Here is a 230,686-nt window from a genome sequence, read left to right as displayed (position 1 = left end):
CACCACGCCCTGACCCGCTCGCGCAAGGGCCTGGCCAATGCGCGTGCGCAGACCATGATGCCGTTGATCCGCAACGTGCTGTTCGTGACCATCTTCATCATCGCTGCCATCGTCGCCCTGGCGAACATGGGCATGAACGTCACGCCACTGCTGGCCGGTGCCGGTGTGATCGGCCTGGCCATCGGTTTTGGCGCGCAGTCGCTGGTGGCAGACCTGATCACCGGCTTGTTCATCATCATCGAAGACTCCCTGGCCATCGATGACTACGTGGACGTCGGCGGCCATCTCGGCACCGTCGAGGGCCTGACCATCCGCACCGTGCGCCTGCGCGACATCGACGGTATCGTGCACACCATCCCGTTCAGCGAAATCAAAAGCATCAAGAACTACTCGCGGGAGTTCGGCTACGCGATCTTCCGTGTGGCGATCCCCTACAACATGGAAATCGACGACGCGATCAAGCTGATGCGCGACGTCGGCCAGAAGATGCGCAACGACCCGCTGCAACGGCGCAATATCTGGTCGCCGCTGGAGATTCAGGGGGTGGAGAGTTTCGAGTCGGGCAGCGCGATCCTGCGCGCGCGGTTCAAGACCGCGCCGATCAAACAATGGGAGGTGTCGCGAGCGTTCAACCTGGCGCTCAAGCGGCAGCTGGACGAGGCCGGAATGGATCTGGCGACGCCGCGCTTGAGTGTGCAGGTGGTGACGGCGGGATTGGAAAAAGACAAGTCGCAAGGCAGCACGAATTAAAGGTTGGGGGGGCTTGCTCCTGATGGCTGAGTGTCAGCCGCTGCATGCATTGCTGACCCATCGCTATCGGGAGCAAGCCCCCTCCCACATTTTGATCTGTGGTGCCTAGGCCAACGCGGCGCCATCCATCTTCTGGCGCAGGCTCAACGGGCGCATGTCGGTCCAGGTTTCTTCGATGTAAGCCAGGCACTCCTTCTTGAAGCCGCTCTTGCCCACAGTGCGCCAGCCTTCCGGCACGGCTTTGTAGTCAGGCCAGATGGAATACTGTTCTTCGTGGTTGACCACTACCTGAAACAGGATGTCGTCGCGGTCAAATACTGAGGTCATTGCTGTTCTCCATCGCTCAAAGGCTGGCTGCGCACCACGCGCAGCGCTGATATCTGTAGAAACGTACCGGCCGTGTAAAAAATTAGAGGCCGGCGACGGCCGCTGCCAGGGCGCGGCCGAAGAGGTCGGCAACGCGGTCGACCTCGGCAGCGGTAATCACCAGCGGCGGCAGAAAGCGCACCACGCTGCCATGGCGCCCGCCCAGTTCCAGGATCAGTCCACGCTTGAGGCATTCGCGCTGCACCAGCGGCGCCAACTCGCGATGCACCGGCGGATGGCCCTGGCTATCGGGCGCACCAAGTGGGTCGACCAGCTCCACCCCCAGCATCAGCCCGCGACCGCGAATATCACCCAGGTGCGGGTAATCGCGCTGCAGGATGCGCAAGTGCTCGCCGAGGCGCTCGCCCATCGCCGTCGCGTGGGCCGGCAGGTCGTGTTCCTTGAGGTAGCGCATCACCGCCGACCCCGCCGCCATGGCCATCTGATTACCGCGAAACGTACCGGCATGGGCGCCCGGCAGCCAGGTGTCGAGCCAGTCGCGATACACCACCACCGCCAGCGGCAGGCTGCCGCCGATGGCCTTGGACAGCACCACCACGTCCGGGATGATGCCTGCGTGTTCAAAGGCGAACATCTTGCCGGTGCGGCCAAAACCGCTCTGGATTTCATCGACAATCAACGCGACCCCTGCCTGCTGGGTGATGCGGCGCAAGCCACGCAGCCAGTCGAGATCGGCCGGGATCACACCGCCTTCGCCCTGCACCACTTCGACAATCACCGCCGCCGGCAGCAGCACCCCGGCTTCGGGATCGTTGAGCAAATTCTCCAGGTAATGCAGGTTGACCCGCACACCCTCCGCGCCACCCAGGCCGAACGGGCAACGGTAGTCATAGGGATAAGGCAGAAATTGCACGCCATTGCCGAGCAACGCACCCAAGGGTTTTTTCGGCCCCAGGCTGCCCATCAGGCTCAGCGCACCCTGGCTCATGCCGTGGTAACCGCCCTGGAACGACAGCACCGTGCTGCGCCCGGTGGCGGTGCGCACCAGCTTCAACGCCGCTTCCACCGCATCAGTGCCGGTTGGGCCGCAGAACTGGATTTTCGCTTCCCGCGCCAGCTCGGCCGGCAGCAGCCCGAACAGGTCCTGCACGAACTGATCCTTGACCGGCGTGGTGAGGTCCAGGGTGTGCAATGGCAACTCATCGGCCAGCACCTGCTGGATCGCCTCGATCACCACCGGGTGGTTATGCCCCAACGCCAGCGTGCCGGCGCCGGCCAGGCAATCGATGAAGCTGCGGCCCTCAACGTCTTCCACGTAGATACCCTTGGCCCGCTTGAGCGCCAGAGGAATGCGCCGGGGGTAACTGCGCGCGTTGGATTCCTGTTGGCGCTGGCGGGCCAGGAGTGGGGTTTCGTCGAACTGGTAGAGCGTTTCGGCGGGGTGCGCCGGGGTGGTTTCGATACGGCTGGTAGCGACTGACATCTTTCGAATCCCTCAATACGCTGTTTGGTTGCTTGAGTTGGAGACGCTTGAGGGTGGGGGGGATTTAGGGGGCTTTTTCGGTTAGTTGGGTGTATATCCCGCTCTTGCCCCACCACTCGGCACCTCGCCTGCGTGCGGCCAGCGTGGTTGACGGGGCGCCTGAGATCAAAAGCCGCGTGATATCCATCAGACCAATGGAGATCCAAATGTGGGAGGGGGCTTGCTCCCGATGGCAGTGGCTCAGCGACCAATAAGCTGACTGACACTCAGCCATTGGGAGCAAGCCCCCTCCCCCATTTTGTCTTCGACGTGAACCGCCGCAAGGGCGGAACCCTAAGCCGCCGTGACCTGAATAACGGATATACCCCCCATCAAAGCCCCCGATACTTCTCATTCAGGGCATACAAAATCGCACACGTCTCAGCATCCAAAACCCCACCATAATCCCGCCCCCGAAAATGCATCTGAAACGCCCGCGTCCGAAGCTCAAACCCCTGACGATTCGCCGCCGCCTTGTAGCCATACCGCTGAAACGCCCGCTCCAACTCCACCTCCGGCGGCAACCCGAGGTTGAAACGCCGCAGATACATTCTGCGGGTCGCCTCATCAAACCAGGCACCCACGCCCGCCTCGAACAAAAACCGCCACGGCAACTGCGGCCCTGGATCACTCTTGCGCCAATACGCCACATCCGAATGCCCAAGAATGTCGGTCGGCCCCATCTGTGGGTACCGCCCAAGCACATCGCGCACCAGCGCAATCAATGCCTGCACTTGCTCCGGAGCATACGCAGGAAACGTGAACACCCCCTTGTCATCCCGCGCCAGGTTGACGATCTCCACACCAATCGAACGACTGTTGAGGTTGTCCCGCCCACCCCAATGGCTCACCCCGGCATGCCACGCCCGCTGGTCTTCCTCTACCAGGCGAAACACGCGCAACTCGTCATACCCGGCGCAGCGATAGCCGGATTCGTTCGGGTCGGGCAACAGGTAGTGGGCGCTCACCCCATCCTGGGTCAGGGTGCGCAACGAGGAGGCAAACGGCGCGGCGGTGTAGTGCAGGATTATCTGCTGCACCTGCTCGCCGTTGCGCTGATTGAAACCCGTGGCGGGGAAACTGCTGTCAATGACCAACATAAGAACCATCCTTTTCAATACAGGCCGAATCGTTCAGCCCGTTCAAGCGCAAAAAAATTACCGCCATCCTGAAGGCTTGAACCCCAGGATGGCGGTAACTATCTGGCACCTGAAAAAACAATCAACGCCGCAGCGGCATGCCCAGTTCGACGCGCAAACCATCCGGCTGGCTGTCGAATTTCAATGAGCAGGAACAGCGCTGCACGATCGCCTGCACGATTGCCAGGCCCAGGCCACAGCCTTCGCTGTTGCCGTTGCGCCAGAAGCGCTGGGTCAGGTACTGCAGGTCTTCGCTGGAGATCTGCTTGCCATGGTCACGCACGCGAAAGATCACGCAGTCGGCGGCGGTCAGCACACTGAGTTCAACGCGGGTATCCGCCGGAGTATGGCGCAGGGCATTGTCGAGCAGGTTGCGCAGCGCGGCGACCGCCAGGCCCACCGGCATTTCCACCGGGGCGGCCGAGAGGTTGTCCGGCAGGATCAGGTCGATGCGCCTGTTGTCACCGGCATTCGCATCCTGGATCGCCAGCCTGGCGACCTCTTCGGCGCTGGACTGCACACCATCGTCGAACGACAGGCTGCCCTCCACCCGCGCCAGCAGCAGCAATTGCTCGAGGGTGCGGTGCAGGCGGTCGGCGCCTGCCTCGGCATGGGCCAGCGACTGGTCGCGGGCCGCACCATCGGTCATGCGGGCCACTTGCAGGTGGGTCTTGATCGCCGTCAGCGGGCTGCGCAGCTCGTGGGCGGCGTCGCCGGTGAGGCGGCGCTCACGCTCGATGGTCTTGGCAATACGCTGCAACAGTTGGTTCTGCGTGTCGAGCAGCGGTTTGAGTTCGCTGGGCAACGGGTGAATCTGCAACGGCTCGAGGGAGTCGGCACTGCGCCGCATCAAGGCATCACGCATACGATTGAGCGGCAGCAGGCTCTGGCCGATGCCCAGCCATAACAGGCACAGACACCCCAGCATCGCCGCACCCACCGGCACCGAGGCCGCCAGCAGGATCGACGTGTTCAACGCTTCGCGCTCCGCATGGCGGTCGGCGGTGGTGATCAACAGGTCGCCACGGCTGAGGGTAAAACTGCGCCAGGCCACGCCGTCGATCAGCTGGTCACGAAAGCCGCTCTGGTGCGACTCCAGGCCCTCATCCGGGGTGGTGTGGCTGCGCGCGAGGACTTCCCCGCGCAAGGAGCTGACCTGACAGGCCATGCCACCGGGCACATGCAGGTGTTCGGCGCTGAAACGCGCGCCGCCACTGACACTGGCCAGGCCCGGCATCTGCTCGGTCAGCCCCGCCACCATGCGCGCCGATGCGACCAGACGCTGGTCGAGGGAAAACATCATCTGGTTACGCAGGTCGTTGAGCATCCAGGTCGCCGCCAGCGCCCAGATCAACACAAAAGCGGCGCCCAGCTTGAACGTCAGGCGCAGGCGCAGGCTTTTCACGAAACCTTCTCTCCCTCATCAGGGCGACCTTCATCGGCAGCGCCCAAACGATAGCCAAGGCCACGCACTGTTTCGACGATGCCATTGCCCAATTTGCGCCGCAGGTGATGGATATGCACATTGAGCGCGTTGCTTTCCAGCTCGTCGCTGAAACCGTAGACGCTGTCCTTGAGCTGTTCGCTGGAAAGCACCCGGCCCTTGTTGTGCAGCAGGGCCTGCAACAATGCCTGCTCGCGGCGCGACAGGTCCACCGGCTGGCCGCCAAGGAAAGTCTCGCGGCTGCTGGGGTCGTAGGCCAGGCGGCCATGTTCGATCAGGTTGACGCTGCGCCCCGCCACCCGGCGCAGCAGGGTTTGCAGGCGGGCGGCGAGTTCACGCAGGTCGAAAGGTTTGAGCAGGTAGTCGTCGGCACCCGCTTGCAGGCCGTCGACACGGTTGGTCACCGAATCCCGTGCGGTGAGGATCAGCACCGGGATTTCCAGGCCCTGGCTGCGCTGTTGCTGCAGCAGCTTGAGACCGTCTTCGTCGGGCAGGCCAAGGTCGAGCACCATGATGTCGAACGCTGCTGCCTTGAGCATCGCCCGCGCCGCGCCAGCGCTCGCCACGCGCTCCACGGTGAAGCCCTGGGCGGTGAGACCGGCCACGATGCCGCTGGCGATCAGTTCATCGTCTTCACAGACCAGTACGTGCATGCTGAACCCTTCATGAAAGATGGCGTGATTAGAGAATGCAGGGATTAAGCGCGCATTATGCCGCCAATGTTGGCAACACCCGCTGATCCGTACACTCTAGAATAGCGCCCGGTTAATCATCGGTTAATCAACGCCACACATTGTGTGCCTCAACTTGTACGGGATTAAGGCTTGACCATGCGGCATCTGTTTACCTTTTTGCTGGTAATGCTTGCGGGATTGGCCCAGGCCTCGCCTGGCAACCCTTTCGACACCAAACCCGATTTCCTCCCGGTGGGCAAGGCGTTCACCTTTACTTCCGAGCGCCTGGAAAGTGGCGAGACCCAGCTGTATTGGCAGATTGCCGACGGTTATTACCTGTACCAGCAACGCATGAAGTTCGAAGGCCTCGCCGAAAAGCCGACGCTGCCCAAGGGCGAGGCCCATAGCGACGAGTTCTTCGGCGAGCAGGAGGTGTATCGCCAGGGCCTGGAAGTGAAGATCCCCGCCGGTGCCACCGGCCAGCTCAAGCTCGGCTGGCAGGGCTGCGCCGATGCGGGCCTGTGCTACCCGCCGCAATCGATCACCGTCGACCTGGGCGGCAACCCGGCCGTAGCCGCCACCGCCCAGGCTCAGGACCAGAGCCTGGCCAGCGGCCTGCAAGAGCGCAGCCTGGGCTGGAGTGTGCTGGCGTTCTTCGGCCTGGGCCTGTTGCTGGCGTTTGCCCCGTGTTCATTGCCGATGCTGCCGATTCTTGCCGGGCTGGTGGTGGGCAGTGGCGCCAGCCCACGTCGTGGCCTGGCCCTGGCCGGCAGCTACGTGGTGTGCATGGCGCTGGTGTATGCCGCGCTGGGCGTGCTGGCCGCACTCGCCGGCGCCAACCTCGCCGCGTTGTTGCAAACCCCGTGGATCCTCGGCAGTTTCGCCGCCCTGTTTGTGATCCTCGCCCTGCCGATGTTCGGCTTCTTTGAACTGCAATTGCCGACCTTCCTGCGTGACCGCCTGGACAACGCCAGCCGCCAGCAAAGCGGTGGCAGCCTGGTGGGCGCCGGCATCCTCGGCGCCTTGTCCGGGCTGCTGGTGGGCCCGTGCATGACCGCGCCACTGGCCGGCGCGCTGCTCTATATCGCCCAGAGCGGCAATGCGCTGCATGGCGGTCTGATCCTGTTCGCCATGGGCATCGGCATCGGTGTGCCGCTGTTGCTGCTGGTGACCGTGGGCAACCGCTTCCTGCCCAAGCCGGGCACCTGGATGAACGTGCTCAAGGGCATCTTCGGTTTCTTGTTTCTGGGCACGGCCGTGCTGATGATTCGCCCAGTGGTCGGCGACAGCCTGTGGCTTGGCCTGTGGGGCGCACTGGCGCTGGTGATGGCCTACTGCGGCTGGGGCCTGGCCCGTGAATACGGTCTGGCCGCCAAGGTATTTGGCGCCGGCTCCGTGGTGCTGGGCCTGTGGGGTGCGGTACTGGTGGTGGGTGCAGCCGGTGGCAGCGACGACCTGTGGCAACCGTTGAGCGTCTACAGCGGCTCGCGCGCCGCTACCGCCGAGGCACACGACGCCTTCACCACGATCAACGACCCGGTCGCCCTGCAAAATCAGCTCGACAGCGCCAGGGCCCAGGGCCAGTGGGTGCTGGTGGACTACTACGCCGACTGGTGCGTGTCGTGCAAGATCATGGAAAAACAGGTGTTCGGCAACGCCGAGGTGATGCAGGCCCTCAAGGACGTGCGCCTGCTGCGCCTGGACGTCACCGCCGACAACGCCGCCAGCCGCGAACTGCTCGGCCGCTACAAGGTGCCGGGGCCGCCAAGCTTCGTGTGGATCGGCCCCGACGGTGAAGAACGCCGCGCCCGGCGCATCACCGGTGAAGTCGACGCCGACGCCTTCCTGCAACGCTGGACTCAGACCCGGGACGCCCGCTGATGCTGACCCTGACCATCGGCACCTTCGCCATCGCGCTGAATCACATCCTGCTGATCAGCGCGCTGATTCTCGCCACCCTGGTGGGCTGGCGTGTGGCCAAGCGTGGCGGTGAGAACCCCGAGTCGGTGCTGTTCAGCCTGTTTCTGCTGGGCATGCTCGCGGCGCGGGTGAGCTTCGTGCTGATGTACTGGAGTGACTATCGCAGCGACTGGCTGCAGATGGTTGACCTGCGCGACGGCGGTTTTCTCGCCTGGCCCGGCATCATCGCGCTGGTGCTTGCCGCCCTCGCCTACGGCTGGCGCCGCCCGGCCCTGCGCAAGCCGCTGAGCGCGGGCGTCATCACCGGGCTGTTGTTCTGGGGCATCACCAGCCTGTCGCTGAACCTCTACGACAAGGGTTCGCAACTGCCCTCGATCACCCTGCGCACTGCCGATGGCCAGGAGGTGCAACTTGCCGATTACAAGGGCGGCCCGCTGGTGATCAACCTGTGGGCCACCTGGTGCCCGCCGTGCCGTCGCGAAATGCCGGTGCTGGAACGCGCGCAACACCAACGGCCGGACGTGACGTTCCTGTTCGTCAACCAGGCCGAAAGCATGCAAAGCGTCAGCACCTTCCTGGCCACCCAGGGCCTGACCCTCGATAACGTGCTGTTCGATGCCAGCGGCCGTCTCGGCCAGGCCGTGGGCTCCATGGCCTTGCCGACCACCTTGTTCTACCAAGCCGATGGGCGCCTGATCAACAGCCACCTGGGCGAGTTGTCCCAAGCCAGCCTGGCCCGCGCCATGGAACCCTTCGACACTGCACCGCAAAGGAAACCGACATGCCAAGCCTCCGCCACCTGCTGACCCTGCTGCCGCTGACGCTCGCGGCCACCCTGGCCCAGGCCGAAGACTGGCCGGCCCCGATCAAACAGATCGAAGCCAAGGGCGCAAAGATCCTCGGCAAGTTCGACGCCCCCAGCGGCCTGACCGGCTACGCCGCGCAATACCAGAACCGCGGGATGGCCCTGTACCTGACCGCCGACGGCAACAGCGTGCTCGCCGGCAACCTGTACGACGCACAGGGCAATGACCTGAGCAGCGCGCCCCTGGAAAAACTGGTGTACGCGCCGATGGCCAAGGAAGTCTGGGCCAAGATGGAAAAAAGCAGCTGGATCCAGGATGGCGATAAAAACGCGCCGCGCACCGTTTACCTGTTCAGCGACCCCAACTGCCCGTACTGCAACATGTTCTGGGAGCAGGCACGCCCGTGGGTAAACGCCGGCAAGGTGCAGTTGCGCCACATCATGGTCGGGATTATTCGCGAGGACAGCCCCGGAAAATCCGCGGCCCTGTTCGCCGCCAAGGATCCGCAAAAAGCCTTGGAGGAACACGAGGCTGCCGGCAAGGCCAGCAAGTTGCAGGCGCTGGACAAGATCCCGGCCACTATCGAGGCCAAGCTCGACGCCAACATGAAGCTGATGGAAGAGCTGGAGTTATCGGCGACGCCGGCGATTTTCTACCTGGATGAAAAAGGCGGCCTGCAGCAACAGCAAGGCGCCCCGTCTCCGGACAAGTTGGCGAAGATACTTGGGCCCAAATAGGCGGCGTCCGGGCTGACGCTATCGGGAGCCAGCCAGCTCCCACACTTGACTGTATTCACACATCAAATGTAGGAGCTGGCTGGCCTGCGATGAGGCCAGAACAGACAGCAGCGGTTAAAGCCCCTCCAACTCGGCCATCAAATCACTCAACCTGCCCACCTTCTCCACGCTGATCTCATTGCCCGCCAACCCCTCGATATACTCGGCCAGCTCCGCCACCGTACTGCACTCGAACATCGCCCGCAGCGGCACGTCGCGTTGCAGGGTTTTCTGCACCCGCGAGGCAATCTGCGTGGCCAGCAACGAATGCCCGCCCAGTTCGAAGAAGTTGTCCTCAACGCCGACACGCTCAACCTGGAGCACTTCGGCCCAGATCGCGGCCAAGGTGGTTTCCAGCGCGTTGCGCGGCGCCAGGTAGGCCTGACTGTGCAACTGGCCGATCTCCAGGGCTGGCAAGGCCTTGCGGTCGAGCTTGCCATTGGCGTTCAGCGGCAGGCGGTCAAGCCAGAGCCAGTGCAGCGGTACCATGTATTCCGGCAGTTCGGCGCGCAGGCGTTGCTTGATGCGATCCAGGCGTTCGCCGGGGTCAAGCGCCGCGTCGGCGGCCACCAGGTAGCCCACCAGGTGTTTGCCGTTGACGCCCTCCTGCACGCCCACCGCCGCGTCGCGCACTTCGGGTTGCTCGTGCAGACGCGCTTCGATTTCACCCAGCTCGATACGGTAACCGCGAATCTTCACCTGATGGTCGATACGTCCCACGTATTCCAGCACACCATCGCTGCGGCGACGGGCAAGGTCACCGGTGCGATAGAGACGCTCGCCCGCCGCGCCGAACGGGTTGGGCACAAACGCCTGGGCGGTGCGCAACGGATCGCTGACATAGCCACGGCCCACACCGGTGCCGGCCACACACAACTCGCCCACGGCGCCTTGCGGCACCAGGTCCAGCGCACCGTCCAGCAGGTACAAACGGTTGTTGTCGGTCGGCGTGCCAATCGGCAGGTACGTGCCGCGTGTCGAGGCCAGGTCGACGCGGAAGAACGCCACGTCGTCCGAGCATTCAGCCGGGCCGTAGGCATTCACCAGGCCAATCTGCGGATAGCGTTGCAGCCATTGATGCGCCAGCTCCGGCGGCATCGCTTCACCCGTCGGCAGCATCCAGCGCAGCCCGTCCAGGCTGACGCGTTCCTGGGCCAGCATGCCCTGGATCAGCGACGGCACGCTTTCCAGCACGGTAATGCCTTGGGCCTGCACATGTTCGAGCAAGCCCTGGGGATCATGGGCGATGGCATTCGGCACGATCTCCACCCGCGCGCCGAACAGCGGCGCCGCGAGAAATTGCCACACGGAAATATCAAAGCTTTGCGAGGCTGTCTGCGCGATGACATCCGCTGGCGACAGGTCCAGGTACGGCACCTTGCTCAACTGGTTATTGAGCATGCCACGCTGTTCGACCATCACACCTTTGGGCTGGCCGGTGGAGCCCGAGGTGTAGATCACGTAGGCGAGGTTATCCGGTGCGCTGTAGATGCCCGGATTTTCACCACGGGCCGGCACCTCCTCCCACACCAGCAACTGGCAATCGGTGCCATCGAGTAACTCGATGGCCTGTTCGCGACACGCTTCACTGCACACCAGTAACGGCGTGCGGCTCAGCGCGATGATGCGGCTCAGCCGCTGAGCAGGCAGGCCCGGGTCCAGCGGCAGGTAACCGGCACCGGCCTTGAAGCTGCCGATGATCATGCCCAGCAGGTCGAGGTTGCGCTCGGCCAGCAATGCCACCGGTTGATCCACGCCGACACCCGCGCTGATCAACGCATGGCCCAGGCCGTTGCTGCGGCGGTTCAGTGCCTCATAGGTCCATCGCTGGTCCAGGCAACTGGCGGCAATGCGCTGCGGATGCTGCGCCACCTGTTCTTCGAACAGCTCAACGTAGCTGCGCGCCAGCGGGTAATCCTGTGCGCTCTGGTTACAGCCCTCCACCAGGAAGGCACGCTCCTGCTCACCGATCAGCGGCAGGTCGGTCATGTCGCCGTGAAAGCCCTGCATCAGCGCCAGCAGCAGGCGTTTGAACTCACCGAGCATGCCTTGTACGGTGGTTTCATCGAAGTAACGCTGGTCGTAGGACAGGTGCAAACCGAGGTCATCGCCCGGATAGCACACCGCCGTCAGCGGGAAATTGGTGTGGGTGCGGCCGGAATCCGAGGTGGCGTTCAGGCTCTGCGCGCGGTCCAGCACCGAGGTGTCCACCGGGGCGTTTTCGAACACGAACAGGCTGTCGAACAGCGGCTGGCCCTTGGGCAGTTCGCTGTGTTCCTGGATCGTCACCAACGGCAGGTATTCGTACTCGCGCAGTTGCATGTTGCTGTCGAGCAGGTCGTTCAACCACTGGCGCACGCTGCAGGGCTGGTCGTCCTCGGGCAGCTTCACCCGCAGCGCAATGCTGTTGATGAACAGGCCAACGGTGCGTTGCATCTCGGGCATGTCCACCGGGCGCCCGGCCACGGTGACGCCGAACAGCACGTCACGCTCGCCGCTCAAACGCCGCAATACCAGGGCCCACGCCGCCTGGGCAAAGGTATTGACGGTCAGTTGATGGGCCTGGGCCAGTTCGCGCAGTTGCGCGCCGTCACGGGCATCCAGTCGGGTGTGGCAGTCGCCCACCAGCATGCCGCCGCTGTGGCCTGCATGTTCGCGCAGGAACGGCCGGTCGCTGGGGATCGGCGTGGTGCGCTCGAAACCCTGCAGGTTGCGCTGCCACCACTGGCGCGCTTCGTTGAGGTCCTGGCGTTGCAGCCAGGCGATGTAGTCACGGTAACGTGGCGGCGTGGCCAGTTGCGCCGCGCGGCCTTCGCCGAGGGCGAGGTAGATCTCGAAGAAGTCGTTCATCAGCAGCGAACGGCACCAGGCATCGATGAGGATGTGGTGGTTGCTCATCATGAACCAGTAGCGCGCTTGGCCCACACGGATCAGGCGCAGGTGGAACGGCGCCTGGTTGAGCAGATCGAACCCGGCTTCGCGCTCCTGCTTGAGCAACGCTTGCAGGCGCGGCTCGTGCTGGTCTTCGCGGTCGCCGCTCCAGTCCAGGTACTCGATCGGCGTGTTGCCGGGTTTGTGGATCACTTGCAGCATGTCTTCGCCGACGTTCCAGCAGAACGACGCACGCAGGGCCTCGTGGCGTGCGATCACCGCTTGCCAGGCCTGGGCGAAACGCTCGGGGTCGAGCACGCTGTCGATGCGGTAGCGGTCCTGCATGTAATACAGGCCGGTGCCCGGTTCGAGCAGGGTGTGCAGCAGCAGGCCTTCCTGCATCGGCGTCAGCGGGTAGACGTCTTCGATCCGGTTTGCCGCCACCGGCAGGCTGTCGAGCTGCCCCTGGCTCAGGTGCGCCAGGGGGAAGTCGGACGGCGTGAGGCCAAAAGCTTCGTCTTCCAGGCAATGGGCGATCAGGCCTTGCAGCTCGGCCAGATACCCGTCGGCCAGCGCGCGAATGGTCTGCGGCTCATGGCGTTCGCGGCTGAAGGTCCAGCGCAGCACCAGTTCGCCGCCGTACACCTGGCTGTCGACGCTCAGCTCATTGGGCAGCGGCGCGTCCGGGTCGTGCGCCAGGCCGGCCGACTCATTCAGCGGATGGAACAGCGCGTCGCTGCCAAAGCTCTGGTCGAACTGGCCGAGGTAGTTGAAGGTAATGGGCGCATCCGGCAGCGCCGCCAGGGTCTGTTGGCACAGGTCGTCGGCCAGGTAACGCAGTACGCCGTAGCCCAGGCCTTTGTGCGGCACGCCGCGCAGTTGCTCCTTGATCGCCTTGATCGAATCGCCCTGCGCAGCCGCCGGCGTCAGGCGCACCGGATAGGCGCTGGTGAACCAGCCGACGCTGCGGGTCAGGTCGATGTCATCGAACAGTGCTTCGCGGCCGTGGCCTTCCAGTTGGATCACGGCCGAGTCGTGGCCGCTCCAGCGACACACCACCCGCGCCAGGGCGGTCAGCAGCAGATCGTTGACCTGGGTGCGGTAGGCGCTCGGCGCCTGCTGCAACAACTGGCGGGTGCGCTCGGCATCCAGGCGCACGCTGACCGTCTCGGCATCGCGGTTGCGCAACGCGCCCTGTGGTCGCGCCACCGGCAACAGCGAGGCAGGCCCGGCCAACTGACGTTGCCACAGGCTCAACTCTTCACGCAGGGATTCGCTATGGGCATACGCCTGCAAGCGTGCCGCCCACTCGCGCAGCGCGCTGGTCTTGGCCGGCAGGCTGACGGAGCGGCCTTCGCTCAGTTGGCGATAAACGTTCTGCAGGTCTTCGAGTAACACGCGCCACGACACGCCATCCACCACCAGGTGATGGATCGCGATCAGCAGCCGTTGCTGCCCCTCGGGACCGTCGACCAACAACGCGCGCAGCAGCGGGCCATGTTGCAGATCGAGGCTGCGCTGGGTTTCGGTGAACAGTGCGACGCATTGCGCCATGTCCTGCACCTGCGCCTGCATCAGCACGCCACCGTGCGGCACGCCCAGGTGTTCGGCGTACCACTGCGCATCGCGCCGGGTGAAGCTCAGGCGCAGTGCATCGTGATGTTCCAGGACCGCCAGCAACGCCTGCTCCAGGCGATGAGGGTCGAGCAATTGCAGCGGCTTGAGCAGCAACGCCTGGTTCCAGTGCTCGCGCGCCGGGATGTCGGTGTCGAAGAACCAGTGCTGGATTGGCGTGAGCGCCGAGGCGCCCGTGAGCAACCCTTGCTCGGCCACTACCTGCTCGGCACGCGTGGCGACGGCGGCCAGGGTGTGCACGGTCTGGTGCTGGAACAAATCGCGCGGGCTGAAGTGAATTCCGGCCTGACGCGCGCGGCTGACCACCTGGATCGACAGGATCGAATCGCCGCCCAGTTCAAAAAAGTTATCGTCGAGGCCAACCTGTTGCACGTTCAACACCGCGCACCAAATGGCGGCCAGGGTGCTTTCCAGTGCGGTGCGTGGCGCCACGTACTGTTGGCGATTCGCTTCGGGATCGGGCTGCGGCAAGGCGCGGCGGTCGAGTTTGCCGTTGGCGGTGAGCGGCATGCTGTCGAGCACAATCAGGTGCGCAGGCACCATGTAGTCCGGTAACTGCGCCTTGAGGTGCGCCTTCAGCGCATCGCGCAACGCGCCGTGCTGCGCATCGCTGACCCAATAAGCGACCAGCTGTTTGCCGCTCGGCGCATCCAGCGCCAGCACCACCGCTTCACGCACGGCCGGGTGTTCGAGCAGGCGGGTTTCGATCTCGCCCAGCTCGATGCGAAAGCCACGGATCTTTACCTGATGGTCGATGCGGCCCAGGTACTCGACCAGTCCGTCGGCACGCTGGCGCACCAGGTCGCCGGTGCGGTAAAGGCGACCGCCCTCGCGGGTAAACGGGTCCGCGACAAAACGCTCCGCCGTCATGCCCGGCCGTTGGTGATACCCCTGGGCCAGACCGGCACCGCCGACGTACAGCTCGCCGGTTGCGCCTTGCGGCACCAGGGCCAGGTCGGCGTCGAGAATATAGGCGACGCGCGCGCCGATAAGGCTGCCGATCGGTACGCTGGCAGCACCCTCCTCCAGTTGCTCCGGCGCCAGGCTGGCGAGCGGCATCACCACGGTTTCGGTCGGGCCATAGGCATTGAAAAACACCTGCGGCTGGAACGCGGCGCGAATGCGCTGCAGGTGTTCACCGGTCAGCGCTTCGCCACCGGTGATGCACATGCGCACCGGCAACGTCTGCTGCTGCGTGGCCAGCCATTGCGCCAACTGGCTGCCGTAGCTGGGGGTAAAGCCGAGAATATTGATGCGATGGGTACGGATCAGCGCGCAGATTTCCTCGGCATCCCACTGCCCCTGGGCGCGCAATACCACCTGCGCGCCGCTGAGCAGCGGCACCAGCAAACGCTCGGTGGCGGCGTCGAAGTTGATCGAATAAAAATGCAGCTCGCAGTCGTCCGCACGCATGCCGAAACGCTTGATCACTGCCTGGCAATGCATGGCGATTTCACCGTGGGACACCACCACGCCCTTGGGTTTGCCGGTGGAGCCCGAGGTGTAGATCAGGTACGCCTGGTGTTGCGCCAGGCTGATAAACGGCAGCTCATCGGCCGGGTAGTTCGCCAGCGCCGGCAGGTCATCTTCCAGGCACCAGCAGGCCACCGTCGCCGGCAATGGGCCAAGGGCTTCGAGCATCGCCGCATCGCTGAGCAACAGGCCGATGCCGCTGTCTTCGATCATGTAGTGCAAACGGTCCAGCGGATACTCCGGGTCCAGCGGCACGTAAGCGCCGCCAGCCTTGAGGATCGCCAGCAAGCCGATGACCATTTCCAGTGAGCGCGGCAACGCCAGGCCCACTCGCACCTGCGGGCCCACGCCGCGCTCGCGCAGTACCCAGGCCAGGCGATTGGCGCGCGCATCGAGTTCTGCGTAGGTCAGGGTTTCACCGGCAAAGGTCAGCGCCGGTGCGTCGGCACGCTGACGCGCCTGCTGGCTGAACAGCTGCTGGAGGCACTGGTCGAGACGGTGCTCGCCGGCTTCAACCCCGAGGCTGTCCTGCAATGCACGCTGCTCTACTGCCGTGAGCAACGGCAATTCGCTGAGGCGCTGCTGCGGATCGGCGATCAGCGCTTCGAGCAGGTTGCGCCAATGCGCGGCCATGCGTGCAATGCGTGGTTCATCGAACAGGTCGGTGCTGTAGGTCAGGCAGCAACCCAGGCGATGGTCGAGGTCGGTGACTTCCAGATTGAGGTCGAACTTGGTGGCGCGCGCATCGTTGGCCAGGTACTCGACGCTCATGCCGGCCAGCTGGCGGCTTTGCTGGAATTCCCAGCGCTGCACGTTGCACATCACTTGGAACAGCGGGTTGTACGCCGCGCTGCGTGGCGGTTGCAGGGCTTCAACCAGGTGGTCGAACGGCAGGTCCTGGTGGGACTGGCCCTCGATCACCGTATGGCGCACCTGCTCGAACAGCTCGCCGACGCTCATCTGCCCGTTGAGCCGGCAGCGCAGCACCTGGGTGTTGAGGAACGCGCCGATCAGCCCTTCGCTTTCCGGGCGAATGCGGTTGGCCACCGGCGCGCCGATGCGCAGGTCGGTCTGGCCGCTGTAGCGGTAAAGCAACACCGCCAGCGTCGCGGTCATGGTCATGAACAGCGTGAGGCCGCGTTTGGCGTTGAACGCACGCACGCGCGCCGCCAGATCATCGCTCAGATCAAAGCGATACAACTCGCCACGATGGCTTTGCACGGACGGCCGTGGACGGTCGCCGGGCAGCTCCAGCAACGGATGCTCATGGCCGAGTTGCGCGGTCCAGTAATCGAGCTGGCGCTGACGCTCGCCGGCTTCCATCCACTGGCGTTGCCACACGCTGTAGTCCAGGTATTGCACGGGCAGCGGCGCCAGCGGCGAGTCGCGCTCGTCGATAAAGGCTTCGTACAGGGCGCTCAGCTCACGGGCAAAGATGTCCATGGCCCAGCCTTCGGTGACGATGTGGTGCAGGGTCAGCACCAGGTAGTGTTCCTGCTCGGCGGCCTTGACCAGGCAAGCGCGCAGCAACGGCCCGGTTTCCAGGTTGAAGGGGGTGTGGGCTTCGTGATCGGCCAGTTGCTGGATGCGTTGCTGGCGCTCGGTTTCGTTCAGCGCCGAGGCATCCTGCCAGTCCATGCGCAAGCCGGTTTGCGCCGCGACCCGCTGATACGCCACGCCATCGACGCTCGGGAACGTGGTGCGCAGGGTTTCGTGGCGCATGATCAACGCCTGCAACGCCGCCTCGAACCGTCCCACATCCAGCACGCCGCGCAGGCGCGCCATGCCGCCGACGTTGTAGGCCGGGCTGTCGGGCTCCATTTGCCAGAGGAACCACATGCGCTGCTGGGAGTAGGACAGCGGCACTTTCTGGCTGCGGTCGACCCGGGCGATGGCGGTTTGCTGATTGCGCTGGCCGGCGCCCTGGATCCGCGCAACCTGCGCGGCAAAGGCGCCCAGTTCGCTGGCGTCGAACAGGGTGCGCAATGGCAGTTCGACGTCGCAGGCCTGGCGGGTGCGCGAGATGATTTGCGTGGCCAGCAACGAGTGGCCGCCGAGGGCGAAAAAGTCGTCGTGCAGGCCGATACGCGGCAGGCCGAGCACGTCGCGCCAGATCGCGGCGATTTGCTGCTGCAACGGTGATTGCGGCTCGACGTGTTCGCGGGAGTGCCACACCGGCTCCGGCAATGCGCGGCGGTCGAGTTTGCCGCTGGGGCTCAGGGGCATTGCGTCCAGGCGCATCAGTACGGCGGGCACCATGTACTCGGGCAGCTCGGCAGCCAGGGCGGTTTTCAGCGTATGAGCGTCCAGCTCGGCATGGCCGGTGTAGTAGCCGATCAACTGCGCATCGCGCACCAGCACCACGGCCTGGGCGACTCCGGCCTGGGCGAGCAGGCGCGCCTGGATTTCTTCCGGCTCCACGCGAAACCCGCGCAGCTTCACTTGCTGATCCAGACGGCCGAGGTATTCGAGCACGCCGTCAATGCTCCAGCGCGCGCGGTCACCGGTGCGGTACAGGCGCGTGCCCGACTCGCCCAGCGGGTCGGCGACAAAGCGTTCGGCGGTCAGCCCGGCACGGCCCAGGTAACCCCGGGCCAGGCCGCTGCCGCCGATGCACAGCTCACCCGGCACACCGGCCGGCAGCGGGTTGAGTTGCGCGTCCACTACCCGACAGATCACGTTGCCCAGCGGCCGGCCAATCGGCGAGCGCTCGCCATCGGCCACCGCGCAATGCCAGTGAGTGACGTTGATCGCGGTTTCCGTCGGGCCATAGCGGTTGTGCAACTGCACCGCCGGCAGTTGCGCCAGCACGCGGTTGCGCAACTCGGCGGGCAAGGCTTCGCCGCCCGAGAACAGGCGACGCAGGCTGGTGCACTCGGCCGCCAGCGGTTCGTCGATAAACACCTGCAACAGTGGCGGCACGAAGTGCAGCGTGGTCACGCCATGTGCCTGCACCAACTGCGCGATGCGATGAGGATCGCGATGCTCGCCGGGCCCTGCCAGCACCAGACGGCACCCGGTGATCAATGGCCAGAAGCATTCCCACACCGACACGTCGAAACTGATCGGCGCCTTTTGCATCAGCACATCAGTGGCGTTGAGCTGATAGGTGGCCTGCATCCACTGCAAACGCTCGGCCAGGGCCGCATGGGTATTGCCCACGCCCTTGGGCTGGCCGGTGGAGCCGGAGGTGTAGATCACGTAGGCGAGATTGTCGCCGTGCAGGTGCAGGCCGGGCGGCTGGGTTGGCCAGCTGTCCAGGTGCAGGCTGTCCATGGCGATGACGCACACCCCTTCGGCGCTGGGCAGTTGCGCCAGCAGTGAGGTCTGGGTGAGCAGCAGGTGCACGCCGCTGTCGTGCAGCATGTAGGCCAGGCGCTCGGCCGGGTAATCCGGGTCGAGCGGCACGTAGGCGCCGCCAGCCTTGATGATCGCCAGCAGGCCGACCAGCAGCTGCGGCGAGCGCTCGGCGGCAATGGCCACGCACACGTCCGGGCCGACGCCTTTGTCGCGCAGGTAATGGGCCAGGCGGTTGGCCTGGGTGTGCAGTTGGGCAAAGCTCAGGCTGCCGTGCTCCCAGACCAGCGTGGTAGCGTGCGAGGTGTGCTGATTGAGCAACTCGGGCAGCCACTGGGTGGCAGGCGCACAGGGCGCGGCGCTCCAGTGGCGCTGCTCGTCCTGAAGCATCAGCGGCAAATCGCCGATCGCCTGTTGTGGCTGCGTGCAGGCGGCTTGCAGCAGCGTGAGGTAGTGTTCGGCGAGGCGCTGGATGGTTGCGCCATCGAACAGCTCATCGGCGTAGTCGAACGCCAGGCTCAGGCGCCCATTGCGGTCTTCTTCGCTGTGCAGCTGCAGGTCGAACTTGGCTTCGCGGCTGTGCCATGGCAGCTCATCGGCGAGCATGCCGGGCAGGCGGCGCAACGCACCGAGATCACGTTGCTGGTGGTTGAACATGACCTGGAACAGGCCCTGTTCGCGGGCCTGGGGGAAAGCTTCCAGCAATTGCTCGAAGGGCAGGTCCTGATGGGCCTGAGCGCCGAGGGCGGCCTGGCGGGTCGCCGCCAGCAGCTCATTGAATGGCAGGCGCCCGTCCAGCTCGGCACGCAGCACCAGCGTGTTGATGAAGAAGCCGATCAGCCCCTGGGTTTCCTGGCGCGGACGGTTGGCGCTGGGTACGCCGATTCGGATATCGCGCTGGCCGCTGTAGCGATGGAGCAACGTCTGGAATGCGGCGAGCAATAGCATGAACGGCGTCGACTCATGGGCCTGGGCCGCTTTACGCACCGCGTCGCTGCGGTCGGCGCTCAGGCGCACGCTGTGGCGCGAGGCACTGTGACGGTGATGGGCCGAGCGTGGGTGGTCGGTGGTCAGGCTCAGGGCCGGATGCTCATCACCAAGCCGAGCCTTCCAGTACGCCAGTTGCCGCTGGCCTGCGCCTTCGGCCAACCATTGGCGCTGCCAGCTGCCGTAATCGGCGTATCGCAGGGTCAGCGGCGGCAGCTCCAGAGGCTGGCCCTGGGAGGCGGCGGCGTAGAGGCGCGAGAATTCATCAATAAGGATATTCAGCGACCAACCGTCGGCGATGATGTGGTGCAGGGTCACCAGCAAGTGGTGCTCTTCATCGTTCAGACGCACCAGGGTCACCCACAGCAGCGGCCCCTTTTCGAGATCGAACCGGGTAAGCGCCTGCTCCTCGCGAATCTGCTGAGCACGGGCGTCACGCTCATGGGCGGGCAGGTCGCTGAGGTCGATGACGTGCAGCTCGAACGCCACGCTCGCCTCAATGCGCTGAAAGGCGTGGCCGTCGCGCTCGTAGAAGCGCGTGCGCAGCGCTTCGTGGCGCTGCACCAGGTACTGGAAGCTTGCGCGCACGGCGTCTTCATCCAGCTCGCCGCGCAAACGCAGCGCGCCGGGGATGGTGTAGGCGCTGCTGTCAGGCTCCAACTGCCAGGTGATCCACAGACGGTTCTGCGCCAGGGATTGCGGCAGTTCGACCTCACGCGGCAGGGCCTGAATCGCGCCTTCGGCGACGCCGCCGTCCAGCTGCAAACGGGCGACGCTGGCGGCAAAAGCTTGCAGGGTGGGCGCTTCGAACAACAGGCGCAGGTTCAGCTCCAGCCCCAGGCTTTCACGCAGCCGCGCGACCACCTGGGTGGCGGTGATGGAGTTGCCGCCGAGCAGGAAGAAGTGATCGTCGGCAGCGACCTCGTTGACCTGCAGTTGCTCGCACCAGATCGCGGCGATCTGGTGTTGCAGGTTGGATTCCAGCACCGCATCACCGGCCTGCGTGTGCAGGCCGGGGAACTGCGCGTAGCTGTCGAGGCTGCCATCGGCGTGACGAAGCGCGCAGGCGGCGCGCTGCACTTTGCCGCTGGAGGTCTTGGGCAGCGCACCCGGATTGAGCAGCACCACCACGCTCGGCGCCTGTTGATACGCCTCGGCCACGGCCTGGCGAATGGCTTTGATCAGCGCTTCGGGCGGCAGAATCTTCTGCACGCTGCGGCTGATTTCGGCGGCGATGCCGATACCTTCCAGGCCCTGGTCCTTTACCGCAAACGCGGCAACCCGGCCCTTGCGCACCACTTCCACTTCGCGCTCGATGGTCTGTTCGATGTCCTGCGGATACAGGTTGTGGCCGCGCACGATCAGCAGGTCCTTCAGACGACCGGTGATGTACACCTCGCCGTCGCGGATGAATGCCAGGTCACCGGTGCGCAGCCAGGTGCGGCCAGCGTGCTGCACGAAAGTGTTGGCGGTGGCTTCAGGGTTGCGCCAGTAGCCGTGGGCGATGCTCGGGCCGCTGGCCCAGAGTTCGCCGACGTGGTTGTCCGCCAGTTCGCTCAGGGTATGCGGGTCGGCGATCAGCACAGCGTGGTCAGGTTGACCGGTGCCGCAGCTCATGATCGCGCTGCCCTGCCCCGGTTCGGCACGGTTGGCGGCCAGGGCCCGGTCGTCCACCCGCAGCGCCGGGATGCCCTGGCCACGGCGGCCACCGGCGACAAACAGGGTCGCTTCGGCCAGGCCATAGGAGGCGAAGAAGTTGTTGGCGCTGAACCCGCAGGCGGCGAATTTCTCGGCGAAGCGTTCCAGGGTATCGAGGCGGATCGGTTCGGAACCGGAATAGGCCACGCGCCACCGGCTCAGGTCGAGGCGCTCCAGCGCGGACTCGCTGACCCGTTCGCTGCACAGGCGGTAGGCGAAATCCGGACCGCCGCTGATGGTGCCGCCGTATTCGCTGATCGCTTCCAGCCAGCGCAACGGCCGGCCGAGGAAGTAGGCCGGCGACATCAGCACGCAGGGCACGCCGCTGAAGATCGGTTGCAGCAGGCCGCCGATCAGGCCCATGTCGTGGTACAGCGGCAGCCAGCTGACGATCACGTCGTGTGGGTTCAGGTCGATGCCAAAGCCACGGCGGATCAGCACTTCGTTGGCCACCAGGTTGCCGTGGCTGACCTGCACGCCCTTGGGCAGTGCGGTGGAGCCGGAGGTGTATTGCAGAAAGGCGATGTCGTCGGGCTGCAGCTCGGGGGCGGTCCAGTCGCCGGCGCCCGGCAAGGTATCGACGCTGAGTATCGGCGGCGCGTTTTCAATCTGCGCCAGGCCCTCGGCGAGGCTGGCGATGGTCAGCAGCAGGCGCGGTTCGGCATCGCTGATGATTGACAGCAGGCGCTCCTGGTGATGACGCCGGGTGGACTCCGGCGGGTAAGCCGGCACCGCGATCACCCCGGCGTACAGGCAGCCGAAGAACGCCGCCACATAGTCCGGCCCGCTGGGGAACAGCAACACTGCACGATCACCCTGTGCGGCGCTGGTTTGCAGGGCGGCGGCGATGGTGCGCGCGCGCAGGTCGAGGTCGCGGTAACTGAGCACCACGTTGTGCTCGGCGGACTCGGCGAGGAAACGCAGGGCGACCTGGTCCGGAGTCTGCGCGGCGCGGCGTTGAAGGGACTGGACCAGGGTGCGGGGAAGTTCGAAGGCATCCATCATGGGGTTCCTGCCTGAAATCGGCTTGCGGTAAATCGGGAAATAGGGGGTTGTCAGCCGGCGGCCAGCTGCCGCGCCGCACCATTGCGCCAGCGGGCCAGGTGGTCTTCGGCGTAGCGGCGCAGGCAGCGCAGCACCGCGCTTTCGTGCTGCATGAGAAAGAAGTGGTGACCGTCGAACATGTCCAGGGAAAAACCGCTGGCGGCGTCGAGTTGCCAGTCGAGCAACTGGTCGGCGCGCACGCTGTCCTGTTTGCCGCCGAACACATGGATCGGCAGGCCCAGCGGCTCACGCTGGCCATAGACAAAACTGCCGCACAGCAGGAAGTCGGCGCGCAGGATCGGCAGCATCAGTTGCATCAATTCGGGGTTGGCCAGGGCTTCTTCGGCGGTGCCCTGCAGTTCGCGCAGACGGGCGATCAGTTGTTCGTCGGTCTTTTCGACGGCGTATTCGCTGACATCCCTGGTGGCAGGGCCGGCCGTGCCGGAGGCAAACAGCGCCAGCGGCGCGGGCACGTTGAGGGCGCGCAAGGCGTGGGCCAGTTCGAAGGCCAGCAGGCCGCCGAGGCTGTGACCAAACAAGGCGTATGGGCCGCTCACGTCGCGGCTGATTTCCTCTGCAAGCTGCGCGGCCAGAGCCTTGATGTCGCGCTGCAACGGCTCGTCCATGCGCATGCCGCGGCCGGGCAATTCCAGCGGGCACACTTGCAGCCAGTCCGGCAGGGATCGACGCCAGCGCACATACACCATGGCGCTGGCGCCTGAGTAAGGCAGGCAAAACAGCCGCAGTCGGGTTGGCATACTCATCGAGCCGGAACTCCAGACAGAGACATGCTGTGTGCACGGTACAAACCCATTGCGTCCTCCTGCGGGTGCTGATCGATGGCCGTTTTCCAACGGGCCTGTCACCCAGAAGAACGGACGGCACCGGCAAATAATTAGTCGTCGACGGCGAGCGAGAGAGACTCACTGCAAACAGGCAAGGCCACGATTAGTTCGTCTTCTCATTTGACAATCATTATCATTAAGCATAATTTGTTGCCCGATGTGTAGGAGGCCTCAGCAAGGAAGCCCTCCCCTAACCTATTCAGCAGTCAGGTGATTTCCATGACGGAACAAGTATTCTCAGGCCGGTGCGACTCACCGCTTCTCCAGGCCTTTGTCGACAATCGGCTGATTCTGGTGAAGATCGCAGCGCGTATCACCGGGTGCCGCTCCCGGGCCGAGGACGTGGTGCAGGACGCTTACTTCCGACTGCAATCGGCGCCGACGATCACGTCATCGTTCAAGGCCCAGTTGAGTTACCTGTTCCAGATCGTGCGCAACCTGGCCATCGATCACTATCGCAAGCAGGCGCTGGAGCTCAAATATTCGGGAACCGAAGAGGAAGGCCTGAATGTGGTGATTCACGGCGCGTCACCGGAAACCTCGCATATCAATTTCAACACCCTGGAAAACATCGCCGACGCCCTGACGGAGCTGCCCCAGCGCACCCGCTACGCGTTCGAGATGTACCGCCTGCACGGCGTGCCGCAAAAGGATATCGCCAAGGAACTGGGGGTTTCGCCGACGCTGGTGAACTTCATGATCCGCGACGCGCTGGTGCATTGCCGCAAGGTGTCGGGCAGCCATAGCGATACGTTTGCGCGCCGGGTCTGATAGACGACACGCATTCATGTGGAAGGGGGCTTGCCCCTTTCCACATTTTGATTGTCTTTCGCTTCAGTGCGCTGGCATCACGTCGATGCGATACGGCTCGAAAATCTTCAACAGCTGGCCGCTGTCGCGCAGGCGCTTGAGCAACTCGGCGAACGCTTCCCCGCTGATCGGCGCGTTCGGGCGCAGCAGTGCGTAGTGGTGATACACCTGATCAACGCGTTCGGAGACCAGGTATTGCCCGGCCATGTCGGCATTGCGCACCAGAAAATCACTCAGGTAGGAGCGCGTCACCAGCGCGATATCCGCCCTGCCGCGCGCGACCATCAGCAGGTTGCTGTCGTGGGAGTAGGTCAACGTCGCGTTGAACTGCTCGGCCATGAACCTGGGGTCAGGGTTGAAGTTGGCAAAGGCGTAGTGGTAGCCACTGAACACCGCCAGGCGCTTGCCCTTGAGGTCGGCGAAATAGTCCTGGTCGCGCCCGGACTGTCGCTGGGCGACGAACACCTCGGCATCTTCCAGGCCCATGTCGACGGTGGTATGGGGGATTTCCTGCCAGCCCCAGTCGGGATTCTCGAAGATGGCCATGTCGATCCGGCCTTGCTCAAGGTCGCGAAAACGCCGGGGGATCGAGGTGGGCACCAGCACAAAGCGGTAGTCGGCCTGCGTGGCATTCAGGGCTTCGATCAATTGAGGCAGCAGGCCGGTGTCGGCGCCCTGCTCGGGGCGTACGGTGTAGGGCGGGAAATGCGCGGCGCCGATCCTGACCACTTGCGCAGGATTGGTCTGCGCCCACCCTGCGGTGCCCAGTGCCCATAAAGTCAGTCCTGCAGCCAGCCGCCATGGCGAAAACATCAAGGCACACACCGTTCGATTCTCTGATGGCGATAAGCTAGGCGTTTTTGTCCGCGGAGACAACTTTGTACTGGCAAATTAATAGTTTGCGTCTCCATCGGCGTAGCGCACCGCCCGCCGCGCTTGCCCGGGCAAACCCGAGTCCGGGCCTTAATCGAAAAGCAGCGCGGAACTACAGGCCCGGGCTACGCTCTATCCCCATCAGGACGGGAACAGTACGGGAACCTGCACCATGCCTCATTGGCTGATTATTGACCTTGAAGCCACGACGGATGAAGGCGGCTGGCCCGTGACGGAGATGGAAGTCATCGAAATCGGCGCGAGCCTGGTCAACCGCCAGGGCCGCGAGCTGGATCATTTCCAGCGTTTTGTACGGCCGTTGCGCCGGCCACTGCTGACGCCCTTTTGCCGCCAGCTCACCCACATCACCCAGGCGAATATCGACGCTGCTGCGCCGATCACCGAGGTGTGGCCGCTGTTCGAACGCTGGCTGGGCCAGCATCAATCGCGCCTGGAAGGTTGGGCCAGCTGGGGTGACTATGATCGCGCGCAGCTGGAGCTCGAATGGCAGCGCCATGGCCTGGTCAGCGCACTCGCCCAGACACTGCACGTGAACCTCAAACAGCGCTTCGCCAAGGCCCGGCGCCTGGACAAACCGCTGGGGCTCAACGGCGCCCTGCAATTGGCCGGCATGCAGTTCCTTGGCCAGCAGCACCGGGCACTGGAGGATGCACGCAACACCGCGCGCCTGCTGCCGCTGATTTTGCCGGTCTAGGCAGCTACTGCGGCGTTGGGCATACTGGCCGACCTTTCCAGACCCCTTTTGCGAGGATTCGCCCATGTTCAAAGTCAACGAGTACTTCGACGGCACCGTCAAGTCGATCGCCTTCGGCACCGCAGAAGGTCCGGCGACCATCGGCGTCATGGCCCCGGGTGAATACGAATTCGGCACCGCCCAGCGCGAAATCATGCACGTGGTGTCCGGCGCCCTGAGCGTCAAGCTGCCGGACGCCAGCGACTGGGAAACCTTCGCGGCCGGCACCCGCTTCAACGTGCCGGCCAACAGCAAGTTCCACCTCAAGGTCGCCGTCGACACCGCTTACCTGTGCGAATACCGCGGCTAAGCGTTACGGCTTGAAAAAATGCCCGTCTCCAGCGAGACGGGCATTTTTTATTCCAGCACTGTCACCGGCATCCCGACCGCCAACTCACCGACGCCATCGTTGACCAGATTCTGGCCGAACATCGCGCCGTTCTCGGTCTTGCGATAGGTTTCAAGCGTTGCGAAAGGCTCGCGGTCGGCGCTGCGCTCGCCGGTCTGCGGGTCGATGGTAGTGAGGATGCAGCGCGAGCAGGGCTTGACCACGCGACATTCGATATCGCCGATGCGCAGGCGTTTCCAGCCGTCCTCGGCAAAGGCTTCGGCGCCCTCGATCACCAGGTTGGGACGAAAACGCAGCATTGGCATGGGGCGGCCGATGCGCGCGGATAAATCGTCGAGGGACGCCTGACCGATCAACAGCAGCGGGTAGCCGTCGGCAAAGCCCACCTGATCGGTGTCCTTGCCGAAGCCGGCATCGGTAGCGCGCGCACGCTCCAGCGGCATGTACACCAGGCGCGTCGGCTTGCCGATGAATTCACTGGCCCAGCGGGCGGCTGCGTCGCCTGCATCCGGCACGCGCAAGGTGTCGCGCCAGATAGTGATGCCGCGCAGTTCAGCCGCGCTGTCGGGCAGCGCCACGTCCAGCGTGGCGTAGCCCGGCGAGCTCAGGGAGAGGCCGCCGGCAGGATTGTACAGCGCCGACAACTGGCTCATTTTCGCCACCGCCCGCTGCGTGAGGAATCGCCCGCTGGCTTCGTCCACCAGCATCCAGCGTCGATCCCCCTGCAGCCCGAGTTTATCCAGGCCGATGTGCTGCAAGGCGTCCGCCCTGCCGGACTTCAAGGGGTAACGGTACAACGCGCTGAGACGAAGCATGAGCCTGCTTTCCTGAGGGGCAAAGCCGTCACCCTAAGGTCAAGCCGACACTTCGTCCAGCATCAGGCGTTGACGCACCACATCCACCAGCTTGTCCGGCTGGAATTTGGAGAGGAAATTGTCGCAGCCGACCTTCTTCACCATGGAGTCGTTGAAGCTGCCCGACAGCGAGGTGTGCAGCACCACGTAAAGCTCCCGCAGGCGCGGATCGTTGCGGATCTCGGTGGTGAGGCGGTAGCCGTCCATCTCGGGCATTTCGGCGTCGGTGAAGATCATCAGCAGTTTGTCGGTCATCACCTGGCCGCTGTCGGCCCAGCCCTTGAGCATGTTCAGCGCCTTGAGACCATCGCTGGCAATGTGCATTTTCATGCCGAGCTGGCCCAGGGTGTCGCGCAGTTGCGACAGGGCGACGTTGGAGTCGTCCACCAGCAGCACTTCGCGGCCACGGGCGCGCTCGAGCACCGGGTCTTCGAGTTTTTCGCGGGAAACCTTGGCGTTGTACGGCACGATTTCGGCCAGCACTTTTTCCACGTCGATGATTTCCACCAACTGGTCATCGACCTTGCTGATGGCCGTGAGGTAGTGCTGGCGCCCGGCGCTGGTCGGCGGCGGCAGGATGGCTTCCCAGTTCATGTTGACGATGCGGTCGACGCCACCCACCAGGAATGCCTGCACCGAGCGGTTGTACTCGGTGACGATGATGGTGCTGTTCGGACCCGGAACCAGCGGACGCATGCCGATGGCCTGGGACAGGTCGATGACCGGCAGCGTCTGACCACGCAGGTTGACCACGCCGCACACGAACGGATGACGCTGGGGCATCAGGGTCAGCTTGGGCAGTTGCAGCACTTCCTGAACCTTGAACACGTTGATCGCGAACAGTTGCCGCCCGGCCAGGCGAAACATGAGGATCTCCAGGCGGTTCTCACCCACCAGTTGCGTGCGTTGATCTACCGAGTCGAGAATGCCGGCCATTGAAAGCTCCTGGTGCGCTGAGGGATTGTGCTGTTCGCTTAAGATTGGTTATCGGCGGCGGGCGCCAGACCTTGACCCTGTAAAATGCCATTTAAACGCATTGATGTCACACTGATATCATGCTTTACTTCGTCGGTGCCTCCATACGGCATGACAACGACGCAACGCGACCCTCAAAACCACGCGAGGTTCCGTCGCGTAAGGGGTTCCCCTAGGCGCAATCAGGCGTGACCTGATATTCGCGATATCTAATAGCCATTAATGTGACGCCATTCTCATTGCATGAATGGAGTCAGGCCTTTGCTCGCCATCGCCAGCCCTCGGCCCAAAGGCCTCTCAGACGTAAACCCGACGGCAACCGAAGCGCTGCGAATGAACTCGACTGCATTCGGCACGCAGGTCTGCGGCACGTCTTTAAATAAACTTCCTACCAAAATATCGGAAGCTGCCTACAGATCTCAGTCATATTTCAGCGTTAGTTTTAAGCCATTCACCCAGTGCGGCATCTCACCACCCGACCTTACGTTGTGGAGACTTGCATGATGAACGACGCTAACGAATGGCAAGTTGCACTTTCCCTGTTTCAGCAGGAGGCTGAAAAACTGCTGGCCAAGTCCGAAGAGTGCTTGAGCCACCTGCACATGATTCGCAACGACAGTGACGCCATCGACTGCATGGAAAGCAGTCTCAGCACGCTCGCAGAAAAAGCCGACAGCCTGGCCCTGCAGGGGATTAGCGAGTTTTCGCGGCACATTCAGCACCTGATCGCCAATGCCGAAAACCCGTTGCAACTGCATGATCAGGCCTTGGCGGCCCTGCACGATTGCCTGACATTACTGGCCTGGCAACTCGAACTGATAGATGCTCGCACTGGCCGACTGCAATTGGACGAAACTGAACAAACTACGCTGATCGCAACCGCCTCCCTGCAGATTCCGCAGAAGAACTTCAGTTATAAACCGCAGCAACGTTTGCACCACAGCGCCTGAGTTGCAGCCGGGCTTATATCCGTTAACGACGCGAACCGTCGCCATTTGAACTTTACGTGCCAGCGAAAAAGAGATCGATTGGCCTTGAATGGCCCTGACGATACACACGCACCTGAACACCGCAACGCCCTTTCCTGCCTGTCGAAACTGCCGCCCCGGCCATTGGCCTGAACGGGCCAGGCGACGTCATGCGCTTGGCGACCAACGGTAATAGTGGTGGTACTATGCGCCGCTCGAAGACTCAACTTCATTGGCTCCATTCGCTATGTACGCCAGCCTCAAGTCACTTATCGCCAGGTCTGTTTCGCGCAGCAATGCACGCCGCATGGTCCTCGTGCTGTGCCTTGGCTCGCTGTCGCTGAGCGTGTGGGCCTACAGCCGCTCCCTCCCACTGCCGCTGGCGGTGCTGCTGCTGAACCTGGCGATAGTGCTGGTGGTCGGCCTGCAGCAATGGAAATCACGCAAGGCCATCAGGTTCCAACCTCAGGAACTTGCCGAGCGCCTGCTGCAGGTACAGGAAAACGAACGCCACCGCCTCAGCCGCGAACTGCACGACGATATCGGCCAATTGCTCACCGCCGCCAAGCTGCAAAGCGAATGGCTGCAGCGCCGCCTGCCGGACGAGCTGCAGGGTCAATGCACGGTGCTGTGCAACACCCTGAATGAAACCCTGGCCAAGGTGCGCGACGTGTCCGCGATTCTCAACCCGCGCCAATTGTCCAGCCTGGGCCTGGAAGCCAGCCTGCGGGCGCATCTGCTCAAGACCCTGGCAAACACCCCGGTGCACTGGAGCCTGGAATGCCAGCAACGGCTAACCGGCATCCCGGAAGAAATGGCCGTGGCGGCCTTTCGCATTACCCAGGAAGCGGTCACCAACATGCTGCGCCATGCCCAGGCGCACAATCTGCTGGTACGCCTGCAACGCCTGCCCGAAGGCCTGTCGCTGGTGATCAGCGACGACGGCCAGGGCTTCTCCCCCGCCAGCAACCCTGCTCTTGAAGGACAACGCGGCATGGCCGGCATGTGTGAGCGGATCGACCAACTGGGAGGCACACTGGCGGTGAGCAGCCAGCCAGGCAAAGGCACCCGCATCGACGCGCTGTTCCCCTGGGCGCCACGCGCCCTCGAACGCGCCAGTCGCCCGAAGGTTATCGAGTGACCTGCAACGTACTCCTGGTGGATGACCACGCGCTGATCAGGGCCGGCGTGCGTGCGCTGATCACGGATATTCCCGGCTACGCGGTGATCGGCGAAGCCAGCGATGGCGCACAGTTGCTGGAGCGGTTCGGCGCCCTGCAACCGGACATCGTGCTGCTGGACCTGTCGATGAAACACACAGGTGGCCTCGATGCCCTGCAGCAGCTCAAGGGTGAGTATCCCAGGAGCAAGGTGTTGATTCTGTCGATGCACACCGACCCGGAGATGATCATGTGTGCGCTGGAGTCCGGCGCCCATGGCTACCTGCTCAAGGACACCACCGCCACCGAGCTGGAACACGCCCTGCGCGCGCTGTGCAACAACGAGCGCTACCTGAGCCCGGCCATCGCCCACACCGTGATCAACCAGGCGCTGGTGCGCAGCCAGGGCGCAGCTTCGGCTGCCGTGCCGAGCCACACGCTCACCGCGCGGCAGCTGGAAATCCTGCGCCTGATCGTGCGCGGCAAGTCCACCCGCGAAATTGCCCATGGCCTGGGCCTGAGTATCAAGACCATCGAAGCGCACCGCTCGCAGATCATGAAGCGGCTGCAGATCTTCGACGTGGCGGGGTTGGTGTTATTCGCCGTGCGCGAGCAGATTATCAGCCTGGACGACTAGCGGAGAATCCTTCGGCAGGTGCACGCGCAGGGCCTTGGGCAACGCCTCGAAGCGCAGGTCATCGCCGCTGAGCGGCTCACCGTCGAGGTTGATGTAAAGCTCTCTCGCCTGCCTGATCTGCACCCATGGCAGCCGCGCCCGCACAAACATCGCGTCCAGGCCCCAGCCGTTGTTCATCAGCTCGCGCAGTGTGCCAACCACTTCCTGGGGCGCCGGGAGGATGCTGACGTCGAGCAGGCCGTCATCGGCCATCGCCTCGGGGCACAGCTCATGCCCACCGCCCGCCTGCCGACCGTTACCGATCCCCAGCGCCAGCAGCTCGCCCTGCCAGTGGAAATCCGGCCCGTCCAGCTCGGCATAGGCAGCCTTCAACTCGCTGAAGCGCGTGAGGCCGGTGAACAGGTAGGCGGCACCACCGAGGACTTTTTTCAGGTCTTCTGAGGTGTTGGCGGTGACCTGGCTGCCGAAGCCGCCGGTGGCCATGTTGAGGAAGATCTGCCCGCCCACCTGACCGAGGTCAATCGCCCTGGGCGGCGTATCCAGCAGCGCCAGGGCCTGGGCCGGCTCCTGGGGCACACCCGCGGCCTTGGCGAAGTCATTGGCGGTGCCGAGGGGCATCAGCACCAGGCTGGCCTGCGCCTTGGACTGAGCCATGGCTTCGGCCACATCGCGCAAGGTACCGTCGCCACCGCCGGCGATGATGTGGGTGTAGCCGCCAGCCAGCGCTTCATCGACCAGGCGCCGTGCATCGCCGCCCTCCCACGTCACCCGAACCGCCAGTTCCCAGCCCAGCTCGCGCCTGGCGTTCACGGCGCTGCGCACGTCCTCGTTGAGGGCTTGCTTGCCGTGGAGAATCAACAGCGCTTTGGGGGTGGTCATTGGTGGGTTACTCCGGGAGTTGAAGGTGCATGAGGGATGTGACCTTTGTCGAGGGGGATTGGTTTACCGGGGTTGGCGCGATTTTTTGATGATGGCGAGTTTGGGTGAGACAGGCAGATTGGGGACCTATCCGTTATTCAGGTAACGGCTGCTGGCGGATCCGCGCTATAGAAAAAGCCCCAAAGCAAGCAAAGGGCTCCTGCCCCAACACTCGGCACCTCGCCCAGGATCGGTGTGCCCGAACGCTGTATAAAATGTGGCAGGGGGCTTGCTCCCGATGGCGGTGGGTCAGTCAACTTATGTGTAGCTGACACACTGCTATCGGGAGCAAGCCCCCTCCCACAGTTGGATCTCCATTGGTCTGATGGATATCACCTGCTTTTGCTCTGCTTTGCTTTGGCTTTTGATCTTGATCTCAGGCGCCCCGTCAACCACGCTGGCCGCACGCAGGCTTGAGCGAGGTGCCGAGTGGTGGGGCAAAGCGTTTTTGGTTACTTTTTGCGCTCTTCAAAAAGTGACCCGCCGTAAGGGCGGAACCAATAGCCGCCATTACAAAAGAAATGGATATGTACACAAAAAGCCGCCATCGGGAGCAAGCCCCCTCCCACAAAAGCCAGGCACTCCAACCCCAAAGCTAGCTCTTGTGCAACTTGCTCATCAACTGCGCCTCAGCCTGGGTCAACCCGCACGACTGCGTCAGCTCATCCACCGTCGCCCCCATGCCGACCAACCTCGCCGCCTGGGCAAACGACAGATTCGCCGGGTCGCGCTGCTCAAGCTGCTCCAGCTTGTCCGGGATCGGCGCCAGGATCGCGCGCAGTTCATGCACCTCATCCCCCACCCTCACCGCACTCTGCTGGTAGTGATCCACCCGCCGGACCAGGTCGAGAATACGCCGCTCGCGCAGCGCATCCCGCTCGGCCTGTTGCAGGGCCAGCTCCCGTTGCTGGCGCATATAACGCAGCACGAACGCCACCGTCCCGGCCCACAGCAGGGCCAGGACAATCACCAAGGCTTCAAAGAACAATCAGATGTTCTCCAGATCCGACCACTCTTCCTCGCTCATCATCTTGTCCAGTTCAACCAGAATCAGCAGTTCGCCGTTCTTGTTGCACACGCCCTGGATGAACTTGGCGGATTCTTCGTTACCCACGTTCGGCGCGGTTTCCACTTCCGATTGGCGCAGGTAGACCACTTCGGCCACGCTGTCGACCATGATCCCGACCACTTGCTTGTCGGCTTCAATGATGACGATACGCGTGTTGTCGTTGACCTCGGTCGGCACCAGGCCGAAACGCTGGCGGGTGTCGATCACCGTCACCACGTTGCCGCGCAGGTTGATGATACCCAGCACGTAGCTGGGCGCACCCGGGACCGGCGCGATCTCGGTGTAGCGCAGGACTTCCTGCACGCGCATCACGTTGATGCCGTAGGACTCGTTGTCCAGTTTGAAGGTAACCCATTGCAGGATCGGATCATCCAAACCTTGTGCGGACGCTGACTTGTTCATTTCTCTGACCCCTTCAAATACCGTAGACACGGCGTGTGTACTTGCCTGACCGCACTTGCGCGCAGCCCTTATTGTTCAATCAACTGCGTTTATTCTGCGCCATCGTCTTGACCGCACCGCTGGCGATCAACTCGGCCAGTTCGGCGACGTCAAGCAACGCGCACATGTGTTCGATCACGGTGCCCGCCAGCCACGGCCGTTGGCCACGGTGGCTGCGCCATTTGATTTCGTTCGGGTCCAGGCGCAACGAGCGGCTGACTTGATGCACCGCCAGCCCCCACTCGTAGCCCTGCACCGAGATCACGTATTGCAAGCCCTGGCGGAAGTCGTCGCGGTAGCGATCGGGCATCACCCAGCGCGCGGTGTCGAGCACCTTGAGGTTGCCAGCCTGGCTCGGCAGGATACCGAGGAACCACTCCGGTTGCCCGAACAGCGGCGTCAACTCCTGGCCTTCGAGCGAATAGATCGAGCCCAGGCATACCAGCGGCACCGCCAGCGTCAGGCCGGCGACGTCGAACAGCAGGCATTCGAACGGCTCCGCGGCCCAGGCCGGGCGCTCGTCGCCACGCACCGTCGGCGGTGTGATGCTCGGCGGCAGGTGCACTTCGACCACGGGCTCGACCACCGCCGGCGCAGCCACCACCGGCAGCGGAACAATCGGCACCACCACCTGCGCGTCGCGCGCCTGTTCTTCCAGCACCGCCAACTGGAACTCGTCCAACGGAGCTTGCACCGCAGGGGCCGGTTCGAGCACCAGGATCGGCTCCGGCAATTCTTCGGCGGTCGCTTCCTGCAGCAAGGCATCCAGATAGGACTCGAGTGCCAACTGCGGCCGGGTCTTGAGCTTGAAGTCGACAGGTCGGTTCATCATGCCACCTGCGCCACAAGTTGCTGCGACAACAGGTGCTTGAGCAACGCACGGTAGGCCAGCACGCCACGGCTCTTGCCGTCGAACTGCGACGGCGTGAGCCCCGCGCGGCTGGCGTCACGCAGGCGCGTGTCCACCGGGATGTAGCCGTTCCAGATCGCATCCGGGTAGCCGTCGCGCAACACGCGCAAGGTGCCGAGCGATGCCTGGGTACGCCGGTCGAACAGGGTCGGCACGATGCTGTAGGGCAACGGTTGTTTGCGCGAGCGGTTGATCATCGCCAGGGTGCTCACCATGCGCTCCAGGCCTTTGACGGCCAGGTGTTCGGTCTGCACCGGAATCACCAGCTGCTGACTGGCCGCCAGGGCGTTGACCATCAGCACACCGAGCAACGGCGGGCTGTCGATGATCGCGTAGTCGAATTCCTGCCACAGCTGCGCCAGGGTCTTGGCGATCACCAGGCCCAGGCCGCTCTGCCCCGGAGACTGTCGCTCAAGGGTGGCCAGCGCGGTACTGGACGGCAGCAGGGAAATGCTCTCGTTACTGGTGGGCAGCAGCAATTGCCCCGGCAAGTCGGCCGGCACGCTGCCCTTGTGCAGGAACAGGTCGTAGCAGCTGTGTTCCAGCGCATCCGGGTCGTAGCCGAAATAGCTGGTCATCGAGCCGTGAGGGTCCAGATCGACCACGACCACACGCTTGCCCGCCTCGGCCAGCAAGCCGGCTAACGCGATGGAGGTGGTGGTCTTGCCGACTCCACCTTTTTGATTGGCAACTGCCCAGACTCTCATTCGGTTGGTTCCTCCCGGCAGGCAATGGCGCGACCGAGACAGTGCATAAAATTAGTGAGCCGGCGACGGGGAATTGACGGAGCCCTGTCGAACCGGCGGCTTAACCGCTGGCGGTGCAGTTTGTGTGCCAGCGCGCTTCAACGCGGCATCCGGTGTTGCATTTGCAGTGCCGGTGCCCGTGAGGCTGCGGCGTACATCCAGGTTGCGTGATACCACCAGCACCACACGGCGGTTGCGCGCGCGGCCCTGCACCGTGGCATTGTTGGCCACCGGCTGGAACTCGCCATAACCCACCGATGCCAGGCGTCCGGGGTTCACACCCTGCATGGCGAGCATGCGCACGATGCTCGCCGCGCGTGCCGACGACAGCTCCCAGTTGGTCGGGTACTGCGCGGTGTTGATCGGCAGGTTGTCGGTGAAGCCTTCCACATGAATCGGGTTGTCAAACGGCTTGAGGATCGCCGCCACCTTGTCGATGATGTTGAACGCCTGATCGCTGGGTATGGCATCGGCACTGGCGAACAACAGGCTGGAGTTGAGTTCGATTTCCACCCACAGTTCATTGCCGCGCACGGTCATCTGGTTGGAGCTGATCAGGTCGCCGAACGCTGCGCTGATGTCATCCGCGATGCTTTTCAACGGGTCGCTGGTACCGCCTATGCCCGCAGCGGTCTCGTCGCTGTCGTTGACCAGCGGCTTGGCCGGGGTTACGGTCTTGGGCCGCTCGTCGCCAATGGGAATTGGCTTGAGCGCACGATCCGTGTCGTTGAACACGCCCACCAGCGCCTGGGAAAGGATTTTGTACTTGCCTTCGTTGACTGACGAGATCGAATACATCACCACGAAAAACGCGAACAGCAAGGTGATGAAGTCCGCGTAGGACACCAGCCAGCGTTCATGATTGACGTGTTCTTCAGGCTCGCGGCGACGACGGCTCACTGGCAACTCCCCCCATCAATCCATGAAGCCCTGAAGCTTCAATTCGATGGAACGCGGGTTCTCGCCCTCGGCAATCGACAGGATGCCTTCGAGCAACATTTCGCGATAACGGGACTGGCGCAGGGCAATCGACTTGAGTTTGCTCGCCACCGGCAGCAGCACCAGGTTGGCACTGGCCACACCATAAATGGTGGCGACGAACGCCACGGCAATCCCGCTGCCCAGTTGCGACGGATCGGCGAGGTTGCCCATCACATGGATCAGGCCCATCACCGCACCGATGATGCCGATGGTCGGCGCGTAGCCGCCCATGCTTTCAAAAACTTTGGCGGCGTTGATATCGCGGCTTTCCTGGGTGTAGAAATCCACTTCCAGGATGCTGCGGATCGCCTCCGGCTCGGCGCCGTCAACCAGCAGTTGCAGACCTTTGCGTGCGTAGCTGTCGGGCTCGGCATCGGCCACGCCTTCCAGACCCAGCAAGCCTTCCTTGCGCGCAGTGAGGCTCCAGTTGACCACGCGGTCGACGCCGCCGGCCAGGTCCACACGCGGCGGAAAAATGATCCACACCAGAATCTGCATGGCGCGCTTGAACGAACTCAAGGGCGCCTGCAGCAAAGCCGCGCCCACGGTGCCGCCGATCACGATCAACGCCGCCGGGCCGTTGGCCAGGGCGCCAAGGTGGCCGCCCTCCAGGTAGTTGCCGCCAATGATTGCGACAAAAGCCAGGGTGATGCCGATCAGGCTCAACACATCCATCAGAGACAGGCCTCCACCAGATGCCGGCCAATGTCGTCCAGGCTGTAGACGGCGTCGGCGAGGTCGGCTTTGACGATGGCCATGGGCATGCCATAGATCACGCAGCTGGCTTCGTCCTGGGCCCAGATGGCGCTGCCGCCCTGCTTGAGCAGGCGTGCGCCTTCACGGCCGTCGGCGCCCATGCCGGTGAGCACCACCGCCAGAACCTTGTCGCCGTAGGATTTGGCGGCGGAGCCAAAGGTGATGTCCACGCACGGCTTGTAGTTGAGGCGCTCATCGCCCGGCAGGATTTTGATCGCGCCACGCCCGTCCACCATCATCTGCTTGCCTCCCGGGGCCAGCAGCGCCAGGCCAGGACGCAGGATGTCGCCATCCTCGGCTTCCTTGACGCTGATGCGGCACAGCTTGTCCAGGCGCTCGGCGAATGCCTTGGTGAACGCAGCGGGCATGTGCTGGATGAGCACGATGGGCGCCGGGAAGTTGGCCGGCAGTTGGGTCAACACCCGTTGCAGGGCCACCGGGCCGCCGGTGGAGGTGCCGATGGCGACCAGCTTGTAGGCCTTGCGCTTGGGCGCCGGTGAATGCGCATGCGCGGCGGGCGCAGGGTTACGGGCCGGTGCGGCGGATGCAGGCCGGGCCGTCGGCGCAGGTGCCGGGCGGTTGAACGAGGAACCTGCTGGGGCAACTGGTGCGGCCGCCGGTGTCGGCGCAGGTGCGCTGGACAGGCTGCGACGGTTACTGCGCGCAATGCTGTGCACCTTTTCGCACAGCATCTGCTTGACCTTCTCGGGGTTGCGCGAGATGTCTTCGAAATTCTTCGGCAAAAAATCCACCGCGCCGGCGTCCAGCGCGTCAAGGGTCACTCGGGCGCCTTCGTGGGTCAGCGAGGAGAACATCAATACCGCGGTGGGGCAGCGTTGCATGATATGGCGCACGGCCGTGATGCCGTCCATCATCGGCATCTCGTAGTCCATGGTGATCACGTCCGGCTTCAACGCAATTGCCTGGTCAATCGCCTCTTTGCCGTTGGTGGCCGTGCCGACCACCTGGATGCTTGGATCGGCGGAAAGAATTTCCGAGACGCGGCGGCGGAAGAAACCCGAATCGTCCACCACCAGGACCTTGACTACCATAAACACTCCGTTAGGTGGGGCGGGCGTTACCGCCTGAGCCCCACCAAAATCAAATACGCCGTGCGGCGTAACGCTTGAGCATGCTCGGAACATCGAGAATCAGCGCGATCCGACCGTCACCGGTGATAGTCGCGCCCGACATGCCCGGGGTCCCCTGCAGCATTTTGCCCAATGGTTTGATCACCACCTCTTCCTGGCCCACCAACTGATCGACCACAAAGCCGATGCGCTGGGTGCCCACGGACAGGATCACCACGTGGCCTTCACGTTGTTCTTCATGCTTGGCCGACGCCACCAGCCAGCGCTTGAGGTAGAACAGCGGCAGGGCCTTGTCGCGCACGATCACCACTTCCTGGCCGTCGACCACGTTGGTGCGCGACAGGTCGAGGTGGAAGATCTCGTTGACGTTGACCAGCGGGAAGGCGAACGCCTGGTTGCCCAGCATCACCATCAGGGTCGGCATGATCGCCAGGGTCAGCGGCACCTTGATGACGATCTTGGAGCCCTGGCCCTTGGTCGAGTAGATGTTGATCGAGCCGTTGAGCTGGCTGATCTTGGTCTTTACCACGTCCATGCCGACGCCACGGCCCGACACGTCGGAAATCTCGGTCTTGGTCGAGAAGCCCGGAGCGAAGATCAGGTTGTAGCACTCGGTGTCGGTGAGGCGGTCGGCGGCGTCCTTGTCCATCACGCCACGCTTGACTGCGATATTGCGCAGGATTGCCGGGTCCATCCCTTTGCCGTCGTCGGTGATCGACAGCAGGATATGATCGCCCTCCTGCTCGGCCGCCAGAATCACCTTGCCGTTGCGCGACTTGCCTGCCGCTTCACGTTCTTCAGGGGTTTCCACGCCGTGGTCGACGGCGTTGCGCACCAAGTGGACCAACGGGTCGGCCAGGGCCTCGACGAGGTTCTTGTCGAGGTCGGTTTCTTCGCCCACCAGTTCCAGGTTGATTTCTTTCTTGAGCTGGCGTGCCAGGTCGCGAACCAGACGCGGGAAGCGGCCAAAGACTTTCTTGATCGGCTGCATGCGCGTTTTCATCACCGCGGTCTGCAGGTCGGCGGTGACCACGTCGAGGTTCGACACGGCCTTTTGCATGGCTTCGTCGCCACTGCTCAGGCCCAGGCGCACCAGGCGGTTACGCACCAGCACCAGTTCGCCCACCATGTTCATGATGTCGTCCAGGCGCGCGGTGTCTACCCGTACGGTGGTCTCGGCTTCGGTGGTGACCGGCTTTTCGGCCACGGCGGCAGCCGGGGCGCGTGCAGGTGCTGCGGCAGGTGCCGGTGCGGGCTTGGCGGCTGGAGCGGCTGCCGGTGCAGGTGCAGGTGCAGATTTGGCGGCCACAGGCGCAGCAGTCGCCGCTGCGGCCGGGGCCACTTCGGTGAACTTGCCCTTGCCGTGCAATTCGTCGAGCAACGCCTCGAATTCGTGATCGCTGATCAACCCGTCGCCGGCCGGTGCTGCGCTGGCTGCCGGAGCGGCTGGCGCGGCGGCAGGCGCCGTCGCGGCGACTTCCGGCAAGGCATCGACAGCAAAGGTGCCCTTGCCGTGCAATTGATCGAGCAAGGCTTCGAATTCGTCATCGGTGATATCGGTGCTGGCGCTCGCTGCGGCTGCGGGCGGCGCGGCGACCGGTGCCACGGCGTCGGCAGCGAACTGACCCTTGCCATGCAACTGGTCGAGCAGCGATTCGAACTCGGCGTCGGTGATGTCTTCGCTGGTTGGCGCGGCAGGTGCAGCAACCGCTGGCTGTGGCGTCTGCGGTGCTTCGGCCTCGGCCTTCACGGCGTTGAGCGAATCGAGCAACTGTTCGAACTCGCTGTCGGTGACATCCGCCTCGGGCTCAGGCTCGGCCACCGGCGCAGGTGCAGCTTGTACAGCCGGCGCCTCGGCAGCCGGCTCTGCCAGGCGCGCCAGGGCGGCCAGCAGTTCCGGAGTGGCGGCGGTGATCGGGGCACGTTCACGCACTTCGCTGAACATGCCGTTGACCGCATCCAGTGCTTCGAGAATCACGTCCATCAACTCCGAGTCGACCTGCCGTTCACCCTTGCGCAGGATGTCGAACACGTTCTCGGCGATGTGGCAGCACTCAACCAGCTCATGGAGCTGGAGGAAGCCGGCGCCCCCTTTTACAGTGTGAAAACCGCGAAAAATTGCATTGAGCAGGTTCGCATCATCCGGTCGGCTTTCCAGCTCGACCAGTTGTTCGGACAGTTGCTCTAAAATTTCGCCGGCCTCTACAAGGAAATCCTGAAGGATTTCTTCATCGGCGCCGAAGCTCATGTGGGTGCTCCTTAGAAGCCTAAACTGGATAACAGGTCATCGACATCATCCTGACCTGACACAACGTCTTCACGTTTATCGGCATGAATCTGCGGACCTTCACCCTTGGCGAGATGTTTTTGTGGATCTTTTTCCGAGAGGATCGCCGCGCGGTCATGTTCGATGCCGGCAAAACGATCGACCTGCCCGGCCATGAGCACCAGTTTGAGCAGGTTGCTTTCCACTTCGGTGACCAGTTGGGTCACGCGCTTGATCACTTGACCGGTGAGGTCCTGGTAATCCTGGGCCAGCAAAATATCGTTGAGGTTGCTCGCCACCGTGCGGTTTTCCTGTTCGCTGCGCGACAGAAAACCGTCGACCCGACGGGCCAGTTCACGAAACTCTTCAGCACCGACTTCGCGACGCATGAAGCGGCCCCAGTCGTGGCTAAGCGCTTGAGCCTCGGTGGCCATGCCATTGACCAGAGGCGTGGCGTTTTCCACCAGGTCCATGGTGCGGTTAGCCGCCGCTTCGGTCAGCTTGACCACATAGGACAGGCGTTCGGTGGCGTCGGTGATCTGCGAAATTTCTTCGGCCTGGGGCATGTGCGGGTCAATCTGGAAATTGACGATCGCACTGTGCAGCTCGCGCGTGAGCTTGCCCACTTCCTGGTACAGGCCGCGGTCACGGGTCTGGTTAAGCTCATGGATCAACTGCACCGCGTCGCCGAAATGACCTTTTTCAAGGCTGTCGACCAACTGGTGAGCATGTTTTTTCAGGGTCGACTCAAAATCGCCCAATGTTGTTTCTTTATGCTCCATAGCTCCCCCGCGATGGCATTAGCCGTGGATGCGTTCGAAGATTTTTTCGATCTTCTCTTTTAGCGCCAATGCAGTGAATGGCTTGACCACGTAACCGTTTACCCCGGCCTGGGCGGCTTCGATAATCTGTTCACGCTTGGCTTCGGCGGTCACCATCAGTACAGGCAGGCTGCGCAGCTTTTCGTCGGCGCGCACATGGCGCAACAAGTCGATGCCAGTCATGCCCGGCATGTTCCAGTCGGTTACCAGAAAGTCGATGCTGCCGCTGTTGAGGATCGGAATCGCCGTAATGCCGTCGTCCGCCTCGACCGTGTTGGTGAACCCAAGGTCACGCAACAGGTTTTTTATGATCCGCCGCATCGTTGAGAAGTCATCAACGATGAGGATTTTCATGTTCTTGTCCAATTCGACCTCCAAGCAGTCTTAAACGCGCCCAGCACCTGGACGCGCCATTTCAATCAACAGGCGTTACACAAAAAGGACTGCCGGTCCACCACGGGTCGACCCCGCGAAGGTCGTGACCCTCGCGGTATCGTCTGCAGTGTCCCCACACTGCCTGTCAGCGCGCGCGCCACTCTCCCAAACGCCCCCGCAAACGGGCTGCGCACTGGCTATGCAACTGGCTGACACGCGATTCGCTGACCCCCAGGACCTCACCGATTTCCTTGAGGTTCAGCTCTTCGTCGTAGTACAGCGCCAGGACCAGGCGCTCACGCTCCGGCAAGTTGGCAATGGCTTCCGCCAGTGCGCCCTGGAAACGTTCATCTTCCAGGTCGCGTGACGGTTCCATATGCGCACTCGCGCCGTCCTCGTGCAGCCCTTCGTGTTCGCCGTCCTGCAACAGGTCGTCGAAACTGAACAGGCGGCTGCCCAAGGTATCGTTCAAAATCCCGTAATAATCATCGAGACTCAATTGGAGTTCGGCCGCAACTTCGTGATCTTTAGCGTCGCGACCGGTTTTTGCTTCAATTGAGCGAATTGCGTCACTGACCATCCGCGTATTGCGGTGCACCGAACGCGGCGCCCAATCCCCTTTACGCACTTCATCGAGCATCGCGCCACGTATGCGAATACCCGCATACGTCTCGAAACTGGCGCCCTTGCTCGCGTCGTACTTGGTCGACACTTCGAGCAGGCCGATCATGCCGGCCTGGATCAGGTCTTCGACCTGCACACTGGCCGGAAGGCGTGCCAGCAGGTGATAGGCAATGCGCTTGACCAGCGGCGCATAGCGCTCGATCAATTCGCCCTGGCTGTCGCGTGCCGATTTTTTATAGAGGTTGTAGCCGCTGGATGTCATAGCACAGGACCCGCGCTTGTCTGATGCACCAATCGCTCGACGAAGAACTCCAGATGCCCACGCGGGTTGGCGGGCAGCGGCCAGGTATCGACCTTCTGGGCAATCGCCTTGAATGCCAGCGCACACTTGGAACGCGGGAATGCTTCGTAGACCGCACGCTGTTTTTGCACAGCCTTGCGCACGCATTCGTCGTAGGGAACTGCGCCAACGTATTGCAGGGCGACATCGAGAAAACGATCCGTGACCTTGGTCAGCTTGGCGAACAGGTTGCGCCCTTCCTGCGGGCTCTGGGCCATGTTGGCCAGCACGCGGAAGCGGTTCATGCCGTAGTCACGGTTAAGCAGTTTGATCAGGGCGTAGGCGTCGGTGATCGAAGTGGGCTCGTCGCACACCACCAGCAGCACTTCCTGCGCGGCGCGCACAAAGCTGACCACGGACTCGCCGATGCCGGCGGCGGTGTCGATCACCAATACGTCGAGGTTGTCGCCGATATCGCTGAACGCCTGGATCAGGCCGGCATGCTGCGCCGGGCTCAGGTGCACCATGCTCTGGGTGCCGGAGGCAGCCGGCACGATGCGGATCCCGCCGGGCCCCTGCAGCAGCACATCGCGCAGCTCACAGCGCCCTTCGATCACATCGGCAAGGGTATGTTTGGGGGTCAGCCCCAGCAGAACGTCCACGTTCGCCAGGCCCAGGTCAGCGTCCAGCAGCATGACGCGACGGCCAAGCTCTGCCAGGGCCAGGGACAAATTCACTGACACGTTAGTTTTCCCGACGCCACCTTTGCCGCCGGTCACCGCGATCACCTGTACGGGATGCATGCTGCCCATTTTATTTCTTTACCTTGTCTTGCTTAGACGCAGGCTACATGGCTTGGCCGCTTGAATCGCTTGCAGACCATCGATGTAGGTACATTTCACGGTGTTCATCCTGCCTCAACCGACCCGTTTTGCCGGGTTGTGGTAAAGGTCGGCGAACATATCAGCCATCGCTTCCTCGCTAGGCTCGTCTTGCATTTGCACACTCACGGCACGGCTGACCAACTGATGACGACGCGGCAGATGCAGATCATCCGGGATTCGCGGGCCGTCGGTCAGGTAGGCGACCGGTAATTCATGACTGATTGCCAGGCTCAGCACTTCGCCCAGGCTCGCGGTTTCGTCGAGCTTGGTGAGGATGCAGCCGGCCAGACCGCAGCGCTTGTAACTGTGATACGCAGCGGTAAGAACCTGTTTCTGGCTGGTGGTTGCAAGCACCAGGTAATTTTTCGACTTGATCCCACGGCCGGCCAGGCTTTCCAGCTGCATGCGCAACGCCGGGTCGCTGGCTTGCAGGCCGGCGGTGTCGATCAGCACCACGCGCTTGCGCAGCAGCGGGTCGAGGGCGTTGGCCAGGGACTGGCCCGGGTCGACGTGGGTCACCGGCACATTGAGAATGCGGCCGAGGGTCTTGAGCTGTTCCTGGGCGCCGATACGGTAGCTGTCCATGCTCACCAGCGCGATGTTGTTGGCGCCGTACTTGAGCACGTAACGGGCGGCCAGCTTGGCCAGGGTGGTGGTTTTGCCCATGCCGGCAGGGCCAACCATGGCGATCACACCGCCCTCTTCGAGGGGTTCGATTTCCGGGGTGGCGATCATCCGCGCCAGGTGCGCCAGCAACATGCGCCAGGCCTGACGGGGCTCCTCGATGTTGCCGGTCAGCGCCAGCAGGTCGCGCGACAGCGGACCGGACAGGCCGATGCGTTGCAGGCGACGCCACAGGTTGGCCTGTTGCGGCTTGCTGCCTTGCAACTGGTTCCAGGCCAGCGAGCCCAGTTGTACTTCGAGCAGTTCGCGCAGGCCGTTGAGTTCAAAGCGCATCGAATCGAAGACGCGCTGGTCGACGGCAGCAGCCGGGGCCGGTGCGGCAGGACGCGGCGGCTCAACGAAAGTCGGCTCCACCAGCGGCTCGGCAGCGGTCAGCGGCAGGCCGGCGAACAGCTGGCGATTGGTGGTGGTGTCGCTGTCGCCGCGCATGCTCAGCTCGGCCTGGGCCGACACAATGCGCGAGGCGGTTTTGCGCAGCTCGTCTTCGAGTTCCATGTTCGGCACGCGTGGCGCCAGGGCCTGGGGGGTGTAATCCAGGGCAGCCGTCAGCTCCACACCGCCGGCGATGCGGCGGTTGCCGATAATGGCAGCATCGGCGCCCAGCTCATCACGCACCAGTTTCATGGCCTGACGCATATCGGCGGCGAAAAAACGCTTCACTTGCATAACCCACTACCTCAGCCGTTGGGCCCTACTGTCGCGACGATAGTCACTTGCTTATTGTCAGGAATTTCCTGGTAAGCCAACACGTGCAAATTCGGTACTGCCAGGCGTCCAAACCGCGACAACATCGCTCGGACCGGGCCTGCCACCAGCAGAATCACCGGTTGGCCCTGCATTTCCTGGCGCTGTGCGGCGTCGATCAACGAACGCTGCAGTTTTTCAGCCATGCTTGGCTCCAGCAGAACGCCCTCTTCCTGGCCTAATCCTGCCTTCTGAATACTATTGAGCAAAATCTGTTCCAACCTTGGCTCCAGGGTGATAACAGGCAGCTCGGAGTCAAGCCCTACAATGCTTTGCACGATTGCGCGGGACAATCCGACGCGCACCGAAGCCACCAGCGCGGCGGTATCTTGACTCTTGGCAGCGTTGTTGGCGATAGCCTCGGCAATGCTGCGAATGTCGCGTACCGGTACCTGTTCGGCCAGCAGCGCTTGCAGCACCTTGAGCAGCTGCGACAACGAGAGCACGCCCGGCACCAGCTCTTCGGCGAGTTTTGGCGAGGCCTTGGCCAGCAACCCCATCAATTGCTGGACTTCCTCGTGGCCGATCAGCTCGTGGGAGTGTTTGTAGAGGATCTGGTTGAGGTGGGTAGCAACTACGGTGCTGGCGTCCACCACGGTGTAACCGAGCGATTGCGCCTGGCTGCGCTGGCTGACTTCGATCCACACCGCGTCCAGGCCAAAAGCCGGATCTTTGGCGGTGATGCCGTTAAGGCTGCCGAACACCTGGCCCGGGTTGATCGCCAGCTCACGGTCCGGGTAAATCTCGGCTTCGGCGAGAATCACGCCCATCAGGGTCAGGCGGTAGGCGCTGGGGGCCAGGTCGAGGTTGTCACGGATGTGCACGGTAGGCATCAGGAAGCCCAGGTCCTGGGACAACTTCTTGCGCACACCCTTGATCCGCGCGAGCAACTGGCCACCCTGGTTGCGGTCCACCAGAGGAATCAGGCGGTAGCCGACTTCCAGACCGATCATGTCGATCGGGGTCACGTCATCCCAGCCCAGCTCCTTGGTTTCCTGGGCGCGGGCCGGGGATGGCAGCAATTCCTGCTGGCGCGCCACCTCTTGCAGGGCCTGCACCTTGACCGCGTTCTGTTTTTTCCAGAACAGGTAGGCACCGCCACCCGCCAGGGCCGCCATGGTCAGGAACGACACGTGGGGCATGCCCGGCACGATCCCCATGATCGCCATGATGCCCGCCGCCACGGCCAGGGCCTTGGGCGAGGCAAACATCTGCCGGCTGATCTGCTTGCCCATGTCTTCGGAACCCGAAGCACGGGTCACCATGATGGCTGCTGCTGTGGATAACAACAGTGATGGCAATTGCGCCACTAAACCGTCACCGATGGTCAGCAAGGCGTACACCTTGCCGGCATCGCCGAAGGTCATGCCGTGCTGGAAGATACCCACGGCCATGCCGCCGATGAGGTTGATGAACAGAATCAGCAGGCCGGCGATGGCGTCGCCACGCACAAATTTGCTCGCACCGTCCATGGAACCGTAGAACTCGGCTTCCTGGGCCACTTCCAGGCGGCGGGACTTGGCCTGGTTCTGGTCGATGAGGCCGGCGTTGAGGTCGGCGTCGATTGCCATCTGCTTGCCGGGCATGGCGTCGAGGGTAAAGCGCGCGCTCACCTCGGAAATACGCCCGGCACCTTTGGTCACGACCACGAAGTTGATGATCATCAGGATCGCGAACACCACGATACCGACCACGTAGTTACCGCCGATCACCACCTCACCGAATGCCTGGATCACCTTGCCGGCGGCGGCATGGCCGTCCTGGCCGTGCAGCATCACCACACGGGTGGACGCAACGTTCAGCGCCAGCCGCAGCAGGGTCGCCACCAGCAGGATGGTGGGGAACACGGCGAAATCCAGCGGCCGCAGCGCGTATACGCACACCAGCAACACGACCACGGACAACGCGATGTTGAAGGTGAAGAACACGTCGAGCAGAAACGGCGGCATCGGCAACATCATCATTGCCAGCATCACCAGCAACAACAACGGCACACCCAGATTGCCCCGCGAAAGGTCAGTCAGGGTCGTACGGGCCGTGCCGAACATTTGAGAGCGATCCACCACCGGTATTCCTCGTAACGTAAAGCAAACTTTTGACGCCAGGAGGCGACTTGCAGGCGGTATTGCAAGAAGCTGTCCAACTTTGGTTTTGGCAACAGGATCAAAAATACGGAAGGGGGCTTGCTTCCGATAGTCGTGGGTCAGTCCACCGCTGGAGTGACTGATCCATCGCTATCGGGAGCAAGCCCCCTCCCACATTCTGGTTTGTGTAAAGACTGGATGTGCGCCGCTGGCGCCTTGCGTCATCAAGGTTTTGGTGTGGCTGATCCGATCGGCGGCAGCGCGTACGGACCTTTGGGTCGATGGATCATTTGGAATGCCACTTGCTGGCCAATCGAAAACTCAATCCCACCCCAATCACTCTTGTCTACAAATACCTCACTGTCCCAATCACAGGCCCGAATCACCCACTCGGCCCTGACCGGATTGTAGGATTCGACAGCACCTCTATACACCTTCAACACCGCTCTCCCTGTATATAGCTCACAACCTGTGTACGGTTTCTACTGCAATGGAACCGCGCAAAGGCGCTGCTGGCTACTGTCAAAGTTGACAGGTAGACGCAACCCAATAACGAGTGGTAGCGATGTAAAAATGCGACACAGTGGGAGCCACGCAGCCTCAGGAATCGCGCCGCAGCTCCGGCGGAATCGGCAAGTCCTTGAGCGGGTCCGGCCGTTTGCCCTTGCCCGCGCGGTATTGGCGGATCTGGTAGACATAGGCCAGAACCTGCGCCACAGCCAGGTACAGGCCGGCGGGAATTTCCTGGTCCAGGTCGGTGGAGTAGAAGATCGAGCGCGCCAGCGCCGCCGACTCCAGCAGCAGGATGTCGTTGGCCACGGCAATTTCACGGATTTTCAGCGCAGTAAAGTCGCTGCCCTTGGCCAGCAGCATTGGCGCGCCGCCTTTCTCCGGGTCGTATTTGAGCGCTACGGCGTAGTGGGTCGGGTTGGTGATGATCACGTCGGCGTCGGGCACCGAGGCCATCATCTTGCGCTGGGACATTTCACGCTGTAGCTGGCGGATGCGCTGCTTGACCTCCGGCCGCCCTTCCTGGTCCTTGTGTTCGTCGCGCACTTCCTGCTTGGTCATCAGCAGTTTCTTGTGGCTCTCCCACAGCTGAATGGGCGCGTCCACCGCCGCAATGATGATCAGCCCGGCGGACATCCACAGCGCGCTCCAGCCCACCAACTGCAAGCTGTGAATGATCGCCGACTCCAGCGGCTCGTGGGCGATGCGCAGCAGGTCGTCGATATCGGACGACAACACCGCCAGCGCCACGAACAGAATCAGGATGAATTTGGCCAGGGCCTTGAGCAGTTCCACCAGCGCCTTGGCGGAAAACATGCGCTTGAGCCCTGCCCCCGGGTTCATTCGGCTGAACTTGGGCGCCATGCTGCTGGCGGCGAACAGCCAGCCGCCCAGGGCCACCGGGCCAATCAGCGCGGCCAGCATCAACGTGATCAGGATCGGCTGCACTGCCAACAGCGCGATCTTGCCCGAGTGCATCAGGTACTGGCCCATGGCATCGGGATTGAGCAGCACCTCGCGCGGCAGGCTGAAGTTGTATTTCATCAACTCCAGCAAATCCAGGGCCAGGCCGCCGCCATAGATCAACAGGGCGCCAGAACCGGCCATCATGGTCGCGACGGTGTTGAGCTCCTTGGAACGGGCGATCTCGCCCTTTTCCCGGGAGTCCTTTTTGCGTTTCTCCGTGGGGTCTTCTGTCTTGTCCTGACCACTCTCGCTCTCGGCCATGGCTCAGCGCGCCCGTGCCAGGTCACGTAAAAACTGCAGGGCGTCGGTCGCCAGCGGTTGATACTGATTGAGAATGTCAGCCAGGCCGACCCAGAAAATCACCATGCCCATCACCAGGGTCAGCGGGAAGCCGATGGAGAAAATGTTCAACTGCGGCGCCGCACGCGTCATCACGCCGAACGCGATGTTCACCACCAGCAATGCGGTGATCGCCGGCAGCACCAGCAACAGCGAGGCGCCCAGCACCCAGCCGAGGCGCCCCACCACTTCCCAGAAATGATTGACCACCAGCCCCGAGCCCACCGGCAAGGTGGTGAAGCTTTCGGTCAGCACCTCGAACGCCACCAGATGGCCGTTCATGGCCAGAAACAGCAAGGTCACCAGCATCGTCAAAAACTGCCCGATCACCGCCGCCGAGACGCCATTGGTAGGGTCGACCATGGACGCGAAGCCCATGCCCATCTGGATCGAAATGATTTGCCCGGCGACCACGAAGGCCTGGAAGAACAGGGTCAGGGAAAAGCCCAGCATGGCGCCGATCAGCACCTGCTCGGCGATCAGCAGCAAGGCGCTGAGATCGAGTGCGTTGACCGGCGGCATCGGCGGCAAGCCGGGAACGATCACCACCGTGATGGCCACCGCAAAGTACAGTCGCACACGACGGGGAACCAGGGTGGTGCCGAACACCGGCATCGCCATCAGCATCGCTGTGACGCGAAACAGCGGCAGGATGAACGAGGCCACCCAGGTACTGATCTGCGTGTCGGTCAGCGCCAGCAGCGATTGCATGGGCTCAGCCGATCAACTGCGGAATACTGCCGTACAGCTGCAGAATGTATTCCATGAAGGTTTGCACCAGCCACGGGCCGGCGACGATCAGCGTGATCAGCATCACCAGCAGGCGCGGCAGGAAGCTCAGGGTCTGTTCGTTGATCTGCGTCGCGGCCTGGAACATCGCCACCAGCAGGCCCACCAACAGGCTCGGCACCACCAGCACGGCGACCATCATGGTGGTCAGCCACAACGCTTCACGGAACAGGTCGACCGCTACTTCTGGCGTCATGGCCTCATACCCCTCCGAAACTGCCGGCCAGGGTGCCGATTATCAGCGCCCAGCCATCCACCAGCACAAACAGCATGATCTTGAACGGCAACGAGATGATCAGCGGCGACAGCATCATCATGCCCATGGCCATCAGCACACTCGCCACCACCAGGTCGATGATCAGGAACGGGATGAAGATCATGAAGCCGATCTGGAATGCGGTCTTCAGTTCCGAGGTGACGAACGCCGGCACCAGGATGGTCAGCGGCGCCTGATCCGGTGTCGCAATGTCGGTGCGCTTGGACAGGCGCACGAACAGCTCAAGGTCGCTGGAGCGGGTCTGCGACAGCATGAAGTCCTTGATCGGGCCCTGGGCCCTGTCGATGGCGACCTGGGGCGTGATGGTCTCGGCCAGATAAGGCTGCAGGGCCTGCTGGTTCACCTTGTCGAACACCGGCGCCATGATGAACATGGTCAGGAACAGCGCCATGCCGGTGAGGATCTGGTTCGACGGCGTCTGCTGCAGGCCCAGGGCCTGGCGCAGGATCGAGAACACAATGATGATCCGCGTAAAGCTGGTCATCAGCATGACGAACGCCGGGATAAAACTCAGCGCGGTCATGATCAGCAAAATCTGCAGGCTGACCGAATATTCCTGCGCGCCGGCCGCGTTGGTGCCCAGGGTGATCGCCGGGATCGACAACGGGTCGGCGCCCAGCGCCAGTGGCGCGACCAGCAACAGCATGAGCGTCAATAAAACGCGCATTACTTCTTATCCTTCTGATCCTTGCCCAGCAACTCCATCAGGCGCTGAGCGAATTCCGGCGTGGCAGGCGTGGACGAGTCCACGTTCACCGGGTTCTTGAGCACGTGCAGCGGGGTGATGCGGCCCGGCGTGATGCCCAGCAAAATCTGTTCGCCACCGACCTGCACCAGCACCAGCCGGTCACGCGGTCCGAGCGCACGTGCGCCGATCATCTCGATCATCTGGCCATTGCCCGGGCCGATGCGCTGCATGCGGCGCATCACCCAGGCCAGCACAAAGATCAGCCCCACCACCAGCAGCAACCCCAGCACCAGTTGGGTCAGTTGCCCGCCGACACTGCTGCCGACCACGGGCGCGGCCGCCTTCGCCACGGGTTCGGCCGCGAGGGCGCTCAATGGCAGCGCCAGACACAGTCCCGCCAGTGAATACTTCATGTCAGCGCAGCTTCTTGATGCGTTCGCTCGGGCTGATCACGTCCGTCAGGCGGATGCCGAACTTTTCGTTGACCACCACCACCTCGCCATGGGCGATCAGCGTGCCGTTGACCAGCACGTCCAGCGGCTCACCGGCCAGGCGGTCCAGCTCGATCACCGAGCCCTGGTTGAGCTGCAGCAGGTTGCGGATGTTGATTTCGGTGCTGCCCACTTCCATGGAGATCGACACAGGAATGTCGAGGATCACGTCCAGGTTGGGTCCGTCGAGGCTCACCGGGTCATTGTTCTTCGGCACGCTGCCGAATTCTTCCATTGGCAGGCGCTTGCCGGCCGGCGCGGTGGCGGCATCGGCGGCCAGCAGCGCGTCGATATCGTCCTGGCCGACATCGCCGGTTTCTTCCAGGGCCGCTGCCCATTCGTCAGCCAGGGCCTGGTCTTCGGCGGAAGTGTTTTCGTGTTCGGTAGCCATTACATGTCCTCGGCGAAGCAAACATTCATAAAAAGAGGGGGGATCAGCGCCGGTTGATCGGCTCGATCACCTGCAGCGCCAGGTTGCCCTTGTGGGAACCGAGCTTGACCTTGAACGACGGCACGCCGTTGGCGCGCATGATCATTTCTTCCGGCAGCTCGACCGGAATCACGTCGCCGGGCTGCATGTGCAGAATATCGCGCAGGCGCAACTGGCGACGGGCCACGGTGGCGCTCAGGGGTACGTCGACGTCGAGCAAATCTTCGCGCAGGGCCTTGACCCAGCGTTCGTCCTGGTCGTCCACGTCGGACTGGAAGCCCGCGTCGAGCATCTCGCGCACCGGTTCGATCATCGCGTACGGCATGGTCACGTGCAGATCGCCGCCGCCGCCATCGAGTTCGATGTGAAACGTCGACACCACAATGGCCTCGCTCGGCCCGACGATGTTGGCCATGGCCGGGTTCACTTCCGAGTTGATGTACTCGAAATTGACCTCCATAACGGCCTGCCAGGCTTCCTTCAAGTCGATGAAGGCCTGCTCCAGCACCATGCGCACCACGCGCAATTCGGTAGGGGTGAATTCGCGGCCTTCGATCTTGGCGTGACGGCCGTCGCCACCGAAGAAGTTGTCCACCAGCTTGAACACCAGCTTGGCGTCGAGGATAAACAGCGCAGTGCCGCGCAACGGCTTGATCTTGACCAGGTTGAGGCTGGTGGGCACGTACAGCGAGTGAACGTACTCGCCGAACTTCATCACCTGCACGCCACCCACCGCCACGTCAGCCGAACGGCGCAGCATGTTGAACATGCTGATGCGGGTGTAGCGGGCGAAACGTTCGTTGATCATCTCCAGGGTCGGCATGCGCCCACGGACGATGCGATCCTGGCTGGTCAGGTCATAACTTTTGACGCTGCCGGGCTCGGCAGCCATTTCGGTCTGTACCAGACCATCGTCCACGCCATGCAGCAGCGCATCGATTTCATCCTGGGACAGCAGGTCCTGCACGGCCATGTCGTGATCCTACTGCAATACGAAATTGGTGAAGAGCACTTGCTCGACGGCGACTTTGCCGAGTTCCTTCTGGGACACTTCCTGCACGCTGGCGGTGACTTTCTGGCGCAGCATTTCCTGGCCAACCGGGGTTACCAGGCTGTCGAAGCTCTGTGCGGATAACAGCATCACCAGGTTGTTGCGGATCACCGGCATATGCACCTTGAGTGCATCCAGGTCCGCCTGGTTACGCGCCAGCAGCGTCATGCTCACCTGCAGGTAGCGTTGACGGCCGTTCTGATTGTAGTTGGCGACAAAGGCCGGCAGCATCGGCTCGAAGATAGCCGGTTGCTTGACGTTGGTGGCGGTCTCGGCGGCGGGGGCCGGTTTGCTGGCACTGCTGTGCATGATGTACCAGGTGCCGCCTACCGAAGCACCAATGGCCAGGAGCAGGCCTAGGACAATCATCAGGATAAGCTTGAGTTTGCCCTTGCCCTTGACCTTGCCTTCGGGTGCTTGTGCTGCGTCTTCGCTCTTCGCCATGCCAATAATCCGTCACTATTCGGGGATTCATAGATCTACGGAAAGGCAAGAGCAAGTGTTATGCCAGAATTGTCTAGTAGACAGGCACATGGCCTTGTGAGAGGGGGCTTGCTTCCGACAGCGTTGGGTCATTGCCACATACAGTGACTGACACACGGCTATCGGGAGCAAGCCCCCTCCCACATTCAAGCGGCATATGGCCGAAATCAGGCGTAGTAATCGACCGCGCTGGAGCCGATCACGCTGGTCGTTACGGGCGCGACAGCGGCGCTCACGTCAGCCTGCTCAGCCACATCGCCACGGCCACCCCGCCCCCCGCCGCCACTCACGCCGCGCATCTGGCTCTGTTGTTGCTGTTGCTGCTCCTGGCCACGGGACTGGTCGGACACGTTCACATCCACCTGGCCCATGCCCTGCTGGGCGAACATCTCGCGCAGCCGACCGGACTGGCTTTCCAGCGCTTCACGCACCACAGCGTGACCGCTCATGAACGTCACCTGGGCCTGCTGGTCCGGTGTCATGTTGACCTTGATATCCAGGCGCCCGAGCTCGGCCGGTTGCAGCTGGATCTCGGCCGACTTGAGGTTGGCACTGGAGAGGTACATCACGCGGTTGACCACCTCTTCGGTCCAGCCGCTCTGGTGCATCGCCAGCGGTGCGTTGGCTACCGGCGGCAGCGCATTGGCGGTTTTCGGCGTGGCAGCCTGGGTCAGCGCGGCCAGGCGATCGGCGAAGTTATCGACCCGTGTATCGCTGCCGGCGTTTTTCAGGTCCTTGAGGCCGTCATCGATCAGCGCACCGAACGCCTTCTCGCCGCCCTGATGGGTGCTGTCCTTGGCGGCTTGCTGGTCCACCAGAGTGGCCATGCCGGCGGCGAAGGTCTGCGCAGCGGTAGGCTGATCCTGGGTGGTGGTCGGTGCGCCCTTCTGCGGCGCCTGGCTGGTGGCCGACACGTGACCGCCCTGCTCCATCGCCAGGCGCACGGCGGGCATGTCGTCCAGCGGGTCGGCGGCGGGGTCGAAGGCAGGCTTGGCGGCATCGGTTGCCGCGACAGGTGCAGCGACTGCGGGTTGCGTCTTATCAGCCTTGTCGGGCTTGGCGGCAACCGGGGCCGGGGTTTCCGGCGGCACCGGCACAGCCACCACCGGCGTGAGCGTGGCCACCAGCGCCGGGTCGACCACCGGATCGGCCGCTGGCTGTTGTGCCTGGGCCGCGTCGGTGGGTTTGTCGTCGTCGCTGCTGGCGCTGTCGTCGGACTTGGCCGGCGGCGTGGCAGGCAAGGGTTTGCCGCTATCGGCAACCGCCGGCGTGTTGGCGGCAGGTTTGTCGCTGTCGGCAACGGGCTTGGCCGGGCTCTCGGCGGGCTTGTCCCGCGCGGGTTTGGCCGGGCTGGCGTCGGGCTTGGCGACTGGTTTGGGCGCCTGGTTGGCGAACACTTGAGCGAAGCCAGGGCCTTTGTCCCGTGGGTCCGCCGTCACTGAAGGTGAAGGAGCGACGGGCGCTTGAGGCTTGGCCGCAGGGGCAGCCTGAAGGAGGGAGTTGGGGGCGACTGGCATAAGTAGGGTCTCCAACTGCATGGGGGTCGTGGGATGCAGTTGTGGAGATATAGCAAGAGTTGGGCCAGGTTGGTTTGGTTGGGTGCATATCCGTTATTTGGGTGATGACTACGCGATCCCTGGCCCGCCAGCGTGGTTGACGGGCGCCCAGCCAAAGCAAAGCAGATCAAAGCCGTGTGATATCCATCAGACAAATGGAAATCCAAATGTGGGAGGGGGCTTGCTCCCGATGGCTGAGTGTCAGTCAGCTTATGGGTAGCTGACCCACTGCCATCGGGAGCAAGCCCCCTCCCACATTTTGTACAGCGTTCGACAAACCATTCGCGCTCTTGCTTTTGATCTGGGCGCCCCGTCAAACACGCTGGGCCAGGGATGGTCCATCCGCGCCGTAACGCGCGGCCCCCCCAATCACTCCACAAAAACCCGCCGAAGCTCTTCCTCATACATCGCCCGAACCAAAGCAAACTCCCGGTCAATCTGGTCCACCAACGTCCCAAGATCCCCCACCGATGCCATTTCCAACCGCTGACACAACAAGGCCAACCGCACCGCCCCCAGATTCCCGCTGCTCCCCTTGAAACTGTGCGCAATCTGCCGCAACGCCTGCGCATCACCACGCGCCATGTGCAACGCCTTCACCCGCTCTTCGGAGTCAAGCAAAAAGGTATCCAGCAAGCGCGGATACTCCCCCTCCATCACCTCCTGCAAACCCGCCAGCACCTGCGGGTCCATATGAACATCAACCACTTGCTCGCTCCTTGATCAAGAATCGCCGGATTATGCCAGAGCCTCCCAGCAAAACTCCACGCAGACACTGCGCCCGCCATCAGACCAGCCTACAGCGCTGCACAATTGGCGCACCAGGCTGAGCCCCCGGCCAGACAGACGGTCGATATCCAGCGGCCGCGCCAGTACCTGCTCCACGTCAAACCCCTGGCCACTGTCTTCGACGCGCAAACTCAGGGTACCGCCGGTGTCGGTGGGCACCACCTGCACATGCACACGCACAAACCCGCTGTCCAGTTGTGTCAGTCGCTCGTTGCGCAGGCGGTAATACTGCGCAAACCCCTCGGCATCGCGCTTTAGCCGCGAGTCCAGCCCCAGCACGCCGTGTTCCAGGGCATTGGAATACAGCTCGGCCATCACGCTGTAAAGCGCCCCGCTCTGCTCACGCAGGCCGTGGATTTCCAGCAGCAATTGCAGCAGATAGGGCAACGGGTTGTAGCGTTTGAGGGTGTCGGCGCGAAACTCAAAGGTCACCGACCAGTCCAGCGGGCAAGACTGGCCGCTGTCGGCGTACAAAGGACCGGTTGCGCGCAGCGACTGCCCGGCCTGCAGGGTGATTTCCACCATGCTGATGTCATCGCGCACCTGGCCGCGAAACGCTGCCAGCGCCTGCTCGATGTCTTCAAACAGGCGGTCTGGCTCGCGATTGGCGGCAAACACCTGCAGCAAGCGCTCGGCGCCAAATAATTGTTCGTTGGCATCGGCGGTGTCGAGCACGCCGTCGGACAGTAAAAACACGCGGTCACCCAGGGCCATCGGCCAGACTTCGGTGCGGTCGTCAAACTGCTCCGCCGACAGCACGCCCAAGGGTAAATGGCGTGACATCAACGGCGTGCGCTTGCCCGTGGCGACCTCGTGCACATAGCCCTCGGGCATGCCGCCATTCCACACCTCCACCGCACGCCGCTGGGTGCTCAGGCACAGCAGCGTGGCGCAGCAGAACATGTCCGCTGGCAGGATGCGCTTGAGCTTGGCGTTCATCTCGCGCAGGGTCTGGGCCAGGCCGTAGCCCTTGGCGGTCATGCCATAGAACACTTCCGCCAGCGGCATGGCGCCCACCGCCGCCGGCAGGCCATGACCGGTGAAGTCGCCGAGCAGCACATGCATGTCACCCGACGGCGTGTAGGCCGCCAGCAGCAGGTCGCCGTTGAACAATGCATAGGGCGATTGCAGATAGCGAATGTTCGGCGCCGCGTTGATGCAGCCGGAATGGGCCACCTTGTCGAACACCGCCTTGGCCACCCGCTGCTCGTGCAACAGGTACTCATGGTGTTTGGCGATCAGGTCGCGCTGCTGCAACACCGTGGCCTGCAGGCGACGCAGGCGGTCCATGGCGTTGATCTTGGCCGCGAGGATCACCGGGTTATAGGGTTTGGCCAAAAAGTCATCGCCGCCAGCGTCCAGGCATTTGGCCAGGGCTTCGCTTTCGCGCAGGGAGGTGAGGAAAATCAGCGGCACCAGCGCTTCGCCCGCCAGTTGCTTGATCCGCCGCGCAGCCTCGAACCCATCCATCACCGGCATCAGCGCGTCCATCAACACCAGGTGCGGGCGTTCACGGGTAAACACCTGCACCGCTTCAGCACCATTGGTGGCGGTGAGCACCTGATGGCCCTGACGACGCACGATGGTCGACAGCAACAGCAGGTCGGCGGCGCTGTCTTCGGCGATCAGAATCGTCAGCGCCTCAAGGACAGGGGCCTGGACACTCATTCGATATCGAACAGTTTGTCGAAGTTGGAGATGGCGAGGATCTTGCGCACGTCCGAACTGCTGTTGATCACACGGATATAGGCCTTGTCGCCCCCCGCATGGTCGCGCAGCAGCAGAAGCATGCCCAGCGCCGAGCTGTCCATGTAGGTGGTTTCCTTCAAGTCCACCACGACCGTCTCGGGCTTGGGGTAAACGCCTTCATAGACGTTGCGAAAATCCTGGTGGCTGCTGAAATCGAAGCGGCCCTTGATCGCAATCGTCAACGTCTTCCCATCCATGGATACTTTTTTTTCGACCGACATTTAACTGCTTCCTTGTCATGGGTAAATGTGACACAGGTTTAGCAGTTGAATGGAATCCGAGCAACACAGCAAATCAATCGCGGGAGGGGTTTGTCCCCTATTTAGAACGGGGATTGGCGGGGAAGACGTTGCGACAGCTCATCGAGCAGCTTCTGCTCACGCTTGTCTTCCAGCGCGCGCGCTTCGTCGATGTAGCGCTGCACCAGTTTGCGCAGACCCTCGACCCGGGCATAGGCGGCTTGCCAACTTTCACGCGCCTTGTCGAGGTTGTTCTGGTGCCAGGCCAGGCTCTGGCGTTGCTGACCGACGGCGGTTTCCAGCTGGTTGAGAAAGCCCTGGTAACCCATCAGCCACTGGCCGGACACGCCCTTGCTGCCACGGTCGATCCACTGCTGCTGGTACTCGCTGCGAAAGCGTTCAAGGTCGCCCAGCTTGCTTTCGGCCAGGCGCACCTGGCCCTGGAAATAACCCAGGCGCTGCACCGCGGCTTTTTCGGCCTTTTCGGCCATCTCCACCACCGGCGCAAGGCGTGCAGAACGCGAATTGGCCATGGCTTAACCGCCTGGCGCCGGGGCGAAGATCGACTGCAAGTGAGCCTCGCTTTCGCCCATGCTGATGTTGTCGTTGAGGCCCTGGCGCAGGTAGGTCACCAGTTGCGGTTGCAGGGCAATCGCCAGGTCGGTCTCGCGATCGCCACCGGCCACGTAGGCACCCACGCTGATCAGGTCGCGGCTCTGTTGATAGCGCGACCACAGTTGCTTGAATTGCTGGGCGCGGGCCATGTGCTCCGGCGTTACCACCGATGGCATCACCCGGCTGATGGAGGCTTCGATATCGATGGCCGGGTAGTGCCCTTCCTCGGCCAGGCGCCGGGACAGCACGATGTGGCCGTCGAGCACGCCCCGCGCCGAGTCGGCAATCGGGTCCTGCTGGTCATCGCCTTCGGACAAAACCGTGTAGAACGCCGTGATCGAGCCGCCGCCCGCCTCGGCATTACCGGCGCGCTCCACCAGCTTGGGCAACTTGGCGAATACGGACGGCGGGTAACCCTTGGTCGCCGGCGGCTCGCCGATGGCCAGGGCAATTTCCCGCTGGGCCTGGGCAAAACGTGTGAGCGAGTCCATCAGCAACAGGACATTCTTGCCCTTGTCGCGAAAATATTCGGCGATGCGCGTGCAGTACATGGCGGCGCGCAAGCGCATCAGCGGCGCATCGTCGGCCGGCGATGCGACCACCACCGAGCGCTTGAGGCCTTCCGGGCCCAGGCTGTGCTCGATGAACTCCTTGACCTCGCGGCCACGCTCGCCGATCAGCCCCACCACGATGATGTCGGCCTCGGTAAAGCGCGTCATCATGCCCAGCAGCACCGATTTACCCACCCCGGTACCGGCGAACAGGCCCAGACGCTGGCCGCGCCCGACCGTCAATAAACCGTTGATGCTGCGAATGCCCACGTCGAGCGGCTGGCTGATGGGGTTGCGATTGAGCGGGTTGATCGTGGGGCCGTCCATCGGCACCCAGTCTTCGGCCTTCATGCCACCCTTGCCGTCGAGCGCACGGCCGGCGCCGTCAAGCACGCGGCCGAGCATGCTCATGCCCATGGGCAGGCGGCCGGTGTCGGCCAGCGGCACCACGCGGGCGCCGGGGGCGATGCCTGCAACGCTGCCGACCGGCATCAGGAACACCTTGCTGCCGGAGAAGCCCATCACTTCGGCTTCGACCTGCACCGGGTGGTAGCTGTCGTCGTTGATCACCAGGCACCGGCTGCCCATGGCGGCGCGCAGGCCCTCGGCTTCGAGGGTCAGGCCGACCATGCGCAGCAGGCGCCCTTCAAGAATCGGCTGGCCGGGCAGCTGCGTGGCCTCGGCGTAACCGCCCAGGCGCTTGGCGAAGCTGGTACGGTCAAGGCGCATCCGGGCGGTCCAGGTCGATGCTGATATCGGGTTCGCCCGGGTTCATGGCCTGTTCGTGCTGCTGGTCGAGCAACTTGGCCATGATCTGGCTGATGCGGGTTTCCACCGTGGCATCGATGCGGCTGTGTTCGGTCTCGACCCGGCAGCCGCCGGGCTGCAGCGCGGCGTCCTCGACGATGCGCCAGGTTTCTTCATGGCGCTCGCGCAAGGCTTTGACCTGCTCGAAATCCTGCGGATTGATGTACAGCCGCACATTGCCGACACCCAGGGGCAGCAATTTGAGCGCTTCGCGCATCACGCCTTCGATCTGGCTGGAGTCCAGCACCAGTTCGCGCTGGATCACCTGGCGCGTGATGTGCTGCACCAGTGCGACCATGGATTTTTCGATCTGCGCGTCCTGCCCGGCAATCGGCTCGAACAGCCCGTTCATCAGGCGTTCCAGGCTGGCGAGCTGGACGCCCAGCGCCACCTCGGCCTCCTGGCGCACCTTGAGGGTGGTGCTGCGAAAACCGTCCTTTTCGCCTGCCGCGAAGCCTTCGTTGTAAGCCTCCTGGCGGATGGCTTCCAACTCTTCGAGGGTCAGCGGCTGGACTTCGTCCAAGGGCACTTCTTCCATCTCCGCCGGGGTTTCCACCACCGGTGCGGGTTCGGGCTCGGGCACATGCGGGTCGAAGCTGGGCAACGACCAGATGTCGAACCCGCCCACGTCCCGCGCGCGAATCAGGTCGCTGGGCGTTTCATCTTTGCTCGACATGGACAGCGCCTTAGATCATTTCTTCGCCGCCCTTCCCACCGAGAACGATTTCTCCGGCTTCGGCCATACGGCGGGCAATCGTGAGGATTTCCTTCTGCGCAGTTTCGACGTCGCTGACGCGTACCGGACCCTTGGCTTCGAGGTCGTCGCGCAGCAGTTCGGACGCGCGCTTGGACATGTTCTTGAAGATCTTCTCCTTGACGTTCTCGTCGGAGCCTTTGAGCGCCAGCACCAGCACATCCGAAGACACCTCACGCAGCAACGCCTGGATGCCACGGTCGTCAACATCGGAGAGGTTGTTGAACACGAACATCAGGTCTTCGATCTGGCCGGACAGGGTGTCGTCGATCTCGCGGATCGAGTCCATCAACTGGCCTTCGACCGAGCTGTCGAGGAAGTTCATGATATCGGCCGCGCGCTTGATGCCGCCCAGGGTGGTGCGCGAGGCATTCGAATTGCCGGAGAACTGCTTCTCCAGAATCGTGTTGAGTTCTTTCAGGGCCGCCGGCTGCACAGTGTTCAGCGACGACACGCGCAGGATGATGTCCAGGCGCACTTTATGGTCGAAGTGGCCGAGCACTTCACCGGCCTGGTCCGGGTCCAGGTACGCGACGACGATGGCCTGGATCTGTGGGTGTTCGTAGCGGATCACGTCGGCCACCGCGCGCGGTTCCATCCACTTGAGGCTGTCCAGGCCGCTGGTGTTGCCGCCCAGCAGGATGCGGTCGATCAGGCCGTTGGCCTTGTCTTCGCCGAGCGCCGAGGTGAGCATCTTGCGGATGTAGCTGTCGGAGCCGACGCCCAGGCTGGTCTGGTCGCCGACAATCTCGACGAACTCGCTCATCACCTGTTCGACTTGCTCACGGTGCACATTGCGCATCTGCGCCATGGCCACGCCCACGCGCTGGACCTCTTTGGGCCCCATGTGACGCAGCACCTGGGCGGCGTCGGTTTCGCCCAGCGACAGCAGCAGCACGGCGGCTTTGTCGACTCGGGAGAGCTTGGCAACAGCGGCTCGATTATCACTCATCTGCGTTGATCCACTCTTTCACGACCTGGGCCACACGGCCCGGGTCTTCTGCTACCAGACTCTTGATTGCGTTCAGCTGAGCGTCATAGCCTTCGCTCGGGCTGGGCAACAGGATGCTTTGCGGGCCGCCGAGGCTGACGCGGTCGTTGGCCAGTTCGCCGTCCAGGCCGCCCATGCCACCCAACTCGACGTCGCCACCGGCCAGGGCCAGTTGTTTCTTGCCGTTGCCGGTGATGTTGTTGAGCACCGGACGCAGCACACCGAACACCAGCACCAGGATGAACAACACCCCCAGCACTTGCTTGACGATGTCCCAGAACCACGGCTGAGTGTAGAACGCCGCTTCAGCGATGACTTCGCCACGCTCGGCGGAGAACGGCATGTTGATCACGCTGACGCTGTCGCCACGGCTGGCGTCGAAACCAACGGCATCCTGTACCAGGCGGGTGAAGCGCGCCAATTCATCGGCGGTCCACGGCGCACGGGTCACGGCACCGTCGGCAGCGTTGACCTTGACCTGGTCATCGACCACTACCGACACCGACAGGCGATTGATGCGGCCCTGCTGCTGCTTGGTGTGGCTGATGGAACGGTCGAGTTCGAAGTTCTTGGTGGACTGGTTACGCTTGTCCGCCGGGTACGGCGCGAGCATCGGCTGGCCGGTGGCCGGGTCCATGATCTGCTGGCCGTTGGCGTCAAGCAGCGGCTGCCCGGCGGCAATGGCGCCAGCGGTGGCGGCGGCGCCACCGGTGGTTTGCGGGGCGGTGGCCGGGGTCGGTGGCTGGTTGCTCAGGGCACCCGGCACACCTTGCGGGCCGCTGCTGGCGGTACGTTGCTCGCTGGTCGATTGCTCGCTGCGCAGCGCTGGCTGGTCCGGGTTGAACTGCTCGGACGTCGACTCGACAGCGCTGAAGTCCACGTCGGCGGAGACTTCGGCCTTGTAGCGGTCGTTGCCCAACACCGGTTGCAGGATGTTGTGCACCCGCTGGGTGAGCATGCTTTCCATGCGGCGGCTGTAGTCGAACTGCTTGCCGGCCTGGGTCAGCGCGGAGTTTTCGGCCATGTCCGACAGCAGGTTGCCCTTCTGGTCGACCACGGTGATTTGCGACTTGCTCAGTTCGGGAACGCTGGTGGCCACCAGGTTGATGATCGCCAGTACCTGGCCAGGCTCGAGGGAGCGGCCGGAAAACAGCTCAACCAGTACCGAGGCGCTGGGCTTGCGCTCGTCACGCACGAACACCGAGCTTTTCGGAATCGCCAGGTGCACACGGGCGCCCTTGACGTTGTTGAGGCTGGAGATGGTGCGCGCCAGTTCGCCTTCAAGGCCACGACGGTAGCGCGTGGCTTCCATGAACTGGCTGGTGCCCAGGCCCTGGTCCTTGTCGAGGATTTCGAAACCGATGTTGCTGTCGGACGGCGTCACGCCGGCGGCGGCCAGCTTCATGCGGGCACGGGCCACGTCATCGGCCTTGACCAGCAAGGCGCCGGAGTTGGGTTCTACGGTGTAGGCGATGTCGGCGGCGGCGAGGGTTTCCATGATCTGCTTGGAATCCATGCCCGCCAGGCTGCCGTACAGCGGACGGTAATCGGGCTGCTGCGACCACAGCACCACGGCAAAGCCAATCGCCACGCTCGCCGCCAGGCCGACCATCAGGCCGACCTGACGCAGCATAGTCATTTCCGAGAGGTTTTCCAGGAACGACAGGCCAAACAGCGGCGGCTTGCCACCTGCTTTGGCGGGTACGTTGTCGGTGACTGCTTCTGCCATGACTTAACTCTCGCCCTTAAACCGGCATCTGCATGATGTCTTGGTAAGCCTGAACCACTTTGTTACGCACTTGGGTCAAGGCTTGAAAGGAAACGCTGGCCTTTTGCGAAGCGACCATCACATCAGTGAGGTCCACGCCGCTTTTGCCGATTTCGAATGCGGTGGCCAACTGGCTGGAGGCTTGCTGGGTGTCGCTGACCTTGTTGATGGCCTGACCGAGCATGTCGGCAAAATTGCTTTGGCCCAGTTCCGGCACGGGTGCGACGGATTTCGGCCGGGCCATGGCATCCATTTGCATGGAGCGCATATCCAACATCAACCGATTGAACTCAATACCCTGGCTCATGACCTTCTCTCTCCGACAACCCGCAAATTTTTGACACTACGCAGCAGTTATCAGGGGTAGGTGCAACAAGGGTGCCAGCTCTGGAGCAACTCGTAAGAAAAGGCGACAAAGGCGGTCGGACTATATTTCACCCAGTCATTGACGAGGACGACTCCTGTGGCGAGCGGGCTTGCCCCGCGTTGGGGTGCGAAGCGCCCCCCATCGAGCAAAACGCGGTGTACCTGATACGGCTCAGCGCCTGGCTTTGGGGCTGCTGCGCAGCCCAACGCAGGGCAAGCCTGCTCGCCACGGGGCTGAGCAAACCGGTGCAGGGTTGAGTCAGGTGGCGAAGAGGTAGGCTTCGACGTCCATGCCGGCGTCGCGCATCTGCGCCAGCTTGTAGCGCAGGGTGCGCGGGCTGATACCGAGGCGCTCGGCGGCCTCTTTGCGGCGGCCGCGCTCGGCACGCAGGGTGTCGATGATCATCTGGAATTCACGGCGACGCAGGTCGTCACCCAGCGCGCCCGCCGATTCGGCTTCGGCGACCACGGGCGCGGGCGCCAGGCTCGGCAACGGCGCCGCGCCCGTGCCAGTGGCCAGGCAGAAATCCTGCGGCTGGATCAAGCCGCCCTGCTGCAGGATCAACGCACGCTGGATTGCGTTGTCCAGTTCGCGCACATTACCCGGCCACGGGTAGCCGATCAGACACGCCTGGGCCTCGGCCGACAGCCGCGCCTGGGCGTGCTTCATTTTTTTGACGTGGTTGCGCAACAGGCGCTCGGCCAGCGGGATGATGTCCGCCGGGCGTTCGCGCAACGGGCGCCAAGCCAGAGGGAATACCGACAGCCGGTAGAACAGGTCTTCACGAAAGCGCCCCGCCGCCACTTCACCCGCCAGGTCGCGGTTGGTGGTGGCGACCACGCGAATATCCAGCTGAATCGGCTTGCGCGCGCCCACCCGCTCCACTTCACGCTCCTGCAATACCCGCAGCAGCTTGGCTTGCAGGCCCAGAGGCATTTCCGAGATTTCATCGAGCAGGATGGTGCCGCCGTCTGCCTGCTCGAACTTGCCAGCCTGGGCCGCGATGGCACCGGTGAACGAGCCCTTTTCGTGGCCGAACAGGGTGGCTTCGAGCATGTTGTCGGGGATCGCGGCGCAATTGATCGCGATAAACGGTTGTTTGGCGCGGCTCGATTGCTGGTGGATATAGCGCGCCAGCACTTCCTTACCGGTGCCGGACTCGCCCGAGATGAGCACGGTGGAGTCGCTGCGCGCTACACGGGCGGCCAGTTCCAACAACTGGGCACTGGCCGGCTCGAAGGCAATCGGGCCCTCGCCGTCGGGATTGGAAATAACGCCAAGGGCGTGCCGGGCAACCAGTTCGATCAGCGCCTTGGGCTCGAACGGCTTGACCAGATAATCTGCCGCGCCCTGGCGCATGGCGTCCACCGCACGCTCGACGGCGCCGTGGGCGGTCATCAGCAGCACCGGCAATTGCGGGTGGCGCGCGCGCAGCAGGCCGAGCAACTGGTGACCGTCCATGCCGGGCATGTTCACGTCGCTGACCACCAGACTGAAAGCCTCCTGTTCCACGGCCGCCAAGGCTTCTTCGGCGGAACCGACCGCGCAGTAGTCATGGCCCGCCAGCAGCAGCGTGTCAGCCAATGCCTCACGCAGGGCGCGATCGTCTTCCACCAACAAAACCTTGATAGACATATCCTTACTCCGCGCCTGCCGCACTGGTAAACAGCGGCAGGGTCATCAATGCACAGGTGCCACGCCCCAACCGGGAGTGCAGCAGCAATTCTCCCTGATGGGCACGCGCCACTGCCTTGACCACGGTCAGGCCCAGGCCCGTTCCGTTGGTCTTGGTAGTAAAAAAGGGTTCGCCCAGGCGTTGCAGCACCCGCGGGTCGATGCCGCTGCCGCTGTCGCTGATGCACAGGCGCAGGGTTTGCTCGCGGCTGTACAAGTGAATCTTCAGGCGTGCGCCGGGGCCGCTGGCCTGGGTGGCATTTTCGATCAGGTTGAGCAGCGCGCCCACCAGGGTGTCGCGGTTGCACAGCAGCTCACCGAGATGGCTGTCGCACTGCCAGCGCACTTGCACGTCCTGAATATGAGTGGCAGCGGCGGCCTGCAGCGCCTGCATCAGCGCCGCCGGGGTGACGCGGTCGGTCAAAGGCAACTCGCCACGGGCAAACACCAGCATGTCACGCACCTGATGCTCCAGCTCATGCAGGCGCTCTTTGAGGCGTCCGGCAAAGCGCTGATGGGTGGCGGCGGGCAATTGCTCGTCAGTCAAATGACTGGCGTAGATCAGCGCGGCCGACAGCGGTGTGCGGATCTGATGCGCCAGAGAAGCGACCATCCGGCCCAGCGATGACAACCGTTCGTGGCGTGCCAGTTGGTCCTGCAGGTGCCGGGTTTCCGTCAGGTCGTTGAGCAGCACCAACTGACCGGGCTCGGCGTCCAGGGAACGGGTGGCAATGGACAGGCGGCGCCCGTCCTTGAGGGAAATTTCATGGCCGTCGTCTTCACGGGGGGCAAAGCAGCGGGTGATGACTTCACGCCACAGTTCGCCTTCGAGCGGCAGGCCGAGCATGTCGCAGGCGGCCGGGTTGGCCTCGCGCACGCGGCCTTGGTCGTCGATCACGATGACGCCACCCGGCAACAGCGACAGCAGGTTTTGCAGACGGTTGGCCAAACGCTCTTTCTCGGCCAGCTCTTGCATACGCTGGGCACTGACCACCGCCAACTCGCCCTTGAGCTCGGAAACCCGGGCTTCCAGCAGGCTGTAGGAGTCGGTCAGTTGGCTCGACATCTGGTTGAACTGCGAGAACGCCTGCTCAAGACCCTGGCGGATCGGCGACTCTACAGGCGGAACCAGCCCCTGGATGGCAGGGGCCGAAGATAGCTGGGCGGCGTGGGGCATGATGCTCTCTCGCTGGCTGACCGTCAGTTAAACGGAACGTTGCGAGAGCTGTAGCAATACCCGTGCCTAAAAAAATAGACTTATTTTTCAGTCAGTTGAAAAACAGGCGTCAATCATCCGGCTGTTCATCACCTTCACGACGGCTCATTCCGTACTTGCGCATCTTCTCCACCAGCGTGGTTCGACGGATGCGCAGGCGTTCGGCGGCGCGGGCGACGATGCCGTTGGCATCGTCCAGGGCCTGCTGAATAAGGCCTTGCTCCAGATTGCCGAGGTAGTCCTTCAGGTCCAGGCCTTCGGGCGGCAGCATGGCAGTGGACGCGAAGTCTGGCGTATGGCCATTGATGGCCACTCGCTCTTCCAGGTCACTGCGCAGGCTGTCGACCATCTGCTCGTCTTCGTCGTCGACGTAGCGGAATTTTTTCGGCAGCTCGACCACGCCGATCACGCCATAGGGATGCATGATCGCCATGCGCTCCACCAGGTTGGCCAGCTCGCGGACGTTGCCCGGCCAGCCGTGACGGCACAAGGACATGATCGCGGCGGAGTTGAAGCGGATCGAGCCGCGCTTTTCGTGTTCCATGCGCGAGATCAATTCGTTCATCAGCAACGGGATGTCTTCCACGCGCTCGCGCAGCGGAGCCATCTCGATGGGGAATACGTTGAGGCGGTAGTACAGGTCTTCGCGGAAGCTGCCGACCTCGATCATGCTTTCGAGGTTTTTGTGGGTGGCGGCAATGATGCGCACATCAACGCTCTGGGTCTTGTTGCTGCCCACACGTTCGAAGGTGCGTTCCTGCAACACGCGCAACAGCTTGACCTGCATCGGCAGCGGCATGTCGCCGATTTCGTCGAGGAACAGGGTGCCGCCGTTGGCCAGTTCGAAGCGCCCGGCACGGCTGGTGATGGCGCCGGTGAAGGCGCCCTTCTCGTGGCCGAACAGTTCGCTTTCAAGCAGCTCTGCCGGGATCGCCCCGCAATTGACCGGCACAAAGGGCCCGTCGCGACGCTTGGAGTGATAGTGCAGGTTACGCGCGACCACTTCCTTGCCGGTGCCGGACTCGCCGAGGATCAGCACGCTGGCGTCGGTGTCGGCCACTTGCTGCATCATCTGGCGCACGTGCTGGATCGCACGGCTGGTGCCGACCAGGCTGCGGAACAGGTTGGGCTCGCGGTGACGGCCGCGCTCGCGGGCCTGGTCGTACATCTCGCGATAGACCTGGGCACGGTGCAGGGAGTCGAGCAATTTGCTGTAGCTGGGCGGCATTTCCAGTGTGGACAACACGCGGCGGCGTTGGTCTTCGGGCAACTCGACCGAAGAAATATCGCCCATCAGCAACACCGGAAGGAACTCATCCCAGGTCGACAGTGTCTTTAACAAGCCCAAAACTGCGCCAGGAGCGTTTACCGTCCCGATCAGCACACAGATGACTTCACGGCTCGATGACAATGAGCTGACCGCCTGCTGCCAATCATGGCTGCCGCAGGGCAGATTTTCTTCGCCAAGAAAATTCAAAATCACCGCCAGGTCGCGGCGGCGAACGCTATCGTCATCAATGAGCAGAATTTTGGTTTCACGCCACATGCAATAGCAACTTCCCTAGTAAAACTTCCTGCCCCAGTGTGAGAGCAATCAAGACGTCCGTAGGACTCATTACCTTGTAGACGTCTGAAATCTGAAAACAACACTAGTTAAGTCAAAAAAACCTGCGCAGTCAAATTTATGACGCGCATTAGGGTTAACCGACTCTGTTCAACCAAACAGATGGTAGACCTTTGACGCGTTTTTCGCCTGGTTGATCTGCGACATCTCTTCGAAAATCGCCTGTCTCTCCCCCGTCGTCACCTCGAGCAATTGCTGGTACACCGCCAGCAGACTTTCCAGCTTTTCACGCAACGCATCCTCGTTGACCGGTGCTTCGCTGAGCACCTGATCGATCACATCGCGGCAGCCCAGGTCGAGTTCGCCGATGGCCTCCCAGTTACGGTCCGCCAGCGCGCCCACCAGCGCCTCACGGGTTTCATCAATGCGTTGCAGTGCATGGCTCATGACGTATTCCTCGAGGCCGTTGGCCTTACTGTGCGGCGCCTTGTGGGGTAGCGATACCATCCCAGCCTTGCTTGACGGTAATCATCAAGCGCGCAACCTCGTCGATCATCTCGGGGTCGTTATGCAGGTTGGCTTCCATCAGACGGTTGGTCATGTAGGCATACAGACTTTCCAGTTGCTGGACATACGCCGGGTTTTCGCTCTTTTCAGCGTCCAGACCGTCGCGCAGGCCGATGATGATATCCACCGCCTTGCCGAGCATCAGGCCCTTTTGCGCAATGTCACCACGCGCCAGCGCCCCCTTGGCCTGAGCCATGCGGTCAAGCCCACCCTCCATCAGCATCTGCACCAGACGGTGCGGACTGGCTTCAGAGATCTGAGCATGGGAATTGACCTTCTGGTATTGGCGAAGGGCTCTCATGGGATTCATGGTTCTACCTCGTAACAGGCGACAGCGGAAAGATTTCAGTAACGTTTATGTCGACTCGATTACCCATAACTTTAATCCCGCGGTTATCAAAAAAGCCAATGCACGCAGCATTGGCTTTTTGCGTGGTGCCGCAAGGGCGCCACAAATCCGCTTGGTACAGTTCCTGCTTTGCCCATTTCCAATCGTAGGAAACGATATTTAATTGACAGTCGCGGGCACCATGAAAAATATCATCAAGTTGTTAGTGCCAGAGATGCCGAAGGTCGAGCAGATTCTTCCGTACTGGCAGCAGATCGATGAAAATCGCTGGTACACCAATTTCGGCCCGCTGGTCTGCGAACTCGAAGAGCGGCTGTCGCGCTCATTCAGTCGCGAGCCGACGAAGGTGCATGTAGTGTCCATGGCCAATGGCACCTGCGCGCTGCAAATCGCTCTGGAAGCGTTGAGGCTGCGCAAGGCTGGCCGAGTGCTCGTGCCGGGGCTGACCTTCGTCGCCACGGCCACCGCCATCATCCGTGCGGGACTTACGCCGCTGATCAGCGATGTGGACTCGGACAACTGGTTGCTGACGCCCGCCATAGCACGCGCAGCACTGGCTCAAACGCCTTTTGACGCAGTGATGCCGGTCGCGACGTATGGTTGCCCTCAGGACGTCGCCGGCTGGGACCTGTTCACCGCCGAAACCGGCATCCCGGTGGTGGTGGACGCCGCAGGCGCCTGGGGCAATCAACAGGTCGGCCTGACCACCAAGGTTGCCTTCAGCCTGCACGCCACCAAGGCGCTGGGCGGCGGCGAAGGCGGTTTTGTCGCCGCTCGCCACCACGCTTATGGCCAGAGCATGCGCGCACTCAGCAACTTCGGCATCGATGCCCAGAGTGGCGGCCTGGTGTTCGATGCGGGCGAGAACGGCAAGATGAGCGAATACCACGCCGCCGTTGCGCTGGCCGCGCTGGACAACTGGCCGACCGTCGCCGAAACACGGCGCAACCTGCATCAGCGCTATGCCGCCCGCCTGCTGGAGCGGATTCCCGCACTGAAACTTCAAGTCAAACCCGCCGAAGGCGTGTACAGCCTGATGCTCGTGTTACTGCCGCCGGGCGTTCGCGGCGTGGACATTCAACTGCGCCTGCTCGGCGAAGACATCGAAACCCGTCGCTGGTACTGCCCTCCCCTGCACGGCCACCCGGCCTTCCAGGCGTGCGCAGCCGGCCCGCTGCCGCAGGTCGACCTATTGACCGAACGCCTGCTGGGTTTGCCCTTTCATCTTTCATTGACCGATGCGGACATCGAACGAGTGATCGACTGCCTGGCAGACCTGCTCACCGATCAAGCGGCAGCGACATGACCGCGCGCGCAGACATCCGGTTCAACCTTCGCCCCTTGTTCAAACTGGTGTGAGCATGACAACTACTCCTTCAGCCACACACGTGCCGCTGGTCAGCATTGCGATACCGGCCTACAGCCCTCGATTCTTCGAGGCGGCATTGAGCAGTGCGCTGAATCAGCGCTACACCAATATCGAAGTGGTGATCACCGATGATTGTCGCGACGACGGCGTTCGCCTGATTACCGAACGCCTGGCTGCACAGTCGGCTGTGCCGGTGCGCTACCTGCACAACGAACAGCAGTTGGGCGGCATGCTCAACCTCAACCGCTGCATGCAGGAGTCCCAGGGCGAATACATCAAGTTTCTCAACGACGATGACGTGCTGCTGCCCGACTGCGTTTCACGCATGGCGGCGGTACTCCAGGCGCGTGGTGACATCGCGCTGGTCACTTCGCGACGCACGATAATCGATGCCCAGGGTGACGCGCAGCCGGATATCCTCGAAACGTGCGGCGTGTTCAGCGAAGACACCTGCCTGCACGGCGAAGACATTATTTCGCTGCTCTGCGACTGGCCGGTGAATTTCATCGGCGAACCCAGCACCGTGATGTTTCGCCGCGCGCAGTTGAGCGACAAACTGCCGCACATCTGTGCCCTTGGCGGTGTGGTGATCCGCGCCATCAACGACCTGGCGATGTTTGTGAACCTGCTGCAGCACGGTCACCTGGCGTTTCTGCATGAGCCGCTGTCGCTGTTTCGTCGGCACGCCGACCAGCGTCAGAATCAGCCCGACATGCAAGCGCTGTTCAAGCAGAGCCGTGCCGACTTCGTCGAGCAGATTCGTGCGCTGGGATTGTATCGCCCGCAGTTCCTGCTGCAGGTGCGTCGCCGCTCCCTGTTCAGCCCTCAGGCATTCACGCCGTTTGCACTGCGCAATGCTTACGTTGCCCCCAATGCCGAAGCTACTGCATCGGCGGGCAGTGCCGAAACGTGCGAATTGCTGGAGGTACACCGGCCCACTCTGGAGGACAGCGAGCCCCCCGTGGCCGTGGTGATCCATGCCTTTCACCCGGATTTGCTGCCAGACATCCTGCAGCGCCTGATTCAACTGCATGAGCGTCTGCATCTATACGTCACCTGTATGGCAGGGCGCGAAAATGAAGTACGCGGCCATTTGGCGGCAGTAGGCCTGGGTTATTCACTGTTCCGGGTGCCCAACCATGGGCGCGACGTCCTGCCGTTTTTGAGCGTACTGCCGTATTTACGCGCCGATAATATCCACACCCTTGTCAAGCTGCACACCAAGCGTTCGATCCACCTGGGTGTCGCCAATTCATGGGCCAGTGACCTGTTCGATGACCTGCTCGGGCCAGTGCGCTTTCGCCAGTCGGTGGAGTACCTGGCCAACCCGACGCACCATCCGCTGCTGGGCACGGAGCACTATCGCCAGGCAGTGGTCACCAACCTGTCTGAAAACAACCGCTTCCATCTGCTCGCCCTGGCCGAGCGTGCCGGCATTGACCCACAGCACATCAACGAGGCGGATTTTTTTGGCGGCACCATGTTCTTCATGCGCCTGGAGGCACTGGCCCCACTGGAGCGCATGCACCTGATGCCTGCCGACTTTGAAACCGAGGCCGGCCAGCTTGACGGCACCCTTGCCCACGCGTTTGAACGTTTTTTCGGCGTGCTGGGACATCTCGGCAAACAGCAGCGCAATGTCCACCTGTATCAGCGCTGGCTGGCAACCCGGCAACTGGCCGCCAGCGAATTCGAAGGCTTGCCGGCGCGACTGGCAAGCTGGCCGCAGCAACCGGGCGTATTGCTGGTGGTGACCGATACCAGCGGTGACATCGCCGCCTTGCGCGCCACCCTGGACAGCATCGACCGCCAGCTCTACCAGGCGGCAGCCATCGCCGTACTGTCCAATGTCGAGCCCGCCGGGATAAACCCGGCCGACAATCTGGTGTGGCTGCCGCTGGCAGAGTCCTGGCCGAGCCAGCTCAATGAACTGCTGCAAGGCATCCAGGCCGACTGGTACTACCTGCTGCGCGGCGGCGACCAGCTCGACCCCCATGCCCTGCTGCTGCTGGCCGAGGGGATCGCGCTGAATCCCGGCATCCGTGCCTGTTACAGCGACGAGGATTCGATCACCGCCTCGGGCTGCCAGGACCCGGTCTTCAAGCCGGACCTCAACCTCGACCTGTTGCGCAGTTACCCGTATGTGGGCCGCACCCTGGCGTTCAGCCGCGACGCCGCCTTGCAGGCCGATGGCTTCGACCCTGCCTTCACGGAACTTGCGCCCCAAGACCTGCTCTTGCGGCTGATCGAGGCTCACGGGCTGGGCTGCGTCGGCCATATCGCCGAAGTGCTGGTGCACCAGGCTATCAACTTCGGCCATTGGCTGTGTGAAGCCCAGGTTATCGCCCACTCCGCTGCGGTCGTCGAGGCGCACCTGCAGCGCCTGGGCGTGGCGCACGAATTGCGCACCGGCCCCCTGCCGATGGTGCACCGCGTGGTCTATCAGCACCCCGCAAAACCGTTGGTGTCGATCATCATCCCCACCAAAGACCAACTGCCTATGCTGATGCGCTGCATAGAAAGCCTGATGGAGAACACCCGCTATACCTATTACGAACTGCTCATCGTCGACAACAACAGCCAAACCGCCGAAGCCCGCGAATGGTTCGCCGGCATGGAGCACCTGAACGATGCCAAGGTGCGCATCCTGCGCTACCCACACCCGTTCAACTATTCGGCCATCAACAACTTCGCCGCCAGTCGCGCCCGTGGCGAGTACCTGGTGCTGCTCAACAACGACACCGCCGTCATCAACGGCGATTGGCTGGACGCCCTGCTCCATCACGCCCAGCGACCGGAAGTCGGCATTGTCGGCGCCAAACTGCTGTTCCCCAACGGCGCGGTGCAGCACGCAGGCGTGGTCCTTGGCTTGCGCGGCGTGGCCGATCACGGCTTCATCGACAGCCCGATGCTGTCCAACGGCTACCTGCACCGCCTGCAGATCGATCAGAACTACAGCGCCGTAACCGCCGCCTGCCTGATGATCCGCACCGAGCTGTATCGCCAGGTGGGCGGGATGGACGAGGCCGGCCTGGGGGTTTCCTACAACGATGTGGACCTGTGCCTGAAAGTCGGCCAGGCCGGGCAACTGGTGGTCTGGACGCCTTACTCGATACTGATGCATGAAGCCAATGTGAGTCAGAACAAGGTCGACAAGACCAGCCAGGACGCCAAACGCGAGCGCTTCAAGCGCGAACAGTCGGTGATGTATCAGCGCTGGCTGCCGCAGTTGGCGAACGACCCTGCCTACAATCGCAACCTGACCCTGGAAGGCGGCGGCTTCGCTTACGAATGCAACAGCGATGTGGCCTGGCGGCCATTCGCCAGCCGCACGCTGCCTTATGCTCTGTGCTATCCCGGCGACTCCTTCGGCAGCGGGCATTATCGAGTGCGTCAGCCCTTCGCTGCCTTGCAGGCCGCCAGACTGATCGACGGTGAAGTGAGCGATTTGCTGCTGCAACCGGTAGAACTGGAGCGCCTGGCGCCGGACACGATCATCTTCCAGCGCCAGTTCACCAAAACCCAACTGGAAGTCATCCAGAATGCCCGTTCGCTGTCCAAAGCCTTCAAGGTGTACGAGCTGGACGACTACATCCTGGATGTGCCCAAGGGCAACCTGACCCGCTCGCTGTTTCCCAAAGACACCGCCAAGCGCCTGAAAAAGGCCGTTGCCCTGTGCGATCGACTGGTGGTGTCGACCCAACCGCTGGCCAATGCGCTCAAAGGCTACAACGCCGACATTCGCGTGATGGAGAACCGCCTGCCCGCCCAGTGGTGGAGCGGGCTGACGAGCCTGCGCCAGCAGGGGCGCAAGCCTCGGGTGGGCTGGGCCGGTGGTTCGAGCCACGGCGCCGACCTGCTAGTGATTGCCGAGGTGGTTCGCGAACTGGCCGGCGAGGTGGAATGGGTGTTCATGGGCATGTGCCCACCGGCCCTGCGCCCCTACGTCCATGAGTTTCACGGTGGCGTGAACATCGACCAATACCCGGCACGCCTGGCAGCCCTGAACCTGGACCTGGCGCTGGCGCCGCTGGAAGACAATTTTTTCAACGCCTGCAAAAGCAACCTGCGGCTGCTGGAATACGGCGCCTGCGCCCTGCCGGTGATCTGTTCGGACATCCTGTGTTATCGCGGTGATCTTCCGGTGACGCGGGTCAAGAACCGCTCCAGTGACTGGATTGCCGCCATTCGCGAACACCTGGCCGAACCGGACGCCAGCGCCGCAGCCGGCGACGCCCTGCACAGCGTGATACTGGACAAGTGGATGCTCAGGGAAGACAACCTGCTGGCATGGCGAGAGGCGTGGCTGCCCTGACGTGTGCATGAGGAACGCTTAAACCCCAGCAGTGGAGCTTTTATGTGGCGAGCGGGCTTGCCCTAATGCCGTTCAGTTTAAGCGCAGACTCCCTGTGGCGAGCAGGCTTGTCCTGCGTTGGGCTGCGCAGCAGCCCCAAAGCCAGGCGCTGAGCCGTATCAGGTACACCGCGTTTTGCTCGATGGGGGGCGCTTCGCACCCCAACGCGGGGCAAGCCCGCTCGCCACAACACGCCTGCTCGCCACAGGGAGTCTGCGCACGCATAAAAAAGCCCAGGTCAACGACCCGGGCTTTTTGCCAATCAGTCAAATCAGTTGTTTTTCTGGTTGTTCAGCGCGTTGAGCGTACCCAACACGTTGTTGCTCTGCTGGCGCAACTGGGCCACCAGGGAGTCCATCGCCGCGTACTTGTTGGTCAACGTGGTCTGGTAGGCATCGATCCGCTGGTCGAGTGCAGACTGTTGCTTGGCCAGGTCCTTGAGGCTATCGGACAACGAGGTGGAACGCGTCGCCAGGATACCGGTGGTCGGTTTGGCGTAGGAGTCGGTCGCCGTGGTCAAGCGCGCCAGCAAGCCGTCCTTGCCCGTGAAGATGCTGCTGAGGTCCGCAGCATTGGTCTTCATCGCGTTGTCCCACTGCTTGTCGTCGATCGACAGCAGGCCGGTGGTCTGGTCGGTTTCGACGCCGAACTGGGCCAGGGATCTCAATGCACCGTTGCCCGACATCGTGTTGAACTCGTTGCGAATCGCCGATTGCAGCGTGCGCATGGTCGAGTCACCGGTCAATGTCGCCGCCACGGGGTCGCCCGCCGCACTTTTGGTCACCGCCGTTTCTGCGGTCATCGCCTTGAGCAGCGCGTTGTAGGTGTCGACGAAGCCCTTGACGCCGGATTTGAGTGCGGTGGTGCTGGTACTGACGGAGATGGTCAGGGCCGTACGCACAGGATTATCACTCTTGTCTCCCGCAGTCGCCAGCGGCGACACCGTCAGCAACTTGATGCTGACACCACTCACCGCCTCGGTAATGTTGTTGGTCTTCGATTCGGCGGCAATGCCATCAATGGTGTACTTGGCATTCTGCGGCGGATTGACCACGGTGTAGCCGGTGTCGACACCCGAGTTGCCGGACATGGTCAAGTCCGTGCCCACACCGCCATTGGTCGAGGTGAGGATCAACCGTGAACCATTGGAGTCGGTGAGGATGTTGGCACTCAGGCCCGCAGTGCCGAACTGCGAGTTGATCGAGTCACGTACCTGCTGCAGGGTCGCGCCGGGCGCCACACTAACGTCAAAGTTCTTGCCTGACTGCGAAATGGTCAGCGTGGTCGCCGTGTTGCCCTTGTTGATCACGCTCGATGCGCCACCGGCAAAGTTGGCGCTGCTCAGCTTCGAAGGCTGGGCCAGCTGCGACACCACCAGCGAAAACGAGCCGTTGGAAGCGCCCGCGCCTGCGGTCATGGTGGCAACTTTTTCGTCCGAGGACGTACCGACCAGGCCACTGAAGCTGTTGTCGGTCCCCTGGGTCTTTAGCGCACCACGGAACGCGTCCAAGGCTGCCTGAATCTTTCCGATGGACGAAAGTTGAGTGGTCGCTTTCTGCGATTGCGTGTTGATCTGAAGCTGTTTCGGTGCTTTTTCAGCATTTACCAGCGACGTAATGATCGAGCTGGTATCGATACCAGAACCCACACCACTAACTGTTGTACTCGCCATCATCGTGCTCCTAATTCGGTAGTTGCCGTTTTCTTGACGAGCAACCCATCAAGACATCACCGCAACAAGTTTCATGCCAGCTCAGACCTTTTCGTCGAACAGCACGTGGCTGGCATTTGCCAGGTTTTGCGCCAACTTCAAGGCTGTTTCCGAGGGAATCTGGCGAATCACCTCGCCACTGTCGGTGGCGATGACCTTGACCACAACCCGGTGGGTTGAATCGTCAATCGAAAAATCCAGTTTGCGCTGGGCCGCTTGTACGAATTCACGAATATCGGTAACCGCTTGTTCCAGGTCAGCCCGTTCCGGCTTGCCGGCGATCGGCGCGATGGCCTCGACCTTGCTCTTGTCCTTGTCCGCAACGAGTGCGGTCGGTGCGCTTTGAGGTGCAACCGGTGGATAAGACGAGGCTAGCTTTACACTCATGTCCATGTCCAATCTCCTCTAAAACCGAAACGACGAAAGGGCACGTAAACGCACCCTTCCGTCAGTCACCAAGCGCGGTTATTACTGAAGCAGCTTCAGTACAGCGGATGGCAGTTGGTTGGCCTGCGACAGGATCGCGGTAGCGGCCGATTGCAGAGTTTGTTGCTTGGTCAACTCGGCTGTTTCAGCAGCGAAGTCGGTGTCTTGTACAGTCGAACGTGCAGCGGTGGAGTTCTTCTGAATGTTGGTCAGGTTGTCTACGGTAGTGGTCAGACGGTTCTGAACAGCACCCAGGCCCGAACGTACGCTGTCGATGCCGCCGATAGCCTTGTCGATCACTGCCACTGCGGCCTGTGCGTTGAAGGCACTGGTCACGTCGGTTTGAGCGATGGTGGTTTTGGCCGACGCTGCGGCAGTGCCGGTAGCGGCGAACAGACCGGTTACACCGGCACCGTTCAGTGCATAGCCCTTGGACGAGTCCAGGTTCACGGAACCGGTGGCGGTCAGGCCGTTAGCCAGTGCCGCAGCGGTGCCGTAGTTGCCGGAACCATCTTTGGTGGCAACGGTGATCGAGCCGGCTGCGGTGGCAGCGCTGAATGCCAGGTTCTCACCGGAGTCGGATTTGACCGACAGGGTGCCTTTGGATTCGTCGTAGTTGACGCTAATGCCGAGCTTGGCGGAGTTGGATTTCAACTGGTCAGCCAGGCTGGCAGTATCGGTCACGCCGGTGAACGTTGTAGCTTGGCCACCAATGGTCAAGGTGAACGAAGCCGGAGTCGTTTTGGCAGCAGCGCCGACGACGAACTGAGCTTCAGTGCTGGCGGTAGCCGACAGGCCGCCTACAGCGCCGTTCAGTTGGCTGGCGATGGTTTTGGCCGAAGAGCCTGCAGCTACAGTCACGCTGGCAGTCTGGCCGTTACCGGTGATGCCAATCGCGCCGCCCGCTACGCCGCTAGCGCTAGGAGTGATACCAACGCTTTTAACCTGCTGCGAACCGATGTTGTTGGCGGCAACGTTGTTCAGGCTCAGGTTGATGGTTTCGTTAGCGTTGGCGCCAACCTGAATGGCTTTGGTGCCGTACGAACCGTCGAGCAGCTTCTGGCCACCGAAAGTAGTGGTCTGCGAGATACGGGTCAGTTCCGAAGTCAGCGCCTGGTATTCTTCGTTGTTCGAAGTACGGTCAGCGTCGCTCAGGGAGCCAGTAGCCGAGGACAGAGCCAGGGTACGCATCTTTTGCAGAATGTCGGTCGAAGCCTGCATTGCGCCTTCAGCGGTCTGCGCGATGGAGATACCATCGTTGGCGTTCTTGACCGCTTGGCCCAGGCCGTTGATCTGGCTGGTCAGACGGTTGGAGATCTGAAGGCCCGAAGCGTTGTCTTTAGCACTGTTGATGCTCAGACCAGTGGACAGACGCTGCATGGAGGTTTGCAGCGAGTTGGCTGCTTTGCCAAGGCCGTTCTGGGTAGTGATGGAAGCAATGTTGGTGTTTACTGTTAAAGCCATGACGAAATCCTCGATGGTGGTTTACTGCGGCTTCCGGCCCTGGCAACCGCCGGGTGTGCCTGAGAACCTTCGTAATAGTTATCGTCGTGTGAGCCGGTTGCTTGAGTGTTTTTTTGAATATTTTTAATAGCCCCGTGCCACCCCTTGCAATTCAAGGGTTTACGCGGGCCTAAAACGCCATAACCACTGGTTTTTCTGGCGCCAAATAAAAAACGCCGATGATCTCTCGATCATCGGCGTTTTGTGTGGCGGCTCTATTAAGGTGTCACGGGCGATACAGAATCGCCGAGCCCCACGACAGGCCCACACCGAACCCGCTGATTGCCACGCGTTTCCAGGTGGCGTCCATCACGTGTTTTTCCAGCAGCAACGGAATGCTCGACGACACGGTGTTGCCGGTCTCGACCATGTCCTTGATGAACTTGTCCACTGGTGCATCTTCAAAACGCCGCGCCACGGCGTCGACGATGGCCGCACTGCCCTGGTGAATGCAGAACGCGTCAATCTCGTCAGCCTTGAGGTCTGATTCGTTGAGCAGCTCGTGCAGATGGGCCGGCACTTTGAGCAAGGCAAAGTTGAAGACCTGACGGCCGTTCATGAAGAACACGCCGTCGCTGACCTTGAGGTGCGGCGCGCCGGAACCGTCGGTGCCGAACTTCGACTTGCCGAGCAACCACGGCGCATCTTCGCCCATCCAGGTGGCAGTGGCGGCATCGCCGAACAGCATGGTGGTGTTGCGGTCTTCGGGGTCGACGATTTTCGAGTACGGGTCGGCGGTGATCAGCAGGCCGTTTTTCAGGCCGGCGGCTTCCATGAAGCCTTTCATCGCGTAGATGCCGTAGACGTAGCCGGAGCAGCCCAGGGAAATATCAAAGGCGGCCACATGAGTCGGCAGGCCGAGTTTGTCCTGCACGATGGCGGCGGTGTGGGGCAAACCTTCTTCGTCGCCGTTCTGGGTGACGACGATCAGCGCGTCGATCGACTCGCGCTTCAACTCCGGGTTGTTGGCAAACAACGCGTTGACCGCCTCGACACACAGATCGGAGGTTTCCTGCGTAGCTTCCTTGCGCGGCAGGAACGCCGACCCGATCTTGCCAATGATGAATTCTTCATCCTTGGCGAATTTGGCACCCTGGGCGTAGTTATCGATCCCGTCCGCGGGCACGTAACTGGCGATGCTTTTTATGCCAATCATTGTGGCTTCCCAATACCGAATAGCTGGAGAACACCCCCGGGACTGCGCCTGGAGTGCTGACAATAAGAGGGGGTAACCCCGTAAAATCTCGCTGAAAGCCGCACCGCAGGGTGTGCTGGGCGACTTATCCTTTTCACACGATACAGTGAAGATGCGCCTTATGACTCACAGGTCACTCAATTTTCTGCGTTTTGTGCAAAACCCTTCAACAATTCAACCGCGAAAACGACGACGGCCCACCCCGTTTTCGGAGTGAGCCGTCGTTCGCTGCGCGAGCCTTACATCTTGTTGAACAGGCTCAACTGCGAGATCTTCACGAATGCCAATTGCGAGGCCTGCAGCATGGTTTGCTGCAAGGTCAGGTTGATCGCCGCCTGCGCGGTGTCGATGTTGCCCAGGTCGCTCATGGTGCTGGTGTTGGCCAGGCCGATGCTGGCGTTCTCACTGGCCTGGGTATCCAGGGCATTCTGCCGCGCGCCGATGGAGCCGCGCACCACATCGATCTGGGTACTGGAGTTGGTGAAGTTGCTGATCGCGGCAGACAACGCGTCCTTGAGCTTGACCGTCGCCGCCGGGCTGCCGTCGGCCGGCAGCTCAAGCGCCTGGCGCAGTTGGCTCAGGGTATCGAGCGCGTTCTGGGTCTTCTGGGTAGCGGCGCCCACCGCAAACTGGTCACCGCTCTGCGGCGTGCCGCTGACGTCGAACGTCACCCCGGCCGCGACGACGGTGGTGCCGCCGCCGGTATCGCCGGTGGCGATGGATTTACTCTCGGACGTGTACGGCTGGGCATACACCTGATACGCCGTGGCGCTGGTGAACTTGATCACCGCACCGTTGTTGGCCGGGAACGTGCTGGCATACGAGGCCTGGTTGGTCACGCGGGCATTGCTCAACTGCGCCGTCGAAGGGTTGCTGGCGGTGCGCGACACGCTGAAAGTGTCCGGCTTGGCTTCCAGGCTGAACGAGCGATCCTTGACCACGGCATCGGAGTTGGGGCCCGACGCGACGTCACCCAGGTTGAAGTTGATGTCGAATTTCACGCCACGCAAGTTGACGCTGGAGCTGCCTTCCTTGGTGGAATCGAACGTACCGTTGCCGGGGATCTGCGAGGTGATGTCAACGCCGTTCTTGTCGACCACGGTGTACTGGGTACTGCTACTGAAGGTCAGCTTGTAGGGCTGGCCGTCGGCGAATTTATTGGTGTAGTCGATGCCATTGGTGACGAGCCCGGCCGACAACGCCACTTTATTGTCATTGGCTACCGGCTGGGTGGCCGGTGGCACCACGGCCGGCGCAATCCAGGTGGCCTGGGTGCGACTGGAGTTGACCGCGCCTTCCAGAATGTTCTTGCCGGTGTCACCGGCGCTGATGCTCAGGGTGTCGGACACCTGCAGGCTGAGCGGGGTTTCGTCGCCCTGATAGTTGTAGGTGCCGTCGCTGTTACGGCTGTAGGGCGGCGTATCGGTCTTGGAACCGGAAAACAGATAGTTGCCCGACGAGTCCTTGCTGTTGAGCAGGCCCAGCACTTGATCTTCGATGGCACCGACTTCACTGGCCACCGAACGGCGGTCCGCATCGCTGAGGGAGCCGCCTGCACGCAGCGCCAGTTCACTGGCACGGCCCAAGGCCAGGTTGATCGACTGCAGCACGCTCTCTTCGTTGGTCAGGGAGTTTTTCAGGCTGGTGACGTTGGTGTTGAACTGGCCCAGCATGTCTTTCTGCTGCTGCAGCATCAACAGGCGCGCCGCCGCCACCGGGTCATCGGCGGCTGTCTGCACGCGTACGCCCGTGGAGGCCTGATCCTGAGCCTGTACCAGGCTTGAATAGTTGGTCTGGTACTTGGCGGCAGTGGTATCGAAATACTGCTGTGTGGAAATGCGCATTGTCCCAGGCTCCCTTAAAGACTATTGATCAGCGTACTGAAGGTTTCTTGCGCCGCCTTGATGATCTGCGACGACGCGGTGTAGTACTGCTGAAACTTGATCATGTCGCCCGCTTCTTCATCCAGGTTGACCTGGGATACCGAGTTGCGCGCGTCCTGGTTGGCCTTGAGCAGTGCGCCCGTGGCCGTGGTGTCGGTGTTGCCCGAGGCGGCCTTGGCCCCGACGGTGGACACCAGTCGACTGTTGGCCCCGACCAGGCTCACACCGCCGCCGCTGCCGTCACTCAACCCCACCGTGACTTTGGTCTGCAGGTCGAGCAGCGCCTGGGCGTTGCGGTTGTCGGACTTGCCCGTCGCATTGAACGAGAACGTGGTGCTGTCGCCATTGGCGGGCGAGCCGGCGACAGTGGTATCGAACTTGAAGCTCTTGGCCGGCACCAGCACGGCACCACTGGCATCGCGCATTGGCACGTCGACCGTGATCTTGTTGGTCTGGCCCGGGATGATGGTGCCGGTGCCAATCGAATTGCCCTGGGCATCGTTGAGCGTGTAGCTCTGGGTGCCATCGGCGGCCGGCTTGCCGAACACCATTTTTACCGGCATCGAGCTTTCGATCCCGGTACGCAATTGAGCGGTGTCGGCGCCGCCGTGAATATCAATCGGCACGGTCAGGGTCGGCGGAGTGAAGGTGCCCGTGCCCTGGTTGGTCTTGCTGCCCTCGCCCAGCAACGGCGCGGCGAACGCGACTTTATTGGCGTCGGTCAGCTGGGTGCCGATGGTGGTCGCGCCATTGGCGGTGGGGCTGACTTTGAAACTGTCGCCGGCGGCCATGGGGCCCTTGCCGTCCAGTGCCAGGGTGAAGCCATCGATCACCGGCGGCGGCGTGGTGGTGGTGTCGAACGCGCCCATCGCCTTGCCGTCGGAACGCAGCACGGTATAAGTGCTGCCACTGGTGAAGCTGACCTTGTAGTCGTAGGTCGACAGCTTGCTGGTGTCCTTGATCGTGACATTCAGGTTGCCGGAGCCGGCACTGTTGCCCGCCGCTCCCTGGCTGCGCTGCGCAATGGCGGCGGCGCTGTTGATGTCCTTGAACAACGACGCACCAAAGTCACCGTTCAGGTCCAGGCCCTGGCCCAGCTGGCTGTTGACGGTGTCAGCGGTGGCCAGCGCGATACGCCCCAGGTCGTTGATGGTGGGCGTCAGCACATCGCTGCGGTAACGCAACAGGCCGCCGATGCTGCCACCGCTGAGCACATTGCCCAGGTCGATGGCGGTACTGCCACCGGCATTGAGCTGGATGGTGTACTGGGTCGGGTCGCTTTTGCTCGGCACTGCCGAAATGCTGTTGGACTGGTCGCCCAGCACCAGGGACTGGCCACTGCCAGTGCTGACGCTGAACACGCCGTTCTTCTCGCCGGTGGTGACGCCCACCAGCTCATTGAGCGAACGCACCGCCTCGTTGCGCGCATCCAGCAGGTTGGCCGGCGCACTCATGTTGGAGCCCTGCGCCTGGGTGATCTGCTTGTTGAGCGAGGCGATGGAAGAGGTCAACTGGTTGACCTGATCACTCATGGTGCTCAACTGACCGTTAATCGACTCTTTCTGTTGGGTCAATTGGCTGGAAATTGCGTTGAAGCGGTTGCTCAGGGTCTGGGCGCTGGTCAGCAGCACCTGACGGGCGGACACGTCGCTGGGGTTGGCCGCCGAGGTCTGCACGGCGGCAAAGAACCCACTCAGCACCGAAGACATGCCGGTGGTCTTGTCCGACAGGGTCTTGTCGATGGCGCTGGCCTGGCCCGAATAAGCCTTGGCGTCGTTATTGAGCGCCGTGCTGTTCTGGTAAGCCGCGTCGAGGAATTCGTTGTACACCCGGCGCACGTCGGCCAGGGTGGTGCCGGTACCGACGAACAGGCCACCGTAAGGGTTGGCCGCGCTGGCGTTCTGCGTGGTCTGCTGACGCGAATAGCCCGAGGTATTGGCGTTGGCGATGTTGTTACTCAAGACTGACAACGACCCTTGAGCGGCGTTGAGCCCCGACATCCCGATACTGAGCAAACTCATGGTTCAAACCTTATAAATGTGTGGTTGCGCCAGCGGCAGCGTAATTCTGGTAACTGCCCATCGTTTTTGCGATCTGCGAAATCTTGCTGGCGTAATCCGGGTCGGTTGCGTATCCGGCTTTTTGCAACTCGCGCACAAACTGCTCCGGGTTGTCGGCTGATTTCACAACATCTTTATAGCGATCATTGCTTTGCAGCAACGTGACGAGGTCATGGAAGCTGTCCTGGTAGGACGTATAGGAACGGAACTGCGCCGTTTCCTTGACCATCGCCCCGTCACGAAACTCGCTGGTGATTGCACGGGCCTGTTCGCCCTGCCAGCTCTTGCCGGCCTTGATACCGAACAGGTTGTGGCTGCTGCTGCCATCCTGGGCGCGCATCACCGACTTGCCCCAACCGGTTTCCAGGGCGGCCTGGGCCACCAGGTACTTAGGATCGATGCCAATGCGCGCGGCGGCGGCCTTGGCCATCGGCAGCATGGTGGCGACAAATTCATCCTGGGAACTGAACGCTTTCTTCGCCGGCGCCAACGGTGGCTGGGCCACGGCGCGGGCGTATACCTGCATCTGCCCGCTCGGCGCGGCAAACGCACGCGCGCTGCTGTTGACCACATTGTCGGCGGAGGCGCTGTTGCGCAGCGGCGCGCTTTTGGCGTCGATAGCCACCGGCGCGGTCGGCACGATGCCGGCGAGCAGGCGGTCGGTCAGCTTGCTCGGCAAGGCGATGCGGCGCTGGTTCATCAGCGCCACGTCATTGCTGTGGGACGCCGCGCCGCCAGCCTGGGGCTCAGCCACACGGTACGCCCACAGCGGCCGCTGGCCATTGGAGCGGCCCAACGGGCCGGAAGCCTGGGTGCCGGCGGCAATCTCGGTCGGCACATCGACTTTCTTCGCCGGCTCAGTTGCCCCAGGGCCTTGCAGGGTGGCCGCCTGGGCGTCCACCGGCTTGTTCTTCTGCATCTGGCGCATCAGCACGTCGGCGAGGCCGATGCCGCCGCCTTCGCGGGACATCGACACCGCCAGTTGCTGGTCGTACATGTCCTGGTACTGCTTGGCGGCATCGGTGTTCAGCGGGTTGTCTTCGCCCACGGCGTCGGTGGCCTTGCGCATCGACTTGAGCATTTCGCTGAGAAACAGCGACTCGAATTCCTGCGCCACTTTGCGCATGTTTCCGTCGCTGTTCTTGTCGCCGACCTTCAGCTGGTTAAGCCGGTTCAAGTCGGAGTAAGACCCCGAGTCCGCCGTGCTGCTGATGCCGCTCTTGCGCATATCCATGGCCATGGCCTCAGATCACGATCAGGTCGGCTTGCAAGGCGCCGGCCTGTTTCAGGGCTTCGAGGATCGCCATCAAGTCGCCTGGCGCCGCGCCCACCTGGTTCACCGCACGGACGATCTCGTCCAGGGTGGTGCCGGGGCCGAACTTGAACATCGGTTTGGCTTCCTGCTGGGCATTGACCCGCGAGCGTGGCACCACCGCCGTCTGGCCATTGGACAAGGCCCCGGGCTGGCTGACGATTGGGTCTTCGGTGATGGTCACAGTCAGGCTGCCGTGGGTGACCGCCGCCGGCGAGACCTTGACGTTCTGGCCGATCACGATAGTGCCGGTACGCGAGTTGATGATGACCTTGGCCACCGCCTGGCCAGGATCGACCTCGAGGTTTTCCAGGATCGACAGATAATCGACACGCTGGCTTGGGTCCAGTGGCGCGGTGACGCGCACGGAGCCACCGTCGATGGCCTGGGCCACGCCTGGGCCGAGCATGTCGTTGATCTTGTCGACCACACGTTTGGCAGTGGTGAAGTCGGAGCGATTGAGGTTCAGGGTCAGGCTGTTGCCCTGGTTGAACCCGCTGGGCACGGTGCGTTCCACGGTAGCGCCGCCAGGGATGCGTCCGGCCGACGGAACGTTGACGGTAATCTTCGAGCCGTCGCGGCCCTCGGCGTCAAAACCGCCCACCACCAGGTTGCCCTGGGCGATGGCGTAGACGTTGCCGTCGATACCCTTGAGCGGCGTCATCAGCAAGGTGCCGCCGCGCAGGCTCTTGGAGTTACCGATGGACGACACGGTGATATCCACCACCTGGCCTGGCTTGGAGAACGCCGGCAAATCGGCGCTGATCGACACCGCCGCGACGTTTTTCAGTTGCACGTTGCCTGAACCCGCCGGCACCTTGATGCCGAACTGCGAGAGCATGTTGTTGAAGGTCTGCAGGGTGAACGGGGTCTGGGTGGTCTGGTCACCCGTACCGCTGAGCCCCACTACCAGGCCGTAACCGATCAACTGGTTGGAGCGCACGCCGGAAATACTGGCGATGTCTTTCAGGCGCTCGGCCTGGGCGACAGCGCTCAGGCTCAGCAGGAGCGCCGCCGCCAGCAGTTGCTTGAGGTTCAAAGTTCTCACCTTAATGGGCACCTAGAAAGGAAACAGCGGGCTAAGGAAGAAACGGTCGAACCAGCCCGGCTGGCTCGCATCGGCAAACGCGCCGGTGCCGGAGTACGTGATGCGGGCATCGGCGATGCGGGTCGACGGCACGGTGTTGTCGGTGGAGATATCATCTGCACGCACCATGCCAGCAATGCGCACCAGCTCGTCGCCGGTGTTGAGGGTCATCCACTTTTCACCGCGTATGGCAATGATGCCGTTGGGCAATACATCGGCCACGGTCACAGTGATCGAACCGGTCAGGCTGTTGCCCTGCCCTGCCGCGCTCTTGCCATTGGTGGCACGGTCGCCGCTGTAACCGGCGCTCAAGCTCAGGTCGCCATCGCCCAACGGATTATTGACGTTTGGCACGGCACCGAACAACGAGGTGAGGCCGATGCCGGCCTTGCTGGTCTTGCCCACCTGGGAGTTGGCGTTCTTGCTGGCCTGGGTGCGCTCGTTCAGGGTGATGGTAATGATGTCACCGACCCGGAACGCCTTGCGATCGCTGTACAGGTTCTGCTCGAAACCGGCCTGGTAGATCGAGCCATTGTTGGCGGCCGCCGGCAATGGCGTGCGCGGCAACACCGGCGCGTAGTACGGGTCATTGGGTTTCGGCGACGGCGCGACACATCCCGCCAGCACGCTGATCCCACTCAATGCCAAGACACAAACAAAGCGATTCATGACCCTAACCTCACGGTGTTGCAGACGCGCTCGCAAGCGCCCCATAGACTTGATTACAGATTCTGCGTGACGAACGAAAGCATCTTGTCGGCGGTGGAAATCACCTTGGAGTTCATCTCGTAGGCGCGTTGAGTGGTGATCATGTTGACCATCTCCTCAACCGTGCTGACGTTGGAAGTTTCCAGGGTGCTTTGCAGGGTGGTGCCGAAACCGTTGAGGCCTGGAGTGCCGATTTGCGGCGCGCCGCTGGAGGCGGTTTCCAGGAACAGGTTGCCGCCCATCGCCTGCAGGCCGGCCGGGTTGATGAAGTCGGCGGTCTGCAGGTTGCCGATCACTTGCGACGCCGGGTTGCCGGCGACGGTGATCGACACGGTGCCGTCGTTACCGACGGTGAAGGTCTGCGCATTCGCAGGCACCACAATCGCAGGTTCCAGGGCAAAACCATTGGCGGTGACGACCTGACCGTTGGCGTCCAGGTGGAATGTGCCGTCACGGGTGTAGGAAGTCGTGCCATCCGGTTGCAGGATCTGGAAGAACCCCTTGCCGTTAATCGCCATGTCCAGGGGTTGCCCGGTTTGCTGCAAGTTACCGGCGGTGAAGTTTTTCTGGGTGCCGACGATCTGCACACCGGTACCCAGCTGCAGGCCCGACGGCAGTTCGCTGTCCTGGGTCGACTGGGCGCCCGGCTGTTTCTTGATCTGATAGAGCAAGTCCTGGAACTCGGCGCGATCACGTTTGAAGCCCGTGGTCGACACGTTCGCCAGGTTGTTGGAAATGGTGGTCAGGTTGGTGTCCTGGGCGGACAAACCGGTTTTGGCAACCCATAGAGCCGGAAGCATGCTGTTCTCCTTCGTGCGCCTGATCGTTGGCGCCGTGCTGCGAAATTAGTGGGGGACTTAGCTCATCTGCATGACGCGAGTCATGGCCTGATCGTCTTCCTTGGCGCTGTTCATCATCTTGATGTGCAGCTCAAACTGTTTGGAAAGCGCCAGCACCGCGGTCATTTCCTCCACCGCGTTGACGTTGCTCGCCTGCAGGAAACCCGAGTTCAGCGTGACCCGCGCATCGGCCTGGGCAGGCTGGCCATCCTTGGTGTGGATGGTGCCGTCCAGCCCCTTGGTCATGTTCTTGAGGTCCGGCTGGACCAGCTTGATGCGGTCCACTTCGGCCATCACCCGCGGGCCTTCGCCCATGGCGCGGATGCTGATGGTGCCGTCGGTGCCCACTTCGATTTTCTGCTGGGGCGGCACGGCAATCGGGCCGCCGTTGCCCATGATCGGCATGCCGTTGGCGGCGCGCAGCACGCCCAGCGCGTCCACATTCATGCTGGCGCTGCGCACGTAGGCTTCGCCGCCATCCGGGGTTTGCACGGCCATCCAGCCGTCGCCGCTGACGGCCACATCGAGGTCACGGCCGGTTTCGATCATGGCGCCCGGCGAGAAGTCAGTGCCTGGCCGCTCGGTCAGGGCAAACGCCCGCGCCGGAAAGCTGTCACCGAACACCGGCATCGAACGCGCCTGCTCCAGGTCGCGCTGGAAGCCGTTGGTGGAAATGTTCGCCAGATTGTTGGCATGGGCCTTCTGCGCCAGAGCATTCTGGCTGGCGCCGGTCATTGCCACGTAAAGGTATTTGTCCACGCTCTATCCTCTTTCTGACGGACGCTTGCCGCCCACCGCTGTACTGATGAGGCTTAAGCAATTTGCGGTCCAACTTTTTGGAATGGACGCAAGTGCAGGTGGGGCGGGGGTTTGGGGGGAGTTGAGGTGGGCAGATGGACGGGGGATAGTCGAAAAAACGGCGGACTACTGCCGCGGGCGGCAAGTATCGGTCTTGAAACTGACGCGGGTTGGTTTTTTTGGGGCTGCCTGGGTTTTTGTGTGCATATCCGTTATTTGGGTAACGGGGGCGCCCAAGATCAAAAGCAGGATCAAAGGCCAGAGCAAGGCAGATCTAAAGCAGCCTGATACCTTCAGAAAAATGGAGATCCAAATGTGGGAGGCAGGCCCCCCCGGTCGGCTCTAACGCCGCCGCGCTTTTGCTTTTGATCTGGAAGCGCCCCGTCAACCATGTGTCCGGACTAGACAGTTCCTCCCAGAAGTGAGCCGCTGTAAGAGCGGAGCCGATATCAGCCGTTATCTGAATAACGGATATGTACCCCCCCCCCAGACGCACTCAAGCACCCTTCACCACCCCATAATCGCGCAACTTATTAGCAATAGTCGTATGCGAAACCCCCAACCGCTTCCCCAACTGCCGACTGCTGGAATGCTCCACATACAACGCCTCCAACACCGCCTTCTCAAACCGCCCGACAATCGCCTCCAACCCGCCTTCCAGCGAAAAGTCTCCCAGCGGCTGACGCACCCCGTAATCCGGCAGTCGAATATGCTCCACCTTGACCACCCCGCCCTCACACAACGAAACCGCCTGAAACAACACATTCTCCAGTTGCCGCACATTCCCCGGCCAATGGTAATGAGCAAGCCGGTCCATGGCCGCCGGTGCCAGTGTTGGCAGCGGGCAGCCGATCTGCCGGCTGGCCTGGTCGAGAAAGTGCTCCACCAACGGCGCCAGGCCATCCAGGCACTCGCGCAACGGCGGGATATGCAACGACAACACATTCAGCCGGTGATACAAATCCTGACGAAACTCCCCCCGCGCGCAGAGTTCGGACAAATCCACCTGGGTCGCGCAAATCACCCGCACATCCAGGTACACCTCTTCATCGCTGCCCACTCGACGAAAGCAACCGTCCTGCAGAAACCGCAGCAATTTCACCTGCAACCGCGCGCTCATTTCCCCCACGCCATCAAGAAACAGGGTCCCGCCCGCCGTCAGCTCCAGCAGCCCGAGCTTGCCCTCGGCGCGAGCCCCTTCGAATGCGCCGGGGCCGTAGCCGAACAGTTCGGTCTCGGCCATCGACTCCGGCAACCCCGCGCAGTTGAGCGCCATCAACGGCGATTGCCCACGCGGGCTGGCCAGGTGGCAGGCGCGGGCCAGCAGTTCCTTGCCGGTGCCGGTTTCACCTTCTATTAATAGCGGCGCATCCAACGGCGCCATCCGCCGCGCCTCGCGCACCACCGCGGCCATGACCCGCGAGCTCTGGAAAATGCTGTCGAAGCCGCGCAACTCCTGCTTGCGCACGTTGTAGATGCGCTCGCCGACGCGGTCGGCACGGTGCAGGGTCAGTACGGCGCCCGCCATGGCTTCGCTGTCGTCGTGCTCGGACGATTGCAACGGCGCGATATCGGCCAGGAACACATCACCCTTGACCTTGACCCGCAAGCCGTTGATGCGCGACTTGCTGGCGCGCACCAGTTCCGGCAAGTCGAAATCCTCGGCGTAGCGCGACAGCGGAATTCCCGGCACCTCGTCCACCCGCACCCCGAGCAACTGCGCGGCCGAGCGGTTGGCGGCAACGATGGAGCCGCCCATATCGATCGACAACACCGGAAACTCCAGGGCGCCCAGCAAGGCGTTGAGTTCCATGTGCCGGCGCTCGCTGGGCATCAGCCCTACCCGTTTTACGCCGAACACCCCGCCAATTGCCTCGAACTTCGGGCGCAAGGCCTGAAACTGCATGTTCACCAGGTTTGGGCAGTACAGGTAAATGGCGTTGCCATGCTCACCGCCGACCTCGCCTTTGGCGACGTTGACGCCGTACTCCACCAGCAGGTTGAGAATATCCCGCAGGATGCCGATGCGGTTCTGGCAATGCACTTTGATACGCATGAAGAGACCCGAAGAGTGGGAAGACGCCGCGTGTTTTTGTCGCTGAGCGCAGATTATCGTCAAGATTATGTTACAGCCAGTGTCCTTTTCCCAGCCCAATGCCGTGACGAGCGCACATCCGTAACGAATTCTTTACGAACGGTAGTGGCTTTTCCTGCAACTGACTCTGGAAACTGGATGGAATCCTGCCCGGCAGGGCGTATCAATACCGGTATCGCAGGACATAACAATAACGAACGCCTAGCAGGAGAGCCGTATGAAGCAGACGCAATACGTGGCCCGCGAGCCCGATGCGCAAGGTTTTATCCATTACTCGCCGGAAGAACACGCGGTGTGGAACACCCTGATCACGCGCCAACTGAAGGTGATCGAGGGTCGCGCCTGCCAGGAATACCTGGACGGTATCGACAAGCTGGCCCTGCCACTGGACCGCATCCCGCAACTGGACGAAATCAATCAAGTGCTGGCCGACACCACCGGCTGGCAAGTGGCTCGCGTTCCGGCGCTGATCCCCTTCCAGACCTTTTTCGAGCTGCTCGCCAGCAAGCAGTTTCCGGTGGCGACGTTTATTCGCACCCGCGAGGAACTGGACTATCTGCAAGAGCCGGATATCTTTCACGAGATCTTCGGCCACTGCCCGCTGCTGACCAACCCCTGGTTCGCTGAATTCACCCACACCTACGGCAAGCTCGGCCTGGCGGCCACCAAGGAGCAACGGGTGTACCTGGCGCGGCTGTACTGGATGACCATCGAGTTCGGCCTGGTGGACACCCCCGCCGGCCTGCGCATCTACGGTGGCGGCATTCTGTCGTCGCCCAGGGAGACGGTGTACAGCCTGTCAGCGCAGCCCGAACATCAAGCCTTCGACCCACTGGAAGCCATGCGCACGCCGTACCGCATCGACATCCTGCAACCGCTGTATTTCGTCCTGCCCGAGCTCAAGCGCCTGTTCGACGTGGCGCAGGAAGACATCATGGGCATGGTCGAGCGCGGCATGCAGCTGGGTCTGCACGCGCCCAAGTTTCCCCCCAAGCCCAAGGCTGCGTGAACCGTGTATTTTGACGCCAGGTGAGTCTGTTCCCTGGCCGCGCGTTGCTTTAGGGTGACGCCACTGACCTTCACCTTTCGAATTCAGGACATCTCCATGACCACGTTGAACCAAGCCCACTGTGAAGCCTGCCGCGCCGACGCCCCGCAAGTCAGCGATGAAGAGTTGCCGGTACTGCTCAAGCAGATCCCTGACTGGAACATCGAAGTGCGCGACGGCGTGATGCAGTTGGAAAAGGTATTCCTGTTCAAGAACTTCAAGTTCGCCCTGGCTTTCACCAACGCTGTGGGTGAGATCGCCGAAGCCGAGGGCCATCACCCCGGCCTGCTCACTGAATGGGGCAAGGTCACCGTGACCTGGTGGAGCCACTCGATCAAGGGCCTGCACCGCAACGACTTCATCATGGCCGCGCGCACCGACGAAGTGGCCACCGGCGCCGAGGGCCGCAAGTGATGCATTTCGATGCCATTGGCCGCGTGCCCGGCGACCCGATCCTGGGCCTGATGGAGCTGTACGCCGAGGACGCCAGCCCGCACAAGTTCGACCTCGGCGTGGGCGTGTACAAGGACGATCAGGGCCTGACGCCGATTCCCCATGCGGTGAAGCTCGCCGAGCAGCGCCTGGTGGACACGCAGACCACCAAGACCTACATCGGCGGCCACGGCAATGCGGCCTTCGGCACCCTGCTCTGCGAACTGGTACTGGGCGCCGATTCAGCGGTGCTCGGCGAACGTCGTGCCGGCGCCACCCAAACCCCGGGCGGCACCGGTGCCCTGCGCCTGAGCGCCGACTTCATCGCCCAGAGTTTGCCCGGCCGTGGTGTCTGGCTGAGCGACCCGACCTGGCCGATCCACGAAAGCATCTTCGCCAGGGCCGGGCTCAAGGTCAGCCACTACCCCTACGTGGGGGCTGACAATCGCCTGGACGTAGCGGCAATGCTGGCGACGCTGACCACGGTGCCGGAGGGCGACGTGGTGCTGCTGCACGCCTGCTGCCACAACCCGACCGGCTTCGACCTGTCCCAGGATGACTGGCGCCAGGTGCTGCAGATTGTGCGCGAGCGCCGGTTGCTGCCGCTGATCGACTTCGCCTACCAGGGCTTTGGCGATGGCCTGGAACAGGACGCCTGGGCCGTGCGCTTGTTTGCCGCCGAGTTGCCCGAAGTGCTGGTGACCAGCTCGTGCTCGAAGAACTTCGGCCTCTACAGCGACCGCGTGGGCGCGCTGATTGTGTGTGCGGCCGATGCCGAGAAACTGACGGATGTGCGCAGCCAATTGGCCAATACCGCGCGCAACCTGTGGTCGACGCCGCCGGATCATGGCGCTGCAGTGGTCGCAACCATCCTCGGCGACGTTGAACTGCGCGCCCTGTGGAGCGGCGAGGTCGAAGCCATGCGCGCGCGCATCGCCCAATTGCGTGCCGGGCTGGTGGACGCCCTGGTCCCCCACGGGTTGGCTGAGCGGTTTGCGCATATCGGGACGCAGCGCGGAATGTTTTCCTACACCGGCCTGAGTGCCGAGCAGGTCAAACAACTGCGTGAGAAGCACAGCGTGTACATGGTGAGTTCGGGACGGGCCAACGTCGCAGGGATTGATGCAACACGCCTGAACAGGCTGGCCCAGGCCATCGCCGACGTGTCACCCAACTAAAGGAGGGAGGGACTTGCTCCCTCCCACACCTTCAGCCTGCGACCATTTCGGCCTTGAGCTGCGCTTCTTTCGCCTGCGCATCCGCCAGGCGATACAACTCGATCTGCCCATCCCAGTGCTCGATCAGCGCGGTGCAGGATTCAACCCAGTCCCCGCAGTTGAGGTAGTCCACCTCGCCCACCTTGCGAATCTCCGCATGGTGAATATGCCCGCACACCACTCCGTGCAGCTCGCGCTTGGTCACTTCGTGGGCGATGGCTTCTTCGAAATCGCTGATAAAACTCACGGCGGTCTTCACCTTATGCTTCAAATACGCCGACAGCGACCAGTAGCCATAGCCATAGCGCGCCCGCCAATGGTTGAGCCAGCGGTTCAAGGTGAGGGTAAATTCGTAGGCCGAGTCGCCCAGAAACGCCAGCCAGCGGTGATAGCGGGTGATCACGTCAAACTGGTCGCCGTGAATCACCAGCAGGTGACGACCATCGGCGGTGACGTGCACCGCTTCGTCCACCAGCTGGATATTGCCCAGGATCAGCTTGGAATAGCGGCGCAAAAATTCGTCATGGTTACCGGTGACATAAATCACCTCGGTACCGCGTTTGGCCATGGTCAGCAGACGGCGGATCACGTTGGTGTGAGCCTGGGGCCAATACATGCCGCCGCGCATTTTCCAGCCATCGATGATGTCGCCCACCAGGTACACCTTGTCGGCGTGGTAGCCCTTGAGAAATTGCGACAGGTGTTCAGCCTGGCAATCCCGGGTGCCCAGGTGCACGTCGGAAATCCACAGGGTACGCACCCTTTGCTTGCGGCTGGGCTTGATGGACTCTGCACTGGTCATGGGCTTGCCTCGGCGGTGTTTTCGCGAGCTTGCGCCCTGGCGATTAATAGCCCATGACAACGGTGCGTCAGTCTGATGACAGCGACCTGGCTGCGATCATCCCGACGCAGTGTGCGTTGTAGGAATAGTCATGCGATAAAAATCGCGAGGCGGACGACAGACGCCGACCTGCGCAACCCACTAGACTGCGCCTCTGTCACCTCGTTGGTTCAAGGATCGCAATGACTCCCCGCTCAGCCCTCGGCGCCCTGCATATCGGCGCACTGATGTTTGGCCTCACCGGCGTATTCGGCAAACTGGCGGCCGCCTCACCCGCCATTATCGTGTTTGGTCGCGCCGCGTTTGCCGTGCTGGCCCTGGCGGTATTTGCCCGGTTCGCCAGCAATGCTCCCTGGAAGCCACTGCAGATGCGCGACTGGCGCCGACTGGTGGTCAGCGGCGTACTGCTGGCGGCGCACTGGGTGACGTTCTTTATTGCGGTCAAAGTGGCCGGTGTGGCGGTTGCCACGCTGGGGTTCACTGCGTTCCCGGCGTTTACCGTGATCCTTGAAGGGCTGATTTTTCGCGAACGCATCCGTGCCAATGAAGTGTTGCTGGTGGCGCTGGTCACGGTCGGCCTGGTGCTGGTGACGCCGGACTTCAATCTAGCCAGCGAAGCCACCGGCGGCCTGTTGTGGGGGATTGTCTCGGGGTTGCTGTTCTCGTTGCTGTCGCTGAACAACCGTGCCGGCTCCGGGCGAATTCCGGCGGTGCAGGCGGCGTTGTGCCAGAACGTGGTGGTCGCGGTATGCCTGTTGCCCGTGGCGGCACCGGGGCTGACGCAGGTGCGTGCGATTGACTGGCTGTGGATCGGCCTGCTCGGGGTGTTCTGCACGGGCCTGGCCCATAGCCTGTTTGTTGCCAGCCTGGCAGTGATCAAGGCACGCACCGCGTCGGTGGTGTTCGCCATGGAGCCGGTGTATGGCATTACCGTGGCCTGGCTGCTGTTCGCCGAGACCCCGACCCTGCGCATGCTGCTGGGCGGCGCGCTGATCATCGTCGCCATTGTGCTGTCCGGCCTGATGGGCAGCGCCGCTCAGGCAAAACAGCCGGCTGGGGCAAGCTGACGCCTAAGCGGTGCGGTCGTTGTGGCCCAGATCACGTTGCGGGTCGATCTGGTCACGTACCCGTTGCTTGAGCACCTTGGCCTCGGGGAAGCCGCCGTCGGCCTTGCGCTCCCACAGTTGCACGCCGTCGCAGGTAATCCGAAATACGCCGCCGGTCGCAGGCTCCAGCGCGACCCGGGCCAGATCCTCGGCAAAGGTGCTTAACAGCTCCTGCGCCAGCCACGCCGCGCGGAGCAGCCATTGGCACTGGGTGCAGTAGGTGATGACGATCTCGGGTTTGTTCGCGGACATAATTTGACAGGCTCCTGGCGTAACGGCCTCAGCGGATCGAGTGGCTATAATACCGGCCATTATCGCCCAGCCTTGAGATTCATGATGCGCCGCCTGTTGTCCTGCCTGTTCCTGTGCCTGTTTCCCCTTCTTGCTGATGCCGTTGAACCGCCACGCCCGAAAATCGGCCTGGTGCTATCCGGCGGCGCCGCGCGTGGCCTGGCCCACATTGGCGTGCTCAAAGCGCTGGAGGAGCAAGGCATCCACATCGATGCCATCGCCGGCACCAGCATGGGCGCGGTGATCGGCGGGCTGTACGCATCGGGCTACAAGATCGACGAACTGGAAAAACTCGCGCTGAGCATCGACTGGCAGCAAGCCCTGTCCGATGCACCACCACGCGAAGACGTACCGTTTCGCCGCAAGCAGGATGACCGGGATTTCCTGGTCAAGCAGAAACTCAGCTTCCGCGACGACGGCAGCCTCGGCCTGCCGCTGGGCGTGATCCAGGGCCAGAACCTCGCGCTGCTGCTGGAGAGCATGTTCGCCCACAGCAGCAACACGCGTAATTTCGACAAACTGCCTATCCCGTTTCGGGCGGTGGCCACCGACATCACCACGGGCGAAAAAGTGGTGTTCAGCAAAGGCCACCTGCCCCAGGTGATTCGCGCCAGCATGTCGATCCCTGCCGTATTCGCCCCGGTGGAACTGGACGGCCGATTGCTGGTGGACGGTGGCATGACCGATAACATTCCCGTGGATGTGGCGCGTGAGATGGGCGTCGACATTGCTATCGTGGTCGACATCGGCACCCCGCTACGCTCGCGCAAGCAACTGGCTACGGTGGTAGATGTACTCAACCAGTCCATCACCCTGATGACCCGGCGCAACTCCGAAGAACAGCTCAAGGCCCTGCATCCCAAGGACGTGCTGATCCAGCCGCCACTGAGCGCCTACGGCGTCACCGATTTCGGCCGCGCCAGGGACATGATCGACGCCGGCTACCGCGCCACCCGCGCCCTCGACCAGCGCCTGGCCCACCTGCGTCCCGCCGAACAGATCGATGCCGAGCTGGTGGCCGCGCGAGCCCCTGGCGAGCGCACACCCGTGATTACCGCCATCAACGTGGAGAACGACTCGAAAGTCAGCGACGACGTAATCCGCTACTACATCCGCCAACCCCTGGGCGAGCCCCTCAACCTGGGCCGCCTGCAATCGGACATGGGCACCCTGTATGGCCTGGATTACTTCGAACAGGTGCAATACCGCGTGGTGAAAAAAGGCCGCGACAACACCCTGGTGATCAGCGCACGGGGCAAGCGCAGCGGTACCGACTACCTGCGGCTGGGCCTGAACCTGTCGGACGACATGCGCGGCGACAGTGCCTTCAACCTGGGCGCCAGTTACCGCGTCAACGGCATCAACCGCCTCGGTGCCGAATGGCTGACGCGTGTGCAGATCGGTGATCGGCAGGAGTTGTACAGCGAGTTCTACCAACCGATGGACGCCGGCTCGCGTTACTTCGTTGCGCCCTATCTAACCGCCAGGGCGCAAAACGTCGAACTGGTGCTGGACAACGACCCGATCGCCGAATACCGCGTGGAGCGCTATGGGTTTGGCCTGAATATCGGGCGGCAGATCGGCAACAGCGGCGAGATTCGCTTCGGCGTCGGAGAGGCCTGGGGCAAGGCGGACGTGCGCATCGGCGAACGCGACCTGCCGAGTGCGAGCTTCAGCGAAGGCTTCTACGAACTCAAATATTCCTTCGATTCCCTGGACAATGTGTACTTCCCCCACACGGGCGAAGATATCGCCCTGGCTTTCCGCGAATTCGAACCGGGACTGGGCTCCGATCAGCGCTACCGGCAATGGGAGTTCAAGTTGGACAAGGCGATGAGCCATGGCCCGGACACGCTGGTGCTGGGGGGCCGTTATGGGCGCACGCTGGACAACTCGGAGGTGGTGGTTTCCAGCTTTCTGCTGGGCGGCGCGCGGCAGTTGTCGGGGTTTCGTCAGGATGCGATTTCCGGGCAGAACATCAGCCTGATGCGAGCGGTTTACTATCGCCGACTGACGCCGCGGTCGTACTTGCCGCTGGATTTCCCGCTGTACCTGGGGGCTTCTCTGGAGCGGGGTCGGGCGTGGAACAATGATAATGAGTTCGACAGCGGGTATATCAATGCTGCGAGTGTGTTTTTGGGGTTTGATACGCCGCTGGGGCCGTTGAATTTCAGTTATGGGTTTAATGATGAACGGCAGAAGGCGGTTTATTTGAATTTGGGGCAGACGTTTTAAGGGGGGTGTTCTTGGGCGGGGTATATATCCGTTATTTAGGTAATGGCGGCTATTGGTTCCGCCCTTACGGCGGGTCAGTTTGGAAAAGAGCCGGAATGCCGGCCCAGCCCAAAGTAACCAAAGCAGTGTGATATCCATCAGACAAATGGAGATCCAAATGTGGGAGGGGGCTTGCTCCCGATAGCAGTGGGTCAGCTACACATAAGCTGACTGACCCACCCTCATCGGGAGCAAGCCCCCTCCCACATTTTACGGCGTACGGCAGACAATTCCCGTCGGTTCTAAGGCTGCCGCGCTTTTGCTTTTGATCTGAGGCGCCCCGTTAAACACGCTGGCCGAACGCAGGCGAGGTGCCGAGTGTTGGGGCGAAGCGTTTTGGGTTAGTTTTTGTGCTCTTCAAAAAGTGACCCGCTGTAAGAGCAGAACCGCCAGTAGCCATTACCCAAATAACGGATCACTTAATCAAGACTTCTCCAAATTTTGCAAAATATGCCCATGCACCCGCATGCACACTTTCAAATCCGCCTCATCCACCCCCACAAACAACTCATGGCGCAAAGCAGTCGCGATCGTCTCAATCTGATCAATCAACGGCCGAGCCGTATCACACAACAAAATCCGCTTGGCCCGCCGATCCTCCACCACAGCCTGGCGCTGCACCAACCCCTGGCCTTCGAGGCTGTCGAGCAACCGCGCAAGGGTCGGCCCTTCCACACCTACGCTCTGCGCCAGCTCCCGCTGAGTCGGGGCATCTTCGAAACGCGCCAGGTGCAGCAGCACCAGCCAACGCGCCTGGGATAAGCCCAGCCCCGCAAGGCGGCGGTCCAGCTCGGCGCGCCAACCTCGGGACATTTGCGCCAGTTGCATGCCAAATCGGTGTTGATCGGTTAACGGCATAAAAAACTCGTGTTTTAGACTGAAAATAAAGTTTGGCTAATTATTAGTCAGCTAAGCATGAGCCATGCCCATAGGCAATAGTGGCTATGTACTGATTCGTTACATTGTCGCAATTGGCCCATTAAATCTCGAATTCAGACTGCAACGCCGCACGTACACAGTACAGGACGCCTTCCGGCACACGTCCGGTGAACAGCGGTGCGATCTCCGCAACGGGTGGCAGTTCGCCCTCTCCGTCAAGGAAGGCATCCTGAATTTCGCCGAGCAGATCCTCCGGTAAATCAAGGGCCTGCTCAAGTGACAATTGCTGCTTGCCAATGGATTCAGCGAGCAAGGTGTAGACGTTTTTTTCCGAGCATTGCAGTTGGCCAGCGATCTGGATCGGCGTCATGCCGGCTCGCGCCAGGCTGATCAGTTCGTGGCGGATATCGGCGACTTCCTTCGGCGCTTCGGCTTGCCCGCCGAGTACTTCGAGGAAGGCCTGGCCGTAGCGCTCCAGCTTGCGCGCGCCCACGCCGCTGACCCTGGCCATCTCCGCCATGGTGGTGGGCTGCTCGCGCAGCATCTCCAGCAAGGTGGAGTCGGGGAAGATGACGTAAGGCGGCACGCTGTGTTCCTGCGCCAGTTTGCGGCGCAGGGTGCGCAAGGCTTCCCACTGTTCGCGTTCTTCGCCACGCACCAACTGACTGGCCTGGCTGGTGCTGCTGCTTTTGGCAGTGGTCTGCGGCTTGAGGTCGCGGCGCAGCTCCAGGGTTACCTCGCCCTTGAGCAGCGGCCGGCAACTGTCGTTAAGGCGCAGGCCGCCGTAACCTTCGATGTCGATATCCACCAGGTTGCGCGCGACCATCTGCCGGAACAACGAACGCCATTCGCCCTCCGCGCGGGCCTTGCCGACGCCGTAGACCGAGAGCTTTTCGTGGCCGAAGCTGCGCACTTTCTCGTTGTCCTTGCCCAGCAAGACATCCACCAAATGCCCCACGCCGTAGCGCTGGCCGGTGCGGTAGATGGTCGACAATGCCTGACGCGCCGGCTCGGTGGCGTCCCAGGTCTGCACGCCATCGGTGCAGTTGTCGCAATGGCCACAGGGCTCGGGCATGTCTTCGTCGAAGTAGGCGAGCAAGGTCTGACGACGGCAACGGGTTTCTTCGCACAGCGACAGCATGGCGTCGAGCTTGTGCTGCTCCAGGCGCTTGTGACGCTCGTCGCCTTCGGAGTTCTGCAACATCTGCTTGAGCATCACCACGTCCTGCAGGCCGTAGACCATCCAGGCATCCGCCGGCAGGCCATCGCGGCCGGCGCGGCCGGTTTCCTGGTAGTAAGCCTCGAGGGATTTGGGCAGGTCCATGTGGGCGACGAAGCGCACGTTGGATTTGTCGATGCCCATGCCGAACGCAATGGTTGCCACCATGATCAGGCCTTCCTCGTTGAGGAAGCGCTTCTGGTGGGCCGAGCGCGTCTCATTGGGCAGGCCCGCGTGGTACGGCAGCGCTGGGTAGCCCTGCTCGCAGAGGAACGCCGCCACTTCGTCGACCTTTTTACGCGACAGGCAGTAGACAATGCCGGCATCGCTGCGCCGCTCGGACAGGAACGCCAGCAACTGCTTGCGCGGCTGCTCCTTGGGCACGATGCGGTAGAAGATATTCGGTCGGTCAAAACTCGACAGGAAACGCTCGGCGTTCTGCAGATGCAGACGCTCGACGATTTCCTCACGGGTACGCTTGTCGGCGGTGGCGGTCAGGGCGATACGCGGCACATCGGGGAACAGCTCGGCCAACTGGCCCAACTGCAAATATTCGCGACGAAAATCATGCCCCCACTGCGACACGCAGTGGGCTTCGTCGATGGCGAACAGCGCGATTTCCAGGCTCTGCAGAAACGCCAGCATGCGCGGCTGCACCAGGCGCTCGGGGGCCAGATAAAGCATTTTCACTTCGCCGCGCTTGATGCGTGCGGCCAGGTCGCGCTGCTGCTCGGCGCTGAGGGTGGAGTTCAGCGAGGCCGCCGCGACGCCGAGTTCTTCCAGGGTAGCCACCTGATCGTCCATCAACGCGATCAACGGCGAAACCACCACCGCCAGGCCATTGCGCAGCAAGGCTGGCACCTGGAAGCACAAGGATTTGCCACCGCCGGTGGGCATCAATACCAGGGCATCACCACCGTTGGCCACGCGCTCAATGATCGCACCCTGGCGGCCACGAAAACTGTCGTAGCCGAAGATGTCCTTGAGGACGCGTTGAGCCTGCTCGAGCATGTAAAACTCCAAAATGGTGCCGAAATCCCTCTGTACAGGCTGGCCGAAAAACTGCGCGGGCTCGGAAAATAATCCGTAAGCGAAGTTTTCCCGGAGCGCCGCCCGGCCTGCATGGGGCATCACAAAACGCGGCAGTATACCCGAGCGTCATCCGGCAAAGGGCGCGACTGACGAATAGACCTCTCTCGCTAAAACCTGGCAAATATGCAGTGCGGCTGGCCTGGGCGCTCAAGAAAGCCTAGAATTCAGCATCGTTTATTCCCAAGGTAGTCCTTCAATGTCCTTCGCTGAGCAACTAACCCGCCTGCAAGCCTTCCTCGACGCCGATGAGCTGCATGACGAGGCGCTGGACTACGTGGCCGCCCACGGCTACCTGACCGCCCTGTCGATTTGCGCCGACGTCGTCCCCGACCGTGAATGGATCGACGCGCTGTTCGCTGAAGAGCCTCACTACACCGACGACGCCCACCGCGAAGAAATCGAATCCACCCTGGTGGCCCTCAAGGCTCACATCGGTCGCCAACTGGCCTCCGACGAGGAATTCGAGCTGCCGTGCGAGCTGGACCTGGGCGAAGATCCGGATGACTCCGACCTACGCGGCTGGTGCATCGGTTTCATGGAAGGCGTGTTCCTGCGTGAAGCCGCCTGGTTCGAATCGGCCGAAGAAGAAGTCAGCGAGATGCTGCTGCCAATCATGGTCGGTTCGGGCCTGTTCGAGGAGGAAGCTGAATTCTCCGACATCGCCGCCGACGCCAATCTGATGGACGACATGATCGTACAGATCCCGGAAGCCCTCACCGCGCTGTACCTGCTGTGCAACGCGCCTGACGAAAAACCGGCGATTCTCAAGCCTCGCCACCACTGAGTGGTTTGCCCGTGACACCCATGGGCAATCGCTCGCCGCTCCTGCGCTATACGCTGCTGGCCATCGGCTGGCTCAGCGTGGCGCTGGGGGTGATCGGCATTTTCCTGCCGGTGCTGCCCACCACGCCGTTCCTCCTGCTCGCCGCCGCCTGCTTCGCACGCAGCTCTCCGCGCTTCTACCGCTGGCTGGTGGAGCACCCGCAACTGGGCCCGTGGATTCGAGGCTATCTGGACGGCAATGGCATCCCGCTCAAGGGCAAGGTCTACGCCATCGGCCTGATGTGGCTGAGTATCGGCGTATCCTGCTACCTGGTGCCCTCGCCCTGGGCGCGCGGGTTCATGCTGACCAGCGCCGTGCTGGTAACGGTTTACATCCTGCGTCAGAAAACCCTGCCACCGAGGTGATCGAGGGGGCGACCTTGGTCGACACTGACTAACCCCCTGCATCATGCGAGACTGTCCCGCCGGGCCGGGTCTGCCTGGGTGTTCCTGTGCTCGGAGTTAACATGACGCTGTCCAGCGGGCTGATCGCCGCCGTTGCCCTGGCCTATATGGCCATTATGTTTGCCATCGCCTTCTACGGTGACCGCCGCCGCGCGCCATTGCCACCACGTGTGCGCGCCTGGGTGTACAGCCTGTCGCTGGCGGTGTATTGCACCAGCTGGACGTTCTTCGGCGCCGTCGGCCAGGCGGCCGAACAGCTGTGGGCATTCATCCCGATCTACCTGGGCCCGGTGCTGTTGCTGGTACTGGCACCCTGGGTGCTGCAAAAGATGGTGCTGATCAGCAAGCAGGAAAACATCACCTCCATCGCCGACTTTATCGCCGCCCGTTATGGCAAATCCCAGTCGCTGGCCGTGGTGGTTGCATTGATCTGCCTGGTCGGCGTGCTGCCGTATATCGCGCTGCAACTCAAAGGCATCGTGCTGGGGGTCAACCTGTTGATCGGCTCTGGCGCCGACACCACCGGCACCCGCGCCCAGGACACGGCGCTGGTGGTTTCACTGGTGCTGGCGCTGTTCACTATCGTCTTCGGCACCCGCAACCTCGACGCCACCGAACACCACCGAGGGATGGTGCTGGCGATTGCATTCGAATCGCTGGTCAAGCTGTTCGCGTTTCTTGCGGTCGGCGCGTTTGTGACCTACGGCTTGTATGACGGCTTCGACGACCTGTTCAGCCAGGCAATGCTCGCGCCCCGGCTGGAGGAATACTGGAAAGAGACCATCAATTGGCCGTCGATGGTGGTGCAGACGGGCGTGGCCATGATGGCGATCATCTGCCTGCCACGGCAGTTCCACGTCACAGTGGTCGAGAACATCGACCCGCAGGACCTGCGCCTGGCCAAATGGGTGTTTCCGGCGTACCTGATCCTCGCCGCACTGTTCGTGGTGCCAATTGCCTTGGGCGGCAAGATGCTGCTGCCCGGCTCGGTATTGCCCGACTCCTACGTGATCAGCCTGCCCTTGGCCGAAGCTCATCCGGCGCTGGCGGTGTTGGCGTTTATCGGCGGCGCCTCGGCCGCCACCGGCATGGTGATCGTGGCCAGTATCGCGCTGTCGACCATGGTGTCCAACGACATGCTGCTGCCCTGGCTGCTGCGCCGTTCCAGCGCCGAGCGGCCGTTCGAAGTGTTCCGCCACTGGATGCTCTCGGTGCGCCGGGTCAGCATTGTGATCATCCTGCTGCTGGCCTATGTCAGCTATCGGTTGCTGGGCTCCACCGCCAGCCTGGCCACCATCGGTCAGATCGCCTTTGCCGCCGTGACCCAACTGGCGCCCGCCATGCTCGGCGCGTTGTACTGGAAGCAGGCCAATCGGCGTGGCGTGTTTGCAGGCCTCGCGGCGGGCACGTTCCTGTGGTTCTACACCCTGGTCCTACCGGTGACCGCGAAAAGTCTCGGTTGGTCCTTCAGCATTTTCCCCGGCATGACCTGGCTGCATTCGCACCCGCTGGGGTTGTCCGTCACCTCGCTGACCCTCGGCACGGTGTTTTCCCTGGCAGGCAACTTCACTCTGTTCGTGTGGGTGTCGATGTTGTCGCGCACCCGGGTTTCCGAGCATTGGCAGGCCGGCCGCTTTATCGGCCAGGAGACCAGCCAGCGTGCCAGCGCGCGCTCCATGCTGTCGGTGCAGATCAGCGACCTGCTCAGCCTGGCGGCGCGCTTTGTCGGTGAGGAACGCGCGCAGCAGAGCTTCATCCGCTTCGCCTATCGTCAGGGCAAAGGTTTCAACCCCAACCAGAATGCCGACAATGACTGGATCGCCCACACCGAACGCCTGCTGGCCGGGGTACTCGGCGCCTCGTCGACGCGGGCGGTGGTAAAAGCTGCCATTGAAGGTCGGGAAATGCAGCTTGAGGACGTCGTCCGAATCGCCGACGAAGCCTCGGAAGTGCTGCAGTTCAACCGGGCCCTGTTGCAAGGCGCCATCGAGAACATCACCCAGGGCATCAGCGTGGTCGATCAGTCACTCAAGCTGGTGGCCTGGAACCGCCGTTACCTGGAGCTGTTCAACTACCCGGACGGGCTGATCAGCGTGGGCCGGCCGATTGCCGACATCATTCGCTACAACGCCGAACGCGGCCTGTGCGGCCCGGGCGAGGCCGAGGTGCATGTGGCGCGACGTCTGCACTGGATGCGCCAGGGCCGTGCGCACACTTCCGAGCGTCTGTTTCCCAATGGCCGGGTGATCGAGCTGATCGGCAATCCGATGCCGGGCGGCGGCTTTGTCATGAGTTTCACCGACATCACCGCGTTCCGCGAAGCGGAGCAGGCCCTCACCGAGGCCAATGAAGGGCTGGAACAACGGGTGACCGAGCGCACCCATGAACTGTCGCAACTCAACCTGGCACTCACCGACGCCAAAGGCGTGGCCGAGTCTGCCAGCCAGTCGAAAACCCGCTTTCTCGCCGCAGTGAGCCATGACCTGATGCAGCCCTTGAACGCTGCACGTCTGTTCTCCGCCGCCCTCTCCCATCAGCACGACGGCCTTTCGACCGACGCCCGGCAACTGGTGCAGCACCTGGACAGTTCGCTGCGTTCGGCTGAAGACCTGATCAGCGACCTGCTGGACATTTCGCGCCTGGAAAACGGCAAGATCAACCCGCAGCGTCAGCCGTTTGTACTGAACGAACTGTTCGACACCCTTGGCGCCGAGTTCAAGGCGTTGGCTCAGGAGCAAGGCTTGCGCTTTCGTCTGCGCGGCAGCCGTCTGCGAGTCGACAGTGACATCAAGCTGCTGCGGCGGATTTTGCAGAATTTTCTGACCAATGCATTCCGTTATGCCGAAGGCCCGGTGCTGCTGGGCGTACGCCGGCGTCGCGGGGAATTGTGCCTGGAGGTGTGGGACCGTGGCCCGGGCATTCCGCTGGATAAACAGAAGGTCATTTTCGAGGAGTTCAAGCGCCTGGACAGCCACCAGACCCGCGCCGAGAAAGGCCTGGGCCTGGGCCTGGCGATTGCCGATGGCTTGTGCCGGGTGCTGGGCCACCGCCTGAGCGTGCGCTCCTGGCCGGGCAAAGGCAGCGTGTTCAGCGTGCGCGTGCCATTGGCGCGCAACCAAGCCAGCCCACCGCTCAAGGCGCCGCAGGAAACCGGCCAACCGCTGAGTGGCGCGCGCGTGCTGTGCGTGGACAATGAAGACAGCATCCTGATCGGTATGCGCAGCCTGCTGACCCGGTGGGGCTGCGAAGTATGGACCGCCGCCGATCAGGCGCAATGCGCCGTCTTGCTTGCCGACGGCGTACGTCCGCAACTGGTGTTGGTGGACTATCACCTGGACCACGGCGAAACCGGCACCGGGCTGATGGGTTGGTTGCGTGCGCAGCTGGCCGAGCCGATTCCCGGCGTGGTGATCAGCGCCGATGGCCGTGCAGAGACAGTCGCCGAAGTTCACGCAGCGGGGCTGGACTACCTGGCCAAGCCGGTAAAACCTGCAGCGCTGCGGGCGCTGTTAAGCCGGCACCTGCCGCTGTAAGCCTGCTTCACTCGGTCAAAATGTGGCAGGGGGCGTGCTCCCGATTGCAGTCGCTCAGCCAACCAAAACGTAGCTGGCCCGCCGCTATCGGGAGCAAGTCCCCTCCCACACTGGGGCTGCGTTTTTATTCGGGAACGTGCGCCACGCCATCAGAGTCGGTCATCGCGCGTTCGAGCAAATCGGCCGGCAGGCTTTTGCTGGCGCGGGCACCGAGCAGCCTTAATTGCTCGGTGCGGCTGACCAGATTTCCGCGTCCATCCGTAAGCTTGTTGCGCGCTGCGCTGTAAGCCTTATCCAACTGCTGCAGCCGGTTGCCCACTTCATCCAGGTCCTGGATAAACAGCACGAACTTGTCGTACAGCCACCCGGCGCGTTCGGCGATCTCCCGCGCGTTCTGGCTTTGACGCTCCTGCTTCCACAGGCTGTCGATCACGCGCAATGTGGCGAGCAAGGTGGTGGGGCTGACGATCACGATGTGGCGGTCGAACGCTTCCTGGAACAGGTTGGGCTCGGCCTGCAAGGCCGCCGAAAAAGCCGCCTCGATCGGCACGAACAACAGCACGAAGTCCAGGCTGTGCAAACCCTCCAGGCGTTTGTAATCCTTGCCGGCCAAGCCTTTGACGTGATTGCGCAGCGACAGCACGTGCTGCTTCAACGCCGCCTGGCCGATCACCTCGTCATCCGCCGCCACATACTGCTGGTAGGCGGTCAGGCTGACCTTGGAGTCGACGACCACCTGCTTGTCGCCGGGCAACATGATCAGCACATCCGGCTGGAAACGCTCGCCGTCCGGACCCTTGAGGCTGACTTGTGTCTGGTACTCGCGGCCCTTCTCCAGGCCTGCATGCTCCAGCACGCGCTCAAGGATCAACTCGCCCCAGTTGCCCTGGGTTTTCTGGCCCTTGAGGGCGCGGGTCAGGTTGGTGGCTTCGTCCGACAGGCGCAGGTTCAATTGCTGCAGGCGTTCAAGCTCCTTGGCCAGGGAGAAACGTTCACGGGCTTCATTCTGGTAGCTTTCTTCAACGCGCTTTTCGAAGGACTGGATGCGTTCCTTGAGCGGATCGAGCAACTGACCGAGGCGTTCCTGGCTGGTTTCGGCGAAACGCTGCTCACGCTCATCGAAGATCTTCCCGGCCAGCTCAGCGAATTGCGCACGCAGCTCATCCCGGGAACCTTGCAGGTCGGTGAGGCGTTGCTGGTGGCTGTCCTGTTGCTCGCGCAGCTCGGCGCGCAAGGCGGCCGCCAGGGCGTCGAGGCGGCGCAGTTCGGTTTCCTTGGCGCTACGGTCGAGATTCCAGGCGTGGGCGGCATCGCGGGCATTATCGCGATCGACCTGCAGCAATTCGACCTCGCGACGCACGGCCGCCAGATCCGCCTGCTTGGCCGCGTTGGCGTGGCTCAAGTCGCTGATCTCATCGCGGCTGGCGTCCAGCTGGGCGGCAAGCCCTTCCTGGGCCAGTTGCGCGGTGGCCAGTCGTTCTTCGAGCAGTTCCCAGCCGGTGGTGCGCGCAGTCAGGCGCCGCTGAAGCTGCCAACACAGCGCCAATAACGGCACCGCGGCGCCCGCGAGGCCCAGCGCGAGGCTGGTCCAGTCAAAAGCCATAGCCATATTTGCCGTCACCGAAAAAGACCAAGGTTAACCAAGCACAGGGCTGGAGGACAGCTCAGTCTTCGACCTGGGCCAATTCGCGCAGGGCACGGTGATCGCCGGCGCGGGCGGCCAGGCGCAGCAGGTCGTGGCCGATGCGACGGTCGCGGGCATTCCCGCATTCACGGCACATGAGTTCGCCCAGGCGACTCTGCGCAGCCACCACGCCTGCGCGGGCCGGCTGTTTGAGCAAACGCCCGGCAAAGTGCTTGACGTTGGTGTGATGCCCCAGGCGTGGACTGTCGAGCAGCCACAAGGCGACCTTCAGGGAGAAGCGCCTGGGTGCGGTAACAGTCTGGGAGGTATCGGTAACAGAAGATGATACTGAGCGAAACTTCATAAAGCACTGTGGGACAGATCGGAAGGCGCGCCACTCTACTCTTTTTTTCGTGCAGGTAAAGCTGAAATAAACCTGCACGCCCGTGCTAGAGCAAGCGCCTGGGACAATCCACAGAAGCTGTGGATAACTCAGTGGACAACCGTGCTTTAACTTGCGCAAAGCCCCATGGAACGGGGGCCGCAGTCAAACTGACGATTTTTTCACCAATAAAAAAAAGCGATGTTTTTCATTGACTTAAATTTTCATTGCAGGCAAATGGCGGCCCCGGAGTGCAAGTACCGGCAGCACGACACAGGCTGCAACCAATGTGCACAAGTTGCAATCATCCGGCTATATGAACGTGATTTTTTGAGTCGTCAACCAGCGCAAATGTTACCGAAGGTGCGAAAGCGGGACTTTTCAAATGCCTTTCCGGTCGCCACACTGCCCCACCTGGCAGCGCATCGGTGTACGGATACATGAAAGGAATGCTGTTATTCGCCGTGTTGTTATTGGCCATCTGCGCGACGTCTCTGGGCATCAATGCGGCGCTGCCCTCCCCCGACGGCGCATTGTTCGCCATCGCCATTCTGGTGTCTGCGGCGTTCACGGCATTGAGCCTGTGCATTGAGCTGGGTGAGGGCCGGATCAATGACATGGGGGATGTGATGAAGGCGGTCGAAGCAGGCCAGTCACTGCGGCTGACCCTGGCCACCTACGCGCTGGGCTGCTCGCTGGCGGCGGCGATTACGGTGCTGGTGTATCGCGGACTGCTTGGCGGCTGAATGAAGTTTTTTTGCCAGCGGGCTTTCCTTTCGTGTTTCGATCCATTACTATCCGCGGCGTTAGTACCAAGCTGAAAGTCAATTCTGGTCGAACAAATCCCCTGAACAACGCGGGATCGACCACCTCGATGGTTTCCAGGTATCGCTTGCGACGACACAGCCTTTGAACAAGCAAAGGGTGTCGCGAAGTTTCCATACTCTGACCGAACCAACCTGCAGATTGATCAGGATCTTCACCCCGGGCCCAGAACCTTTGCCCTTGTTGTGTTGCCTGCCCTCCTAAGTACCTACCTGCCAGCCCAAGCGCGCCTAATTATCAGCGCTTCAAACTGGCGGCTTTGTTCCAGTCAGGTTCTTCGTTTGATCAATGGTGATCAACGTTACTGGAACGTTTTAACGTTGCACGGTTCTTAAACCGTGTCATTTGTAGGAACACCCATAATATGAACGCTCAAATTCACACTCAGGATGCCATCCGCACCCTCACCAACGCTTTTGCCCCAATGAACTGCCTGATCATGGCCGCTCGCAAAGGCTGCTTCAGTTTCACCCTGGTCAACGAACACGGCATCGCGCGTCACAGCGAACGCCTGTACCCCGATCAATACTCCAGCGCAGAACCGCTGCAGGCCGTGATCGAGCGTACCCGTCAGGCACTGGTTGCCTGATCGACCCGAGTCGCTGAAACGCAAAAACCCTGTCTGAAAAACAGGGTTTTTTATTGCCCGCGATTTGTACTCGGCGATTTCGACCTCAGTTCGAATAGATATAACCGTTATAACTGAATGAAGAAGATGTTTTAAAAACAGCCTTTTACATCACGAATATCACACTACACTTCAACTCGAGCGGCATGATCCGCTTTCGGCGAGCCTGAGCTTCGATTCATTGCTGCCAAGCCCTCCCCGCTCAGGCGTCGTCGACCATCCCTGCTGATTGAAGCGTAAGTGAGCCTTATCGACGGGTGACACGTATCTGAAAATAAATATTTCATGCTCAAAGCGGACTACGCATGGTGAGCAAAGCTCGGTAAACCGGTGTTTCGCCAATGAATCATGAGCCCCCACCGACCGGGGAATTTGCAAGATTCGTCAAATAACGGAAATTATGGTCGGATTGTCCTACAAAACCCCTCTATCTCCTGCATTACAGCCTATAGCGCGATGTTAAATTTATTGATACTTTCCGCAACGGTGATCACCACGGAGTTCTAATAATGAAAAAAGTAATGCTCAAGACCACACTTAGCTTCGCCGTTGCCATGGCCTCTTCCCAACTGTTCGCAAGCGGTTTCGCGCTGAACGAACAGAGCGTCAGCGGGATGGGTACGGGTTTCGCCGGTCGTTCCTCTTCTGCCGATGATGCAAGCACTGTCTACGGCAACCCTGCCGGTATGGCACGCCTGCAAGGCCAGCAGGTCACGGGTGGCGCTGCAGCCATCGACGCCTCCACCGACATCAGCGACGTGAGTGGCCGCTCCCGCGGCAGCAACAAAGGCGATATGGTGCCTTTCACTGGCGTTCCTTTCGGTTTCTACACCAATAAACTCAACGATCAATGGGCGGTCGGTTTCGGCGTCTATGCACCGTTCGGCCTGGTGACCGATTACGAAAGCGGCTTCCAGGGCCGTGGCTTTGGCAGCAAAAGCGAAGTAAAAGTCATCACCTTGCAGCCTACCGTCAGCTACGCCTTCAATGATCGCGTTTCCGTAGGTTTTGGCCCGACCATCAACCGCATCGCCGGCACACTGGAATCGGACCTGACGCTGAACCCTGCCGCGCCGGACACCAATATCAAGATCAAGGGTGACGACACCGCACTGGGCTTCAACGTCGGCGTGCTGGTTCAAGCCACCGACACCACCCGTGTCGGCCTGACCTATCACTCCAAGGTCAGCTACAAGCTCGATGGCCATACCGAAGTCACCGCACCGACTGCGACTTCGCCGTTCCTGCGCAGCAATCGCTACGATGCGTCGCTGAAGATCGACACCCCTGAGTCCTACGACCTGTCGGTCACCCAGGACCTGACCGACGCGTGGAAACTCTACGCGGGCGCGACCTGGACCCGTTGGAGCCGTCTGAAAGACATCACCGTCGAAAACAAGGGCGTGAGCGGCGCTACCGGCGGCGCACTGGCGCCAGCCCTGGTGAGCACCATCAAGGAAGACCAGAACTGGCACGATACCTGGGCCTACGCCTTGGGTACCTCGTACCAGCTGACCAAACAGGTGGTACTGCGTACCGGCTTGACGTTCGACCAGTCGCCGACCAACAACACGGATCGCTCGCCGCGCATCCCGACCGGCGACCGCACCATCTTCAGCCTGGGCCTTGGCTACGAAGTGATGCCGAACATGACCGTCGACGTGGCCTACTCCTACCTGAAGGAAGAGGACGTCAAGGTTGCACGCTCCAACCAATTGGCCAGCTACAACGCCAAGTATGAAAACAGTGCCAATGGTTTCGGCCTGGGCATGACCTACCGCTTCTGATTCACAGCGGCATAAAAAAGCCCCGCTCTCCTGCAAGGGAGGCGGGGCTTTTCAATGGGCGCCCATCAGGGTTTGGAGGCGATTGCCTTTTCGACCGCATCTATCAACTCCGGGCTGTCGGGCTTGGTGAGGCTGGAAAAGTCGGCGATGACCTTGCCCTGGCGGTCCACCACGTACTTGTAGAAATTCCATTTGGGCGCGTTGCTTTGCTGCGCCAGCACCTTGAACAGGTGCACCGCGTCCGCGCCCCTGACCGGCTGCGGCTCGGTCATGGTGAACGTGACGCCGTAATTCACATAGCAGACCTTGGCGGTCTCCTCGCCGGTCTTGGCTTCCTGCTTGAAGTCGTCGGATGGCACGCCGATCACTTCCAGCCCCTGACCCTTGTAGCGTTGGTACAAGGCTTCGAGACCTTTGAATTGCGGCGCGAACCCGCAGAAGCTCGCGGTATTGACGATCACCAGCGGTTTACCGGCAAAGCGCTGGCACAGGTCGATGGATTCTTTCGCACGCAACTTGGGCAGTTGCCCTTCGAGCAGCGGCGGACACTCGGCAGCCATCGCCACCCCGCCAAAAGCCGCCATCAACACGGGAACTGCAAGCCAGCGCATGTGCATGTGGAAATGTCCTATAAAAAATTCAGAGCCCGAACTTAACAGATCGACATACCCAGTTGCATCAACGCCAGTCCTCCACGTTGCCAGCCCCACCAGGCCATCAGCAACAGGACGATGCCGGCGACGATCACCAACGACCTTGCTGTCCCGCTCATGCTGCCTCCATCTGCGCCTGCAGCCTGGCCACCGGCCGCTCGCGCACCGGCCAGTTCAGGCCTGCAGCGATCAGGCTGAGCACAATTGCCACCTGCCAGATCAAATCGTAGTTGCCGGTATGATCATAGACCACCCCGCCCAACCAGCCGCCGAGGAACGAGCCGAGCTGGTGAAACAGGAACACAATCCCACCGAGCATGGAGAGGTTTCGCACACCGAACAGCGTCGCGACCGTGCCATTGGTCAGCGGCACGGTGGACAGCCACAGGAACCCCATGGCCATGCCGAACAGGTACGCGCTGACCTGGGTCACCGGCGCCCACAGGAACAGCGCGATCACCACCGCACGCAACAGATACAACCCCGTGAGCAGGCGCGGCTTGGACATGCGCCCGCCGAGCCAACCGGCGGTGTAGGTGCCGAAGATATTGAACAGGCCAATCAACGCCAGCACGGTGGTGCCGACCGTGGCCGGCAAATGCTGGTCCACCAGGTAGGCGGGCAAATGCACACCGATGAACACCACTTGAAAACCGCAGACAAAGAAACCAAAAGCCAGTAACCAGAAGCCGGAGTGGGAACAGGCTTCCCGCAACGCTTCACGCAGGGTCTGCTGGCCGACCAGTACCGGCAGCGGCCTGTCCTTGAGCATGCTGACCAGCGGCAGAATCAGCGCCACCATCAAGCCCAGTGCCAAGAGCGCGGCCGACCAACCCAGCCAACTGATCAGACCCAGGGTGCCCGGCACCATGGCGAATTGGCCAAAAGACCCGGCGGCGCTGGCAATGCCCATGGCCATGCTACGTTTTTCCGGGGCCACCGCACGCCCGACCACACCGAGGATCACCGAAAACGAAGTGCCGGACAGACCGATGCCGATCAACAGGCCCGCGCTTAATGACAGCGACCACGCCGAATCGGACAAGCCCATCAACACCAGGCCCACGGCGTAAAGAACGCCGCCGACAAACACGGTTTTGGTCGCGCCAAAGCGGTCGGCCAGAGCCCCGGTGAACGGCTGCGCCAGGCCCCAGATCAGGTTTTGCAAGGCAATGGCGAAGGCGAAGGTCTCACGGCCCCAGCCGAATTCGGCGCTCATCGGCGACAAAAACAGGCCAAAGCCATGACGCACGCCCAAAGACAACGCCAGGATCAGCGCACTCCCCACAAGAACCCAGCCACTGGTGCGCCACATCGAGGTCATTTCTTATTCTCCGCTCGCGGGTATATACCCGCTTATCGTCGAACGAACCCGCCCTCAGGCGAGTTCGTCCAGCAAGGCCAACAGGGTTTCGCGCTTGTCGGCGCCCAGTCGGTCAATCAGTTTCTGCTGCGCCGCTTCCCAGGCCGGCAACGCAGCAGCCAGCCGCTCTGTACCGGCATCGGTCAACATCACCAGACGGTTTCGCAGGTCGCTACCCTCGACCAACTGCACCAGGCCTTCGCATTCCAGCACCCGCAGATTGCGCCCCAGGGTGCTGCGATCCAGGCCCATGGCATCGGCCAGGCTGGAAATACTCGGCTGATCCAGCCGCTGCAGGTTGCACAGCAGTGAATACTGGGCGACGTTGATCCCGAAGCCGTCGAGGGCGCCGTCGTAGTGCCTGCTGACGCCACGAGCGGCGCGACGCAGGTTGATACATAAACATTGGGAGGCAAGCATGGAGCGTGTATATACCCGCGATTGAGCAAATGCAAGAAAGTGTTACAAAGCCAGCCCGACCAGCACCGCCACTTCCAGCAGCTCCAACACGGCGCCGGCCGTATCGCCAGTGGTGCCACCGAGCCGCTTGACCATCAGCCGGCGCAGGCCGATAAAGCACAGCGCTGCGAGCAGCACGGCGATGCCGCCACTGAAACCGCCGATCAGCAGGCAGGCCAAACCGCTGAGGATCAGCACCTGCTGGCCCACCACGCGCGGTAAATAATCTGACAAGGCCTGGCCCAATCCCCCTGCCCGCACATAGCGCGTGGTGAGAAACAGCGCCAGCATCGAGGCGCGCCCGATCAGCGGCGCCAGGATCAAGGCCGCACCGTTGTGCTGCTCGATCAGGGCGACCAACGCCGCGAACTTGAGCAGCAACACCAGGCCCAGGGTTACCACGGCAATCGGCCCGCTGCGCGGGTCTTTCATAATGCTGAGCGTACGCTCGCGGTCGCCGAAGCCACCGAGCCAGGCATCCGCGCTGTCTGCCAGGCCGTCCAGGTGCAGGCCGCCACTGAGCAATACCCACGCAGTCAATAGCAGCGCGGCGTGCAGCAACAGCGGTGCGCCCATCAACAGACTGTTCAAGCCCCACAGCAGCAACCCGAACAGCAAACCCACCAGTGGATAAAACAGCAACGACCGCCCCAGCTCCCGGGGTTGCGGCATGCCCGGCAGGCGAATCGGCAGGCTGCTCAAAAATTGCAGGGCGATCCAGAACGGCAACATGATCAGATGTCTTCCTTCAATAAACCGCCTGCGCCGACGCGCAGGCTGAACAGCCCGCCGTGGCCGACTTCGACGTTCAGCAACTGCTCGCGGGGCAGGCCACGCGCGCGGGCCAGCAGCAAACGCATCACCCCGCCGTGGCTGATCAACAGCACGCGCTCACCGGCATAGGCCTGATGCAGGCGTGAGACCGCACCAAGTACGCGGTCGGAAAAATCGCTGACCGGCTCTCCCTCGGGTGGGGTGAAGTTATACGGATCGGCCCAGAACAGGCCCAGGCCTTCAGCATCGGTTTGCATCAGTGCCGCCGCGCTCTGCCCTTCCCAGGCACCGAAGTGCAGCTCCTGCAGGTCTTTTTCCAGGCTCACCGGCAGGTCGAGGCGTGCACCCAACTCCTCGGCAAAACGCGCACAGCGTTGCAGCGGCGAACTGATTACGCGGGCCCAGGGCCCCTGCTCGACCACGGCGGCACGCATCTGCGCCCAGCCGTTGGCGGTGAGCGCGTCATCCAGGCTGCCGCGCAGTCCACCGCCCAATTCGGTTTCACCGTGACGCAGCAAGTCCAGGTGCAAGGTCATGCAGGACGGTCCGCCACGGCCGCTTCGGCGAAGGTCGCCATCTGCCCGTGCAGCGCGCAGGCCAGGCGCAACAGCGGCACCGCCGTTGCCGCGCCACTGCCTTCGCCCAGGCGCAGGCCAAGGTCCAGCAATGGCTGGGCGTCGAGGCGTTGCAGCACATGGCGATGCCCTGGCTCGGCGCCACGATGGCCAAACAGCAGCCAGTCGCGGCACGGCGGGTTCAGATGCGTGGCAACCAGCGCCGCGACGGTGCAGATAAACCCGTCCACCAGCACCGCGACGCCCTCCTGGGCACAGGCCAGATACGCGCCGACCAGCGCCGCGATCTCAAACCCGCCGAGGTTGAACAGCGTCTGCAGCGCATCACCGCGTTGCCCGGCGTGCAGCGCCAGCGCGCGCTCGATAACGGCCACTTTGTGGCTGACACCCTGGGCATTGAGCCCCGTGCCCGGGCCGGTCAGGTCTGTCACCGGGCAATCGAGCAAGGCACACGCCAACGCACTGGCGGCGGTGGTGTTGCCGATGCCCATCTCGCCGCCGATAAACAATTGCGCGCCGCTCTCCACGGCGCGCAGCACGCTATCGCGGCCGGCTTGCAGCGCTTGCCTGCCCTGGGCCGCAGTCATCGCCGAGCCCTTGACGAAATTCGCCGTGCCCGCGCCGAGATTCAAATGACGCACGCCGGGCAGTTTCAACGCAGGCGTGACGGTGCCGAGGTCGACCACTTCCAGCTGCGCATCCAACTGGCGCGCCAACACACTGATGGCCGCGCCGCCGCTGACAAAGTTGTGCAGCATCTGCCCGGTCACTTCCTGGGGAAAGGCCGATACACCTTCGGCAACCACGCCGTGATCGCCGGCGAAGATCGCGATCCACAGCCGATCCACCGACGGTTTGACACGTCCCTGCAACCCCGCCAATTGCACCGCCAGCGCTTCCAGTTGGCCAAGGGAACCGGCCGGCTTGGTCAATTGCTGCTGGCGTGCCAGGGCTTGTTCGTACGCCGAGGCGTCAATCGCCTTACACGGGTTGAGCCACCAGGTGTCACTCATAACGCAGTACCTTTCAAAGTCAGGGGCAGGCCGGCGACGGTCAGGACAACACGCTGACAACGCTCGGCCAGGGCTTGATGCAGCCAACCGGCTTCATCCACATAGCGGCGAGTCAATTCGCCCAGCGGCACGACACCCAGACCGGTCTCGTTGCTGACAAAAATGATCTGCCCAGGCAGCGAGGCCAGGGTGTCCAGCAGTTGATCGCGCTCGAACGCCAGGCGCCCTGCGTCCTCGAGCATCAGCAGGTTGGTCAGCCACAGGGTCAGGCAGTCCACCAACAGGCAGCGATCCACTGCCGCGTTGTCGCGCAGGACACGCGCCAGCTCAATGGGCTCTTCGATCAAACCCCAATGCTCGGGTCGACGCTGGCGATGCAAGGCAACCCGCTCATTCATCTCACCGTCCAGCGGCTGGCTGGTGGCGATATAAGTGACCGGCAAGGCACTGTCGCAGGCAAGCTTTTCGGCGAGACGGCTTTTGCCGGAACGAGCGCCACCGAGGATCAGTTCAAGCATGGATGGCACCTTCGGTTGGCTGAAATTGTTTGGCTGTCAGGCCGCCATTGCGGGCAAGCCCGCTTCCACAGAAAAGCACATCAGCTGTTGAGCTGGCTTTTGATTTTGCTTGTGATCTCAGGCGCCCCGTAAAACCACGCTGGCCGAACGCAGGCTTGAATCCGTGGGCAACCCGGCAGGACGCCGGGTTAGCCGCGCTGGGCCATGGATGGCCCATCGCGGCGGCCCACGGATTCAAGCCTGTGTTCGGGCACACCGAGCCTAAGCGAGGTGCCGAGTGGTGGGGCGAGAGCCTTTTGGTTACTTTTGGGCTCTTCCAAAAGTGACCCGCTGTAAGAGCGGAACCATAAGCAGCCGTTACCGCAGCAACGGATATGTACACTGAAAAACCGCCATCGGGAGCAAGCCCCCTCCCACATTTGGAACTCGGCGCTTCAGTTAAATAGTGACCGACTGTCAGGCCGCCATCGCGGGCAAGCCCGCTTCCACAGAGACGCCGTATGTACACCGTCAGATTCCACACAGTTTGCGTAACAACTCGGTATCCAGATGGTTCTCGACCAAATCCGCCAACCGCTCGATATCGCGCTCACGCAACGCGTGGTAATCCACCTCCTGCACATCCGGCAACCCGGCCCAACGCAGCAAGGCGCTGCACGCGGCGGGAGTTTCGAACAATCCGTGCAAGTAGGTGCCGAGAATTTGCCCGTCAGCACTGAGCGCGCCATCACTGCGCCCATCATCGAGCAGCACCGCAGCACGCGACAGCCCGTCACCCGACGTCACCCCCGCATGAATCTCATAGCCACTGACCTCAGCGTCCTCCAACAACAGCCGCCCACGCACATTGCGCAACTGCTTTTCTTCTTCAAGCGTGGTGGTGAACCCCAGCAACCCCAGCCCATCACTGGACCCCGCCGCCCCTTCCAGCCCAAGCGGGTCATGCACCTGCTCGCCGAGCATCTGCAAACCACCGCAAATCCCCAACACCTTGCCGCCATAGCGCAAATGCCGCGCCACGGCGCTGTCCCAGCCATTGGCGCGCAGGTACGCCAAGTCACTGCGCACACTTTTCGAGCCTGGCAGGATGATCAGGTCGGCGGCCGGGATCGGCTGGCCCGGCCCCACGAACTGCAAATCTACCTGGGGATGCAGGCGCAACGGGTCGAAATCCGTATGATTGCTGATGCGCGGCAACACCGGCACCACCACCTTGAGCACCTGCGCAGCCTTGTCGATCTGGCGCCGGTCGATGCCGTCCTCGGCTTCCAGGTGCAGGTCCATCACATAAGGCAACACGCCCACCACCGGTTTGCCGGTGCGCGCCTGCAGCCAATCCAGCCCCGGCTGCAGCAGCGCGATGTCGCCGCGAAAGCGGTTGATGATGAAGCCCCGAACCCGCGCCTGTTCGCTGGGCGAGAGCAATTCCAGGGTGCCCACCAGGTGGGCGAACACGCCGCCACGGTTGATATCGGCGATCAGCAGCACCGGGCAATCCACCGCCTCGGCAAAGCCCATGTTGGCGATGTCGTTGGCGCGCAGGTTGATCTCTGCCGGCGACCCCGCGCCTTCCACCATCACCACCGGGTAGGCTGCGCTCAGGCGCGCGTGAGAGGCCAGCACCGCCTGCATCGCGATGGCTTTGTAATCGTGATAGGCCACCGCGTTCATGCTGGTGACGGCGCGGCCATGGATGATGACCTGGGAACCGGTGTCGCTGTTGGGTTTGAGCAACACCGGGTTCATGTCGGTGTGGGGCGCCAGGCGCGCGGCCTGGGCCTGTACAGCCTGGGCACGGCCGATCTCGCCGCCTTCGGCGGTCACGGCGCTGTTGAGGGCCATGTTCTGCGGCTTGAACGGCGCCACCGCCACGCCCTGGCGCACCAGCCAGCGGCACAGCGCGGTCACCAGGGTACTTTTGCCGGCATCGGAGGTGGTGCCCTGCACCATCAGCGTACTCATGCGGTCTCCCGGTAAGCGGCCAGGGCCGTATCGAGGCGCAGCCAGTCGGCCTCGGTATCGGGCAGGCCGAAGCGCAGGCTGCTGTTGTGGACAAACAGGCGCAGCAGGATGCCGCGCTGGGCCATGAATTCGTGCAGCCGTTCGGCGTGCGTCGTGATCAACCACTGGAACAGAGCGCAGCCGCCCTGAGGTTGAAAGCCGTGGCGCTCGAGCAGGGCAAACAAACGCTGAGCGGCCTCGACACACCGCGCACGCTGGCGCGTATGCCCGTCGCTGTCACGCAGACATGCCTGACCCAGCACGCGCGTCGGCCCGCTGACGGCCCAGGGACCGACCTGCTCGGCGAGCAACTTGAGCAACCGCCGCTCGGCCAGGACAAAGCCAAGCCGCACACCGGCCAGGCCGAAGAACTTGCCGAATGAACGCAGCACGATCAACCCGACCTGATGGGCATGGCCTGCCAGGCTCAGGTGCGGGGTGACGTCCATGAACGCTTCGTCCACCACCAGCCAGCCACCGCGTTGCGCCAGGCGGGCGTGCCAATCGAGCAGACGTTGCGGGCTCAGGTTCAACCCGGTGGGGTTGTTCGGGTTGACCACCACCAGCACATCGAGGCTGTCGAGAAAGAAGTCGACTTCCTGCTCCTGCACTTCGCGCACCACATACCCGGCGCGACGCCAGGCCTCGGCATGTTCGGCATAACACGGCGACAACACGCCGACCTTGCCGGAGCGACGCAGGCGCGGCAGTAGCTGGATGGCCATCTGGGAACCGGCCACCGGCAACACATGCGCCGCGCCGTAATACTCGCTGGCGGCCAACTCCAGGCCATCGTCGGTTTCCGGCAGGCGCGCCCAGGCCCGCAGCGGGATCTCGGGGATCGGCCATGGCCACGGCGCCAGGCCGCTGGACAGGTCGAGCCACTGATCTTCGGCAATACCGTATTGAATGGCCGCCTTGCGCAGCCGTCCGCCGTGCTCAAGCATAAAATTGCGCCCCCGCGCACAGGATCAGCAGCCACAACCATACGCCGCGTTGCACCAGTTGCCAGCCCCGCTCGATGGCATCGGCATCCGCCGGCGGGCCTTCGCCCAGCGGTGGACGCTGGTGCAGCTCGCCGTGATAAATCGCCGCACCGCCAAGCGCCACGCCCAGCGCGCCCGCGCCAGCCGCCATCACCGGGCCAGCGTTGGGGCTGTCCCAGGTCGGCCCCTGGGTGCGCCAGCACTTGAGCGCCAGGCGGGTCTTGCCCAGCACGGCGTAGGTCAAGGCCACCAGCCGTGCGGGAATATAGTTGAGCACATCGTCAATTCTGGCCGCTGCCCAGCCGAAGCGCTCGAAGCGTTCAGTGCGGTAGCCCCACATCGCGTCCAGCGTATTGCTCAGACGATAAAGCACCACGCCCGGCACGCCGGCAACCACAAACCAGAACAGTGCGGCAAATACCGCGTCGCTGCCGTTTTCCAGCACCGATTCGGTGGCGGCGCGGGCGACGTCGGTGGCGTCCAGTTCGGCGGTCTCGCGGCTGACCAGGTAGCTCACCCGTGTGCGCGCCTCAACCAGGTCATCGCTGCGCAGGGCCTGGGCCACGGGCATCACATGTTCGCCCAGGCTGCGCATGCCCAGGGCGCAGTACAACGCGAGGATCTCCAGCGCCCAGCCAATGTAGGGCGCCCATGACAACGCGGTGGCCAGCAGGGTCAACGGCACCACTGCGATCACCCAGGCGGTCACGCCATGGCTGCGCCAGCCGCGTCCACCGCTGTTGAAGCGTTGCTCGATACGCCCGGCGAAGTTGCCAAACGCCACCAGCGGATGCCAGCGCCGGGGCTCACCCAGCAGCGCGTCCAGCGCCACCGCAGCGACGCACAGCAAGGCCACACTCATTGACTCACTCCCCACGCATTTTCATACAGCATGTCACTCAACGGTTGTGGCTCGCGCCAGCCTTCGAGCTGCAGCATCGGCGCCGGATAAAATTCGGCGACCGGGCCCAGGCACAACACGGCCAGGGGTTTGGCGCCCGGCGGCAAGCCCAGCAGGTCGGCCAGGGCCCGGGGCTCGAACAGCGACACCCAGCCCATGCCCAACCCTTCCACCCGCGCTGCCAGCCACAGGTTCTGGATCGCGCAGGACAGCGAGGCCATGTCCATTTCCGGCAAGGTGCGACGGCCGAAGATATGCCGCTCACGGTCATCCATCAGCGCCGCCACCAGCACTTCGGCGCAGTCATGAATGCCTTCGACCTTGAGCTTCATGAACTGGTCGGAACTCTCCCCCAGAGCCTGTGCGGTGCGCACGCGTTCCTCTTCCACCAGTTGCTGAATCCGCCCGCGCAACGAACGGTCGCTGATACGGATAAACCGCCACGGCTGCATCAGGCCGACACTGGGGGCCTGGTGTGCGGCCTGGAGCAGGCGCTGCAATAATTCGGGTGTGACCGTGCCGCCGCTGAAGTGGCGCATGTCGCGGCGTTCGGCGATGGCGCGGTAGACGGCGTCGCGTTCGGCCTGGGGGAATGCGTGATCGGTCATGGCCCAGTCGCGGGCAAACCCGCTCCCACCGTTTGATCTGTGAACGCTGTCTTGAGGTCCGGCGCAAAAAGCGCGGCCACCGCCGCCGGATTCGACGGAAAGTAAAAGTGCACATAGGAAGCGGTCATCCGTCCCTGTCGATACACCGCCTCGGCGCCGCGCCCGCCATTGGGGCTCAGGCCACGGGCGATCGGCTGCCACTCGGTGCTGGTCAAGGAATGGTGATAGGTGTGCCCGCGCAACGTGCCCTCCGGCAGCTCGACACTCTGCAGCGCCAGCGCTGCCAGTTTTTTCTGCATCACCGCGTCGCCCTGCAACAGGCCCACCAGTTCGGCGCGGGTGCCGTCGACGTCGGTGAGCGAGTCGAGCAGGTACAACATGCCGCCACACTCGGCGAGCAAGGGTTTGTTCGCCGCGTGATGGGCGCGAATGGACGCGAGCATCGAGGTATTGTGCGACAGCGCCTGGTGGTGCAGTTCCGGGTAACCACCGGGCAGGTAGAGGCTGTCGGCCTCAGGCAGCTGGCTATCGTGGAGCGGAGAAAAGAACGTCAGCTCGGCCCCCATCGCCCGCAACAGGTCCAGGCTGGCGCCATAGGTGAAGGCAAACGCTTCGTCCCGAGCGATGGCAATGCGCACGCCGGCGAGCAGCGGCTCGGCCTCGATCACTTCAGGCACGGCAAAGGTCACTGACGGCGGCACCGCCACTTCGCAACTGCTGCCCAGCGCCTGGGCGGCGGCGTCCAGGCGCGCGTCGAGGTCATTGAGTTCACTGGCCTGCACCAGTCCCAGGTGGCGGCTGGGCAGTTCGATACCGGTCTCGCGGGACAGCGCGCCGTACCAGCGCAGGCCCTCGGTGAGGCTGCCTTCGAGCAGTTGCGCATGGCGCAGGGTACCGACCCGGTTGGCCAGCACGCCGGCGAACGGCAGGTCCGGCTGGTAGCGCGCCAGGCCCAGGGCCAGTGCGCCGAAGGTCTGGGCCATGGCCGTGCCGTCGATCACGCCGAGCACCGGCACGCCGAAATGTCGCGCCAGGTCGGCGCTGGAGGGCGTGCCGTCGAACAGGCCCATGACGCCTTCAATCAGAATAAGGTCGGCCTCGCCCGCCGCTTCCCACAGCAGGCGGCGACTTTCCTGCTCGCCCACCATCCACATGTCCAACTGATACACCGGCGCACCGCTGGCGCGCTCGTGGATCATCGGGTCGAGGAAGTCCGGGCCGCACTTGAACACGCGCACCTTGCGCCCAAGGTTGCGGTGCAAGCGGGCCAGGGCAGCCGTCACAGTGGTTTTGCCCTGGCCGGACGCCGGTGCGGCGATCAGTACGGCCGGGCAATGACGGGGCTGATTCAAAGTTCGACGCCCTTCTGAGCCTTGATGCCGGCCTGGAATGCGTGCTTGAGCATGCCCATTTCGGTGACGGTATCGCCCATTTCAATCAGCTCGGGCTTGGCGCCACGGCCGGTGACCACTACGTGTTGCATCGGCGGGCGGGCCTGCAGGTCGCTGAGGACCTGATCGAGGTTGAGGTAGCCGTGCTTGAGGGCGATGTTCAGTTCGTCCAGCACCACCAGGCCAATGGAGGCGTCTTGCAGCATCGCCCGGGACACCGCCCAGGCGGCCTCGGCGGCGGCGATGTCGCGCTGGCGGTCCTGGGTTTCCCAGGTGAAGCCTTCGCCCATCACGTGAAAGCGCACCTGCTCGGGGAAGCGGCGGAAGAACATCTCTTCGCCGGTGCTGAAACGCCCCTTGATGAACTGCACCACACCGCACTGCATGCCATGGCCCATGGCGCGGGCCAGCATGCCGAAGGCCGAGCTGCTCTTGCCTTTACCGTTGCCGGTGAGCACCAGCAACAGGCCGCACTCATTCGGCGAGTTGGCGATGCGCTCGTCGATCACGGCTTTTTTGCGCAGCATGCGCGCCAGATGGCGCTCGTCGCGTTCGGGGGAATCGGTCATGGCAGCTCTCCGTTGGGGCTGGACAAAAACGGCGGGCAGGAAACAAGCGCATACAGACAGCCAAGCATCGCCCACCGTGATGCTGTTGAATGTTCAAGGCCGGTCTCCGGACTCATGAGCGGCGCCTGCACGTATCAAGCGCAGGCAGGCCGGCGGCGCGCCTTCCCATATCGCGCACGATACAGTGGCAAACAGCACCGTTTTGACTCATTTACCGTTGCGGGGGCAGCGCCGGGATCGCGGCAGCACTGTGTACAAGTGCGCTCACTCACCGGCTTCCCTGTTTCACTCTGTCGACGCACGCGCCACGGAGCACCTGGAACAAGCGGCGAAGGTTAGTGGGTTGGGGGGGAGCGTCAATTAAAGCTGGCCTGGCACTTGAACCATCCTGGGCAGGCAATCCTCTACCCTTACAGGCATTCAGGAGAAAATCATGCATAAAACAAGACTCGCCTTACTCATCATGCTCGCCGGCACCCTCGCCGCCTGCGGTGAAAGCTCGACGTTGCAGGTCTCGGATGGCACCGGGCCGTCGCCCAAATTGCCGCAGCCGAACAAGACGCTGATCCCCACCGTGAATATCGCACCGGCCATCGGCTGGCCTGAAGGCGCCAAGCCGACGGCCGCCGCCGGTACTCAGGTGGCCGCGTTCGCCGAAGGCCTGGACCACCCGCGCTGGCTGTATGTGTTGCCCAATGGCGACGTGCTGGTGGCCGAAACCAACGCGCCGCCCAAGCCGGATGATGCCAAGGGTATTCGCGGCTGGGTGATGGAAAAAGTCATGGGCCGCGCTGGCGCTGGCGTGCCGAGCCCGAACCGCATCACCCTGCTGCGCGATGCCGACCATGACGGTGTGGCCGAGACACGCACGGTGTTCCTGGAAAATCTCAACTCGCCATTCGGCATGACCCTGGTGGGCAACGACCTCTACGTGGCCGACTCGGACAAGCTGCTGCGCTTTGCCTATCAGCCTGGTGAAACCGCGATCAAAACCCAGGGCGCCACGGTGGTGGACTTGCCCGGTGGCCCGCTGAATCACCACTGGACGAAAAACGTGGTGGCGAGCAAGGACGGCAGCAAGCTGTACGTGAGCGTCGGCTCCAACAGTAACGTCGGCGAAAACGGCCTGGAAGCCGAACAAGGCCGCGCAGCGATCTGGGAAGTTGACCGCGCCACCGGCCAGCACCGGATTTTCGCCTCGGGCCTGCGCAACCCCAACGGCATGGCCTGGGAACCGCAAAGCGGCAAACTGTGGACGGCAGTCAACGAGCGCGACGAAATCGGCAGCGACCTGGTGCCGGATTACATCACTTCGGTCAAGGATGGCGGCTTTTATGGCTGGCCGTTCAGTTACTACGGTCAGCATGTGGATGTGCGCGTGACGCCGCAGAACCCGGAGCTTGTGGCCAAGGCCATTGCGCCGGACTACGCCGTGGGCCCGCATACCGCGTCCCTGGGACTGACCTTTGCCGATGGCAGCAAACTCCCGGCGCCATTCAGCAACGGCGCGTTCATCGGCCAGCACGGCTCGTGGAACCGCAAGCCGCACAGTGGCTACAAGGTGATCTTCGTGCCGTTCGAAGGCGGGCAACCCAAGGGGCAGCCGGTGGACGTGCTGACCGGCTTCCTCGACAAGGACGAGAAAGCCATGGGCCGGCCGGTGGGCGTGGTGATCGATCAGCAGGGGGATCTGCTGGTGGCTGATGATGTGGGGAATAAGGTGTGGCGGGTTTCAGCAGCTAAATAAACGCCGCGAAAAAATGTGAGAGGGGCTTGCCCCCGATAGCAGTGGGTCAGTCAATGAATTCCTGGACTGATGCACCGTCATCGGGAGCAAGCCCCTCCCACATATGGATCCTGGTTTCAGCGTTAAGGGTTGCGCGCCAGATGCTCGGCCGGCAATACGCGCTTGGCGCTCAGGTACGCATTCTGCCAATACGCCTTGGACAGGGTATCCAGCTTCACTGTGCCGCCGGTTTGCGGCGCGTGCACGAAACGACCTTCACCCACGTAGATGCCCGCATGGCTGACGCGGGAACCGCCGCCGGTGGCGAAGAACAGCAAATCACCGGTCTGCAGGTTCTGTTCACTCACGTCCTGGGCGCGCATCACGATCAGTTCGCGGGTGGTACGCGGCAGGGAAATGCCGGCGGCATCACGATAGACGAACCCGATCAGGCCACTGCAATCGAACCCCGAATCCGGCGTATTACCGCCCCAGCGATACGGTGTGCCAACCAGGCCGAGTGCACGGAAAAGCACGTCTTCGGCCGCAGGCGAGAAACTCTGGGTGGCAGCGTAGTTGAACACCGGCTTGGGCTTCACGGCGACAGGCGCCGGCGGCGGTGGACGGCTTGCGCAGGCGCTGAGCAGCGCGGCGCAAACAAGAAGCATGAGGCGGGCTGAGGTCGACATGGGCAGAACAATCCTGGTCTGGATGCGGCTTTCGCTGCCGAACGCTGAAAACCAGAACGCGCAAGCAAAGCTCGCGCGAACGGATTACAACAATGTCCAGGGATTCTAGCGCTTACGCGTCAAACTTCAAGTATCACTTTAACTTTACTTACTGGCGGTCACTGTGGACGGGGCCATGGCCAGTGCGCGCTTGGCTTCAATGAAGGTCTTGCTCCAGTAACTGTCGCCCAGGCTGTCGACTCGAACACCGCCACTGCGACGGCTGCTGGAGTGGATAAACTGGTTATCGCCCAGGTAGATACCGGCGTGGCTGACACGACCACGGCCCGCTGTACTGAAGAAAAGCAGATCGCCAGGCTTGAGGTTGTTGCGCGCGACCAACGGTGCTTTCACGTTGATCATTTCGCGCGTCGAGCGTGGCAGATTCATGCCCGCTTCTTCACGAAACAGATAACCGATGAAACCGCTGCAATCGAAACCGGCTTCAGAGGTACCGCCGAAACGGTAACGGGTACCGATCAGCGACATGCCGCGTTCAAGGATGCTGTCGGCCAGCACCGGAAGCTGGTAAGGCTTGCTGCCGGAGAAATCGGTCAGCTCTTTTTCGGTTGCCAGCTCTTCTTCGTAAACAGAAGCAGACTGAGCAGCAACGAATTTTGCCTGGCTTTGAACCTGTGGTTTTTGCTGGACAGCCACTTGCTGGGGCTGGGAGGCGCAACCAAACAACAGGGTGACAAGTGCGAGAGGCACGAGGGGTGCGAAGCGATTTAGCATGGGCACGACCGTGGCTGGTATGTAAAGAAGCCGAGACTATGCCCGCTATCGGATCGATTTGCAAATTCAATCGAGGTCTATGTGACTTGGCGATTGGACTGCGCCATCTAAGCCGTAATTCCATTTAATGAGCACAATGCGTAGCCGGCGAGGCTAAAACGCAGGATTTCTGGCGCCTGAAAAATGCCGAACCGTTGCGAATCAAACGGTTACCAGCCCAACGTCTCTTTGAGAAAAGGGATCGTCAATTTTCTTTGTGCCTGCAGGGAGGCCTGGTCAAGTTGTTCGAGCAAATCGAACAACGCGCTCATGCTGCGGGTGCCACGGGTGAGAATAAAATGCCCGACTTCGTCGGTAAGGTGCAGGCCGCGACGCGATGCACGCAATTGCAGGGCACGCAATTTGTCTTCGTCGGACAAGGGACGCATCTGAAAGATCAGCGCCAGGGTGAGGCGTGACTTGAGGTCGGCCAGTTTGACCGGCAATTCCCGGGGCGAGGTGGACGCCGCGATCAGCAGGCGCCTGCCGCTGTCACGCAGGCGGTTGAACAGATGGAACAAGGCTTCTTCCCACTGCGCTTTGCCGGCGATGGCCTGCAGGTCATCCAGGCACACCAGTTCGTATTGCTCAAGGTTGTCGAAAATGCCGATGCCACGGTCCATCAGCTCGGCCAGTGGCAGATACACCGCCGGCTCGCCCATCTGCTCGAAGCGCAGGCACGCGGCCTGCAACAGATGGGTACGTCCCACGCCATGTTTGCCCCACAGATAGATCAGGCTTTCCGTCCACCCGGCGTCGGCTTCGCATAGACGCTCGACATAGCCGAGTGCTGCGGCATTGGCGCCTGGGTAGTAATTGATAAAGGTTGCGTCATCACGCAGACGCACACCTAGGGGCAGCTGAATCGGTTTCATGCTGACTGAACGGCTCCCATCGAACCGCTAGTGGCCTCTGTGTAAAGTTGGCAAAGTCTATACCCGTGACGCCGGGCGCACAATGCAGCAGACCACAAGCAAAATCAAAGGTTTGCGTTAACCTGCCGGTTTATACGGAGTATTTGACGCGCCCACCTCATAAACAACAAACCCGGCCATGAGCCGGGTTTGTCGCACTGCGATTACAGCTCGGGGTCTTCGACGCCCGTGTACACATCCGAATCCTTGTACAGCACGTGCACATGGCGCACCAACACCATGATCACTGCCGCCACGGGCAAAGCCAGCAGGATGCCGGTAAAACCGAACAGCTCACCGCCCGCCAGGATAGCAAAGATAACCGCCACCGGGTGCAGGCCGATCCGATCGCCCACCAGCAAGGGCGTCAGCACCATGCCTTCGAGGGCCTGGCCGACCATGAACACCGCGACAATCCCCAGCATCGGGTACAGGTCGCCGCCGAACTGGAACAACCCGGCCACCAGCGCCGCGCCGATCCCGATCACAAAGCCCATGTAGGGCACAATGGCCGCCAGACCCGCGATCAGGCCGATCAACAGGCCCAGCTCCAGGCCGATGGCCATTAGCCCGGCCGCGTAGATGATGCCCAGTGCCAGCATCACCAACAACTGGCCACGCACGAATGCACCCAGCACTTCATGGCACTCTGCTGCCAGTGATACCACGCGCTCCTCGCTGTCTCGCGGCAGCAGGCCGCGAATCTTGGCCATCATGATGTCCCAGTCGCGCAGCAGGTAAAACGCCACCACCGGAATCAGCACCAGATTCGTCAGCCAACCGATCAGCGCCAGGCTGGAAGCGGTGGCCTGACTGAGCACCACACCGACGATGTCGGTGGTCTGGCCCATATGCTCGCTGATCGCGGCCTTGACCTTGTCGAACTTCCAGAACCCTTCCGACAGCCCCAGCTTGGTCTGAGCCCAGGGCATCGCCGTGTGTTGCAGCCAGTCGAGCATCTGCGGCGCCAGCTCGTACAAGCGAAACAGCTGCTTGGCCAGCATCGGCACCAGCACCAGCACCAGCGCGGTGATGATCAACGTGAACAGCGCAAACACCGTCACCACGCCCAGGGTCCGCGACAGGCCGAGCTTTTCCAGGCGATCCACGACCGGATCGAACAGATAGGCGAGCAACAACGCGACCAGGAACGGCGTCAGGATCGAATGCAGCAGGAACACAAAAACGCACAGCAGGACAATCCCGCCAAGCCACACCCAACGACGCGTATCCGCCATACACCACTCCAATTGCTTCTATATAAGGAAGAATATTTACCAACGAAAACGCAGTTGCGCCTGAGGTTCAGGTGCCGCTGCGGGTTGCGTGCCATCAACTGCGGGTGGCTGAACCGGAGCTTCACCTGCGGGAATTTCCTGCAGCCTGGCCAGGCTCAGTTGGGTGCGCAATTGATCGGCACTGCCATTGACGCGATACACAATGCGATTGCCGTCCACCCACTGCGGCTGGCCGCCAAAAGGTTCCAGCAGGTGAGCGAGCGAGGCGTAACGCTCCAGGTTCATGCCCTGCACTTCCAGCAACTGTTCGGTGGTCACGCCCGGCTTGACGGCAAAGCGCGGCGCGAGCTTCTGGCTGACGGCCAGCAGCACCGCGTCGGCAACCGCAGCGGTGTCGGCGCCTTGCGCGGTGCCCTGCTCGCTTTTATCGCCCAGCCACAGCCGCCATTTGGCCTGCCACTGGCTGCCTTCCTGGCGCGCATGCACCGCGAGCAACGCGTCGGCGCCATAGCGCTCGGAAGCGGCGCGCAACGGCGTGGCGTCGGCGCCTTCCAGATTCGGTGCGGTAGCAACCACCTGTTCATCCAGATCACCCAACGGCAGGCGCAGCGGCAGGCCGCGATGCTGTGCGGCACGGCGCAGCGCCTGGGCGACGGGCTGTCCATCACCGACCAGGCTGCTGCCGTCGGTGGAATCGTTCAGCCACCAGCCAAGGATCGACGGGCGATTGCTGCCCCAGATCGACAGGCCCGCGTCACGCAGCGCGCGGTCAGTACTGACCGGGTCGAAATCCACCTGCAGGCTTTCCGGCGGGCCGGCGTCGTAACCGTATTGCGTGATGATTTGCTGCGGGTCCTTGCGGATTGCCGCCAGGCCCGGGCCTTCGGCGGCCTTGGCGTCGCCGGTCAGGCGAATCACCAGGGTCTGCACCGCGCGCTGGGTGGCCTGGTCGCGCTCCTGGGGCGACTGGCTGCTGACAGGTTCCAGCACTTGATAGAGGCCATTGAGGGTTTCGGCATGACTCGCCAGGCTGAACAACGACAAACAGCCTACAAAAAAGAATTTACACAAACGCATGGAAGATTCCCGAACGACAAATTTAGCGGGTGGAACAGACCGCGTGCACCCGGTTCAGCCAGGCTGTGACCACAGTGATTGGTAAAACATTCACAGGGTTGCGGTAAGTTTTCGTACTGTCACAACGATAGCTTGCTCAAGGCTATACCTTAATACGCACCAGGGCAGGGCCGCTGAGCATTTTTTTAATCGGCCTTTTTTAGCCTATATGGCCCTGCCCGTCGGCCCGAGGATGGCCGCTGCCCCTCAAGCCTGATAAAATCGCGCGCCTTCGCAGACCGTCAACGTCGAGGCCTTTTCACAAACGCCGCCGTCGGCTCGGTCGTTACCCAGAAATCCCCCCTAAAGGCCTGGATCATGAGCAAGCAACCCTCCCTGAGCTACAAGGACGCCGGTGTAGACATCGACGCCGGTGAAGCATTGGTCGAACGCATCAAGAGCGTCGCCAAGCGCACTGCGCGCCCCGAAGTCATGGGCGGCCTGGGCGGTTTTGGCGCCCTCTGCGAAATCCCGGCCGGCTACAAGCAGCCTGTGCTGGTGTCCGGCACCGACGGCGTGGGCACCAAGCTGCGTCTGGCGCTGAACCTGAACAAGCACGACACCATCGGCATCGACCTGGTCGCCATGTGCGTCAACGACCTGGTGGTGTGCGGCGCCGAGCCGCTGTTCTTCCTCGACTACTATGCCACCGGCAAGCTGAACGTAGACACCGCGGCACAGGTGGTGACCGGTATCGGCGCCGGCTGCGAATTGTCGGGTTGCTCCCTGGTCGGCGGCGAAACCGCTGAAATGCCCGGCATGTACGAAGGCGAAGACTACGACCTGGCCGGCTTCTGCGTGGGTGTGGTGGAAAAAGCCGAGATCATCGACGGCTCCAAAGTCGCTGCTGGCGACGCCCTGCTCGCCCTGCCATCCTCCGGCCCGCACTCCAACGGCTACTCGCTGATCCGCAAGATCATTGAAGTGTCCGGCGCCGACATCGAAAACACCCAGCTCGACGGCAAGCCGCTGACCGACCTGCTGATGGCCCCGACCCGCATCTACGTCAAGCCGCTGCTCAAGTTGATCAAGGATACCGGCGCGGTAAAAGCCATGGCCCACATCACCGGCGGCGGCCTGCTGGACAACATTCCGCGCGTGCTGCCAAAAGGCGCCCAGGCGATTGTCGACGTAGCCAGCTGGCAGCGCCCGGCAGTCTTCGACTGGCTGCAGGAGCAGGGCAATGTGGACGAGACCGAGATGCACCGCGTACTCAACTGCGGCGTGGGCATGGTCATCTGCGTGGCACAGGAACACGTTGAGACGGCGCTGAACGTCTTGCGTGAAGCCGGCGAGCAGCCTTGGGTGATCGGCCAGATCGCCACTGCCGCGCAAGGCGCAGCCCAGGTCGAACTGAAGAACCTCAAGGCTCACTGATGCCTCGGACCTGTAATGTCGTGGTGCTGCTTTCCGGCACCGGCAGCAACTTGCAGGCCTTGATCGACAGCACGCGCACCGGCGACAGCCCGGTGCGCATCGCTGCGGTGATTTCCAATCGCAGCGATGCCTACGGCCTGCAACGCGCCAGGGACGCCGGCATCGACACCCGCTCGCTGGATCACCAGGCATTCGACGGTCGCGAGGCCTTCGACGCGGCCTTGATCGAACTGATCGACGCCTTCAAACCCCAACTCGTGGTCCTGGCCGGTTTCATGCGCATCCTCAGCGCTGACTTCGTGCGGCACTACGCTGGGCGCCTGCTCAATATCCACCCTTCCCTGCTGCCCAAATACAAAGGCATGCACACTCACCAGCGCGCGCTTGACGCCGGCGACAGCGAGCACGGCTGCAGCGTGCACTTTGTCACCGAGGAACTCGATGGCGGACCTCTGGTCGTACAGGCAGTGGTTCCGGTAGAGTCGGGTGACTCGGCGCAGAGCCTTGCGCAACGGGTTCATGCCCAGGAACACAGAATTTACCCACTGGCTGTTCGCTGGTTTGCCGAGGGTCGGTTGATTCTCGGTGAACAGGGTGCATTATTGGACGGTCAGTTACTCGCGGCCAGCGGCCACTTGATTCGAACTTAGGAGATTTTATGCGTCGCGCCCTGCTCTTCGCTTTTGCGCTGTTCGCCTTGCCTGCCGTGCAGGCAGCAGACCTTCACCCTTTCTCCGCCAGCTACACCGCCGACTGGAAACAGTTGCCCATGAGCGGTTCGGCCGAACGCAGCCTGACCAAGAATGACAACGGCTCCTGGACCTTGAACTTCAAGGCTTCCATGATGATCGCCAGCCTCACCGAAACCAGCGTGATCCGTTTCGACAAGGACGCCCTGCAGCCGGTCAGCTACAGCTTCGAACGTGGCGGCCTGGGCAAATCGAAGAAGGTCAACCTGGACTTCGACCAGAGCGCCAAGAAAGTCACCGGCTTTGAAAACAAGGACCCGGTGAACGTCACCCTGGAAAGCGGCATGCTCGACAAGTCGACTTACCAGTTGGCCCTTCAACGTGACGTGGCCGCCGGCAAGAAAAGCATGAGCTACCGCGTCGTCGAAGGCACGGACGTCGACACTTATGACTTCCGCGTGATTGGCCCGGAAAAGGTCCAGACCAAGGTAGGCGCCATCGACGCGATCAAGGTCGAGCGCGTGCGTGACCCGTCGCAGAGCAAGCGCATCACCCAGATGTGGTTCGCCAAGGATCTGGGCGGCGTGCTGGTGGCGTTGCGTCAGGTTGAGACGGACGGCAAGGAATACAACATCATGCTGCAGGATGGCACTGTTGATGGCCAGGCCATCAAAGGCAGCTGATCGGCAGATTGAACAAAGAGCCTCGCTGAATGCGGGGCTTTTTTTTGCCTGGAATCTGGGTGCTGAAGCTTATATCAGCTATCGGGAGCAAGCCCCCTCCCACACGTGGAAGGCATTCCACATGTGGGAGGGGGCTTGCTCCCGATAGCGATGACAGGGCCAGCGCAAAATGAAACTTTTGTCATAAAACCCCTTCGCCTACGACCAAGCACCACGGATTACGCGGCCTGCAGCACTGTTGCGTGTCGTGCAATAAATTGTTGCGCGCAAAGACTGTTTACTTAGCAAGCTAACAAAACATATAACAAAGGCCTGCGACGACTTGCCGCAGATCCACCCGAGATTGGAGCAAGCAGATGACTGTAAAAGTGACTGAACGCGACGACGAACATATGTCCCATGAAGCTCTGGGCCACGGGATTCATATCTGGGATGTCCATCAACAAGACCTGTTGGTCGGCATGTTTCACAATGAAAGCGACGCTCATAACTATAAGAACGAGCTGGAAACGCTTGAACTGAAACGCCAGGCACAGAGTTCCTGAAACACTGAAATCTCGCAGGCACCCGGCCCCACACAGCAGCTGGCGTGCCTGCAAAGAAAAACCCCGCCTTGTGAGCGGGGTTTTTCGTGTCTACAGCCTCACCACATCAGATCGTCCGGGATCTGGTAGGCGGCGTACGGATCATCCTCGTCCGGCACCTGGCTTTCGGTGAGGATATTGAGCTGCACGATACGCTCCGGTGCGCGCTCCTGGATCTTCAGCGCCGCTTCGCGTGGGATCACCTCGTAGCCACCGCCGTGGTGCACGATGGCCAGGGAGCCGTTGCTCAGCTTGTTGCGCATCAACGTGTTGACCGACAGGCGCTTGACCTTCTTGTCGTCCACGAAGTTGTAGTAGTCCTCGGTGGTCAGCTTGGGCAGGCGCGAGGTCTCGATCAGTTGCTTGACCTGCGCCGTGCGGGCCTTGGCCTCGGCTTTTTCCTGCTGCTGCCGGTTCAGTTCCTGATCACGCTTGACCTTCTCGGCATGCGCCTCGGCCGCCAGACGGGCCTGGGTGTCATCCACCTCGGCCTGGCCCTTGTGGACCAGGCGCTGCTGCTTCTGTTTCTCTTTGCCGACCTGCTTGGCCTGCTTTTGGTTGACCAGACCTGCTTTGAGCAACTGGTCGCGAAGGGAAAGGCTCATGGTGCTTACTCACTTAGGCAACTGCTCAACCGCAGCTGGACACATTCTTTTCCTGACGCTTGGCTTCGCCCCACAGGGCGTCCAAGGTTTCGAGGGTGCAATCTTCTATGGGTTGATGCGTATCGCGCAATGCCTGTTCGATAAATCGGAAACGTCGTTCGAACTTGGCACTGGCACCGCGCAGGGCGGTTTCCGGGTCGACCTTGAGGTGACGGGCCAGGTTGACTGCGGCAAACAGCAGGTCACCGACCTCATCGGCGATCGCAGCCGGGTCGTTGGCGACCATGGCTTCGAGCACTTCATCGAGCTCTTCGCGCACGTTGTCCACCACCGGCAACGCGGACGGCCAGTCGAAACCGACCTGGCTGGCGCGCTTTTGCAATTTGGCCGCACGGGACAGTGACGGCAGCGCCGTGGGCACATCATCGAGCAGGGACAGCTGCTGCGGCGCGTCGGACTTCTCTGCACGCTCCTCAGCCTTGATCTGCTCCCAGCGCGCCTTGACCTCGTCTTCGCTCAGTTGCGGCACGTCCAGCGGCGCATAGAGATCCCCGGTGGGGAACACGTGGGGATGGCGACGGATCAGCTTGCGGGTGATGCTGTCGACCACACCGGCAAATTCGAAACGCCCGTCTTCGCGTGCCAGCTGGCTGTAATACACCACCTGGAACAACAGGTCGCCCAGTTCACCCTGCAGGTGATCGAAGTCGCCGCGCTCGATGGCGTCGGCCACTTCGTAAGCCTCCTCCAGGGTGTGCGGCACGATCGTGGCATAGGTTTGCTTGATGTCCCACGGGCAGCCGTATTGCGGGTCGCGCAGGCGGTTCATCAGGTGCAGCAGGTCTTCAAGTGAATACATCGGTCTCTTTCCGCTGAAGATCACATGTGGGAGGGGGCTTGCTCCCGATTGCGCTGGGTCATTGCCAAATGGATTTTCTGGCCCACCGCTATCGGGAGCAAGCCCCCTCCCACAGGTTTGGTCCGCGCCCATTCAACTGCTTATGGCGTGCGGTTGCGCCGGGTTTCGATGATGTTCGGCAACTGGGAAATTCGCCCCAGCAAACGCCCCAATGCGTCCAACCCCGGAATCTCGATGGTCAGGGACATCAACGCGGTGTTGTCCTCCTTGTTCGAGCGGGTGTTGACCGCCAGCACGTTGATGCGCTCATTGAGCAGCACTTGCGACACGTCGCGCAGCAGACCGGAACGGTCGTAGGCACGAATGATGATGTCCACCGGATAAGTGAGCACCGGCACCGGGCCCCAGCTGACCTGGATGATCCGCTCCGGCTCACGCCCGCCCAGTTGCAGCACCGAGGCGCAATCCTGACGGTGAATGCTCACGCCACGGCCCTGGGTGATATAGCCGACAATCGCATCGCCCGGCAGCGGCTGGCAGCAACCGGCGATTTGCGTCATCAGGTTGCCCACACCCTGGATCTGGATATCGCCGCGCTTGCCGGGCTTGTAGCCGGTGGCCTTGCGCGGGATCAGTTCCAGCTGTTCGTTGCCGCGCTCCGGCTCCACCAACTGCTGCGCCAGGTTGACCAGTTGCGCCAGGCGCAGGTCGCCGGCGCCGAGGGCGGCGAACATGTCTTCGGCGATCTTCATGTTGGCCTTTTCGGCCAGCTTGTCGAAGTCCACCTGGGGCAGGCCCAGACGCGCCAGTTCGCGTTCGAGCAAGGTCTTGCCGGCGGCGACGTTCTGATCGCGCGCCTGCAGTTTGAACCAGTGGACGATCTTCGCCCGCGCGCGTGAGGTGGTGATGTAACCCAGGTTCGGGTTCAGCCAGTCGCGGCTCGGCGTACCGTGCTTGCTGGTGATGATCTCGACCTGCTCACCGGTCTGCAGGCTGTAGTTGAGCGGCACGATGCGCCCGTTGATCTTGGCGCCCCGGCAGTTGTGGCCGATCTCGGTGTGCACGCGGTAGGCAAAATCCAGCGGCGTGGCGCCCTTGGGCAAGTCGATGGCATGCCCGTCCGGGGTGAAGATATAAACGCGGTCAGGCTCGATATCCACGCGCAGCTGTTCAGCCAGGCCGCCGATATCGCCGAGTTCTTCGTGCCATTCGAGCACCTGGCGCAACCAGGAAATCTTCTCTTCGTACTGGTTGGACCCGGCCTTGACGTCGGTGCCCTTGTAGCGCCAGTGCGCGCACACGCCCAGTTCCGCCTCTTCGTGCATGGCATGGGTGCGGATCTGCACTTCGAGCACCTTGCCCTCGGGACCGATCACCGCCGTGTGCAGCGAGCGATAGCCGTTTTCCTTGGGGTTGGCGATGTAGTCGTCGAATTCCTTGGGGATGTGCCGCCACAGCGTGTGGACGATACCCAGCGCGGTGTAGCAGTCGCGCATTTCCGGCACCAGCACGCGCACCGCCCGCACATCATAGATCTGGCTGAAGGCCAGGCCCTTGCGCTGCATTTTGCGCCAGATCGAATAGATATGTTTGGCGCGGCCGCTGATGTCGGCATCGACGCCGGTGGCCTGCAGCTCGGTGCGCAACTGGCCCATCACGTCGCTGATAAAGCGCTCGCGGTCCAGGCGCCGCTCGTGCAGCAGCGTGGCGATCTGTTTGTACTGATCGGGTTCAAGGTAGCGAAAGGACAAGTCCTCCAGCTCCCACTTGATATGGCCGATGCCCAGGCGGTGCGCCAGCGGCGCATAAATGTCGAAGACTTCGCGGGCGACGCGGTTGCGCTTTTCGTCGTCGGCGGTCTTCACCGCGCGAATCGCGCAGGTGCGTTCGGCCAGCTTGATCAGGGCGACGCGTACGTCGTCGACCATCGCCACCAGCATCTTGCGCAGGTTTTCCACCTGGCCCTGGGTGCCCAGCACCATGGACTGGCGCGGGCTGAGGCTGGCACTGATGGCCGCCATGCGCAGCACGCCGTCAATCAGCTTGGCCACCACCGAGCCAAAGCGCTGGCCGACGGTGGCCAGCTCAATGTGCCCTTCGCGCACGCCGCGATAGAGCACGGCGGCGATCAGCGAATCCTGGTCGAGCTTGAGATCGGCAAGGATCTCGGCGATTTCCAACCCGGTACGAAAGCTTGAGGTGCCTTCGGCCCACAGGTTCTTGGCCGCATTGTCCTGCTGCTCGGACTCACGAGCGAACTCGCAGGCCGCTTTCAAGGCCTCACGGTCCAGTGCCGGATCGACACTGATGGCATGGTCGAGCCATGCCTCCAGATTGATACTGCCGTCGGTGTTGATCGGCTGGTGTGCTCTCACCTGTACCATCTTTCTTACCTTCCCTACGACGCACCTTGGATGCGCCGGAATCATCGCCGACCTTGACTGCGAACTCCGTGGCAGTTCATGGGCCCTGGAGAACGCAGGCCGGTCGGATTAAACGGGCATCCTAGCCCGCTTCAAATAACGCCATGGCCTCGACATGTGCCGTCTGCGGAAACATGTCGAGGATCCCGGCACGTTTTAGCCGGTAGCCCTGCCTGACCAACTCAACCGTGTCCCGCGCCAGCGTGGCCGGGTTGCAGGACACATACACCACGCGCCTGGCACCCAGGCTGGCGAGTTTGCGCACAACCTCCTGGGCACCGTCACGGGGTGGATCCAAGAGTACCGCAGAAAAGCCCTGTTTGGCCCACTCTGCGTCAGTCAACGGCTGGGATAAATCGGCCTGAAAAAACTGCGCATTATGCAAATTGTTGCTGCCAGCGTTGAGTGCGGCGCGGTCCACCATGGTCTGCACGCCTTCCACGGCGACCACTTCACGCACCTGCCCGGCCAGCGGCAGGGCAAAATTGCCCAGGCCGCAAAACAGGTCCAGCACCCGCTCATCGGCCTGCGGCGCCAGCCATTGCAACGCCTGGGCGACCATCGCCTCGTTGACCGCGGCATTGACCTGAACGAAGTCTCCCGGCCGGTAGGCCAGCTCCAGGTCCCACGCCTCCAGGCGAAACCCCAGGGGTTGATCAGGCTCTACAGGTTCCGGCTTGCCCTCGCCCTGCAGCCACAGCTGGGCGTCATGAAACGCGCAAAACTCCTTGAGCACCAGCAGGTCCGCCTCAGACAGCGGCGCCATATGCCGCAGCAACACGGCAATCGATGACCCGCTAAACAACTCCACATGCCCCAGCGCCTGAGGCTTGCTCAAGCGGCGCAGCATGTTCGGCAGACGCTGCATGATCGGTTGCAAGGCCTGTACCAGCACCGGGCATTCATCAATGCCGACAATGTCCTGGCTGGCCACGGCCCGAAAACCGACCTCAAGCTTTTTCGCCTTGCTATCCCAGCGCACCGCAACCCGCGCGCGCCGTCGATAGCCGAACTCCGGCCCGCTCAAGGGCGCTGCCCACGCCTGCGGTTCAACACCTGCCACGCGGGTCAGTTGCTCGGCAAGCATGCGCTGCTTCAGGGCAAGCTGTTCGTCGTGGGGCAAGTGCTGCACGCTGCAACCGCCGCAGCGACCGAAGTGCGCGCAGGGTGCCGGGCGACGCAGTTCGCTGGCGGTGAACACACGTTCAGTACGCGCCTCGACCACCTTGCCGTGAGCGCCCAGCACCCGTGCCTCCACGTCCTCGCCAGCCAGTGCACCGTTGACGAACCAGGTGCGGCCTTCAAAGAACACGATGCCCCGGCCATCGTTGGCCAGGCGCTCGATGGTCAGGCGTTGCTTTTTGCCCACGGGAATCTGTGGCGCCCGGCTGCCGCCCGTCGGTTGGAAGCGCAGGCCTCTCTCATGTTTGGCCATCAGTTGGGTTCGTCGAAGATGCCGGTCGACAGGTAGCGGTCGCCTCGGTCACAGATGATCGCGACGATCACCGCGTTTTCAACTTCCCTGGACAAGCGCAACATGCCGGCCACCGAACCGCCGGACGACACGCCGCAGAAGATGCCTTCTTCACGGGCCAGGCGGCGGGTAGTGTCTTCGGCTTCACGCTGGGCCATGTCGATGATGCGGTCCACCCGCGTCGCGTTGTAAATTTTGGGCAGGTACTCTTGCGGCCAGCGACGGATACCCGGGATCGCCGCGCCTTCCATCGGTTGCAGGCCGACGATCTGGATCGCCGGGTTCTGCTCCTTGAGGTAGCGCGAGTTGCCCATGATGGTGCCGGTGGTACCCATGGAACTGACGAAATGGGTGATGGTGCCGCCAGTCTGGCGCCAGATTTCCGGGCCGGTGGTAGCGTAGTGCGCCTCGGGATTGTCGCCGTTGGCGAACTGGTCCAGCACCTGGCCACGGCCTTCGGACGCCATGCGATCGGCCAGGTCACGGGCGCCTTCCATGCCCTGCTCCTGGGTCACCAGAATCAGCTCGGCACCGTAGGCCGTCATCGCAGCCTTGCGCTCGGCGCTGGAGTTGTCGGGCATGATCAGGATCATCCTGTAGCCCTTGATCGCCGCAGCCATGGCCAGGGCGATCCCGGTGTTGCCCGAGGTCGCTTCGATCAGGGTGTCGCCGGGCTTGATCTGCCCGCGCAGCTCGGCACGGGTGATCATCGACAGCGCCGGGCGGTCCTTGACCGAGCCGGCAGGGTTGTTCCCTTCGAGCTTGAGCAACAGGGTATTGCTGGTCTCACCCGCCATGCGTTGCAAGCGAACCAGGGGCGTATTGCCGACGCAGTCGGCGATTGTAGGGTACTGCAAGGTCATGGCGTATTCGCAATCCAGACTGCGGGGGCGAACATCATACCGGGAAAGGTCGGCGCGCCATATCACGCAAAGTGCGGTGCTTATGCCTCAAAGATATAAGCATCAGATCAGCCAATGACAAAGTCCGCCCACTCGCGATCGGTCAACTCCGCCACCAGGGCGTTTTCGGCCGTTGCCCTGGCTGCCTGCAGGGTTTGGACATAGCGCAAGTATTCGCCCTCCGTCATTACAGCGTCTGCAACCTTGTTGCTGGCGATCTCCATCAGTCGATCATAGCCGCGCAGTGTCGTGGCAACACGGCTGCGGTATTTGCGCTTCAGAAACTCCACCCAATGCTCCCTGCTGCGCAGGTGCAGAGGCCAGTTCATGCCCACTTCTTCACGTAAGATGCTGGTACGCAGCGTGTCTACGGAGAGGTTGTCGGGTTGTGCCAAGGGCACGTTGAAGCGTGAAGCAAGCACCAGCGGCAGATCAAGACTCGCCGCCAGAGCGATGCGATAACTGTGGATTCGCGTAAATGCCTGCCAGCGTGTCTGGCCCGGAAAGTGGCGACTGACGTGCTGGCTGATGGAGTCCAACCGCCGCAGCGCCCGGTAATAATGCACAAACGCCGGACCGGCGCTTTGTACGTCCGTGGCGAGCATTCGATACGGTAGCCTGAGCAATTCCAGCTCATGCAGGCTCAACAGGCAACCGTCGATTCCTCCGCTCATGTAACCATAGGGCCGCACGGAATAAATCTGCTCCCCTCCCCCGTGAGACAAAGCCTCGTCGACCAACTGCCACACCCGCCGCGTGATCGTTTCGCGCAGGGTGCGATGGCCCACATCAGCGAACAGCGGATAATCAGCGATATTCCCCAACAGCTCGAAAAAACAGTCCGCCATGGGCTGTGCCTGCAACGCCGCCCAGTCCAGTTGCCGCGCCTGGACTTCGCCAGCCGGCAGCAACGCCAACCAACGATCGGCGCGCTGATCGAAAGAGGCGGAAGGCGCCCAAAGCCCGAAATCAATGTCCGGCTGCCCCTGCCGCTCACCGATTCGGCGCAATAGCTGCCGTGCTTCGGGCGAAAGCGGGTTACCCCGCAGGTTCATCGCCCGATGAACGTCAGGGTAGATAAACAAGTCCGTCTCGGCCAATTCCCTGATCGCATTGTTGCGCAGGTCAAAACTGCGCAGTGCCTGTAGGGTCACGGCCCCCAGCGGCAAGCGGTCCAGGCCGCAATTGCGCAGGTTAAGCTCACGCAAGTGCGAAAGCGCATAGAGTGACAGCCGCCGCCCCTGGCCCAGTGGATTGACCGATAAATCAAGGTTCCTCAAACCGGTCAGCGCAGCCAGTCGATAGGTGTCCTGCAGGTTGAACCCGAGCAGGTTATTGGAAAGGTTGAGCACCGCCAGGTGAGCCATCCCATCCAAATCCGGTAGATGACTGAGGCGGTTACCTTTGAAGGAGATCACTCGAAGCCCGGGGAAGCTTCGCAGAAACCGATCAGGTAACTCGGTCAGATAATTGCCATTGACGTTCAGCACTGTCACGTGGCCGAAATGGGCGCTCAGTGTCGGCAGGCTTGTGAGTTCCAGATCATCCAGGTTGAGCTCTTCGATAATGCCAGGCGTCAGGCCCTCCTTGGCCCAGCAACGCTGAATCCGGGCCACCGCCAGGGCCCGCGAGCGGACTGATACAGCATTGTTCGCCCCAGCCGAAGCGGCGTCGCGCCACTGCTGCAGGCCCACGTCCAGCGCGTTTCGTTCGCGCACCAGATAGTCGATCATTACAGTACGCTCATCCGTCGAATCACCCGCCTCGCGCAGCAACGCCACCATCTCATCGTCGCTCTTGGAGGGGTATAACGCGCGCAACCGACCGACTTGCTCACGGACCATCGGGCCAAGTCCTTCACGGCCGCTGAGCGGGTAACCGATGCGCCCATCAGCCAGGCGCCGTGGCGGGTTGAAGCGTGGCCGACGGTCGATGTCGAGCACCGTATCAGCGCTCTCCAACGTGTGCCGCTCGCGTTCAGCAATCGAGCGTAAGAGCTCCTCGGGCCCGGATGCGTGGGTGTAGCCCAACGCCTCGCGTTCCGCCTTCGGCAACGCTGTCAATAAAACCGTCAGGAACGGTCCAGGGCTTCCCACCGCTTTGCGCTCACCGTTGTCCAGGGGTGTGTACGCCTGGTAGTGGTGAGAAACCGGTTCAAGCATCCGCCTGAGTGCGGCGCCCTCAGGGCCGATGCTGTCAATCAGACGGCCTCTCTCCCACACCTCGACGCGCAGGTGGGCAGGCCAACCCCGAAGGTCCGGCAGCGCACGCATGATCAGCCTCGTGCTGTCCTCATTCGCCGCCAACCTGCTATACAAGCCTTCCACGGCCCGGATTCTGCGCGAGTACTCCAACATCCGGCGAATATCCGGTGTAAGGCTCAATGGAAGATGGCCCGCCTCCAGGCTTCGCTGCTGCGCCGGGGTGATAGCGTAGACCAGATCGCTGGCAGCCCAAGCCGGCAACCCGGGAAAATACCGCTGCAGCACGCGAGCATGGGGGTTTTTCGACGGCAGCGCTTTTTTCTGACGCAGTGCCTTGTAGAAATGCCGTTCCATCTGCGCCTTGTCGATCCTCACCCCGGTTTCAAGCAACGCAACCTGCTCGGCCCGCGCGACACCTGAACGCCCAACCAGCTCATCGGCCAGATCAGGCCCGACCTCGCCCAGTACTTGATCAAAAAAATCCCGACCCGTTTCCATACCGGTGATCACCCGCTGCTGCAGCGTGTAACGCTCGACGGTGTCCACCAGAACCGCTGGCGGGCGTTCGTTGCGCACATGCACTCTGCGCAGCATGTCCGACGTCACTGCGCTGATCTGCTGGATCTGCTCAATGGCATCCGGCGACAGCGCGCGCGCCAACGGCCCCAGGCGATAAAAAGGTTGTTGCCCGTCCCAGGTCAGAGGGTTTTCCCCTTCATGGCGCCAGGCACCGTTGCCATTGTGGGTCAATACAGGGGAATACGCGTCATTCAAGGACGGATGCTGAACGCGCCAGGCCCCGAGCACCTCATCGTTGAAGACCTTGAAATACTCACCTTCGATGAACAGGTAGTGATCCGTTCCCCGTCGGTAAAGGCCCAATGCGTCGGGTTCGGGGGAAATACCGGTGGTGTCGGTGGTAACCGCGTAATGCTGAATTTCACCTCGACAGGGGTAAAACGATCCGTCAGGCATACGGTTGCGCAGCATTGCATGGGCGACCTGATGACGTAGATCGGCGATGCCTTGCGCACTCAACCCCAACTGCAGCCTGTCCCCTTCCGAAAGCTGACTGACGATCGCTTCATAAAAGCTGTCAGTTCCACTCAATGTCGCTCCGGTGCGTAACTGATGATGGTTGTACGCTGCAAAACGCCCACGCAACTGATCAATGACGACCACATTGCGATCCGCTGGTCCCCTGGACACGTAGGGAACCGCTTGCCCTGCGGGGCTGACCACCAATCGTTGGCCGGTCAGGTCGCGCAGCACAGCATCGGCAAACTCGAAGGCCCAGTTGCAGGTTTGTCGGTCGAAGCGTCGCCCATGAAACAACCCATCGATGATCTTTTCCCGGCGAGCCACCACCCGGGCAGCGCGCAACGCCAGGTAAAGCGCCTCGGGTTGCAATTGCGACGCCAGCAACTGGGCCTGTTGATGCTCGGAAAGCGGATGCTCGCGCAGTACCTCGAGCAAACGCGCCAGGCTAATGTCGGGGTGCAGCGCGCGCAATTGGGTAATCACGGCGGGAACCGGCGTGTCCAGGGTGACGCGATCAGGCAGCAAGGCGTGTACCGCCACGCTGGCCCCGCTCGCCGCAGAGCGGCTGAACTCGGCAAACCGTGTGAGTGCTTCAAACAGATCCGGTTTCAGGGCCCTGGCTTGCAGGGCGAGTTGTTGACCAAGCGCGTGTTCGCCCGCCGGAAAGTGCTCAGGCAGCAACTCGATGATGGCGTTGGGCAAATGGGCAGTGAACTGTTGCGGCGTGCCGTAGGCGAACTGATGGTTTTCCAGTGCAGTCACGCTGACCACGGCGGTCGTCTGAACGAAGCCGCCCTTGCTGTAGCGTCGTACTTCCACGCCCTGCTGGTTGGCAATACTCAGCGCGATGTCCGCCGGCCAGGCTGGCAGCTGGGTGAGCAACGGAGCGAGCACGTCAACGGCTTCAACCGGCACGGTACGCGTGGGGTCGCCCCCCTCGCCAACCCAGTCGATCAGCCGGTCAGCCTGGAACCGCTCAACGGCGTCGACCAGTGAAGCCGAGGGTTGCGCTCCGGCCCAAACCTGCTCCAGCGTCTCCTGCGAGGTGGAACTGCTCACAAGGATCACCTGCATCTCACGGGCTGGCGCGTCCGAACCGAGCATGGCCTCCAGCACCTTGGGGGCGGTTGGCTCGCGATGTTCAGTGACGCCACGCGCTTCGGACAATCGCCGATACAGGCGCTGATGACGACGCTGCACGCTTTTAGCCAGGCGCGTGTGCAGGCGACTGCTGATGAGCAGATCAGCCAGGTCCGCGAAGCCCTGGAGCAAGTCGCCCGGCTCACCTTGCATCGCCTGACTGCCGCCCTCGACCAGCGCTTGCTCCAGCGCCACGAACATCGCAATGGTGCGCACCCGCCCCAGGCCTTTCAAGGCACCCGGCACGGGAATCAAGAGCACATTGAGGATTTCGAGGGCCAGGGTCTTGAACACCTCAAGCAGCGTCGTCATGAAGCCCGGCGTTTGATGGGCCATTTCCTGCAGGTTGGCTCGACACCGCTTGATGTAGAAGTCACTGAGGCTTACGACCGGCACTTTCTCTACGGTATTTCTGACGTAGCCGATCCTTCCGACCGTATCGACTGGCGGGATGGCCTTAGCCAACCGGTAAACCAAATAAGTGACCCCTTCAAAGTCGGTGGGCGACGGTGTGACCTTGGCGATTCGCTTCAGACGCGCACAGTCGCGCAGCGACATTATCGGGTACAGCCAATCGACGTTTCCCTGTCGGAAGGCGCTATCAAAGACCACTCGGAAATGATCGCAAGCTCTGCGGTGACTCTGAAAATGACGCAGGGCGCCCCCCGGACGGCTGGGGAAAAAACTGAACGCGCCCTTGCAGCCAACGACCGAAAACACCAGGTGGGGGATGTTCAACCGGTCGCCTGGCGGCGTACCCACGTAGTGCCCGGTAAGTCCTATGGGCTGAGGTATCCAGCTCGCATTGTCGACACCGTGGGGGATAAACAGCAGCATTTCCTCCTTCGATCCCCAGCTTGCCTTACCGCTCAACGCACGCTGGATCCATTGATATTTTTCTCGGTCAATGCCGCTGGTGATGGTGTTTCTCAGCGCGTCTATCAGCGCGAAAGCAAACTCAGCCGTCGCCAGCGCCGTCACACTGCTACCCAGTGAGCCCGTGGGTTTCAGCGCATCGTCGAGTCGTTGGCGCAACTGCTCGCCCAGATTGAGCCTGCGCACCAGCGCGATGAATTCAGCGGCCGTGGCCTTGACGTGGGTATCCAGGTAACTGGCATCCGCCAGGCCGGTACGGCCAGGGTAGCTCCACCCGGTCAGGCCGTCATAATTGAGGCAGGCAGCGTCCCACAGGCTGAGGCTGGCGACCTTGACTACGCCTTCGGCTGCACGCCGCACGCGCTGTTCAGGTGGCAGGTAGCGGGTATAAATGCGCGCGTTGACCGGATCGATATCCTGTCCGGTCAAGGCCTGCAACTCGGCGCGTAACAACGCCATGGCCTGCTGCTCAAATGCGTGAGTCAGGTCCCTGACGTTTGTTTCCATGCTGCGTTGTGCATCAATACAGGCTTGTTGCAGGCGCACATAGTCGTGCTTTTCCTGGTCGTTGAGTCCGCCAAAAAACGCGTCGAACCTGATTCGCAGAACATCCAGGTTTTGCAGGGCAGACCATTGCGCACGCGTCATCAACGGCGCGCGGCGCTCAGCCATGAATTCGGCCAACGGGTCAGTGGGCGCAGGGGGGTGAGAGGGCTCGGGCATTTCGGGTGTTCCTGAAAAGCCCAGCCTATCCCGTGATTGGCGCCAGGCCCGGTAGCTATGTAGCGCCGTGGTTTCTTTCGAAAACCGCTGGACCCATCGCTGCAATCTGCCCTTCGATCAGTGCCTCGAAGGGTTTGAGCAATGGCTCGAACGACTGCGGTGCTTCCAGCACCTGCAGTGCCTGCACAATCGCCTCCACCGTCGACAACGCCCCTGGCCCCGGCGCCTTGCGCAACCGATAGCGCGACACGCCGCCCTCGGCCAGGGTGACCCGTGGCAATGCCGCCAGCAACGGGTTGAGGTGCAGCAGCTTGCGCGCCTTGCGCCAGGTGCCATCGGGCACCACCAGCAACAGCGGCTGATCGCTCGGCACATAGGCCTGCAACGGCTGGGCATCGTCGCCCGGAAACAACAGCCGCGCCTGATAACCGGGCGGGTTCAACAAGGTCGCCAGATCATCGAACACCTCGCCCACCCGCAGCTGCGCGTTATTCAGACCCAATGCCGCGAGGCGCGCAGTATTGAGCGCATGGTTGACCTCACTCGGGTGCTGCAACAGCAACACGCGGGTGCGGCTGTCCAGACTGGGGATCAGCGCGCACAGGCAATGGCTGGCAGGCCTGAGGCAACGGGAACATTGGGGTCTGGACATGATTTATCGGGCCTGGTTGAGCTGCGCCTTGAGCAGGTCGCGGAAAGTCTGGATCAGCGGCTCGCGGCTGCGACCGCGCCGTATGATCATCGAGAACGGCGCCTGGTAACCGAAGGTCGCGGGCAACAGCACGCGCAGGTCACCCTTGTCGGCCCACGCCTGGGCATAGTGTTCGGGCAGGTAACCGATATAGGCACCGGACAGCACCAGGATCAGCTGCGCTTCCATGCTTTCCACGGTGGCGGCGCTGTGCTTGAAGCCGTGGCGCGCCAGCTCCGCCTGGCTCCAGTAACCGCGCCCGACCATGCGCTGCTGGGTGATCAGCTGTTCGGGGATACGCCGCTCGCTGAACAGGGGATGACGTGTGCTGCAATACAACCAGTGCTGCTCGCGGTACAGCGGCATGTAGATCAGCCCGCTCATACGGGTGGAGAAAGCGCCAATGGCCAGGTCAAGACGATTGTCCTGCACACCGAGCTGCAGTTCATAGGGGCTCATCACCGACAGGTGCAGGTGCACCGCAGGGTGTTCGAGGCTGTAGGCGCCGATCACGTCTGCGAACGGCAGGGCCTTGTCGCTGACCGTGGAGTCGAGCACGCCAAGTCTGAGCGTGCCCCGCAATTCACCCTTCAGCGCGGCGGCGTATTGCTCGAAGCCTTCCAGTTCGCCAAGCAGGCGCAGGGTTTCCTGATGAAACAGTTCGCCTTTGCTGGTGAGGCTGAACCCGCCCCGGCCACGATGGCAGAGCACCAGGCCCAACGCCGCTTCCAGCTGGCTCATGTAGGTGGAAATGGCCGAGGTGGACAAGTTGAGTTCGTGCTGGGCAGTGGCGAACCCCTGGTGCCGCACGACGCTGACGAAGATGCGCAGGAGTTTCAGGTCGGGCAAGGCGCTGGCCATGGAGTCTCCAGAGGCACACACAATCGAGCGAGTTTAACCGCCGGCATCAGTTTAGAAAAATCTGAACTAAGTATTTGCCGCTGGCGATTCTTCCCCTCGCTGGCTTTTCGCAGAATCGGCCCCCTGACACACTAAAACGATGAGGCACTCGCGTGGACAAGATTTTCCATCAACCACTGGGCGGCAACGAAATGCCGCGCTTCGCCGGCATCGCCACCATGATGCGCCTGCCGCACCTGCCAACGGCCAGAGGCCTGGATGCCGCTTTTGTCGGCGTGCCGCTGGATATCGGCACCTCGCTGCGCGCCGGCACCCGCTTCGGGCCGCGTGAAATCCGCGCCGAGTCGGTGATGATCCGCCCCTACAACATGGCCACCGGCGCCGCACCGTTCGATTCGCTGTCGGTAGCGGACATCGGCGACGTGGCGATCAATACCTTCAACCTGCTGGACGCTGTGCGCATCATCGAACACGCCTACGATGACATCCTCGAACACAACGTGATTCCTCTTACCCTGGGCGGCGATCACACCATCACGCTGCCGATCCTGCGGGCAATCCACAAGAAATACGGCAAGGTCGGGCTGGTGCACATCGATGCCCACGCCGACGTCAACGACCATATGTTCGGCGAGAAAATCGCTCACGGCACCACCTTCCGCCGCGCTGTCGAGGAAGGCCTGCTCGACTGCGACCGCGTGGTGCAGATCGGCCTGCGTGCCCAGGGCTATACCGCCGAAGACTTCAACTGGAGCCGCAAGCAGGGCTTTCGCGTAGTGCAGGCCGAAGAATGCTGGCACCACTCACTCGCGCCGTTGATGGACGAAGTACGCGAGAAAGTCGGCGGCGGCCCGGTGTACCTGAGTTTCGACATCGACGGCATCGACCCGGCCTGGGCGCCCGGCACCGGCACCCCGGAAATCGGCGGGCTGACCACCATCCAGGCGATCGAAATCATCCGCGGCTGCCAGGGCCTCGACCTGATTGGTTGTGATTTGGTAGAAGTTTCACCGCCCTACGACACCACCGGCAACACCTCGTTGCTGGGCGCCAACCTGCTGTACGAGATGCTCTGCGTGCTGCCTGGCGTGGCACGCCGCTGATGAGTGCACTCGTGCACTGACTGCCAACGGGGCCGTAGACCTCGAGGCACCTGATTCTTGCTTTGCGTATTTGCGCAGCCGTCTGCCGCCAGCTCGCCCACAAAAAATATAATCGGAGAACCGCCGTCATGGCTTTGGATTTATTCGTCGTACTCATCTACGCCGCCGGCATGCTCGTGCTCGGCTATTACGGCATGCGCCGTGCCAGGACCCATGAAGATTACCTGGTGGCCGGGCGCAACCTGGGCCCGTCGCTGTACATGGGCACCATGGCCGCCACGGTGCTGGGCGGCGCGTCCACTGTCGGCACCGTGCGCCTGGGTTACGTACACGGCATCTCCGGCTTCTGGCTGTGCGCTGCGCTGGGCATGGGGATCATTGCGCTGAACCTGTTCCTGGCCAAGCCGCTGCTCAAGCTGAAGATATTCACCGTCACCCAGGTTCTGGAAAAGCGCTACAACCCCATGGCACGGCAGGCCAGCGCGGTGATCATGCTGGCCTACGCGGTGATGCTGGGCGTGACGTCGGTGCTGGGGATCTGCACCGTGCTGCAGGTCTTGTTCGGCCTGCCCTTCTGGAGTTCATTGTTGCTGGGCGGTGGTGTGGTGGTGGTGTACTCGACCATCGGCGGCATGTGGTCGCTGACGCTGACCGACATTGTGCAGTTCGTGATCAAGACCGTCGGCCTGATGTTCATCCTGCTGCCGATCTGCCTGTACCGCGTCGGTGGCTGGGATGAACTGGTGAACCGCCTGCCCCCTTCGAGCTTCAGCTTCACGGCAATCGGCTGGGACACGATCATCACCTACTTCATGATCTACTTCTTCGGCATCCTGATCGGCCAGGACATCTGGCAGCGAGTGTTCACAGCGCGTGACGCGAAGGTCGCCCAATACGCCGGCACATTCGCCGGCTTCTACTGCATCCTCTACGGTCTGGCCTGCGCCCTGATCGGCATGGCGGCGCATGTGCTGATCCCCGACCTGGATAACGTCAACAACGCATTTGCCGCCATCGTCAAACTGTCGCTGCCGGACGGCATTCGCGGCCTGGTGATCGCTGCGGCGCTGGCGGCGATGATGTCGACCGCCAGCGCCAGCCTGCTCGCGGCGTCCACCGTCCTCACTGAAGACCTGCTGCCACGCCTGCGCGGCGGCAGGCAGTCGAGCCTGGGCATCAACCGTTTGTTCACCTTGCTGACCGGGGCGGCGGTGCTGGCTATCGCGTTGATGGTCAGCGATGTGATCAGCGCGCTGACCCTGGCCTATAACCTGCTGGTGGGCGGCATGCTGATCCCGCTGATGGGGGCAATTTTCTGGAAACGTTCGACCACATCGGCGGCCATTGCCTCCATGACGTTGGGCTTTTTGACCGCACTGGTGTTCATGTTCAAGGATGGGCTGGATGCGAACACGCCGATCTACTACAGCCTGGCGGTGGGTTTGGTGACTTTTGTGGGGATGAGTGCGTTGTCGCGTAAACCGCAGGCGGCTGCGGTTCGCGTGGTTTAACCACGAGCACAACGTAAATGTGGGAGCGGGCTTGCTCGCGAAGGCTGTGTATCAGTCAACCTTTCAGCGACTGACACACTGCCTTCGCGAGCAGCCCGCTCCCACACATTAATGCTTAGCGGCGACGCGGACGACGCTGCTCGTCATCGGTGCGGATCGGCACCGGTTGCAGGGGTGGCTCGATCAAACCGAGTGCCACGCCGAGGTCATGGAGCCAGTTGTGGATTTTCTCTTTCATGGTTGCCCCCCTTGAGGGTGTGCGAGTCGGCGGATATATGTCGCCGTTTCCTACACTGATAGTAGCCCTAAGTCCTACGTAATGCTTGAACGAAACCACAACTAACTATTACTGAATGGATCCGGATCCTGACGCTTCGTTCAAGCTATCACACGCTGAGGGTTAGCCGGCAACTATCGGGGCGCCAACCCTTACCTGCTCACGGCGCGCCAGTATCAGAAAAAACAGCCCGCCCAGGAAGCACCCGGTGAACCAGGCAAAGTTGGCCATCCCCTGCAATGCCGGCGTGAAGGTGATCGCCACCCCCACCAGCGTCGCTGGCACCAGCGCTTTTACCGCCGTCCAGTTCACTCCGCCGTCGAAGTAATAGCGCCCGCTCGGGCTGTCATCGAACAGGGCATCCACGTCGATTTTCTGTTTTTTGATCAGGTAGAAGTCCACCAGCAGAATCCCGAACAGCGGTCCGATGAATGCCGCGAGGATATCCAGGGTGTAGTGGATCATCAGCGGGTTGTTGAACAGGTTCCATGGCGTGATGAAAATCGACGCGACTGCAGCGATCATTCCGCCGGCGCGCCAGCTGATTTTGCTCGGCGCGACATTGGCGAAATCGAATGCCGGGGATACGAAATTGGCGACGATATTGATACCGATGGTCGCGGTGACGAAGGCAAAGGCGCCCAGCAGTACGGCCATGTCGTTGTCGATGCGCGAGACGGTGGCGATCGGATCATGCAGCATTTCGCCAAACACCGGCAAAGTCCCCGAGACGATCACCACGGTCACCAGGGAGAACGCCAGGAAGTTTACCGGCAGCCCCCAGAAGTTGCCGCGCCGCACATCCTGCATGCTGCGGCAGTAACGGCTGAAATCGCCAAAGTTCAGTGTTGGCCCGGAGAAGTAAGACACCACCAGCGCAGTCGCCACGATCACCTGACCGAATGCCTGCCAGCCCGACAGGGACTTTTCGGCCAGGGCGAAGCTGATGTTGCTCCAGCCCGCTTTCCACACGATCCAGCCCGCCAGGGCGAACATCACCGCATACACCACCGGCCCCGCCCAATCGATAAAACGACGGATCGACTCCATCCCGGCCCAGAACACCGCCGCCTGCAACACCCACAACGTCAGGAAACCAAACCAGCCCAGGTAAGACAGGCCCGCGAAGTGCGGCTCTGCATATACCGCCATCTGTGGGAAAAAGCGCAGCACCACAATGATCAAGGCACTGGACGCCAGGTACGTCTGAATGCCGTACCACGCCACCGCAATCAGGCCGCGAATCACTGCGGGAATATTTGCCCCGAATACGCCGAATGCCAGCCGGCAGATCACCGGGTACGGCACCGCAGCCTGCTGACTCGGCCTGGCGACGAGGTTGGCGATCAACTGCACGATACAAATGCCGGCCAGCAACGCGATCAGCACCTGCCAACTGGCCAGGCCCAGCGCAAACAGGCTGGCGGCGAACACGTAGCCGCCGACGCTGTGCACATCGCTCATCCAGAAGGCGAAGATGTTGTACCAGGTCCATTTCTGCGGCAGCGGGCCCAGGTCCTGGTTGTACAGGCGTGGGCTGTAGCCTTTGGGCAATTGTTCGGTCATCGCTTGGCTCCTCGAAATACCGGCCTGCGCATCCGTAACAGGGTGCATACGGGAGGCGGCATGGTTTGTATACGAGGTAGTCAGCAGATTGCGTGCCAATAGCACACAATCCCTCTGGAACGGCGCTCCAAAGGGATACATGGCGCTTTAGCTGCGGGAGCCGCGCTCAACAACGGTGCAGATCAATTCTGTACACAATCACCGGTGCACTCGTTGTGCACACAGGAACCCTACCGTGCAACAGATTGCCGTCAGGAAGGTGCCCCAGGCCATATCCATCAGCGCAAGCCCGGCGGACCAACCCTGCAAGGTGGCCCAGTTGCTCAGGTCGTACGTGCCGTAGGCCACCAGTCCGAGCAAGGCGCCCATGCGCGCGGCGCGCTGCCAGCTCGCGCTGGGCAGCACCACGAACACCACGCAACCAATGGCGTAGAGAACATAGAACAGCACAGCGGGCAGCACGCGCGGCTGATCAAGCATCAGCGAACCGAGCAGGGATTTGTAGGTAGGCCCCATGAGCACGCCAAGCCACAGGCCGTCGAGAATCAGAAAGGCAACGAGGGTGCCGAGGCAGGCAAACAGCGTTTTCTTGGACATCACGAAGGACCTTGTAGGAGCGAGTGTGCTCCTACAGCTAGAGCAAACCGCGCTCAGCTTAGTTCAATGCGATCCGCGTGAATCACGATCTGGCCCTGTTTATAGAGCGCACCAATCGCCTTCTTGAAGTTGCCCTTGCTCACGCCGAACAAGTTGCTGATAACCGCAGGATCACTTTTATCGCTGACCGGCAACGTGCCGTTGTTGTCGCGCAACTTGGCGAGAATCTTCGAGTTGAGGCTCGACGCCGCTTCCTGGCCGACCGGCTGCAGGCTCAGGCTGATGTTGCCATCGGCGCGAATTTCCTTGATGAAACCCTTCTCTTCCTTGCCAGGGCGCAGGAACTTGAACACCTCATTCTTGTGAATCAGGCCCCAGTGTTTGTTGTTGATGATCGCCTTGAAACCCATGTCGGTCGCTTCAGCCACCAGCAGGTCGACTTCCTGGCCCACCTGGTAATTGGCCGGCGTCTTGTCGAGGTAGCGGTCGAGGCGTGCGGTGGCGGTAATGCGCCGGGTGTGTTTGTCGAGGTAGACGTGCACCACGCAGTATTCACCCGCGGTCAACTGGCGTTTTTCTTCCGAATATGGCAGCAACAGATCCTTGGGCAGCCCCCAATCGAGGAACACACCAATACTATTCACTTCAACGACTTTCAAACTGGCGAATTCGCCAACCTGAACTTTGGGTTTTTCCGTCGTGGCGATAAGTTTGTCATCGCTGTCCAGATAAATGAAAACGTTAAGCCAGTCTTCATCTTCACTGGGAATATCCTTGGGGATATACCGATTGGGCAAGAGGATTTCGCCATCCTGCGCACCGTCCAGGTACAAACCAAAGTGAGTGTGTTTAACCACTTGCAAGCTGTTGTAGCGCCCGACTAAAGCCATTTCCAAATACCCTCATTACGTGGGCGGCATTCTACCCGAGTTGAGACCGGCACGCGCGTGGCCCTCGAAAATCGCGGGCAGGCATGGCGTTCCACTGTCGCAGCCCGCTCGTCTGATCACTTCGCTGGATGCTGGCGCGCTACCTGGCACCGTCCAGCCTGTTGATTCTATTTAAAACAGTAAGTTAGCCGTTTAATTCGGGGATTAATGGGCCTCCATTACCAGCCTGACACTCAGCCTCCGGGGGATATTTGCCAAGCAATTGTCAAGTATTTCCTGTACGATGCCTGGCCAAGTTAATTCTCTACAGGTTAGTGGCCGCCATGCGTGTAAAAGCATCCAACAGCAAAGCAAAGCCAGCTCCCGCCGTTGAAACCAGCGAATCGATCAACAGCCAGATTGCTGCTTTCCTCAAGTCCGGCGGCGAAATCCAGCAAATTGCCAAGGGCGTGAGCGGCCAGACTTTCGGCCCGTCCAAGCAGATCAGCCTGGGCAAGAAGTAACACCCGCGCAGCACATCTGGTCCCTACGCGTCTTGTCCTCAAGGCGCTAGGACTGGAATCCGAGACACCCTCCTGCTTTACCTCAAACTGCGCTAATCGACGAACGGGCCTCATCGCCGATCATTCGCCGTTATGCTTGCACACGTCTAGCACGGGCATCTGCCCGATTTCGTCCGTCCTGCTCCTCGCTTTTCATGGAGTGAAGCATGTTCAAACCATGCATTTTTCTGGTCAGCGCCCTGATCGCCAGCCCGCTCGCCGAAGCGCAGATATTTCAGCGCGAATGGGGAGACTTCGACCTCAAGTTGGGCACCACGCCCAGCCGCTCCATGGCTCAGGGCTTGGTCAAGCCCACCTCGCCCGGCAGCGACTCATTCCACGGCGGCCTGGATTTAAGCCACAACAGCGGCCTGTACTTTGGTCAATTTTCGCCGAATATGGGGCTATCGTCGTCCCGCGACCTCGAAGTCGATTCGTACATGGGCTTCAAACACCCTTTCGATCAGACCCTGGGCTACGAAGTCGGCCTGATCCACTACAGCTACCCCACGCTCAGCCCCCTCGACAGCCAGGAGTTCTACGGCGGCCTCAACCTGCTCGGCAACCGTTTCGGCGCCTCCTTCAGCAACGACCCCGACCGTCAGGACAGCACGCTGTTTGCCGACCTCACCGGCACCCAGCCCTTCGGCATCGGTGTCAGCATGAAGTACACCACCCATCAACTCGGCACCCCGGTCGCGGTGGACAACGGCTCGATCCGCAGCTTCAGTGACTGGTCGGTACAGTTTTCCAGGGCATGGAAAGGCATCGATCTGGACCTGATCTACAGCGACTCCAGCCTTAGCGGCGGCGACTGTTCGGCCTACTCCGGACACAACTCGCAATGCGATGGCCTATTGACCTTGAAGGCCGCCCGCTCGTTTTATTAATGGGCTGAACTGTCGCGCCTCGCGCAGGTTCAGATACGTGAACCCCTCTGCGCAAGGACCCGCCCATGCTACGCCGGCTCAAACTTCTGGTGGTACTGCTGACGCTCGGCCTGGTGCTCGCCGGCTGCAATCGCGTGGGCCTGGCCTACCGCAATCTCGACGTGATCATCCCCTGGACCCTCAACGACTACCTGGACATGAATGCCGGGCAGAAGAGCTGGTTCAACGACACCCTCAAGCAGCACCTGGCCTGGCATTGCACCACGCAGTTGCCGGGTTATCTGGACTGGCTGGATCGCATGCAGCAGATGGTCGATGACAATCAGGTCACCGATGCAGCGCTGCAAGCACGAACTGTCGAAGCCAAACAGGCGATCGCCGACGTCGCGCGGGAGATCACGCCATCGGCGATTCAACTGCTGCAGGGGCTGGATGATCAACAGGTCAAGGAGATGAACGACGCCCTGGCCAAGGACCTGCGCAAACGCCAGGACGAATACCTGAAGCCGCCACTGACCCAGCAGATCAAGGAGCGCGCCGAGCGGATGAACAAACGCCTGGATGCCTGGATGGGACCGCTCAGCGCCAGCCAGCAGAACCGCGTGATGGCCTGGTCAACGGAACTGGGTGATCAGAACAGCGCTTGGATCGGCAATCGCGCCCATTGGCAGGCCCAGCTCATCGACGCCGTGAAGCAACGCCAGAGTGCCGATTTCCCACAGAAGGTGCAGCAATTGCTGGTGGACCGCGAAAGCTTGTGGACGCCGGAATACCGCGCAGCCTATGCCCAGACGGAAGCGGCGGCGCGCAGCCTGATCGTGGATTTGATGGCGCAGAGTTCCGCACAACAGCGAATCAAGCTCACGCAAAAAATCGACGGTGTGCGGGGTGATTTCAAAGCATTGAAGTGCCTGAAGGCAGCCAACTGATAACCATGTGTGGGATGGGGTTTGCTAACGATTGCGGGTATCAGTCAGCCTATTGATGACTGACCTACCGCTATCGGGAGCAAGCCCACTCCCACATGGGTCGGGCATGACCTTCAGATCGCACCACCGGCAATCGCGGCTTGGGAAGCCACTTTTTCGAAAGTTGCCTCATCCAGCGCATCTACCTGTTCGTCCAAGACCTGGCGCGTATCGCGTTCGCCGGGAATGGCACTGTCGATCAGCGACAGCAGGCTCGAACCCCGTGGCGTTAAAATAAAATTCTCGCCATTGCCACCCTCTGCCTCCGGGCGCGATTCAATGAACCCGCGCTTGAGCAACAGCGCTTCATAATCCGCAGCGGTTTCTTTCAGCGCATCGAGGTTGCCGACCGATTCGCCCGCCATGGCCTTGCCAGCAGCTTCCTGCGCGGCGTATTTGCGCGGAGCAAAGCTACCCTCGCCGTTCTGCACTTCGTGCAGCAAACGTTCGATCAGATCCCAGTTGTAAGTCGTCATCCTGATTCCTCCTGCAGGCCGTTGAAAAGTAGCCCGTAAAAGCTGTGACCCACAGCATCACTCTGCGTTCAGCCGAATGGACAGACGCCATTTTCCTGAAGTTTCCAGACGTTCCCGGCGCCAGGCGCACATCATCGCGCATAAAAAAACCGGACATTGTCCGGTTTTTTTTGTTGCCAGCGCGTTATTCCGCAGCCGGCGCTTCCGGCTTGCGACGTTTGAGCGGGGCCATGCCATCCTTGCTGACGAGAGACAGATTGTCGGTCTTCGGACGATTGGCAATCTTGCGCTTGGTCGGCGACTTGGCGCCGGCTTTCTTCTTGTCGCCCTTGGCGTCGGTCTTTTTCTTCTTCACGCCAACAGCCTTGCCCGATGCCTTGACCTTCTTCGGCCCAGTGTAAGTGCCTTTGACTTCCTTGATAGTGCGGCGCTCGAACGACTGCTTGAGGTAGCGCTCGATGCTCGACATCAGGTTCCAATCGCCGTGGCAGATCAGCGAGATCGCCAGGCCGTCGTTGCCGGCACGCCCGGTGCGGCCGATACGGTGCACGTATTCATCGCCGCTGCGGGGCATATCGAAGTTGATGACCATATCCAGGCCATCCACGTCCAGGCCGCGCGCGGCGACGTCAGTGGCGACCAGAATCTTCACGCCGCCCGCCTTCAGACGGTCGATGGCCAGTTTGCGGTCCTTCTGGTCTTTTTCGCCGTGCAGCACGAACGCCTTGTATTCCTGGGCCACCAGACGACCGTAGATGCGGTCGGCAGCGGCGCGGGTGTTGGTGAACACAATGGCCTTCTGATACGTCTCGTTGGCCAACAACCAGTTGAGGATCTGTTCCTTGTGCACGTTGTGGTCAGCCATGACGATCTGCTGACGCGTGGTCGCGTTCAGGTCGCTGACGTTGTTGACCTGCAAGTGCTCAGGGTTGTTCAGCACCTTGGCGACCATGTCGCGCAGGGTCGAGCCGCCGGTGGTGGCGGAGAAGAGCATGGTCTGCTGACGGTTGACGCACTCACTGACCAGACGCTGCACGTCGTCGGCAAAGCCCATGTCGAGCATGCGGTCGGCTTCGTCGAGCACCAGCACTTCGACTTCCTTGAGGTCGAGGTTACCGGCGTTGAGCTGCTCGATCATGCGGCCCGGCGTGCCGATCAGGATGTCCGGCACCTTGCGCAGCATCGCGGCCTGGACCTTGAAGTCTTCGCCGCCGGTGATCAGGCCGGACTTGATGAAGGTGAACTGCGAAAAGCGCTCCACTTCCTTCAAGGTCTGCTGGGCCAGCTCGCGGGTGGGCAGCAGGATCAGCGTCTTGATGCTGACACGCACTTTGGCCGGGCCGATCAGGCGGTTGAGAATCGGCAGGACGAAAGCGGCGGTCTTGCCACTGCCGGTTTGAGCCGTCACCCGCAGGTCACGCCCTTCGAGCGCGAGCGGAATGGCCGCTGCCTGCACAGGCGTTGGCTCGACAAATTTAAGCTCGGCCACGGCTTTGAGCAGGCGTTCGTGCAGGGCGAATTGGGAAAACACGGGTGCTACCTCGAAGAAATACAAAATATCAGCTGCATAGGGTAACGGTTTCGGGCGTCCAAACCGAGTTTCTTTACGCGAACAGTGCTAATCGGCAGCTTTTTTGTGAGTGTATTTGTCCATAGCGTCAACTTCAGCGCACTTAAATGCTCTAATCGGCCACGTCTTGTCTTACAGAGGAATCGGCTTTACCCATGGATATCAAACAGCTGTGGCGCAACGTGCAAGATCTCTGGGGCACCCTCGACGAGCATCCGTTGCTGCATTCCAGCCTCGGCCTGCTGGTATTGCTGGTGGTGGCCCTGTTGCTCGGGCGCGTGGCACGTTACCTGATCCTGCACGCGGTCAAGCTGCTCGGCCGGCAACCGGCCCTGCACTGGCTCAACGACCTGCGGCACAACAAAGTGTTTCATCGTCTGGCGCAAATGACGCCGTCCCTGGTGATCCAGTTCGGCCTGTACCTGGTGCCGGACCTGAGCAAGACCGCCATCCTGTTTATCGGCAACGTGTCCCTGGCAATCACCATACTGTTCATGACGCTGGCCGTGAGCGCCCTGCTCAACGCGTTGCTGGACATCTATGCGCGCACCGAACACGCCCGCACCCGCTCGATCAAGGGCTATGTGCAGTTGACCAAAATGGTGTTGTTCGTGTTTGCCGCGATCATCATCGTCGCCACCTTGATCGACCGCTCGCCGCTGTTGCTGCTGTCCGGTCTGGGTGCCATGTCGGCGGTCATCCTGTTGGTGTACAAGGACACCCTGCTGTCATTCGTCGCCAGCGTGCAGCTCACCAGCAACGACATGCTGCGCGTGGGCGACTGGATCGAGATGCCTCAGGTGGGCGCCGACGGCGATGTGGTGGACATCACCCTGCACACGGTCAAGGTGCAGAACTTTGACAAAACCATCGTCTCCATCCCCACCTGGCGTCTGATGTCGGAGTCGTTCAAGAACTGGCGCGGCATGCAGGCCTCGGGCGGGCGCCGCATCAAGCGCAGCCTGTTTATCGATGCCAGCGGCGTGCGCTTTCTGCGCGATGACGAAGAAGTGCGCATGACCCAGGTTCACCTGCTCACCGACTACATCAGCCGCAAGCAGGCCGAACTCAAGGCCTGGAACGAGGCCCAGGGCAACAGCGCGCAACTGTCGGCCAACCGTCGCCGCATGACCAACCTCGGCACCTTCCGCGCCTACGCCCTGGCCTATCTGAAAAGCCATCCGGACATTCAGCCGAACATGACCTGCATGGTGCGCCAGATGCAAACCACCGCCCAGGGCGTGCCACTGGAAATCTACTGCTTTACCCGCACCACCGCGTGGGCGGATTACGAACGGATCCAGGGGGATATTTTTGATTACCTGTTGGCGGTGTTGCCGGAATTCGGCTTGAGCCTGTATCAGCAGCCAAGCGGCAATGACCTGCGGGCAGGCGTGTTCAGCCCACTGCCTGCGCAGGAAAACAGCGCCCTCTAACGTTTCAGGGGTGAGCCGGCTCTTTGCGAATACCAAGCCGGCTGATCCACACCGCCGCCAGAATCACCAACCCACCCAACGCCAGGCGCCCCAGCGGCTCATGCTGGTTCCAGATCAGCAGGTTCAGCAACAGCCCCACCGGCACATGCAGGTTGTTGACCACCGCCAGCGTGCCGCCATTGACCAGGCACGCGCCCTTGTTCCACCAGTACATGCCCAGCGCGGTGCTGACCAGACCCAGGAACAGCAACACGCCCCACTGCAACGGCGCCTGCGGCAAAAAGTCGGCCTTGCCGAACAGCAGAAACGCCGGCAGCACCACCAGCAACGCCCCCAGATAGAAATAACCGAAACGCCGGTAGTGCGGCTGATCGCTCGGATAACGCGCCACCAAATGCTTGTACATGACCTGCCCGGCGGCGTAGGTGAAGTTGGCCAGTTGCAGCAGCAGAAAACCCATCAGGAAGTTTGGCGTGATCTGGTCGAAGCGAATCACCGCTGCGCCCGCCACCGCCACCAGTGCCGCCACCAGCGCCCACGGGTTGAAGCGCCGGTTGAGAGCATCTTCGATCAGCGTCACATGCAACGGCGTGAGGATGGTGAACAGCAACACTTCCGGCACCGTCAATACGCGAAAGCTCAGGTACAGGCAGACATAGGTCACGCCAAACTGCAACGCGCCGATCACCAGCATGCTGCGCATGAAGGCCGGCTCCACCGAGCGCCAGCGGGTCAGCGGGAGAAAGATCAAGCCGGCCAGCACCACGCGCACCAACACTGCGAAGTAGCTGTCGACGTGACCGGCGAGGTATTCGCCGATCAAGCTGAAGGAAAATGCCTGAATCAGGGTGACAATCAGTAGATAGCCCATGCGCGCCTCGTTTCGAATGGGCGGGACAGTAAAGGTTTTCGACGCTTGAAGAAACTCGGGGCAAAAAAAACCCGACCTCGCTAAAGCGGCAGTCGGGCAGGAGCACTCAGGAGCAACAAGTGCAAAGGGAGGTTCGTACGCGTACTTGAAGGGTTTGCGTGGAGCCATGTAAACAGCGCGCGATTATCTGACGATTAAAGGATCAGGCGACCCGAGCAAACCGCGCCCTGATGGCCGCAGCTTTCAATGATCAGAACGTGGCATGTGTGCTTGTAGGCTCCATCTGCAAATGCTGTCAGACAATGGAATGGAGATTAACCAGGGCCCACTCGATAAAAAAGCGCAAAAAACTGCTATAACCCATCTATAAAGTTGTTTATAAGCAGAGCAAGCGCCGTCGACGCTCTATTTCGGGCTGCACGCCAGGGCAATGCGCATCTTGATGATCGCGCGGTTGAATTTGACCGTGGTGTGGGTGTTTTTACCGGCCGGCACCGTGACCGTGCGGCGGCGCGGCGATTCCGGACCGTTGGTGAAGATGACCGAACACACCGCGTCGTTGCTGCCGTAGTTGCTCAACTGGATCGAGCTGATGTCGGCGTCCACGTCCGACGCCGTGTAATCGATGCTTACGCCTTCGATTTTCTTGCTCACATCGATAGGGTAGGCAAACGCACTGATCGGCAGCAGCGCGAGCAGCACACAACACAATTTTCTCATTCGGCAGTCTCCAATAAGGACTGTCAGCTTAGGACAAGAGGAACCCATCTTGAAAGCGCCCCGCGTTACCCTTGATCAATGGCGCACGCTGCAGGCCGTGGTCGACCACGGCGGCTTCGCCCAGGCCGCCGAAGCGCTGCACCGATCGCAGTCCTCGGTGAGCTACACCGTGGCGCGCATGCAGGACCAGCTCGGCGTGCCGCTGTTGCGTATCGACGGGCGCAAGGCCGTACTCACCGACGCCGGTGAGGTGCTGCTGCGCCGTTCCCGCCAACTGGTCAAGAACGCCAGCCAACTGGAAGACCTCGCCCACCACATGGAACAAGGCTGGGAAGCCGAAGTGCGGCTGGTGGTGGATGCCGCCTACCCCAACACGCGTCTGGTGCGCGCGCTGACCGCGTTCATGCCGCAAAGCCGTGGCTGCCGCGTGCGTCTGCGTGAAGAGGTGCTGTCGGGCGTCGAAGAGCTGTTGATTGAAGGCGTGGCCGACCTCGCGATCTGCAGCTTCAGCATTGCCGGTTACCTGGGCACCGAACTGAGCGACGTGGAATTCATTGCCGTTGCCCACCCCGATCACCCCCTGCACCGCATGAATCGCGAGCTGAGCTTCCAGGACCTGGAAAGCCAGATGCAAGTGGTGATTCGCGACTCCGGGCGCCAGCAGCCGCGCGACGTGGGCTGGCTCGGCGCCGAACAGCGCTGGACCGTCGGCAGCCTGGCCACCGCTGCCTCCTTCGTGGGCAGCGGCCTGGGCTTTGCGTGGCTGCCGCGGCACCTGATCGAACGCGAAATCGCCGAGGGCGTGCTCAAGCAGCTACCCTTGGAACAGGGGGCCAGCCGCCACCCCACGTTTTATCTGTACTCGAATAAGGACAAACCCCTCGGGCCGGCCACGCAAATCCTGGTTGAATTGCTGCGCAGCTTTGACACGGCGCCGCTGGACGCGCCTTTTGCCGCGCCCAGGCAGAGCTGAAAAGGCGTTCATCCAGGGCCCAAGGCTGGGCAAACAATCACAAACATGCTTATCTCGCCCGCTTCGACGCCATTGCGCGCCGGGATCGGCAGGAACAACGCGCCAGGATGACCGGTCCTAACCCTGTCCCAGCGCCGAACACGACCACTCGACACCACCACTCAGGATCACTGACCCCATGCTGAAAAAAATTGCCTTCTTTGCCGGTTCCGTACTGTTTGCCGCCAACCTGATGGCGGCCCAGCCGGCCAAGCCCCCCCATGTGTTGATCTCCACTACCAACGGCGACATTGAAATCGAACTGGACCCGGTCAAGGCGCCGATCAGCACCAAGAACTTCCTGGCCTATGTGGACAAGGGTTTCTACACCGACACGATTTTCCACCGTGTCATTCCGGGCTTCATGGTCCAGGGCGGCGGGTTCACCCAGCAGATGTCGCAAAAGCCGACCGAAGCGCCGATCAAGAACGAAGCCAGCAACGGCCTGCATAACGTACGCGGCACGCTGGCGATGGCGCGCACCTCCAACCCGGATTCGGCCACCAGCCAGTTCTTTATCAACGTGGCCGACAACGCCTTCCTCGACCCGGGTCGCGATGCCGGTTACGCGGTATTCGCCAAAGTGGTCAAGGGCATGGACGTAGTCGACGTCATCGTCAACTCCCAGACCACCACCCAGCAAGGCATGCAGAACGTGCCAATCGACCCTGTCCGGATCAAGTCGGCCAAGCGCATCGACTAAGGTTTGCAGGGAGTTCCGTGCGCGGCCCACAAGGCCGCGCGCGCATTTGAAAGGAGAGCCCGCCCGGCGGGTGTCAACCCATGCTCTATCGTCGTTTTGAACAACTGATCGACATCTTCCGCGACGCGCCCAGCGCCGCCCCACCTGATAAAGTCCTGCCTTTTTACCTTTACTACCTGCGTCAGGTATGGCCGCACTTCGCCGCCTTGCTGGTGGTGGGCCTGATCGGGGCATTGATCGAAGTCGCGCTGTTCAGCTACCTGAGCCGCATCATCGACCTGGCCCAGGGCACGCCACCCGCCGACTTCTTCCAGGTGCACAGCACCGAGTTGATCTGGATGGCCGTGGTCGCCCTGCTGCTGCGCCCGATTTTCGGCGCACTGCACGACCTGCTGGTGCACCAGACCATCAGCCCCGGCATGACCAGCCTGATCCGCTGGCAAAACCACAGCTATGTGCTCAAGCAGAGCCTCAATTTCTTCCAGAACGATTTTGCCGGGCGTATCGCCCAGCGCATCATGCAGACCGGCAACTCCCTGCGCGACTCCGCCGTGGCGGCCGTGGACGCGATCTGGCACGTGGCGATCTACGCCATCAGCGCCCTGGTGCTGTTTGCCGAGGCCGACTGGCGCCTGATGATTCCGCTGGTGACCTGGATCGTCTGCTACAGCCTGGCACTGCGCTACTTCGTGCCACGGGTGAAGGAGCGCTCGGTGATTTCCTCCGAGGCGCGCTCCAAACTGATGGGGCGCATCGTCGATGGCTATACCAACATCACCACCCTGAAGCTGTTCGCCCATACCCAGTCCGAACAGGAATACGCCAGGGAAGCGATCATCGAGCAGACCGAAAAAACCCAGTTGGCCAGCCGCGTGGTGACCAGCATGGACGTGGTGATCACCACCATGAACGGCCTGCTGATCGTCACCACCACCGGCCTTGCGCTGTGGCTGTGGACGCACTCGCTCATCTCGGTGGGCGCGATTGCCCTGGCCACCGGCCTGGTGATCCGCATCGTCAACATGTCTGGCTGGATCATGTGGGTGGTCAACGGCATTTTCGAAAACATCGGCATGGTGCAGGACGGCCTCAAAACCATCGCACAACCCCTGGCCGTGATCGACCGCGACAACGCCCAGCGCCTGCAAGTCCCCCATGGCGAGGTGCGCTTCGAGCAGGTGGATTTCCACTATGGCAAGCAGAGCGGGATCATTGGCGGCCTGAACCTTGAGATCAAGGCCGGGGAAAAGATCGGCCTGATCGGCCCATCGGGCGCGGGCAAGTCAACCTTGGTCAACCTGCTGCTGCGCCTCTACGACCTGCAAGGCGGACGCATCCTGATCGACGGCCAGAACATCGCCGAAGTCGCCCAGGAAACCCTGCGCGAGCAGATCGGCATGATCACCCAGGACACATCGCTGCTGCATCGTTCGATCCGCGACAACCTGTTGTACGGCAAGCCCGACGCCACCGACGAAGAACTCTGGGCCGCGATCCACAAGGCGCGCGCCGATGAGTTCATCCCGCTGCTCTCGGACGCCGAGGGCCGCACCGGGCTCGATGCCCATGTGGGCGAGCGCGGCGTCAAACTCTCCGGCGGGCAGCGTCAGCGCATCGCCATCGCCCGCGTGCTGCTCAAGGACGCGCCGATTCTGATCATGGACGAAGCCACCTCGGCACTCGACTCGGAAGTGGAAGCAGCGATTCAGGAAAGTCTGGAAACCCTGATGCAGGGCAAGACCGTTATTGCGATTGCGCACCGTCTGTCGACCATCGCACGCATGGACCGCCTGGTGGTGCTGGAGAAGGGCCGGATTGCCGAAAGCGGCAGCCATGCGCAGCTGCTGGCACACGGCGGCCTGTATGCACGGCTGTGGCAACACCAGACGGGTGGGTTTGTCGGAATCGACTGACGCAAACATCTCTTAAAATACGTGAGGGGGCTCTCCCCCTCCCATATTTGATCGAATTCACTCAACAACGTCTGCATCAAACCCCAGCAGCCACGGGCTTCTGGTGATTATTCATGCCCTGGACTTGTATCAAAACCGTGCTGTAATCAGTGCAGTGCCCAGAGGGGCGCTGAAGTAAATCTGCAGGGAGCATCATGATTTACTGATTAGATAGAGATCTATCAAGGACGGGCTGCATGTCTTTGTTCAAACGTTCAGTCACAGAGGGGTTGGGTACGTTTTGGCTGGTGTTGGGCGGTTGCGGGAGTGCGGTATTGGCCGCAGCGTTTCCTGCAGTCGGTATTGGCCTGTTGGGCGTTGCGCTGGCGTTCGGGCTGACGGTGCTTACCATGGCGGTCGCGATCGGCCCTATCAGTGGTTGTCACCTCAACCCGGCGGTATCGGTGGGGCTGGTGGTGGGCGGAAGGTTTCCGGCGCGGGAGTTGCCGGCCTATGTTGTCGCCCAAGTCATCGGCGCAGCAGTCGCCGCCGCATTGTTGTACTTCATCGCCAGCGGCAAGCCAGGATTTGAATTGGCTGGCGGCCTGGCGTCCAACGGCTATGGCGAGCATTCTCCGGGCGGTTATTCGCTGGTGGCGGCGTTTGTCTGTGAGCTGGTGATGACCACGATGTTCGTTGTGATCATCCTCGGCGCCACCGACAGACGCGCGCCCAAGGGCCTCGCGCCCATCGCCATCGGGTTGGCCCTGACGCTGATCCACCTGATCTCCATCCCCGTGACCAACACCTCGGTCAACCCGGCCCGCAGTACCGGCCCGGCCCTGCTGGTGGGCGGGTGGGCGATCGAGCAGTTGTGGTTGTTCTGGCTCGCGCCGATCCTGGGTGCGGTGATCGGTGGCGTGATGTATCGATGGCTTGGCAAGGAGGCGCCAGGCTAAAACCGGGCGTGTTCAGCCCTGCCGATAAGGCAGGGCTGACCTCGCCTCTTCGGCATACGCCAGAATCCCCACGCGCTCCCTCTCCAGAAAATCCTCCACGGCATTCTTCAACCCCGGATGGCGCAGGTAATGCCACGAGCGGGTGATCACCGGCTCGAACCCGCGAATCAGTTTGTGCTCGCCCTGGGCGCCTGCATCGAAGCGTTGCAGGCCTTCGGCGATGGCGTAGTCCATGCCCTGGTAGAAACAGGTCTCGAAATGCAGGCGGTCGAATTCGGCCAGGCAGCCCCAGTAACGCCCATAAAAACTGTCGCCGCCGATCAGACTGAACGCCATCGCCACCGGGCGCGAACCCTGTTTGGCCAGCACCACGCGGATCATCTCGGGCATGCGCTCGGCCAGCAGGCTGAAAAACGCGCGGGTCAGGTAAGGAGCCTGGCGGCGTACCGCGTAGGTGTTGGCGTAACAGGCGTAGACGAAATCCCACTGCGCTTCTGTCAGTTGATGGCCGTGCAGCCACTCGAACTCGATGCCCTGCCCCGCCACCTGTTCGCGTTCCTTGCGCATCTGTTTGCGCTTGCGTGAGCTCAAGGCGTCGAGGAAGTCCTGGAAATCGCGGTAGCCACGGTTCTGCCAGTGAAATTGGCAACCAAGGCGCTGCAACCAGCCCGGCTGCCGGGTCAAGGCGTCATCGGCCAACACGTCGGTGAAGTTGATATGTGCACTGGAAAGCCCTTCGATTTCCAGGTAACCCGGCAGGCTGTTGAGCAGCTCGAAACCGTCCTCGGCATTCGCCGCCAGCAGGCGCGGCCCGCTTACCGGGCTGAACGGTACCGCCGTGAGCAGCTTGGGGTAGTAGTCGATGCCGGCACGCGCACAAGCATCGGCCCAGCCATGGTCGAACACATATTCGCCGTAGGAATGCCACTTGCGATAACTGGGCAACGCCGCCACCAGTCGATCACCCTCCCAGTGCAGCAGATGCTCGGGCCGCCAGCCCGATTGCGGGCCCAGGCTGGCGCTGTCTTCCAGCGCACTCAAGAAAGCATGCCGCACGAACGGCTGAGCCTGCGGCACCAGCGCATCCCACACCGACGGGGCGATTTCGGACAGGTTGTCCAGACGTTGCAACGGCATCGGCATCCTCACTGGCGGTTGGCATATAAGCCTGGCGAGTATCGCTCATCACGGCACTGTTCACACCTCGAAAACGGCGGACAGGGCTCTAGACCAATAGTTCCACGGACAAGGCATTTGTCATCAAGACGACATGAGTTAGCCACTACTTCGTCATAAACGACAGCAATACTGGCCGTGTTTTTTAGAGCATCTGGTTCTAACCAAATAGCCATTTTTCGCGTCCTTCATAGGGCGTTCGTGTCCTGGAGGGTCTATTCCCTCCTCCTCACTTTCGGAGATTGATATGCGTCTTGCTTCCACCAAAACTGCAGCGGTCCTGTGCGGCGGCCTGTTATTGGCCCTGAGCGTGCCGGCCAGCGCTGCAGTCGACGCTAAATTGCTCGACATGCTCAAGGCCAACGGCCAGATCACTGCGGCGCAGTACACCGAACTGCAAACCGAACTGGCCAAGGACCAGAAAGAACAGCAGATCGCGCGGCAAGCTCAGCAAGAGAGCAACGAACAGATCGCCGCCACCGCGAAAAAGACCAACGACCTGAGCACGTTCGACCAGAAACTCGCCTGGGCCGCCAAGACCCAGTTCAAGGGCGACGTGCGGTTCCGCCAGGAAACCATCAAGATCGACGGCGAGCCCAACAACGGCGGACGTGACAAGGACCGTCAACGTATCCGTGCGCGCCTGGGCGCCTACACCGAAATCAACCCGCAAGTGGACACCGGCATCCGCATCGCCACCGGCGGCGGCGACGATGCGCGCTCCACCAACCAGGACCAGGACGGCTATTTCGACAAGAAATCGATCTGGCTGGACCTTGGCTACATCGACTACCACCCGGACCAGATCAAGAACCTGCACGTGATCGGCGGCAAGATGCTGCAACCGTGGGTGAGCATGGGCGACGTGATCTGGGACAGCGACATCAACCCCGAAGGTCTCGCAGTCACCTACAAATACCCACTGGGCAGCAGCGCCGAGCTGTTCGGCAGCCTGGGCAACTACAACCTCAAGGACAACGTCGACGGCGACGGCGTGCAGTTTCGCCACGACCTGCGCCTGACGTCCGGCCAGCTGGGTACGCGCTTCTCGATCACCGACAACCTGAAAATGACCCTGGGTGGCAGCGTCTACGCCTACCAGAACGACCGCGACAGCCGCTGCACAACCACTACCACGCCGTGCGCACTGGCGGTCAACGGTAATTCGGCCGACAACGAATTCCGTCTGTACGAAGGCTTCGCCCAGGCAGACATCGGCGGCCTGGCCGTGCCCCTGGCGTTCTATGGTCAGTACGTGAAAAACAACGATGCCGTGACCGATCAGGACACAGCGTGGCTGGTAGGTGCCAAGTCCAAGGTGTTCGGTTTCAACCTGGACTACAACTACCGCGATGTTCAACGTAACGCAGTGGTCGGCGCCTTTACCGACTCGGACTTCGCCAACGGCACCACCGGCTCGCGCGGTCACAAGATGAAGGTCAGCTACGACATCGACAAGAACTTCGCCCTCGGCGCCACGTACTTCCTGACCAAGGCCGACTTCGCCAGCCGTACGCAGCGTGATGCCAACACCAACACCCTGCAGCTGGATGCTGAAGCCAAGTTCTGATTACGCCGCTACCCGCCCTTGCGCCGCTCGGCAGCCAGCCGTTCGGCCAGGGCATCCACCTCCGGCACCGGTGCCTGCGGCATCTTCTTCAGCGTCGCCTGCATCAGGCGCATCTGACGGATAAAGCGGCGGCAGTTCGGGCAGAACATCAAGTGATGACGCACCAGCAGACGCTCGCGAAAGGTCAGTTGCCCATCGAGGTAATCACTGGAGCGTGCCACTTGTTCCTTACAGGTCAACATTCTCCCGTTTCCTCAAAATGCTCCACCGTGGCGAATACCTTGAGCCGCGCTCGATGCAACAGCACACGCACATTCGAGAGCGAGAGCGTCAAAAGATTACAGATTTCTTCCAGCTCCAGGCCCTGGCGTTCGCGCAGCACCAGCACGCTGCTCTGCAAGTCCGACAAACTCAGTAGCGTATGCTCCAGGCAATTGCGCAGCTCATCTTCGGTCAACAAGGCTTCCGGGCTGTCCTGATGCCAGGCATACGGGGCGACCGCCCAGTGGCCATCGTCAGGGGAAAAACGCTCTGCGCCAATCGTGCCATGGGGCGAAGGCAGATCGTCGAGCAGCACTTCCCGACGGTTCTGCCTGTAGCGGCCCTTGGCGGCGTTGGCCGTGATGGTCAGTAACCAGGTATTGAGACTGGACCGCCCCTCGAATTTGCCGAGGTTGCGCACCACCGACAGCCAGGCGTCCTGCACCACTTCATCGGCGTGGCGCTGGCCGACGATGGCATACGCCACGGCGCGCATGGCGCTCTGGTAGGCGGTGACCAGTTCCTTATAGGCCTGCTGCTCTCCCTTGAGCAGGCGTTCAAGCAGGTGCGCGTCGTCCGCTGCTGCCATTCAAGACCTCGACATTCCGGATAAAACCGCTCCAATCACGCCTGCAAGCAGAAAATCAGCGCTTGCGCAGGATCACGCTGCCGATCGAATAGCCGGCGCCAAAGGAGCTGAGCACGGCGACAGAGCCCTTGGCCAGGTCGTCCTGGTTTTTGTGAAACGCAATCACCGAGCCTGCGGAGCTGGTGTTGGCGTAGGTATCGAGAATCACCGGCGCTTCTTCCACCGTCGCTTCGCGGCCCAACAGCTTCTTCACGATCAGGTGGTTCATGCTCAGGTTGGCCTGGTGCAGCCAGAAGCGTTTCACGTCGCCCACGTTCAACTGGTTTTCTTCCAGGTGCACGCCGATCAGTTCGGCCACCATCGGGCACACATCGCGGAACACCTTGCGGCCTTCCTGCACGAACAGTTTGTCCGGCGCGCCGACGCCTTCTTCGGCGGCGCGGTTGAGGAAGCCGAAGTTGTTGCGGATGGTGTTGGAGAACTTGGTCAGCAGCTTGGTGCTGACCACCTCGAACTGATGCTCGGAGGTGGCGAGGTCGGCGCGCTCCAGCAGCACAGCGGTGGCCGCGTCGCCAAAGATGAAGTGGCTGTCGCGGTCACGGAAATTCAAGTGGCCGGTGCAGACTTCCGGGTTGACCATCAGGATCGCCCGGGCCTGGCCCAGCTGGATGCTGTTGGCGGCGTTCTGGATACCGAAGGTGGCCGAGGAACACGCCACGTTCATGTCGAAGCCGAAGCCTTCGATGCCCAGCGCTTCCTGGACTTCAATGGCAATCGCCGGGTAGGCGCGTTGCAGGTTGGAGCAGGCGACGATCACGCCGTCGATATCGGCGGCGGTCCTGCCGGCGCGCTGCAGCGCCTGTTCGGCGGCGGCGACGGCCATCTGGCAGAGCACCGACCACTCGTCATTGCTGCGCTCGGGCAGGCGCGGGGCCATGCGTTGCGGGTCAAGGATGCCCTCCTTGTCCATCACAAAGCGACTCTTGATACCCGATGCCTTCTCGATAAAGGCCGCGCTGGACTCGGTCAGCGCCTGCACCTCACCGCGCTCGATGGCGGCGGCGTTGTCGGTGTTGAACTGATGCACGTAAGCATTGAAAGACTGCACCAGCTCTTCGTTGGAGATGCTGTTGGCCGGGGTGTACAGGCCAGTGCCGCTGATGACGACGTTATGCACGGTCGTTCCTCTGGATAGGTCAGGCAGAAGGTATTGGCACTTTAGTACCAAACTGTAAGTCGTTTGATTCCATCCAGTGGCATCAAACTGGCATCGCTTTATTCCATCGCGTCGCAGCCCTTGCGACGATCCCGGCATTTATGGGCGCGAAGTTTGCCACAAACCCGGGGATTTGGCGCCACATCTCAGACAAGCGCTGGTTTAAATGCGGAAGGCGCCGCCTTGGCGCTGTCGCGCAACAACCTGGCGAGCGGGCTTGTTGTGGGAGCTGGCTTACTGAGGAGCCGGCTTGTTGTGGCAAGCGGTTTTTTTGACGAGCTGGCTTGCCCTAATGCCGTTCAGTTAAGCGCAGATTCCCTGTGGCGAGCAGGCTTGTCCTGCGTTGGGCTGCGCAGCAGCCCCAAAACCAGACGCTGAGCCGTATCAGGTACACCGCGTTTTGCTTGATTGGGGGCGCTTCGCACCCCAACGCGGGGCAAGCCCGCTCGCCACAACAAGCCCGCTCGCCGCAGAGGCAGTTGGGCACTCGGCGGTTCAGGGCTCTACCTGGCTCCACTGCTTGCTCAGGCGCTTGTCGGAGATCGGTACTTTGGTCCCCAGTTGCTGCGCAAACAGTGATACCCGGTATTCCTCCAGCCACCAGCGGTAGAGTGCCAGTTGCGGGTCGCGCTTGCCTTCCTGGGCGTGTTTTTTCAGACGATTCTCATACTGCGTCCACAATCCGCCCAGTTCGGTGCTCCACACCCGATCCTTTTGCACCTGGCCCGGCAATTTCTCCAGGCGTTGCTCGATGGCCTTGAGGTAGCGCGGCAGTTCCTTGAACCATTGCGCCGGGGTTTCCCGCACAAACCCCGGGTACACCAAGTGGCTTAGCTGCTGCTTGATATCGTTCAGCGCCACGGCCTGGGTCAGGTCAATCTTGCCTTTGAAGCGCTTTTGCAGGCCATGCCAGAGTTTCAGCACCTCCAGGGTCAGGCGCGCCAGGCGTTCGGCGTGTTCGGTCCAACCGCCCCGCGTGCGCTCGGCCAAGGCGGCCAGCCCGGCACCGTCGCGCGGCAGGCTGGCTTGACCTTCGAGCACGCAGCTGTCGAGGCTGGCCAGCAGGATGTCTTCGACCAGCGCGTCGATGCGCCCCAGGTCACGGTACATCAGGCCCAGCTCGGTCAGGCCGGGCAGTTTGCCGCGCAGGAATTTCGCCGGCTCCGCCAACTGTTGCAGGAGCAGACGCTGCAACGCGCGGCGATGCTGAAACTCGGCCTCGACAGCCGTCGAGAAGCGCCCCTCCTTGACCGTGCCGCTCTCCTCCACCAGCGCCGGATACACCGTCATCGACAGGCCGGCGATCTGCTGCTGGGTCTTCTCGGCCACCGCCGCAAACGCCCTGGCCTGCACCGGCTCCTGACTTTTTGCGGTCTGCGGCACGGCCAACGCGGCCTGGCTGGCTTCGGCGAAACGTGCGGTCAGCTCGGCCAGGTCGCGGCCTTCGCCGAGGAACCTGCCCTGCCCGTCGACCACTTCCAGGTTCATCCTCAGGTGGCTTTCCACCTGCTGCGCCGCCTCGGCCCAGGCGTCATCGCTGACCCGCGCGCCGGTCATGCGCAACAGTTCGCGCCCCAGCGCCTGGGGCAGCGAGCCGTTGCCGAATTCGATGCGCTGCAGCGCGGCCTTGACGAAATCCGGCACCGGCACAAAGTTCTTGCGCAGCGCCTTGGGCAGGTTGCGCACCAGGGCAATGCACTTGGCCTCGATCACCCCCGGCACCAGCCACTCCAGGCGCTCCGGCGGCAAAGCCGGCAGCAGCGGCGCCGGCACGCGCAGGGTCACGCCATCGCGCGGGTGGTTGGGTTCGAAGTGATAACTCAAGGCCAGGGCCAGGTCGCCCAGGTGCAGGGTGTCCGGGTAATGCGCGGCAGTGACTTCACTGGCCTCGCGGGCCAGCACGTCTTCCTCACGCATGATCAGCAGTTGCGGGTCTTTCTGGCTGTTGATTTTGTACCAACTGTCGAAGGTGGCAGTCTGATGAATCTCCGCCGGCAACCGCGCATCGTAGAACGCGTACAGGGTTTCTTCATCGGCCAGAATGTCACGACGGCGCGCCTTGGCTTCCAGTTCGTCGAGCTGCTCCAGCAATTGCTGGTTGGCGCTCAGGCACCTGGCCCGCGACTGGATCTCGCCACGCACCAGGCCCTCGCGGATAAACAGCTCGCGCGACACCACCGGGTCGATCGGCCCGTAATGCAACGGCCGGCGCCCGACCACGATCAGCCCGAACAGGGTGATCTGCTCGAACGCCACCACCTGGCCGCGCTTCTTCTCCCAGTGCGGCTCGAAATGGTTTTTCTTGATCAGGTGCCCGGCCAGCGGTTCGATCCAATCGGCATCGATCTTGGCGACCATGCGCGCATACAGCTTGGTGGTCTCCACCAGCTCGGCGGTCATCAGCCATTGCGGGCGCTTTTTGCCGATGCCCGACGACGGATGAATCCAGAAACGCCGCTGACGCGCACCGAGGTAATCGCCGTCTTCGGTCTTCTGTCCGATCTGGCTGAGCAGGCCCACCAGCACCGCCTTGTGCAGCTTGGGGTAGTCGGCCGGTTCTTTGTTGAGGGTCAACTGCAGGTCGCGGCAGATCAGGCTCAACTGGCGATGGGAATCGCGCCATTCGCGCAGGCGCAGGTAGTTGAGGAAGTTCTTGCGACACCAGTTGCGCAAAGGGCTGGCAGTCAACGCCTGGCGCTGCTCTTCAAAGCCGCGCCACAGATTGACCAGCCCGGCGAAGTCCGAATCCGGGTCCTTCCACTGGGCGTGGGCCTGGTCGGCGGCCTGCTGACGCTCCGGCGGGCGCTCGCGCGGGTCCTGGATCGACATGGCGCTGGCCACGATCAACACTTCCTGCAAACTGCCGAGTTTGGCTGCTTCGAGCAGCATGCGGCCCATCCGCGGGTCCACCGGCAGACGCGCCAGCTGGCGGCCCAGCGGCGTGAGCTGGCTGTTGCGATCCACCGCCGACAGCTCCTGCAGCAGGTTGAACCCGTCACTGATCGCCTTGCCGTCCGGCGGTTCGATAAACGGGAAATCGGTGATTTCGCCCAGACGCAGGTGCAGCATCTGCAGGATCACGGCGGCGAGGTTGGTGCGCAGAATCTCCGGGTCGGTGAATTCCGGGCGACCGATAAAGTCTTCTTCGCTGTACAGCCGTATGCAGATACCCGGCTCGACCCGCCCGCAGCGGCCTTTACGCTGGTTGGCGCTGGCCTGGGAAATTGCTTCGATCGGCAGGCGTTGCACCTTGGCGCGGTAGCTGTAGCGGCTGATGCGCGCGGTGCCGCTGTCGATCACATAACGGATGCCCGGCACGGTCAGCGAAGTTTCCGCGACGTTGGTTGCCAGCACCACGCGCCGCCCCGGGTGGGACTGGAAAATGCGCTGCTGTTCGGCCGGCGACAGGCGCGCGTACAGCGGCAAAATTTCGGTGTGCTTGAGCTGGGCCTTGCGCAGCATCTCGGCGGCGTCGCGAATCTCGCGCTCGCCGGGCAAAAACACCAGCACATCGCCGGGGCTGCGTCGCTCGCTGCGCTCGTAGGCTGCAACTTCATCCAGCGCGGCAAGAATCGCCTGGTCGACGGTCAGGTCGTCCTCGACGCGGTTGCCCTCCTCGTCCTGCTCCAGGGTCAGCGGCCGGTACCAGGTGTCCACCGGGAAGGTGCGGCCCGAGACTTCGACAATCGGCGCATCGTCGAAGTGTTTGGAGAAACGCTCCAGGTCGATGGTCGCCGAGGTGATGATGACTTTCAGGTCCGGGCGGCGCGGCAGCAGGGTTTTCAGGTAGCCGAGCAGAAAATCGATGTTCAGGCTGCGTTCGTGGGCTTCGTCGACGATGATCGTGTCGTAGCGTTCCAGGTAGCGGTCGTTCTGGGTTTCCGCCAGCAGGATGCCGTCGGTCATCAGCTTGATCAGGGTATTGGAATCGCTCTGGTCTTCGAACCGTACCTGATAGCCGACCAACGCGCCCAACGGGGTCGCAAGCTCTTCGGCGACCCGGCTGGCCACACTGCGCGCAGCGATCCGGCGTGGCTGGGTGTGGCCGATCAGGCCGTACTGGCCGCGACCGATCTCCAGGCAGATTTTCGGCAACTGGGTGGTTTTGCCCGAGCCGGTCTCGCCGGCAATGATCAGTACCTGATGCTTGTTCAACGCAGCCTTGATTTCATCGCGTTTGGCGGCAATCGGCAGGCTGTCGTCGTAGCGGATCACCGGCAGGCTGGCGCGCCGCGCGGTCACCTGGGCGCAGGACGCCTGCATGCGCGTCACCCACTGCGCCAGCTTCTCCTCATCGGGCTTCTTGCGCAGCTCGAGCAACTGGCGCCGCAAGCGGTGGCGGTCGGCGAGCATGGCGTGATCGAGGTTTTTCAGCAGTGGGTCGATAGCGGGCGCTTGGTCAGTCATCAGGTACTTTGACGGTCATCTGTTTAGGCGGGGCCGGCAAGTGTGGCAGAAAAGCGGTTGGGAGCGCCAAGCTTCACGCGCGACTCGGGTGTAAACCGAAAACAAATGTGGGAGGGGGCAAGCCCCCTCCCACATGGATGTGTGTGCAGTTTATAGCGGGTCCTTGCGCCGATACGGGAACACATCAATCACTTTGCCGGCGCGGATCGCGTCCTGCAGCCCTTTCCAGTAGTCGGCATCGTACAGCTCGCCATGCAGCTCATCGAACAGCCTGCGCTGGCCGGCATCGGCAAACAGGAACGGCGGGAACTCTTCCGGGAACACGTCCAGCGCGCCGATGGAATACCAGGGCTCGGAGGCCATTTCGTCTTCCGGGGTGCGCGGCGCGGGAATGTGGCGGAAGTTGGCTTCGGTGAGAAAGCATATTTCGTCGTAGTCGTAGAACACCACGCGCCCGTGGCGGGTGACGCCGAAGTTCTTGAGCAACATGTCGCCGGGGAAGATATTCGCCGCCGCCAGTTGCTTGATCGCCAGGCCGTAGTCGTCCAGGGCTTCGCGCACCTGGGCGGGGTTGGCGCGTTCCAGGTAGAGGTTGAGCGGGGTCATGCGCCGCTCGGTCCAGCAGTGGCGAATCAGCACCGTGTCGCCTTGCACCTCAACGGTACCGGCGGCCACCTCAAGCAGCTCGGCCAGGCAGTCGGGCTCGAACTTGCTCCGCGGGAAGCGGAAATCGGCGAACTCCTGGGTGTCGGCCATGCGTCCGACGCGGTCGACGCTTTTGACCAGACGGTATTTCTCGATCACCGTGGCGCGGTTGACGTTCTTCGACGGCGAGAATCGGTCCTTGATGATCTTGAACACGGTGTTGAAACCCGGCAGCGTGAACACGCTCATGACCATGCCGCGCACACCCGGGGCCATGATGAAACGGTCGTCGGTGCTCGCCAGATGGTTGATCAGCGCGCGGTAGAACTCCGACTTGCCGTGCTTGTAGAAACCGATGGAGGTGTACAGCTCGGCGATGTGCTTGCCCGGCAGGATGCGCCGCAGCAAGCCGATGAAGTCAGCCGGCACCGGCACGTCGACCATGAAGTAGGAACGGGTGAACGAGAAGATGATCGACACCTGCGCTTCGTCAGTGATCAGCGCATCGATCTGGATGCCACGTCCTTCGCGGTGCAGCAGCGGGATCACCAGCGGCCATTGTTCGTCGTGGGTGTAGATGCGCCCCACCAGATACGCCCCCTTGTTGCGGTAAAGCACCGAAGAAAACAACTCGACGTTCAGGTCCGGGTCCTTGCAGACCCAGTCCGGCAGGCTCTCGCGCAATTGCGCCTGGAGGCGGCGCACGTCGCCGGGCAGGTCGGCGTAGGGCTCGCTGAAACAGAAGTCGGCGAAGACCTGCGCCAGCAGGTCCGACAGGTTCCCGGCCGGCGTGTAAAGGCGGGTCTGCGCCGCCCTCGCCTGGCGCTGGCTTGGCCGCGTGGTGTGGATGAACATGCAGGCGTCGCTGATCAGGTCATGGCTGAAGAGGCCGCAGAAGATCGAGTTGTACCAGGTCTCGGCCAACTCATCGTCGACGCGCAGGTCGATCAGGCCGATATAGGCGCTCTTCACCTGGGGCCAATTGCTGCTCTGCAGCAACACAGCACTGTCGAAACCTGCCCGCAGGCGCGCCGTCACTTCGGCCACTTTCTCTTCATACAGGTTGATCCGCGCTGCCGACGCCGCCTGCCCCTGCTGCCACTGGGCCTTTTCGAAACGTTCACGGGCGCCATCGGTGATCCGGCGAAAGTGCTCACGGTAATCGTCGAAGCCGTCAAGCAGGGTGCGGGCAATGGCGAGGGCGGACATGGGAGAAACCTCCACTATTTTCAGTTTTTTTATTCGACCGAGCGGTCAGTAACTGCACGACAAATCCCTACTCTCAGACTCGGACTTTTTATCTGTACGCCTTTAACGGCACCGTCTGGCGCGTTTGACAGGGAAAACCTGCCCGGCTCATCCGGCCCCTAACAAATGTAACCGTGCTGATACACCGTAAGGGAAACCCTGATTACCACGTTAATGGCGCTTTGATATATAGCCCGCGCCCTCCCAGCCTGACAAGGTCACAAGACCGATCCGGGAGCAGGTTTCAACCCCCCGAGGAGCAGTGAGATGTCGTTGAGGAACATGAGGATTGGTCTGCGTGCCAGTCTGAGTTTTGCCGTATTGGCCAGCCTGCTGGTGATTGTCGGCCTGTTCGGCCTGGGGCAGATGGCCGAACTGCGCGAAAGCGCGCTGATCATCGAGCGCTCGTGGATGCCGAGCATCGAAAACGCCCATGAAATCGCCGCCACCGTGGCCGGCATTCGCCTGGAGGCGCTGCGCTTCGTTACCACCGATGAATCACGCATCCGCGACACCAGCCGAGGTCTGATCACGCGCAATACCGGTCAGCTCAAGGCGTTGCTGGCCAGCCATGAGAGCCTGCCGAGCAACGACGACGAGCGCGCGCTGCTGCAACAGGTCAACACTGCGGTGGCGAGCTACATGGGGACCATCGGCCAGATGATCAGCCTGGTGGACAAGGAGCAGCAACAAGACGCCATCGACCTGGTCACCAGCCGCCTGGCGCCCCTGGGCAATGCCCTCAACCAGCACCTGGAGGCCTTGATCAACTTCAACAAGCGGGGTGTCGAAGCGGCGGCCGACTCGGCAGCACAGGTGTATGCGCGTGCGCGCTGGATTGTCGGCCTGATCATCGTCGTCGCGCTGGTCGCCACGTTGCTGCTGGCCTGGCTGCTCACCCGCAGCATCACCACGCCGCTGGGCCAGGCGCTGGCAGTGGCGCGCACCATCGCCGCCGGCGACCTGAGCCAGCCCGTGACGGTGCACGGTCGCGACGAGCCGGCGCAACTGCTGGCCGCTCTGGCCAGCATGCAGACGCAATTGCAGGGCACCCTGCGCGGCATCAGTGAGTCGGCGCAGCAACTGGCCTCGGCGGCCGAAGAAATGAGTTCGGTAATGGCGCAGAGCACACGCGGCCTGCAGGCGCAAAACGATGAAATCGAACAGGCCGCCACCGCCGTCACCCAGATGAGCGTCGCCGTGGACGACGTGGCCAACAACGCAGTGTCCAGCGCCGAAGCGTCGCAGGCCTCGGACGAGGACAGCAAACACGGCCACCACCAGATCAGCCAGACCATCAGCGCGATCCAGAGCCTGGTCGACGAAGTGCTCGGCGCCTCGAACAAGGCCGAAGGCCTGGCCGCCAAGGCGCAGGACATCAGCAAGGTGCTCGAAGTGATCCGTGGCATCGCCGGGCAAACCAACCTGCTGGCACTCAACGCCGCCATTGAAGCGGCCCGCGCAGGCGAGGCCGGACGCGGCTTTGCGGTGGTCGCCGATGAAGTACGCTCGCTGGCGCAACGCACCCAGGCCTCCACCGAAGACATCGAGCAGATGATCACCAGTATCCAGCAAGGCACCCAGGACACCGTCGGCGCACTCAACAGCAGCGCCGAACACGCCGGTCATACCCTGCAGCGGGCCAACAACGCCGGCAACGCGCTGGCGAAAATCACCGCGTCCATCTCGCAGATCAACCAGCGCAACCGCGTGATCGCCAGCGCCGCTGAGCAACAGGCGCTGGTGGCCCGTGACGTCGACCGCAGCCTGGTGAACATTCGCGCCCTGTCGACTCAGACCGCCGCCGGCGCCAGCCAGACCTCGGCCGCCAGCCAGGAACTGTCGCGCCTGGCCGTGGACCTCAATGGGCTGGTGACGCGGTTCGTCGTTTAATTAGCGATTGTGTCAGGCAGGCCGCTGGGCAACACTCGCGGCCTTATCAAGGTAGGAATGTGCTGTGAGACCTGTCGACACCCTGTACCTGCTGGGCCTGGCTGCCATCTGGGGCGCGAGCTTTCTGTTCATGCGCATCATCGCGCCGGAAATCGGCAGTGTGCCGACCGCGTTTTTCCGCGTGTCGATCGCCGCCGCCGGCCTGCTGGTGATTCTGGCGCTGATGCGCGTGCGCTGGGATTTCCAGGGCAAGTTCAAAACCGTGCTGCTGCTGGGCGTAATCAACTCCGGGATCCCCGCCACGATGTACTCGGTGGCCGCCCAGGTGCTGCCGGCGGGTTACTCGGCGATCTTCAACGCCACCACGCCGCTGATGGGCGTGTTGATCGGCGGGTTGTTCTTCAGCGAACGCCTGACCCCCTCAAAATTTGCCGGGGTATGCCTGGGCCTGTTCGGTGTGGGTGTGCTGACCCGCGCCGGCCCGGTGGCGTTTGACCTGCCCTTGCTGATGGGCGCGCTGGCGTGTCTGCTGGCCACCACCTGCTACGGGTTTGCCGGGTTTCTCGCGCGGCGCTGGCTGGATCGCCAGGGCGGGCTGGACAGCCGTCTGTCCGCCTTGGGCAGCATGCTCGGCGCCACCCTGTTTCTGTTGCCGCTGTTCGCCTACAGCGCCATCAGCCATCCCCCGGCGAGCTGGGGCGGCTGGCAGGTGTGGACGTCGCTGCTGGGGTTGGGGCTGGTGTGCACGGCGTTTGCCTACGTCCTGTACTTTCGCCTGCTGACCGCCATCGGCCCGGTGAGGTCGATGACCACGACTTTTTTGATCCCGCCGTTCGGCGTGCTGTGGGGCGCGCTGCTGCTGGATGAGCCGTTGTCGATGGCCCACGTGTATGGCGGCGTGTTGATTGGCGGGGCATTGTGGCTGGTGCTGCGGCCACAGCGGATTGTTGCAAAAAGAATCTAAATAAACCTCCGATACGGCCGATAACCCCCGAAAGCCTCACGGATTGAACTGCCATGCGTAATAACCAGCCCGTTACCCAGCGCGAACGTACCTTCCCTGCCCAGCAACGGTTGATCTCCACCACAGATGCCAAAGGGGTTATCACCTACTGCAACGACGCTTTCGTCGAAATCAGTGGGTTCAGCCATGACGAACTGATGCGCGCACCGCACAACCTGGTGCGTCACCCGGACGTTCCGGCGGCCGTCTTCGCGCACATGTGGACCACGCTCAAACAAGGCCTGCCATGGATGGGCATCGTCAAGAACCGCTGCAAGAGTGGCGATCACTATTGGGTCAACGCCTATGTGACGCCGGTCTTCGATGGCAGCCAGGTGATCGGCTACGAGTCGGTGCGCGTCAAGCCCACCGCCGAACAGATCCGCCGCGCCGAAGCGCTTTATCAACGCATCAACCAGGGCAAGTCGGCGATTCCGCGGCGCGACAAATGGCTGCCGGTGTTGCAGGACTGGTTGCCGTTCATCCTGGTGAGCCAGTTGAGCTTCATGATCGGCGTATCGCTCAATTCCCACTGGGGCTTCGCCCTGGCGGCCGGGTTGTCGGTGCCGTTGGGGCTGCTGGGCCTGCGCTGGCAGCAGCGCGGCCTCAAGCGCTTGCTGCGCCTGGCCGAGCAGACCACCTCAGACCCGTTGATCGCGCAGATGTACACCGACAGCCGTGGCGCCCAGGCGCGTCTGGAAATGTCGATCCTCAGCCAGGAAGCCCGTTTGAAGACGTGCCTTACGCGCTTGCAGGACACTGCCGAACACTTGAACGCTCAGGCGCTGCAATCCAACACCTATGCGCATAACAGCTCCAGCGGTCTGGAACGCCAGCGCGTGGAAACCGAGCAGGTGGCCACGGCGGTCAACCAGATGGCGGCGACCACCCAGGAAGTCGCCAGCCACGTGCAGCGCACGGCGGACGCGACCCAGGAAGCCAATCGCCTGACCGGTCGCGGTCGCGACATCGCCGGGGAAACCCGCGAGGCGATTCAGCGCCTGTCGGTGGCGGTGGGCGAAACCGGCGTGACCGTGACCCAGTTGGCCAAGGACAGCGATGAAATCGGCGGCGTGGTCGACGTGATCAAGGGCATTGCCGACCAGACCAACCTGCTGGCACTGAACGCCGCCATTGAAGCGGCGCGTGCCGGTGAGATGGGCCGGGGGTTTGCCGTAGTGGCTGACGAAGTGCGCCAACTGGCGCAGCGCACCACCGAGTCCACCGGGCAGATCCATGCCCTGATCGCCAAGCTGCAACAGACCGCCAACGCCGCCGTGCAAACCATGGACGCCGGGCGCCGTCAGGCCGAAGAAGGCGTGACGCGGGTGACGGAAGCGGACCAGGCACTGGTCGGCATCAGCGAAGCGGTGGCGCACATCACCGACATGACCACCCAGATCGCCGCCGCGACCGAAGAGCAAAGCTCGGTGGCCGAGGAGATCAGCCGCAATATCAGCACCATTGCGTTGCTGGCGGACCAGACCTCGGAGCAGGCGATGAACTCGGCGCAGTTGAGCGAAGAGCTGACCCATACGGCCAATTCCCAGTATTCGCTGGTGGAGCGTTTCAACCGGTAATCGCTATCGGGAGCAAGCCCCCACCTTTACAGTGTTCACCAATGGAAATGTGTGAACCCAATCAAAGGTGGGAGGGGGCTTGCTCCCGATGAGGCCCTAACAGCCACCGAGAAACTCAGCCACCTTCACCGCCGCAGCCTCCAGATGCTGCTCATGACTGAACCCCGACGCCTTCAACGGCTTCAAGTCATGGTCCGCCGCCGCCAGCCACATCACCTCGATGCTCGGCGACAACGCATACCCCTCCACCGCCGCCCGATTGCCCAGCGCATCGCGCTCGCCCTGCACGATCAAGCTCGGCGTCTTCAACCCGGCCAAATGCTCGACCCGTGGTTTCTCCGGCTTGCCCACCGCATAGAACGGATACCCCAGACACACCAGCCCGTCGGCCGCCAATTCATCGGCCAGCAAACTGGCCATGCGCCCGCCCATGGACTTGCCGCCAATCGCCAGTTTGCCGCCGACATGGCGTCGCACCTCGGCATACACCTCCCGCCAAGCCTCCAGCAGTTTCGGCGCCGGGTTCGGCGGACGTTTGCCGCCGTCCAGCCGACGCTGGGCCATGTAGGGAAACTCGAAACGCAATACGTTGACGCCATGCCCGGCAAGGCGTGCAGCCATGTCGTTCATGAAGCTGGAGTCCATCGGCGCGCCGGCGCCATGGGCCAGCATCAATGTGACCGCCTCACCTGACGCGCCTTGAGCGGCGGCATCCCACAACCAGCCGCGTTCCCGCACACAGTGTGCCCACTGATCCCCGTCAATACTTGCCTTGTGCTGTTTGCCCACGCTTGCCTCGCTATTCAATCGGTCTGTCGCTCATGAACATTACCGTGTAAGTACCGCCTGTCACCACCTGGAGGCCCCCACAACACCGCGCCTGCGACGCCGGATTTGCGTGCAGGACAGGCCCGGAAATATTCCTGTCCACTTGATCAGCTTTCAATTTAGGATATTGTCCCTACACTGAGCACGGAAAAGCCGCAGAATCTGGCGTTCAACCTGGTTGATGGCGGTGATCACGTGCGTTGCAATGGCCTCTCGCTTTCTCCATACTGCGGCCGCTTTATCTATAAAAATACTAAATCGTGGAACCCCGGCATGAGCACAGCAATCAGCCCGACTGCTTATAACTACAAGGTCGTCCGTCAGTTCGCCATCATGACGGTGGTCTGGGGCATCCTCGGCATGGGGCTCGGCGTATTCATCGCCTTGCAGCTGGTCTGGCCGCAATTGAACTTCGACCTGCCCTGGACCACCTTCGGTCGCCTGCGCCCGCTGCACACCAATCTGGTGATCTTCGCCTTCGGTGGCTGCGCGTTGTTCTCCACCTCCTATTACGTGGTGCAGCGAACCTGCCAGGCGCGCCTGATCAGCGACGGCCTCGCCGCATTCACCTTCTGGGGCTGGCAAGCGGTGATCATCGGCGCCATCGTCAGCCTGCCGCTGGGCTACACCACCACCAAGGAATACGCTGAACTGGAATGGCCGATCGCGATTTTGCTGGCAATCGTGTGGGCGGCCTACGCAACGGTGTTCTTCGGCACCATCGTCAAGCGCAAGACCCGGCACATCTACGTTGCCAACTGGTTCTACGGTGCGTTCATCCTGGTGACGGGGATGCTGCACATCGTCAACCACGCATCGTTGCCGGTCAGCCTGTTCAAGTCCTACTCGGCCTATGCCGGCGCAACAGACGCGATGATCCAGTGGTGGTACGGGCACAACGCCGTCGGCTTTTTCCTCACCACCGGTTTCCTCGGGATGATGTACTACTTCGTGCCCAAGCAGGCCGAACGCCCCATTTATTCCTATCGCCTGTCCATCGTGCATTTCTGGGCGCTGATCACCCTGTACATCTGGGCGGGGCCCCACCACCTGCACTACACCGCATTGCCCGACTGGGCGCAGTCCCTGGGCATGGTGATGTCGATCATCCTGCTGGCCCCCAGCTGGGGCGGCATGATCAACGGCATGATGACCCTCTCCGGCGCCTGGCATAAGCTGCGCACCGACCCGATCCTGCGCTTTCTGGTGGTGTCGCTGGCGTTCTACGGCATGTCGACGTTCGAGGGGCCGATGATGGCGATCAAGACCGTCAACGCGCTCTCCCACTACACCGACTGGACCATCGGCCATGTCCACGCCGGTGCCCTGGGCTGGGTGGCGATGATCTCCATCGGCTCGCTTTACCACATGATCCCCAGGCTCTACGGCCGCACGCAGATGCACAGCATCGCGCTGATCAACAGCCACTTCTGGCTGGCCACCATCGGCACCGTGCTCTACATCGCCTCGATGTGGGTCAACGGCATCACCCAGGGCCTGATGTGGCGGGCGATCAACGATGACGGCACGCTCACCTTCTCCTTCGTGCAAACGCTGCAGGCCAGCCATTCGGGCTATATCGTGCGGGCCGTGGGTGGAGCGATCTTTGCCAGCGGCATGCTGCTGATGGCCTACAACGTCTGGCGCACCGTGCGCGCCTCGGACCCGGCGCAAGCCGAAGCCGCCGCCGCCATCGCCGTTGCGGGAGCGCACTGATGAAGCATGACGTCGTCGAGAAGAATATCGGCCTGCTGGCCTTCTTCATGGTCATTGCCGTGAGCATCGGCGGGCTGACCCAGATCGTCCCGCTGTTTTTCCAGGACGTGACCACCAAGCCCATCGAAGGCATGAAGCCGCGCAGCGCGCTGGAGCTGGAAGGGCGTGACGTGTACATCGCCAACGGTTGCGTGGGTTGCCACTCGCAGATGATCCGTCCATTTCGCGCCGAAACCGAACGTTACGGCCATTACTCGGTGGCTGGCGAAAGCGTGTGGGACCACCCATTCCTGTGGGGCTCCAAGCGCACCGGGCCGGACCTGGCGCGGGTCGGCGGGCGTTACTCGGATGACTGGCACCGCGCGCACCTCTACAACCCGCGCAACCTGGTGCCGGAATCGAAAATGCCGGCGTACCCGTTTCTCGTCGAAAACATACTCGACGGCAAGGACACCGCGAAGAAGATGCAAGTGCTGCGCACCCTGGGCGTGCCCTACACCGACCAGGACATCGCCGGCGCGGCCGCCGCCGTCAAGGGCAAGACCGAAATGGACGCACTGGTGGCCTACCTGCAAGGCCTGGGCACCCTCATCAAGAGCAAACGGTGATCGCATGGATATCGGGATGATTCGTGGCCTAGGCACCCTGGTGGTGATGGTGGCCTTCATCGGCCTGGCGTTGTGGGTGTTCAGCCCACGGCGCAAGGCCGAGTTTGACGAGGCAACCCTGCTGCCTTTCGCCGACGACCCGCAAGCGCTCCAGCAGGTCGAGCAAGCCGCCAGGGATGACAAGCAATGAGCACGTTCTGGAGCCTCTACGTCAGCGTCCTCAGCCTGGGCACTCTGTTCGCCATCACCTGGCTGCTGCTGTCGACCCGCAAGGGCCAGCGCAGCGAGCAGACCGAGGAAACCGTCGGTCACTCGTTCGACGGCATCGAGGAGTACGACAACCCGTTGCCCAAATGGTGGTTCATGCTGTTCATCGGCACCCTTGTCTTCGCCCTCGGTTACCTGGCGCTGTACCCGGGCCTGGGCAATTGGCAGGGCCTGCTGCCGGGCTACAACTACCTCGACAACGACCGGCAGACGCCCTTCGCCAACGGCAAGACCGGCTGGACCTCCGTGCATGAATGGGAAAAGGAAATGGCCCGGTCGCAGGCGAAGTTCGGCCCGATCTTTGCCACATTCGCCGCGATGCCGATCGAGGACGTGGCCAGGGACCCGAAGGCCTTGAAGATGGGCGCTCGCCTGTTCGCCTCCAATTGCTCGGTGTGCCACGGTTCCGATGCCAAGGGCGCCTACGGCTTCCCCAACCTGGCCGACGCCGACTGGCGCTGGGGCGGCACGCCTGACGCCATCAAGGCGTCCATCCTGAAAGGCCGCCAAGCGGTGATGCCGGGCTGGGCCGCCGTCATCGGCGAGCAAGGCGTGGCCGACGTGGCAGGTTTTGTGCTGAGCAACCTCGACGGCCGCACACTGCCCGAAGGCACCAGGGCCGACGTGGCCAATGGCGCGAAACTGTTCGCCGCCACCTGCACGGCCTGCCACGGCCCGGCCGGCAAAGGCAACCCCGCCATGGGCGCGCCGGACCTGACGCACCCGGGTGCATTCATCTACGGATCAAGCTTCGCCCAGTTGCAGCAAACCATCCGCCATGGCCGCCAGGGCCAGATGCCGGCGCAGGAGCAACTGCAGGGCAATGACAAGGTGCATGTGCTGGCGGCGTATGTGTACAGCTTGTCCCATGGGGATGAGAAGACTGAGGAGCACGCCAAGTCCGTCGAGGCCCCCGCGCAGTGAGCGCTGGGCAGGACTGTGTTTTTTCTGCTCTGGACAGAGACCGCTGGTAGCCTCGGGCTTGCTCGTCACACAGCCAAAGTAGTAACGTGACTACATTAATTTCAAGAAAGGGGAATGCCCCATGACTATCACGACGATCTCCAGCCGCGAATTCAATCAGGACACAAGTGGTGCCAAAAAAGCAGCCCGCCAGGGACCGGTTTTCATCACCGATCGCGGCAAGCCTGCTCATGTGCTGCTAAGCATTGAGGACTACCAGAAACTGACAGGTCTCAACGCCGATATCGTTGACCTGTTGGTGATGCCCGAAGCGGCCGATATCGACCTCGAAACCAGGCGCGCCGTGATCACTCATCGACCTGTGGACCTCTCTTGATGTATTTGCTCGACACCAATGTCATCTCCGAACTTCGTAAACCCCGGGCAGACGCGAACGTGGTCGCCTGGGCCAAAAGCATTATCGCTACGCGCATGTTCATCTCGGCGATCACCTTAAAAGAGCTGGAAACCGGCGTACTGCGCATGGAGCGACGAGACCCGGCGCAGGGCAAGGTGTTGCGTACCTGGCTCAAGCGCCACGTGATGCCGGCATTCGATGCCAGAATCCTGCCCGTTGACGCAGCCGTGGCATTGCGTTGCGCCAACCTGCATGTGCCTGACCAGGCCAACGAGAGTGATGCATTGATTGCCGCGACTGCATTGGTACATGGACTCACGGTGGTCACCCGTAACATCAGTGACTTCCAATCCAGCGGCGTTCCACTGATCAATCCATGGGACCAATGACCGGCCGATGCCATGATGAGCGACCAGATACCGGTACATGACGTCACCCCGCCCGGGAAAACCGTTGATCTCTACGCGTCACGAGAGAAGATCTACACGCGCGCGTTCACCGGCCTGTTTCGCACTGTGCGCATGCTCGGCGGCGGCGCATTGCTGCTGCTGTATTTCGGCACGGTGTGGCTCGATTGGGGTGGCCATCAGGCGGTGTGGTGGAACCTGCCGGAGCGCAAGTTCTTCATTTTTGGCGCCACCTACTGGCCCCAGGATTTCATCCTGCTGTCGGGCATCCTGATCGTCGCGGCGTTTGGCCTGTTCTTCATCACCGTGTACGCCGGGCGCGTGTGGTGCGGCTATACCTGCCCACAAAGCGTGTGGACGTGGATGTTCATGTGGTGCGAAAAAATCACCGAGGGCGACCGCAACCAACGCATCAAGCTGGACCAGGCGCCGATGAGCGCCAGCAAATGTCTGCGCAAGTTGGCCAAGCACACGCTGTGGTTGTTGATCGGCCTGGCTACCGGCCTGACCTTCGTCGGTTACTTCTCGCCGATCCGAGAGCTGGTGGTGGAGTTCTTCAGCGGCCAAGCCGATGGCTGGGCGTATTTCTGGGTCGGTTTCTTCACCCTTGCCACCTACGCCAATGCCGGCTGGTTGCGCGAGCAGGTGTGCATCTACATGTGCCCTTATGCGCGCTTTCAGAGCGTGATGTTCGACAAGGACACCCTGATCGTGTCCTACGACCCGCGCCGTGGCGAAGTGCGTGGCCCGCGCAAAAAAGACAGCGACCACAGGGCCCAGGGCCTGGGCGATTGCATCGACTGCACGATGTGCGTGCAGGTGTGCCCTACCGGTATCGACATCCGCGACGGCCTGCAAATCGAATGCATCGGCTGCGCCGCCTGTATCGACGCCTGCGACAGCGTCATGGACAGGATGGACTATCCGCGCGGGCTGATCAGCTACACCACCGAGCACAACCTGTCCGGGCAGAAAACCCACACACTGCGCCCGCGCCTGATCGGTTACGCAGGGGCGTTGCTGGCGATGATCAGCCTGCTGGTGGCGGCATTCCTCCTGCGTCCGCTGGTGAGCCTGGATGTGAGCAAGGACCGTGTGCTGTTCCGCGAAGACGCCGAAGGCCGCATCGAAAACGTCTACAGCCTGAAGATCATGAACAAGGACCAGCGCGACCACCTCTACCTGCTCAGCGCCACTGGCCTGCCCGACCTCAAGCTGCAAGGCCGGCGTGAAATCAGGGTGGCCGCCGGTGATACCGTCAGCCTGCCGGTAGGCCTGTCGAGCGCGCCGCAGCAGTTGCCGTCGAGCACCAACGAAGTGACATTCATCCTGACGGACGTCGATGACGTCGGCGTCCGGATTGAAGCCGGCAGCCGATTCATCGGCCCGCCCGTTCGATAACCAGAGAACCGAACCATGCCCCCAGCCACTGCCGCAAGCCCCTGGTACAAGCACCTCTGGCCCTGGATCATCATTGCGATCCTGGCCTGTTCGGTGACGCTGACCCTGTCCATGGTGACCATTGCGGTGAACAACCCGGACAACCTGGTCAACGACAATTACTACGAGGCCGGCAAGGGCATCAACCGCGCCCTGGACCGTGAACGCCTGGCCCAGACCCTGCAACTGCGCGGCAAGCTGCACCTGGACGAACTGACCGGTGAAGTCGAGCTGCGCCTCACCGGCTACAGCAACCCGAACACCTTGCAACTCAACCTGATTTCCCCGACCCAGCCGCAGAAGGACCGCAGGATCAACCTGACCCGCAGCGACAGCGAACCGGGCCGCTACATCGGCCAGGTGACCGACAGGGTCGAGGGCCGGCGCTTCGTCGAACTGCTGGGGGTGGAAGGCAACCAGACCTGGCGCCTCTTCGAAGAAGAAGACGTCAGCCACGACAAGGACCTGCTGCTGGGTGATGAACCGCTGCAGGGCGCCGAGGAGCTGAAGCAATAAAAACGCACGCCTCGCTCAAAATGCTCGCACAGAGGCCCTCCCAGCCACCCCAGATACCAACCATGACCAGCCCCTGCTACCACTGCGCCCTGCCCGTTCCAGCCGGCAGCCGCTTCACCGCGATGATCCTTGGCGAGCGCCGCGAGCTCTGTTGCCCGGGCTGCCAGGCTGTGGCCGAAGCCATCGTGGCCGGTGGGCTGCAACATTATTACCAGCACCGCAGCGAAGCCTCGGCCAACCCCGACACCCTGCCGGTGCAATGGCTGGACGAGCTGGCGCTGTACGACCGCGCCGATGTGCAAAAACCTTTCGTGCGCCACGACGGCGACCTGGCCGAAACCACCCTGCTGATGGAAGGCATCAGTTGCGCGGCCTGTGGCTGGCTGATCGAAAAACACCTGCGCCACCTGCCCGCCGTGGCCGAGGCGCGGCTGAACCTGTCCAACCACCGGCTGCACCTGCGCTGGGCCGACGAGCAAGTGCCGCTGAGCCGGCTGCTCAGTGAGTTGCGCCATATCGGCTACGCCGCCCACCCGTATCAGGCCGACCGCGCCGCCGAGCAACTGGCCGGGGAAAACCGCCTGGCCCTGCGCCGACTCGGCGTCGCCGGCCTGCTGTGGTTCCAGGCAATGATGGCCACCATGGCGACCTGGCCGCAATTCAATGTCGACCTCAGCCCCGAGCTGCACGTGATCCTGCGCTGGGTCGCGATGTTCCTGACCACACCCATCGTGTTCTACAGCTGCGCGCCATTCTTCAACGGCGCGATGCGCGATTTGCGCACGCGCCACCTGACCATGGACGTGTCGGTATCCCTGGCGATTGGCGGCGCGTACCTGGCCGGCATCTGGACCGCTGTCACCGGCACAGGCGAGTTGTATTTCGACGCGGTGGGCATGTTCGCGCTGTTCCTGCTGGCCGGGCGTTACCTGGAACGTCGCGCCCGGGAGCGCACCGCTGCCGCCACCGCGCAACTGGTCAACCTGTTGCCCGCTTCGTGCCTGCGCCTCAAGCATGACGGCCAGAGCGAACGTATCCTGCTGTCCGAGCTGGCCCTGGGCGACCGTGTGCTGGTGCACCCCGGCGCGGTGCTGCCGGCCGACGGCGTGATCCTCGAGGGCCAGTCGAGCATCGATGAATCCCTGCTTACCGGCGAGTACCTGCCGCACCCCCGGCAAGTCGGCGACAGCGTGACGGCCGGCACGCTCAACGTCGACGGCGCGCTGACCGTGCAGGTGCGCGCCCTGGGCCACGACACCCAACTGTCCGCCATCGTGCGCCTGCTGGAACGCGCCCAGGCGGAAAAGCCACGCCTGGCGCAGCTGGCCGACCGCGCCGCACAGGGGTTCCTGCTGGGTTCATTGATCGCCGCCGCCATGATCGGTCTGCTGTGGTGGCAGCTCGACGCGTCGCGGGCATTCTGGATCGTGCTGGCGATGCTGGTAGCGACCTGCCCGTGCGCCTTGTCGCTGGCCACGCCGACGGCGCTCACCGCCGCCACCGGCACGCTGCACAGCCTCGGCCTGCTGCTGACACGCGGCCATGTGCTCGAAGGCCTGAACCAGATCGATACGGTGATTTTCGACAAGACCGGCACCCTCACCGAAGGTCGTCTGACCCTCAACGCCATCCGGCCTCTGGGCGAACTGAACAGCGACCAATGCCTGGGCCTCGCCGCCGCCCTGGAAAACCGCTCCGAGCACCCGATTGCCCGCGCATTCGGCCGCGCGCCGCTGCCCGCCGTTGACGTGCGCAGCGCCGCGGGCCTGGGGCTGGAAGGTCGTGTGGGTGAACGCCTGCTGCGCATCGGCCAGCCTGCATACGTGTGTGAACTCAGCGGTTGCCCGCCGCCCGCCGCGCCGGAGCAAACCGGGCAATGGCTGCTCTTGGGCGACCGCAGCGGCGCGCTCGCATGGTTCATGCTCGACGACCGCCTGCGCAGCGATGCGCCAGCGCTGCTCGCAGCGTGCAAGGCACGAGGCTGGCACACGCTGCTGCTGTCGGGGGACAGCTCGCCGATGGTCGCCAGCGTCGCCGCAGCGTTGGGCATTGACGAAGCCCACGGCGGCCTGCGCCCGGATGACAAGTTGCAGGTGCTGCAACGCTTGCACGCGCAGGGTCGCAAGGTGCTGATGCTCGGCGACGGTGTCAACGATGTGCCCGTACTGGCCGCCGCCGATATCAGCGTGGCCATGGGCTCGGCCACGGACCTGGCGAAAACCAGCGCCGACGCGGTATTGCTGAACAACCGCCTGGACGCTCTGGTGCAGGCGTTCAGCCTGGCACGGCGGACCCGCCGGGTGATCATTGAAAACCTGCTGTGGGCCGGTCTGTACAATGGCCTGATGCTGCCGTTCGCCGCGCTGGGCTGGATCACGCCGCTCTGGGCGGCAATCGGCATGTCTGTGAGTTCGTTGACCGTGGTACTCAACGCCCTGCGCCTGACACGCCAGCCGGGGGCGCCCTTCACGCCCGTTGCCAAACCGCCCGTTGCCGGCCTGAGCCGCGCAGGCCTGGAGTAGCGATGCCAGCTCTTTACATAATGATTCCGGCGGCGCTGCTGTTAGTGGGCGCGGCGATCTACCTCTTTTTCTGGGCAGTGGACAGCGGCCAGTACGACGACCTCGACGGCCCGGCCCACAGCGTGCTGTTCGACGATCAGGACGCGAACCACCTCGCCGCTATCGACGAGGCCAATCCACCGCAGCAACCGCCCAGGGATCCGCCCCGTGCTTGACCTGGCGCCGCTGCTGATCTCCGCGCTGATCTTAGGCCTGCTGGGTGGCGGCCATTGCCTGGGCATGTGCGGCGGGCTGATGGGTGCGCTGACCCTGGCGATTCCCCGCGCGCAACGCAACCGCCGTTTTCGCCTGCTGCTGGCGTACAACCTGGGGCGCATCCTCAGCTATGCCTGCGCCGGACTGCTCATCGGCCTGGCCGGCTGGGCGGTGGCCAACAGCCCTGCGGCGATGGTCATGCGCGTACTGGCCGGTGGACTGCTGATCTGCATGGGCCTGTACCTCGCCGGTTGGTGGAGCGGCCTCACCCGCCTCGAAAGCCTGGGCCGTGGCCTATGGCGGCATATCCAGCCGCTGGCCAACCACCTGCTGCCAGTGTCGAGCCTGCCGCGTGCCTTACTGCTCGGCGCACTCTGGGGCTGGTTGCCGTGCGGGCTGGTCTACAGCACCTTGCTGTGGGCAGCGAGCCAGGGCAATGCGGCCCACAGCGCATTGCTGATGCTGGCTTTCGGCGTGGGCACTTGGCCTGTGCTGCTGGCCACAGGCCTGGCGGCGGAGCGGGTCACCGCATTACTGCGCCGGCGCAGGGTGCGCATGGCCGGTGGCGTGCTGGTGATGTTGTTCGGCTTCTGGACCCTGCCGGGCCCGCACCAGCACTGGCTGATGGGGCATTAGTCAGCCTGTGGCACAGCGCCACTCCCCGTTGATGCAAATCAACATGCCTGCCCCTCCCTGCCCCTAGACTCCGCCCATCAGCCTATCCGGGGGAGCGCCCGCATGCTCGACGCCATTTGTTGGGACACCGATCTGATTCACCGCTACGACCTCGCCGGGCCGCGCTACACGTCCTACCCCACCGCCGTGCAATGGCACAACCAGGTCGGCGCCTTCGAGCTGTTGCACGCGCTGCACGACAGCCGCAAGGCCGCGCGACCGCTGTCGCTGTATGTGCACGTGCCGTTCTGCGCAAACATCTGCTACTACTGCGCCTGCAACAAGGTGATCACCAAGGACCGTGGCCGCGCCAGGCCCTATCTGCAAAGCCTGACGCAAGAGATCGAGAAGGTGGCCTGCCACCTCGGCCCAAAACAGGTGGTGGAGCAGCTGTATCTGGGCGGCGGCACTCCGACCTTTCTCAGCCACGACGAACTGCGCCAGATGATGGGCAGCCTGCGCCGGCACTTCCATCTGCTGGATGACGACTCGGGCGACTACGGCATCGAGATCGACCCGCGCGAAGCCGATTGGGCAACCATGGGCCTGCTGCGCGAGCTGGGGTTCAACCGGGTGAGCATCGGCCTGCAGGACCTCGACCCGCACGTGCAGCGCGCGGTCAACCGCCTGCAAAGCCTGGAGCAAACGCGCGCGGTGATCGACGCGGCACGCACCCTGCAGTTTCGCTCGATCAATATCGACTTGATCTATGGATTGCCCGAGCAGTCGCCGCTGAGTTTTGCCCACACCGTGGAGGAAGTCATCCGACTGCAACCGGACCGCGTGTCGGTGTTCAACTACGCGCACCTGCCGGAGCGCTTCATGCCCCAGCGGCGCATCAACAGCGATGACCTGCCCACCCCGGCCGCCAAACTGTTGATGCTGCAAACCAGCATCGAACAGTTGACCCAGGCTGGCTACCGCTACATCGGCATGGACCATTTCGCCCTGCCGGACGACGAACTGGCCAGCGCCCAGGAAGACGGCACCCTGCAACGCAACTTCCAGGGCTACACCACCCACGGACACTGCGATTTGATTGGGCTGGGGGTGTCGGCGATCAGTCAGATAGGCGACCTGTACTGCCAGAACACCAGCGACCTCGGCGTCTACCAGAACGTGCTGGCGGGTGCGCAACTGGCGACCTGCCGTGGGCTGCTGTGCACCCCGGATGATCGACTGCGGCGCGAGGTGATCCAGCAGTTGATCTGCCATTTTCAGCTGGAGTTCGAGTGCATCGAGCGGGCGTTCACCCTCGACTTTCGCGGCTATTTTGCCGCGCTGTGGCCGCAGTTGCAGACCATGGCCAGCGACGGCCTGATCAAGCTCGACGCCCAGGGCATCCGCGTACTGCCGGCCGGGCGCCTGCTGGTACGCTCGCTGTGCATGCTCTTCGATGCCTACCTTGCGCAGCAGAACCGGCAGCAGTTTTCGCGGGTGATCTGAAGCGTTACTTAGACGCCAGGCTCATGGCTTCCATCTGCGCGTCGGCAGGCTGGTCCTTCATGGCCTTGCCCAACTGCATCTGCACCATGGTCAGGCTGGCCTGCAACGTGGCGATGCTCGCCTGCAGGTTGGCGACCCGCGCCTGACGCGCCTCGGGTGTCATCGAATTGTCGGACTGGGCGGCAGCGACTTCGGCCTGCTTATCGGCGATCTGCTTTTTCAGTTCGCGGATCATTTTCAGTAGCTGTTTGACCGGGTCGGTCTGACTGCTGTCATCGATGTCCTTGTTCGAGTCGGTTTTGGCGGCACGAAAGCCGGCATTGGAGATCGACACGCTCACACCCTCGGTCACCTTGGTCTCACTGACAGGTTTTTCGTCGTCGCGCGCCGCTTCTGCCGCCGTGTTTTTCCTGAGGTCCGGCACCGTGGGAATGTTCACACTGGAAGGATTGAGGCCACCGATGGAAGACATGATCCGGGTCCTGATTGAATAAGATAGGCCTTTGTATCGGCACCGATACACGAACCTTTATAGCGTCGGCGCCGTTTTGTACGCGCTGGCCTCACCTACCCTCGGTGCGTTACCCTTACGTCTTATGTGTGATTTCCCACAAGGATTTAAGAAATGCCTGAGCCAGTCAAACTGCGCGCTCACAGCCAGGCTCACTGCAAGGATTGCAGCCTGGCCCCCCTCTGCCTGCCACTTTCGTTGAATCTGGAAGACATGGATGCGCTGGACGAGATCGTTAAACGCGGGCGCCCGCTGAAGAAAGGCGAGTTTCTGTTTCGCCAGAGCGACCGGTTCGATTCCGTCTACGCAGTCCGCTCGGGCGCGTTGAAAACCTTCAGCCTGAGCGGCAGCGGCGAAGAGCAGATCACCGGATTTCACCTGCCCAGCGAACTGGTCGGGCTGTCAGGCATGGACACCGAGATGCACCCGGTGTCGGCCCAGGCGATGGAGACCACCTCGGTGTGCGAAATCCCCTTCGAGCGCCTGGATGAACTGGCCTTGCAACTGCCGCAACTGCGCCGCCAGTTGATGCGCGTGATGAGCCGCGAGATTCGTGACGATCAACAGATGATGTTGCTGCTGTCGAAGAAAACCGCCGACGAGCGCATTGCCACCTTCCTGGTCAACCTCTCGGCGCGCTTTCGCGCCCGTGGGTTCTCGGCCAACCAGTTCCGCCTGAGCATGTCGCGCAATGAAATCGGCAACTACCTGGGCCTCGCGGTGGAAACCGTGTCCCGGGTATTCACGCGTTTTCAACAGAGTCAATTGCTGGCCGCCGAGGGCAAGGAAGTGCACATCCTCGACCCGATCCAGCTGTGCGCGCTGGCCGGCGGCTCCCTGGAAGGCTGATCCAGACACCTGCGGCCAAGCGCACCGGCGACGCCGCAGGTATACTTCGCGTCCGTTTTCCTCCCAGGACCCTCGACGATGATCCTCGATTCGTTCGACATCAAATCCCTGATCCGCCCCGTCATCGACTTCCCCAAGCCTGGGGTGATTTTCCGTGACATCACGCCGCTGTTCCAGTCACCCCGCGCTCTGCGCCTGGTGGCCGATACCTTTGCCCAGCGCTACGTCGAGGCTGACTTCACGCACATCGGCGCAATGGATGCGCGCGGTTTCCTGATCGGCTCGATCATCGCCTACCAGTTGAACAAACCGCTGATCCTGTTCCGCAAGCAGGGCAAATTGCCGGCCGACGTGCTCGCCGAGGGTTACCAGACCGAATACGGCGAGGCTTTTCTGGAAGTGCACGCCGACAGCCTCTGCGAAGGCGACTCGGTGCTGATGTTCGATGACCTGATCGCCACCGGCGGCACCCTGATTGCGGCAGCGAACCTGGTGCGACGCATGGGCGCGCAGATCTTTGAAGCAGCGGCGATCATTGATTTGCCGGAGCTGGGTGGGTCGCAGCGTTTGCAGGCCATGGGGATTCCCACGTTCTGCCTGACGCAGTTTGCATTGACCGAAAAATAGCGGTTAAGCCGCAAATCAACATGTGGGAGGGGGCTTGCTCCCTCCCACATTTTTATTGGGTGTGCACCTTGAGGCTTGCGGTATTGCCTAGAGCGCGATGGGCTTGCGGCCGGCGAACGAGTGCGCGAGGGTGCCGCCGTCCACCAGTTCCAGCTCGCCACCCAGTGGCACGCCGTGGGCGATGCGCGAGGTAATCAGGCCTTTGTTGGTCAGCAACTGCGCGATGTAATGCGCGGTGGCCTCGCCTTCCACGGTCGGGTTGGTGGCCAGGATCACTTCGGTGAACGTGCCCTGCTCCTGGATCCGCGTCACTAGTTGCGGAATGCCGATGGCTTCCGGCCCCAAGCCGTCCAGCGGCGACAGGTGGCCCTTGAGCACGAAGTAACGGCCGCGATAGCCGGTCTGCTCCACCGCGTAGACGTCCATCGGCCCTTCCACCACGCACAGCAAAGTGTCGTCGCGGCGCGGGTCGGCGCATTGTGGGCAGAGTTCTTCTTCGGTGAGGGTGCGGCACTGACGGCAATGGCCTACGCCTTCCATGGCCTGGCTCAGGGCCTGGGCCAGGCGGATGCCACCGCTGCGATCACGCTCCAGCAATTGCAGCGCCATGCGCTGGGCGGTTTTCTGGCCGACGCCCGGCAACGTACGCAGGCCGTCGATCAGTTGGCGAATCAGGGGGCTGAAGCTCATGGGCGAAGGGTCCGACAAAACAACGAGACGCGGTTTATACCCGCGCCTCGGATTAGCGTCAAATGCTCAATCCTGCGCGACGCGTACCACCAACTTGCCGAAGTTGCGTCCTTCGAGCAAACCGATAAACGCCTCGGGCGCCTGTTCCAGGCCGTCGACCACGTCCTCGCGGAACTTGATCTTGCCCTCGCGCACCCATGGCGCCATGGCGCTGAGGAATTCCGGCTGGCGGTCGCCATAGTCGTCGAACACGATAAAGCCCTGAATACGCACGCGCTTGGTCAGCAGGGTGCGTTGCAGCGCCGGCAGGCGATCAGGGCCGGTGGGCGCTTCGTTGGCGTTGTAGCCGGCGATCAAGCCACACAGGGGAATGCGCGCCTTGGCATTGAGCAGCGGCAGCACCGCATCAAACACCTTGCCGCCGACGTTTTCGTAATAAATGTCGACGCCGTTGGCACAGGCCACGGCCAGTTCGTTGGCGAAATCCTCGCTCTTGTGGTCGACGCAGGCGTCGAAGCCCAGCTCGTCCACCACGTAGCGGCATTTTTGCGCACCGCCGGCGATGCCGACCACGCGCAGGCCCTTGAGCTTGGCCACCTGCCCCACCACCGAACCCACCGCGCCGGAAGCCGCCGCCACTACCAGGGTTTCGCCGGCCTTGGGCTGGCCGATGTCCATCAAGCCCATGTAGGCGGTCATGCCCGGCATACCCAGCACGCCCAGCGCCATCGACGGGCTGGCCAGGCCATTGGGCACCGGCACCAGGTTACTGCCATCGCAAATGCTGTGGCTCTGCCAGCCGGTGGAACCGACCACCAGGTCACCCACTTCGAATTTCGGATTGCGCGATTGCTCGACACGGCTGACGGCGCCGCCGGTCATCACCTCGTCGATTTCCACCGGCGCCGCGTAAGACGGTGCGTCGCTCATGCGGCCACGCATGTAAGGGTCGAGGGACAGGTACAACGTCTTGAGCAGCACCTGGCCGTCCGCCAGCTCCGGCAGCGTCACACGTTCCAGGCGGAAGTTTTCCGGCGTCGGTGCGCCTTGGGGGCGCGAAACCAGGACGATGCGCTGGTTGAGAGTCGGTTCTTGAGACATCAGGGTGCTCCTTATCGAAATCATCGGTATAGGGTGCAGACCGCGAGTGTCATGCCGGGGTTCGATCGGATCGGCACAAACAAAAATGCCAGGCGCAAGGCCTGGCATTGACGTGCAGTCCAGGCTGAACGATCAGAACGGCAGCTTCATTCCCGGCGGCATCTGCATGCCGGCGGTCATGCCGGACATTTTGTCCTGGCTGTTGGCTTCGATCTTGCGCACGGCGTCATTGACGGCCGAGGCAAACAGCGCTTCGAGCATTTCCAGGTCATCTTCGCCCACGCCCGGCAGCACGCTTGGGTCGATGCTCACGCGCTTGATGTCGTGACGACCCGTCATTACCACGCTGACCATATCGCCACCGGCCTTGCCGGTGACTTCGGCGTTGGCCAGTTCTTCCTGCATCTTGGCCATCTTTTCCTGCATCTGCTGCGCCTGCTTCATCAGGCCGGCCATGCCACCTTTCATCATGGGAATCACCTCAAAAGTACGTGGATCAAACAGTTAACAGCCCGGTGTCATGACGCTTGGGTCACCGGAGCCTCGACAGGTTCAATAGTATCGTGACGCACCACCGCACCGAACTGCTGCATCATCTGCTGGACGAGCGGATCAGCCTGGATCGACTGTTCCGCATCGCGCTGGCGGTTGATGCGCCGACGGGTCGCGGCCTGGGCCGGGGTTTCCTGCTCAGGTTTGATCAGCTCGATGGCGATGGTCAACGTGCGCCCGTGGTACTGGTTGAGCGCATCGTTGAGCCGGCGCTGCTGGGTCGCGTTGAACAGGGCGCTGTGGGCCGGGTCCAGGTGCAGCAGCCAGTGGTCGCCGTCGATGGCGATCAGGGTGCAGTTGGCGGCAATGCTGCCGGTCATGCCGGAAATCGGCAGTTTCGGGAACAACTCCAGCCATTGCAGCGCCAGACCGGTGGCCGGGGCTGCGGCGGGTTCCGCCTCGGGCTCCGGAGCCGGTTCGGCAACGTGTTCACTGGCCAGTTCGTCCAGGTAGCTGTAGGCCGAATCCATATCCGGCTCGATGTAATCTTCGTCCAGTGGCGGTTCGTCGTCGAGGTCGATAGCCGGAACGGCGGCTTCCACCTGCGCAACGGTCGGCTCGGGCACCGGCGCAGACACCCACTCGGGGGCATCCGGCACCACGCTGTCCGGGGTCGGCGTGGGCATCGGCGTCAGTTCGGGCTGCTCGCCGGTGGTTTCCAGCACGGGCTCCACGGCGGGCTGCTGTCCGGGTTCGGGCTCGACTGGGGCCTGCTCGTTCCAGGGCAGATCGACAATCGCCTCGGGCTCAGCCTCGGGTTCGACCACGACCGGCGCCGGCTCGGGCAATGGCTCTGGCGCCGGCGCCGGCTCCGGCACAACAGGCGCAGTCGCCACCGGCGCAACCACCGCCGCACCCGCCACGGAGTTGGCGGAATCAACTGTGGCCTGGCTGATCCCCACTGGCTTTAGCGGCTGCCTCGGCGCGTCGGCCGAGTCGGCGGGCCGGAAGGCCAGCATGCGCAGCAGCACCATCTCGAAGCCACCGCGCGGGTCCGGCGCCAGCGGCAGGTCGCGGCGGCCGATCAGGCCCATCTGGTAATAGAACTGCACATCTTCGGCCGGCAGCGCCTGGGCCAGGGCCAAAACGCGGTCGCGGTCACCATGGCCGTTGTCGACGCCTTCAGGCAGCGCCTGGGCGATGGCGACGCGGTGCAGCACGTTGAGTATTTCCGAGAGCACGCCGTTCCAGTCCGGGCCCTGCTCCGACAAATGGCGCACCGCTTCGAGCAGTGCCTTTGCGTCGCCCTCGATCAGCGCGTGCAGCACGTCGAACACCTGGCCGTGGTCCAGGGTGCCCAGCATGGCGCGCACATCGGCGGCCATGACCTTGCCTTCACCGAAGGCGATGGCCTGGTCGGTGAGGCTCATGGCGTCGCGCATCGAACCATCGGCGGCGCGGCCGAGCAGCCACAGTGCGTCGTCCTCGAACGGTACGTTCTCGACGCCGAGCACGTGGGTCAGATGCTCGACCACGCGCTCCGGGGTCATGTTTTTCAGGGAGAATTGCAGGCACCGCGACAAAATCGTCGCTGGAAGTTTCTGCGGGTCGGTGGTGGCCAGGATGAATTTAACGTAGGGCGGCGGCTCTTCCAGGGTTTTCAACAACGCGTTGAAGGAATGGCTGGAGAGCATGTGCACTTCGTCGATCAGGTAGACCTTGAAGCGGCCGCGGCTGGGGGCGTACTGCACGTTGTCGAGCAGTTCGCGGGTGTCTTCGACCTTGGTGCGGCTCGCGGCGTCGATCTCGATCAGGTCGACGAAGCGCCCTTCGTCGATCTCGCGGCACACCGAGCAGGTACCGCAGGGTGTGGAGGTGATACCGGTTTCGCAGTTCAGGCACTTGGCGATGATGCGCGCGATGGTGGTCTTGCCCACCCCCCGCGTACCGGTGAACAGGTAGGCATGGTGCAGCCGCTGGCTGTCCAAGGCATTGATCAGAGCCTTGAGCACATGGGTCTGGCCGACCATTTCGCGGAACGAGCGCGGGCGCCATTTACGTGCAAGAACCTGATAACTCATCGAAAACCGTCGCAACTGGGAAGCGGAAGCCGGTAATGCTAGCGGAGCAAGGGGGAAATTGCATCCGGCACGCTCGTCTAATCTGACTAAGCTGTGCTCAACCGCCTCTCGAAGGCCTGAACATGGAGGGCATATGCGCGTAGTTCTGGGCGCTTTATGGATGATAGCCACGGCCACCCTGGCGGCCCCTGCGCCGCTGCGTTTCTCGGTTTCCGACAGCTGGGCGATGCCGGTGGTGCAACTGGAGGGCGGCGTGCCCACCCAAGGGATTGTGTACGAGCTCATGTCGAGCCTGGCCACCCAGGTCGGCCGCCCGATCAGTTTCCATGTGCTGTCGCGGGTGCGGATTGCGGCAGCCATGGCCCATGGCGACATTGATGTGCGCTGTTACGTGGCCCAGGCCTGGGTCAACGACCTGTCGGGCGACTACAGCTGGAGCGTGCCGCTGATGGTGCAGCGCGATGTGCTGGTCAGCATCAACAGCCAGCCGGTGAAGGTGGACGAGCTGGCCGCGCAACCGATCGGCACGGTGCTCAACTACCGCTACCCCCTGCTCGACCTGCTGTTTGCCAGCGGCCAGCTCAGCCGCGACGATGCCCGCAGCGAGGAACAGGTGCTGCAAAAGCTGGTGGCCGGGCGCTTCGACTATGCGGTGATGAATGAATGGATCGTTGATCGCTTCAATCAGAAAGTCCCGGTTGGGCGGCGCTTGCACAAGGTGGCGACAATTGAAGAGCAAGACCTCAGGTGCGTGGTGCGCAATGCCCCGGACGTGCCGGTGCAACAGATCCTGCGCACCTTGCAGCAAATGAAGAGGTCGGGGGAAATCGACGGCATTATCCAGTTGTACACCGGGCGCCCCGCCGCCAATGCCCCTGCGGACTGAAGACCGGCAAGGGACCTTCGCTTAACTCAGAAAAACCATGTGGGAGGGGGCTTGCTCCCTCCCACACCTGGATTGTGTGTGTCGTTGAGGTCAGCTTTTCGGCGCAGTCAACCGAGCGTACTGATCCTGGCTGATCCAGCCGGTGTAGGTGCGATCCCCGGCATTGGTGAACTCGACCTGGGCCCAGCCATCCTTGAAGGCCAGCACACCCACCACGTCATGCTTGACGATGTAAGGGCGCTTGGCAGCGTCGGCGCCCGGCGATTCAAGCAGGTAGGCCTTGTCGGCCGACACGGTCACCAGACCGATCCATTGCGTATCGGCAGTCTCGCTCAAGTCCAGGCCGGTGGCGATCTCGGGCATCAGCACAGTCATGCAACCGGGATGCTGCCGGCCCTGCTCCACAGTCAACGTCACGCCATCGACTGACGGCGCCACGCTGCCGGGGTAGGCGGCGTCGAGCCAAGTGGTCAGCGCGTCGGGCTTGCCTTGCAGGTAGAACGCGCAACCGCGCGTCACACCTTCGCCCATTTGTTCGGCGTAATAGCCTTCGACCTCATGCTGCGGCGTCACGGCCAGCATCAAGCCTTCGTATCTGCCCGAATGCAGTTCGGCCGCCAAGGCAGGGCCAACAACGCATAACGACAACACACCCATCGCCAGAAAACGGATCATCGTGTCTTTCCCCAGTTCACTATCAATTGCGCACAGTTGCCACGCGATAAGCAAGAGGCCGGCGGACGCTAACAAGCCGGTTCGGGGTTGTCCATAGGCTGTTTCCTGCCGAGAAACAGCCCAGGTAAGCCCGCTATTTAGTGGCTTGCAGCTTTTCATAAGCCTTTTTGATTCGCTGGTCGTAATCGCCGTATTGCCGACCATTGTAGTGACGGGCCATCCCAGCATAATCCCGGGCCTTCATGGCCTTGACCAACGCCGCATTCTTGCTGCAAAAACCCACAAACGCATTCAACTGCTGGCCGGCGTTGAGCTTCATCGCAGCAACAAAATCAAACACATCCTTGAAACCACACGCTGCAAAATTGAAGCCCATGATCTGAAACATGCCGTAAGACGCGGACATCAATGCAGCCTTCTGATCCAGGCTGTACGCCGCCCGCAAGGTTTGCCAGGCGGTGGCCTGATTCTTGTTATTGATTCGCCATTGCGTGTCGGCCTTTACCATGCAGGGGGCTGAAAGATTGGGATGGGTACTGGCATACTTTTTCTGGGTGTATTTATGGAAGATGTGCCGCTCGTAGGCGAGCACCGGGAATTTTTCCGGCCCGAATCCGGATCGTCCGCTCGACTCCACGATGGCGAACGCCTTGATGATATTCACCTCGATGCCGTTGCCCAACGCAAGGGCCGCACGCTTGAAGTCGGCGTCGCTGAGGTTCACGTTACCGTCGCAGGTGGCCTGGTTGACCAACTGCTGCTTGTCCGACACAGCCTGAACCGGCGATTGAACCGCCGCAGCAGGTTGCCCGGCCTTGCGCGCATCCTCGAGCAGACTCTTAAATGTCCTGCCGCCCGGATCAATGACCCCGTCGGGGCTGATCACATTGAGGCGAGTTTTCTGGAAGTCGCTAATACGCTGGATCAACAGCGGCCCGCATTTGCCGTCTACCACCAGGGGCGTCGCGGAGGTGGGGGCGATCAGATTGAACAGCTGTTGAATGAATTTGACGTCAGCGGGCACATTGCTGGCTTTGGCAGCGGTGCCGACTGAAGCACCGATAGCACCGGATAAATCTGCAGAAGTGGTCATGGCAATCATCCTAAGTCTTCAGGAAATGAGCGCCTTCACTTCTTCACTACTCCAGCACTGAGGTCATTTGCATGATTGAAATTAGCAGGCAGTTTGACGCTGTCCAGCCGAAATCGTCCGCGCCATGAAAAATGGGCAGAAGGCTGAATAAAAGGAGGGTGAGTTGAATCAGGAGGGAGAGCGTTATGGAGGCAACCCCACCAGCCACACCCCGGCACACAATGTTCCCGCTGTGGCTGCTGCCTTCCGGCTCTGACCAGGTTCACGGGTAATCGTTGCGGGGGGACCGATGGGGTCACCATAACGACGCCTGCCTCTCGGCAAGCGGGGCCATTGTACCGATCTCATCGGAAGTTACAACCGTTGGTGCCGGATTAAAAATATCCGCTGGTTCAAGCACTTGCCAGAGACTTGCGCCTCACCATTGGCGCTCTTTCATTTTGCCAGCAGGACCTCATCAGCCCGGCCGCCCTCTTCCTGAATCACCAGGTGAATGAAGTGCAGCTTGGCGATCACTGCAGGTGGCAGCACAAAGGGGTAGAAATCCGGCTGGCCCATGCTGCGTGACAGTTCGTTGAGCATGCCGGCCAGTTCGATCCAGGCGTTGACGAACGACAGGAACGCCGGGCCACCGGGATGCTCGGGGTCATAGAGGGTGGTGAGGGGGAACGGCTGGTAATCCAGGTCCATCTCACGGGCACTCATGCCAAAGCCCAGGGCGGTGTCGACGGCGTCCATCATGTGCAGGTAGTGGGCCCAGGTTTCCGCCCAGTCTTCCCACGGGTGCATGGTGGCGTAGGCGCTCACGCAGGTCTGCTGCCAGTCGGCACGCGGGCCGTGCTGGTAGTGCTGGTCGAGCGCCTCGGCGTAACTGGCGCGTTCGTCGCCGAACAGGTCGCGATATGGCTGCAGCCAGTGGCTGTTGGCGATCAGACGATCCCAGTAATAATGGCCGACTTCATGACGAAAATGCCCGAGCAAGGTGCGGTAGGGCTCGTGCATCTGCACGCGGACCTTCTCGCGGTGAGCGTCGTCGGCTTCCTTGATGTCGAGGGTGATCAGGCCGTTGGCATGCCCGGTGGTGGGTGCATTGCCTTCAAGGTCGACACCGACGAAGTCGAACGCCAGGCCCGCCTCTTCATCCACGCTTTTGGGCACCACTTGCAGGCCCAGGCTGATCAACTGTGCGACGAGCCGACGCTTGGCCGTCTCGACCTTGCCCCAGCGTTCGTGATTTTCTGCAATCGACAGGTCGGGAATGGTGCGGTTCAGGCTGCAGGCCACGCACAGCGTGTCGGTGCTGTGGGCCGGGATCAGCCAGTTGCACGCCGCCGGGGTGTCGAGGTTGGCGCAACGGCGAAAGGCGCCGGCGTCGAGGTTGTCATCCATCTGCCAGGTGTCGACCACCGGGCCCGGTTGCAGCGACGACAGCCGGCTCTGCTGCGGGTGGTAGCCCAGCAGGGCCGAGCAGGCCAGGCACTGGCTGTTGCGAAAAAACAGCGACTGGCCGCAGCGGCATTGCCAGACCTTGCTGTTACGCGAGGATCCGGCCATGAACGGGGCGGCGATGCGCGAACTGAGTTGCTCGAAGTAGCGGAACATGGCGATCTCTCACGGGAAGACAGAGACTAGATCACCTTGCGCACGGGATCGTTCCCGCGCGCAGCGTCAGGCTTTGCCGTACTTGCTCAGAAACGCCACAAAGGCGGCCTCATCCAGCACTTTGAGCCCCAGCTCGCTGGCCTTGGCCAACTTGGATCCTGCCCCTGGCCCAGCCACCACGCAGTGGGTTTTCGCCGACACGGAACCGGCCACCTTGGCGCCCAGGCTTTCGAGCTTTTCCTTGGCCACGTCACGGCTCATCAACTCCAGAGAGCCGGTGAGGACCCAGGTGTGCCCGGCTTCCGGCAGGCCTTCGACGACCTTTTTCTCGCTCTCCCAGTGCATACCGAAGTCCTTGAGCTGCTGCTCGATGGCCAACGCGTGGCTGGCGTTTGCCGGGTTATCGAAGTACTCGCGCACCGCCTTGGCCTGCTTCTCGGGCAGCGCCTGGCGCATGTCGAGCCAGTCGGCCTTGATTACGCCTTCGAGGCTGCCGAACTTATCGGCGAGTTTCTGCGCCGCGCCCGGGCCGACGGACGGTACGTGCAGTTTGTCGAGCAAGCCGCCCAGGGTGGTGCTGGCGGCGAACTCGGCGCTCAGGTCACCCTGATCCTGCACCTGCAGGCCACATTCGTCCGGCGACAGCAGCGCGCCGATCACCTGCCGGTTATGAGCGTCTTCGAAGAAGCTATGAATCTCGTGCGCCACTTCCAGGCCCACGTCCGGCAAGTACGTCAGCACCTGCGGCAAGGCCTGCTGCACCCGCTCCAGCGAGGCCAGAGAGCGTGCCAGCACCTTGGCGGTCTCCTCGCCCACATCGGGAATGCCGAGGGCATAGATAAAGCGCGCCAGGGTCGGCGTCCTGCTGTTTTCAATCGCGGTGATCAGCTTCTTGCTGGAAATATCGGCGAAGCCTTCCAGGTCGATGATCTGCTCGTACGTGAGCTTGTAGAGGTCAGCTGGCGAACCGATGAGCTTTTCATCCACCAGTTGCTCGATGGTCTTGTCGCCCAGGCCGTCAATGTCCATGGCCCGGCGCGAGACAAAATGGATAATCGCCTGCTTGAGCTGCGCACCACAGGCCAGGCGGCCGACGCAACGGTACACCGCGCCCTCGCTGACGGTTTCCTTGCCCTTGCTGCGCTTGACCAGCTGCGTGCGCTCCACATGGGAGCCGCACACCGGGCAGTGCTCGGGGATCTGCACCGCGCGGGCGTGCCCGGGGCGGCGTTCGGTCACCACCGAGACCACCTGCGGGATCACGTCTCCGGCGCGGCGGATGATCACCGTGTCGCCGATCATCAGGCCCAGGCGCGCCACTTCATCCATGTTGTGCAAGGTGGCGTTGGACACCGTCACGCCGGCCACTTTCACCGGTTTCAGGCGCGCCACCGGGGTGACGGCGCCGGTACGGCCGACCTGGAATTCCACATCGAGCAGTTCGGTGAGTTCTTCCATGGCCGGGAATTTATGGGCAATGGCCCAGCGCGGTTCGCGGGCACGAAACCCCAGTTCGCGCTGGGAGGCAATGCGGTTGACCTTGAACACCACGCCGTCGATTTCATAGGGCAGGCTGTTACGCCGCTCGCCGATGTCGCGGTAGTAGTCGAGGCAATCCTGAATGCCCTTGGCCAGTTTCAGTTCATGACTGATCGGCAGGCCCCACTGCTGCAGCTGCTGCAGGTTACCGATATGGCTGTCGCTGATGTCCGCCGTCACCTGGCCGATGCCATAGCAGCAGAATTCCAGCGGGCGACTGGCGGTGATCTTCGAGTCCAACTGGCGCAGGCTGCCGGCTGCCGCGTTGCGCGGGTTGGCGAAGGTCTTGCCGCCGACTTCCAGCTGCGACGCGTTGAGGCGCTCGAAACCGGCCTTGGACATGAACACTTCGCCGCGCACTTCCAACGTCGCCGGCCAGCCGCTGCCGTGCAGTTTGAGCGGGATATTGCGCACGGTGCGCACGTTGACGCTGATGTCTTCGCCGGTGGTGCCGTCGCCACGGGTGGCGCCACGCACCAGCTCGCCGTCCTGATACAAAAGGCTGACCGCCAGGCCATCGAGCTTGGGTTCGCAGCTGTACTCGACAGCGCCAAAGAGGTCGCCGGCCGGCAGGTCCAGGCCCTCGGTCACGCGCCGATCAAACTCCAGCATGCTGCTCTCATCGAACGCGTTGCCCAGGCTGAGCATGGGAATCTCATGGCGCACCTGGGTAAACGCCGACAGCGCCGCACTGCCCACCCGCTGCGTCGGCGAATCGCGCGTCACCAGCTCAGGATGCTCGGCCTCCAGCGCCTTGAGCTCATGAAACAGGCGGTCGTACTCGGCGTCCGGAATGCTCGGCTCGTCGAGCACGTGGTAGCGGTAGTTGTGCTGATCCAATTCAGCGCGCAGCTCGAGAATACGGGTATGGGCGGCGGTCATGGGTGTTCTCTCATAAAGCAAAAGAGCAGCCGAAGCTGCTCAATATGTTAGTGCACGGATTCTACAGACAACGCTTAAGATCGAACCTCAGCGTTTCTGTGTCAGGGCGCGACGCTCGAACTCGACGATGCGTTGACGGTAATGCTCGATGGTCTGGGCGGTCAGCACGCTGCGCTGGTCGTCCTTGAGTTCGCCGTTGAGTTCCTGGGACAGCTTGCGGGCTGCCGCCACCATCACGTCGAACGCCTGTTTCGGGTGACGCGGGCCTGGCAGGCCAAGGAAGAAACTCACTGCCGGGGTGCTGAACAGGTCGATGTCGTCCAGGTCGAAGGTGCCCGGCTTGACCGCGTTGGCCATGGAGAACAGCACTTCGCCGTTACCGGCCATGCTTTCGTGACGATGGAAAATATCCATCTCGCCAAAGCGCAGGCCGCTTTCGAGAATGTTCTGCAACAGCGCCGGGCCTTTGAAACCACCGGCGTCGCGGCAGATCACGCTGATCACCAGCACTTCCTCGGCGGCCGGCTGGTCGCTGACTGACTGACGCGAGGCCTGCTTGCCGACGTTTTCATCGGGGAAATCATCGTCGCGGCTGCTGAAGCTCGGGCCTTCTTCCACGTCGAGATTCAAGTCACCCTGGTGCGGTTCGGCGGCGCCTGCACTGCCACGCTTGCCACGCTTGGTCGGCTCGCGGGCTTCACGCTGCGGCGCGCTCATCGACGGCAGGTCATGCTCGTCCAACTGCGGCTCTTTATGGGTATCGAGCACACGGGGCGGCCCCAGCAGCTCGGCGCTGCCGTCGTCGTCGGGCAAGTTGGACAGGTTGCGGTCCAGACGAAACTTAAGCTTGCCCTTGCCGCCGCGCATGCGGCGCCAGCCATCAAAAAGAATACCGGCAATCACAATGATGCCGATGACGATCAGCCACTCGCGCAGACCGATTTCCATGTAATCCCGTGCCTCTAATAAAAAATGCTGAAAAATAAGGGGTTTAGCACCGTGCAAACCGCTTTAAAACGTGGCGCCAACTCTATGTTCTGACTGACGTTTTGCCCACGTACACGAAAATTCACATTAAACTAGCACGACCAAAGATAACTTTACACCGTCTGTCAAAATGCCTTGAGCAAATATGTCCATTTGCCACTTTCTTCAGACCGGTAAAACGCCCTTTATCGCCCCCTGCATTGGCGCCAATGGCCGCGCTCAAGACTCCACCATCTTCAGCGCTTCTTCGACATCCACCGCCACCAATCGCGAACACCCCGGTTCGTGCATCGTCACCCCCATCAGTTGATCGGCCATTTCCATGGCGATCTTGTTGTGGGTGATATAGATGAACTGCACCGTCTGGGACATCTCCTTGACCAGGCGCGCATAGCGCCCGACGTTCGCATCATCCAGCGGCGCATCCACTTCGTCGAGCATGCAGAACGGCGCCGGGTTGAGCTTGAAGATGGCAAATACCAGCGCCAGTGCGGTGAGGGCTTTTTCGCCGCCGGACAACAAATGGATGGTGCTGTTCTTCTTGCCCGGCGGGCGCGCCATGATCGTCACCCCTGTATCGAGTAGATCTTCGCCCGTCAGTTCCAGATAAGCGCTGCCACCGCCGAAAACTTTCGGGAATAACGCCTGTAAACCGCCATTAATCTGATCAAAGGTATCCTTGAAGCGGTTGCGGGTCTCCTTGTCGATCTTGCGGATCACGTTTTCCAGGGTGTCCAGTGCTTCGACCAGGTCGGCGTCCTGAGCATCCAGATAACGTTTGCGCTCGGACTGCTGCTGGTATTCGTCGATGGCCGCGAGGTTGATCGCGCCCAGACGCTGAATGCGCGCGGCAATGCGTTCGAGTTCTTCTTCGGCGTCTTTCTCGTTGGCCTGGGCGGTCAGGGTATTGAGCACGCCGTGCAGGTCATAGCCGTCTTCGAGCAACTGGTCCTGCAGGGTCTTGCGGCGCACGGTGAGGGCTTGCCACTCCATGCGCTGTTGTTCGAGCTGGCCACGGATCAACTGCGATTGCTGCTCGGCCTGGGTGCGACGCTTTTCGGCGTCGCGCAATTCGCGGTCGGCATCTTCCAGGGCGATCTGCGCGGTCTTGAGTTCTTCGTCGACACTCATGCGCTTGTCGAGCAACTCTTCGAGTTTGAGGCGCAGCTCTTCCAGCGGCGCTTCGCCCTCCTCCAGGTTCAGGCTCAGTTGCTCGCGTTTTTCGGTAAGGCGTTCGGACTGCATCTCCAGGCGTTCGAGGGCCTGGGCGGTGGACGCATGCTGGGCGCGCACTGAACCCAGGCGCACCGCCAACTGATGGGCGTGATCCTTGTGCTGCCGGGCTTCCTGGCGCACGCGGTCGAGGCGTTCGCGCAGGCTGTCGCGCTGGGCCAGCAGCAGCTCGCGCTGTTCGGTGTCCAGGGCCATGCTGTCGAGGGCCTCCTGCAACTGCAGGCGCGCTTCGCCGATCTGTTCGTGTTCAAGGGCGCGTTGTTCGCCCATCTCCGCGACTTCTTCGTCGAGACGCGTGCGGCGCAGGGTCAGTTGCTCGGCCTTGGCCTTGCTTGCCGAGAGCTGCGCCTTCAATTCGCCCTGCTGGCGCGCTTCGTCCTGCAACAGACGGCGCAGGTGCTCGCGGCCGGTTTCCTGCTGGCGCTGGGTCGCGCGCAGGGTTTGCAGTTCGGTTTCCAGGCGTTCCAGGGTGGCTTCGCGTTCTTCGCGCTCGGCACTCAGGTTGACGATTTCCTGGCCACGGGCCAACACGCCGCTTTCGGCTTCGCTGGCGCGGCGCACCCGCAGGAAGTGACGGCCGACCCAGTAGCCATCGCGGCTGATCAGGCTTTCGCCCGCCGCCAACTGGCTGCGCTGGGCCAGCGCCTCGTCGAGGGATTCAACCGGCCTGACCTGGCCCAGCCACGGCGACAGGTCAACGGCCGCCTCGACCTTGTCCAGCAGGCTGCCCGGCACCCGCTTGCCATCGGCGTCCGGGCTGAGCAGGCGCAGATCGCCCTGGGCAAAGCCGGCCAGGTCAAAGCCGGCGAAATCATCCACCAGCACCGCTTGCAGGTCGGCACCCAAAACGGTTTCCACTGCCAATTCCCAACCGGCGTCCACCTTCAGGCCTTCGGCCAGGCGCGGACGCTCGGCCAGGTGCTGGTCGCGCAGCCATTCGGCGGTGCCGGTGCCCGGGTCCAGGGCCGCTTGCTGCAAGGCCTCAAGCGACGCCAGCCGGCCATTGAGCCGCTGCAGATCGCCCTGGGCCTGCTGCTGGGCCTGGGTCGCCGTGTGCAATTGCTGACGCAGTTGCTCCAGGCGCTCCACTTGCTGTTCTTCACTGGCTTCGAGCTCTTCGAGGGTCATCTCGCTTTCGGCCAGTTGCTCGTTCAAGGCCATGATTGCCGCATCTTCAGGGTCGGCGGCGAGCAGCGCGCGCTCTTCGAGCATGCGCCGCTGGCGCTCGGCCAGGCGCTCCATGCTGGTTTCCAGCTGCTGGATGCGCGACTGCTGCACCTCAGCCTGACGGCGCGGTTCGGCCGATTGCAGGTTGAAGGCGTCCCACTGCTCCTGCCAGCCGTGCATGGTGGTTTCGGCTTCTTCCAGGGCAGCAGCGGCTTCCTCGGCGGCGGCGCTGGTGATTTCCTGCTCCGGGGTGAGCCTGTCCAGCTCTTCGCCGAGGGTCAGCAGCAGAGTGCGGTCATGGCCCAGGTGCGATTCGGTTTCCAGGCGCGCGCGCTCAGCTTCCTTCAAATCGTCCTGCAACTGACGCAGACGCTGCTGGCCATGCTGGATGCTCTGCTCGACGCGGGCAATGTCGCCGCCCACCGAATAGAAGCGCCCCTGCACCAGATTGAAGCGCTCGGACAGGTCATGGTGCCCGTCACGCAGGCGCTCGATGCTCGCGTCGGCGTTGCGCTGTTCGGCCACCAGGGCTTCGAAGCTGATTTCCTGGGTGCCGATGATCGCCTCGCGCTGGCCCACCTGCTCGTTCAGCGCCTGCCAGCGCAGGGCTGACAGCTGCGCCTTGAGCTGGCGTTCCTCGCCCTTGTATTCCTGATACTTCTCGGCCGCCTGGGCCTGGCGGTGCAGGCGCTCCAACTGACGCTCCAGCTCTTCGCGCAGGTCGGTCAGGCGGGCAAGGTTTTCATGGGTACGGCGGATACGGTTTTCGGTCTCGCGGCGACGCTCCTTGTACTTGGAGATGCCGGCGGCTTCTTCGATGAAGTTGCGCAGATCCTCAGGCTTGGCTTCGATCAGCTTGGAGATCATGCCCTGCTCGATGATCGAATAGCTACGCGGGCCCAGGCCGGTGCCGAGGAAGATATCGGTGATGTCACGTCGACGGCACTTGGTGCCGTTGAGGAAATAGCTGTTCTGGCTGTCGCGGGTGACTTTGCGGCGGATGGAGATTTCGGCGTAGGCGGCGTATTCGCCGACCAGGGTGCCGTCGGAGTTGTCGAATACCAGCTCGATGCTGGCCTGGCTCACGGGCTTGCGGCTGGTGGAGCCGTTGAAAATGACGTCGGTCATCGACTCGCCACGCAGGTTCTTCGCCGAACTCTCGCCCATCACCCAGCGCACGGCGTCGATGATGTTCGACTTGCCGCACCCATTGGGCCCGACCACCGCCGCCATGTTACTGGGGAAGTTCACCGTGGTCGGGTCGACGAAGGATTTGAACCCCGCCAGCTTGATGCACTTGAGCCGCACGCTTAGGCGTCCGCCAACGCGGCGATCACCAGCGAGCTGCTGCGTTGGCAGTAGGCCGACAGCACCGCGCGAATCTGCGCCAGGTCACGCTCGAGCACGGCGGCGAGCAGTTGCTCGAACAGCGCCAGGTATTCGCTCATGCTGGCCTTGCGCTGATCCAGGGCCAGGTAATAGGCACGGTTCATCGCCGGTTGCAGGTTCTCGACGGTTTCCTGCAGATACGGGTTGTTGGCGAAGGGGTACGCGGCGCGCATCACATTGAAGCTTTCTTCGACGAAGGCGCGGATGTCCTGGCGTTCGAAATTGCTCACCAGGCGCTGCTGGATCTGCACGAACGGCGCCATGTCGGCCTGGGTCTGCCAGCCCTCGGCGACCGCATTGCCGAGCAGGATGTACAGCTCGCCCATCAACGTGCACAGGCTCTGCACTTTGTGCGCCGTCAGTTCGGTGACGTGGGCGCCACGGCGCGGCAGGATCGCGATGAGGTGGCGACGTTCGAGGATCAACAAGGCTTCGCGCACGGAACCACGGCTGACATTCAGCGCCAGCGTGACCTTCTGTTCCTGGATACGCTCCCCAGGCTTTAAATCGCCGCGAATAATGCGTTCGGCGAGGTGGTGAGCGATTTGCTCGGCGAGACTGTCCGGCGCCTTGAACGTCATGTTTTCCCTTCAAAATCTTCTATCGTTGACAGCGCGGCAGTGTAGCGCATTGGCTCGCTGATGGCGCTACGCCCACAGGGGCGAATTTGGCATGAAATAAGCAGTTATTACAGCTCATCACCCTGTAAAAACGCCGGCTTCAGAAGCCCGCCCCCTAATTGAGGATGCTGTGATCGCGCTTTCTTGACCCTTAAGTCAGAAAAGCATTGACCGAAAAGTCAGACATGACTAGATTCGGCGCAAAGCGGTTACAACAATAATGAATCTGCGAGGCCTTCCGTGATCCAGTTTTTACTCAACCAGGAACTCCGTAGCGAGCACGCCCTGGACCCCAACCTGACGGTGCTCAATTACCTGCGTGAACACGTGGGCAAGCCCGGCACCAAGGAAGGCTGCGCCAGCGGTGACTGCGGCGCGTGCACCGTGGTGGTGGGCGAGTTGCACCGCGATGACAGCGGCGCCGAGCGGATTCGTTATCGCAGCCTCAATTCATGCCTGACCTTTGTTTCGTCGTTGCACGGCAAACAATTGATCAGCGTCGAAGACCTCAAGCACCAGGGCCAGTTGCACAGCGTGCAGCAGGCGATGGTCGAGTGCCACGGCTCGCAATGCGGCTTTTGCACGCCGGGCTTTGTGATGTCGCTGTTTGCCCTGCAAAAGAACAGCGACTCACCCGATAGCCACAAAGCCCACGAAGCCCTGGCCGGCAACCTGTGCCGCTGCACCGGCTACCGCCCGATCCTGGCCGCCGCCGCGCAGGCTTGCTGCAACAAACCCCAGGACCAGTTCGACAGTCGCCAGGCCCAGACCATTGCCCGCCTCAAGGCCATCGCGCCCACCCAGACCGGCGAGTTGAACAGCGGCGACAAACGCTGCCTGGTGCCGCTCACCGTCGCCGACCTGGCCGACCTTTACGACGCCTACCCGCAAGCCCGGCTGCTCGCCGGCGGCACCGACCTGGCGCTGGAAGTCACGCAGTTTCACCGCACGCTGCCGGTGATGATCTACGTGGGCAACATCGACGAGATGAAGCGCATCGACGCCTTTGACGACCGCCTGGAAATCGGCGCCGCCGCCGCCCTCTCCGACTGCTACACCGCGTTGCACCAGGCCTATCCGGATTTTGGCGAACTGCTGCAGCGTTTTGCCTCCCTGCAGATCCGCAACCAGGGCACCCTGGGCGGTAATATCGGCAACGCTTCGCCGATTGGCGATTCACCGCCGCTGCTGATCGCCCTGGGCGCGCAGATCGTGCTGTGCAAGGGCAACACCCGGCGCACCCTGGCGCTGGAAGACTACTTCATCGACTACCGCGTCACCGCCCGGCAAGACAGCGAATTCATCGAAAAAATCATCGTGCCCAAGGGCCACACGCTGTTTCGTGCGTACAAGGTGTCCAAGCGCCTGGACGATGATATTTCCGCGGTCTGCGCCGCCTTCAACCTGAAGATCGACAACGGTGTAATCCGCCACGCGCGCGTTGCTTTTGGTGGCATGGCCGCCACGCCCAAGCGCGCCAAACACTGCGAAGCCGCGCTGGTCGGCGCCACCTGGAACGCCGCCACCGTCGAACACGCCTGCGCCGCCCTGGCCGAGGACTTCACCCCGCTCTCGGATTTTCGCGCCAGCAAGGAATACCGCCTGCTCAGCGCGCAGAACCTGCTGCGCAAATACTTCATCGAGCTGCAGACGCCGCACATCGAGACTCGGGTGACCGCTTATGTCTAACCATCACGCCGTCGTTAAAACCCAGGCCGAACTGGCCGCGCTGTTCGCCGGGGAAATCACCTCTGGCGTCGGCCGCAGCGTCAAGCACGACAGCGCCGCCAAGCACGTCAGCGGTGAAGCGCAGTACATCGATGACCGCCTGGAATTTCCCAACCAGTTGCACCTGTATGCGCGCCTGTCCGACCGCGCCCACGCGCGCATTCTCAGCATCGACACCGCGCCCTGCTACGCCTTTGACGGTGTGCGCATCGTCATCACCCACGAAGACGTGCCGGGCCTCAAAGACATCGGCCCGTTGCTGCCCGGCGACCCGCTGCTGGCCATCGACACCGTGCAATACGTCGGTCAGGTGGTGCTGGCCGTGGCCGCCCGCGACCTCGACACCGCGCGCAAAGCCGCGATGGCGGCGCTGATCGAATACGAAGACCTGGAACCGGTGCTCGACGTGGTCGAAGCCTACCGCACCAAACACTTCGTGCTCGACAGCCACACCCACCAACGCGGGGATTCAGCGGGCGCATTGGCCGCGGCCAAACATCGTCTGCAAGGCACCTTGCACATCGGCGGTCAGGAACACTTCTATCTCGAAACCCAGATTTCCTCGGTGATGCCCACCGAAGACGGCGGCATGATCGTCTACTGCTCCACGCAAAACCCCACCGAAGTACAGAAACTGGTGGCCGAAGTGCTCGACGTGTCGATGAATAGAATCGTCGTCGACATGCGCCGCATGGGCGGTGGTTTCGGCGGCAAGGAAACCCAGGCGGCGAGCCCCGCCTGCCTGTGTGCAGTGGTCGCGCGCCTCACCGGCCAGCCAACCAAGATGCGCCTGCCGCGCGTCGAAGACATGCTGATGACCGGCAAGCGCCACCCGTTCTATATCGAATACGACGTGGGTTTTGACGACAGTGGCCGGCTGCACGGGATCAACCTGGAATTGGCGGGCAACTGCGGCTGCTCGCCGGACCTGTCCAACTCGATCGTCGACCGCGCGATGTTCCACGCCGACAACTCGTATTACCTGGGCGACGCCACGGTCAACGGTCATCGCTGCAAGACCAACACCGCGTCCAACACCGCCTATCGCGGCTTCGGCGGCCCGCAGGGCATGGTCGCCATCGAAGAAGTGATGGACGCCATCGCCCGCCACCTCGCGCTCGACCCGCTGGCGGTGCGCAAGGCCAATTACTACGGCAAGACCGAGCGCAACGTCACCCACTACTACCAGACCGTCGAGCACAACATGCTCGACGAAATGACCGCCGAGCTTGAAGCCAGCAGCCAATACGCCGAACGCCGCGAAGCGATCCGCCAGTACAACGCCCACAGCCCGATCCTGAAAAAAGGCCTGGCGCTGACCCCGGTGAAATTCGGCATCTCGTTTACCGCCAGCTTTCTCAACCAGGCCGGCGCGCTGATCCACATCTACACCGACGGCAGCATCCACCTCAACCACGGCGGCACCGAGATGGGCCAGGGCCTGAACACCAAGGTCGCGCAAGTGGTGGCCGAGGTCTTCCAGGTGCACATCGACCGCGTGCAGATCACCGCGACCAACACCGATAAAGTGCCGAACACCTCGCCCACGGCCGCCTCCAGCGGCGCCGACCTGAACGGCAAGGCCGCGCAGAACGCCGCCGAAACCATCAAGCAACGCCTGGTGGAATTCGCCGCGCGCAAGTACGACGTGAGTGAAGCGGATGTGGAATTTCGCAACGGCCATGTGCGCGTGCGCGAGCAGATCCTGAGCTTCGAGGCGTTGATCCAGCAGGCGTACTTCGCCCAGGTGTCGCTGTCGAGCACCGGGTTCTACAAGACCCCGAAAATCTTCTACGATCGCAGCCAGTCGCGCGGGCGGCCGTTCTACTACTACGCGTTCGGCGCGGCCTGCTGCGAAGTGATTGTCGACACCCTCACCGGCGAATACCGGATGCTGCGCACCGACATCCTGCATGACGTGGGCGCCTCGCTGAACCCGGCCATTGACATCGGCCAGGTCGAGGGCGGCTTCATTCAAGGCATGGGCTGGCTGACCATGGAAGAGCTGGTGTGGAACGACAAGGGCAAGCTGATGACGAATGGACCGGCCAGCTACAAGATCCCGGCGGTGGCGGACATGCCGCTGGATTTGCGGGTGAAGCTGGTGGAGAACCGCAAGAACCCGGAAGACACGGTGTTTCACTCCAAGGCCGTCGGCGAGCCGCCGTTCATGCTCGGCATCGCCTCGTGGTGCGCGATCAAGGATGCGGTCGCAAGCCTCGGTGATTACCGCCATCAGCCAAAGATCGATGCGCCGGCGACGCCGGAGCGGGTGTTGTGGGGGTGTGAGCAGATGCGGCAGTTGCAGGCTTCGCTTTAGGACCGAGGTGCTGCCTTCGCGAGCAAGCCCGCTCCCACAGGGGAACGCATTCCGACTGCAAGAGCGGCTTGCCCGCGATGACGGCCTGACAGACACCACAAGAGGTCACCATGAACAACTGGATCAGCGCCCTCGCCCACCTGCAAACCAGCGGCGAACCCTGCGTGCTTGTCACCATCATCGAAGAGCTCGGCTCCACCCCGCGCAATGCCGGGTCGAAAATGGTGATCAGCGCCGACCGGTCCTTCGACACCATCGGCGGCGGGCACCTGGAATACAAGGCGATGCAGATCGCCCGCGACATGCTCGTGCGCGGCCAGCAGAACACTCATCTGGAGCGCTTCAGCCTCGGCGCCAGCCTGGGCCAGTGCTGTGGCGGCGTGACCGTGCTGCTGTTCGAGCCCATGGGCCAGGTGCAGGCACACATCGCGGTGTTCGGCGCCGGCCATGTCGGCCGCGCACTGGTGCCGTTGCTGGCGAGCCTGCCGTGCCGGGTGCGCTGGATCGATTCGCGCGAGCAGGAATTTCCGCAACAGATTCCCGAGGGCGTGCGTAAAATCGTCAGCGAAGAGCCGGTCGACGAAATTGCCGACCTGCCAGCGGGCAGCTATTGCATCGTCATGACCCACAATCACGCGCTGGACCTGGCACTGAGCGCCGCCCTGCTCAAGCGCAATGACTTCACCTACTTCGGTCTGATCGGCTCCAGGACCAAGCGCGTCAAGTTCGAACACCGCCTGCGCGAGCGCGGCTTCGATGCCGCGCAGCTGCAACGCATGCGCTGCCCCATGGGCCTCACCGAGGTGAAGGGCAAACTGCCGGTGGAGATCGCCATTTCCATCGCCGGCGAAATCATCGCCACCTACAACGCCAGTTTCGGCCAGCACGCTGCCCGCGCCGAACCCATTGCCAAACTGCTGCCGGCGTCACGTCGCAGCCAAGCTATCTGAATCGAGACCCTCATGCCTTTGACTCGCAAAGCCTACCGCGCCGCCCTCCTGCACAGCATCGGCGACCCTGCCGAAGTGGGGATCGAAGCCTCCTACGAGTATTTCGAGGACGGCCTGCTGGTGATCGAAAACGGCCGCATCAGCGCCGTCGGCCACGCCGCCGACCTGCTGCCGAGCCTGCCCGCCGACACCGAAGTCGTTCATTATCAGGACGCGCTGATCACACCAGGCCTGATCGACACCCATATTCACCTGCCGCAGACCGGCATGGTCGGCGCCTATGGCGAGCAATTGCTCGATTGGCTCAACACCTACACCTTCCCCTGCGAAAGCCAGTTCGCCGACAAAGCCCATGCCGAGCACGTCGCGGACATTTTCATCAAGGAACTGCTGCGCAACGGCACCACCACGGCGCTGGTGTTCGGCAGTGTGCACCCGCAGTCGGTGGACGCGTTCTTTGAAGCCGCGCAAAAACTCGACCTGCGCATGATCGCCGGCAAAGTGATGATGGACCGCAACGCACCGGACTACCTCACCGACACCGCCCAAACCAGCTACGCGGACAGCAAGGCGCTGATCGAACGCTGGCACGGCAAGGGCCGCCTGCACTATGCAGTCACCCCGCGCTTTGCGCCCACCAGCACGCCGGAGCAACTGACACTGGCCGGGCAGTTGCTGGGGGAATACCCCGACCTGTACCTGCAGACCCACATCAGCGAGAACACGCAGGAAGTCGAATGGGTAAAAGAGCTGTTCCCGGAGCGCAGCGGCTACCTGGACGTGTACGACCACTACAAGCTGCTGGGCGAACGCTCGGTGTTCGCCCACGGCGTGCACCTGTGTGACGACGAATGCGCGCGACTGGCAGAGACCGGCTCGGCAGTCGCCTTCTGCCCTACCTCGAACCTGTTTCTGGGCAGCGGGCTGTTCAACCTGCCGATGGCCGAGAAGCACAAGCTCAATGTCGGTCTGGGCACCGATGTGGGCGGCGGCACCAGCTTTTCACTGCTGCAGACCCTGAACGAAGCGTACAAGGTCATGCAGTTGCGGGGCGTGCGGTTGAGCCCGTTCAAGTCGTTGTACCTGGCGACCCTCGGCGGCGCCCGGGCGCTGCGCCTGGAGGACAGGATCGGGACCTTGCAACCGGGTTCGGATGCGGATTTTCTGGTGCTGGATTACAACGCTACGCCACTGCTCAGTTATCGCTTGAAGCAGTCGAACACTATTGCCGAGACGTTGTTTGTGCTGATGACGCTGGGGGATGATCGGGTGGTGTTGCAGACCTATGCGGCGGGTCGGTTGGTGCACGAACGCTGATTTTTGGCCACGGGGTTATTGTGTACATCTCCAGTGCTGGCGGTTCCACCCTTACATCGCCCCACCGCTCGGCACCTCGCCCAGGCCCGGTGTGCCCCAGATCAAAAGCAAGAGCGCGGCAGCCTTAGAGCCGACCGGAATGGTTTGCCGAACGCTGTACAAAATGTGAGAGGGGGCTTGCTCCCGATGGCTGAGTGTCAGTCAACTTATTGGTAGCTGACCCACTGCTATCGGGAGCAAGCCCCCTCCCACATTTGGATCTCCATTGGTCTGATGGACATCACCTGCTCTGCTTTGCTTTGGCTTTTGATCTTGATCTTGATCTCAGGCGCCCCGTCAACCACGCTGGCCGAACGCAGGCTTGAATCCGTGGGTAACCCGGCAGGACGCCGGGTTAGCCGCACTGGGCCAGGGATGGCCCATTGCGGCGGCCCACGGATTCAAGCCGGAGTGCGGGCACACCGAGCCTAAGCGAGGTGCCGAGTGGTGGGGCGAAGCGTTTTTGGTTACTTTTTGCGCTCTTCAAAAAGTGACCCGCCGTAAGGGCGGAACCGCAAGCAGCCGTTACCGCAGCAACGGATATGTACACAATTAAAGCCCCCTCCCACACTTTTAAAATGTGTTCACACCTTCAAAGAAGAACGCCCAGCCTTCCTGGTCTGCAGCAAATGCGAAAACACCGCATGCAAATCATCCGAAGCCCCTTCCTCATCAAGGTTGAGCTTGCTGTCGATATGATCCATATGATGCATCATCAAATCCACCGCCAGCACCGCATCGCGAGCTTCGATCGCATCGATCAACTGGGTGTGTTCATCGTAGGAACAGTGCGAGCGGTTGCCACTTTCGTACTGAGCAATGATCAATGATGTCTGCGAAACCAGACTGCGCTGAAAGCTGATCAGCGGCGCATTCTTAGCCGCTTCGGCCAGCTTGAGGTGGAATTCGCCGGAGAGACGAATACCCGCACCGCGATCCCCCCGGGAAAAACTGTCGCGCTCGTCGTTGACCATCTGGCGCAGTTCAGCCAGTTGCTCGGCAGTGGCGTGCTGTACTGCCAATTCAGTGATCGCCCGCTCCACCAGACGCCGCGCCATGAACACCTGGCGGGCCTCTTCGACACTCGGGCTGGCAACCACCGCACCGCGATTGGGCCGCAGCAGCACCACGCCTTCATGGGCCAGACGCGACAGCGCACGGCGAATGATGGTGCGGCTCACGCCAAAGATTTCGCCCAGTGCCTCTTCACTCAATTTGGTGCCGGGTGCCAGGCGCTGCTCGAGGATCGCCTCGAAGATATGCGCGTAGACGATATCGTCCTGGGTGCCGGTGCGACCGGCCTTGCCGGCGCGCGGTTGTTTCTTGAGAGGTTGCAACTGTTCGTTCATGGGCACTCGGGTTTGGAGAACGGCGGCGAATTAACGGTAATACGGCAACAGCGTGGCGCTGGCAAGTATCGCCTGAAAACGGGGCACATTGTACACAACCCAATACGCCAACACACTGTACGGCTGTTTGCGGCCCCGGCTGTATTGCAATGACCGGTTACCTTTGAGTTTAGGCTTGAATCCGCGCCCTCACCGGCAAATACCCAGGCAAAAGGAACACCCCGTCATGACCGACGCCACCCACGCGCCGCTGCGCCCGCTGGCCGACACTTCGCCGTCGGCCGTCGTCGCCGGTTTTATCGCCATGATGACCGGCTACACCAGCTCCCTGGTGCTGATGTTCCAGGCCGGCCAGGCTGCCGGTTTGACCACGGCGCAGATTTCTTCGTGGATCTGGGCGCTGTCCATCGGCATGGCGGTGTGCAGCATCGGCCTGTCGCTGCGCTACCGCACGCCGATCACCGTCGCCTGGTCGACGCCCGGCGCTGCGCTATTGATCACCAGCCTGGGCGGTGTGAGCTACGGCGAAGCCATCGGTGCCTACATCACCTGCGCGGTGCTGGTGACGCTGTGCGGGCTGACCGGCAGTTTTGAAAGACTGCTCAAGCGCATCCCCGCCTCACTGGCCGCAGCCTTGCTGGCCGGGATCCTGTTCAAGATCGGCAGCGAAATCTTTGTCGCCGCGCAACATCGCAGCGCACTGGTGCTGGGGATGTTTTTTACCTATCTGATCATCAAGCGCCTGTCGCCGCGTTATGCGGTGCTCGCCGCGCTGGTGATCGGCACCGCATTGTCCGGGCTGCTGGGGCTGCTGGATTTCAGCGCCTTTCACCTGGAAGTGGCGGTGCCGGTGTGGACCACGCCGCACTTCTCGCTCGCGGCGACCATCAGCATCGGCATCCCGCTGTTCGTGGTGGCGATGACCTCGCAGAACATGCCCGGCATCGCCGTGCTGCGCGCCGACGGTTACAGCGTGCCGGCCTCGCCATTGATCAGCGTCACCGGGCTGGCCTCGCTGCTGCTGGCGCCGTTCGGCTCCCACGGCATCAACCTGGCGGCAATCAGCGCGGCCATCTGCACCGGGCCGCATGCCCATGAAGACCGAAACAAGCGCTACACCGCCGCCGTGTGGTGCGGCGTGTTCTACGGCATTGCCGGGGTGTTCGGCGCGACCCTGGCGGCACTGTTCGCCGCCTTGCCAAAAGAGCTGGTGCTGTCGATTGCGGCGCTGGCGTTGTTCGGTTCGATCATCAATGGCCTGAGCGTCGCCATGCACGAGCCGAAGGAACGCGAAGCGGCGCTGATCACCTTTATGGTCACCGCATCAGGGCTGACGCTGTTTTCCATCGGCTCGGCGTTCTGGGGCATTGTCGCGGGGCTGTTGACCCTGCTGATCCTGAACGGGCGCAGCCGCACTCAATGACGCAGCAGCTTGCGCAGCGGCACGCCGTCTTTCAGCACCGGTGATTTGATCACGATATAGCTGAAGTACTTGGAGATACCGATGTTCTTGTCCAGCAGGCCTTCGACCACTTCCTGGTAATGCTGGATGCTGCGGGTCATGAAACGCACGAGGTAGTCGTAGCCGCCGCTGATGAGGTGGCATTCGAGCACCTCATCCACCAGGCGGATGTTGGATTCGAACTTGGCGAAGTCTTCGCGCTTGTGGTCACTGAGGGTGATTTCGGTGAACACCGTGACCGAATCGGTGATCTTGGCCAGGTTCAGATGCGCCTTGTAGCTGGAGATATAACCGGCCGACTCCAGCCGCTTGACCCGTTGCAGGCAGGGGCTGGCGGACAGGCCCACGGCATCGGCCAGGCTGACGTTGGTCATCCGACCATCTTTTTGCAGTTCAACCAGAATGCTGATGTCGATCCGGTCCAGCTTGACGAGCCCTTCCATTGCATACCTCTTGACTGCCGTTTGTAAGCAATCTTCTAGCAAAATCAGCGCCGTAAAGACAGCTGATGCTGAGCGACCAGGTCAGCCATGCTGTTAATGCAGTAATCGGCTGCACACGGCGTGGGCTGCGGCGAGCGGTGACGGCCGATCAGGCAGCGGTCCAGCGCCAGAACGGCGCCGGCTGATGCGCGGGTCACGTGCAACACAGGCTCTACCTGCGCCCCTTGGCGGTCAAGCCATTGCTCGGCCTCGACCAGGGAAATGAAATGCTCCGCCTCGATGCCCAGGCGCTCGCACAACAGCCCACGGTCCTCGGCATCGCGGTCGCCGCGCACCAGCAGACGATAGAACTTGCGCAGGTACAGCATCGCCCCCGGCGCATCCTCGAACAGCGACCAGTTGCCCGCCGAACGCGCAAAGCTCATGCCCTCCTCCCAACTGGCGTGCAGCCCCCAGCGCTCGGCGAGCTGGCGATGGGCAAAACACAGCACGCCGCTGAAGCCCAGCTCGGCAAAACGCGGGTAGAGGCCCTCGATCACCGTGTTGAACTCGGCCAGCACCTGCTCCCTGGCCGGCGCTGGCCCGCCACGGCTGTCGAGCAGCGGCTGCAACGCGGCGAACACGCCCGAGTCACGGTCCACCAGCACCCCATCACAATCGATCAGCAACGCTCGATAATCTGTCAGTCCCATGAGGGGTCACGCCTCCAATGATGCAATGTGGTCGCCCGTGCGCCATAACGGGTCACGGGCGCTGCCGCCAACCGGGTTCGCCGCCGGTAGCGGCTCAGTTCAAGACCCGTGCCAGGGCTGCGTCGAGAATCTGCACGGCTTCGTCGACCTGCGCCTCGGTGGTCACCAGCGGCGCAAGGAAGCGCAGCACGTTGCGGTACACGCCGCACTTGATCACCAGCAAACCACCGGCGCGGGCTTCGTCGATCACCCGCTGATTGAGGTCGGCATCCGGGCTACGCGCCGCGTCGTCCTTGACCAGTTCGATTGCCAACATGAAGCCGGTGCCACGCACGTCACCGATGCGCGGGTAGCGCGCCTGCAGACCGAGCAAACCGTGGCGCAGGCGTTCGCCGAGGACGTGGCTGCGCGCCAGCAATTGTTCCTCTTCGAACGCACTGATCACCGCCAGCGCCGCCGCGCAGGCCAACGCATTACCGCCGTAGGTGCCGCCCAGACCGCCAGGCAGCGGCGCGTCCATGATGTGCGCCTTGCCCACCACGCCGGACAGCGGCAAGCCGCCGGCCAGGCTCTTGGCCACGGTGACCAGGTCGGGCTGGATGCCCGAGTGCTGGAAACCGAACCAGCTGCCGGTGCGACCGAAACCAGTCTGGATCTCGTCGAGGATCAGCACGATGCCGTGTTTGTCGGCCAGTGCGCGCAAGGCCTGAAGAAACTCCGGCGGCGCGGCGAGAAAGCCGCCGTCACCCTGCACCGGCTCGATGAGAATCGCCGCGACGCGGTCCGGGGCAACCTGGGTGGCTAGCAGTTCATCCAGCGCCTTGAGCGCCAGCTCGCTGGTCATGCCGCGATATGCGTTGGGATAGGGGGTGTGGAACACCTCCGGCGCGAACGGTCCGAAGTTCTGTTTGTACGGCTGGCTCATGCCGGTGAGCGTCGTGCCAAGCAACGTGCGGCCATGGAAGCCGCCGCGAAAGGCAATGACTGCCGAACGATTGGTGTGGGCACGGGCGATCTTCACCGCATTTTCCACCGCCTCGGCGCCGGATGTGAAGAACGCCGCCTTGTACGCCGCCTCCCCGCCAACCATCTCGCACAGGCGCTGGGCCAGGTCGAGGTAAGGCTGGTAGGCCACCACCTGGAAGCAGGCGTGGGAGACTTTCTGCAACTGCGCCTGCACCGCCGCGACCACTTTGGGGTGGTTATGACCGATGTTCAGCACGCCGATGCCGCCGACGAAATCGAGATAGCGCTTGCCTTCCACGTCCCAGAGTTCGGCGCCCTGGGCGCGATCGATCACCAGCGGGTGCGCAGTGATCAGGCCACGGGGTACGAATTGATCGCGCTGACGGAGCAAATGTGGGGTTTTATCGACTCTGCTGTTCATGGCATTTCCCAAGGTGAGCCCGGCAACCGGAAGGTGGTTGCGATGACATTCAGATTACGGCCTGGCAAAAACGAACTGCACCGAACTTGCCCTGTGAGAAATTCGGATCGACTGTTTTTCCACTGCGTTTCAACAGATCCTGCGCCGGCATTGCGCGATGATGATGGCTACTTTCAGCCCTGCGGAGATGCCCATGGCCCTGCTCTACAAATCCGACCCCGTGCGCGGCGAACGCTGGAAGGCGCTGTTTGCCGAACACGCGCCGGACATCGAATGGCGCGCCTGGCCGGACATTGGCGACCCCAGCGAAATCGACTACCTCGCCGCCTGGCTGGCGCCGGACGATCTTGAACAATTGCTGCCCAACCTGAAGGTGCTGTTTGCCGTATCGGCCGGGGTCGATCAACTGGACCTTGCCCGCTTGCCCGCCGACTTGCCGGTGGTGCGCCTGCTCGATCCCGGCATCACCCAGGGCATGTGCGAATACGCCACCTGGGCCGTGCTCACCCTGCATCGCGACATGCTGCGCTACCGCCAGCAACAGACGGCGCGCTGCTGGCAGGCGCACCGGTTGCAACCGGCGGCCAACCGCCGCGTCGGCGTGATGGGCCTGGGCGCGCAGGCGCAGCAGATCCTTGCGACCCTCGCACCGCTGGGGTTTGCCTTGTCGGGCTGGGCCCGCAGCGCACATCAACTGCCGGGGGTTACGTGTTATGCGGGTGAAGCGCAACTGCCGGCGTTTCTCGGCCAGTGCGACATTCTGCTGTGCGTGTTGCCGTTGACCGAGCAGACCCAGGGCATTCTCAACAGCCGCTTGTTTGATCAACTGCCACAGGGTGCGGGGCTGATCAACATGGGACGCGGCGGGCACCTGGTGGAGGAGGATCTGCTGGGAGCGCTTTCCAGCGGGCAACTCAGCGGCGCGGTGCTGGACGTGCTGCAGCAGGAGCCGGCGCCAGAAGAGCATCCGTTTTGGGGGCATCCGCAGATTGTGCTGACGCCGCATATTGCGGCGATGACTCAGCCGGAGAGTGCGTTTGGCGTGTTGTTGGGGAATATTCGAAGGTTTCAGCGCGGGGAGCGGATGGTTGGGGAGGTGGATCGGGGGAAGGGGTATTGATGGGGTACATATCCGTTATTACTGGGTACATATCCGTTATTTGGGTAACGGCTACGTAGGGTTCCGCCCTTACGGCGGGTCACTTTTGGAAAAGAGCCCCAAAAGTAACCAAAAGGGCTCTTGCCCCAACACTCGGCACCTCGCCTGGGCTCGGTGTGCCCTCACTCCGGCTTTGGACCGTGGGCCGCCGCGATGGGCCATCCTTGGCCCAGCGCGGCTAACCCGGCGTCCTGCCGGGTTACCCACGCTCCAAAGCCTGCGTTCGGCCAGCGTGTTTGACGGGGCGCCTCAGATCAAGATCAAGAGCGCGGCGGCCTTAGAGCCGACCGAGGTTTTCCTATCTGGCGCTGTTCAAACTGTGGGAGGGGGCTTGCTCCCGATGGCTGAGTGTCAGTCAGCTTATGGGTAGCTGACCCACTGCTATCGGGAGCAAGCCCCCTCCCACAGTTGATCTCCATTTGTCTGTTGGATATCACACTGCTTTTGATCTGCTTTGCTCTGGCTCTGGCTCTGGCTTTTGATCTTGATCTCAGGCGCCCCGTTAACCACGCTGGCCGCCCGCAGGCTTGAATCCGTGGGTAACCCGGCAGGACGCCGGGTTAGCCGCGCTGGGCCAGGGATGGCCCATCGCGGCGGCCCACGGATTCAAGCCGGAGTGCGGGCACACCGAGCCCTAGCGAGGTGCCGAGTGGTGGGGCAAGAGCCCTTTGGTTACTTTGGGGCTCTTTTCCAAAAGTGACCCGCCGTAAGGGCGGAACCCTACATAGCCGTTACCCAAATAACGGATATGTACCCACCGCTAAAAAGCTGTCACCCCAACCCCCCAATATGAAATGCCTTAACCTCAAGATACTCATCCAACCCGTACTTGCTCCCCTCACGCCCCAGCCCCGACTGCTTGATACCGCCAAACGGCGCCACCTCCATCGAGATGATCCCGGTATTGAGCCCGACCATGCCAAACTCCAGCGCCTCACCAAAGCGCCACGAGCGTGCCAGGTTCTGCGTGAAGTAATAGGCACCCAACCCGTACGGCGTGGCGTTGGCCAGCGCAAGCGCCTCAGCTTCGTCGGTAAAGCGCATCAGTGGCGCCACCGGCCCAAAGGTTTCCTCATTGGCCAGCAGCATCCCGGCGTGGGCTTCGCCCAGCACCGTAGGCTGCACAAACGGGCTGTCACCACCTGGGATGGCGCCACACAATAAGGTCGCGCCCTGGCTCAGGGCATCCTCGATATGCCGCGTCACCTTGGCCACCGCCGCAGGGTTGATCAGCGGGCCGATGGTCACGCCCTCCTGCAGCCCATTACCGACCTTGAGCTTGCCCACCTCCTCCACCAGCCGCGCGGCGAAGCGTTCGTAGATGCCGGCCTGCACCAGGATGCGGTTGGCGCACACGCAGGTTTGCCCGGCATTGCGAAACTTGCTGAGCATGACCCCGGCCACCGCCTGCTCCAGGTCGGCGTCGTCAAACACCACGAACGGCGCATTGCCGCCCAGTTCCAGGCTCAGGCGCTTGATGTGCTCGGCGCTCTGGCGCATCAGCAGGCGGCCGACGGCGGTGGAGCCAGTGAAGGAAATCTTGCGCACCACCGGGTTGCCGGTCAGCTCGGCGCCGATGCCGGCGGGCAGCCCGGTGATCACATTGAAGACGCCGGCCGGAATGCCGACGCGCTCGGCCAGCACCGCCAGGGCCAGGGCCGACAGCGGTGTGAGGTCGGACGGTTTGACGATGATCGGGCAACCGGCGGCCAATGCCGGCGCGCACTTGCGGGTGATCATCGCGTTGGGGAAATTCCACGGGGTGATGGCGGCGCACACCCCCACCGGCTGTTTCAACGTCAGCAGACGCCGGTCGCCACTGGGCGCCGGCATGGTTTCGCCATACACCCGCCGTGCTTCTTCGGCGAACCATTTGACGAAGCCTGCGCCGTAGCGAATCTCGCCACGGGCTTCATTGAGCGGCTTGCCCTGCTCGCAGGTCATGATCAGCGCCAGGTCCTCGAGGTTGTCGAGCATGGCCTGGTACCAGCGCTCCAGCAGCGCTGCGCGTTCGGCGGCCGGGCGTGCACGCCAGGCGGGCCAGGCACGCTCGGCGGCGTCGATGGCGCGGCGGGTGTCGACCGTGTCCATGGCCGGCACCCGTGCGAGCACCTCGCCGCTGGCAGGGTCAAGGATGTCCAGGGTGGCGCCGCTGGCGGCGGCGATCCACTGGCCGTCAACATAGGCGAGTTCAGCCAGAAGGCTGGGGTCTTGCAGGCGAGTAGTGAGCATGGTCGAGTCCTGATCCGAGACACGCTCCAGTCTAGGGAGGTGCCGCGAACGAGGATGCCGAAAGCGTGGCGTGGGCAGCGTGGCGTGCTGAAATTACCCGCGCAACGGCAGGCTCTGCTAAGCCCTCAACGAGCCAAGCAGGCTGTGCAGGAATGCCTCGCCGGCCTCCATCTGGCTGATCTCGATAAACTCGTCGGGCTTGTGCGCCTGTTCGATGGAGCCCGGCCCGCACACCACCACCGGCACGTCCAGGCGCTGCTTGAACAGCCCGCCTTCGGTGCCGAACGAGACCTTGGCGGTGCCGGTGTCGGGCGCGGCGAACTGCTTGAGAAAACGCACCGCTTCAACGCTGGGGTGCGTGTCGAGGCCGGGGTAGACGTTGACGGTTTCGATCTCGATGGCGGCCACGCTGGAGAGTTTTTTCGCCTCGTGCACGATCACTTCGGCGCGCTCGCGCAGTTGCTCCAGAAACAGGTCCAGGTTGTCGGCCGGCAGGTTGCGCACCTCGAAATCCAAGGTGCACAGGTTGGGCACGATGTTCAGCGCCTTGCCGCCGACAATCTGCCCGACATGCACGGTGCTGTAGGGCACATCGTAATCGCTGTCCTGGGCGCCATGGTGCTGCAACTGCTGCTGGCTCTCGCGCAGTGCGGCGATAAAGTCGCAGGCGACATGGATGGCGTTGACCGAACGCGGCGCCAGCGACGAGTGCGCCTCCAGGCCTCGACAGTAGGTGCGGTAGGAGCCCTTGCCCTTGTGCCCCAGCACGAATTGCATGTTGGTCGGCTCGCCGATCACACACAGAAACGGACGCATCGGTGCCAGGTGCAGCACATCGAGCAGGCGCCGTACGCCGACGCAGCCGATCTCTTCGTCATGGGACAAGGCCAGTTGCAACGGGCGGTTCAAGGTGTGCTGCGCCGCATCGAGCATGGCGTCGATGGCCAGCGCGATAAAGCCCTTCATGTCGCAACTGCCACGCCCGTAGATGCGCCCGTCCTGCACGGTGGCGGCAAACGGCGCGAAGGTCCAGGCCTGCCCTGCCGCCGGCACCACATCGGTGTGCCCGGAGAGCAGCACGCCGGGGCGCACTTCGGGCCCGGTGCTGGCGAACAGGTTGGCTTTCTTGCCGCTCTGGTCCTTGACGATCAGCGACTCGATGCCTTGGGTCAGCAGCAGGTCGCGCACGTATTCGATCAAGGCCATGTTCGACTCGGACGACACGGTGTCGAACGCCATCAGTTTTTTCAGGATCTCCAGTACGCGCGGTTTCATAAGGACTGGCTCCGTTGCAGGGCAAAATATCGGCTCATGCGTAAGCTCCGCTGTTTTCCACCACGAGGCCACGCTGGGTCTTGATCAATTGGGCGCCGTCATGGTGGCAGAGCATTTCACTGCCATTGTCCAGGGAGTGGCGGATAGGGGCGACGCGGTTGCAGACGCCGTCGATACGCACCGGGCAGCGGTTGAGGAAGGTGCACAGCTCCGGCACGGCAGCCTTCGCGCCCACTGGCGGCAGGATACCGCTGGTGGCGCCGCAGGTTTCCAGCCAGCCCTGGCGCAACTCCGGCACCGAATGAATCAGCAGGTCGGTGTAGGGATGGAACGGCGGCGCGGCAAACGACTCGCGGCTGCCGGCCTGCACCTTGTGGCCGCTGTACATCACCACAATGTCGTCGCACAGCGCGCGCACGGTGGAGATGTCGTGGCTGATAAACAGGTAGGACACGCCCAGTTGCTGGCGCAAATCGCGCAGCAGCTCAAGGATCGCCGCGCCGACCACGGTGTCCAGCGCCGAGGTCACTTCATCGCAGAGGATCAGGTCGGGTTTGGCGGCCAGCGCCCGGGCCAGGTTGACCCGCTGCTTCTGCCCGCCGGACAACTCGCTGGGGCGCCGCTCGGCCAGGGCGTGCGGCAGGCGCACCAGGTCGAGCAGTTCATGGGTGCGCTCGCGCAACGCCGCGCCCTTGAGGCCGAAATACATCTTCAGCGGGCGGCCAATGATGGCGCCCACGCTGTGCATCGGGTTAAGCGCGGTGTCGGCGTTCTGGAACACCATCTGAATGCGTCGAAACTGTTCCGGCGTGCGCTCGGACAGGCAACCGCCGAGGGGCTGGCCGTCGAATGTGAGGCCGCCCAGGGCCGGTGTCAGCAGGCCCGCGACCACCCGCGCCAGGGTGGATTTGCCCGAGCCGGATTCGCCGATCACGCCAATCGCCTGGCCACGGCGCACGGTGAGGTCGATGCCTTCGAGCACACGGATCAGCGGCATGCCCTGGGCGTTCTTGTTGCCGTAACCGGCGGTCAGGCCGCTGATGGTCAGCAGCGGCGTGTCTTCGGCGATGCCGCTGGGCGGGCGAATCGTCGCGTCGGGCCGCGCGGCTGCAAGCAGGCTGCGCGTGTAGTCATGAGCCGGCGCCGCCAGCAAGGGTGCGGTGTCGCTTTGTTCAAGAATCTGCCCGTCATTGAGCACCACGATGCGGTCGGCCATCTGCGCCACCACCGCCAGGTCGTGGGACACGTACACCGCCGTGGCACCGCGCTCGCGCACCACGCGCTTGAACGCGCGCAGCACGTCGATCTGGGTGGTCACGTCCAGCGCCGTGGTGGGCTCGTCGAGCACCACCAGCAACGGGTCGCTGATCAGCGCCATGGCCGCCATCACCCGCTGCAACTGCCCGCCCGAGACCTGGTGCGGGTAGCGTTGGCCGATGGTTTCCGGGTTTGGCAATGACAGGTCGCGGAACAGCTCGATCGCCTTGGCCTCCAGCTCAACGCGGCTGCCCAGGCCATGGATCAAGGCGCCCTCCACCACCTGGTCGATAAGTTTTTTCGCCGGGTTGAACGCGGCGGCGGCACTCTGGGCGATATAGGACACGCGGTTGCCGCGCAGTTTCTGCAACTGGCTTTCGCTCGCCGCCAGCATGTCGTGCTCACCCACACGCACCACGCCGCCGGACAACCGGCAACCACTGCGCGCATAGCCCAACAGCGCCAGGGCGATGGTGGTCTTGCCGGAACCGGACTCGCCGATCAGCGCCAGCACCTGGCCCTGTTCCAGGGCAAAGCTCACGCCCTTGACGATTTCCACCTCGCCGCGTTCGCCACAGGCGACCACGCGCAAGTCTTCGACACGAATCAATTCAGTCATTTCAATGGCCTCCGGTGCGTCGGCTACGCCTGGAAGACAGGTAGTCGATCAACAGATTCACGCCGATGGTCAGGGTGCCAATGGCCAGCGCCGGAATAACGATAGCCAGCGCGCCCTGGCTGAGGCCGCCGATGTTTTCGCGCACCAGCGAGCCGAGGTCGGCGTCGGGTGGCTGCACGCCGAGGCCGAGAAAACTCATGCCGGCGAGCAACAGTACGATGTAACCGAACCGCAGGCCGAGGTCGGTGAGCACCGGGTTGAGGATGTTCGGCAGGATCTCCCGGCACGCTACGTACAAACGGCGCTCGCCCCGGGTGCGGGCGACCTGCACGTATTCCAGCGCCTCGATGTTCACCGCCATGCTGCGGGCCACGCGGAACGATCCGGGGATGTAGCTGATGACCGCCGTGCAGATCAGCAGAGTCACCGACGAGCCGAAAGCCGACACCATGATCAGCGCGAGCATTTTGCTCGGGATGGAAATGAAGGCGTCCATGATGCGGCTGATGATTTCGTCCAGCCACTTGGGCGACACCACCGACACCAGCGCACACAGGGTGCCCAGGGTGCTGGCAAGCACCGCGGCCACCAGCGCCAGCCCGACGGTGAAGCGTGCGCCGACCATCACCCGGCTGAGCATGTCACGGCCCAGGTAGTCGGTGCCGAACGGGTGCGCCAGGCTGAAGCCGTCGAAGACGTTATCGGACACCACTTCACCCACCGGGTGTGGCGCCAGCCAGGGGCCGACCAGCGCCAGCAGCAGCCAGGCGACGCAGATCACCGCACCGGCCAGACCCAGCCAGGACGGGCCGTTGGAGGCTTTGGCCAGTGCCAGGGCGGAGGATGCAGGCTTGGACTTCGCAATGAGCGTGTTCATTGGTTTCTCAGCCTCGGGTTGGAGAGGATTGCGCAGAGGTCGGCGATCAGCACCAGGCTCAGGTAAGCCGTGCAGAACAGCATGGTGCAGGCTTGCACCAGCGCCATGTCGCGATTGGTCACCGCATCGACCATCAGGCTGGCAATGCCCGGGTAGTTGAAGATGGTTTCGACGATGACCACGCCGCCCAGCAGGTACGACAGGCTCAGGGCGATGGCATTGGCAATCGGGCCGATGGCATTGGGCAAGGCATGGCGCAGCACGATGCGGATCGGGCCGACGCCTTTGAGCCTGGCCATTTCGACGTAGGGGCTGTCGAGCTGGTCGATCACTGCAGCGCGGGTCATGCGTGCCATTTGCGCGACGATCACGCAGCACAGCGTCATCACCGGCAAGGCATAGGTGCGCATGAACTCCCACGGCGAGCTGATATCGCTGGCATACGACAGCGACGACAGCCACCCCAGGTTCACCGCGAAGATCAGCACCGCCAGGGTCGCCACCAGAAACTCCGGCACCGCGACCATGGCCAGGGTGACGAAGCTCAGGATGTTGTCGATGCGCCCGCCTCGGGCCATCGCCGAACCGATGCCGAGCACCAGCGCCACCGGTACCGAAACCAGCGCCGTGGTGGCCGCCAGCATCAGGGTGTTGGGCACCCGTCCGCCCATCAGCTCACTCACCGGCATCGCGCTGGACACCGACATGCCCAGATCGCCGGTGAGCAGGTTCATCAACCAGTGCAGGTAGCGCAACACACCGGGCTGGTCCAACCCCAGTTTCAGGCGCAGTGCCGCCACCTGTTCAGGCGTCGCGAACTGGCCGAGGGCCTGTTGCGCCGCATCGCCGGGCAGGACTGCCGTGATCGCGAACACGACCATGGACACGATCAACAAGGTCACGACGGCAGCGCCCAGGCGCCGGCCGATCAACCACAGTGTAGTGCTGTTCATCGCAAAGCCCTCATCACGCGTCCAACCACACCTGCTCGGCGAACATGTAGCCCATGAAGCCGCCCAGCGGGTGAGTGCGGTAGCCCTTCAGGCGCTGGTCGACACCATCGATGTTGCTGATGAACACCGGCACGCCGATACCGCAATGGTCATGCACCAGGGTCTGCATATCGGCGTACATCTTGCCGCGCTTGGCTTCGTCGGTTTCGGCGCGGGCCAGCAACAGCAACTGATCGAACTGCTCGTTCTGCCAGCCGGACTCGTTCCACGGCGCCTTGGACTGGAAGAACTGCGAGAACATCACGTCGGCATTCGGCCGTGGGTTGATGTTGCCGAAGCTCAACGGATGCTTCATCCAGTGGTTGGACCAGTAGCCGTCGCTGGGCAGGCGGTTGACGTCGAGCTTGAGGCCGGCCTGTTTCGCCGATTGCTGCAACAGCACGGCGATGTCCACCGAGGAGGTCGCGGCGGGCGAAGCGGCGAGCGGCATGGTGATGCTTTCCATGCCGGCTTTTTTCAGCAGGAAGCGCGCCTTCTCCGGGTCGTACACGGTCTGCGGCAGGTCGGCGTTGTAGTAACGCGAACCGGGCGCAATCGGGTGATCATTACCCACCACGGCAAACCCGCGGAACACGGCGGACTTGACCTGTTCGCGGTCCAGCAGGCATTTCATGGCCTGGGTGAACTCCGGGCTTTTGCCCGGCATCTGGTCCTGGCGGATGATCAGATTGGTGTAGTTGCCCGAGGGCGAATCCACGTATTGATGGCCGGCGCTGGCCTTGATCCGGGTGGTGGAGCGCGGGTCGACCTGGTTGATCGCGTGCACATCGCCCGACAGCAGCGCATTGACCCGCGACGGTTCGTCGCTGATGGCGATGACTTCGATCTCGTCCAGGTACGGCAGGCCGGGTTTCCAGTAGTTGGGGTTGCGCACCGCCACCGAACGCACGCCTGGCTTGAATTCCTTGACCTTGAACGGCCCGGTGCCAATGCCCTGGCTGAAGTCGGTGGTGCCTTCGGGCACGATCAGCAAGTGCGACACGGCCAGGATCGAAGGCAGCTCGGCATTCGGCGCGCCGAGGCGAATCTGCACCTCGTTGGGACCGCTGGCCTTGATCTCCTCGAACTGCGCCACCAGCGCCATGACTTTGGAGCCGATTGCCGGGTCCTTGTGCCGATTCAGGGAATACACCACGTCGGCGGCGGTGAGCGACTTGCCGTTGTGGAAGGTGACGTCCTTGCGCAGGGTGATGGTCCACAGCGTGGCGTCGGTGTTATCGATGCGTTCGGCCAGTTCCAGTTGCGGCACCATGTGCACGTCGAAACGGGTCAGGCCGTTGTAGAACATGTACTGGCGCACGTAGTCGGTAGACAGGCCGCCCTTGGCCGGGTCGAGGGTGTCGGCGGTGGAGCTGGCCACGCTGGCCACGCGAATTTTGCCGCCAGGCTTGCCCTTGCCGGCCACTGGCGCGTCATCGGCCCACAGTTTGCCGGCGGCGCCGAACAGGCTGCCCGCGCCCGCCGCCGCCACACCGGCGACGCCGAGCATCTGCAGGGCGTTGCGGCGCGACATGCCACGGTTAAGGCCTTCAAATACCCGCAGGC

Annotated in this window: 192 protein-coding genes, 1 other RNA gene and 1 riboswitch (2 of these 194 cut by a window edge); of the genes, 63 read left to right on the top strand and 130 right to left on the bottom strand. The window is 62.4% G+C overall.

Annotated elements, in window-relative coordinates; genetic code table 11:
• On the top strand, positions 1-750 hold the 3' portion of the coding sequence (locus tag ACXX81_RS05970; protein ID WP_209983385.1) for a mechanosensitive ion channel family protein. 1,422 nt of this gene lie to the left of the window's left edge; only the last 750 of its 2,172 coding nucleotides appear in the window; its start codon lies off the left edge, out of view; its stop codon occupies positions 748-750.
• Positions 751-855: 105 nt separating this feature from the next.
• On the opposite strand, the gene ACXX81_RS05965 is transcribed toward ACXX81_RS05970, so the two are convergent.
• The 5 genes from ACXX81_RS05965 to ACXX81_RS05945 form a co-directional block, all read right to left on the bottom strand.
• Positions 856-1,077, bottom strand: a complete 222-nt coding sequence (locus ACXX81_RS05965; protein WP_057008136.1) for an MbtH family protein — start codon at positions 1,075-1,077, stop codon at positions 856-858.
• An 82-nt stretch (positions 1,078-1,159) separates the two neighbouring features.
• Positions 1,160-2,560, bottom strand: a complete 1,401-nt coding sequence (locus tag ACXX81_RS05960; protein ID WP_209983387.1) for an aspartate aminotransferase family protein — start codon at positions 2,558-2,560, stop codon at positions 1,160-1,162.
• Positions 2,561-2,931: 371 nt separating this feature from the next.
• Positions 2,932-3,699 carry an N-acetylmuramoyl-L-alanine amidase gene (locus ACXX81_RS05955; RefSeq protein WP_458571353.1) on the bottom strand — a complete coding sequence of 256 codons (768 nt, stop codon included), beginning with the start codon at positions 3,697-3,699 and terminating at the stop codon, positions 2,932-2,934.
• A 121-nt stretch (positions 3,700-3,820) separates the two neighbouring features.
• Positions 3,821-5,143 carry an ATP-binding protein gene (locus ACXX81_RS05950; RefSeq protein WP_209983391.1) on the bottom strand — a complete coding sequence of 441 codons (1,323 nt, stop codon included), beginning with the start codon at positions 5,141-5,143 and terminating at the stop codon, positions 3,821-3,823.
• Complete coding sequence (locus ACXX81_RS05945) at positions 5,140-5,835, bottom strand: response regulator (protein WP_209983393.1); 696 nt, start codon at positions 5,833-5,835, stop codon at positions 5,140-5,142. Before ACXX81_RS05945 ends, ACXX81_RS05950 begins: the two co-directional genes overlap by 4 nt.
• A gap of 177 nt (positions 5,836-6,012) precedes the next feature.
• Here ACXX81_RS05945 and dsbD point away from each other — a divergent pair, with 177 nt between their 5' ends.
• Genes dsbD through dsbG form a run of 3 tightly spaced genes read left to right on the top strand, consistent with a single transcriptional unit; the run spans position 6,013 to position 9,319 of the window.
• Positions 6,013-7,737 carry a protein-disulfide reductase DsbD gene (dsbD, locus tag ACXX81_RS05940; protein WP_231421601.1) on the top strand — a complete coding sequence of 575 codons (1,725 nt, stop codon included), beginning with the start codon at positions 6,013-6,015 and terminating at the stop codon, positions 7,735-7,737.
• Entirely contained in the window at positions 7,737-8,582 is an 846-nt protein-coding gene (locus ACXX81_RS05935) for a TlpA disulfide reductase family protein (RefSeq protein ID WP_209983397.1), read from the top strand. Before dsbD ends, ACXX81_RS05935 begins: the two co-directional genes overlap by 1 nt.
• Positions 8,558-9,319, top strand: a complete 762-nt coding sequence (dsbG, locus tag ACXX81_RS05930) for a thiol:disulfide interchange protein DsbG (RefSeq protein ID WP_458571352.1) — start codon at positions 8,558-8,560, stop codon at positions 9,317-9,319. The genes ACXX81_RS05935 and dsbG overlap by 25 nt, the downstream gene beginning before the upstream one ends.
• A 114-nt stretch (positions 9,320-9,433) precedes the next feature.
• On the opposite strand, the gene ACXX81_RS05925 is transcribed toward dsbG, so the two are convergent.
• Positions 9,434-22,324, bottom strand: a complete 12,891-nt coding sequence (locus ACXX81_RS05925; RefSeq protein ID WP_458571351.1) for a non-ribosomal peptide synthetase — start codon at positions 22,322-22,324, stop codon at positions 9,434-9,436.
• Positions 22,325-22,374: 50 nt separating this feature from the next.
• Positions 22,375-23,127 (bottom strand): thioesterase II family protein, encoded by a 753-nt coding sequence (locus ACXX81_RS05920; RefSeq protein WP_458571350.1) that lies wholly within the window; start codon positions 23,125-23,127, stop codon positions 22,375-22,377.
• 300 nt (positions 23,128-23,427) lie between these two features.
• Here ACXX81_RS05920 and ACXX81_RS05915 point away from each other — a divergent pair, with 300 nt between their 5' ends.
• A complete protein-coding gene (locus ACXX81_RS05915; RefSeq protein WP_209983405.1) occupies positions 23,428-23,979 on the top strand; it encodes an RNA polymerase factor sigma-70 in 552 nt (183 codons plus the stop codon).
• Positions 23,980-24,042: 63 nt separating this feature from the next.
• On the opposite strand, the gene ACXX81_RS05910 is transcribed toward ACXX81_RS05915, so the two are convergent.
• The gene (locus tag ACXX81_RS05910; RefSeq protein WP_458571349.1) at positions 24,043-24,831 is read right to left on the bottom strand and encodes a substrate-binding periplasmic protein; all 789 of its coding nucleotides are present in this window, start codon (positions 24,829-24,831) and stop codon (positions 24,043-24,045) included.
• A 232-nt stretch (positions 24,832-25,063) separates the two neighbouring features.
• On the opposite strand from ACXX81_RS05910, the gene ACXX81_RS05905 reads away from it, so the two are divergent.
• Positions 25,064-25,606, top strand: coding sequence for a 3'-5' exonuclease (locus ACXX81_RS05905; RefSeq protein ID WP_209983409.1), 543 nt, complete (start codon positions 25,064-25,066; stop codon positions 25,604-25,606).
• 64 nt (positions 25,607-25,670) lie between these two features.
• A complete protein-coding gene (gene ppnP, locus ACXX81_RS05900; protein WP_209983410.1) occupies positions 25,671-25,955 on the top strand; it encodes a pyrimidine/purine nucleoside phosphorylase in 285 nt (94 codons plus the stop codon).
• 47 nt (positions 25,956-26,002) lie between these two features.
• Here ppnP and ACXX81_RS05895 read toward each other — a convergent pair whose 3' ends face one another.
• Both ACXX81_RS05895 and ACXX81_RS05890 read right to left on the bottom strand, forming a co-directional pair.
• Positions 26,003-26,809, bottom strand: coding sequence for an MOSC domain-containing protein (locus ACXX81_RS05895; RefSeq protein ID WP_458571348.1), 807 nt, complete (start codon positions 26,807-26,809; stop codon positions 26,003-26,005).
• Between the two features lie 39 nt (positions 26,810-26,848).
• Positions 26,849-27,784: a chemotaxis protein CheV gene (locus ACXX81_RS05890; protein WP_209983416.1), complete on the bottom strand. Its 936-nt coding sequence runs from the start codon at positions 27,782-27,784 to the stop codon at positions 26,849-26,851.
• 539 nt (positions 27,785-28,323) lie between these two features.
• On the opposite strand from ACXX81_RS05890, the gene ACXX81_RS05885 reads away from it, so the two are divergent.
• The 3 genes from ACXX81_RS05885 (at position 28,324) to ACXX81_RS05875 (ending at position 30,588) form a co-directional block, all read left to right on the top strand.
• Positions 28,324-28,773 carry a hypothetical protein gene (locus ACXX81_RS05885; RefSeq protein WP_209983418.1) on the top strand — a complete coding sequence of 150 codons (450 nt, stop codon included), beginning with the start codon at positions 28,324-28,326 and terminating at the stop codon, positions 28,771-28,773.
• Between the two features lie 265 nt (positions 28,774-29,038).
• Entirely contained in the window at positions 29,039-29,932 is an 894-nt protein-coding gene (locus ACXX81_RS05880) for a sensor histidine kinase (RefSeq protein ID WP_209990434.1), read from the top strand.
• The gene (locus tag ACXX81_RS05875) at positions 29,929-30,588 is read left to right on the top strand and encodes a response regulator transcription factor (protein WP_209983420.1); all 660 of its coding nucleotides are present in this window, start codon (positions 29,929-29,931) and stop codon (positions 30,586-30,588) included. Before ACXX81_RS05880 ends, ACXX81_RS05875 begins: the two co-directional genes overlap by 4 nt.
• Here the strand turns inward: ACXX81_RS05875 and yegS are convergent.
• The 38 genes from yegS to fliS all read right to left on the bottom strand — a co-directional run bounded on the left by yegS (position 30,547) and on the right by fliS (position 67,803).
• Entirely contained in the window at positions 30,547-31,467 is a 921-nt protein-coding gene (gene yegS / locus ACXX81_RS05870; protein ID WP_458571347.1) for a lipid kinase YegS, read from the bottom strand. The two genes, ACXX81_RS05875 and yegS, sit on opposite strands and share 42 nt — an antisense overlap.
• Positions 31,468-32,101: 634 nt before the next feature.
• Positions 32,102-32,494: a DUF2802 domain-containing protein gene (locus tag ACXX81_RS05865; protein WP_209983424.1), complete on the bottom strand. Its 393-nt coding sequence runs from the start codon at positions 32,492-32,494 to the stop codon at positions 32,102-32,104.
• The gene (locus ACXX81_RS05860; RefSeq protein WP_003236843.1) at positions 32,495-32,977 is read right to left on the bottom strand and encodes a chemotaxis protein CheW; all 483 of its coding nucleotides are present in this window, start codon (positions 32,975-32,977) and stop codon (positions 32,495-32,497) included. It abuts the gene before it with no gap.
• Positions 32,978-33,056: 79 nt separating this feature from the next.
• Positions 33,057-33,845, bottom strand: a complete 789-nt coding sequence (locus ACXX81_RS05855; RefSeq protein ID WP_209983427.1) for a CheW domain-containing protein — start codon at positions 33,843-33,845, stop codon at positions 33,057-33,059.
• Positions 33,845-34,633: a ParA family protein gene (locus ACXX81_RS05850; RefSeq protein WP_003236847.1), complete on the bottom strand. Its 789-nt coding sequence runs from the start codon at positions 34,631-34,633 to the stop codon at positions 33,845-33,847. The genes ACXX81_RS05855 and ACXX81_RS05850 overlap by 1 nt, the downstream gene beginning before the upstream one ends.
• A gap of 51 nt (positions 34,634-34,684) precedes the next feature.
• Positions 34,685-35,572, bottom strand: a complete 888-nt coding sequence (gene motD / locus ACXX81_RS05845; protein ID WP_209983429.1) for a flagellar motor protein MotD — start codon at positions 35,570-35,572, stop codon at positions 34,685-34,687.
• A gap of 15 nt (positions 35,573-35,587) precedes the next feature.
• On the bottom strand, positions 35,588-36,328 hold the full coding sequence (locus ACXX81_RS05840) for a flagellar motor protein (protein ID WP_003236851.1): 741 nt from the start codon (positions 36,326-36,328) through the stop codon (positions 35,588-35,590).
• Entirely contained in the window at positions 36,328-37,461 is a 1,134-nt protein-coding gene (locus ACXX81_RS05835; RefSeq protein ID WP_209983431.1) for a protein-glutamate methylesterase/protein-glutamine glutaminase, read from the bottom strand. Before ACXX81_RS05835 ends, ACXX81_RS05840 begins: the two co-directional genes overlap by 1 nt.
• A gap of 49 nt (positions 37,462-37,510) precedes the next feature.
• Complete coding sequence (locus ACXX81_RS05830; protein WP_458571346.1) at positions 37,511-39,748, bottom strand: chemotaxis protein CheA; 2,238 nt, start codon at positions 39,746-39,748, stop codon at positions 37,511-37,513.
• A gap of 11 nt (positions 39,749-39,759) precedes the next feature.
• Positions 39,760-40,548: a protein phosphatase CheZ gene (locus tag ACXX81_RS05825; protein WP_209983435.1), complete on the bottom strand. Its 789-nt coding sequence runs from the start codon at positions 40,546-40,548 to the stop codon at positions 39,760-39,762.
• An 18-nt stretch (positions 40,549-40,566) separates the two neighbouring features.
• Positions 40,567-40,941 carry a chemotaxis response regulator CheY gene (locus ACXX81_RS05820; protein WP_015885173.1) on the bottom strand — a complete coding sequence of 125 codons (375 nt, stop codon included), beginning with the start codon at positions 40,939-40,941 and terminating at the stop codon, positions 40,567-40,569.
• A gap of 166 nt (positions 40,942-41,107) precedes the next feature.
• Positions 41,108-41,848: an RNA polymerase sigma factor FliA gene (gene fliA, locus ACXX81_RS05815; protein ID WP_057008163.1), complete on the bottom strand. Its 741-nt coding sequence runs from the start codon at positions 41,846-41,848 to the stop codon at positions 41,108-41,110.
• A complete protein-coding gene (gene fleN, locus ACXX81_RS05810) occupies positions 41,845-42,678 on the bottom strand; it encodes a flagellar synthesis regulator FleN (RefSeq protein WP_003192912.1) in 834 nt (277 codons plus the stop codon). Before fleN ends, fliA begins: the two co-directional genes overlap by 4 nt.
• A 105-nt stretch (positions 42,679-42,783) precedes the next feature.
• Positions 42,784-44,100 (bottom strand): flagellar biosynthesis GTPase FlhF, encoded by a 1,317-nt coding sequence (flhF, locus tag ACXX81_RS05805; protein ID WP_209983437.1) that lies wholly within the window; start codon positions 44,098-44,100, stop codon positions 42,784-42,786.
• A gap of 11 nt (positions 44,101-44,111) precedes the next feature.
• Positions 44,112-46,226: a flagellar biosynthesis protein FlhA gene (gene flhA, locus ACXX81_RS05800; protein ID WP_245229258.1), complete on the bottom strand. Its 2,115-nt coding sequence runs from the start codon at positions 46,224-46,226 to the stop codon at positions 44,112-44,114.
• A 636-nt stretch (positions 46,227-46,862) separates the two neighbouring features.
• Positions 46,863-47,999 (bottom strand): flagellar biosynthesis protein FlhB, encoded by a 1,137-nt coding sequence (flhB, locus tag ACXX81_RS05795; RefSeq protein ID WP_209983441.1) that lies wholly within the window; start codon positions 47,997-47,999, stop codon positions 46,863-46,865.
• Between the two features lie 3 nt (positions 48,000-48,002).
• On the bottom strand, positions 48,003-48,788 hold the full coding sequence (gene fliR / locus ACXX81_RS05790; protein ID WP_209983443.1) for a flagellar biosynthetic protein FliR: 786 nt from the start codon (positions 48,786-48,788) through the stop codon (positions 48,003-48,005).
• 4 nt (positions 48,789-48,792) lie between these two features.
• Positions 48,793-49,062, bottom strand: a complete 270-nt coding sequence (gene fliQ / locus ACXX81_RS05785; protein WP_003214552.1) for a flagellar biosynthesis protein FliQ — start codon at positions 49,060-49,062, stop codon at positions 48,793-48,795.
• 4 nt (positions 49,063-49,066) lie between these two features.
• On the bottom strand, positions 49,067-49,810 hold the full coding sequence (fliP, locus tag ACXX81_RS05780) for a flagellar type III secretion system pore protein FliP (protein WP_003236875.1): 744 nt from the start codon (positions 49,808-49,810) through the stop codon (positions 49,067-49,069).
• Complete coding sequence (fliO, locus tag ACXX81_RS05775; RefSeq protein WP_458571345.1) at positions 49,810-50,244, bottom strand: flagellar biosynthetic protein FliO; 435 nt, start codon at positions 50,242-50,244, stop codon at positions 49,810-49,812. The genes fliP and fliO overlap by 1 nt, the downstream gene beginning before the upstream one ends.
• Before the next feature lies 1 nt (position 50,245).
• Complete coding sequence (gene fliN, locus ACXX81_RS05770) at positions 50,246-50,713, bottom strand: flagellar motor switch protein FliN (protein ID WP_057008168.1); 468 nt, start codon at positions 50,711-50,713, stop codon at positions 50,246-50,248.
• A gap of 43 nt (positions 50,714-50,756) precedes the next feature.
• Complete coding sequence (gene fliM / locus ACXX81_RS05765; protein WP_209983449.1) at positions 50,757-51,725, bottom strand: flagellar motor switch protein FliM; 969 nt, start codon at positions 51,723-51,725, stop codon at positions 50,757-50,759.
• A 9-nt stretch (positions 51,726-51,734) separates the two neighbouring features.
• Positions 51,735-52,247: a flagellar basal body-associated protein FliL gene (fliL, locus tag ACXX81_RS05760; protein ID WP_209983451.1), complete on the bottom strand. Its 513-nt coding sequence runs from the start codon at positions 52,245-52,247 to the stop codon at positions 51,735-51,737.
• A gap of 206 nt (positions 52,248-52,453) precedes the next feature.
• A complete protein-coding gene (locus tag ACXX81_RS05755; RefSeq protein ID WP_458571344.1) occupies positions 52,454-53,803 on the bottom strand; it encodes a flagellar hook-length control protein FliK in 1,350 nt (449 codons plus the stop codon).
• 408 nt (positions 53,804-54,211) lie between these two features.
• On the bottom strand, positions 54,212-54,550 hold the full coding sequence (locus tag ACXX81_RS05750) for an Hpt domain-containing protein (RefSeq protein ID WP_458571343.1): 339 nt from the start codon (positions 54,548-54,550) through the stop codon (positions 54,212-54,214).
• Between the two features lie 30 nt (positions 54,551-54,580).
• Positions 54,581-56,299 (bottom strand): ATP-binding SpoIIE family protein phosphatase, encoded by a 1,719-nt coding sequence (locus ACXX81_RS05745; RefSeq protein ID WP_322214148.1) that lies wholly within the window; start codon positions 56,297-56,299, stop codon positions 54,581-54,583.
• Positions 56,296-56,601, bottom strand: coding sequence for an STAS domain-containing protein (locus ACXX81_RS05740; protein ID WP_209983459.1), 306 nt, complete (start codon positions 56,599-56,601; stop codon positions 56,296-56,298). The genes ACXX81_RS05745 and ACXX81_RS05740 overlap by 4 nt, the downstream gene beginning before the upstream one ends.
• A gap of 101 nt (positions 56,602-56,702) precedes the next feature.
• Complete coding sequence (gene fliJ / locus ACXX81_RS05735) at positions 56,703-57,152, bottom strand: flagellar export protein FliJ (RefSeq protein WP_209983461.1); 450 nt, start codon at positions 57,150-57,152, stop codon at positions 56,703-56,705.
• Positions 57,153-57,155: 3 nt separating this feature from the next.
• Complete coding sequence (gene fliI, locus ACXX81_RS05730) at positions 57,156-58,514, bottom strand: flagellar protein export ATPase FliI (RefSeq protein WP_209983463.1); 1,359 nt, start codon at positions 58,512-58,514, stop codon at positions 57,156-57,158.
• Positions 58,504-59,268, bottom strand: a complete 765-nt coding sequence (gene fliH, locus ACXX81_RS05725; RefSeq protein ID WP_209983464.1) for a flagellar assembly protein FliH — start codon at positions 59,266-59,268, stop codon at positions 58,504-58,506. Before fliH ends, fliI begins: the two co-directional genes overlap by 11 nt.
• Before the next feature lie 10 nt (positions 59,269-59,278).
• Positions 59,279-60,298 (bottom strand): flagellar motor switch protein FliG, encoded by a 1,020-nt coding sequence (gene fliG, locus ACXX81_RS05720; RefSeq protein ID WP_003230967.1) that lies wholly within the window; start codon positions 60,296-60,298, stop codon positions 59,279-59,281.
• Positions 60,291-62,066, bottom strand: coding sequence for a flagellar basal-body MS-ring/collar protein FliF (fliF, locus tag ACXX81_RS05715; protein WP_209983466.1), 1,776 nt, complete (start codon positions 62,064-62,066; stop codon positions 60,291-60,293). The genes fliG and fliF overlap by 8 nt, the downstream gene beginning before the upstream one ends.
• A gap of 16 nt (positions 62,067-62,082) precedes the next feature.
• Positions 62,083-62,412, bottom strand: a complete 330-nt coding sequence (gene fliE / locus ACXX81_RS05710) for a flagellar hook-basal body complex protein FliE (RefSeq protein WP_003230964.1) — start codon at positions 62,410-62,412, stop codon at positions 62,083-62,085.
• A 318-nt stretch (positions 62,413-62,730) separates the two neighbouring features.
• Positions 62,731-64,107 (bottom strand): sigma-54-dependent transcriptional regulator, encoded by a 1,377-nt coding sequence (locus ACXX81_RS05705; RefSeq protein ID WP_209983469.1) that lies wholly within the window; start codon positions 64,105-64,107, stop codon positions 62,731-62,733.
• Between the two features lie 4 nt (positions 64,108-64,111).
• Positions 64,112-65,323 carry a sensor histidine kinase gene (locus ACXX81_RS05700; RefSeq protein ID WP_209983471.1) on the bottom strand — a complete coding sequence of 404 codons (1,212 nt, stop codon included), beginning with the start codon at positions 65,321-65,323 and terminating at the stop codon, positions 64,112-64,114.
• A 109-nt stretch (positions 65,324-65,432) separates the two neighbouring features.
• Positions 65,433-66,908, bottom strand: coding sequence for a sigma-54 dependent transcriptional regulator (locus ACXX81_RS05695; protein ID WP_209983472.1), 1,476 nt, complete (start codon positions 66,906-66,908; stop codon positions 65,433-65,435).
• A 168-nt stretch (positions 66,909-67,076) separates the two neighbouring features.
• The gene (gene fliT / locus ACXX81_RS05690) at positions 67,077-67,373 is read right to left on the bottom strand and encodes a flagellar protein FliT (protein WP_003230955.1); all 297 of its coding nucleotides are present in this window, start codon (positions 67,371-67,373) and stop codon (positions 67,077-67,079) included.
• Between the two features lie 25 nt (positions 67,374-67,398).
• On the bottom strand, positions 67,399-67,803 hold the full coding sequence (gene fliS, locus ACXX81_RS05685; protein ID WP_209983475.1) for a flagellar export chaperone FliS: 405 nt from the start codon (positions 67,801-67,803) through the stop codon (positions 67,399-67,401).
• Positions 67,804-68,023: 220 nt separating this feature from the next.
• Between fliS and ACXX81_RS05680 the strand changes: the two genes are divergently transcribed.
• On the top strand, positions 68,024-69,148 hold the full coding sequence (locus ACXX81_RS05680) for a DegT/DnrJ/EryC1/StrS family aminotransferase (protein ID WP_209983477.1): 1,125 nt from the start codon (positions 68,024-68,026) through the stop codon (positions 69,146-69,148).
• Between the two features lie 55 nt (positions 69,149-69,203).
• Positions 69,204-73,526 (top strand): glycosyltransferase, encoded by a 4,323-nt coding sequence (locus ACXX81_RS05675; protein ID WP_458571342.1) that lies wholly within the window; start codon positions 69,204-69,206, stop codon positions 73,524-73,526.
• Between the two features lie 310 nt (positions 73,527-73,836).
• Here ACXX81_RS05675 and fliD read toward each other — a convergent pair whose 3' ends face one another.
• The 12 genes from fliD to ACXX81_RS05615 all read right to left on the bottom strand — a co-directional run bounded on the left by fliD (position 73,837) and on the right by ACXX81_RS05615 (position 89,143).
• Complete coding sequence (fliD, locus tag ACXX81_RS05670) at positions 73,837-75,237, bottom strand: flagellar filament capping protein FliD (protein ID WP_458571341.1); 1,401 nt, start codon at positions 75,235-75,237, stop codon at positions 73,837-73,839.
• Between the two features lie 81 nt (positions 75,238-75,318).
• Complete coding sequence (locus ACXX81_RS05665; protein ID WP_209983482.1) at positions 75,319-75,669, bottom strand: flagellar protein FlaG; 351 nt, start codon at positions 75,667-75,669, stop codon at positions 75,319-75,321.
• Between the two features lie 75 nt (positions 75,670-75,744).
• On the bottom strand, positions 75,745-77,166 hold the full coding sequence (locus ACXX81_RS05660) for a flagellin N-terminal helical domain-containing protein (protein WP_209983484.1): 1,422 nt from the start codon (positions 77,164-77,166) through the stop codon (positions 75,745-75,747).
• A gap of 265 nt (positions 77,167-77,431) precedes the next feature.
• Positions 77,432-78,361, bottom strand: a complete 930-nt coding sequence (locus ACXX81_RS05655; protein ID WP_231421576.1) for a ketoacyl-ACP synthase III — start codon at positions 78,359-78,361, stop codon at positions 77,432-77,434.
• Between the two features lie 278 nt (positions 78,362-78,639).
• A complete protein-coding gene (locus ACXX81_RS05650) occupies positions 78,640-80,244 on the bottom strand; it encodes a flagellar hook-associated protein 3 (RefSeq protein ID WP_209983488.1) in 1,605 nt (534 codons plus the stop codon).
• 14 nt (positions 80,245-80,258) lie between these two features.
• On the bottom strand, positions 80,259-82,304 hold the full coding sequence (gene flgK, locus ACXX81_RS05645) for a flagellar hook-associated protein FlgK (RefSeq protein ID WP_209983490.1): 2,046 nt from the start codon (positions 82,302-82,304) through the stop codon (positions 80,259-80,261).
• Between the two features lie 10 nt (positions 82,305-82,314).
• Positions 82,315-83,583 (bottom strand): flagellar assembly peptidoglycan hydrolase FlgJ, encoded by a 1,269-nt coding sequence (flgJ, locus tag ACXX81_RS05640; protein ID WP_209983493.1) that lies wholly within the window; start codon positions 83,581-83,583, stop codon positions 82,315-82,317.
• A gap of 4 nt (positions 83,584-83,587) precedes the next feature.
• Positions 83,588-84,694 (bottom strand): flagellar basal body P-ring protein FlgI, encoded by a 1,107-nt coding sequence (locus ACXX81_RS05635; protein WP_231421635.1) that lies wholly within the window; start codon positions 84,692-84,694, stop codon positions 83,588-83,590.
• 21 nt (positions 84,695-84,715) lie between these two features.
• A complete protein-coding gene (gene flgH, locus ACXX81_RS05630) occupies positions 84,716-85,411 on the bottom strand; it encodes a flagellar basal body L-ring protein FlgH (protein WP_057008190.1) in 696 nt (231 codons plus the stop codon).
• A 53-nt stretch (positions 85,412-85,464) separates the two neighbouring features.
• The gene (gene flgG / locus ACXX81_RS05625; RefSeq protein WP_003230929.1) at positions 85,465-86,250 is read right to left on the bottom strand and encodes a flagellar basal-body rod protein FlgG; all 786 of its coding nucleotides are present in this window, start codon (positions 86,248-86,250) and stop codon (positions 85,465-85,467) included.
• Positions 86,251-86,307: 57 nt separating this feature from the next.
• Entirely contained in the window at positions 86,308-87,048 is a 741-nt protein-coding gene (locus ACXX81_RS05620) for a flagellar basal body rod protein FlgF (RefSeq protein WP_209983495.1), read from the bottom strand.
• Positions 87,049-87,583: 535 nt separating this feature from the next.
• Positions 87,584-89,143, bottom strand: a complete 1,560-nt coding sequence (locus ACXX81_RS05615; protein WP_231421574.1) for a sigma-54-dependent transcriptional regulator — start codon at positions 89,141-89,143, stop codon at positions 87,584-87,586.
• A gap of 256 nt (positions 89,144-89,399) precedes the next feature.
• Between ACXX81_RS05615 and phhA the strand changes: the two genes are divergently transcribed.
• The 3 genes from phhA (at position 89,400) to ACXX81_RS05600 (ending at position 91,840) form a co-directional block, all read left to right on the top strand.
• The gene (phhA, locus tag ACXX81_RS05610; RefSeq protein WP_209983499.1) at positions 89,400-90,191 is read left to right on the top strand and encodes a phenylalanine 4-monooxygenase; all 792 of its coding nucleotides are present in this window, start codon (positions 89,400-89,402) and stop codon (positions 90,189-90,191) included.
• Positions 90,192-90,287: 96 nt separating this feature from the next.
• Complete coding sequence (locus ACXX81_RS05605) at positions 90,288-90,644, top strand: 4a-hydroxytetrahydrobiopterin dehydratase (protein WP_003238764.1); 357 nt, start codon at positions 90,288-90,290, stop codon at positions 90,642-90,644.
• Positions 90,644-91,840, top strand: coding sequence for an amino acid aminotransferase (locus ACXX81_RS05600; RefSeq protein WP_458571340.1), 1,197 nt, complete (start codon positions 90,644-90,646; stop codon positions 91,838-91,840). The genes ACXX81_RS05605 and ACXX81_RS05600 overlap by 1 nt, the downstream gene beginning before the upstream one ends.
• 31 nt (positions 91,841-91,871) lie before the next feature.
• Here the strand turns inward: ACXX81_RS05600 and ACXX81_RS05595 are convergent, their stop codons facing one another.
• A complete protein-coding gene (locus ACXX81_RS05595) occupies positions 91,872-92,681 on the bottom strand; it encodes a UDP-2,3-diacylglucosamine diphosphatase (protein ID WP_057010361.1) in 810 nt (269 codons plus the stop codon).
• Between the two features lie 221 nt (positions 92,682-92,902).
• On the opposite strand from ACXX81_RS05595, the gene ACXX81_RS05590 reads away from it, so the two are divergent.
• Positions 92,903-93,787, top strand: a complete 885-nt coding sequence (locus ACXX81_RS05590; protein ID WP_458571339.1) for a DMT family transporter — start codon at positions 92,903-92,905, stop codon at positions 93,785-93,787.
• A 3-nt stretch (positions 93,788-93,790) separates the two neighbouring features.
• Here the strand turns inward: ACXX81_RS05590 and ACXX81_RS05585 are convergent, their stop codons facing one another.
• Positions 93,791-94,078 carry an Rdx family protein gene (locus tag ACXX81_RS05585; protein ID WP_209983508.1) on the bottom strand — a complete coding sequence of 96 codons (288 nt, stop codon included), beginning with the start codon at positions 94,076-94,078 and terminating at the stop codon, positions 93,791-93,793.
• Positions 94,079-94,162: 84 nt separating this feature from the next.
• Here ACXX81_RS05585 and ACXX81_RS05580 point away from each other — a divergent pair, with 84 nt between their 5' ends.
• Positions 94,163-96,352, top strand: coding sequence for a patatin-like phospholipase family protein (locus ACXX81_RS05580; protein WP_209990439.1), 2,190 nt, complete (start codon positions 94,163-94,165; stop codon positions 96,350-96,352).
• A 462-nt stretch (positions 96,353-96,814) separates the two neighbouring features.
• On the opposite strand, the gene ACXX81_RS05575 is transcribed toward ACXX81_RS05580, so the two are convergent.
• Positions 96,815-97,249: a MarR family transcriptional regulator gene (locus tag ACXX81_RS05575; protein ID WP_057010357.1), complete on the bottom strand. Its 435-nt coding sequence runs from the start codon at positions 97,247-97,249 to the stop codon at positions 96,815-96,817.
• Positions 97,250-97,370: 121 nt separating this feature from the next.
• Positions 97,371-99,500: a DNA helicase RecQ gene (recQ, locus tag ACXX81_RS05570; protein WP_209983510.1), complete on the bottom strand. Its 2,130-nt coding sequence runs from the start codon at positions 99,498-99,500 to the stop codon at positions 97,371-97,373.
• 277 nt (positions 99,501-99,777) lie between these two features.
• On the opposite strand from recQ, the gene ACXX81_RS05565 reads away from it, so the two are divergent.
• The 3 genes from ACXX81_RS05565 to ACXX81_RS05555 all read left to right on the top strand — a co-directional run bounded on the left by ACXX81_RS05565 (position 99,778) and on the right by ACXX81_RS05555 (position 104,341).
• Positions 99,778-100,365 (top strand): UPF0149 family protein, encoded by a 588-nt coding sequence (locus ACXX81_RS05565; protein ID WP_231421572.1) that lies wholly within the window; start codon positions 99,778-99,780, stop codon positions 100,363-100,365.
• 20 nt (positions 100,366-100,385) lie between these two features.
• Positions 100,386-100,769 carry a YbaN family protein gene (locus tag ACXX81_RS05560; RefSeq protein ID WP_458571338.1) on the top strand — a complete coding sequence of 128 codons (384 nt, stop codon included), beginning with the start codon at positions 100,386-100,388 and terminating at the stop codon, positions 100,767-100,769.
• 101 nt (positions 100,770-100,870) lie between these two features.
• A complete protein-coding gene (locus ACXX81_RS05555; RefSeq protein WP_458571337.1) occupies positions 100,871-104,341 on the top strand; it encodes a hybrid sensor histidine kinase/response regulator in 3,471 nt (1,156 codons plus the stop codon).
• 124 nt (positions 104,342-104,465) lie between these two features.
• Here ACXX81_RS05555 and ACXX81_RS05550 read toward each other — a convergent pair whose 3' ends face one another.
• Positions 104,466-105,830, bottom strand: coding sequence for a DNA recombination protein RmuC (locus ACXX81_RS05550; RefSeq protein WP_458572566.1), 1,365 nt, complete (start codon positions 105,828-105,830; stop codon positions 104,466-104,468).
• 175 nt (positions 105,831-106,005) lie between these two features.
• Complete coding sequence (locus tag ACXX81_RS05545) at positions 106,006-106,329, bottom strand: SEL1-like repeat protein (protein ID WP_458571336.1); 324 nt, start codon at positions 106,327-106,329, stop codon at positions 106,006-106,008.
• Between the two features lie 458 nt (positions 106,330-106,787).
• On the opposite strand from ACXX81_RS05545, the gene ACXX81_RS05540 reads away from it, so the two are divergent.
• From ACXX81_RS05540 to ACXX81_RS05530, 3 genes are all read left to right on the top strand, one after another.
• A complete protein-coding gene (locus ACXX81_RS05540; RefSeq protein ID WP_458571335.1) occupies positions 106,788-107,093 on the top strand; it encodes a hypothetical protein in 306 nt (101 codons plus the stop codon).
• A 443-nt stretch (positions 107,094-107,536) separates the two neighbouring features.
• Positions 107,537-107,761 carry a hypothetical protein gene (locus ACXX81_RS05535; protein WP_003175353.1) on the top strand — a complete coding sequence of 75 codons (225 nt, stop codon included), beginning with the start codon at positions 107,537-107,539 and terminating at the stop codon, positions 107,759-107,761.
• Positions 107,762-108,309: 548 nt separating this feature from the next.
• Positions 108,310-109,587, top strand: coding sequence for an OmpP1/FadL family transporter (locus ACXX81_RS05530; RefSeq protein ID WP_057010350.1), 1,278 nt, complete (start codon positions 108,310-108,312; stop codon positions 109,585-109,587).
• A gap of 65 nt (positions 109,588-109,652) precedes the next feature.
• Here ACXX81_RS05530 and ACXX81_RS05525 read toward each other — a convergent pair whose 3' ends face one another.
• The 13 genes from ACXX81_RS05525 to cobO all read right to left on the bottom strand — a co-directional run bounded on the left by ACXX81_RS05525 (position 109,653) and on the right by cobO (position 121,398).
• Entirely contained in the window at positions 109,653-110,204 is a 552-nt protein-coding gene (locus ACXX81_RS05525; protein ID WP_231421569.1) for a glutathione peroxidase, read from the bottom strand.
• Positions 110,205-110,355: 151 nt separating this feature from the next.
• Positions 110,356-111,564 carry an MFS transporter gene (locus tag ACXX81_RS05520; RefSeq protein WP_416195169.1) on the bottom strand — a complete coding sequence of 403 codons (1,209 nt, stop codon included), beginning with the start codon at positions 111,562-111,564 and terminating at the stop codon, positions 110,356-110,358.
• 54 nt (positions 111,565-111,618) lie between these two features.
• On the bottom strand, positions 111,619-112,023 hold the full coding sequence (locus ACXX81_RS05515; protein WP_209983523.1) for a MarR family winged helix-turn-helix transcriptional regulator: 405 nt from the start codon (positions 112,021-112,023) through the stop codon (positions 111,619-111,621).
• A gap of 42 nt (positions 112,024-112,065) precedes the next feature.
• Positions 112,066-112,794, bottom strand: a complete 729-nt coding sequence (locus tag ACXX81_RS05510; protein ID WP_458571334.1) for an adenosylcobinamide-GDP ribazoletransferase — start codon at positions 112,792-112,794, stop codon at positions 112,066-112,068.
• A gap of 2 nt (positions 112,795-112,796) precedes the next feature.
• Entirely contained in the window at positions 112,797-113,372 is a 576-nt protein-coding gene (gene cobC, locus ACXX81_RS05505; protein WP_322214163.1) for an alpha-ribazole phosphatase family protein, read from the bottom strand.
• The gene (gene cobT / locus ACXX81_RS05500) at positions 113,369-114,424 is read right to left on the bottom strand and encodes a nicotinate-nucleotide--dimethylbenzimidazole phosphoribosyltransferase (RefSeq protein ID WP_231421566.1); all 1,056 of its coding nucleotides are present in this window, start codon (positions 114,422-114,424) and stop codon (positions 113,369-113,371) included. Before cobT ends, cobC begins: the two co-directional genes overlap by 4 nt.
• Positions 114,421-114,942, bottom strand: a complete 522-nt coding sequence (cobU, locus tag ACXX81_RS05495) for a bifunctional adenosylcobinamide kinase/adenosylcobinamide-phosphate guanylyltransferase (RefSeq protein ID WP_458571333.1) — start codon at positions 114,940-114,942, stop codon at positions 114,421-114,423. Before cobU ends, cobT begins: the two co-directional genes overlap by 4 nt.
• Positions 114,943-115,452: 510 nt before the next feature.
• Positions 115,453-116,904 (bottom strand): cobyric acid synthase, encoded by a 1,452-nt coding sequence (locus ACXX81_RS05490; RefSeq protein ID WP_458571332.1) that lies wholly within the window; start codon positions 116,902-116,904, stop codon positions 115,453-115,455.
• Positions 116,901-117,890: a threonine-phosphate decarboxylase CobD gene (gene cobD / locus ACXX81_RS05485; RefSeq protein WP_209983536.1), complete on the bottom strand. Its 990-nt coding sequence runs from the start codon at positions 117,888-117,890 to the stop codon at positions 116,901-116,903. The genes ACXX81_RS05490 and cobD overlap by 4 nt, the downstream gene beginning before the upstream one ends.
• Positions 117,883-118,791 carry an adenosylcobinamide-phosphate synthase CbiB gene (gene cbiB, locus ACXX81_RS05480; protein ID WP_231421563.1) on the bottom strand — a complete coding sequence of 303 codons (909 nt, stop codon included), beginning with the start codon at positions 118,789-118,791 and terminating at the stop codon, positions 117,883-117,885. The genes cobD and cbiB overlap by 8 nt, the downstream gene beginning before the upstream one ends.
• Positions 118,788-119,438, bottom strand: coding sequence for a 5,6-dimethylbenzimidazole synthase (bluB, locus tag ACXX81_RS05475; RefSeq protein ID WP_231421562.1), 651 nt, complete (start codon positions 119,436-119,438; stop codon positions 118,788-118,790). The genes cbiB and bluB overlap by 4 nt, the downstream gene beginning before the upstream one ends.
• Positions 119,435-120,790, bottom strand: a complete 1,356-nt coding sequence (locus ACXX81_RS05470) for a cobyrinic acid a,c-diamide synthase CobB (RefSeq protein ID WP_209983542.1) — start codon at positions 120,788-120,790, stop codon at positions 119,435-119,437. The genes bluB and ACXX81_RS05470 overlap by 4 nt, the downstream gene beginning before the upstream one ends.
• Positions 120,787-121,398 (bottom strand): cob(I)yrinic acid a,c-diamide adenosyltransferase, encoded by a 612-nt coding sequence (cobO, locus tag ACXX81_RS05465; protein WP_209983545.1) that lies wholly within the window; start codon positions 121,396-121,398, stop codon positions 120,787-120,789. Before cobO ends, ACXX81_RS05470 begins: the two co-directional genes overlap by 4 nt.
• Positions 121,399-121,478: 80 nt before the next feature.
• Positions 121,479-121,733, bottom strand: a riboswitch (cobalamin riboswitch).
• Between the two features lie 98 nt (positions 121,734-121,831).
• On the opposite strand from cobO, the gene ACXX81_RS05460 reads away from it, so the two are divergent.
• Positions 121,832-123,145: a PQQ-dependent sugar dehydrogenase gene (locus tag ACXX81_RS05460; RefSeq protein WP_458571331.1), complete on the top strand. Its 1,314-nt coding sequence runs from the start codon at positions 121,832-121,834 to the stop codon at positions 123,143-123,145.
• 122 nt (positions 123,146-123,267) lie between these two features.
• Here ACXX81_RS05460 and ACXX81_RS05455 read toward each other — a convergent pair whose 3' ends face one another.
• The 5 genes from ACXX81_RS05455 to ACXX81_RS05435 all read right to left on the bottom strand — a co-directional run bounded on the left by ACXX81_RS05455 (position 123,268) and on the right by ACXX81_RS05435 (position 127,855).
• Complete coding sequence (locus ACXX81_RS05455; protein ID WP_057010337.1) at positions 123,268-123,813, bottom strand: C40 family peptidase; 546 nt, start codon at positions 123,811-123,813, stop codon at positions 123,268-123,270.
• 144 nt (positions 123,814-123,957) lie between these two features.
• Entirely contained in the window at positions 123,958-124,587 is a 630-nt protein-coding gene (locus ACXX81_RS05450) for a C40 family peptidase (RefSeq protein ID WP_060548805.1), read from the bottom strand.
• Between the two features lie 209 nt (positions 124,588-124,796).
• Positions 124,797-125,501, bottom strand: a complete 705-nt coding sequence (hda, locus tag ACXX81_RS05445; RefSeq protein ID WP_209983550.1) for a DnaA regulatory inactivator Hda — start codon at positions 125,499-125,501, stop codon at positions 124,797-124,799.
• Positions 125,502-125,704: 203 nt separating this feature from the next.
• Positions 125,705-126,778 carry an AI-2E family transporter gene (locus ACXX81_RS05440; protein WP_057010335.1) on the bottom strand — a complete coding sequence of 358 codons (1,074 nt, stop codon included), beginning with the start codon at positions 126,776-126,778 and terminating at the stop codon, positions 125,705-125,707.
• Between the two features lie 36 nt (positions 126,779-126,814).
• Complete coding sequence (locus tag ACXX81_RS05435) at positions 126,815-127,855, bottom strand: DUF2066 domain-containing protein (protein WP_209983554.1); 1,041 nt, start codon at positions 127,853-127,855, stop codon at positions 126,815-126,817.
• A 357-nt stretch (positions 127,856-128,212) separates the two neighbouring features.
• On the opposite strand from ACXX81_RS05435, the gene purM reads away from it, so the two are divergent.
• The 4 genes from purM (at position 128,213) to ACXX81_RS05415 (ending at position 131,188) form a co-directional block, all read left to right on the top strand.
• Positions 128,213-129,271 carry a phosphoribosylformylglycinamidine cyclo-ligase gene (gene purM / locus ACXX81_RS05430; RefSeq protein WP_209983556.1) on the top strand — a complete coding sequence of 353 codons (1,059 nt, stop codon included), beginning with the start codon at positions 128,213-128,215 and terminating at the stop codon, positions 129,269-129,271.
• Complete coding sequence (gene purN, locus ACXX81_RS05425) at positions 129,271-129,921, top strand: phosphoribosylglycinamide formyltransferase (protein ID WP_322214171.1); 651 nt, start codon at positions 129,271-129,273, stop codon at positions 129,919-129,921. The genes purM and purN overlap by 1 nt, the downstream gene beginning before the upstream one ends.
• A gap of 8 nt (positions 129,922-129,929) precedes the next feature.
• Positions 129,930-130,643 carry a DUF3108 domain-containing protein gene (locus tag ACXX81_RS05420; RefSeq protein WP_003238835.1) on the top strand — a complete coding sequence of 238 codons (714 nt, stop codon included), beginning with the start codon at positions 129,930-129,932 and terminating at the stop codon, positions 130,641-130,643.
• A 356-nt stretch (positions 130,644-130,999) separates the two neighbouring features.
• On the top strand, positions 131,000-131,188 hold the full coding sequence (locus ACXX81_RS05415; protein ID WP_209983560.1) for a hypothetical protein: 189 nt from the start codon (positions 131,000-131,002) through the stop codon (positions 131,186-131,188).
• A 98-nt stretch (positions 131,189-131,286) separates the two neighbouring features.
• Here the strand turns inward: ACXX81_RS05415 and ACXX81_RS05410 are convergent, their stop codons facing one another.
• The 8 genes from ACXX81_RS05410 to ACXX81_RS05375 all read right to left on the bottom strand — a co-directional run bounded on the left by ACXX81_RS05410 (position 131,287) and on the right by ACXX81_RS05375 (position 145,026).
• Complete coding sequence (locus ACXX81_RS05410) at positions 131,287-131,832, bottom strand: DUF2058 domain-containing protein (protein ID WP_014719402.1); 546 nt, start codon at positions 131,830-131,832, stop codon at positions 131,287-131,289.
• A gap of 25 nt (positions 131,833-131,857) precedes the next feature.
• On the bottom strand, positions 131,858-132,691 hold the full coding sequence (gene mazG, locus ACXX81_RS05405) for a nucleoside triphosphate pyrophosphohydrolase (protein ID WP_458571330.1): 834 nt from the start codon (positions 132,689-132,691) through the stop codon (positions 131,858-131,860).
• 140 nt (positions 132,692-132,831) lie between these two features.
• Positions 132,832-135,075, bottom strand: a complete 2,244-nt coding sequence (gene relA, locus ACXX81_RS05400) for a GTP diphosphokinase (protein WP_209983563.1) — start codon at positions 135,073-135,075, stop codon at positions 132,832-132,834.
• Between the two features lie 121 nt (positions 135,076-135,196).
• A complete protein-coding gene (gene rlmD, locus ACXX81_RS05395; RefSeq protein WP_322214176.1) occupies positions 135,197-136,549 on the bottom strand; it encodes a 23S rRNA (uracil(1939)-C(5))-methyltransferase RlmD in 1,353 nt (450 codons plus the stop codon).
• The gene (gene cysM / locus ACXX81_RS05390; RefSeq protein ID WP_209983567.1) at positions 136,549-137,451 is read right to left on the bottom strand and encodes a cysteine synthase CysM; all 903 of its coding nucleotides are present in this window, start codon (positions 137,449-137,451) and stop codon (positions 136,549-136,551) included. The genes rlmD and cysM overlap by 1 nt, the downstream gene beginning before the upstream one ends.
• A 107-nt stretch (positions 137,452-137,558) precedes the next feature.
• Positions 137,559-143,474: a dermonecrotic toxin domain-containing protein gene (locus tag ACXX81_RS05385; RefSeq protein WP_458571329.1), complete on the bottom strand. Its 5,916-nt coding sequence runs from the start codon at positions 143,472-143,474 to the stop codon at positions 137,559-137,561.
• Between the two features lie 55 nt (positions 143,475-143,529).
• The gene (locus ACXX81_RS05380; protein ID WP_209983569.1) at positions 143,530-144,126 is read right to left on the bottom strand and encodes a tRNA-uridine aminocarboxypropyltransferase; all 597 of its coding nucleotides are present in this window, start codon (positions 144,124-144,126) and stop codon (positions 143,530-143,532) included.
• 3 nt (positions 144,127-144,129) lie between these two features.
• Entirely contained in the window at positions 144,130-145,026 is an 897-nt protein-coding gene (locus tag ACXX81_RS05375; RefSeq protein WP_458571328.1) for a LysR family transcriptional regulator, read from the bottom strand.
• Positions 145,027-145,178: 152 nt separating this feature from the next.
• Here ACXX81_RS05375 and speB point away from each other — a divergent pair, with 152 nt between their 5' ends.
• Entirely contained in the window at positions 145,179-146,129 is a 951-nt protein-coding gene (gene speB, locus ACXX81_RS05370; RefSeq protein ID WP_322214179.1) for an agmatinase, read from the top strand.
• A gap of 128 nt (positions 146,130-146,257) precedes the next feature.
• Positions 146,258-147,640: a sodium:solute symporter family protein gene (locus ACXX81_RS05365; RefSeq protein WP_209983575.1), complete on the top strand. Its 1,383-nt coding sequence runs from the start codon at positions 146,258-146,260 to the stop codon at positions 147,638-147,640.
• A gap of 115 nt (positions 147,641-147,755) precedes the next feature.
• Here the strand turns inward: ACXX81_RS05365 and ACXX81_RS05360 are convergent, their stop codons facing one another.
• From ACXX81_RS05360 to ACXX81_RS05345, 4 genes are all read right to left on the bottom strand, one after another.
• On the bottom strand, positions 147,756-147,878 hold the full coding sequence (locus ACXX81_RS05360; protein ID WP_015372621.1) for a PA1414 family protein: 123 nt from the start codon (positions 147,876-147,878) through the stop codon (positions 147,756-147,758).
• 162 nt (positions 147,879-148,040) lie between these two features.
• A complete protein-coding gene (locus ACXX81_RS05355) occupies positions 148,041-149,483 on the bottom strand; it encodes an NCS1 family nucleobase:cation symporter-1 (RefSeq protein WP_458571327.1) in 1,443 nt (480 codons plus the stop codon).
• Positions 149,484-149,681: 198 nt separating this feature from the next.
• Positions 149,682-150,080, bottom strand: a complete 399-nt coding sequence (locus ACXX81_RS05350; RefSeq protein ID WP_458571326.1) for a DUF2177 family protein — start codon at positions 150,078-150,080, stop codon at positions 149,682-149,684.
• 53 nt (positions 150,081-150,133) lie between these two features.
• On the bottom strand, positions 150,134-150,970 hold the full coding sequence (locus ACXX81_RS05345) for a CvfB family protein (protein ID WP_231421529.1): 837 nt from the start codon (positions 150,968-150,970) through the stop codon (positions 150,134-150,136).
• 323 nt (positions 150,971-151,293) lie between these two features.
• On the opposite strand from ACXX81_RS05345, the gene ACXX81_RS05340 reads away from it, so the two are divergent.
• The 3 genes from ACXX81_RS05340 to ACXX81_RS05330 all read left to right on the top strand — a co-directional run bounded on the left by ACXX81_RS05340 (position 151,294) and on the right by ACXX81_RS05330 (position 153,331).
• Complete coding sequence (locus tag ACXX81_RS05340; protein WP_003193095.1) at positions 151,294-151,473, top strand: PFL_1563 family small protein; 180 nt, start codon at positions 151,294-151,296, stop codon at positions 151,471-151,473.
• A 206-nt stretch (positions 151,474-151,679) separates the two neighbouring features.
• Positions 151,680-152,402 carry a TorF family putative porin gene (locus ACXX81_RS05335; RefSeq protein ID WP_209983583.1) on the top strand — a complete coding sequence of 241 codons (723 nt, stop codon included), beginning with the start codon at positions 151,680-151,682 and terminating at the stop codon, positions 152,400-152,402.
• A gap of 65 nt (positions 152,403-152,467) precedes the next feature.
• Positions 152,468-153,331: a DUF6279 family lipoprotein gene (locus tag ACXX81_RS05330; protein WP_458571325.1), complete on the top strand. Its 864-nt coding sequence runs from the start codon at positions 152,468-152,470 to the stop codon at positions 153,329-153,331.
• A gap of 113 nt (positions 153,332-153,444) precedes the next feature.
• Here ACXX81_RS05330 and ACXX81_RS05325 read toward each other — a convergent pair whose 3' ends face one another.
• Both ACXX81_RS05325 and ACXX81_RS05320 read right to left on the bottom strand, forming a co-directional pair.
• Positions 153,445-153,846: a transcriptional regulator gene (locus ACXX81_RS05325; RefSeq protein ID WP_458571324.1), complete on the bottom strand. Its 402-nt coding sequence runs from the start codon at positions 153,844-153,846 to the stop codon at positions 153,445-153,447.
• Between the two features lie 184 nt (positions 153,847-154,030).
• Positions 154,031-155,377, bottom strand: coding sequence for a DEAD/DEAH box helicase (locus ACXX81_RS05320; RefSeq protein WP_003230485.1), 1,347 nt, complete (start codon positions 155,375-155,377; stop codon positions 154,031-154,033).
• A gap of 194 nt (positions 155,378-155,571) precedes the next feature.
• Between ACXX81_RS05320 and ACXX81_RS05315 the strand changes: the two genes are divergently transcribed.
• Positions 155,572-156,852: a mechanosensitive ion channel family protein gene (locus ACXX81_RS05315; RefSeq protein ID WP_209983589.1), complete on the top strand. Its 1,281-nt coding sequence runs from the start codon at positions 155,572-155,574 to the stop codon at positions 156,850-156,852.
• A gap of 4 nt (positions 156,853-156,856) precedes the next feature.
• Here the strand turns inward: ACXX81_RS05315 and ACXX81_RS05310 are convergent, their stop codons facing one another.
• Together ACXX81_RS05310 and ACXX81_RS05305 are read right to left on the bottom strand one after the other, a co-directional pair.
• Positions 156,857-157,723 carry a carboxylate/amino acid/amine transporter gene (locus tag ACXX81_RS05310; RefSeq protein WP_231421524.1) on the bottom strand — a complete coding sequence of 289 codons (867 nt, stop codon included), beginning with the start codon at positions 157,721-157,723 and terminating at the stop codon, positions 156,857-156,859.
• 405 nt (positions 157,724-158,128) lie between these two features.
• Complete coding sequence (locus ACXX81_RS05305) at positions 158,129-158,443, bottom strand: 3-phosphoglycerate kinase (RefSeq protein ID WP_209983593.1); 315 nt, start codon at positions 158,441-158,443, stop codon at positions 158,129-158,131.
• 49 nt (positions 158,444-158,492) lie between these two features.
• Here ACXX81_RS05305 and ACXX81_RS05300 point away from each other — a divergent pair, with 49 nt between their 5' ends.
• The 4 genes from ACXX81_RS05300 (at position 158,493) to aqpZ (ending at position 163,009) form a co-directional block, all read left to right on the top strand.
• Positions 158,493-159,416, top strand: a complete 924-nt coding sequence (locus ACXX81_RS05300) for a PA3225 family LysR-type transcriptional regulator (protein ID WP_003230476.1) — start codon at positions 158,493-158,495, stop codon at positions 159,414-159,416.
• Between the two features lie 178 nt (positions 159,417-159,594).
• Positions 159,595-160,158 (top strand): peptidylprolyl isomerase, encoded by a 564-nt coding sequence (locus ACXX81_RS05295; RefSeq protein ID WP_231421523.1) that lies wholly within the window; start codon positions 159,595-159,597, stop codon positions 160,156-160,158.
• An 80-nt stretch (positions 160,159-160,238) separates the two neighbouring features.
• Entirely contained in the window at positions 160,239-162,071 is a 1,833-nt protein-coding gene (locus ACXX81_RS05290) for an ABC transporter ATP-binding protein (RefSeq protein ID WP_209983597.1), read from the top strand.
• 236 nt (positions 162,072-162,307) lie between these two features.
• Positions 162,308-163,009, top strand: coding sequence for an aquaporin Z (gene aqpZ / locus ACXX81_RS05285; RefSeq protein ID WP_458571323.1), 702 nt, complete (start codon positions 162,308-162,310; stop codon positions 163,007-163,009).
• 12 nt (positions 163,010-163,021) lie between these two features.
• On the opposite strand, the gene ACXX81_RS05280 is transcribed toward aqpZ, so the two are convergent.
• Complete coding sequence (locus ACXX81_RS05280; protein WP_322214185.1) at positions 163,022-164,146, bottom strand: GNAT family N-acetyltransferase; 1,125 nt, start codon at positions 164,144-164,146, stop codon at positions 163,022-163,024.
• A 286-nt stretch (positions 164,147-164,432) separates the two neighbouring features.
• Between ACXX81_RS05280 and ACXX81_RS05275 the strand changes: the two genes are divergently transcribed.
• Positions 164,433-165,755 carry a putative porin gene (locus tag ACXX81_RS05275; RefSeq protein ID WP_209983603.1) on the top strand — a complete coding sequence of 441 codons (1,323 nt, stop codon included), beginning with the start codon at positions 164,433-164,435 and terminating at the stop codon, positions 165,753-165,755.
• 8 nt (positions 165,756-165,763) lie between these two features.
• On the opposite strand, the gene ACXX81_RS05270 is transcribed toward ACXX81_RS05275, so the two are convergent.
• From ACXX81_RS05270 to aceK, 5 genes are all read right to left on the bottom strand, one after another.
• Positions 165,764-165,997, bottom strand: a complete 234-nt coding sequence (locus tag ACXX81_RS05270) for an anti-sigma factor family protein (RefSeq protein ID WP_209983605.1) — start codon at positions 165,995-165,997, stop codon at positions 165,764-165,766.
• Positions 165,991-166,605, bottom strand: coding sequence for an RNA polymerase sigma factor (locus tag ACXX81_RS05265; protein ID WP_458571322.1), 615 nt, complete (start codon positions 166,603-166,605; stop codon positions 165,991-165,993). Before ACXX81_RS05265 ends, ACXX81_RS05270 begins: the two co-directional genes overlap by 7 nt.
• A gap of 55 nt (positions 166,606-166,660) precedes the next feature.
• The gene (locus ACXX81_RS05260; RefSeq protein WP_231421514.1) at positions 166,661-167,782 is read right to left on the bottom strand and encodes a beta-ketoacyl-ACP synthase III; all 1,122 of its coding nucleotides are present in this window, start codon (positions 167,780-167,782) and stop codon (positions 166,661-166,663) included.
• A 534-nt stretch (positions 167,783-168,316) separates the two neighbouring features.
• Complete coding sequence (gene hrpA / locus ACXX81_RS05255) at positions 168,317-172,228, bottom strand: ATP-dependent RNA helicase HrpA (protein ID WP_458571321.1); 3,912 nt, start codon at positions 172,226-172,228, stop codon at positions 168,317-168,319.
• A gap of 150 nt (positions 172,229-172,378) precedes the next feature.
• Positions 172,379-174,082, bottom strand: a complete 1,704-nt coding sequence (gene aceK / locus ACXX81_RS05250) for a bifunctional isocitrate dehydrogenase kinase/phosphatase (RefSeq protein ID WP_458571320.1) — start codon at positions 174,080-174,082, stop codon at positions 172,379-172,381.
• Positions 174,083-174,388: 306 nt separating this feature from the next.
• Here aceK and ACXX81_RS05245 point away from each other — a divergent pair, with 306 nt between their 5' ends.
• From ACXX81_RS05245 to ACXX81_RS05235, 3 genes are all read left to right on the top strand, one after another.
• Positions 174,389-176,014, top strand: coding sequence for a methyl-accepting chemotaxis protein (locus ACXX81_RS05245; protein ID WP_209983615.1), 1,626 nt, complete (start codon positions 174,389-174,391; stop codon positions 176,012-176,014).
• A gap of 64 nt (positions 176,015-176,078) precedes the next feature.
• Positions 176,079-176,978 carry a DMT family transporter gene (locus ACXX81_RS05240; RefSeq protein ID WP_458571319.1) on the top strand — a complete coding sequence of 300 codons (900 nt, stop codon included), beginning with the start codon at positions 176,079-176,081 and terminating at the stop codon, positions 176,976-176,978.
• A 53-nt stretch (positions 176,979-177,031) separates the two neighbouring features.
• Positions 177,032-178,597, top strand: a complete 1,566-nt coding sequence (locus tag ACXX81_RS05235; RefSeq protein WP_003230455.1) for a methyl-accepting chemotaxis protein — start codon at positions 177,032-177,034, stop codon at positions 178,595-178,597.
• A gap of 96 nt (positions 178,598-178,693) precedes the next feature.
• On the opposite strand, the gene ACXX81_RS05230 is transcribed toward ACXX81_RS05235, so the two are convergent.
• On the bottom strand, positions 178,694-179,386 hold the full coding sequence (locus ACXX81_RS05230; protein WP_231421503.1) for an alpha/beta family hydrolase: 693 nt from the start codon (positions 179,384-179,386) through the stop codon (positions 178,694-178,696).
• A gap of 312 nt (positions 179,387-179,698) precedes the next feature.
• Between ACXX81_RS05230 and ccoN the strand changes: the two genes are divergently transcribed.
• The 12 genes from ccoN (at position 179,699) to hemN (ending at position 190,598) form a co-directional block, all read left to right on the top strand.
• On the top strand, positions 179,699-181,141 hold the full coding sequence (ccoN, locus tag ACXX81_RS05225) for a cytochrome-c oxidase, cbb3-type subunit I (RefSeq protein ID WP_231421502.1): 1,443 nt from the start codon (positions 179,699-179,701) through the stop codon (positions 181,139-181,141).
• A complete protein-coding gene (gene ccoO / locus ACXX81_RS05220) occupies positions 181,141-181,749 on the top strand; it encodes a cytochrome-c oxidase, cbb3-type subunit II (RefSeq protein ID WP_209983622.1) in 609 nt (202 codons plus the stop codon). Before ccoN ends, ccoO begins: the two co-directional genes overlap by 1 nt.
• Before the next feature lie 4 nt (positions 181,750-181,753).
• On the top strand, positions 181,754-181,939 hold the full coding sequence (locus ACXX81_RS05215; protein ID WP_209983624.1) for a cbb3-type cytochrome oxidase subunit 3: 186 nt from the start codon (positions 181,754-181,756) through the stop codon (positions 181,937-181,939).
• Entirely contained in the window at positions 181,936-182,940 is a 1,005-nt protein-coding gene (gene ccoP / locus ACXX81_RS05210) for a cytochrome-c oxidase, cbb3-type subunit III (RefSeq protein WP_458571318.1), read from the top strand. The genes ACXX81_RS05215 and ccoP overlap by 4 nt, the downstream gene beginning before the upstream one ends.
• A 121-nt stretch (positions 182,941-183,061) precedes the next feature.
• On the top strand, positions 183,062-183,316 hold the full coding sequence (locus ACXX81_RS05205; RefSeq protein WP_209983628.1) for a type II toxin-antitoxin system Phd/YefM family antitoxin: 255 nt from the start codon (positions 183,062-183,064) through the stop codon (positions 183,314-183,316).
• Positions 183,316-183,726: a type II toxin-antitoxin system VapC family toxin gene (locus tag ACXX81_RS05200; protein WP_209983630.1), complete on the top strand. Its 411-nt coding sequence runs from the start codon at positions 183,316-183,318 to the stop codon at positions 183,724-183,726. The genes ACXX81_RS05205 and ACXX81_RS05200 overlap by 1 nt, the downstream gene beginning before the upstream one ends.
• A gap of 15 nt (positions 183,727-183,741) precedes the next feature.
• Positions 183,742-185,145 (top strand): cytochrome c oxidase accessory protein CcoG, encoded by a 1,404-nt coding sequence (gene ccoG, locus ACXX81_RS05195; RefSeq protein ID WP_458571317.1) that lies wholly within the window; start codon positions 183,742-183,744, stop codon positions 185,143-185,145.
• A 15-nt stretch (positions 185,146-185,160) separates the two neighbouring features.
• On the top strand, positions 185,161-185,700 hold the full coding sequence (locus tag ACXX81_RS05190; protein ID WP_209983635.1) for a FixH family protein: 540 nt from the start codon (positions 185,161-185,163) through the stop codon (positions 185,698-185,700).
• Positions 185,701-185,762: 62 nt separating this feature from the next.
• Positions 185,763-188,222, top strand: coding sequence for a heavy metal translocating P-type ATPase (locus ACXX81_RS05185; RefSeq protein WP_458571316.1), 2,460 nt, complete (start codon positions 185,763-185,765; stop codon positions 188,220-188,222).
• 2 nt (positions 188,223-188,224) lie between these two features.
• Positions 188,225-188,437: a cbb3-type cytochrome oxidase assembly protein CcoS gene (gene ccoS / locus ACXX81_RS05180; RefSeq protein WP_209983638.1), complete on the top strand. Its 213-nt coding sequence runs from the start codon at positions 188,225-188,227 to the stop codon at positions 188,435-188,437.
• Entirely contained in the window at positions 188,430-189,113 is a 684-nt protein-coding gene (locus ACXX81_RS05175; RefSeq protein ID WP_458571315.1) for a sulfite exporter TauE/SafE family protein, read from the top strand. Before ccoS ends, ACXX81_RS05175 begins: the two co-directional genes overlap by 8 nt.
• 102 nt (positions 189,114-189,215) lie before the next feature.
• Positions 189,216-190,598, top strand: a complete 1,383-nt coding sequence (gene hemN, locus ACXX81_RS05170) for an oxygen-independent coproporphyrinogen III oxidase (protein WP_458571314.1) — start codon at positions 189,216-189,218, stop codon at positions 190,596-190,598.
• A 4-nt stretch (positions 190,599-190,602) separates the two neighbouring features.
• On the opposite strand, the gene ACXX81_RS05165 is transcribed toward hemN, so the two are convergent.
• Complete coding sequence (locus tag ACXX81_RS05165) at positions 190,603-191,070, bottom strand: hypothetical protein (RefSeq protein WP_458571313.1); 468 nt, start codon at positions 191,068-191,070, stop codon at positions 190,603-190,605.
• Between the two features lie 153 nt (positions 191,071-191,223).
• Between ACXX81_RS05165 and fnr the strand changes: the two genes are divergently transcribed.
• Together fnr and ACXX81_RS05155 are read left to right on the top strand one after the other, a co-directional pair.
• Positions 191,224-191,958 carry a fumarate/nitrate reduction transcriptional regulator Fnr gene (fnr, locus tag ACXX81_RS05160; RefSeq protein ID WP_003230424.1) on the top strand — a complete coding sequence of 245 codons (735 nt, stop codon included), beginning with the start codon at positions 191,224-191,226 and terminating at the stop codon, positions 191,956-191,958.
• Between the two features lie 78 nt (positions 191,959-192,036).
• Positions 192,037-192,585 carry an adenine phosphoribosyltransferase gene (locus ACXX81_RS05155; protein ID WP_057009159.1) on the top strand — a complete coding sequence of 183 codons (549 nt, stop codon included), beginning with the start codon at positions 192,037-192,039 and terminating at the stop codon, positions 192,583-192,585.
• A gap of 87 nt (positions 192,586-192,672) precedes the next feature.
• Here ACXX81_RS05155 and recR read toward each other — a convergent pair whose 3' ends face one another.
• The 4 genes from recR to dnaX form a co-directional block, all read right to left on the bottom strand.
• Complete coding sequence (recR, locus tag ACXX81_RS05150) at positions 192,673-193,275, bottom strand: recombination mediator RecR (RefSeq protein WP_003230421.1); 603 nt, start codon at positions 193,273-193,275, stop codon at positions 192,673-192,675.
• 66 nt (positions 193,276-193,341) lie between these two features.
• Positions 193,342-194,376, bottom strand: a complete 1,035-nt coding sequence (gene curA, locus ACXX81_RS05145) for an NADPH-dependent curcumin/dihydrocurcumin reductase (protein ID WP_338483395.1) — start codon at positions 194,374-194,376, stop codon at positions 193,342-193,344.
• 132 nt (positions 194,377-194,508) lie between these two features.
• Entirely contained in the window at positions 194,509-194,847 is a 339-nt protein-coding gene (locus tag ACXX81_RS05140; RefSeq protein WP_003230417.1) for a YbaB/EbfC family nucleoid-associated protein, read from the bottom strand.
• 47 nt (positions 194,848-194,894) lie between these two features.
• Complete coding sequence (gene dnaX / locus ACXX81_RS05135) at positions 194,895-196,949, bottom strand: DNA polymerase III subunit gamma/tau (protein ID WP_231421478.1); 2,055 nt, start codon at positions 196,947-196,949, stop codon at positions 194,895-194,897.
• A gap of 133 nt (positions 196,950-197,082) precedes the next feature.
• Here dnaX and ACXX81_RS05130 point away from each other — a divergent pair, with 133 nt between their 5' ends.
• Positions 197,083-197,835, top strand: coding sequence for a substrate-binding periplasmic protein (locus tag ACXX81_RS05130; protein ID WP_458571312.1), 753 nt, complete (start codon positions 197,083-197,085; stop codon positions 197,833-197,835).
• 90 nt (positions 197,836-197,925) lie between these two features.
• Here the strand turns inward: ACXX81_RS05130 and ACXX81_RS05125 are convergent, their stop codons facing one another.
• The 8 genes from ACXX81_RS05125 to ACXX81_RS05090 form a co-directional block, all read right to left on the bottom strand.
• Positions 197,926-198,510, bottom strand: coding sequence for an SH3 domain-containing protein (locus tag ACXX81_RS05125; protein WP_209983655.1), 585 nt, complete (start codon positions 198,508-198,510; stop codon positions 197,926-197,928).
• Positions 198,511-198,643: 133 nt separating this feature from the next.
• On the bottom strand, positions 198,644-199,603 hold the full coding sequence (locus tag ACXX81_RS05120) for an N-acetylmuramidase family protein (RefSeq protein ID WP_458571311.1): 960 nt from the start codon (positions 199,601-199,603) through the stop codon (positions 198,644-198,646).
• A gap of 195 nt (positions 199,604-199,798) precedes the next feature.
• An RNA gene (gene ffs, locus ACXX81_RS05115) (signal recognition particle sRNA small type) lies at positions 199,799-199,895 on the bottom strand.
• 143 nt (positions 199,896-200,038) lie between these two features.
• On the bottom strand, positions 200,039-201,205 hold the full coding sequence (locus ACXX81_RS05110; RefSeq protein WP_209983677.1) for a zinc-binding metallopeptidase family protein: 1,167 nt from the start codon (positions 201,203-201,205) through the stop codon (positions 200,039-200,041).
• 66 nt (positions 201,206-201,271) lie between these two features.
• A complete protein-coding gene (gene ligA / locus ACXX81_RS05105) occupies positions 201,272-203,626 on the bottom strand; it encodes an NAD-dependent DNA ligase LigA (protein WP_231421474.1) in 2,355 nt (784 codons plus the stop codon).
• A gap of 87 nt (positions 203,627-203,713) precedes the next feature.
• Complete coding sequence (gene zipA / locus ACXX81_RS05100) at positions 203,714-204,574, bottom strand: cell division protein ZipA (RefSeq protein WP_209983681.1); 861 nt, start codon at positions 204,572-204,574, stop codon at positions 203,714-203,716.
• A 258-nt stretch (positions 204,575-204,832) separates the two neighbouring features.
• Positions 204,833-208,321 carry a chromosome segregation protein SMC gene (gene smc / locus ACXX81_RS05095; protein WP_458571310.1) on the bottom strand — a complete coding sequence of 1,163 codons (3,489 nt, stop codon included), beginning with the start codon at positions 208,319-208,321 and terminating at the stop codon, positions 204,833-204,835.
• 2 nt (positions 208,322-208,323) lie between these two features.
• Positions 208,324-208,983 carry a GntR family transcriptional regulator gene (locus ACXX81_RS05090; protein WP_209983685.1) on the bottom strand — a complete coding sequence of 220 codons (660 nt, stop codon included), beginning with the start codon at positions 208,981-208,983 and terminating at the stop codon, positions 208,324-208,326.
• A gap of 279 nt (positions 208,984-209,262) precedes the next feature.
• Here ACXX81_RS05090 and xdhA point away from each other — a divergent pair, with 279 nt between their 5' ends.
• The 4 genes from xdhA (at position 209,263) to guaD (ending at position 215,337) form a co-directional block, all read left to right on the top strand.
• The gene (xdhA, locus tag ACXX81_RS05085; protein WP_458571309.1) at positions 209,263-210,711 is read left to right on the top strand and encodes a xanthine dehydrogenase small subunit; all 1,449 of its coding nucleotides are present in this window, start codon (positions 209,263-209,265) and stop codon (positions 210,709-210,711) included.
• Entirely contained in the window at positions 210,704-213,070 is a 2,367-nt protein-coding gene (gene xdhB / locus ACXX81_RS05080; RefSeq protein ID WP_458571308.1) for a xanthine dehydrogenase molybdopterin binding subunit, read from the top strand. The genes xdhA and xdhB overlap by 8 nt, the downstream gene beginning before the upstream one ends.
• A 110-nt stretch (positions 213,071-213,180) precedes the next feature.
• Positions 213,181-214,020, top strand: coding sequence for a xanthine dehydrogenase accessory protein XdhC (xdhC, locus tag ACXX81_RS05075; RefSeq protein ID WP_231421470.1), 840 nt, complete (start codon positions 213,181-213,183; stop codon positions 214,018-214,020).
• Positions 214,021-214,032: 12 nt separating this feature from the next.
• Positions 214,033-215,337 (top strand): guanine deaminase, encoded by a 1,305-nt coding sequence (gene guaD, locus ACXX81_RS05070; RefSeq protein WP_458571307.1) that lies wholly within the window; start codon positions 214,033-214,035, stop codon positions 215,335-215,337.
• A gap of 623 nt (positions 215,338-215,960) precedes the next feature.
• Here the strand turns inward: guaD and ACXX81_RS05065 are convergent.
• Positions 215,961-216,725: a GntR family transcriptional regulator gene (locus ACXX81_RS05065; protein WP_209983695.1), complete on the bottom strand. Its 765-nt coding sequence runs from the start codon at positions 216,723-216,725 to the stop codon at positions 215,961-215,963.
• A gap of 226 nt (positions 216,726-216,951) precedes the next feature.
• Between ACXX81_RS05065 and ACXX81_RS05060 the strand changes: the two genes are divergently transcribed.
• The gene (locus tag ACXX81_RS05060; protein ID WP_458571306.1) at positions 216,952-218,148 is read left to right on the top strand and encodes a benzoate/H(+) symporter BenE family transporter; all 1,197 of its coding nucleotides are present in this window, start codon (positions 216,952-216,954) and stop codon (positions 218,146-218,148) included.
• Here the strand turns inward: ACXX81_RS05060 and ACXX81_RS05055 are convergent.
• The 3 genes from ACXX81_RS05055 to gabT form a co-directional block, all read right to left on the bottom strand.
• Positions 218,142-218,630: an Lrp/AsnC family transcriptional regulator gene (locus ACXX81_RS05055; RefSeq protein WP_003230384.1), complete on the bottom strand. Its 489-nt coding sequence runs from the start codon at positions 218,628-218,630 to the stop codon at positions 218,142-218,144. The genes ACXX81_RS05060 and ACXX81_RS05055 overlap by 7 nt on opposite strands.
• A 44-nt stretch (positions 218,631-218,674) precedes the next feature.
• Positions 218,675-219,322 (bottom strand): HAD family hydrolase, encoded by a 648-nt coding sequence (locus ACXX81_RS05050; protein WP_209983698.1) that lies wholly within the window; start codon positions 219,320-219,322, stop codon positions 218,675-218,677.
• Between the two features lie 94 nt (positions 219,323-219,416).
• Positions 219,417-220,709 carry a 4-aminobutyrate--2-oxoglutarate transaminase gene (gene gabT, locus ACXX81_RS05045; RefSeq protein ID WP_458571305.1) on the bottom strand — a complete coding sequence of 431 codons (1,293 nt, stop codon included), beginning with the start codon at positions 220,707-220,709 and terminating at the stop codon, positions 219,417-219,419.
• Between the two features lie 193 nt (positions 220,710-220,902).
• Between gabT and ACXX81_RS05040 the strand changes: the two genes are divergently transcribed.
• Entirely contained in the window at positions 220,903-221,829 is a 927-nt protein-coding gene (locus tag ACXX81_RS05040; RefSeq protein WP_209983703.1) for a 2-hydroxyacid dehydrogenase, read from the top strand.
• Between the two features lie 810 nt (positions 221,830-222,639).
• Here ACXX81_RS05040 and ACXX81_RS05035 read toward each other — a convergent pair.
• From ACXX81_RS05035 to ACXX81_RS05010, 6 genes are all read right to left on the bottom strand, one after another.
• On the bottom strand, positions 222,640-224,100 hold the full coding sequence (locus tag ACXX81_RS05035; protein ID WP_458571304.1) for an NAD-dependent succinate-semialdehyde dehydrogenase: 1,461 nt from the start codon (positions 224,098-224,100) through the stop codon (positions 222,640-222,642).
• Between the two features lie 117 nt (positions 224,101-224,217).
• Positions 224,218-225,375 (bottom strand): acetylornithine deacetylase, encoded by a 1,158-nt coding sequence (gene argE / locus ACXX81_RS05030; RefSeq protein WP_458571303.1) that lies wholly within the window; start codon positions 225,373-225,375, stop codon positions 224,218-224,220.
• A gap of 34 nt (positions 225,376-225,409) precedes the next feature.
• A complete protein-coding gene (locus ACXX81_RS05025) occupies positions 225,410-227,251 on the bottom strand; it encodes an ABC transporter ATP-binding protein (RefSeq protein WP_458571302.1) in 1,842 nt (613 codons plus the stop codon).
• A 1-nt stretch (position 227,252) separates the two neighbouring features.
• Complete coding sequence (locus ACXX81_RS05020) at positions 227,253-228,128, bottom strand: ABC transporter permease (RefSeq protein ID WP_057009186.1); 876 nt, start codon at positions 228,126-228,128, stop codon at positions 227,253-227,255.
• Positions 228,125-229,081, bottom strand: coding sequence for an ABC transporter permease (locus ACXX81_RS05015; RefSeq protein WP_209983710.1), 957 nt, complete (start codon positions 229,079-229,081; stop codon positions 228,125-228,127). Before ACXX81_RS05015 ends, ACXX81_RS05020 begins: the two co-directional genes overlap by 4 nt.
• A 13-nt stretch (positions 229,082-229,094) precedes the next feature.
• Positions 229,095-230,686 carry the 3' portion of an ABC transporter substrate-binding protein gene (locus ACXX81_RS05010; RefSeq protein WP_231421462.1) on the bottom strand. The gene runs 46 nt beyond the window's last position, so 1,592 of the gene's 1,638 nt are visible here — the last part of the coding sequence; the start codon falls outside the window, past its right edge; the stop codon is at positions 229,095-229,097.

The sequence above is a fragment of the Pseudomonas sp. GNP013 genome, from assembly GCF_054343995.1.
Note: the sequence above shows the minus strand (reverse complement) of the source record. Positions and strands in the feature narration are given on the sequence as shown.

Bases quoted from the DNA above. Each gene is read 5' to 3' on its own strand.
- ACXX81_RS05965 (WP_057008136.1), bottom strand. From the start codon at position 1,077: ATGACCTCAGTATTTGACCGCGACGACATCCTGTTTCAGGTAGTGGTC.
- ACXX81_RS05960 (WP_209983387.1), bottom strand. From the start codon at position 2,560: ATGTCAGTCGCTACCAGCCGTATCGAAACCACCCCGGCGCACCCCGCC.
- ACXX81_RS05955 (WP_458571353.1), bottom strand. From the start codon at position 3,699: ATGTTGGTCATTGACAGCAGTTTCCCCGCCACGGGTTTCAATCAGCGC.
- ACXX81_RS05945 (WP_209983393.1), bottom strand. From the start codon at position 5,835: ATGCACGTACTGGTCTGTGAAGACGATGAACTGATCGCCAGCGGCATC.
- dsbD (WP_231421601.1), top strand. From the start codon at position 6,013: ATGCGGCATCTGTTTACCTTTTTGCTGGTAATGCTTGCGGGATTGGCC.
- ACXX81_RS05935 (WP_209983397.1), top strand. From the start codon at position 7,737: ATGCTGACCCTGACCATCGGCACCTTCGCCATCGCGCTGAATCACATC.
- dsbG (WP_458571352.1), top strand. From the start codon at position 8,558: ATGCCAAGCCTCCGCCACCTGCTGACCCTGCTGCCGCTGACGCTCGCG.
- ACXX81_RS05925 (WP_458571351.1), bottom strand. From the start codon at position 22,324: ATGATGGATGCCTTCGAACTTCCCCGCACCCTGGTCCAGTCCCTTCAA.
- ACXX81_RS05920 (WP_458571350.1), bottom strand. From the start codon at position 23,127: ATGAGTATGCCAACCCGACTGCGGCTGTTTTGCCTGCCTTACTCAGGC.
- ACXX81_RS05915 (WP_209983405.1), top strand. From the start codon at position 23,428: ATGACGGAACAAGTATTCTCAGGCCGGTGCGACTCACCGCTTCTCCAG.
- ACXX81_RS05910 (WP_458571349.1), bottom strand. From the start codon at position 24,831: ATGTTTTCGCCATGGCGGCTGGCTGCAGGACTGACTTTATGGGCACTG.
- ACXX81_RS05905 (WP_209983409.1), top strand. From the start codon at position 25,064: ATGCCTCATTGGCTGATTATTGACCTTGAAGCCACGACGGATGAAGGC.
- ppnP (WP_209983410.1), top strand. From the start codon at position 25,671: ATGTTCAAAGTCAACGAGTACTTCGACGGCACCGTCAAGTCGATCGCC.
- ACXX81_RS05895 (WP_458571348.1), bottom strand. From the start codon at position 26,809: ATGCTTCGTCTCAGCGCGTTGTACCGTTACCCCTTGAAGTCCGGCAGG.
- ACXX81_RS05890 (WP_209983416.1), bottom strand. From the start codon at position 27,784: ATGGCCGGCATTCTCGACTCGGTAGATCAACGCACGCAACTGGTGGGT.
- ACXX81_RS05885 (WP_209983418.1), top strand. From the start codon at position 28,324: ATGATGAACGACGCTAACGAATGGCAAGTTGCACTTTCCCTGTTTCAG.
- ACXX81_RS05880 (WP_209990434.1), top strand. From the start codon at position 29,039: ATGTACGCCAGCCTCAAGTCACTTATCGCCAGGTCTGTTTCGCGCAGC.
- yegS (WP_458571347.1), bottom strand. From the start codon at position 31,467: ATGACCACCCCCAAAGCGCTGTTGATTCTCCACGGCAAGCAAGCCCTC.
- ACXX81_RS05860 (WP_003236843.1), bottom strand. From the start codon at position 32,977: ATGAACAAGTCAGCGTCCGCACAAGGTTTGGATGATCCGATCCTGCAA.
- ACXX81_RS05855 (WP_209983427.1), bottom strand. From the start codon at position 33,845: ATGAACCGACCTGTCGACTTCAAGCTCAAGACCCGGCCGCAGTTGGCA.
- ACXX81_RS05850 (WP_003236847.1), bottom strand. From the start codon at position 34,633: ATGAGAGTCTGGGCAGTTGCCAATCAAAAAGGTGGAGTCGGCAAGACC.
- ACXX81_RS05840 (WP_003236851.1), bottom strand. From the start codon at position 36,328: ATGGATGTGTTGAGCCTGATCGGCATCACCCTGGCTTTTGTCGCAATC.
- ACXX81_RS05835 (WP_209983431.1), bottom strand. From the start codon at position 37,461: ATGGTAGTCAAGGTCCTGGTGGTGGACGATTCGGGTTTCTTCCGCCGC.
- ACXX81_RS05830 (WP_458571346.1), bottom strand. From the start codon at position 39,748: ATGAGCTTCGGCGCCGATGAAGAAATCCTTCAGGATTTCCTTGTAGAG.
- ACXX81_RS05825 (WP_209983435.1), bottom strand. From the start codon at position 40,548: ATGGAGCATAAAGAAACAACATTGGGCGATTTTGAGTCGACCCTGAAA.
- ACXX81_RS05820 (WP_015885173.1), bottom strand. From the start codon at position 40,941: ATGAAAATCCTCATCGTTGATGACTTCTCAACGATGCGGCGGATCATA.
- fliA (WP_057008163.1), bottom strand. From the start codon at position 41,848: ATGACATCCAGCGGCTACAACCTCTATAAAAAATCGGCACGCGACAGC.
- fleN (WP_003192912.1), bottom strand. From the start codon at position 42,678: ATGGGCAGCATGCATCCCGTACAGGTGATCGCGGTGACCGGCGGCAAA.
- flhF (WP_209983437.1), bottom strand. From the start codon at position 44,100: ATGCAAGTGAAGCGTTTTTTCGCCGCCGATATGCGTCAGGCCATGAAA.
- flhA (WP_245229258.1), bottom strand. From the start codon at position 46,226: ATGTTCGGCACGGCCCGTACGACCCTGACTGACCTTTCGCGGGGCAAT.
- flhB (WP_209983441.1), bottom strand. From the start codon at position 47,999: ATGGCCGAGAGCGAGAGTGGTCAGGACAAGACAGAAGACCCCACGGAG.
- fliR (WP_209983443.1), bottom strand. From the start codon at position 48,788: ATGCAATCGCTGCTGGCGCTGACCGACACGCAGATCAGTACCTGGGTG.
- fliQ (WP_003214552.1), bottom strand. From the start codon at position 49,062: ATGACGCCAGAAGTAGCGGTCGACCTGTTCCGTGAAGCGTTGTGGCTG.
- fliP (WP_003236875.1), bottom strand. From the start codon at position 49,810: ATGCGCGTTTTATTGACGCTCATGCTGTTGCTGGTCGCGCCACTGGCG.
- fliO (WP_458571345.1), bottom strand. From the start codon at position 50,244: ATGAAGTATTCACTGGCGGGACTGTGTCTGGCGCTGCCATTGAGCGCC.
- fliN (WP_057008168.1), bottom strand. From the start codon at position 50,713: ATGGCTACCGAACACGAAAACACTTCCGCCGAAGACCAGGCCCTGGCT.
- fliM (WP_209983449.1), bottom strand. From the start codon at position 51,725: ATGGCCGTGCAGGACCTGCTGTCCCAGGATGAAATCGATGCGCTGCTG.
- fliL (WP_209983451.1), bottom strand. From the start codon at position 52,247: ATGGCGAAGAGCGAAGACGCAGCACAAGCACCCGAAGGCAAGGTCAAG.
- ACXX81_RS05755 (WP_458571344.1), bottom strand. From the start codon at position 53,803: ATGCCAGTCGCCCCCAACTCCCTCCTTCAGGCTGCCCCTGCGGCCAAG.
- ACXX81_RS05745 (WP_322214148.1), bottom strand. From the start codon at position 56,299: ATGAGTGTCCAGGCCCCTGTCCTTGAGGCGCTGACGATTCTGATCGCC.
- ACXX81_RS05740 (WP_209983459.1), bottom strand. From the start codon at position 56,601: ATGTCGGTCGAAAAAAAAGTATCCATGGATGGGAAGACGTTGACGATT.
- fliJ (WP_209983461.1), bottom strand. From the start codon at position 57,152: ATGGCCAATTCGCGTTCTGCACGCCTTGCGCCGGTGGTGGAGATGGCC.
- fliI (WP_209983463.1), bottom strand. From the start codon at position 58,514: ATGCGCCTTGACCGTACCAGCTTCGCCAAGCGCCTGGGCGGTTACGCC.
- fliH (WP_209983464.1), bottom strand. From the start codon at position 59,268: ATGTCGAGCAAAGATGAAACGCCCAGCGACCTGATTCGCGCGCGGGAC.
- fliG (WP_003230967.1), bottom strand. From the start codon at position 60,298: ATGAGTGATAATCGAGCCGCTGTTGCCAAGCTCTCCCGAGTCGACAAA.
- fliF (WP_209983466.1), bottom strand. From the start codon at position 62,066: ATGGCAGAAGCAGTCACCGACAACGTACCCGCCAAAGCAGGTGGCAAG.
- fliE (WP_003230964.1), bottom strand. From the start codon at position 62,412: ATGAGCCAGGGTATTGAGTTCAATCGGTTGATGTTGGATATGCGCTCC.
- ACXX81_RS05705 (WP_209983469.1), bottom strand. From the start codon at position 64,107: ATGTCTATCAAGGTTTTGTTGGTGGAAGACGATCGCGCCCTGCGTGAG.
- ACXX81_RS05700 (WP_209983471.1), bottom strand. From the start codon at position 65,323: ATGCCCCACGCCGCCCAGCTATCTTCGGCCCCTGCCATCCAGGGGCTG.
- ACXX81_RS05695 (WP_209983472.1), bottom strand. From the start codon at position 66,908: ATGTGGCGTGAAACCAAAATTCTGCTCATTGATGACGATAGCGTTCGC.
- fliT (WP_003230955.1), bottom strand. From the start codon at position 67,373: ATGAGCCATGCACTGCAACGCATTGATGAAACCCGTGAGGCGCTGGTG.
- fliS (WP_209983475.1), bottom strand. From the start codon at position 67,803: ATGAATCCCATGAGAGCCCTTCGCCAATACCAGAAGGTCAATTCCCAT.
- ACXX81_RS05680 (WP_209983477.1), top strand. From the start codon at position 68,024: ATGAAAAATATCATCAAGTTGTTAGTGCCAGAGATGCCGAAGGTCGAG.
- ACXX81_RS05675 (WP_458571342.1), top strand. From the start codon at position 69,204: ATGACAACTACTCCTTCAGCCACACACGTGCCGCTGGTCAGCATTGCG.
- fliD (WP_458571341.1), bottom strand. From the start codon at position 75,237: ATGGCGAGTACAACAGTTAGTGGTGTGGGTTCTGGTATCGATACCAGC.
- ACXX81_RS05665 (WP_209983482.1), bottom strand. From the start codon at position 75,669: ATGGACATGAGTGTAAAGCTAGCCTCGTCTTATCCACCGGTTGCACCT.
- ACXX81_RS05660 (WP_209983484.1), bottom strand. From the start codon at position 77,166: ATGGCTTTAACAGTAAACACCAACATTGCTTCCATCACTACCCAGAAC.
- ACXX81_RS05655 (WP_231421576.1), bottom strand. From the start codon at position 78,361: ATGATTGGCATAAAAAGCATCGCCAGTTACGTGCCCGCGGACGGGATC.
- ACXX81_RS05650 (WP_209983488.1), bottom strand. From the start codon at position 80,244: ATGCGCATTTCCACACAGCAGTATTTCGATACCACTGCCGCCAAGTAC.
- flgK (WP_209983490.1), bottom strand. From the start codon at position 82,304: ATGAGTTTGCTCAGTATCGGGATGTCGGGGCTCAACGCCGCTCAAGGG.
- flgJ (WP_209983493.1), bottom strand. From the start codon at position 83,583: ATGGCCATGGATATGCGCAAGAGCGGCATCAGCAGCACGGCGGACTCG.
- flgH (WP_057008190.1), bottom strand. From the start codon at position 85,411: ATGAATCGCTTTGTTTGTGTCTTGGCATTGAGTGGGATCAGCGTGCTG.
- flgG (WP_003230929.1), bottom strand. From the start codon at position 86,250: ATGCTTCCGGCTCTATGGGTTGCCAAAACCGGTTTGTCCGCCCAGGAC.
- ACXX81_RS05615 (WP_231421574.1), bottom strand. From the start codon at position 89,143: ATGCGTATCAAAGTGCATTGCCAGAACCGCATCGGCATCCTGCGGGAT.
- phhA (WP_209983499.1), top strand. From the start codon at position 89,400: ATGAAGCAGACGCAATACGTGGCCCGCGAGCCCGATGCGCAAGGTTTT.
- ACXX81_RS05605 (WP_003238764.1), top strand. From the start codon at position 90,288: ATGACCACGTTGAACCAAGCCCACTGTGAAGCCTGCCGCGCCGACGCC.
- ACXX81_RS05600 (WP_458571340.1), top strand. From the start codon at position 90,644: ATGCATTTCGATGCCATTGGCCGCGTGCCCGGCGACCCGATCCTGGGC.
- ACXX81_RS05595 (WP_057010361.1), bottom strand. From the start codon at position 92,681: ATGACCAGTGCAGAGTCCATCAAGCCCAGCCGCAAGCAAAGGGTGCGT.
- ACXX81_RS05590 (WP_458571339.1), top strand. From the start codon at position 92,903: ATGACTCCCCGCTCAGCCCTCGGCGCCCTGCATATCGGCGCACTGATG.
- ACXX81_RS05585 (WP_209983508.1), bottom strand. From the start codon at position 94,078: ATGTCCGCGAACAAACCCGAGATCGTCATCACCTACTGCACCCAGTGC.
- ACXX81_RS05580 (WP_209990439.1), top strand. From the start codon at position 94,163: ATGCGCCGCCTGTTGTCCTGCCTGTTCCTGTGCCTGTTTCCCCTTCTT.
- ACXX81_RS05575 (WP_057010357.1), bottom strand. From the start codon at position 97,249: ATGCCGTTAACCGATCAACACCGATTTGGCATGCAACTGGCGCAAATG.
- recQ (WP_209983510.1), bottom strand. From the start codon at position 99,500: ATGCTCGAGCAGGCTCAACGCGTCCTCAAGGACATCTTCGGCTACGAC.
- ACXX81_RS05565 (WP_231421572.1), top strand. From the start codon at position 99,778: ATGTCCTTCGCTGAGCAACTAACCCGCCTGCAAGCCTTCCTCGACGCC.
- ACXX81_RS05560 (WP_458571338.1), top strand. From the start codon at position 100,386: ATGGGCAATCGCTCGCCGCTCCTGCGCTATACGCTGCTGGCCATCGGC.
- ACXX81_RS05555 (WP_458571337.1), top strand. From the start codon at position 100,871: ATGACGCTGTCCAGCGGGCTGATCGCCGCCGTTGCCCTGGCCTATATG.
- ACXX81_RS05545 (WP_458571336.1), bottom strand. From the start codon at position 106,329: ATGAAGTTTCGCTCAGTATCATCTTCTGTTACCGATACCTCCCAGACT.
- ACXX81_RS05540 (WP_458571335.1), top strand. From the start codon at position 106,788: ATGAAAGGAATGCTGTTATTCGCCGTGTTGTTATTGGCCATCTGCGCG.
- ACXX81_RS05535 (WP_003175353.1), top strand. From the start codon at position 107,537: ATGAACGCTCAAATTCACACTCAGGATGCCATCCGCACCCTCACCAAC.
- ACXX81_RS05530 (WP_057010350.1), top strand. From the start codon at position 108,310: ATGAAAAAAGTAATGCTCAAGACCACACTTAGCTTCGCCGTTGCCATG.
- ACXX81_RS05525 (WP_231421569.1), bottom strand. From the start codon at position 110,204: ATGCACATGCGCTGGCTTGCAGTTCCCGTGTTGATGGCGGCTTTTGGC.
- ACXX81_RS05520 (WP_416195169.1), bottom strand. From the start codon at position 111,564: ATGACCTCGATGTGGCGCACCAGTGGCTGGGTTCTTGTGGGGAGTGCG.
- ACXX81_RS05515 (WP_209983523.1), bottom strand. From the start codon at position 112,023: ATGCTTGCCTCCCAATGTTTATGTATCAACCTGCGTCGCGCCGCTCGT.
- ACXX81_RS05510 (WP_458571334.1), bottom strand. From the start codon at position 112,794: ATGTTGCCGTTCTGGATCGCCCTGCAATTTTTGAGCAGCCTGCCGATT.
- cobC (WP_322214163.1), bottom strand. From the start codon at position 113,372: ATGACCTTGCACCTGGACTTGCTGCGTCACGGTGAAACCGAATTGGGC.
- cobT (WP_231421566.1), bottom strand. From the start codon at position 114,424: ATGAGTGACACCTGGTGGCTCAACCCGTGTAAGGCGATTGACGCCTCG.
- cobU (WP_458571333.1), bottom strand. From the start codon at position 114,942: ATGCTTGAACTGATCCTCGGTGGCGCTCGTTCCGGCAAAAGCCGTCTC.
- ACXX81_RS05490 (WP_458571332.1), bottom strand. From the start codon at position 116,904: ATGAGTACGCTGATGGTGCAGGGCACCACCTCCGATGCCGGCAAAAGT.
- cobD (WP_209983536.1), bottom strand. From the start codon at position 117,890: ATGCTTGAGCACGGCGGACGGCTGCGCAAGGCGGCCATTCAATACGGT.
- cbiB (WP_231421563.1), bottom strand. From the start codon at position 118,791: ATGAGTGTGGCCTTGCTGTGCGTCGCTGCGGTGGCGCTGGACGCGCTG.
- bluB (WP_231421562.1), bottom strand. From the start codon at position 119,438: ATGACCGATCACGCATTCCCCCAGGCCGAACGCGACGCCGTCTACCGC.
- cobO (WP_209983545.1), bottom strand. From the start codon at position 121,398: ATGACCGATTCCCCCGAACGCGACGAGCGCCATCTGGCGCGCATGCTG.
- ACXX81_RS05460 (WP_458571331.1), top strand. From the start codon at position 121,832: ATGCATAAAACAAGACTCGCCTTACTCATCATGCTCGCCGGCACCCTC.
- ACXX81_RS05455 (WP_057010337.1), bottom strand. From the start codon at position 123,813: ATGTCGACCTCAGCCCGCCTCATGCTTCTTGTTTGCGCCGCGCTGCTC.
- ACXX81_RS05450 (WP_060548805.1), bottom strand. From the start codon at position 124,587: ATGCTAAATCGCTTCGCACCCCTCGTGCCTCTCGCACTTGTCACCCTG.
- hda (WP_209983550.1), bottom strand. From the start codon at position 125,501: ATGAAACCGATTCAGCTGCCCCTAGGTGTGCGTCTGCGTGATGACGCA.
- ACXX81_RS05440 (WP_057010335.1), bottom strand. From the start codon at position 126,778: ATGGCGGATACGCGTCGTTGGGTGTGGCTTGGCGGGATTGTCCTGCTG.
- ACXX81_RS05435 (WP_209983554.1), bottom strand. From the start codon at position 127,855: ATGCGTTTGTGTAAATTCTTTTTTGTAGGCTGTTTGTCGTTGTTCAGC.
- purM (WP_209983556.1), top strand. From the start codon at position 128,213: ATGAGCAAGCAACCCTCCCTGAGCTACAAGGACGCCGGTGTAGACATC.
- purN (WP_322214171.1), top strand. From the start codon at position 129,271: ATGCCTCGGACCTGTAATGTCGTGGTGCTGCTTTCCGGCACCGGCAGC.
- ACXX81_RS05420 (WP_003238835.1), top strand. From the start codon at position 129,930: ATGCGTCGCGCCCTGCTCTTCGCTTTTGCGCTGTTCGCCTTGCCTGCC.
- ACXX81_RS05415 (WP_209983560.1), top strand. From the start codon at position 131,000: ATGACTGTAAAAGTGACTGAACGCGACGACGAACATATGTCCCATGAA.
- ACXX81_RS05410 (WP_014719402.1), bottom strand. From the start codon at position 131,832: ATGAGCCTTTCCCTTCGCGACCAGTTGCTCAAAGCAGGTCTGGTCAAC.
- mazG (WP_458571330.1), bottom strand. From the start codon at position 132,691: ATGTATTCACTTGAAGACCTGCTGCACCTGATGAACCGCCTGCGCGAC.
- relA (WP_209983563.1), bottom strand. From the start codon at position 135,075: ATGGTACAGGTGAGAGCACACCAGCCGATCAACACCGACGGCAGTATC.
- rlmD (WP_322214176.1), bottom strand. From the start codon at position 136,549: ATGGCCAAACATGAGAGAGGCCTGCGCTTCCAACCGACGGGCGGCAGC.
- cysM (WP_209983567.1), bottom strand. From the start codon at position 137,451: ATGACCTTGCAGTACCCTACAATCGCCGACTGCGTCGGCAATACGCCC.
- ACXX81_RS05385 (WP_458571329.1), bottom strand. From the start codon at position 143,474: ATGCCCGAGCCCTCTCACCCCCCTGCGCCCACTGACCCGTTGGCCGAA.
- ACXX81_RS05380 (WP_209983569.1), bottom strand. From the start codon at position 144,126: ATGTCCAGACCCCAATGTTCCCGTTGCCTCAGGCCTGCCAGCCATTGC.
- ACXX81_RS05375 (WP_458571328.1), bottom strand. From the start codon at position 145,026: ATGGCCAGCGCCTTGCCCGACCTGAAACTCCTGCGCATCTTCGTCAGC.
- ACXX81_RS05365 (WP_209983575.1), top strand. From the start codon at position 146,258: ATGGCTTTGGATTTATTCGTCGTACTCATCTACGCCGCCGGCATGCTC.
- ACXX81_RS05360 (WP_015372621.1), bottom strand. From the start codon at position 147,878: ATGAAAGAGAAAATCCACAACTGGCTCCATGACCTCGGCGTGGCACTC.
- ACXX81_RS05355 (WP_458571327.1), bottom strand. From the start codon at position 149,483: ATGACCGAACAATTGCCCAAAGGCTACAGCCCACGCCTGTACAACCAG.
- ACXX81_RS05350 (WP_458571326.1), bottom strand. From the start codon at position 150,080: ATGTCCAAGAAAACGCTGTTTGCCTGCCTCGGCACCCTCGTTGCCTTT.
- ACXX81_RS05345 (WP_231421529.1), bottom strand. From the start codon at position 150,970: ATGGCTTTAGTCGGGCGCTACAACAGCTTGCAAGTGGTTAAACACACT.
- ACXX81_RS05340 (WP_003193095.1), top strand. From the start codon at position 151,294: ATGCGTGTAAAAGCATCCAACAGCAAAGCAAAGCCAGCTCCCGCCGTT.
- ACXX81_RS05335 (WP_209983583.1), top strand. From the start codon at position 151,680: ATGTTCAAACCATGCATTTTTCTGGTCAGCGCCCTGATCGCCAGCCCG.
- ACXX81_RS05330 (WP_458571325.1), top strand. From the start codon at position 152,468: ATGCTACGCCGGCTCAAACTTCTGGTGGTACTGCTGACGCTCGGCCTG.
- ACXX81_RS05325 (WP_458571324.1), bottom strand. From the start codon at position 153,846: ATGACGACTTACAACTGGGATCTGATCGAACGTTTGCTGCACGAAGTG.
- ACXX81_RS05315 (WP_209983589.1), top strand. From the start codon at position 155,572: ATGGATATCAAACAGCTGTGGCGCAACGTGCAAGATCTCTGGGGCACC.
- ACXX81_RS05310 (WP_231421524.1), bottom strand. From the start codon at position 157,723: ATGGGCTATCTACTGATTGTCACCCTGATTCAGGCATTTTCCTTCAGC.
- ACXX81_RS05305 (WP_209983593.1), bottom strand. From the start codon at position 158,443: ATGAGAAAATTGTGTTGTGTGCTGCTCGCGCTGCTGCCGATCAGTGCG.
- ACXX81_RS05295 (WP_231421523.1), top strand. From the start codon at position 159,595: ATGCTGAAAAAAATTGCCTTCTTTGCCGGTTCCGTACTGTTTGCCGCC.
- ACXX81_RS05290 (WP_209983597.1), top strand. From the start codon at position 160,239: ATGCTCTATCGTCGTTTTGAACAACTGATCGACATCTTCCGCGACGCG.
- aqpZ (WP_458571323.1), top strand. From the start codon at position 162,308: ATGTCTTTGTTCAAACGTTCAGTCACAGAGGGGTTGGGTACGTTTTGG.
- ACXX81_RS05280 (WP_322214185.1), bottom strand. From the start codon at position 164,146: ATGCCGTTGCAACGTCTGGACAACCTGTCCGAAATCGCCCCGTCGGTG.
- ACXX81_RS05275 (WP_209983603.1), top strand. From the start codon at position 164,433: ATGCGTCTTGCTTCCACCAAAACTGCAGCGGTCCTGTGCGGCGGCCTG.
- ACXX81_RS05270 (WP_209983605.1), bottom strand. From the start codon at position 165,997: ATGTTGACCTGTAAGGAACAAGTGGCACGCTCCAGTGATTACCTCGAT.
- ACXX81_RS05265 (WP_458571322.1), bottom strand. From the start codon at position 166,605: ATGGCAGCAGCGGACGACGCGCACCTGCTTGAACGCCTGCTCAAGGGA.
- hrpA (WP_458571321.1), bottom strand. From the start codon at position 172,228: ATGACTGACCAAGCGCCCGCTATCGACCCACTGCTGAAAAACCTCGAT.
- aceK (WP_458571320.1), bottom strand. From the start codon at position 174,082: ATGTCCGCCCTCGCCATTGCCCGCACCCTGCTTGACGGCTTCGACGAT.
- ACXX81_RS05245 (WP_209983615.1), top strand. From the start codon at position 174,389: ATGTCGTTGAGGAACATGAGGATTGGTCTGCGTGCCAGTCTGAGTTTT.
- ACXX81_RS05235 (WP_003230455.1), top strand. From the start codon at position 177,032: ATGCGTAATAACCAGCCCGTTACCCAGCGCGAACGTACCTTCCCTGCC.
- ccoN (WP_231421502.1), top strand. From the start codon at position 179,699: ATGAGCACAGCAATCAGCCCGACTGCTTATAACTACAAGGTCGTCCGT.
- ccoO (WP_209983622.1), top strand. From the start codon at position 181,141: ATGAAGCATGACGTCGTCGAGAAGAATATCGGCCTGCTGGCCTTCTTC.
- ACXX81_RS05215 (WP_209983624.1), top strand. From the start codon at position 181,754: ATGGATATCGGGATGATTCGTGGCCTAGGCACCCTGGTGGTGATGGTG.
- ccoP (WP_458571318.1), top strand. From the start codon at position 181,936: ATGAGCACGTTCTGGAGCCTCTACGTCAGCGTCCTCAGCCTGGGCACT.
- ACXX81_RS05205 (WP_209983628.1), top strand. From the start codon at position 183,062: ATGACTATCACGACGATCTCCAGCCGCGAATTCAATCAGGACACAAGT.
- ACXX81_RS05200 (WP_209983630.1), top strand. From the start codon at position 183,316: ATGTATTTGCTCGACACCAATGTCATCTCCGAACTTCGTAAACCCCGG.
- ccoG (WP_458571317.1), top strand. From the start codon at position 183,742: ATGAGCGACCAGATACCGGTACATGACGTCACCCCGCCCGGGAAAACC.
- ACXX81_RS05190 (WP_209983635.1), top strand. From the start codon at position 185,161: ATGCCCCCAGCCACTGCCGCAAGCCCCTGGTACAAGCACCTCTGGCCC.
- ACXX81_RS05185 (WP_458571316.1), top strand. From the start codon at position 185,763: ATGACCAGCCCCTGCTACCACTGCGCCCTGCCCGTTCCAGCCGGCAGC.
- ccoS (WP_209983638.1), top strand. From the start codon at position 188,225: ATGCCAGCTCTTTACATAATGATTCCGGCGGCGCTGCTGTTAGTGGGC.
- hemN (WP_458571314.1), top strand. From the start codon at position 189,216: ATGCTCGACGCCATTTGTTGGGACACCGATCTGATTCACCGCTACGAC.
- ACXX81_RS05165 (WP_458571313.1), bottom strand. From the start codon at position 191,070: ATGTCTTCCATCGGTGGCCTCAATCCTTCCAGTGTGAACATTCCCACG.
- fnr (WP_003230424.1), top strand. From the start codon at position 191,224: ATGCCTGAGCCAGTCAAACTGCGCGCTCACAGCCAGGCTCACTGCAAG.
- ACXX81_RS05155 (WP_057009159.1), top strand. From the start codon at position 192,037: ATGATCCTCGATTCGTTCGACATCAAATCCCTGATCCGCCCCGTCATC.
- recR (WP_003230421.1), bottom strand. From the start codon at position 193,275: ATGAGCTTCAGCCCCCTGATTCGCCAACTGATCGACGGCCTGCGTACG.
- curA (WP_338483395.1), bottom strand. From the start codon at position 194,376: ATGTCTCAAGAACCGACTCTCAACCAGCGCATCGTCCTGGTTTCGCGC.
- ACXX81_RS05140 (WP_003230417.1), bottom strand. From the start codon at position 194,847: ATGATGAAAGGTGGCATGGCCGGCCTGATGAAGCAGGCGCAGCAGATG.
- dnaX (WP_231421478.1), bottom strand. From the start codon at position 196,949: ATGAGTTATCAGGTTCTTGCACGTAAATGGCGCCCGCGCTCGTTCCGC.
- ACXX81_RS05130 (WP_458571312.1), top strand. From the start codon at position 197,083: ATGCGCGTAGTTCTGGGCGCTTTATGGATGATAGCCACGGCCACCCTG.
- ACXX81_RS05125 (WP_209983655.1), bottom strand. From the start codon at position 198,510: ATGATCCGTTTTCTGGCGATGGGTGTGTTGTCGTTATGCGTTGTTGGC.
- ACXX81_RS05120 (WP_458571311.1), bottom strand. From the start codon at position 199,603: ATGACCACTTCTGCAGATTTATCCGGTGCTATCGGTGCTTCAGTCGGC.
- ACXX81_RS05110 (WP_209983677.1), bottom strand. From the start codon at position 201,205: ATGTTCCGCTACTTCGAGCAACTCAGTTCGCGCATCGCCGCCCCGTTC.
- ligA (WP_231421474.1), bottom strand. From the start codon at position 203,626: ATGACCGCCGCCCATACCCGTATTCTCGAGCTGCGCGCTGAATTGGAT.
- zipA (WP_209983681.1), bottom strand. From the start codon at position 204,574: ATGGAAATCGGTCTGCGCGAGTGGCTGATCGTCATCGGCATCATTGTG.
- ACXX81_RS05090 (WP_209983685.1), bottom strand. From the start codon at position 208,983: ATGACGTTCAAGGCGCCGGACAGTCTCGCCGAGCAAATCGCTCACCAC.
- xdhB (WP_458571308.1), top strand. From the start codon at position 210,704: ATGTCTAACCATCACGCCGTCGTTAAAACCCAGGCCGAACTGGCCGCG.
- xdhC (WP_231421470.1), top strand. From the start codon at position 213,181: ATGAACAACTGGATCAGCGCCCTCGCCCACCTGCAAACCAGCGGCGAA.
- guaD (WP_458571307.1), top strand. From the start codon at position 214,033: ATGCCTTTGACTCGCAAAGCCTACCGCGCCGCCCTCCTGCACAGCATC.
- ACXX81_RS05065 (WP_209983695.1), bottom strand. From the start codon at position 216,725: ATGAACGAACAGTTGCAACCTCTCAAGAAACAACCGCGCGCCGGCAAG.
- ACXX81_RS05060 (WP_458571306.1), top strand. From the start codon at position 216,952: ATGACCGACGCCACCCACGCGCCGCTGCGCCCGCTGGCCGACACTTCG.
- ACXX81_RS05055 (WP_003230384.1), bottom strand. From the start codon at position 218,630: ATGGAAGGGCTCGTCAAGCTGGACCGGATCGACATCAGCATTCTGGTT.
- ACXX81_RS05050 (WP_209983698.1), bottom strand. From the start codon at position 219,322: ATGGGACTGACAGATTATCGAGCGTTGCTGATCGATTGTGATGGGGTG.
- gabT (WP_458571305.1), bottom strand. From the start codon at position 220,709: ATGAACAGCAGAGTCGATAAAACCCCACATTTGCTCCGTCAGCGCGAT.
- ACXX81_RS05040 (WP_209983703.1), top strand. From the start codon at position 220,903: ATGGCCCTGCTCTACAAATCCGACCCCGTGCGCGGCGAACGCTGGAAG.
- ACXX81_RS05035 (WP_458571304.1), bottom strand. From the start codon at position 224,100: ATGCTCACTACTCGCCTGCAAGACCCCAGCCTTCTGGCTGAACTCGCC.
- argE (WP_458571303.1), bottom strand. From the start codon at position 225,375: ATGAAACCGCGCGTACTGGAGATCCTGAAAAAACTGATGGCGTTCGAC.
- ACXX81_RS05025 (WP_458571302.1), bottom strand. From the start codon at position 227,251: ATGACTGAATTGATTCGTGTCGAAGACTTGCGCGTGGTCGCCTGTGGC.
- ACXX81_RS05020 (WP_057009186.1), bottom strand. From the start codon at position 228,128: ATGAACACGCTCATTGCGAAGTCCAAGCCTGCATCCTCCGCCCTGGCA.
- ACXX81_RS05015 (WP_209983710.1), bottom strand. From the start codon at position 229,081: ATGAACAGCACTACACTGTGGTTGATCGGCCGGCGCCTGGGCGCTGCC.